General features: G+C 62.8%; 214 protein-coding genes, 1 other RNA gene and 2 riboswitches (1 of these 217 only partly in view). Of the genes, 83 read left to right on the forward strand and 132 right to left on the reverse strand.

Annotation, left to right across the window (positions count from 1 at the left end; genetic code table 11):
• Positions 1-341: 341 nt before the first annotated feature.
• The 13 genes from cobT to O3299_RS25335 all read left to right on the forward strand — a co-directional run bounded on the left by cobT (position 342) and on the right by O3299_RS25335 (position 13,226).
• A complete protein-coding gene (cobT, locus tag O3299_RS25275) occupies positions 342-1,382 on the forward strand; it encodes a nicotinate-nucleotide--dimethylbenzimidazole phosphoribosyltransferase (protein WP_305063472.1) in 1,041 nt (346 codons plus the stop codon).
• Between the two features lie 4 nt (positions 1,383-1,386).
• Entirely contained in the window at positions 1,387-2,193 is an 807-nt protein-coding gene (locus O3299_RS25280; protein WP_305063473.1) for an adenosylcobinamide-GDP ribazoletransferase, read from the forward strand.
• A gap of 5 nt (positions 2,194-2,198) precedes the next feature.
• A complete protein-coding gene (locus O3299_RS25285) occupies positions 2,199-2,753 on the forward strand; it encodes a histidine phosphatase family protein (protein WP_305063474.1) in 555 nt (184 codons plus the stop codon).
• A gap of 44 nt (positions 2,754-2,797) precedes the next feature.
• A riboswitch (cobalamin riboswitch) is annotated at positions 2,798-3,040 on the forward strand.
• A 126-nt stretch (positions 3,041-3,166) separates the two neighbouring features.
• Positions 3,167-5,029, forward strand: a complete 1,863-nt coding sequence (locus O3299_RS25290; RefSeq protein ID WP_305063475.1) for a TonB-dependent receptor domain-containing protein — start codon at positions 3,167-3,169, stop codon at positions 5,027-5,029.
• Positions 5,030-5,114: 85 nt separating this feature from the next.
• A complete protein-coding gene (locus O3299_RS25295; RefSeq protein ID WP_305063476.1) occupies positions 5,115-6,140 on the forward strand; it encodes an iron ABC transporter permease in 1,026 nt (341 codons plus the stop codon).
• Between the two features lie 7 nt (positions 6,141-6,147).
• A complete protein-coding gene (locus O3299_RS25300; protein ID WP_305063477.1) occupies positions 6,148-6,915 on the forward strand; it encodes an ABC transporter ATP-binding protein in 768 nt (255 codons plus the stop codon).
• 1 nt (position 6,916) lies between these two features.
• Positions 6,917-7,549: a cob(I)yrinic acid a,c-diamide adenosyltransferase gene (cobO, locus tag O3299_RS25305; RefSeq protein ID WP_099665407.1), complete on the forward strand. Its 633-nt coding sequence runs from the start codon at positions 6,917-6,919 to the stop codon at positions 7,547-7,549.
• Positions 7,550-7,556: 7 nt separating this feature from the next.
• A complete protein-coding gene (gene cobU / locus O3299_RS25310; RefSeq protein WP_305063478.1) occupies positions 7,557-8,123 on the forward strand; it encodes a bifunctional adenosylcobinamide kinase/adenosylcobinamide-phosphate guanylyltransferase in 567 nt (188 codons plus the stop codon).
• Positions 8,117-9,070, forward strand: coding sequence for an adenosylcobinamide-phosphate synthase CbiB (gene cbiB, locus O3299_RS25315; RefSeq protein ID WP_305063479.1), 954 nt, complete (start codon positions 8,117-8,119; stop codon positions 9,068-9,070). The genes cobU and cbiB overlap by 7 nt, the downstream gene beginning before the upstream one ends.
• Positions 9,063-10,049, forward strand: coding sequence for a threonine-phosphate decarboxylase CobD (cobD, locus tag O3299_RS25320; protein ID WP_305063480.1), 987 nt, complete (start codon positions 9,063-9,065; stop codon positions 10,047-10,049). Before cbiB ends, cobD begins: the two co-directional genes overlap by 8 nt.
• Positions 10,046-10,957, forward strand: a complete 912-nt coding sequence (locus O3299_RS25325) for a cobalamin-binding protein (protein ID WP_305063481.1) — start codon at positions 10,046-10,048, stop codon at positions 10,955-10,957. Before cobD ends, O3299_RS25325 begins: the two co-directional genes overlap by 4 nt.
• Entirely contained in the window at positions 10,954-11,775 is an 822-nt protein-coding gene (locus tag O3299_RS25330) for an ABC transporter substrate-binding protein (protein WP_305063482.1), read from the forward strand. The genes O3299_RS25325 and O3299_RS25330 overlap by 4 nt, the downstream gene beginning before the upstream one ends.
• Positions 11,772-13,226, forward strand: coding sequence for a cobyric acid synthase (locus O3299_RS25335; RefSeq protein WP_305063483.1), 1,455 nt, complete (start codon positions 11,772-11,774; stop codon positions 13,224-13,226). The genes O3299_RS25330 and O3299_RS25335 overlap by 4 nt, the downstream gene beginning before the upstream one ends.
• A 3-nt stretch (positions 13,227-13,229) precedes the next feature.
• Here the strand turns inward: O3299_RS25335 and O3299_RS25340 are convergent, their stop codons facing one another.
• Positions 13,230-14,387, reverse strand: coding sequence for a hypothetical protein (locus O3299_RS25340; protein WP_305063484.1), 1,158 nt, complete (start codon positions 14,385-14,387; stop codon positions 13,230-13,232).
• 207 nt (positions 14,388-14,594) lie between these two features.
• Between O3299_RS25340 and O3299_RS25345 the strand changes: the two genes are divergently transcribed.
• The 6 genes from O3299_RS25345 (at position 14,595) to yacG (ending at position 20,020) form a co-directional block, all read left to right on the forward strand.
• A complete protein-coding gene (locus O3299_RS25345) occupies positions 14,595-16,067 on the forward strand; it encodes a DHA2 family efflux MFS transporter permease subunit (protein WP_305063485.1) in 1,473 nt (490 codons plus the stop codon).
• 73 nt (positions 16,068-16,140) lie between these two features.
• Positions 16,141-17,337: a type II secretion system F family protein gene (locus O3299_RS25350; RefSeq protein WP_305063486.1), complete on the forward strand. Its 1,197-nt coding sequence runs from the start codon at positions 16,141-16,143 to the stop codon at positions 17,335-17,337.
• A 106-nt stretch (positions 17,338-17,443) separates the two neighbouring features.
• On the forward strand, positions 17,444-18,313 hold the full coding sequence (locus O3299_RS25355) for an A24 family peptidase (RefSeq protein ID WP_289900359.1): 870 nt from the start codon (positions 17,444-17,446) through the stop codon (positions 18,311-18,313).
• Between the two features lie 31 nt (positions 18,314-18,344).
• The gene (gene coaE / locus O3299_RS25360; protein ID WP_289900360.1) at positions 18,345-18,992 is read left to right on the forward strand and encodes a dephospho-CoA kinase; all 648 of its coding nucleotides are present in this window, start codon (positions 18,345-18,347) and stop codon (positions 18,990-18,992) included.
• A gap of 62 nt (positions 18,993-19,054) precedes the next feature.
• Complete coding sequence (gene zapD / locus O3299_RS25365) at positions 19,055-19,810, forward strand: cell division protein ZapD (protein WP_077399896.1); 756 nt, start codon at positions 19,055-19,057, stop codon at positions 19,808-19,810.
• An 18-nt stretch (positions 19,811-19,828) separates the two neighbouring features.
• A complete protein-coding gene (yacG, locus tag O3299_RS25370; RefSeq protein ID WP_034748814.1) occupies positions 19,829-20,020 on the forward strand; it encodes a DNA gyrase inhibitor YacG in 192 nt (63 codons plus the stop codon).
• Between the two features lie 3 nt (positions 20,021-20,023).
• On the opposite strand, the gene O3299_RS25375 is transcribed toward yacG, so the two are convergent.
• From O3299_RS25375 to argJ, 5 genes are all read right to left on the reverse strand, one after another.
• Positions 20,024-20,440, reverse strand: a complete 417-nt coding sequence (locus O3299_RS25375; RefSeq protein WP_305063487.1) for a PIN domain-containing protein — start codon at positions 20,438-20,440, stop codon at positions 20,024-20,026.
• Between the two features lie 6 nt (positions 20,441-20,446).
• A complete protein-coding gene (locus O3299_RS25380) occupies positions 20,447-20,656 on the reverse strand; it encodes a DNA-binding protein (RefSeq protein WP_251351086.1) in 210 nt (69 codons plus the stop codon).
• Between the two features lie 119 nt (positions 20,657-20,775).
• Positions 20,776-21,198 (reverse strand): NUDIX domain-containing protein, encoded by a 423-nt coding sequence (locus O3299_RS25385; protein ID WP_251351085.1) that lies wholly within the window; start codon positions 21,196-21,198, stop codon positions 20,776-20,778.
• Positions 21,195-22,076: an ATP-binding protein gene (locus tag O3299_RS25390; protein ID WP_289906890.1), complete on the reverse strand. Its 882-nt coding sequence runs from the start codon at positions 22,074-22,076 to the stop codon at positions 21,195-21,197. Before O3299_RS25390 ends, O3299_RS25385 begins: the two co-directional genes overlap by 4 nt.
• Positions 22,073-23,311 (reverse strand): bifunctional glutamate N-acetyltransferase/amino-acid acetyltransferase ArgJ, encoded by a 1,239-nt coding sequence (gene argJ / locus O3299_RS25395; RefSeq protein ID WP_305054626.1) that lies wholly within the window; start codon positions 23,309-23,311, stop codon positions 22,073-22,075. Before argJ ends, O3299_RS25390 begins: the two co-directional genes overlap by 4 nt.
• 325 nt (positions 23,312-23,636) lie before the next feature.
• Here argJ and O3299_RS25400 point away from each other — a divergent pair, with 325 nt between their 5' ends.
• Positions 23,637-24,896, forward strand: a complete 1,260-nt coding sequence (locus O3299_RS25400; RefSeq protein WP_305063488.1) for an alpha/beta hydrolase — start codon at positions 23,637-23,639, stop codon at positions 24,894-24,896.
• A gap of 80 nt (positions 24,897-24,976) precedes the next feature.
• On the opposite strand, the gene secA is transcribed toward O3299_RS25400, so the two are convergent.
• The gene (gene secA, locus O3299_RS25405; protein WP_099665423.1) at positions 24,977-27,745 is read right to left on the reverse strand and encodes a preprotein translocase subunit SecA; all 2,769 of its coding nucleotides are present in this window, start codon (positions 27,743-27,745) and stop codon (positions 24,977-24,979) included.
• Positions 27,746-28,024: 279 nt separating this feature from the next.
• Between secA and O3299_RS25410 the strand changes: the two genes are divergently transcribed.
• Complete coding sequence (locus O3299_RS25410; RefSeq protein ID WP_099665424.1) at positions 28,025-28,534, forward strand: DciA family protein; 510 nt, start codon at positions 28,025-28,027, stop codon at positions 28,532-28,534.
• 1 nt (position 28,535) lies between these two features.
• On the opposite strand, the gene lpxC is transcribed toward O3299_RS25410, so the two are convergent.
• The 3 genes from lpxC to O3299_RS25425 form a co-directional block, all read right to left on the reverse strand.
• On the reverse strand, positions 28,536-29,471 hold the full coding sequence (lpxC, locus tag O3299_RS25415) for a UDP-3-O-acyl-N-acetylglucosamine deacetylase (RefSeq protein WP_077399869.1): 936 nt from the start codon (positions 29,469-29,471) through the stop codon (positions 28,536-28,538).
• A gap of 75 nt (positions 29,472-29,546) precedes the next feature.
• On the reverse strand, positions 29,547-30,389 hold the full coding sequence (locus tag O3299_RS25420) for a DMT family transporter (protein ID WP_099668227.1): 843 nt from the start codon (positions 30,387-30,389) through the stop codon (positions 29,547-29,549).
• Positions 30,390-30,549: 160 nt separating this feature from the next.
• Positions 30,550-31,323 carry a helix-turn-helix transcriptional regulator gene (locus O3299_RS25425; protein WP_305063489.1) on the reverse strand — a complete coding sequence of 258 codons (774 nt, stop codon included), beginning with the start codon at positions 31,321-31,323 and terminating at the stop codon, positions 30,550-30,552.
• A gap of 104 nt (positions 31,324-31,427) precedes the next feature.
• Here O3299_RS25425 and O3299_RS25430 point away from each other — a divergent pair, with 104 nt between their 5' ends.
• Positions 31,428-32,195: a class I SAM-dependent methyltransferase gene (locus O3299_RS25430; RefSeq protein ID WP_289919562.1), complete on the forward strand. Its 768-nt coding sequence runs from the start codon at positions 31,428-31,430 to the stop codon at positions 32,193-32,195.
• Positions 32,196-32,336: 141 nt separating this feature from the next.
• On the opposite strand, the gene O3299_RS25435 is transcribed toward O3299_RS25430, so the two are convergent.
• From O3299_RS25435 to rnpB, 17 genes are all read right to left on the reverse strand, one after another.
• The gene (locus O3299_RS25435; protein ID WP_034784976.1) at positions 32,337-32,843 is read right to left on the reverse strand and encodes a peroxiredoxin; all 507 of its coding nucleotides are present in this window, start codon (positions 32,841-32,843) and stop codon (positions 32,337-32,339) included.
• A gap of 184 nt (positions 32,844-33,027) precedes the next feature.
• Positions 33,028-34,236 (reverse strand): cell division protein FtsZ, encoded by a 1,209-nt coding sequence (ftsZ, locus tag O3299_RS25440; RefSeq protein ID WP_034748865.1) that lies wholly within the window; start codon positions 34,234-34,236, stop codon positions 33,028-33,030.
• 152 nt (positions 34,237-34,388) lie between these two features.
• On the reverse strand, positions 34,389-35,621 hold the full coding sequence (gene ftsA / locus O3299_RS25445; protein ID WP_010394955.1) for a cell division protein FtsA: 1,233 nt from the start codon (positions 35,619-35,621) through the stop codon (positions 34,389-34,391).
• Between the two features lie 57 nt (positions 35,622-35,678).
• Positions 35,679-36,497 (reverse strand): cell division protein FtsQ/DivIB, encoded by an 819-nt coding sequence (locus O3299_RS25450; protein WP_099665427.1) that lies wholly within the window; start codon positions 36,495-36,497, stop codon positions 35,679-35,681.
• A gap of 1 nt (position 36,498) precedes the next feature.
• Positions 36,499-37,467, reverse strand: a complete 969-nt coding sequence (locus O3299_RS25455; RefSeq protein ID WP_305054623.1) for a D-alanine--D-alanine ligase — start codon at positions 37,465-37,467, stop codon at positions 36,499-36,501.
• A 1-nt stretch (position 37,468) separates the two neighbouring features.
• Positions 37,469-38,872 carry a UDP-N-acetylmuramate--L-alanine ligase gene (gene murC / locus O3299_RS25460; protein WP_305054622.1) on the reverse strand — a complete coding sequence of 468 codons (1,404 nt, stop codon included), beginning with the start codon at positions 38,870-38,872 and terminating at the stop codon, positions 37,469-37,471.
• 10 nt (positions 38,873-38,882) lie between these two features.
• Positions 38,883-39,977, reverse strand: coding sequence for an undecaprenyldiphospho-muramoylpentapeptide beta-N-acetylglucosaminyltransferase (gene murG, locus O3299_RS25465; protein ID WP_289900366.1), 1,095 nt, complete (start codon positions 39,975-39,977; stop codon positions 38,883-38,885).
• Complete coding sequence (ftsW, locus tag O3299_RS25470) at positions 39,974-41,185, reverse strand: putative lipid II flippase FtsW (RefSeq protein WP_305054621.1); 1,212 nt, start codon at positions 41,183-41,185, stop codon at positions 39,974-39,976. Before ftsW ends, murG begins: the two co-directional genes overlap by 4 nt.
• Positions 41,185-42,741: a UDP-N-acetylmuramoyl-L-alanine--D-glutamate ligase gene (gene murD, locus O3299_RS25475; protein WP_305054620.1), complete on the reverse strand. Its 1,557-nt coding sequence runs from the start codon at positions 42,739-42,741 to the stop codon at positions 41,185-41,187. The genes ftsW and murD overlap by 1 nt, the downstream gene beginning before the upstream one ends.
• Positions 42,741-43,916 carry a phospho-N-acetylmuramoyl-pentapeptide-transferase gene (gene mraY, locus O3299_RS25480; protein WP_077399841.1) on the reverse strand — a complete coding sequence of 392 codons (1,176 nt, stop codon included), beginning with the start codon at positions 43,914-43,916 and terminating at the stop codon, positions 42,741-42,743. Before mraY ends, murD begins: the two co-directional genes overlap by 1 nt.
• 2 nt (positions 43,917-43,918) lie before the next feature.
• Positions 43,919-45,349, reverse strand: a complete 1,431-nt coding sequence (murF, locus tag O3299_RS25485) for a UDP-N-acetylmuramoyl-tripeptide--D-alanyl-D-alanine ligase (protein WP_305054650.1) — start codon at positions 45,347-45,349, stop codon at positions 43,919-43,921.
• A gap of 11 nt (positions 45,350-45,360) precedes the next feature.
• On the reverse strand, positions 45,361-46,869 hold the full coding sequence (locus tag O3299_RS25490) for a UDP-N-acetylmuramoyl-L-alanyl-D-glutamate--2,6-diaminopimelate ligase (protein ID WP_305054619.1): 1,509 nt from the start codon (positions 46,867-46,869) through the stop codon (positions 45,361-45,363).
• Between the two features lie 8 nt (positions 46,870-46,877).
• Positions 46,878-48,656 (reverse strand): penicillin-binding protein 2, encoded by a 1,779-nt coding sequence (locus tag O3299_RS25495; RefSeq protein WP_034748891.1) that lies wholly within the window; start codon positions 48,654-48,656, stop codon positions 46,878-46,880.
• Complete coding sequence (gene ftsL, locus O3299_RS25500; RefSeq protein WP_034748894.1) at positions 48,656-48,925, reverse strand: cell division protein FtsL; 270 nt, start codon at positions 48,923-48,925, stop codon at positions 48,656-48,658. The genes O3299_RS25495 and ftsL overlap by 1 nt, the downstream gene beginning before the upstream one ends.
• Positions 48,922-49,899, reverse strand: a complete 978-nt coding sequence (gene rsmH, locus O3299_RS25505; protein ID WP_099665434.1) for a 16S rRNA (cytosine(1402)-N(4))-methyltransferase RsmH — start codon at positions 49,897-49,899, stop codon at positions 48,922-48,924. Before rsmH ends, ftsL begins: the two co-directional genes overlap by 4 nt.
• A gap of 9 nt (positions 49,900-49,908) precedes the next feature.
• Positions 49,909-50,337, reverse strand: a complete 429-nt coding sequence (mraZ, locus tag O3299_RS25510) for a division/cell wall cluster transcriptional repressor MraZ (RefSeq protein ID WP_034748899.1) — start codon at positions 50,335-50,337, stop codon at positions 49,909-49,911.
• Positions 50,338-50,999: 662 nt separating this feature from the next.
• Positions 51,000-51,339: RNase P RNA component class A (rnpB, locus tag O3299_RS25515), an RNA gene on the reverse strand.
• 232 nt (positions 51,340-51,571) lie between these two features.
• On the opposite strand from rnpB, the gene O3299_RS25520 reads away from it, so the two are divergent.
• The gene (locus tag O3299_RS25520) at positions 51,572-53,275 is read left to right on the forward strand and encodes a thiamine pyrophosphate-binding protein (protein WP_305054618.1); all 1,704 of its coding nucleotides are present in this window, start codon (positions 51,572-51,574) and stop codon (positions 53,273-53,275) included.
• A gap of 73 nt (positions 53,276-53,348) precedes the next feature.
• Here the strand turns inward: O3299_RS25520 and O3299_RS25525 are convergent, their stop codons facing one another.
• From O3299_RS25525 to O3299_RS25570, 10 genes are all read right to left on the reverse strand, one after another.
• Positions 53,349-53,891 carry a hypothetical protein gene (locus tag O3299_RS25525; RefSeq protein WP_305054617.1) on the reverse strand — a complete coding sequence of 181 codons (543 nt, stop codon included), beginning with the start codon at positions 53,889-53,891 and terminating at the stop codon, positions 53,349-53,351.
• A gap of 151 nt (positions 53,892-54,042) precedes the next feature.
• A complete protein-coding gene (locus O3299_RS25530; protein ID WP_099665437.1) occupies positions 54,043-55,122 on the reverse strand; it encodes a porin in 1,080 nt (359 codons plus the stop codon).
• A 975-nt stretch (positions 55,123-56,097) separates the two neighbouring features.
• A complete protein-coding gene (locus O3299_RS25535; protein ID WP_305054616.1) occupies positions 56,098-56,535 on the reverse strand; it encodes a nuclear transport factor 2 family protein in 438 nt (145 codons plus the stop codon).
• Positions 56,532-57,299, reverse strand: a complete 768-nt coding sequence (locus O3299_RS25540) for an SDR family oxidoreductase (RefSeq protein ID WP_289900373.1) — start codon at positions 57,297-57,299, stop codon at positions 56,532-56,534. The genes O3299_RS25535 and O3299_RS25540 overlap by 4 nt, the downstream gene beginning before the upstream one ends.
• A complete protein-coding gene (locus O3299_RS25545; RefSeq protein ID WP_369812325.1) occupies positions 57,296-57,856 on the reverse strand; it encodes a DUF3833 domain-containing protein in 561 nt (186 codons plus the stop codon). Before O3299_RS25545 ends, O3299_RS25540 begins: the two co-directional genes overlap by 4 nt.
• Complete coding sequence (locus O3299_RS25550; RefSeq protein ID WP_305054615.1) at positions 57,844-59,127, reverse strand: MFS transporter; 1,284 nt, start codon at positions 59,125-59,127, stop codon at positions 57,844-57,846. Before O3299_RS25550 ends, O3299_RS25545 begins: the two co-directional genes overlap by 13 nt.
• Entirely contained in the window at positions 59,124-59,672 is a 549-nt protein-coding gene (locus O3299_RS25555) for a chalcone isomerase family protein (RefSeq protein ID WP_305063490.1), read from the reverse strand. The genes O3299_RS25550 and O3299_RS25555 overlap by 4 nt, the downstream gene beginning before the upstream one ends.
• Before the next feature lie 2 nt (positions 59,673-59,674).
• A complete protein-coding gene (locus O3299_RS25560) occupies positions 59,675-60,916 on the reverse strand; it encodes a class I SAM-dependent methyltransferase (protein WP_370385314.1) in 1,242 nt (413 codons plus the stop codon).
• Positions 60,913-61,710 (reverse strand): DUF1365 domain-containing protein, encoded by a 798-nt coding sequence (locus O3299_RS25565; RefSeq protein ID WP_099665441.1) that lies wholly within the window; start codon positions 61,708-61,710, stop codon positions 60,913-60,915. The genes O3299_RS25560 and O3299_RS25565 overlap by 4 nt, the downstream gene beginning before the upstream one ends.
• A complete protein-coding gene (locus O3299_RS25570) occupies positions 61,700-63,013 on the reverse strand; it encodes an NAD(P)/FAD-dependent oxidoreductase (protein WP_305063491.1) in 1,314 nt (437 codons plus the stop codon). The genes O3299_RS25565 and O3299_RS25570 overlap by 11 nt, the downstream gene beginning before the upstream one ends.
• A 205-nt stretch (positions 63,014-63,218) precedes the next feature.
• Here O3299_RS25570 and O3299_RS25575 point away from each other — a divergent pair, with 205 nt between their 5' ends.
• The 5 genes from O3299_RS25575 to rpoH all read left to right on the forward strand — a co-directional run bounded on the left by O3299_RS25575 (position 63,219) and on the right by rpoH (position 68,354).
• Positions 63,219-64,157, forward strand: a complete 939-nt coding sequence (locus O3299_RS25575) for a MerR family transcriptional regulator (protein WP_305063492.1) — start codon at positions 63,219-63,221, stop codon at positions 64,155-64,157.
• Positions 64,158-64,321: 164 nt separating this feature from the next.
• On the forward strand, positions 64,322-65,380 hold the full coding sequence (ftsY, locus tag O3299_RS25580) for a signal recognition particle-docking protein FtsY (RefSeq protein WP_251351064.1): 1,059 nt from the start codon (positions 64,322-64,324) through the stop codon (positions 65,378-65,380).
• 8 nt (positions 65,381-65,388) lie between these two features.
• The gene (locus O3299_RS25585; protein ID WP_077399798.1) at positions 65,389-66,126 is read left to right on the forward strand and encodes a cell division ATP-binding protein FtsE; all 738 of its coding nucleotides are present in this window, start codon (positions 65,389-65,391) and stop codon (positions 66,124-66,126) included.
• Positions 66,123-67,043 (forward strand): permease-like cell division protein FtsX, encoded by a 921-nt coding sequence (gene ftsX, locus O3299_RS25590; RefSeq protein WP_099665445.1) that lies wholly within the window; start codon positions 66,123-66,125, stop codon positions 67,041-67,043. The genes O3299_RS25585 and ftsX overlap by 4 nt, the downstream gene beginning before the upstream one ends.
• Positions 67,044-67,460: 417 nt before the next feature.
• Positions 67,461-68,354 (forward strand): RNA polymerase sigma factor RpoH, encoded by an 894-nt coding sequence (rpoH, locus tag O3299_RS25595; RefSeq protein WP_034784924.1) that lies wholly within the window; start codon positions 67,461-67,463, stop codon positions 68,352-68,354.
• Positions 68,355-68,444: 90 nt separating this feature from the next.
• Here rpoH and O3299_RS25600 read toward each other — a convergent pair whose 3' ends face one another.
• On the reverse strand, positions 68,445-68,711 hold the full coding sequence (locus O3299_RS25600) for a hypothetical protein (protein ID WP_077399791.1): 267 nt from the start codon (positions 68,709-68,711) through the stop codon (positions 68,445-68,447).
• Positions 68,712-68,889: 178 nt separating this feature from the next.
• Here O3299_RS25600 and O3299_RS25605 point away from each other — a divergent pair, with 178 nt between their 5' ends.
• Positions 68,890-69,342, forward strand: coding sequence for a hypothetical protein (locus O3299_RS25605; protein WP_305063493.1), 453 nt, complete (start codon positions 68,890-68,892; stop codon positions 69,340-69,342).
• 3 nt (positions 69,343-69,345) lie between these two features.
• On the opposite strand, the gene O3299_RS25610 is transcribed toward O3299_RS25605, so the two are convergent.
• Positions 69,346-69,693 carry an antibiotic biosynthesis monooxygenase gene (locus O3299_RS25610; RefSeq protein WP_305057751.1) on the reverse strand — a complete coding sequence of 116 codons (348 nt, stop codon included), beginning with the start codon at positions 69,691-69,693 and terminating at the stop codon, positions 69,346-69,348.
• The gene (locus O3299_RS25615; RefSeq protein WP_305063494.1) at positions 69,690-70,817 is read right to left on the reverse strand and encodes a cytochrome P450; all 1,128 of its coding nucleotides are present in this window, start codon (positions 70,815-70,817) and stop codon (positions 69,690-69,692) included. The genes O3299_RS25610 and O3299_RS25615 overlap by 4 nt, the downstream gene beginning before the upstream one ends.
• A gap of 76 nt (positions 70,818-70,893) precedes the next feature.
• Here O3299_RS25615 and O3299_RS25620 point away from each other — a divergent pair, with 76 nt between their 5' ends.
• From O3299_RS25620 to O3299_RS25630, 3 genes are all read left to right on the forward strand, one after another.
• A complete protein-coding gene (locus tag O3299_RS25620; RefSeq protein WP_305063495.1) occupies positions 70,894-71,592 on the forward strand; it encodes a helix-turn-helix transcriptional regulator in 699 nt (232 codons plus the stop codon).
• Positions 71,593-71,732: 140 nt separating this feature from the next.
• Positions 71,733-72,587, forward strand: a complete 855-nt coding sequence (locus tag O3299_RS25625; protein WP_305063555.1) for a DUF3667 domain-containing protein — start codon at positions 71,733-71,735, stop codon at positions 72,585-72,587.
• 241 nt (positions 72,588-72,828) lie between these two features.
• Positions 72,829-74,481, forward strand: a complete 1,653-nt coding sequence (locus tag O3299_RS25630) for a patatin-like phospholipase family protein (protein WP_289913642.1) — start codon at positions 72,829-72,831, stop codon at positions 74,479-74,481.
• Between the two features lie 70 nt (positions 74,482-74,551).
• Here O3299_RS25630 and O3299_RS25635 read toward each other — a convergent pair whose 3' ends face one another.
• The 5 genes from O3299_RS25635 to O3299_RS25655 form a co-directional block, all read right to left on the reverse strand.
• Positions 74,552-74,770 (reverse strand): hypothetical protein, encoded by a 219-nt coding sequence (locus tag O3299_RS25635; RefSeq protein WP_034784905.1) that lies wholly within the window; start codon positions 74,768-74,770, stop codon positions 74,552-74,554.
• Positions 74,771-74,974: 204 nt separating this feature from the next.
• Positions 74,975-75,556 carry a TerD family protein gene (locus O3299_RS25640; RefSeq protein WP_099665451.1) on the reverse strand — a complete coding sequence of 194 codons (582 nt, stop codon included), beginning with the start codon at positions 75,554-75,556 and terminating at the stop codon, positions 74,975-74,977.
• A 34-nt stretch (positions 75,557-75,590) separates the two neighbouring features.
• Complete coding sequence (locus O3299_RS25645) at positions 75,591-76,286, reverse strand: TIGR00266 family protein (RefSeq protein WP_251351058.1); 696 nt, start codon at positions 76,284-76,286, stop codon at positions 75,591-75,593.
• Between the two features lie 193 nt (positions 76,287-76,479).
• Entirely contained in the window at positions 76,480-77,055 is a 576-nt protein-coding gene (locus O3299_RS25650; RefSeq protein WP_070222543.1) for a TerD family protein, read from the reverse strand.
• Positions 77,056-77,186: 131 nt separating this feature from the next.
• On the reverse strand, positions 77,187-78,260 hold the full coding sequence (locus O3299_RS25655; protein WP_305054605.1) for a DUF475 domain-containing protein: 1,074 nt from the start codon (positions 78,258-78,260) through the stop codon (positions 77,187-77,189).
• 117 nt (positions 78,261-78,377) lie between these two features.
• On the opposite strand from O3299_RS25655, the gene nhaR reads away from it, so the two are divergent.
• From nhaR to O3299_RS25670, 3 genes are all read left to right on the forward strand, one after another.
• Positions 78,378-79,292, forward strand: a complete 915-nt coding sequence (gene nhaR / locus O3299_RS25660) for a transcriptional activator NhaR (protein ID WP_289919597.1) — start codon at positions 78,378-78,380, stop codon at positions 79,290-79,292.
• Between the two features lie 124 nt (positions 79,293-79,416).
• Positions 79,417-80,751, forward strand: coding sequence for an MFS transporter (locus O3299_RS25665; protein ID WP_305063496.1), 1,335 nt, complete (start codon positions 79,417-79,419; stop codon positions 80,749-80,751).
• Positions 80,752-80,871: 120 nt separating this feature from the next.
• The gene (locus O3299_RS25670) at positions 80,872-82,212 is read left to right on the forward strand and encodes a hemolysin family protein (protein WP_099668233.1); all 1,341 of its coding nucleotides are present in this window, start codon (positions 80,872-80,874) and stop codon (positions 82,210-82,212) included.
• Here the strand turns inward: O3299_RS25670 and O3299_RS25675 are convergent.
• From O3299_RS25675 to O3299_RS25700, 6 genes are read right to left on the reverse strand one after another with little or no spacing between them, the layout of a single operon-like run.
• Positions 82,209-83,288: an AI-2E family transporter gene (locus O3299_RS25675; protein WP_099665455.1), complete on the reverse strand. Its 1,080-nt coding sequence runs from the start codon at positions 83,286-83,288 to the stop codon at positions 82,209-82,211. The two genes, O3299_RS25670 and O3299_RS25675, sit on opposite strands and share 4 nt — an antisense overlap.
• 42 nt (positions 83,289-83,330) lie before the next feature.
• On the reverse strand, positions 83,331-83,924 hold the full coding sequence (locus tag O3299_RS25680; protein WP_251351055.1) for an SCO family protein: 594 nt from the start codon (positions 83,922-83,924) through the stop codon (positions 83,331-83,333).
• Positions 83,921-84,820, reverse strand: a complete 900-nt coding sequence (gene cyoE / locus O3299_RS25685; protein WP_070258805.1) for a heme o synthase — start codon at positions 84,818-84,820, stop codon at positions 83,921-83,923. Before cyoE ends, O3299_RS25680 begins: the two co-directional genes overlap by 4 nt.
• Complete coding sequence (locus O3299_RS25690) at positions 84,821-85,996, reverse strand: heme A synthase (RefSeq protein ID WP_099668234.1); 1,176 nt, start codon at positions 85,994-85,996, stop codon at positions 84,821-84,823. It abuts the gene before it with no gap.
• Positions 85,997-86,014: 18 nt separating this feature from the next.
• Positions 86,015-86,638, reverse strand: coding sequence for a cytochrome C oxidase subunit I (locus tag O3299_RS25695; RefSeq protein WP_305063497.1), 624 nt, complete (start codon positions 86,636-86,638; stop codon positions 86,015-86,017).
• Positions 86,619-87,377, reverse strand: coding sequence for an SURF1 family protein (locus O3299_RS25700; RefSeq protein ID WP_305063498.1), 759 nt, complete (start codon positions 87,375-87,377; stop codon positions 86,619-86,621). The genes O3299_RS25695 and O3299_RS25700 overlap by 20 nt, the downstream gene beginning before the upstream one ends.
• Before the next feature lie 36 nt (positions 87,378-87,413).
• Between O3299_RS25700 and O3299_RS25705 the strand changes: the two genes are divergently transcribed.
• On the forward strand, positions 87,414-87,614 hold the full coding sequence (locus O3299_RS25705) for a twin transmembrane helix small protein (RefSeq protein WP_046683386.1): 201 nt from the start codon (positions 87,414-87,416) through the stop codon (positions 87,612-87,614).
• 147 nt (positions 87,615-87,761) lie between these two features.
• On the opposite strand, the gene O3299_RS25710 is transcribed toward O3299_RS25705, so the two are convergent.
• The 7 genes from O3299_RS25710 to O3299_RS25740 all read right to left on the reverse strand — a co-directional run bounded on the left by O3299_RS25710 (position 87,762) and on the right by O3299_RS25740 (position 93,818).
• Positions 87,762-88,622 carry a cytochrome c oxidase subunit 3 gene (locus tag O3299_RS25710; RefSeq protein ID WP_099665459.1) on the reverse strand — a complete coding sequence of 287 codons (861 nt, stop codon included), beginning with the start codon at positions 88,620-88,622 and terminating at the stop codon, positions 87,762-87,764.
• A 40-nt stretch (positions 88,623-88,662) separates the two neighbouring features.
• Positions 88,663-88,869 (reverse strand): DUF2970 domain-containing protein, encoded by a 207-nt coding sequence (locus O3299_RS25715; protein ID WP_077399736.1) that lies wholly within the window; start codon positions 88,867-88,869, stop codon positions 88,663-88,665.
• Between the two features lie 9 nt (positions 88,870-88,878).
• Complete coding sequence (locus tag O3299_RS25720; RefSeq protein ID WP_099668235.1) at positions 88,879-89,451, reverse strand: cytochrome c oxidase assembly protein; 573 nt, start codon at positions 89,449-89,451, stop codon at positions 88,879-88,881.
• Positions 89,448-89,567, reverse strand: a complete 120-nt coding sequence (locus O3299_RS25725) for a cytochrome oxidase small assembly protein (RefSeq protein WP_218965284.1) — start codon at positions 89,565-89,567, stop codon at positions 89,448-89,450. The genes O3299_RS25720 and O3299_RS25725 overlap by 4 nt, the downstream gene beginning before the upstream one ends.
• Before the next feature lie 68 nt (positions 89,568-89,635).
• Positions 89,636-91,234, reverse strand: a complete 1,599-nt coding sequence (gene ctaD / locus O3299_RS25730; protein WP_099665460.1) for a cytochrome c oxidase subunit I — start codon at positions 91,232-91,234, stop codon at positions 89,636-89,638.
• Positions 91,235-91,247: 13 nt separating this feature from the next.
• On the reverse strand, positions 91,248-92,456 hold the full coding sequence (gene coxB, locus O3299_RS25735; RefSeq protein WP_099665461.1) for a cytochrome c oxidase subunit II: 1,209 nt from the start codon (positions 92,454-92,456) through the stop codon (positions 91,248-91,250).
• Positions 92,457-92,921: 465 nt separating this feature from the next.
• Positions 92,922-93,818 carry a methyltransferase domain-containing protein gene (locus O3299_RS25740; protein ID WP_305063499.1) on the reverse strand — a complete coding sequence of 299 codons (897 nt, stop codon included), beginning with the start codon at positions 93,816-93,818 and terminating at the stop codon, positions 92,922-92,924.
• An 84-nt stretch (positions 93,819-93,902) separates the two neighbouring features.
• On the opposite strand from O3299_RS25740, the gene O3299_RS25745 reads away from it, so the two are divergent.
• Both O3299_RS25745 and trmL read left to right on the forward strand, forming a co-directional pair.
• A complete protein-coding gene (locus tag O3299_RS25745) occupies positions 93,903-94,652 on the forward strand; it encodes a ComF family protein (RefSeq protein WP_289919612.1) in 750 nt (249 codons plus the stop codon).
• 38 nt (positions 94,653-94,690) lie between these two features.
• Positions 94,691-95,161, forward strand: coding sequence for a tRNA (uridine(34)/cytosine(34)/5-carboxymethylaminomethyluridine(34)-2'-O)-methyltransferase TrmL (trmL, locus tag O3299_RS25750; RefSeq protein ID WP_099665463.1), 471 nt, complete (start codon positions 94,691-94,693; stop codon positions 95,159-95,161).
• A 143-nt stretch (positions 95,162-95,304) separates the two neighbouring features.
• Here the strand turns inward: trmL and O3299_RS25755 are convergent, their stop codons facing one another.
• From O3299_RS25755 to O3299_RS25790, 8 genes are all read right to left on the reverse strand, one after another.
• Positions 95,305-96,054, reverse strand: coding sequence for a hypothetical protein (locus O3299_RS25755; RefSeq protein WP_305063500.1), 750 nt, complete (start codon positions 96,052-96,054; stop codon positions 95,305-95,307).
• A 17-nt stretch (positions 96,055-96,071) separates the two neighbouring features.
• On the reverse strand, positions 96,072-97,304 hold the full coding sequence (locus O3299_RS25760; protein ID WP_305063501.1) for a hypothetical protein: 1,233 nt from the start codon (positions 97,302-97,304) through the stop codon (positions 96,072-96,074).
• A gap of 33 nt (positions 97,305-97,337) precedes the next feature.
• On the reverse strand, positions 97,338-101,033 hold the full coding sequence (locus O3299_RS25765) for a tubulin-like doman-containing protein (RefSeq protein WP_305063502.1): 3,696 nt from the start codon (positions 101,031-101,033) through the stop codon (positions 97,338-97,340).
• Between the two features lie 36 nt (positions 101,034-101,069).
• Positions 101,070-101,519 (reverse strand): hypothetical protein, encoded by a 450-nt coding sequence (locus tag O3299_RS25770; RefSeq protein ID WP_289906843.1) that lies wholly within the window; start codon positions 101,517-101,519, stop codon positions 101,070-101,072.
• Between the two features lie 44 nt (positions 101,520-101,563).
• Positions 101,564-103,039 (reverse strand): hypothetical protein, encoded by a 1,476-nt coding sequence (locus O3299_RS25775; protein WP_305063503.1) that lies wholly within the window; start codon positions 103,037-103,039, stop codon positions 101,564-101,566.
• Positions 103,036-104,520, reverse strand: coding sequence for a hypothetical protein (locus O3299_RS25780; RefSeq protein WP_305063504.1), 1,485 nt, complete (start codon positions 104,518-104,520; stop codon positions 103,036-103,038). Before O3299_RS25780 ends, O3299_RS25775 begins: the two co-directional genes overlap by 4 nt.
• A 126-nt stretch (positions 104,521-104,646) precedes the next feature.
• Positions 104,647-105,129 carry an adenylyltransferase/cytidyltransferase family protein gene (locus tag O3299_RS25785; RefSeq protein WP_034784861.1) on the reverse strand — a complete coding sequence of 161 codons (483 nt, stop codon included), beginning with the start codon at positions 105,127-105,129 and terminating at the stop codon, positions 104,647-104,649.
• A 44-nt stretch (positions 105,130-105,173) separates the two neighbouring features.
• Positions 105,174-105,413 carry a DUF3717 domain-containing protein gene (locus O3299_RS25790; protein ID WP_077399697.1) on the reverse strand — a complete coding sequence of 80 codons (240 nt, stop codon included), beginning with the start codon at positions 105,411-105,413 and terminating at the stop codon, positions 105,174-105,176.
• Between the two features lie 134 nt (positions 105,414-105,547).
• Here O3299_RS25790 and O3299_RS25795 point away from each other — a divergent pair, with 134 nt between their 5' ends.
• From O3299_RS25795 to O3299_RS25830, 8 genes are all read left to right on the forward strand, one after another.
• Complete coding sequence (locus O3299_RS25795; protein WP_099665470.1) at positions 105,548-106,486, forward strand: hydrogen peroxide-inducible genes activator; 939 nt, start codon at positions 105,548-105,550, stop codon at positions 106,484-106,486.
• A 77-nt stretch (positions 106,487-106,563) separates the two neighbouring features.
• The gene (gene ubiA, locus O3299_RS25800; protein ID WP_305063505.1) at positions 106,564-107,418 is read left to right on the forward strand and encodes a 4-hydroxybenzoate octaprenyltransferase; all 855 of its coding nucleotides are present in this window, start codon (positions 106,564-106,566) and stop codon (positions 107,416-107,418) included.
• 108 nt (positions 107,419-107,526) lie between these two features.
• Positions 107,527-107,883 carry a DUF883 family protein gene (locus O3299_RS25805; protein WP_099665471.1) on the forward strand — a complete coding sequence of 119 codons (357 nt, stop codon included), beginning with the start codon at positions 107,527-107,529 and terminating at the stop codon, positions 107,881-107,883.
• A gap of 47 nt (positions 107,884-107,930) precedes the next feature.
• Entirely contained in the window at positions 107,931-108,317 is a 387-nt protein-coding gene (locus tag O3299_RS25810) for a phage holin family protein (protein WP_251351042.1), read from the forward strand.
• Entirely contained in the window at positions 108,314-108,661 is a 348-nt protein-coding gene (locus O3299_RS25815; RefSeq protein ID WP_077399688.1) for a hypothetical protein, read from the forward strand. Before O3299_RS25810 ends, O3299_RS25815 begins: the two co-directional genes overlap by 4 nt.
• 89 nt (positions 108,662-108,750) lie before the next feature.
• Complete coding sequence (locus O3299_RS25820) at positions 108,751-109,308, forward strand: DUF3455 domain-containing protein (protein ID WP_099665472.1); 558 nt, start codon at positions 108,751-108,753, stop codon at positions 109,306-109,308.
• Between the two features lie 218 nt (positions 109,309-109,526).
• Positions 109,527-110,084: a sigma-70 family RNA polymerase sigma factor gene (locus tag O3299_RS25825; protein ID WP_289900397.1), complete on the forward strand. Its 558-nt coding sequence runs from the start codon at positions 109,527-109,529 to the stop codon at positions 110,082-110,084.
• On the forward strand, positions 110,081-110,797 hold the full coding sequence (locus tag O3299_RS25830; protein WP_305063506.1) for an anti-sigma factor domain-containing protein: 717 nt from the start codon (positions 110,081-110,083) through the stop codon (positions 110,795-110,797). The genes O3299_RS25825 and O3299_RS25830 overlap by 4 nt, the downstream gene beginning before the upstream one ends.
• On the opposite strand, the gene proC is transcribed toward O3299_RS25830, so the two are convergent.
• Both proC and O3299_RS25840 read right to left on the reverse strand, forming a co-directional pair.
• Positions 110,798-111,628 (reverse strand): pyrroline-5-carboxylate reductase, encoded by an 831-nt coding sequence (gene proC / locus O3299_RS25835; RefSeq protein ID WP_305063507.1) that lies wholly within the window; start codon positions 111,626-111,628, stop codon positions 110,798-110,800. It lies immediately after the preceding gene.
• Between the two features lie 22 nt (positions 111,629-111,650).
• Positions 111,651-112,352 (reverse strand): YggS family pyridoxal phosphate-dependent enzyme, encoded by a 702-nt coding sequence (locus tag O3299_RS25840; protein WP_305063508.1) that lies wholly within the window; start codon positions 112,350-112,352, stop codon positions 111,651-111,653.
• Between the two features lie 70 nt (positions 112,353-112,422).
• Between O3299_RS25840 and O3299_RS25845 the strand changes: the two genes are divergently transcribed.
• The 4 genes from O3299_RS25845 (at position 112,423) to O3299_RS25860 (ending at position 117,393) form a co-directional block, all read left to right on the forward strand.
• A complete protein-coding gene (locus tag O3299_RS25845; protein WP_305063509.1) occupies positions 112,423-113,466 on the forward strand; it encodes a type IV pilus twitching motility protein PilT in 1,044 nt (347 codons plus the stop codon).
• A 3-nt stretch (positions 113,467-113,469) separates the two neighbouring features.
• Entirely contained in the window at positions 113,470-114,609 is a 1,140-nt protein-coding gene (locus O3299_RS25850; RefSeq protein ID WP_305063510.1) for a PilT/PilU family type 4a pilus ATPase, read from the forward strand.
• A gap of 1 nt (position 114,610) precedes the next feature.
• Positions 114,611-115,096 carry a glutathione peroxidase gene (locus O3299_RS25855; RefSeq protein ID WP_305063511.1) on the forward strand — a complete coding sequence of 162 codons (486 nt, stop codon included), beginning with the start codon at positions 114,611-114,613 and terminating at the stop codon, positions 115,094-115,096.
• Positions 115,097-115,281: 185 nt separating this feature from the next.
• The gene (locus O3299_RS25860; protein WP_289919633.1) at positions 115,282-117,393 is read left to right on the forward strand and encodes a bifunctional diguanylate cyclase/phosphodiesterase; all 2,112 of its coding nucleotides are present in this window, start codon (positions 115,282-115,284) and stop codon (positions 117,391-117,393) included.
• On the opposite strand, the gene glcF is transcribed toward O3299_RS25860, so the two are convergent.
• The 3 genes from glcF to O3299_RS25875 are packed head-to-tail and all read right to left on the reverse strand — an operon-like array spanning position 117,386 to position 121,206.
• Complete coding sequence (gene glcF, locus O3299_RS25865) at positions 117,386-118,624, reverse strand: glycolate oxidase subunit GlcF (protein ID WP_305063512.1); 1,239 nt, start codon at positions 118,622-118,624, stop codon at positions 117,386-117,388. The two genes, O3299_RS25860 and glcF, sit on opposite strands and share 8 nt — an antisense overlap.
• Positions 118,625-118,628: 4 nt before the next feature.
• Positions 118,629-119,699 (reverse strand): glycolate oxidase subunit GlcE, encoded by a 1,071-nt coding sequence (gene glcE / locus O3299_RS25870; RefSeq protein WP_305063513.1) that lies wholly within the window; start codon positions 119,697-119,699, stop codon positions 118,629-118,631.
• 16 nt (positions 119,700-119,715) lie between these two features.
• Complete coding sequence (locus tag O3299_RS25875; RefSeq protein WP_289913616.1) at positions 119,716-121,206, reverse strand: FAD-linked oxidase C-terminal domain-containing protein; 1,491 nt, start codon at positions 121,204-121,206, stop codon at positions 119,716-119,718.
• Between the two features lie 150 nt (positions 121,207-121,356).
• On the opposite strand from O3299_RS25875, the gene O3299_RS25880 reads away from it, so the two are divergent.
• Positions 121,357-121,911 (forward strand): cob(I)yrinic acid a,c-diamide adenosyltransferase, encoded by a 555-nt coding sequence (locus tag O3299_RS25880; RefSeq protein ID WP_305063514.1) that lies wholly within the window; start codon positions 121,357-121,359, stop codon positions 121,909-121,911.
• A gap of 55 nt (positions 121,912-121,966) precedes the next feature.
• On the opposite strand, the gene O3299_RS25885 is transcribed toward O3299_RS25880, so the two are convergent.
• The 8 genes from O3299_RS25885 to O3299_RS25920 form a co-directional block, all read right to left on the reverse strand.
• On the reverse strand, positions 121,967-122,158 hold the full coding sequence (locus O3299_RS25885) for a hypothetical protein (RefSeq protein WP_099665484.1): 192 nt from the start codon (positions 122,156-122,158) through the stop codon (positions 121,967-121,969).
• A 74-nt stretch (positions 122,159-122,232) separates the two neighbouring features.
• The gene (locus O3299_RS25890) at positions 122,233-122,613 is read right to left on the reverse strand and encodes a glutaredoxin family protein (protein ID WP_257218742.1); all 381 of its coding nucleotides are present in this window, start codon (positions 122,611-122,613) and stop codon (positions 122,233-122,235) included.
• A gap of 66 nt (positions 122,614-122,679) precedes the next feature.
• Positions 122,680-122,877 carry a hypothetical protein gene (locus O3299_RS25895; RefSeq protein ID WP_099665485.1) on the reverse strand — a complete coding sequence of 66 codons (198 nt, stop codon included), beginning with the start codon at positions 122,875-122,877 and terminating at the stop codon, positions 122,680-122,682.
• 266 nt (positions 122,878-123,143) lie between these two features.
• On the reverse strand, positions 123,144-124,283 hold the full coding sequence (locus O3299_RS25900) for a cytochrome-c peroxidase (RefSeq protein WP_305063515.1): 1,140 nt from the start codon (positions 124,281-124,283) through the stop codon (positions 123,144-123,146).
• Between the two features lie 86 nt (positions 124,284-124,369).
• Positions 124,370-126,511: an FUSC family protein gene (locus O3299_RS25905; RefSeq protein WP_305063516.1), complete on the reverse strand. Its 2,142-nt coding sequence runs from the start codon at positions 126,509-126,511 to the stop codon at positions 124,370-124,372.
• A 131-nt stretch (positions 126,512-126,642) separates the two neighbouring features.
• Complete coding sequence (gene dxs, locus O3299_RS25910) at positions 126,643-128,514, reverse strand: 1-deoxy-D-xylulose-5-phosphate synthase (protein WP_289900412.1); 1,872 nt, start codon at positions 128,512-128,514, stop codon at positions 126,643-126,645.
• Positions 128,515-129,414: a polyprenyl synthetase family protein gene (locus O3299_RS25915; RefSeq protein WP_289906811.1), complete on the reverse strand. Its 900-nt coding sequence runs from the start codon at positions 129,412-129,414 to the stop codon at positions 128,515-128,517.
• 8 nt (positions 129,415-129,422) lie between these two features.
• Positions 129,423-129,674 (reverse strand): exodeoxyribonuclease VII small subunit, encoded by a 252-nt coding sequence (locus O3299_RS25920; protein ID WP_251351026.1) that lies wholly within the window; start codon positions 129,672-129,674, stop codon positions 129,423-129,425.
• A 405-nt stretch (positions 129,675-130,079) separates the two neighbouring features.
• On the opposite strand from O3299_RS25920, the gene O3299_RS25925 reads away from it, so the two are divergent.
• From O3299_RS25925 to O3299_RS25935, 3 genes are read left to right on the forward strand one after another with little or no spacing between them, the layout of a single operon-like run.
• Complete coding sequence (locus tag O3299_RS25925) at positions 130,080-131,180, forward strand: aromatic ring-hydroxylating dioxygenase subunit alpha (RefSeq protein WP_251351025.1); 1,101 nt, start codon at positions 130,080-130,082, stop codon at positions 131,178-131,180.
• 57 nt (positions 131,181-131,237) lie between these two features.
• Positions 131,238-132,161: a DMT family transporter gene (locus O3299_RS25930; protein ID WP_305063517.1), complete on the forward strand. Its 924-nt coding sequence runs from the start codon at positions 131,238-131,240 to the stop codon at positions 132,159-132,161.
• A gap of 12 nt (positions 132,162-132,173) precedes the next feature.
• Positions 132,174-133,025, forward strand: coding sequence for a sulfurtransferase (locus tag O3299_RS25935; RefSeq protein ID WP_305063556.1), 852 nt, complete (start codon positions 132,174-132,176; stop codon positions 133,023-133,025).
• A gap of 43 nt (positions 133,026-133,068) precedes the next feature.
• Here the strand turns inward: O3299_RS25935 and O3299_RS25940 are convergent, their stop codons facing one another.
• The 4 genes from O3299_RS25940 to polA form a co-directional block, all read right to left on the reverse strand.
• On the reverse strand, positions 133,069-134,811 hold the full coding sequence (locus tag O3299_RS25940; protein WP_305063518.1) for an ABC-F family ATP-binding cassette domain-containing protein: 1,743 nt from the start codon (positions 134,809-134,811) through the stop codon (positions 133,069-133,071).
• Between the two features lie 276 nt (positions 134,812-135,087).
• Positions 135,088-135,846 (reverse strand): ZIP family metal transporter, encoded by a 759-nt coding sequence (locus O3299_RS25945; RefSeq protein ID WP_099665490.1) that lies wholly within the window; start codon positions 135,844-135,846, stop codon positions 135,088-135,090.
• A 246-nt stretch (positions 135,847-136,092) separates the two neighbouring features.
• The gene (locus tag O3299_RS25950) at positions 136,093-136,977 is read right to left on the reverse strand and encodes a dienelactone hydrolase family protein (RefSeq protein WP_099665491.1); all 885 of its coding nucleotides are present in this window, start codon (positions 136,975-136,977) and stop codon (positions 136,093-136,095) included.
• 28 nt (positions 136,978-137,005) lie between these two features.
• Complete coding sequence (gene polA, locus O3299_RS25955; protein WP_305063519.1) at positions 137,006-139,765, reverse strand: DNA polymerase I; 2,760 nt, start codon at positions 139,763-139,765, stop codon at positions 137,006-137,008.
• Between the two features lie 304 nt (positions 139,766-140,069).
• On the opposite strand from polA, the gene O3299_RS25960 reads away from it, so the two are divergent.
• From O3299_RS25960 to O3299_RS25970, 3 genes are all read left to right on the forward strand, one after another.
• Positions 140,070-140,465, forward strand: coding sequence for a hypothetical protein (locus O3299_RS25960; RefSeq protein ID WP_070278239.1), 396 nt, complete (start codon positions 140,070-140,072; stop codon positions 140,463-140,465).
• Positions 140,466-140,548: 83 nt separating this feature from the next.
• The gene (locus O3299_RS25965) at positions 140,549-141,505 is read left to right on the forward strand and encodes a homoserine kinase (RefSeq protein ID WP_251351019.1); all 957 of its coding nucleotides are present in this window, start codon (positions 140,549-140,551) and stop codon (positions 141,503-141,505) included.
• A gap of 2 nt (positions 141,506-141,507) precedes the next feature.
• Positions 141,508-142,299: a BPSS1780 family membrane protein gene (locus O3299_RS25970; protein ID WP_034784808.1), complete on the forward strand. Its 792-nt coding sequence runs from the start codon at positions 141,508-141,510 to the stop codon at positions 142,297-142,299.
• Between the two features lie 64 nt (positions 142,300-142,363).
• On the opposite strand, the gene O3299_RS25975 is transcribed toward O3299_RS25970, so the two are convergent.
• Positions 142,364-144,673, reverse strand: coding sequence for a UvrD-helicase domain-containing protein (locus tag O3299_RS25975; RefSeq protein WP_099665494.1), 2,310 nt, complete (start codon positions 144,671-144,673; stop codon positions 142,364-142,366).
• A gap of 115 nt (positions 144,674-144,788) precedes the next feature.
• On the opposite strand from O3299_RS25975, the gene O3299_RS25980 reads away from it, so the two are divergent.
• A complete protein-coding gene (locus O3299_RS25980) occupies positions 144,789-145,061 on the forward strand; it encodes a hypothetical protein (RefSeq protein WP_305063520.1) in 273 nt (90 codons plus the stop codon).
• Positions 145,058-145,582, forward strand: coding sequence for a GNAT family N-acetyltransferase (locus tag O3299_RS25985; RefSeq protein WP_305054574.1), 525 nt, complete (start codon positions 145,058-145,060; stop codon positions 145,580-145,582). The genes O3299_RS25980 and O3299_RS25985 overlap by 4 nt, the downstream gene beginning before the upstream one ends.
• Before the next feature lie 13 nt (positions 145,583-145,595).
• Here the strand turns inward: O3299_RS25985 and O3299_RS25990 are convergent, their stop codons facing one another.
• From O3299_RS25990 to O3299_RS26045, 12 genes are all read right to left on the reverse strand, one after another.
• Complete coding sequence (locus O3299_RS25990; protein ID WP_305054573.1) at positions 145,596-146,450, reverse strand: hypothetical protein; 855 nt, start codon at positions 146,448-146,450, stop codon at positions 145,596-145,598.
• A 190-nt stretch (positions 146,451-146,640) separates the two neighbouring features.
• On the reverse strand, positions 146,641-147,747 hold the full coding sequence (locus O3299_RS25995; RefSeq protein WP_034749160.1) for an S-(hydroxymethyl)glutathione dehydrogenase/class III alcohol dehydrogenase: 1,107 nt from the start codon (positions 147,745-147,747) through the stop codon (positions 146,641-146,643).
• Between the two features lie 113 nt (positions 147,748-147,860).
• Positions 147,861-148,493 (reverse strand): ANTAR domain-containing response regulator, encoded by a 633-nt coding sequence (locus tag O3299_RS26000; protein WP_034749164.1) that lies wholly within the window; start codon positions 148,491-148,493, stop codon positions 147,861-147,863.
• A 67-nt stretch (positions 148,494-148,560) separates the two neighbouring features.
• The gene (gene thiE / locus O3299_RS26005; RefSeq protein WP_305063521.1) at positions 148,561-149,196 is read right to left on the reverse strand and encodes a thiamine phosphate synthase; all 636 of its coding nucleotides are present in this window, start codon (positions 149,194-149,196) and stop codon (positions 148,561-148,563) included.
• Between the two features lie 10 nt (positions 149,197-149,206).
• Complete coding sequence (locus O3299_RS26010; RefSeq protein WP_305063522.1) at positions 149,207-149,971, reverse strand: hydroxymethylpyrimidine/phosphomethylpyrimidine kinase; 765 nt, start codon at positions 149,969-149,971, stop codon at positions 149,207-149,209.
• The gene (locus O3299_RS26015; RefSeq protein WP_305063523.1) at positions 149,971-150,765 is read right to left on the reverse strand and encodes a thiazole synthase; all 795 of its coding nucleotides are present in this window, start codon (positions 150,763-150,765) and stop codon (positions 149,971-149,973) included. The genes O3299_RS26010 and O3299_RS26015 overlap by 1 nt, the downstream gene beginning before the upstream one ends.
• A 25-nt stretch (positions 150,766-150,790) precedes the next feature.
• Positions 150,791-150,994 carry a sulfur carrier protein ThiS gene (gene thiS / locus O3299_RS26020; protein WP_099668244.1) on the reverse strand — a complete coding sequence of 68 codons (204 nt, stop codon included), beginning with the start codon at positions 150,992-150,994 and terminating at the stop codon, positions 150,791-150,793.
• A 20-nt stretch (positions 150,995-151,014) separates the two neighbouring features.
• Positions 151,015-152,928, reverse strand: a complete 1,914-nt coding sequence (gene thiC, locus O3299_RS26025; protein ID WP_099665500.1) for a phosphomethylpyrimidine synthase ThiC — start codon at positions 152,926-152,928, stop codon at positions 151,015-151,017.
• 79 nt (positions 152,929-153,007) lie between these two features.
• A riboswitch (TPP riboswitch) is annotated at positions 153,008-153,123 on the reverse strand.
• 108 nt (positions 153,124-153,231) lie between these two features.
• Positions 153,232-153,486 (reverse strand): hypothetical protein, encoded by a 255-nt coding sequence (locus O3299_RS26030; RefSeq protein WP_077399591.1) that lies wholly within the window; start codon positions 153,484-153,486, stop codon positions 153,232-153,234.
• Positions 153,487-153,524: 38 nt separating this feature from the next.
• On the reverse strand, positions 153,525-154,331 hold the full coding sequence (locus O3299_RS26035; RefSeq protein WP_099665502.1) for a response regulator: 807 nt from the start codon (positions 154,329-154,331) through the stop codon (positions 153,525-153,527).
• A gap of 28 nt (positions 154,332-154,359) precedes the next feature.
• On the reverse strand, positions 154,360-156,264 hold the full coding sequence (locus O3299_RS26040; protein ID WP_305054568.1) for an ATP-binding protein: 1,905 nt from the start codon (positions 156,262-156,264) through the stop codon (positions 154,360-154,362).
• A gap of 49 nt (positions 156,265-156,313) precedes the next feature.
• The gene (locus O3299_RS26045) at positions 156,314-157,054 is read right to left on the reverse strand and encodes a Crp/Fnr family transcriptional regulator (protein ID WP_305054567.1); all 741 of its coding nucleotides are present in this window, start codon (positions 157,052-157,054) and stop codon (positions 156,314-156,316) included.
• A 237-nt stretch (positions 157,055-157,291) separates the two neighbouring features.
• Between O3299_RS26045 and O3299_RS26050 the strand changes: the two genes are divergently transcribed.
• A complete protein-coding gene (locus O3299_RS26050) occupies positions 157,292-159,376 on the forward strand; it encodes a bifunctional diguanylate cyclase/phosphodiesterase (RefSeq protein ID WP_251351010.1) in 2,085 nt (694 codons plus the stop codon).
• Here O3299_RS26050 and O3299_RS26055 read toward each other — a convergent pair.
• Both O3299_RS26055 and O3299_RS26060 read right to left on the reverse strand, forming a co-directional pair.
• The gene (locus tag O3299_RS26055) at positions 159,373-160,422 is read right to left on the reverse strand and encodes a porin (RefSeq protein ID WP_305063524.1); all 1,050 of its coding nucleotides are present in this window, start codon (positions 160,420-160,422) and stop codon (positions 159,373-159,375) included. The two genes, O3299_RS26050 and O3299_RS26055, sit on opposite strands and share 4 nt — an antisense overlap.
• Positions 160,423-160,910: 488 nt before the next feature.
• Positions 160,911-164,726, reverse strand: a complete 3,816-nt coding sequence (locus O3299_RS26060; RefSeq protein ID WP_305063525.1) for an ankyrin repeat domain-containing protein — start codon at positions 164,724-164,726, stop codon at positions 160,911-160,913.
• Between the two features lie 170 nt (positions 164,727-164,896).
• Between O3299_RS26060 and O3299_RS26065 the strand changes: the two genes are divergently transcribed.
• From O3299_RS26065 to O3299_RS26080, 4 genes are all read left to right on the forward strand, one after another.
• Positions 164,897-167,704, forward strand: a complete 2,808-nt coding sequence (locus tag O3299_RS26065) for a valine--tRNA ligase (protein ID WP_251351007.1) — start codon at positions 164,897-164,899, stop codon at positions 167,702-167,704.
• A gap of 114 nt (positions 167,705-167,818) precedes the next feature.
• Positions 167,819-168,286, forward strand: coding sequence for a DUF2147 domain-containing protein (locus O3299_RS26070; RefSeq protein ID WP_099665508.1), 468 nt, complete (start codon positions 167,819-167,821; stop codon positions 168,284-168,286).
• A 332-nt stretch (positions 168,287-168,618) separates the two neighbouring features.
• Positions 168,619-170,079 carry an ice-binding family protein gene (locus tag O3299_RS26075; RefSeq protein WP_305063526.1) on the forward strand — a complete coding sequence of 487 codons (1,461 nt, stop codon included), beginning with the start codon at positions 168,619-168,621 and terminating at the stop codon, positions 170,077-170,079.
• Positions 170,080-170,092: 13 nt separating this feature from the next.
• Positions 170,093-171,232, forward strand: a complete 1,140-nt coding sequence (locus O3299_RS26080) for an OmpA family protein (protein ID WP_305063527.1) — start codon at positions 170,093-170,095, stop codon at positions 171,230-171,232.
• 55 nt (positions 171,233-171,287) lie between these two features.
• On the opposite strand, the gene O3299_RS26085 is transcribed toward O3299_RS26080, so the two are convergent.
• From O3299_RS26085 to tyrS, 11 genes are all read right to left on the reverse strand, one after another.
• Positions 171,288-171,746 (reverse strand): YaiI/YqxD family protein, encoded by a 459-nt coding sequence (locus O3299_RS26085; RefSeq protein ID WP_099668247.1) that lies wholly within the window; start codon positions 171,744-171,746, stop codon positions 171,288-171,290.
• A gap of 32 nt (positions 171,747-171,778) precedes the next feature.
• Positions 171,779-172,834, reverse strand: a complete 1,056-nt coding sequence (gene ruvB / locus O3299_RS26090) for a Holliday junction branch migration DNA helicase RuvB (protein ID WP_034749202.1) — start codon at positions 172,832-172,834, stop codon at positions 171,779-171,781.
• Between the two features lie 6 nt (positions 172,835-172,840).
• The gene (gene ruvA / locus O3299_RS26095) at positions 172,841-173,419 is read right to left on the reverse strand and encodes a Holliday junction branch migration protein RuvA (protein ID WP_034784779.1); all 579 of its coding nucleotides are present in this window, start codon (positions 173,417-173,419) and stop codon (positions 172,841-172,843) included.
• Positions 173,420-173,461: 42 nt separating this feature from the next.
• Positions 173,462-174,001, reverse strand: coding sequence for a crossover junction endodeoxyribonuclease RuvC (gene ruvC, locus O3299_RS26100; protein ID WP_289913592.1), 540 nt, complete (start codon positions 173,999-174,001; stop codon positions 173,462-173,464).
• Between the two features lie 99 nt (positions 174,002-174,100).
• A complete protein-coding gene (gene purH, locus O3299_RS26105; protein ID WP_077399554.1) occupies positions 174,101-175,687 on the reverse strand; it encodes a bifunctional phosphoribosylaminoimidazolecarboxamide formyltransferase/IMP cyclohydrolase in 1,587 nt (528 codons plus the stop codon).
• Between the two features lie 102 nt (positions 175,688-175,789).
• Positions 175,790-176,023, reverse strand: coding sequence for a helix-turn-helix domain-containing protein (locus O3299_RS26110; protein WP_008445162.1), 234 nt, complete (start codon positions 176,021-176,023; stop codon positions 175,790-175,792).
• A gap of 170 nt (positions 176,024-176,193) precedes the next feature.
• Complete coding sequence (gene dusB, locus O3299_RS26115; protein ID WP_305063528.1) at positions 176,194-177,246, reverse strand: tRNA dihydrouridine synthase DusB; 1,053 nt, start codon at positions 177,244-177,246, stop codon at positions 176,194-176,196.
• A gap of 105 nt (positions 177,247-177,351) precedes the next feature.
• Entirely contained in the window at positions 177,352-177,996 is a 645-nt protein-coding gene (locus O3299_RS26120; RefSeq protein ID WP_099665513.1) for a histidine phosphatase family protein, read from the reverse strand.
• 3 nt (positions 177,997-177,999) lie between these two features.
• Entirely contained in the window at positions 178,000-178,638 is a 639-nt protein-coding gene (locus O3299_RS26125) for a YbhB/YbcL family Raf kinase inhibitor-like protein (protein ID WP_305063529.1), read from the reverse strand.
• Between the two features lie 18 nt (positions 178,639-178,656).
• Positions 178,657-179,106, reverse strand: coding sequence for a D-aminoacyl-tRNA deacylase (dtd, locus tag O3299_RS26130; protein WP_099665515.1), 450 nt, complete (start codon positions 179,104-179,106; stop codon positions 178,657-178,659).
• Complete coding sequence (gene tyrS / locus O3299_RS26135; protein ID WP_305063530.1) at positions 179,103-180,368, reverse strand: tyrosine--tRNA ligase; 1,266 nt, start codon at positions 180,366-180,368, stop codon at positions 179,103-179,105. The genes dtd and tyrS overlap by 4 nt, the downstream gene beginning before the upstream one ends.
• A 154-nt stretch (positions 180,369-180,522) precedes the next feature.
• Between tyrS and O3299_RS26140 the strand changes: the two genes are divergently transcribed.
• Both O3299_RS26140 and O3299_RS26145 read left to right on the forward strand, forming a co-directional pair.
• Entirely contained in the window at positions 180,523-181,890 is a 1,368-nt protein-coding gene (locus O3299_RS26140; protein WP_099379945.1) for a M23 family metallopeptidase, read from the forward strand.
• Positions 181,891-182,046: 156 nt separating this feature from the next.
• On the forward strand, positions 182,047-183,138 hold the full coding sequence (locus tag O3299_RS26145; RefSeq protein ID WP_305063531.1) for an anhydro-N-acetylmuramic acid kinase: 1,092 nt from the start codon (positions 182,047-182,049) through the stop codon (positions 183,136-183,138).
• 185 nt (positions 183,139-183,323) lie between these two features.
• Here O3299_RS26145 and erpA read toward each other — a convergent pair whose 3' ends face one another.
• From erpA to rplM, 5 genes are all read right to left on the reverse strand, one after another.
• Positions 183,324-183,686, reverse strand: coding sequence for an iron-sulfur cluster insertion protein ErpA (gene erpA, locus O3299_RS26150; protein WP_029496047.1), 363 nt, complete (start codon positions 183,684-183,686; stop codon positions 183,324-183,326).
• A 94-nt stretch (positions 183,687-183,780) separates the two neighbouring features.
• Positions 183,781-184,170 (reverse strand): polymer-forming cytoskeletal protein, encoded by a 390-nt coding sequence (locus tag O3299_RS26155; protein ID WP_077408960.1) that lies wholly within the window; start codon positions 184,168-184,170, stop codon positions 183,781-183,783.
• Between the two features lie 90 nt (positions 184,171-184,260).
• Positions 184,261-185,298 carry an N-acetyl-gamma-glutamyl-phosphate reductase gene (argC, locus tag O3299_RS26160; RefSeq protein ID WP_251350997.1) on the reverse strand — a complete coding sequence of 346 codons (1,038 nt, stop codon included), beginning with the start codon at positions 185,296-185,298 and terminating at the stop codon, positions 184,261-184,263.
• A gap of 169 nt (positions 185,299-185,467) precedes the next feature.
• Complete coding sequence (gene rpsI / locus O3299_RS26165; protein ID WP_010393285.1) at positions 185,468-185,860, reverse strand: 30S ribosomal protein S9; 393 nt, start codon at positions 185,858-185,860, stop codon at positions 185,468-185,470.
• 9 nt (positions 185,861-185,869) lie between these two features.
• Positions 185,870-186,298 (reverse strand): 50S ribosomal protein L13, encoded by a 429-nt coding sequence (gene rplM / locus O3299_RS26170; RefSeq protein WP_010393282.1) that lies wholly within the window; start codon positions 186,296-186,298, stop codon positions 185,870-185,872.
• 225 nt (positions 186,299-186,523) lie between these two features.
• On the opposite strand from rplM, the gene O3299_RS26175 reads away from it, so the two are divergent.
• Entirely contained in the window at positions 186,524-186,952 is a 429-nt protein-coding gene (locus tag O3299_RS26175) for an OsmC family protein (RefSeq protein ID WP_070278278.1), read from the forward strand.
• A 160-nt stretch (positions 186,953-187,112) separates the two neighbouring features.
• On the opposite strand, the gene coq7 is transcribed toward O3299_RS26175, so the two are convergent.
• Together coq7 and O3299_RS26185 are read right to left on the reverse strand one after the other, a co-directional pair.
• Entirely contained in the window at positions 187,113-187,757 is a 645-nt protein-coding gene (gene coq7, locus O3299_RS26180; protein ID WP_035824568.1) for a 2-polyprenyl-3-methyl-6-methoxy-1,4-benzoquinone monooxygenase, read from the reverse strand.
• A gap of 85 nt (positions 187,758-187,842) precedes the next feature.
• Positions 187,843-188,274, reverse strand: a complete 432-nt coding sequence (locus tag O3299_RS26185) for a hypothetical protein (protein WP_077399521.1) — start codon at positions 188,272-188,274, stop codon at positions 187,843-187,845.
• A 148-nt stretch (positions 188,275-188,422) separates the two neighbouring features.
• Between O3299_RS26185 and O3299_RS26190 the strand changes: the two genes are divergently transcribed.
• The 4 genes from O3299_RS26190 to O3299_RS26205 all read left to right on the forward strand — a co-directional run bounded on the left by O3299_RS26190 (position 188,423) and on the right by O3299_RS26205 (position 195,088).
• Positions 188,423-189,202, forward strand: a complete 780-nt coding sequence (locus O3299_RS26190) for an ATP-binding cassette domain-containing protein (protein ID WP_289919697.1) — start codon at positions 188,423-188,425, stop codon at positions 189,200-189,202.
• A gap of 3 nt (positions 189,203-189,205) precedes the next feature.
• The gene (locus O3299_RS26195) at positions 189,206-190,402 is read left to right on the forward strand and encodes an ABC transporter permease (RefSeq protein ID WP_077399518.1); all 1,197 of its coding nucleotides are present in this window, start codon (positions 189,206-189,208) and stop codon (positions 190,400-190,402) included.
• 203 nt (positions 190,403-190,605) lie between these two features.
• The gene (locus O3299_RS26200; protein ID WP_077399515.1) at positions 190,606-191,499 is read left to right on the forward strand and encodes an ABC transporter ATP-binding protein; all 894 of its coding nucleotides are present in this window, start codon (positions 190,606-190,608) and stop codon (positions 191,497-191,499) included.
• A 10-nt stretch (positions 191,500-191,509) separates the two neighbouring features.
• A complete protein-coding gene (locus O3299_RS26205; RefSeq protein ID WP_251350993.1) occupies positions 191,510-195,088 on the forward strand; it encodes a M1 family aminopeptidase in 3,579 nt (1,192 codons plus the stop codon).
• 53 nt (positions 195,089-195,141) lie between these two features.
• Here O3299_RS26205 and O3299_RS26210 read toward each other — a convergent pair whose 3' ends face one another.
• The 4 genes from O3299_RS26210 to O3299_RS26225 form a co-directional block, all read right to left on the reverse strand.
• Positions 195,142-195,525, reverse strand: a complete 384-nt coding sequence (locus O3299_RS26210; RefSeq protein ID WP_251350992.1) for a hypothetical protein — start codon at positions 195,523-195,525, stop codon at positions 195,142-195,144.
• Between the two features lie 170 nt (positions 195,526-195,695).
• Positions 195,696-197,159, reverse strand: a complete 1,464-nt coding sequence (locus O3299_RS26215) for a catalase (RefSeq protein ID WP_305063532.1) — start codon at positions 197,157-197,159, stop codon at positions 195,696-195,698.
• A gap of 93 nt (positions 197,160-197,252) precedes the next feature.
• Positions 197,253-197,909: a DsbA family protein gene (locus O3299_RS26220; protein WP_305063533.1), complete on the reverse strand. Its 657-nt coding sequence runs from the start codon at positions 197,907-197,909 to the stop codon at positions 197,253-197,255.
• 148 nt (positions 197,910-198,057) lie between these two features.
• On the reverse strand, positions 198,058-198,927 hold the full coding sequence (locus O3299_RS26225) for an MBL fold metallo-hydrolase (RefSeq protein WP_289900438.1): 870 nt from the start codon (positions 198,925-198,927) through the stop codon (positions 198,058-198,060).
• A gap of 269 nt (positions 198,928-199,196) precedes the next feature.
• Between O3299_RS26225 and O3299_RS26230 the strand changes: the two genes are divergently transcribed.
• From O3299_RS26230 to O3299_RS26240, 3 genes are all read left to right on the forward strand, one after another.
• A complete protein-coding gene (locus tag O3299_RS26230) occupies positions 199,197-200,648 on the forward strand; it encodes an alkaline phosphatase (protein WP_369812323.1) in 1,452 nt (483 codons plus the stop codon).
• Positions 200,649-200,677: 29 nt separating this feature from the next.
• On the forward strand, positions 200,678-202,102 hold the full coding sequence (locus O3299_RS26235) for an alkaline phosphatase (protein WP_305063534.1): 1,425 nt from the start codon (positions 200,678-200,680) through the stop codon (positions 202,100-202,102).
• A 74-nt stretch (positions 202,103-202,176) separates the two neighbouring features.
• On the forward strand, positions 202,177-202,914 hold the full coding sequence (locus O3299_RS26240) for a hypothetical protein (protein WP_305063535.1): 738 nt from the start codon (positions 202,177-202,179) through the stop codon (positions 202,912-202,914).
• A gap of 69 nt (positions 202,915-202,983) precedes the next feature.
• Here the strand turns inward: O3299_RS26240 and O3299_RS26245 are convergent, their stop codons facing one another.
• The 3 genes from O3299_RS26245 to dprA all read right to left on the reverse strand — a co-directional run bounded on the left by O3299_RS26245 (position 202,984) and on the right by dprA (position 207,441).
• The gene (locus O3299_RS26245) at positions 202,984-205,650 is read right to left on the reverse strand and encodes a DNA topoisomerase III (protein WP_077399489.1); all 2,667 of its coding nucleotides are present in this window, start codon (positions 205,648-205,650) and stop codon (positions 202,984-202,986) included.
• Positions 205,651-205,943: 293 nt separating this feature from the next.
• Positions 205,944-206,408 carry a DUF494 family protein gene (locus O3299_RS26250; protein ID WP_099665525.1) on the reverse strand — a complete coding sequence of 155 codons (465 nt, stop codon included), beginning with the start codon at positions 206,406-206,408 and terminating at the stop codon, positions 205,944-205,946.
• A 94-nt stretch (positions 206,409-206,502) separates the two neighbouring features.
• A complete protein-coding gene (gene dprA, locus O3299_RS26255) occupies positions 206,503-207,441 on the reverse strand; it encodes a DNA-processing protein DprA (protein WP_370385315.1) in 939 nt (312 codons plus the stop codon).
• A 470-nt stretch (positions 207,442-207,911) separates the two neighbouring features.
• Between dprA and def the strand changes: the two genes are divergently transcribed.
• Together def and fmt are read left to right on the forward strand one after the other, a co-directional pair.
• On the forward strand, positions 207,912-208,454 hold the full coding sequence (gene def / locus O3299_RS26260) for a peptide deformylase (RefSeq protein ID WP_099665527.1): 543 nt from the start codon (positions 207,912-207,914) through the stop codon (positions 208,452-208,454).
• 94 nt (positions 208,455-208,548) lie between these two features.
• Positions 208,549-209,505 (forward strand): methionyl-tRNA formyltransferase, encoded by a 957-nt coding sequence (gene fmt, locus O3299_RS26265; protein WP_305063537.1) that lies wholly within the window; start codon positions 208,549-208,551, stop codon positions 209,503-209,505.
• Positions 209,506-209,592: 87 nt separating this feature from the next.
• On the opposite strand, the gene O3299_RS26270 is transcribed toward fmt, so the two are convergent.
• A complete protein-coding gene (locus O3299_RS26270) occupies positions 209,593-212,070 on the reverse strand; it encodes an IPT/TIG domain-containing protein (RefSeq protein WP_305063538.1) in 2,478 nt (825 codons plus the stop codon).
• Positions 212,071-212,711: 641 nt separating this feature from the next.
• Between O3299_RS26270 and metH the strand changes: the two genes are divergently transcribed.
• Entirely contained in the window at positions 212,712-216,506 is a 3,795-nt protein-coding gene (metH, locus tag O3299_RS26275) for a methionine synthase (protein ID WP_305063539.1), read from the forward strand.
• A 120-nt stretch (positions 216,507-216,626) separates the two neighbouring features.
• Complete coding sequence (locus O3299_RS26280) at positions 216,627-216,998, forward strand: SPW repeat protein (protein WP_077399477.1); 372 nt, start codon at positions 216,627-216,629, stop codon at positions 216,996-216,998.
• Between the two features lie 72 nt (positions 216,999-217,070).
• Here O3299_RS26280 and O3299_RS26285 read toward each other — a convergent pair whose 3' ends face one another.
• The 8 genes from O3299_RS26285 to rsmB form a co-directional block, all read right to left on the reverse strand.
• A complete protein-coding gene (locus O3299_RS26285) occupies positions 217,071-218,351 on the reverse strand; it encodes an EAL and HDOD domain-containing protein (RefSeq protein WP_077399474.1) in 1,281 nt (426 codons plus the stop codon).
• Between the two features lie 137 nt (positions 218,352-218,488).
• Complete coding sequence (locus O3299_RS26290; RefSeq protein ID WP_099668254.1) at positions 218,489-219,268, reverse strand: class II glutamine amidotransferase; 780 nt, start codon at positions 219,266-219,268, stop codon at positions 218,489-218,491.
• 77 nt (positions 219,269-219,345) lie between these two features.
• On the reverse strand, positions 219,346-219,603 hold the full coding sequence (locus tag O3299_RS26295) for a DUF3567 domain-containing protein (protein ID WP_077399469.1): 258 nt from the start codon (positions 219,601-219,603) through the stop codon (positions 219,346-219,348).
• A gap of 153 nt (positions 219,604-219,756) precedes the next feature.
• On the reverse strand, positions 219,757-220,158 hold the full coding sequence (locus O3299_RS26300) for a GTPase (RefSeq protein ID WP_305063540.1): 402 nt from the start codon (positions 220,156-220,158) through the stop codon (positions 219,757-219,759).
• Positions 220,155-220,874 (reverse strand): response regulator, encoded by a 720-nt coding sequence (locus O3299_RS26305; RefSeq protein ID WP_034784724.1) that lies wholly within the window; start codon positions 220,872-220,874, stop codon positions 220,155-220,157. The genes O3299_RS26300 and O3299_RS26305 overlap by 4 nt, the downstream gene beginning before the upstream one ends.
• Positions 220,875-220,972: 98 nt before the next feature.
• Positions 220,973-223,270 carry a PAS domain-containing sensor histidine kinase gene (locus tag O3299_RS26310; RefSeq protein WP_099665532.1) on the reverse strand — a complete coding sequence of 766 codons (2,298 nt, stop codon included), beginning with the start codon at positions 223,268-223,270 and terminating at the stop codon, positions 220,973-220,975.
• On the reverse strand, positions 223,270-223,776 hold the full coding sequence (locus O3299_RS26315) for a DUF4390 domain-containing protein (RefSeq protein WP_251350982.1): 507 nt from the start codon (positions 223,774-223,776) through the stop codon (positions 223,270-223,272). The genes O3299_RS26310 and O3299_RS26315 overlap by 1 nt, the downstream gene beginning before the upstream one ends.
• 97 nt (positions 223,777-223,873) lie before the next feature.
• Positions 223,874-225,295 carry a 16S rRNA (cytosine(967)-C(5))-methyltransferase RsmB gene (gene rsmB / locus O3299_RS26320; protein ID WP_305063541.1) on the reverse strand — a complete coding sequence of 474 codons (1,422 nt, stop codon included), beginning with the start codon at positions 225,293-225,295 and terminating at the stop codon, positions 223,874-223,876.
• Positions 225,296-225,671: 376 nt separating this feature from the next.
• Between rsmB and argS the strand changes: the two genes are divergently transcribed.
• The 5 genes in view from argS to O3299_RS26345 are tightly spaced (at most 37 nt apart) and all read left to right on the forward strand, a layout consistent with a single transcriptional unit that may run on beyond the window.
• On the forward strand, positions 225,672-227,381 hold the full coding sequence (gene argS, locus O3299_RS26325; protein ID WP_305063542.1) for an arginine--tRNA ligase: 1,710 nt from the start codon (positions 225,672-225,674) through the stop codon (positions 227,379-227,381).
• A gap of 20 nt (positions 227,382-227,401) precedes the next feature.
• The gene (locus O3299_RS26330; protein ID WP_305063543.1) at positions 227,402-228,118 is read left to right on the forward strand and encodes an SPOR domain-containing protein; all 717 of its coding nucleotides are present in this window, start codon (positions 227,402-227,404) and stop codon (positions 228,116-228,118) included.
• Between the two features lie 9 nt (positions 228,119-228,127).
• Positions 228,128-228,799, forward strand: coding sequence for a thiol:disulfide interchange protein DsbA/DsbL (locus O3299_RS26335; RefSeq protein WP_305063544.1), 672 nt, complete (start codon positions 228,128-228,130; stop codon positions 228,797-228,799).
• A gap of 37 nt (positions 228,800-228,836) precedes the next feature.
• Positions 228,837-229,598: an SDR family oxidoreductase gene (locus O3299_RS26340; protein ID WP_099665538.1), complete on the forward strand. Its 762-nt coding sequence runs from the start codon at positions 228,837-228,839 to the stop codon at positions 229,596-229,598.
• Positions 229,599-229,608: 10 nt separating this feature from the next.
• Positions 229,609-229,989 carry the 5' portion of a biotin--[acetyl-CoA-carboxylase] ligase gene (locus O3299_RS26345; protein WP_289906765.1) on the forward strand. 414 nt of this gene lie beyond the right edge of the window, so only the first 381 of its 795 coding nucleotides appear in the window; the start codon lies at positions 229,609-229,611; the stop codon falls past the right edge of the window.

Below are 229,989 nucleotides of genomic sequence, written 5' to 3' on the forward strand. Positions count from 1 at the left end.
CGAAGATCGCTGCTGCACTTACATCAAATGTCCACACTTATCGACTGTTAATTGTTAAAGAACTGTATTCGGTACTGCTTTCGCGCTATCGACAAAGCGTTGTGTTTGTCAGCTGCGAAGAAGGAAGAGTATGAAGCATTTCGCTAAATCCGTCAACACCTTCTTTACTACTTATCGCCGTTTCCGGTGATCCTCAACTGCCGCATTTGACTGCGTCTCATTGGGGAGGCGAACTATAGCAAAGCCGTCCACGCCCCGCAAGCGCTATTTTGCAGTTGGGCAAATATTGCTGTGTGATATCGTAGCGCCGACCATACCCTGCCTCATCCACATAGATTCCCATGCCTATCCCACACATCAGCCCCACCGCCAATCCCGCCCTGGCCAGCGCACTCGAACATGCCATCAACAGCAAGACCAAGCCATTGGGCAGCCTCGGCATGCTGGAAACCCTGGCCCGTCAAATCGGCCTGATCCAGCAAAGTACGCAACTGGCGCTGCACCAGCCCGCCATCATCGTTTTCGCTGCCGACCATGGCGTCGTTGCCGAAGGCATTTCTGCCTATCCACAAAGCGTGACCTGGCAGATGGTGGAAAACTTCCTAGGCAATGGCGCCGCCATCAATGTCTTTGCCCGCCAGAACGATTGCGCCTTATATATAGTAGACGCTGGCGTGAACCACGATTTCGGCCCGCGCGACGGCTTGCTTGACCGCAAACAAGGTCCCGGCACCCGCAACTTTGCCAAAGAGCCCGCCATGAGCCGGGAGCAGTGTCTGGCCGCCATGCAGGCGGGAATGGACCTGGTCGCCAGCCTGGACGGCAATGTGCTGGGCTTTGGCGAAATGGGCATCGGCAACACCACGGCCGCGGCAGCACTGATGCACAAGCTGACCGGCACGCCCGTTGCCGATTGCGTCGGCGCCGGCACGGGCCTGTCGAAAGAGGGCGTACTACATAAACAGCAAGTGATCGAAGCGGCCGTCGCCCATCATGCGGCAGTCGATGAGCCGCTCGACGTGCTGGCCACCTTCGGCGGTTTCGAAATCGCCATGATGGCCGGCGCCATGCTCAAGGCGGCCGAACGGCGCATGATTCTGCTGATCGATGGCTTCATCGTCAGCAGCGCCCTGCTGGTGGCAGCCCGTTTGCAGCCAGCCATTCTCGATTACTGCGTGTTTTCGCACTGCTCCGATGAAAACGGTCACCGCCAACTGCTGGCCAGCCTTGGCGCGCGTCCGCTACTGCACCTCGATTTGCGCCTCGGTGAAGGCACGGGTTCCGCGCTGGCCTTGCCGCTGCTGCACGCGGCCGTCAACTTCATGCGCGAGATGGCGACCTTCGCCTCGGCCCAGGTCAGCGAAAAGTCCACGCCAGACTAATACCATGGCCAATCCCGTTTCCGCCGCAATCCACCAGTGCCGTCTGTTCTTCATCGCGCTGCAGTTCTTCACGCGCCTGCCCATCCCGCGCTGGGTGGGTTTCGAGCCGGCTTGGCTGCAGCACGCCTCGCGCTACTTCCCCCTGGTGGGTCTGGTGGTGGCAGCCATCAGTGGCGCCGTGTATCTGTTGGCCAGCTGGCTGCTGCCTTCTGCGGTGGCCGTGCTGCTGGCCATCGCCGCCGGCATTTACCTGACGGGCGCCTTCCATGAAGATGGTTTCGCCGACATGTGCGACGGCTTTGGCGGCGGCTTGACGCGCGAGCGTGTACTGGAAATCATGAAGGACTCGCGCATTGGCGCGTATGGCGCCATCGGCATCATCTGCCTGCTGGCCATCAAGTGCACGGCGCTGGCCTCGTTGCCGCCACACATCGTCGTGGCGACACTGTGCATCGCCCATCCTTTGTCCCGCCTGGCCGCCGTCTCGCTGATCCGGTTCATGGACTATGCACGCGACGAAGGCAAGTCCAAGCCCATGGCGCAGGAAATGCGCACGGGTGAATTCATCATCGCCACCGTCTGCGGCCTGCTGCCCGTCATCGTGTGCGGCGCTCTGGGGATATTCGACTGGGCCACGCTGGTCTTTGCCGTCGTGGTGACGGCAGCTGCCGCTTTCTGGCTGGGCCGCAAATGCCAGCGCCGCCTGCAAGGCTACACGGGCGACTGCCTGGGCGCCGTGCAGCAGGTGGCGGAAGTGGCGGTCTATCTGGCCATCCTGTCCAGCTTTCAACCTCCACTGCGCTTCTATTAACAAACATGCGCCTGATCCTCGTCCGCCACCCCGCGCCGCAAGTCACCAGCGGCACCTGCTATGGCCGCAGCGACGTGGCGGTGGCGCCGCACGAAATGGCCACGGTGCGCGCCAGCTTGCAGGCAACCTTGCCGCCGCATGTACCGCTGTATACCAGTCCGCTGCGCCGCTGTGCCGACCTGGCGACAGCCTTGGCGCAGGACTTGCCCGCAAGCGCCCTGCGCTTCGACGCGCGGCTGGCGGAGATGGATTTCGGCGCGTGGGAAATGCAGCCCTGGCACGCGATTGCGCGCGCGGAAATCGATGCCTGGGCAGCCGACCTGGCCTGGCACCGCCCCGGCGGGGGCGAGAACGTGCTGGCGATGGCCGCCCGCATCGACGCGTTTCTAGGCGATCTGTTGCGCGAACAACACGAAACGGTCGTCATCATCTGCCATGCGGGCACCATCCGCCTGCTGTCGGCACTGCAAGCCCGGCTGCCATTGGAGGAAACAGCCCTGCTGGCCGCCCATTCTGCCCATAAAATCGCCTACGGTGCGACGGTCGTCGTCGATTTCTGATACTGAATTGTCCAGCCGACCATGTCAGTCCATGCCTGCTGCACGTATAATGGCGGGGTTTTGGTGCCCGCGTTCATGTCCATGAGCGCAGTTAAACGGGAAACACGATGCCGCGATCGCGGCGAGCGTGTGCTGCCCCCGCAACGGTAAGCAAGTGTCGCCCCTCCCTACCGGAAACGGGCGACAAGCTATCTCTGACAACCACTGTGCTTGCAATCATCGAGCATGGGAAGGTGAGATAGCCGTACTTGCCAGCCCGGATACCGGCCAGGACAGGTGGAAGTGTGCGAACGGGGATGTTCGCGATCCGAATGGCCCATGGCCATCTTCGATCGTCATCTTCAGTTCCCACTTCTGTTCAATCTGGCCTACGGGGACGTCGGCTGGTTGCATATTACTTACTGAAAATTATCATGACCCATGCTGTTTCCCGCCACGCGGCCCTCACGTCGCTCGCGCTAGCCATTGCCGCGCCTGCCGCTTTCGCCCAAGCCACGCCAGACACCTTCGATCCCATCGTCGTTACCGCCAACCGCTACCCGCAGCATCTGAGCGAAGTATTGAGCGATACGCAGACCATCAGCTCGGAAGACATCGCGCGCTCGGGCGCCGGCACGCTGATCGACCTGCTGCAAAAGCAGCGCGGCATCGAAGTCAATCGCAATGGCGGCCCAGGCACAAGTTCGAGCGTATTCATTCGCGGCGCGAACAGCAACCAGAATATCGTGCTGGTCGACGGCGTGCGCATTGGCTCCGCCACATCGGGCGCTGCCAACTGGAGCGCCCTGCCGCTGTCGAGCATCGACCACGTTGAAATCGTCTACGGCCCACTGAGCACCATGTATGGCGCCGATGCTGTCGGCGGCGTGATCCAGATCTTTACCAAGAAAGGCGACGGCGCGACGCGCTTTTCCGCCTTCGCCGGCTACGGCCGCGACAGCACCCGCCAGGTGGAAGCCAGCGTTGCCGGCTCTACCGGTGGCAACAACAGTTTCAGCTACGCGCTGACCGCGGGCAAGGAAAAATCAGATGGCTATTCCGCCACCAAACCTGGTAATTCTTCCTATAACGGCGATAAAGACGGCTACGACAAAGAAAGCGTCAGCGGCCAGTTTGGTTATCAGATGGCGAAGGGACATGACGTCGGCCTGGTTTTCCTGAACAGCAAACTGGATGCACAATACGATGCGGGCTTGAACTTCGACGCACGCAACTACAATAAGCAGGAAAGCGCCTCTGTCTTCACGAAGAACCAGTTCTTGCCGAACTGGACCAGCGAGCTGCGCTACGCAGAATCGAAGGACAAACTTACCTCAGTTTCCGCGCTCGGCTCCTCCGGCAGAAGCCAGTTCGACACCAAGCAAACTGACATCAGCTGGCAAAACGATATTCTCATTGGCCGTGATACTTTGCAATTACTGGGTGAATACCGTGACGAAGATGTCGTGAGCTCGACCAAAGGCCTGTCCGGCGGACGCAATACAAAGTCTTTCGCGGCATCGTACAACCTGGTACGCGGCGCCCACCTGGCCAGCATCAGCGGCCGTCGCGACGACAGCTCGGCGTTTGGTACGCACAACACGGGTAGCGTCGCCTATGGCTATCGTTTCAGCAATGCCTTGCGCGCCAACGCCAGCTATGGCACCAGTTTCCGCGCACCGACCTTCAACGATCTCTACTACCCTGATTTTGGCACCCCCACGAACAAGCCAGAAAAAGGCCGCAATGCTGAAATTGGATTGCACTACAACGACGGCCAATCGCAACTGAGCGTGATCTACTACCATAACAAGATTACCGATATGATCAACTATGTGTCGGCTTGCCCAGTTATTGGATGGAAACCAGGCTATGGCTGCAGCACGAATGTCGACAAAGCCCTGCTCGAAGGCGTGACGCTGGCTGGCGCGCACAAGTTCGGCGCCTTCAACGTCAGTGGCAATATCGACCTGCAATATCCACGCAATGAATCCATTGACAAGCAACTGACACTCCGCGCGAAAAAGCACGCCAATTTCGCTGTCGATTACACGACAGGTCCTTTGACCGCCGGTACGGAATGGCAGTTGTCGGACAAACGTTTTGCAGATCCTGCCAACAAGACCACCCTCGGTGGCTATGGCTTGCTGAACCTGTACACCACCTACCAGTTCGCACGCGACTGGTCGGTGCTGGCACGCTGGAACAACATCACCAACAAAGACTATGAACTGGGCCGTTTCTATGCGACGCCACGCTCGAACCTCTTCGTTGGCGTACGCTACGGCATGAAGTAACCGCGTCGTAATGATGTAAGCTGCGGGCGATGGCATGCCGTCGCCCGCAGATGCAGTTCTGCAGTCCCCGTTTTTAAGGCAGTACATGCACCCATTTTTCCGCAATATGCGCCACCGCGCCACCGTAATCCTCACGGTGCTGATCGCGTGCGCGGTTGCCAGCCTGATTTTCTCCGGCATGATCGGTTCGATCGCGATCCCGCTCGCCGACCTGCCTTCCGCCCTGTTCCATGTCGTGCAGGGCAAGACCGATACCCTCGCCGCCACCCTGCTCGACCTGCGCCTTGGCCGCGCGCTGACCGCGTTTGTCACCGGCGCGGCACTGTCGCTGGCCGGCCTGATGATGCAGGCGCTGCTGCGCAATCCCCTTGCCGACCCCTATGTGCTGGGCATTTCCGCCGGCGCCTCCGTCGGCGCGCTGGCCGCGCTGCTGTTCATGTGCGCGTTGTGGGTCGTCGACGCGGCCGCCTTTGCCGGTGCCGTCGGGGTGTCCATGCTGCTATACTTTTTTGCCCGCCGCGACCTGCGCGGCGGTACGGCGACCGAAGGCGGCGCCTCGCTCTTGCTGCTGACGGGCGTGATCCTGGCTTCGGCCTGCATGGCCATCGTCACCCTGATGCTGTCCATCGCCCCGGAAAGCCGCTTGCGCAGCATGGTGTTCTGGATGATCGGCGACCTGTCCGGCGCTCCCGCGCGGCTGATGCCCTGGCTGGTCCTGGCAGGCGCCCTGGTCTTCGCACTGCGCTGCGCGCGCTCGCTGAACGTCATGGCGCTGCACGCGGAAGCGGCCAGCACCCTGGGCGTGCGCGTAGGCGCCCTGCGCAAGGGACTGTTCTTCTGTTCCGGCCTGCTCACGGCCAGCGCCGTCACCAGCGCCGGCAGCGTGGGCTTTGTCGGCCTGATCGTGCCGCACGCGCTGCGCTTTGCCTGCGGCCCCGACCATCGCCTGTTGATACCGGCTGCCGCGCTGGCCGGCGGCACCTTCCTCGTACTGGCCGACACGCTTGCGCGCACCGTGCTGGCACCGTTACAGCTGCCCGTCGGCGTGGTCACGGCCATGATAGGCGCGCCCGTCTTCCTGTACCAGCTGCATCGATTGCGCAGGAGATGAAACAAGCATGATACGCACCTACCAACTAGGCCTGAAGGCAGGCACGCGCTCCCTCGTGGAAAACCTCACCTGGCACATCAAGGATGGCGAATGCTGGAGCGTGATCGGCCGCAATGGCGCGGGAAAAAGCACCTTGCTGCGCACCCTGGCCGGCTTGCGCGAACCGGATGCGGGCCACGTGACGATACAGGGCCGCGCCCTGGTCGACTGGCCGCTCGACGAACTGGCGCGCGAACGGGCCTTCCTGGCGCAGGCGCGGCACGATGCGTTCTCGTACCGCGTCATCGAAACCGTGCTGTCGGCGCGCCACCCGTATCACGACAACCATTACTGGGAAGGCAGCGACGACCAGCGCATCGCCCTGGCGGCGCTGGCGGCGATGGAAGTCGAACACCTGGCCGAGCGCGACGTGCGCAGCCTGTCCGGCGGCGAGCGCCAGCGCGTGGCAATCGCCGCCATGCTGGCGCAGGATACCCCCTTGCTGCTGCTGGACGAACCGGCCAATGCGCTGGACCTGGCGCACCAGGTCAGCGTCATGGGCCTGCTGTCAAAGCTGTGCCGCGAACAGAATAAAACCGTGGTGATGGTGGGGCATGACCTGAACCTGGCGCACAGCGTCTCGACCCATGCGCTACTGCTGATGGGCGACGGCGGCTGGCTGGCCGGTCCAGTGGCCGAGGTAATGCGGGCATCCATCCTGGGCGACTACCTGGGTCACCCGATCGAGATCATCGATCACGGCAAACGCAAGATATTCATACCGAAAGAGGACTGACATGAGCGACAAGAAGACAATCGATGCGGACACCGCGGCCATCAACGAACGCCACCGCGTACGCATGGAACGCAAAAAAGCCATCATCGACGCGGCCATCGCCAAGGCCGACAAGGAAATCGGCATCATCATCGTCAACACGGGCAATGGCAAGGGCAAGAGTTCGAGCGGCTTCGGCATGGCCATCCGCGCCATGGGTCACGGCATGAAAGTGGGCGTGGTGCAGTTCATCAAGGGCGCCATGTCGACGGGCGAAGAAAAATTCCTGCGCCGCTTCCCCGATGAAATCAGTTTTCATGCGATGGGCGAAGGCTATACCTGGGAAACGCAAAACCGCGAGCGCGACATCGAAAAGGCCGAACTGGCGTGGGAACAGGCGAAGACCTTCCTGGCCGACCCCAGCTACGGCCTGGTGCTGTTCGACGAGCTCAATATCGCCCTCAAATACAACTACCTCGACGTGCATAAAGTCATCGCCGACCTGCTGGAACGCCCGGCCATGCAACACGTGGTCATCACGGGCCGCGGCGCTCCGGACGAACTGATCGCCATCGCCGACACCGTCACGGAAATGGCCGTTGTCAAGCATGCCTATGCGGCCGGCATCGGCGCGCAAATCGGCACCGAGTGGTAACAGCGCCATGACGCGCACCCTGGTCTTCGGCGGCGCCCGTTCCGGCAAGAGCGCCCATGCGGAAACGCTGGCCCGCGAGTCCGGCAAGGAAGTGATCTACATCGCCACCGCGCAGGCGGGCGATGCTGAAATGGCCACGCGCGTCAGGCACCACCGAGCGCAGCGCCCGGCCGAATGGACAACACTGGAAGAACCGCTGCGCCTGGGCGACGCCATCCTGCGGGAAGCACTGCCAGGCCGGCTGCTGCTGGTCGACTGCCTGACCCTGTGGTTGACGAATCTGATGTTTTCCAGCGGCGAGACCTATCCGGACGTAGGCGACATCGTCCTGCCTGAACTGTTCCACAGCGAGCGCGCGCACCTGCTGTATGCGCTGGCCGAAAGCGAAGACACCGGCTGCGACCTCGTTCTCGTGTCGAACGAAGTGGGCATGGGCATCGTGCCCTACGGCGCCATCTCGCGCTGCTTCACCGATGAAGCGGGCCGTTTGAACCAGGCCGTGGCGGCCGTGTGCGACAACGCCGTCTTTGTCGCCGCCGGCCTGCCGCTGCACCTGAAAGGCGGCCCATGCTGAGCGGCTTGTCGCTGCCCATGCTGGCTGCTTTGATGGCGGCCGGCGTGCTGCTCGACCTGCTGCTGGGCGAGACGCGCCGCTGGCATCCGCTGGTGGGCTTTGGCCGCCTCGCCAGCGCGCTGGAGTGCCTGCTGAACCGGGGCCGTGGGCGCTTCCTGCGCGGGGTGCTGGCGTGGTCGCTGGCCGTGCTCCCCATCAGCTATGCCGCCTACTGGCTGTGCGGCCTGGCGGGCGCCGCCCTCCACGTTTTCCTGCTGTACCTATGTCTGGGCCTGCGCAGCCTGCGCGACCACAATCAGCCCATCGCCGACGCCCTGGCCATCGATGACCTGGACAACGCGCGCCTGCTGACGGCGCGCATCGTCAGCCGCGACACGGCCAATGCCGACGCGGCCAGTCTGGCCAAGGCCAGCACCGAATCCCTGCTGGAAAACGGCAACGACGCCGTGTTCGGCACCCTGTTCTGGTTTGCCGTGGCGGGCGGCCCCGGCGCCGTGCTGTTCCGCCTGGCGAACACGCTGGACGCCATGTGGGGCTACCGCAATACACGCTACAACTGGTTCGGCTGCTGCGCCGCGCGCATCGACGACCTGTTGAATTATCTGCCGGCGCGCCTGACGGCCCTGTCCTACGTCTTGCTGGGCAAGACCATGGCCGACAAAAAACGCGCGTGGCAGTGCTGGCGCAGCCAGGCACCCAACTGGGGCAGCCCGAACGCGGGGCCCGTGATGGCCAGCGGCGCCGGCGCCCTGGGACTGGCCCTCGGTGGCGACGCCATCTACGACGGCGAGCTGGAACACCGCCCGCCTTTGGGTAGTGGCCGTTCCGCCGAAGCGCGCGATATCGACCGCGCCTGGCGCCTAGTGGCCGAAACGGCCGTGCTGTGGCTGATCTGGGTGGCGCTGCTGGCAGGCCTGTTCTACCTGAAGGGAAAATACCTTGCTTGAACATGGCGGCAACCTACGCGACGCCGCGCGCGAATACGGCAGGCCACTGGAAGACTGGATCGACCTGTCGACCGGTATCAACCCGCACTGGTATGCAGCGCCAGCACCGAACGCCAACGCCTGGCACCGGCTGCCGGAAGCCGATCCCGCGCTGGCCGCTGCCGCCTGCGCGTATTACAGCGCGCCAGCCATGCTGCCCGTGGCCGGCACGCAGGCCGCCATCCAGGCCCTGCCCCGGCTGCGCGCGCCGTCGCGCGTGGTGGTGGCCGCGCCGTCGTATGCGGAACATGCGCACCACTGGGGCCAGCACGGCCACCAGTTGCAGCAAGTGCAGTATGCGCAGCTGGCCGATGCGGTGGAGCATTGCGACGTGCTGGTGGTCTGTAATCCGAACAATCCCACGGGAGAGCGCATCGCGCCCGAGCTGCTGCTGGAGTGGGCAGGCAAGCTGGCCGCGCGCGGCGGCTGGCTGGTGCTCGATGAAGCGTTTGGCGACACGGAAGCGTGCGCCAGCCTGGGCTCCCACTCTGCCCGGCAGGGACTCATCGTGCTGCGCTCCATCGGCAAATTCTTCGGCCTGGCGGGACTGCGCCTGGGCTTTGTCGCCGCCCATCCAGCCTTGCTGGCGCAGCTGGCCGACCTGCTGGGGCCATGGGCCGTCAGCGGCCCGGCGCAGCACGTGGCGCTGGCCGCCCTCGCCGACACGCACTGGCAGGTGGCGATGCGCGAGCGCCTGCGCGGCGAAGGCAAGCGCCTGCGCCAGCTATTGGCAGCGCACGGCATCGCCAGCAGCGGCACGGCGCTGTTCCAGTGGTGGCCGGAAGAGCGCGCCGAAGCGTTCTGGCGCCACATGGCGGAATCGGGCATCTGGGTGCGCCTGTTCCGCCACGCCGCCCACGGCATCCGCCTGGGCCTGCCCCCCGACGAACATTCCTGGCTGCGCCTGCAGCAGGCCCTCACCACATGGAAACACATATGAACCACTTGAAAACAGCACTGCTGCTGACCGGACTGGTCTCGCTGCAGGCGCAGGCAGCCATCACCGTGCGCGACGACGACGGCAATACCGTCACCGTGCAAAAACCGGCGCGGCGCATTCTGGCGCTGGCGCCGCATGTGACGGAACTGCTGTTCGCGGCCGGTGGCGGCGACAGGATCGCCGGTGTCGTCAGCTATAGCGACTACCCGGAAGCTGCAAAGAAGATCACGCAAGTGGGCGACAACCGCCAGTACGACATGGAACGCATCATCGCCCTGAAGCCGGACCTGATCGTCGTGTGGATGCATGGCAGCGCCGAGCGCCAGATTGCCATGCTGCGCCAGCTGAAGGTGCCCATCTATCACAGCGAACCGCGCAAGCTGGCCGACATCCCCGACAGCATGGAGCGCCTGGGGCAGCTGATGGGAACGGAAAAAACCGCCAAACCGGCGGCGGCCCAGCTGCGCGCCAAACTGGCCAGCCTGACGGCGCAATACGCGCAGCGCCCGCCCGTGCGCGTGTTTTACCAGGTGTGGGACAAACCCTTATATACCTTGAGCGGCGCGAGCATCATCAGCGATTCCATGCGCGTGTGCGGCGCGCAAAATGTCTTTGCCGCGATGAAGGTGGTGGCGCCCGTCGTCACGCCGGAAGGCGTGCTGCAGGAAGACCCGGAAGTCATCTTCGGCACCAGCGAAAAAAGCGATCCGCGCAGCGAAGGCGGCCTGGCCATGTGGCGCGCCTTCCCGTCGATGACGGCCGTGCGCAAGAATAACCTGTTCCGCCTGAACGGCGACCTGCTGAACCGCGCCGGCCCGCGCATGATCGAGGGCACGGCCGCCATGTGCGAACAACTGGAAGTGGCCCGCCAGCGCCGCAACACGCCCGCCGCCAAGGCCGCGCCATGAGTCACGCAGCGAGTCACTACCAGCGCATCGCCTGCCTGTCGACGGAAGCCGTGGAGACGCTGTATGCGCTGGGCGCGGAAGACGTCATCGCGGGCATTTCCGGCTTTACCGTGCGCCCTCCCCGCGCGCGCGAGGAAAAGACCAAGATCAGCGGCTTTTCCTCTTCCAGCCTGGAGCGCATCCTGGCCGTCCAGCCAGATCTCGTGATCGGTTTTTGTGACATGCAGGCCGATATCTGCCGCGACCTCGTCAAGGCTGGCATCGAAGTGCACCAGTTCAACCAGCGCACGGTGGAAGGCATCCTGCGCATGATCGGCGTGCTGGCCGCACTGGTGCAGCGCGAGGAAGCGGGACGTGAACTGATCGCCAGCCTGCGCGTCGACATCGCCGCCGCCCGGGCTCGGGCCGCAGCCTGGACGCGCAAGCCCGTGATTTACTTTGAAGAGTGGAACGATCCGCTGATGAGCGGCATCGGCTGGGCGGCGGAATTGATCGGCATCGCCGGCGGCGCCGACGCCTTCCCGGAATTGTCCGCGCAGCCGGGCGCGAAAGAGCGCATCATCGCCGATCCGCAAGAGGTGGTGCGGCGCGCGCCCGACATCATCATCGCCACCTGGTGCGGCAAGAAGTTCCAGCCGGCGCAGCTGACGGCACGCCCGGGCTGGGATACGATTCCCGCCATACGCAATGACATGCTGTTCGAGATCAAGTCGCCCGACATTCTTTCGCCCGGTCCAGCCGCCATCACGCAAGGCTTGCGCCAGATCAGCGACATCATCGCGCAGTGGCAGGAGAATCAGAAAGAGCGGCAGGCATGAAGAGTCCCTTCCCCGCCCTGATGGTGCAAGGCACGACGTCGGACGCGGGCAAGAGCACCGTCGTCGCAGCCCTGTGCCGCCTCTTGAAACGCCGTGGCGTGACGGTCGCGCCGTTCAAGCCGCAAAACATGGCCTTGAATAGCGCGGTGACGAGCGACGGCGGCGAGATCGGCCGCGCGCAAGCCCTGCAGGCGCTGGCCTGCGGCATCGCGCCGCACACGGACATGAATCCGGTGCTGCTGAAGCCTTCGTCGAACACGGGTGCGCAAGTGATCATCCACGGCAAGGTGCGCGCCGAGATGGATGCGCGCGACTACCAGCAATATAAAACCATCGCCATGGGCGCCGTGCTGGAATCGTACGCGCGCTTGCGCCAGCAGTACGACGCCGTCGTCGTCGAAGGCGCGGGCAGCCCCGCCGAAGTCAATTTGCGCGCGCGCGACATCGCCAACATGGGCTTTGCCGAAGCCGTCGACTGTCCCGTGATCCTGGTGGCCGACATCGACCGTGGCGGCGTCTTCGCCCACATCATCGGCACCCTGGCCTGTTTGTCCGACAGCGAACGGGCGCGCATCCTTGGCTTCGTCATCAACCGCTTCCGCGGCGATATCTCGCTGCTACAACCCGGCATCGAGTGGCTGGAACAGCAGACGGGCAAACCCGTGCTGGCCGTGCTGCCCTACCTGCAAGGCCTGTTCCTCGATGCGGAGGACGCCGTCGAAGCCATGCAGGCCGAACGCGGCGCCTTCAAGGTGGTGGTGCCGCAACTGCCGCGCATCAGCAACCACACGGATGTCGACGCGCTGCGCGCCCATCCCGATATCGACCTGCAATTCATCAAACAGGGACAGCCGATTCCAGCGGCCGACCTGGTGATCCTCCCCGGCAGCAAGAACACGCGCGGCGACCTGGCGTGGCTGCAGCAGCAAGGCTGGCCCGCCTACCTGGCGAAACACCTGCGCTATGGCGGCAAGGTGCTCGGCATTTGCGGCGGCTTCCAGATGCTGGGGCAGTCCGTACTCGATCCGCTGGGCGTGGAAGGCGCGGCGGGAGAGTCGGCGGGGCTGGGTATGTTCGACATGGCGACGGAGCTGACGCGCGACAAGCGGCTGGAACAGGTGCGCGGCCACTGCGCGTTTGCCGGCGCGGCCGATGCGCCCGTGGCAGGCTATGAAATCCACATGGGCATTTCGCATGGCGCGGCGCTGGCGCAGCCGGCTTTTGTCATCGACGGCCGTCCGGAAGGGGCGGTATCGGGCGACGGGCAAATCCTCGGCAGCTATTTGCACGGCATGTTCGACACGCCCGCCGCGTGTGCGGCGCTGCTGCGCTGGGCGGGGCTGGACTCCGGCCACACGGTGGATACCGCCGCCCTGCGCGAGGCCAGCCTCGAACGCATCGCCGATGCGGCCATCCCGCTGCTGGCGGCCCTGGATCGCATCAATCGCTAACGATTATTTTTTCAGGCACATGCCCATGTACGAGCGGTCGGTCGAAAATTCGACGGCCATGCTCGATGACACGGGCATGAACATCGAATAGTCGGCCGGCACGTCGGCGGGGTCCTTGAACACGGCGATGCCATCGACATCGACGGCCTGCGCACCCAGGCCCAGCTTGTTCAGGGTCACGTTTTCCGCGTGCACCTTGCCCGTGCCGTTATTTGTGATGGTCGCCGCATTGCTGGCGATGTCGATCTTGCCCGTCGTGCCACCCTGCGCCGCACAGGCGTAGCTGCCATTGATTTCCGTGCCGATTTTCTGCTGTCTGGCCGCCACGATGGTGCCCACGCGCAGGACGTTTTCCTGATTGCGGCTGTAGCGGTCGATGAACAGCGCCAGCCCCCGGTCCCCCGCATGCACGTGCACGATGCCGAAGTCCTGGCTGCCCTGGCGGGCGACGAGCAAGCCGTTCTTCGCATCCTTGACCAGGGTCAGGCTGGCGTTTTCCGCTTCCAGCAGCGGCGATACTGGCGAGCACACGCCTTGCGCATTGAACACGCCGCCATTGCACAGTTGGGCCGCCCCGTCGGCAGCGATCCTGAGACTGCCTTTCGGATTGAAACGGTCACCGCCGTTCGAGGCATTGCGCATGCCGCCCAGGAAGATATAGTTGCCGGCCAGCTTGGCCACATCACCCACCGCATAGCCGGTGCCGCTGACGGTCGAGACCATGTTGCCCAATTTGATATTGCCAGACAGAAGACGCGTGCGCGCATCGACGGTGACGCTGAAATCCGTTGCCGTGTAGGTGGTGAAATTGCCGGTGGTGGACGCGGTAAACGTGCCGCTGCGGTCGCTCAAGCCGAACTGCGTCGACAGCACGCGGATAGTGTAGGTTTTCTTGACGCTGTCGAACGTGATGCGCCAGGTGTCGCCGATATCGGCAGCCACGTCATACACGCTTTCATCGACGCTGGCACCGGCAATGACGCTCAAGCCGGCGTCCCTGGCCACGGCAACTGACGCCACCGTCACGCTGTCGGCGGGAACGACGGGAGGCGTCACGACGGCCGGCGGTGTCACCGGCGTCGCTGGCGTGCCGCCATCGCTGCCTCCACCGCATGCGGACAGGGCCGCGCCCAGGACAAGGAACGTAAGTGCATTTTTCATGTGGTGTGACTTTCGGGAAAGAGGAGGCCGACGCTGTCAGAAAACACATGCTAGCCTTGCCCGCAATCTATTGCCATAGAACAAATGTTCCATGGACTGAGCCCCCGGCACGCTGCCAGAATGACGGGCGCGGGCGGCACGCGGGCGCCATTTATGTGACAATTCATCGTACTGTCGGCTCCGTTTCTCCTCCTCAGGCTCACATCCATGACCAGTTCCCCCATTAAAAGCTACCTTCCCTGGGTGGTCGCCACCGCCTTGTTCATGGAGCAACTCGACTCCACCATCGTCAACACCGCCATCCCCGCCATGGCCGCCAGCCTCAACGTTACGCCGCTGAGCCTGAAAGCCGTCGTCACCAGCTACATCCTGAGCCTGGCCGTGTGCATTCCCATCAGCGGCTGGATGGCCGACCGCTTCGGCACGCGGCGCGTGTTTTCCGCCGCCGTCGCCATCTTTACCCTCGCCTCCATCCTGTGCGGCCTGTCCGTGAACGCGCCCATGCTGGTGGCCGCGCGCCTGCTGCAAGGGGTAGGCGCGGCGATGATGATGCCGGTGGGCCGGCTCACCATCATCCGCACCTTTCCCAAGTCGCAACTGCTGGCGGCCATGAATTTCGTCATCATCCCCGCGTTGATCGGTCCCCTGCTGGGCCCCACGGTCGGCGGGCTGATCGTGCACTGGCTGTCGTGGCGCGAGATTTTCTTCGTCAACGTGCCCGTCGGCCTGGCGGCGCTGTACCTGGCGCACCGCTACATGCCCGATTACTACGGCGACAAGCCCCGTCCGCTGGACCTGATCGGCCTCGTGCTGTTCGGCACGGGCATCGCGCTGCTGTCATGGCTGCTGGAAATTTTTGGCGAACACCGCATCGACGGCACCTCGTTTGCCGTGCTGCTGTTCATCTCCATCAGCCTGCTGGCCGCGTATGTCTGGCATTCGAGCGAAGTGCTGCATCCGCTGCTGCGCCTGACCCTGTTCAAGATCCGCACCTTCCGCGTCTCCGTGGTGGGCGGCTTCGTCACGCGCCTGGGCGTGGGTGGCCTGCCCTTCCTGCTGCCGCTGCTGTACCAGTTGGGCCTGGGCTTGCCCGCCTGGCAATCGGGCTTGCTGATGATGCCGTCGGCCGCTGCCGCCATGGGCATGAAATTCATTTCCGCGCGCGTGCTGGCCCGCTTCGGCTACCGCCAGGTACTGATCGTCAACACCGTGCTGATCGGCGTGACCATCGCCATGTTTTCGCAGGTGAGCGCGGGCACGTCCCTGTACGTCATCGTCGCCATCAGCCTGTGCATGGGCTTTTTCAATTCACTGCAGTTTTCCAGCATGAATACCATCGCGTATGCCGACGTCGACAAGAACGATTCGAGCATGGCCAGCACGATCGCCAGCTCGATGCAGCAACTGTCGATGAGCTTTGGCCTCGCCTTCGGTTCACTGATCACGGGCTGGTACCTGGGCGACATGCCGCAGTCGGACCGCGCCATGCTCAGCACGGCCCTGCATCACGCCTTCCTCACCTTGGCCGCCCTGACGGTGCTGTCCTCGCTGACCTTCTGGACCTTGCGCCGCGACGATGGCGAAAGCATCAGCAAGGGCACGGACAGCGACGAGGAGGATGCGGCCGACGTCAAGGCCCAGGCCGCTGTGCAGACGGAAGTGCAAACCACGAAAGGCTGAGCCACATCAAGCTTGCCGCCAGCGCCGCTGGTACTTTTTCCTGACGCTGCTATCGTGATGACAGGAGGTGCACATGGCGGCCGAGCGGCGCTTTGCGTGGAAGGGCACGGACCGCCATGGCAAGCCGGTCGACGGCGTTTTGCGCGCCGCCGACGCCTGCGCTGCCAAGGCAATATTGAGAAGCCAGGGCATCCTGGCCACCCGGGTGCAGGCTGCGCGCAGCGCACCCGGCAAGGCCATCACGCGCAAGGATATCGCGCTGTTTACGCGCCAGCTGTCGACCATGATGGCGGCTGGCGTGCCGCTGCTGCACGCCTTCGACATCGCCGGCAAGGGCCATGCCAAGCCTGCGATCACGGCGCTGATGCGCGACTTGCGCCACGACATCGAAGCGGGCAGCAGCCTGCAGCAGGCGTTCCGCCAGTTCCCGCTGCTGTTTGACGAACTGTATTGCAACCTGCTGGCGGCAGGCGAACAGGCAGGCATCGTGCAAGACTTGCTGGCGCGCCTGGCCACGCACCAGGAAAAGGCCATCGCCCTGCGGCGGAAGGTGCGCGGCGCGCTGATGTATCCGCTGGCCATCGTGCTCGTCGCCATCGTCGTCACGGCCATCATCATGAGCGTGGTCGTGCCCGCTTTCCGCCAGGTCTTCGACAGCTTCGGCGCGCCCTTGCCGCTGCCCACCCTGCTCGTCATGGGCGTGTCCGCCTTTGTTGTCCGCTACTGGCTGGCCTTGCTGGCGGTGCTCGTGCTCGCTTGCGTGCTGCTGCACCTGGCCTGGCGCCGCTCTCCCGCGTGGCGGCGCAACACGCAACTGCGGGCGCTGCGCCTGCCCGTGTTCGGCTCCCTCTTGCGCAAAGCGGCGATCGCCCGCTGGACGCGCACCCTGGCCGCCATGTTCGCCGCCGGCGTACCGCTGCTCGACTCGCTCGGTCTGGTGGGCGCCGCCTCCGGCCACGCGCTGTACCAGGAAGCGACGACGCGCATCGAACGCGAAATCCGCGCCGGCGGCAGCCTGGCCCTGGCCATGGAACACAGCGGCGTGTTCCCTCCCTTGCTGACGCAGCTGACCCTGATCGGCGAGGAGTCCGGCGCGCTCGACGCCATGCTGTCGCGCGCGGCCGACATCATCGAGGCCGATATCGACGCCACCGTGGCCACCCTTTCCACGCTGCTGGAACCGGCGCTGATGGTGGTGCTTGGCGTGCTCGTCGGTTCCCTCGTGATCGCCCTGTATTTGCCGATTTTCAAGCTGGGGGCCGTGATTTGACCATTCACCCGCCTAAAACGTCCCCATGTGCCGGCGGATGTTTTACACTGCGGCAGTGCCAGGCAATGTTTGCACGGCAACATTCATCACCTCAGACAAGTTCACCATGCTGCAAGATACCCTGTTGTTCGCCGCGCCCGGCAATCTGCCCGTCGCCCTCGTTGCCGCCCTGTTCGGCCTGATCGTCGGCAGCTTCCTGAATGTGGTGATCCACCGCGTGCCGAAAATGATGCAGCGCGAATCCGATAATTATGTGGCGGAAGAAAGCGGCTTGCCCTTGCCGCACACGGACCGCTACAACCTGATGCTGCCGCATTCGAACTGCACCGCTTGCGGCCACCGCATCACGGCCATGGAAAACATTCCCGTCATCAGCTATCTGCTGCTGCGCGGCAAATGCAGCGCCTGCAAGGCACCGATCTCCGTACGCTATCCGCTGGTCGAGCTGCTGACGGGCGCGCTGTCGGCCCTCCTGGTCTGGCACTTCGGCAGCGGCTGGACGGGCCTGGCAACGCTCGTGTTTGCCTGGCTGCTGATCGCCATGACCTTCATCGACGCCGATACGCAAATGCTGCCGGACGACCTCACCTTCCCCCTGCTGTGGGCGGGCTTGCTGATCAATATCAATGGCACTTTCGTACCCCTGCAGGACGCCGTCATCGGCGCTGCCGCCGGCTATCTGGCCCTGTGGGCCGTGTACTGGGCCTTCAAGCTGGCGACAGGCAAGGAGGGAATGGGCTATGGTGACTTCAAATTGCTGGCGGCGCTCGGTGCGTGGCTGGGCTGGACCATGCTGCCGACGATCATCTTGTTGTCGTCGCTGGTGGGCGCCGTGGTCGGCATCGGCCTGATCGTGTTTGCCAAGCGGGGGCGCGACAAACCGATTCCGTTCGGCCCCTATCTGGCGGCGGCAGGCCTGATCGCGCTGCTGTACGGCACGCCCCTGTCGCGCCTCACGCTGGGCCTGACCAGCTGACCCGCGCAACACTGCCCCTATGGAAAAACACATGCAACTTCATAACGCACCGTATTTCAGCGTGGGTCTCACCGGCGGCATCGGTTGCGGCAAGAGCACGGTGGCCGACCAGTTCGCCGCGCTGGGCGCCTCCATCGTCGACACGGACCAGATCGCGCACAGCCTGACGGCGCCCAATGGCGCGGCCATGCCGGCCCTGGTGGCGGAATTTGGCCCCGACTACGCCGATGCGCGCGGCGCCCTCGACCGCTCAAAAATGCGCAACCTCGTATTCGCCGACGCCGCCGCCAAGGCAAAACTGGAAGCCATCCTGCACCCGCGCATCCGCCAGGCGACCCTGGCGGCCGCCGCCGAAGCGACGGGCAGCTACGTGATCTTTGCCGTCCCCCTGCTCGTCGAGTCCGGCGGATGGGTGGAACGCGTCAACCGGGTGCTCGTCATCGATTGCCTGGAAAGCCTGCAAGTGTCGCGCGTGATGGCGCGCAATGGCTTATCGGAAGAACAAGTCAAAGCCATCATGGCGACGCAGGCCACGCGCGCCATGCGCCTGGCGGCGGCGGACGATGTGATCGACAATAATGGCGATTTGGCCGCCCTGGCGCCGCAGATTGCCCAGTTGCACGATTTATATCTGGCATTTTCAAAAAGAATGGCCGGAATCGGGTCGCAACGTTTGTAATTTGTCGACGCTTGGTTCAAAATCACGGGATTGTTTGCAGGTCCTTACTTAAGGGAATTATTTTGATTGTCTACGAATACCCTTTCAACGAACGCATACGTACCTTGTTGCGGCTGGAAGACCTGTACGACAAATTCAAGTTCTTCATCCAGCAAGAGCATGCAATGCAACACCATGTTGCCTTGGCAACTATTTTCGATATGCTCGAAGTGGCTGGCCGCGCCGACCTGAAGTCCGACCTGCTGCAGGAACTCGAGCGCCAGCGCCAAAGCCTGCTCGGTTACCGCAGCAATCCAAATGTGGAACCGGAAACGCTCGATGCCATCCTTGGCGAACTCGACAGTGTCAGCGGCGCTCTGGTGGCGGCGCAAGGCAAGACGGGGCAGAATATCCGCGACAATGAATGGCTGATGAGCATCCGCGGCCGCACCATCATCCCCGGCGGCGCCTGCGAATTCGACTTGCCATCCTACTTTGCCTGGCAAAAACGCAGCTCGGAACAGCGCTTGACCGATATCCACGCCTGGTTCGCCCCGCTCGCTCCGCTGTTCGACGCGCTGGCCCTGGTTTTGCGCCTGCTGCGCGATTCCGGCGGCCCCGTTAAACTGATCGCCAATGGCGGCAGCTACCAGCAAATGCTGCAAGGCAAGGTATACCAGATGCTGCGCCTGAGCCTGGATGAAAGCAGCGGCGCCATCCCGGAAATTTCCGCCAATAAATATATGCTGTGGGTGCGCTTCACTACCCAGGGCGGCGACTTGAAGCCCAAGCCGCTGGAAGAAGATGTCCCATTCGAGCTCACGCTCTGTAATTTTTAACTGTTACTTATTTGCCCCATCATGACCGTCGTTAATTGCCCTACCTGTGCCGCCAAAGTCGAATGGACTGAAGCCAACAAATTCCGCCCCTTCTGCTCGGAACGCTGCAAGCAGATCGACTTGGGTGCCTGGGCCGAAGAGAAATACACGATCCCCGCCGCCGACCCGTTCGAAGATCCGCTGGCAGACGAAGACAACAAGCCGCAATAATTCTCAGCGAAACGGATTTTCCAGGCGCAGCCCCTGCGCCGCGAAACTGTCGAGCCTGCCACTGACCACCGTCAAGCCATAGGCGATACCCATCGCCGCGATCTGCCCATCGACGCCATGCGCATGGCCCCGCTCACACAGGCGGGCGCACACGAGGGCGCAATCGAGGTCGAATTCCAGCAGCCGCGGCGCATAGTCCGCCAGCACTGCTTCCAGCCAGCCTTCCAGCGCCAGTGCTTCCAGCGCCGCTTCGCGCAGCCAGCTGCGCTGTATGCCTGCGCGCAACTGCGCGATCACCTGTACCGGCACATAGCGCATTTCCGGCGCCACCCGTTCGAAAAAAGTGCGCACGCCCTCCGGCGCAGCGCTGCCCTTGCGCGCCGCAACGATCACATCCGTGTCGAGCAGGTAGGCGGACATCGCACGTCAAGTGCGGCGCTCGAAATCCGCATCAAGCCCCACGTCGGGCATGCCGCGCAAAATATCGTCGAGCGGACGCTTCGGCAGCGGCCGCAAGGCGCTGCGCAGAATGTCGCGGTGCTCGTCTTCGATGCTGCGGCCATGCGCGCGCGCACGCTTGTGCAGGGCGGCAATCAGCAATTCATCGGTATCGGTAAAGGTCAGTGTCAGCGGCATGCGCAACTCCCAATGCTAGATGAAAGCACTGTAGCGCAAAGCGCGCGCGATACAAGGAAAGTCACAGGAAAGCTTGCGCCAGCACGCAGCATGGTGCTGCCCGCTGGCACAAGTGTCAATCAGGCAAGCGCCAGCGATTCCCGGCGTACCTCGTCGAGCCATTCCAGCAAGGGAATGGTGGCCGGCAGCAAGGGTTCCACGCCGACCGTGCCCTGCCAGGCAAACGCCTGCCCTTCCAGGCTTTGCGGCTCGCCCCGCCACTCGCGGCTGATATAGAAATGCAGGCGCACGTGGGCGTGCGGATACACATATTCGACGCCGCACCAGGCCTCGGCACTGTCGATATATAAACCCAGTTCCTCGACAAACTCGCGCTTCAAGGCGTCAAAAATGGCTTCGCCCGGCTCGACTTTGCCGCCAGGAAACTCCCAATAGCCGTCATACGGCTTGCCAGCCGGGCGCTGGCCCAGCAACACGTCGCCATTCGGTTTCATCAGAATGCCGACGGCGACATCCACCGGTGTCACTTTCATATCACTCATTGCGGCAACTTTCCCGCAGGTAGTTTCCCAGCATAATCGCGTGCGAATTGCCACGCCACCCGGCCCGAACGGGAACCGCGCTGCAAGGCCCAGCGCAGGGCGTCGCCGCGCGCCTGCGCGATCTGTTCCGGCGTGCAGCCGAACGAAGCGAGCCAGTGCGCTGCGATATCGAGGTAGTCATCCTGCTTGAACGGGTAGAACGACAGCCACAGGCCAAAGCGCTCGGACAGCGAGATTTTCTCTTCCACCGTCTCGCCCGGATGCAAATCGCCGTCATCGTCCGTCTTGTAGCTGCTGTTGTCGGACATGCGTTCCGGCATCAGGTGACGGCGGTTCGACGTGGCGTAGATCAGCACATTGTCCGATTGCGCGGCGATGCTGCCGTCGAGCGCCACTTTCAGCGCCTTGTAGCCGCTCTCGCCCTCTTCGAACGACAGGTCGTCGCAAAAGATGATGAAGCGCTCGGGGCGCGCTGCCACCAGGTCGACGATGTCGGGCAAGTCGGCAAGATCCGCCTTGTCCACTTCGATCAGGCGCAGGCCTTGATCGGCGAACTGGTTCAGGCATGCCTTGATCAGCGACGACTTGCCCGTGCCACGCGCGCCCGTCAGCAACACGTTGTTGGCGGGACGTCCGCTGACGAACTGGCGCGTATTTTGCTCGATCTGCGCCTTTTGCGTGCCGATATTGTGCAAGTCATCCAAGGCGATGGACGACACGTGGGCCACGGCCTGCAGATGGCTGGCCGCGCCCTGGCGCCGGCGCCAGCGGAAGGCAAAGCTGTTCCAGTCCGTCGCCGGCAAGGCCGGCGGCAAGATCGACTCGAGGCGCGCCAGTACCCGTTCGGCGCGGATCAGGAATTGATCGAGGCCGGTCATGAGCGGTAGTCGGCGTTGATCGACACGTAGTCATGCGACAAATCGCACGTCCACAGGGTAGCCGTGGCATCGCCGCGCGCCAGTTTCACGCGGATGGTGATTTCGCTTTGCTGCATCACGCGCTGGCCATCCTGTTCCTGGTAGTCCGGGTTGCGGCCGCCGTTCTTGGCCACCCACACGTCGTCCAGATACAGGTTCAATTGACCCACATCAAGGTCGTCCACGCCCGCGTAGCCGATGGCGGCCAGGATGCGGCCCAGGTTCGGGTCGGAGGCAAAGAACGCCGTTTTCACCAGCGGCGAATGGGCGATGGAATAGGCGATCTTGCGGCACTCTTCCACGTTGCGGCCGTCTTCCACGGTCACGGTCATGAATTTCGTCGCGCCTTCGCCGTCGCGCACGATGGCTTGCGCGAGAAAAGTAGACAGTTCGGTCACGGCAGCGGCCAGTTCCGCATAGTGCGGCGAATCGATGGAATCGATGACCAGGCTGCCGGCGCCCGTGGCTACCAGCATGAACGAGTCATTGGTGGAGGTGTCGCCGTCGATGGTGATGCAGTTGAACGATTTATCGGCCGCCTGCTTCACCAATTGGTCGAGCACCGGTTGCGCCACGGTGGCGTCAAACGCGAGGAAACCCAGCATCGTGGCCATGTTCGGCTTGATCATGCCGGCGCCCTTGCTGATGCCCGTCAGGGTCACCGTGTGGCCACCGATGGTGACCGTGCGCGAACCGGCTTTCGGCTGCGTGTCGGTGGTCATGATGGCTTCGGCGGCCGAGAACCAGTTGTCCGGCGTCAGTGCGGCCACGGCTTGCGGCAAGCCGGCGACCAGGCGCTGCACGGGCAAGGGTTCCAGGATCACGCCGGTGGAAAACGGCAGGATTTGCTGCGGCGTGCAGCCCAGCAGCTCGGCCAGCGCGGCGCAGCTGGCCTGCGCGTCGGCCAGGCCCGATTCGCCCGTGCCCGCATTCGCGTTGCCCGTATTGACCAGCAGCGCGCGGATCGGCGCGGCGCCGGCCGTCACGGCGGCCAGGTTGGCCTTCGAGATTTGCACGGGCGCGGCGCAGAAGCGGTTCAAGGTGAACACGCCGGCCACGGTGGCCGTCGGCGCCAGTTTCAATACCAGCAAATCCTTGCGGTTGGGTTTCTTGATGCCGGCTTCGGCAACACCGATTTCAATGCCAGCGACGGCTTTCAAGTCGGCGGCGACGGGCTTGGGGGAATTGACGGCCATGGTGATTTCTTCTGCGAGGGAAAAGGGAAGCGCTATTGTAGCGCCTTCGCGGCGCCGGTGAACATGCGGCAAGGGAATAGTCGCGCCGGCCAGGGCAGTCGCGAAGCGGGTCGGCAACATGACCAGGCTTGCGATTTATCAGAACGCCGCCGCCTGGCGGCGCTAAGGTATAGGAACAGACGATCACGCGTCTCGCACAAGCGCCCGGGGAGGGAATGTCATGGCGCATGGAAAATCCTACCGCATGCATCGCAGCGATTCAGGCTCGTCACGCCCGTTGCGTCTATGGTGTTTATGCTGCCTGCTTTGCCTGCTTGCCTCGTTGATGGCCTGTACGCTGCCAGGCGAACCGGCCGATCATGCCATCGGCCACGCCACCGATCTGGCATCCACAGCGCCGCCGGCCGCTGAAACGCCGCCAGCGGCAGAATTTCCACCCGCGACCGGGGTGGGACGACCACCGCCAACCTTCCCATGGAACAGCTCATGGTTAGGCATCGGCGGCTTGGTCGGCAATCTGGGCAACCTGGCCGGCAGCAGCGGCATGCTCACGGGCAGCAGCGGCATGGCCAAGCCTGGCAACGATCCACCGCCGGCCGGCGCCGTGCACGTCACCGTGTACTACGCCACCGACAGGCAATACCAGGCCAGCAGCCGCAGCTATGGCTGGCAGCCCAACCGCGCCGCGCCCCACCTGAGCTACGGCAGCGTCCTCGTCAGCATCCCGGAAAAAAGAGCGCCGGGCGAACTGCCGCTGCCGCCGTGGTACGCCATCCTGTCCGGCGACGATGCGCAAAAATATGTGCTGATCAAGGGAACCACGCGCCTGTCGCGCGCGGATTTCCTCGCTACCGTCAAGGCAAGCATTCAAGCCGCACCGGAACGCCGCGCCGCCTTCATCTATATCCACGGCTACAGCAATTCCTTTGACGACGCCGCCCGGCGCACGGCGCAGATGGCGGTCGACCTCGATATCGGCGCCCTGCCCGTGTTCTACAGCTGGCCATCGAAAGGCTCGATGGCCGGCTACGAATACGACCAGAATTCCGCCGAATGGACGCAGGCGCACCTGCAGGCGTTCCTGGCCGATTTCGCGGAGCACTCCTCGGCCACCGATATCTACCTCATCGCCCACAGCATGGGCAACCGTCCGATGACCGTGGCCCTGGCCAACCTGCTGGAAAAGCGCCCCGACCTGCTGCCCCTGTTCAAGCAGGTGGTGCTGGCGGCGCCGGACATCAATGCCGATGTCTTCCGCGACCAGATCGCCCCCCGCTTTGCCAGCCTCAAGCTCTCCGCCACCCTGTACGCGTCCGCGAACGACAAGGCCATCCGCGCTTCCTACAATTTTGCCGACTGGGACAGGATAGGCGATATCCGCGGCCCCGTCGTCGGCATTCCCGGCATGGAGCTCGTCGATGCCTCAGCCGTCATCATGAACTTCATGGGGCACGATTACTTCGCCAGCAACCGCGTCTTGCTGACCGATATCGCCACCATGATCAAGACGGGCCAACGGGCAAAAAACCGCGGCGGCTTGAAGGGCATTCCCTCGCAGGCGCCGCAATACTGGGCCTTTCCCTGAGCCGGGGCCGGGCAAGGCATGCCGGACATAAAAAAACGGAGACCGCGGTCTCCGTTTTTGTTCAGGCCATGCAGCGGGCTTTACGCCAGCTTGCCGTGGCAAGCCTTGTACTTCTTGCCGCTGCCGCAAGGGCATGGGTCGTTACGGCCCACTTTAACACCCATGCTCACGCTCATGTCGTCGACGTTGTCCATGTTGCCGCCGGCCGAAGGAGCCAGCAGTTCTTCCGGCGCCGCGTTCGGGTCGAATTCGGCGTGCTGGTAGTGCACGTTTTCCACGTGCGACTGCTGCATCGCCTGTTCGGCCGCATCGACTTCTTCGCGCGACTGGATACGCACCGTCATCACGTGTTTCGTGACGTCGTTCTTGATCATGTCGAGCATCTGGCCAAACAGTTCAAACGCTTCGCGCTTGTATTCCTGTTTCGGATTCTTCTGCGCATAACCGCGCAGGTGAATGCCCTGACGCAGGTGATCGAGCGCCGCCAGGTGTTCACGCCAGTGGCTGTCCACGCTTTGCAGCATGACATTGCGTTCGAAGCCGCCAAACGATTCCTTGCCGACGATATCGATCTTCGACTGGTACACGGCATCGGCCGCGGCCAGCACTTTTTCCAGGATCTCTTCGTCCGTCAGGGTCGAATCGGCTTCCAGCATTTCATGCAGCGGCAAGTCCAGCTGCCATTCGCTCGCCAGGGTATTTTCCAGGCCCTTGATATCCCACTGTTCTTCCACCGATTCATGCGGCACGTACTCGTGCACCAGGTCGGTGAACACGCCATGACGCAAGGAAGCGATCATGTCGGAAATATCGGTCGTTTCCAGCAGCTCGTTACGCTGCTGGTAGATCACCTTGCGCTGGTCGTTGGCGACGTCATCGTATTCCAGCAATTGCTTGCGGATATCGAAGTTGCGCGCTTCAACCTTGCGTTGGGCCGATTCGATCGAACGCGAGACAATGCCTGCCTCGATCGGTTCGCCTTCCGGCATTTTCAAACGGTCCATCACGGCGCGTACGCGGTCGCCGGCGAAGATGCGCAGCAGCGCGTCGTCGAGCGACAGGTAGAAGCGCGACGAACCCGGATCACCCTGGCGGCCGGCACGGCCACGCAGCTGATTGTCGACGCGGCGCGATTCGTGGCGTTCGGTGCCGATGATGTGCAAGCCGCCCGCATTGACCACGTGGTCGTGCAGGGATTGCCATTCATCGCGCAAGGTCTGCGACTGGGCTGCCTTGTCGGCGTCGCTCAGCTCAGGATTGGCTTCGATGAACTTGATCTGGTTCTCGACGTTACCGCCCAACACGATGTCCGTACCGCGACCGGCCATGTTGGTGGCGATGGTGATGGCTTTCGGACGGCCTGCCTGGGCGATGATTTCCGCTTCGCGCGCATGCTGTTTCGCGTTCAGCACGTTATGCGGCAAACCGGCCTTGGTCAGGATGCCCGACAGCAGTTCCGAGTTCTCGATCGAGGTGGTACCCACCAGCACGGGCTGGCCGCGCTCGTAGCAGTCGCGGATGTCGTTCAACATCGCGTTGTATTTTTCCGCCGACGATTTATAGACCTGATCCTGACGGTCCTTGCGCTGCAGCGGACGGTTTTGCGGAATCACAACCGTTTCCAAGCCGTAGATTTCCTGGAATTCGTACGCTTCCGTATCGGCCGTACCCGTCATGCCGGCCAGCTTGGCGTACATGCGGAAGTAGTTCTGGAAGGTGATCGAGGCCAGGGTCTGGTTCTCGTTCTGGATCTTGACGCCCTCTTTCGCTTCGACGGCCTGGTGCAAGCCATCGGACCAGCGGCGGCCCGTCATCAGACGGCCCGTGAATTCATCGACGATCACCACTTCATTGTTCTGCACCACATAGTGCTGATCCTTGAAGTACAGCGCATGCGCGCGCAGGGCCGCATACAGGTGATGCACGAGGGTGATGTTGGCCGAGTCGTACAGCGAGGCGCCTTCCGGCAGCAGGCCCATCTCCATCAGGATGCCTTCGGCCTTTTCGTGGCCGGCTTCCGTCAGCAGCACCTGGTGCGCTTTTTCATCCTTGGTGTAGTCGCCCGGCACTTCAACCTTGCCCTTGCCGTCCGGCGTTTCTTCGCCGATCTGCAAAGTCAGGCGCGCAGGCACTTCATTGATCTTGTGATACAGGTCCGTATGGTTCTCGGCCTGGCCCGAAATGATCAGCGGCGTACGCGCTTCATCGATCAGGATCGAGTCGACTTCATCGACGATGCCGAAGTTCAGGCTGCGCTGCACGCGCTCGCGCGCTTCGTAGACCATGTTGTCGCGCAGGAAGTCGAAACCGAATTCGTTATTCGTGCCATACGTGATGTCGGAGTTGTACGCCTGCTGCTTGGCGCTGTGCTCCATCTGCGACATGTTTACGCCAGTCGACAGGCCCAGCCATGCATACAGGCGGCCCATGGTTTCGGCATCGCGCTGCGCCAGGTAGTCATTGACGGTGACGATATGCACACCCTTGCCCGACAAGGCATTCAGGTAGGCTGGCAAGGTTGCCATCAGGGTCTTGCCCTCGCCCGTGCCCATCTCCGCGATCTTGCCGAAATGCAAGACCATGCCGCCGATCATCTGCACATCGAAATGGCGCATGCGCAGGACGCGCTTGCTGGCCTCGCGGCAGACGGCAAAGGCTTCCGGCAGCAAGGCATCGAGCGATTCGCCCGCGGCGATGCGTTCCTTGAAGGCAGGCGTCTTCGCTTGCAGCTCGGCATCCGACAGCTTTTCGATGGCCGGCTCGAGCGCATTGATCTCGCGTACCGTTTTTTGGTATTGCTTGAGCAGCCGCTGGTTGCGGCTACCGAAAATCTGGGTCAGTAATGACATGCTTGAATTCTTGAAAAAACGCCGTTAAAAAAAGCTCGGTAGGGAACAACGCGGTAGTAATCGCGTCACCGCACGGAGTTCGACTATGGCAAAAGACGATGATTTTATCATGCGTTCCCGACATGGTTGGGGTAATGCGCCATATAACAATAGCTTAATGACAAACAAATAGCAGAAATTGCGGACATTTTCCATACTGTAAGGCAATACGGTCCGCCCGCCTGCACCGCACCCGCCGCCGCACTCGTCACGCGGGGGCGAGTGTGCTATGTTTCGGCCATGCGAACTCCCACTTATTCTCCGGCACCGCGCCGCGGCTACGGCTTTGCCCGCTCCGGCCCGGCCGTCACGGGCGCAACCGATTTTCTGCGCGGCAATGCGACGATGGCTTCCCTGATGCCCACCGTCACGCGTCTGGCCGCCCTGCAAAAAGATTGCGCCAAGGCCTTGCCGGCCATGTTCGAGCATTGCGACATCCTGCAATTCGAGAGCGGCCAACTGGTGCTGGCCACGCCGAACGCGGCGCTGGCGGCCAAGCTCAAGCAGCAATTGCCAAAGTTGCAAGGGGAACTGGAAAGAAAAGGCTGGCAGATTTCAGGCATCAAGCTGAAAGTGCAGGTCATCAAGAGCATCGCGCCCATCGTGCATACGCGGGCGCTGGTCTTGCCGGAAAAAGCCATGTCGGCCCTGGAAGAGCTGAGCACGGCCCTGCCAGCGTCGAAGCAGAACGAGCAGCTGATCGCGGCGCTGCGCAATATGGTGCGCCACCACCGCGAACCTAAGGATTAACTCAGGTCAAAGACCACTCGCGCTCCATTTGACGCAGGTACGATTGCGGCGCCGCCTCATTGGTATCGAAGGAAACGATTTCATACGATTCCGGCTGTTCCAGCAGCGCCAGCAGCAGCTGGTTGTTCAGCGCATGGCCTGACTTGTGCGCCGTGTAATACGCGAGCAAGGGGTGGCCCACCAGGTACAGGTCGCCGATGGCGTCGAGGATCTTGTGGCGCACGAACTCGTCTTCATAGCGCAAGCCATCGGCGTTGAGGATGCGGTACTCGTCCATCACGATGGCGTTTTCCAGCGAACCGCCACGCGCCAGACCCATGCCGCGCAAGCTTTCCACGTCCTGCATGAAGCCAAACGTGCGTGCGCGCGCCACGTCGTGCACATACGACACGTCGCCAAAGTCGACGGAGGCGCGCTGCATCGTGCCATCGACGGCCGGGTGATTGAATTCGATAAAGAAATCGAGCTTGAAGCCGTCATACGGCGACAAGCGCGCCCATTTCTCCGCGTCACCCTTGCCGTGACGCACTTCCACGGGCTTGATGACCTTGATGAATTTCTTTGGCGCTTGCTGCTCTTCCACGCCAGCCTGCTGCAGCAGGTAGACGAAGGACGAGGCGGAACCGTCCATGATGGGGATTTCTTCCGCATTCACGTCGATATACATATTGTCGACGCCCAGGCCGGCCGCAGCCGACATCAGGTGTTCCACTGTAGAAACCCTGGCGCCATCCTTGATCAGCACGGAAGCCATGCGCGTATCGCCCACGGCCATGGCGCTGGCGGGGAACTCGACGATGGGATCGAGGTCGATGCGGCGAAACACGATGCCCGTGTCGATCGCGGCAGGACGCAGAGTCAGCTCGACCTTGGTGCCAGAATGCAAACCGACACCGATGGTGCGGACCTGTTGTTTGATGGTGCGTTGTTTTAACATCTGTCGATTATATCTATTTGCCGGATTTTCGTTGCGGCGCGGCATGGCCCACGCCAGAAATACCACAACCGCTACTCATGGATGCTCACTCTCGGCGTGGACAGCCTCCCTGCGCACGAGGTAAATGCCGCTGCCGATGATGATGGCCGCACCGATCAGGGTGTATTCGTCGGGCAAGGCGCGCCACAGCATCCAGTCCAGGGCCATGCCCCAGGCCAGGGCCGAGTATTCGAATGGCGCCACGCTGGACGCCTTGCCATGGCGAAACGCTTCCGTAATCGCCAGCTGCCCCAGGAAGCCACTCAGCGACAAGCCCGCCAGCAGCCACCAGTCTTCGCGGCGGATGCTCACCCACTCGTGCGCCGACAGGGCCACGCCGCCGAGGGCCATCATCACCATCAGCCAAAAGACCATGCTTTCGCTGGCGTCCGTGCGGCTGAGGATGCGGCCCGTGACGGCGGAAATGGCGTAACAGGCGGCCGAGCCCAGCACGGCCAGCCCGGCCACCGAAAAGAATCCCGAACCGTCGGGGCGCAGCGCCACCAGCACGCCCAGCAAACCCACGGCGATGGCGCACCAGCGCGCGAAGTCCACTTTTTCCTTCAGGATAAAAACCGACAGGACGGTGATCAGCAAGGGGGCGACGAAAAACAGCGCATACGTCTCGGCCAGCGACATGCGCTTCAGGCCGTAGGCAAACAGGGTGATCATCAGCACACCCAGGACGCCGCGCAACAGGTGCAGCGGCCAGCGCACCTTCAGCACGTTCTTGAAGGCGCCGCGGTACAGCAGGTACAGGCAGACGAGCGGCAACGACGACAGGGCGCGCAAGGCCGTCACCTGCATCGGCGGGTAATGGGCGGACAACAGCTTCATGGCTGTGTCCATCAGGGAAAACATGGCGACGGCGACCAGCATCACATAGATGCTGCGCAGGTTGGGATTGTGGGGTAACAGGACAGACTCCTGGCGAAAGAGCGGGACCGTCATCATGGCGACGGCCGGAGCCAGGACAGCATGGTCTGGAAAGGCAGGGCCAGGCGGTCAGCCCGATTATAACAAGCGCGGCCGTTTTACCTTATGACACAGGCAACAGCATCACCAGTTTCAAGTCGTGCTGGCGCGCCAGGTGCAGGGTCACTTGATTGAACGCAAGCAGGCCCTGTTGCGCATGCCGGAACTGGCGCAGGCCGCCATCGCGGCCCTGCACCTGCTGCGCGCCCCACCACTGGCGAAATTCAGGGCTGGCATCGGCCAGTTCGGCGATCAGGCCAGCCAGCGGCGCCTGGTCCGCCTGCCGGCCGATATCGGCGCGAAACTCCGCCACCAGGCGCTGCGCCCGCTCGGGCCAGCCGACGACCAGATCGCGCGCACCAGGTTCCAGGAACATGAAGCGCAACTGGTTCGGCGCGTCCCCGTCGCCGTGCAGCCAGCCCGTAAACAGCGTGGACGCCGCCCCGTTCCACGCCACGGCATTCCATGCGCGGTCCAGGATATACGCGGGCGCGTCGATGGCGGCGACGATGGCGGCCAACTCGGCGGCGGCAGGTCCCCCGCCCTCGCCTGCGCCATGGCTGGGGTCATGCTTGTCTGCCACCTCGAACAGGTAGGCGCGCTCGGCCGCGCTCAGCTGCAGCACCTGCGCCAGGCGCGCCAGCATCTTGGCCGATGCCGACACGGGCCGCCCCTGCTCCAGCCACGTCAGCCAGGTGGGACTGACATCGCACAGCTGTGCCAGCTCTTCGCGCCGCAAGCCAGGCGTGCGCCGCCGTCCGCCGCCGGGCAAGCCGGCCATGGCGGGGGTGACGGTTTCGCGCCGGGCGCGGATGAATTCAGCAAGTTTGTTCGACATGACGGGGAAGCATGGTAGTAGATATACCAGTATAAGTTATGGTCTTGTTACAGGATAATTTTATCCCTATTCTGCAGGAACTCAGCCATCCACAGGAGAAAACCATGCAGCAGCACGATGTCGTTACCGAACAGTTTGGCAAGACGGCCAATGCCTACCTGAGCAGCGCCGTACACGCGCAAGGCGCCGACCTGGTGCTGATGCAGGAATGCGCGCGCCGCCACGGCAAGCCGGTGGTACTGGACCTGGGCTGCGGCGCCGGCCACGCCAGCTTCGCCGTCGCCCCCGTGGCGCAATCGGTGGTCGCCTATGACCTGGCGCAGCCCATGCTCGACGTGGTCGACTGCGCCAGGGTGCAGCGCGGCTTGCACAATATCAGCACGCAACAAGGCGACGTGGCCCGCCTGCCGTTTGCCGACGCCAGCTTCGACATGGTCGTCACGCGCTTTTCCGCGCACCACTGGAACGACGTGGCGGGAGCCCTGGCAGAAGCGTGGCGCGTGCTGCGCCCGAACGGCACCTTATTAGTGGTCGACATCGTCGCGCCCAAGACGGCCCTCTACGACAGCACCTTGCAGGCGGTGGAAATGCTGCGCGACGCGTCCCACGTACGCGACTACCGCAGCTGCGAATGGGGCGCCAAGTTTGACAACGCAGGTTTTACGCACAGCTTGCGCAGCGTGTGGAAACTGACCATGCAGTTCGACGAGTGGGTGGCCCGCATGCGCACGCCAAGCGAAAGAGTGGCGGCCATCCGCAACCTGTTCGATGGCGCGCCCGAGGAAGCGCGCCGGTATTTCGCACTGCAGGACGATTATTCGTTCAGCATCGATGCGGCCATGTTCGAGGCGAGCAAGCCGTCGGTACAATAAAAAAACGGCGCCGATGGCGCCGTTTTTACGTCAAAAAAGGACAAGTCCCTGAAAAATGTTCAGGGCAAGGCGCATTGCCGCAGGCAGTACGAGTAGTACGCCAAGGCAGTGCAACACCGCCATGGACTTTTTCTCAGGGACTTAAGCCAGTTGGCCCAGCAAGGTTTCCGCGTTCGACACTTCAAACTTGCCGCCTTGCTCGATGTTCAATTGCGTCACGACGCCATTGTCGACCAGCAGCGAGTAGCGCTGCGAGCGCGTGCCCATGCCGTGCTTGGAAAAATCGGCGTCCAGGCCCAGGGCCTTGCTGTAGGCGGCGTTGCCGTCAGCCATCATGCGCACGACGCCGGTAGCTTTCTGGTCGCGGCCCCAGGCGCCCATCACGAACGCGTCGTTGACGGAGATGCACCAGATTTCATCGACGCCCTTGGCTTTCAGGTCCGCGGCGTGCTTGACGTAGCCCGGCACGTGCTGTGCGGAGCAGGTCGGGGTGTAGGCGCCTGGCAGGCCGAAGATGGCGATCTTCTTGCCCTTGACCAGGTCTTGCACGTTGAACGTGTTCGGACCCAGTGCGCAGCCTTCGGTTTCGCTTTCGATGAATTCAGCCAGGGTGCCTTCTGGCAGGGTGTCGCCGATCTTGATGGTCATGTTGACTCCTTGTGTACTGTCGGTTGAGGATGCTGCCGGCATGATGCCGACACTGCGCGATAGTATGCCTGACTTGCCGTATTTGTGCAGAAAACGGCCGAAAAGGCAAAGTCAAAAGTCAAAAGCCGGCAAAAAAAAACGGCGGCCCTCAGGCCGCCGTCATCGTTACATGCATCACATCACCTTAGTCGGCCTGTTTGCGCAGGAAGGCTGGAATATCGTACGTCTCCATACCATTCTTTTCCATCGCGCGCACCTGCTCGGAAGCCGATTCGCGACGCCATACTGCCGGCGCCTTCATGCCGTCGAAACCGGCAGCCGGCGTAGCCACGCCAACTGTCGTCGTCGCCGCTTGCGCGCTACCCATGGCAGCCGATGGGGTCAACGGGCTGTTGTGCGTACCGGTGCGCAGCACTTGCTGCGGTACCAGCTGGATGTTTTTCTTCGCGCGGCCCAGGCCCGTGGCCACCACGGTAACGCGGATGTCGTCGCCCATGGCGTCGTCGTAGGCGATACCTTGCGCGATCGACGCATCCGGTGCGGCAAACGCGCGCACGGCGGCCATGACTTCCTTGATTTCTTTACCTTTCAAGCCACGGCTGGCCGTGACGTTGACCAACACGCCGCGCGCGCCGGACAGGTCGATGCCGTCCAACAGCGGCGAAGCGACAGCCTGTTCCGCGGCGATGCGTGCGCGGTCGACGCCGGAAGCCGTCGCCGTGCCCATCATGGCCTTGCCCTGCTCGCCCATGATGGTTTTCACGTCGTTGAAGTCGACGTTGATATGGCCTGGCACGTTGATGATCTCGGCAATGCCGGCCACCGCGTTGTTGAGCACATCATCGGCATGCTGCATCCATTCCAGCATGCTTTCGTCTTCGTAGATCTCTTCCAGTTTTTCGTTGAGGATGATGATCAGCGAATCGACGTGCAGGGACAGCTGCTCCAGGCCTTCGTCGGCGATGTCCATGCACTTCTGGCCTTCATACGAGAATGGCTTGGAAACCACGGCCACCGTCAGCGCGCCCAGTTCCTTGGCCACTTCAGCCACGATAGGAGCGGCGCCCGTGCCCGTACCGCCGCCCATGCCGGCAGCGATGAAGACCATGTGCGCGCCGCGCAGCGAATCGGCGATGCGCGTGCGCGATTCTTCCGCCAGCTGGCGGCCAACGGCAGGTTTCATGCCGGCGCCCAGACCGGTATCGCCGATCTGGATGATGTTGTGGGCCTTCGATGTCGACAGGGCCTGTGCGTCGGTGTTGGCGGCAATGAACTCCACACCCGACATGCCTTTGTTGATCATGTGTTGGACTGCATTGCCACCCGCACCGCCGACGCCGACGACCTTGATGACGGTACCTAAAGCTGTGTTATCGACCATATCGAACTCCATGATGTGCTCCTATCAGATGCGGTTTCCAAGCGCCAGGCCTCATATTGGTAGGAGAACTGGAGATTGAAAACTGCGGTTAAATATAAAATAAAGTTATGTGTGTACCTGCGATGCTGCCAAAAAACCTGACCTGCCGGGCGTAAATCAAGCCCTTAAAAATTCCCTAAAAACCATTCCTTCATGCGCTGCCAGACTGCCTTCACCGAGCCGTCCTGACGCGTCACGATGTGGCCGCGCAGGTATTGCTTCTTCGCTTCCAGCAGCAGGCCCAATACCGTGGCATAGCGCGGACTGCGCACCACGTCGGCCAGCTGGCCCCGATACTCGGGCGTGCCAAGGCGCGCCGGTTTCAGGAAAATGTCTTCCGCCATTTCCACCATGCCGGGCATGATGGAGGTGCCGCCCGTGAGCACGATGCCCGACGACAGCACGCCTTCGTAGCCGGATTCACGTACCACCTGGTGCACCATCGCGAACAGCTCTTCGACGCGTGGCTCGATCACTGCCGCCAGCGCCTGGCGCGACAGGTTGCGCGGGCCGCGGTCGCCCAGACCAGGCACTTCCAGCGATTCGCCGGGATCGGCCAGGACCTGCTTGGCCACGCCATAGCGGATCTTGATTTCTTCCGCTTCCGCGGTCGGGGTGCGCAAGGCCATGGCGATGTCGTTGGTGATCTGGTCGCCGGCGATGGGAATGACTGCCGTATGGCGGATCGCGCCATCGGAGAATACCGCCACATCGGTCGTGCCGCCGCCGATGTCGATCAGCACCACGCCCAGTTCCTTCTCGTCGGGCGTGAGCACCGCATCGGCGGACGCCATCGGCTGCAGGATCAGGTCCGACACTTCCAGGCCGCAGCGGCGCACGCACTTGACGATGTTCTGCACTGCCGACACGGCGCCGGTGACGATATGCACCTTCACCTCCAGGCGGATGCCGCTCATGCCGATAGGCTCGCGCACATCTTCCTGGCTGTCGACGATGAACTCCTGCGGCACCGTGTGCAGCAATTGCTGATCGGTCGGAATGTTAACCGCTTTTGCCGTCTCGATGACGCGCGCCACGTCGGTCGCCGTCACTTCCTTGTCCTTGATGGCCACCATGCCGCTGGAATTGAAGCTGCGGATATGGCTGCCCGCAATGCCCGCATACACATTACGGATCTTGCAGTCGGCCATCAGCTCGGCCTCTTCCAGCGCGCGCTGGATGGACTCCACCGTGGCCTCGATATTGACCACCACGCCCTTTTTCAGGCCCTTCGATTCGTGCTGGCCCAGCCCGATCACTTCGTGGCGCCCGTCGGACATCACTTCGGCTACCACCGCCACCACTTTCGAGGTGCCGATGTCGAGGCCGACGATCAGGTTTTTCGCGTCTTTTGTCATTTCTTTCGCCTAGTTTTTTGGGCTATTAATTGATTAATTGATTAATTGATTATTCGGTTAAGTCGGTTTTTTAATCGGACTGCCATTTTTCTTCTTGATTGCCGCTGCCGGCCTGCCATCCTTGCCTTCGGCCGGTATCACCAGGCCGGCGGAACTGAGCGCCAGGCCATTCTGGTAACGCATATCGATCGTGTCGATATTTTCCAGCCGGCTCGCCAGCTGCGGGTAAATGCCCACCAGCCGGTCAACCCGCGCCTTCAGTGTCGTATGATTCTGTTCGCGCCCCAGCGCCACGCTCATGCCGTTATCCAGTTTTACGGTCCACGCATAGCGGCTCGACAGCGACAGGGTTTCCGGCACCATCTTCAACGGCGCAAACCACTTTGCCAGCTGCACGTAGGTCGCCAGCACTTCCTTTTCGCTGCCATCGGGGCCGGCAAACGCAGGCAATTCATGGTCGTCTTCCGCCTCGGCCACATTCGCCGTAAACACGTCGCCCTTGACTGACAGCAAGCGCCCGTCCTCGCCCCAGGTACCCAGCGCCTCATGTTCTTCCAGCGCCACGATCAGCTGGTTCGGCCACTCGCGCCGTACGCTGGCACGGCGCACCCAGGGCACCGATTCGAACACGCCGCGCACGCTTTCCAGGTTGGTCGTGAAGAAATTACCCTTGATGCGGCCCAGCGTGCCACTGCGCAGGGTCAGGTAATTCACGTGGCGCAGGCCCTTGTCGTCCGCGCTTTCCACCTTGATCGTGCGCAGGTCGAACATGGGACGCTGCGACACCCACCAGACGCCGGCGGCCACGCACACGACCAGAACCGCGGCCAGCAAGCCGTTGGCAGTCGTATTGAGGCTTTTAGCGTCATGCCACATATCAGCGCTGTCCCTTGTGCATTTTCAGGCTTGCGCCGGCGACGATTTCCAGGCACAGGTCTTCATAGCTGGTGCCTTCCGCGCGCGCCGCCATCGGCACGAGCGAGTGCCCCGTCATGCCGGGCGAGGTATTTACCTCCAGCAGGAACAACGCGCTGTCTGCCGCGCGCATCAGGACATCGACCCGTCCCCAGCCTTCGCAGCCCAGGGCGCGGTAGGCGGCCAGGGCGATGCGTTCCATCTCTGCGATGATCGCGCCATCGAGCTGCGGCGGGCAGAAATACTGCGTGTCGTCCGTGAAGTACTTGTTCTGGTAGTCGTAATTGCCTTGCGGCGCGACGATTTCGATCGGCGGCAACGCGCGCGCCGTGGCGCCCTTGCCCAGGATCGCGACGGTGAATTCGCGGCCCTTGATGAATTCCTCGGCCAGTACCGAATCATCGAGGCCGGCGGCGATGTCGTAGGCGGCCTGGAAGGCCGACGCTTCGTTGACGGTCGTGATGCCGATGCTCGAGCCTTCATGCGGCGGCTTGACGATCAGCGGCAAGCCCAGTTCCGCGGTGACCTTGGCCAAGTCGGAACTGTCGTCCAGTACCGCGTACTTTGGCGTCGGCAGCTGGTGCATCAGCCAGATCATCTTGGTATAAACCTTGTCCATGCCCACCGAGCAGGCCATCACGCCGCTGCCCGTGTATGGAATGCCCAGTTGTTCCAGCGCGCCCTGCAGGCTGCCGTCTTCGCCGAAGCGGCCGTGCAGCGCGATGAAGACGCGGTCAAATTGCTCAGCGGCCAATTCGGCCAGGCTGCGTTCGCCCGTATCGAAGCCATGCGCATCCACGCCATGGCTTTTCAGGGCTGCCAGCACGCCCGCGCCGGACATCAGCGACACTTCGCGCTCGGCCGAACGGCCGCCGAACAGGACGCCGACCTTGCCCAATTGTTTAACGTCGATAGCTGAAGCTTGGTTCACGTCAGGCCTTTACAGTGTGAGATTGATACGTTGTCAGTTGTTGCGGGATGCCGCTGATCGAGCCGGCTCCCATGGTCAGCACGACGTCGCCGTCGCGCGCCACGCTCATGATGGTGTCGGCCATGTCTTTCATGGATTCGACGAAAATCGGTTCGATTTTGCCGCGCGCGCGCAGCGCATGCGCCAGGGCGCGGCCGTCGGCGGCGACGATAGGCGCTTCGCCCGCCGCATACACTTCGGACAGCAGCAGCACGTCGGGTGCGCCCAGCACCTTCACGAAATCCTCGAACAGGTCACGCGTACGGCTGTAGCGGTGCGGCTGGAACGCCAGCACCAGGCGACGGCCCGGATAGGCGGCGCGCGCGGCGGCCAGCGTCACTTCCGTTTCCACCGGATGGTGGCCGAAATCGTCGACCAGCGCAAAGGTGCCGCCGTTCGGCAGCGCCACGTCGCCATAGCGCGTGAAGCGCCGGCCCACGCCGGAAAACTCGGCCAGGCCCTGCTGCGTGGCGCTGTCGGCGATGCCAATTTCGCGCGCGATGGCAATCGCCGAGCAGGCATTCTGCACATTGTGCATGCCGGGCTGGTTCAGCACCACGTCCAGGTCCGGGTAACCTTCCTGCAGCACGGTGAAATGCATTTCCAGGCCCACGGCGCGCGCGTTGATGGCGCGCACTTGCGCGTCTTCCGCGAAACCGTAGGTGGTGACGGGCTTGGTGACGGACGGGATGATGGCGCGCACGTGCGGATCGTCGATGCACAGCATGGCGCGGCCATAGAACGGCAAGCGGTGCGTGAACTGCACGAAGGCTTGCTTGAGCTTTTCGAAATCGTGCTCGTAGGTGTCCATGTGATCGGCGTCGATATTCGTGATCACTTCGATCATCGGCGTGAGATTCAGGAACGAGGCGTCCGATTCATCGGCTTCGGCCACTAGGTAGTCGCCCGAACCCAGCTTGGCGTTCGCGCCTGCGCTGGTCAGGCGGCCGCCGATGACGAAGGTCGGATCGAGACCGCCCTGCGCCAGCACGGAAGCGACCAGGCTGGTCGTCGTCGTCTTGCCATGCGTGCCGGCGATGGCGATACCGCGTTTCAGGCGCATCAACTCGCCGAGCATCACGGCGCGCGGCACCAGCGGAATCTTGCGCGCACGCGCAGCCGCCACTTCCGGATTGTCTTGCGGGACGGCGCCCGACGTCACCACCGCATCGGCGTCGCCGATATTTTCTGCGGCGTGACCGAGCATGACGGTCGCGCCCAGGCTCGCTAGGCGCTGCGTCGCCGCATTGCTGCCCAGGTCGGAGCCCGACACCTTGTAGCCCAGGTTGACCAGCACTTCGGCGATGCCGCTCATGCCGCTGCCGCCAATGCCGACAAAGTGGATATTGTTTACTTTATGCTTCACAGAGCTAACCTCATGCCAGTTTTTCCAATACGTGTGCGATCGCCTCATTGGCGTCGCGCTTGCCTGCTGCCAGTGCCGCTTGCGCCATCTGCTGGCAGCTGTCGCGGCTCAGCGACGCCAGCAGTGCGCTCAGCGACGCGGCACTCATTTCCGTTTGCGGCAGATGAATCGCCGCGCCTTGCTGCGCCATCCATTGCGCGTTGTCGCGCTGGTGGCTGGTGGTCGACGCCACCAGCGGCACGAGCACGCTGGCCACGCCGGCCGCCGTCAATTCCGACAGGGTGATGGCGCCAGCGCGGCAAATCACCAGGTCGGCCTCGGTATACGCTTTGGCCATGTCGTCGATGAAATCGACCACATTGGCTTGCACGCCCGCCTGCGCATACGCGGCATGCAGGGCGTCGATATTCTTCTTGCCCGACTGGTGCGTGACCAGCGGACGCTCGCCTTCCGGCATCAGCGCCAGCGCGGCAGGCAAGCTGTCGTTCAGCGCCTTCGCACCCAGGCTGCCACCTACCACGAGGATGCGCAATGGGCCGCTGCGGCCCGCAAAGCGCGGCGCCGGCGGCTCCATGGCGAGGATTTCCGCGCGCACGGGATTGCCCGTCACGACGGCCTTGCCGGCGGCGCTGCCGAAATCGGCGGGAAAGCCGAAGCACACTTGCTGCGCCAGCGGCACCAGGGTCTTGTTCGACAACAGCAGCGCCGCGTCGGCATTGACCAGCACTAACGGCACGCCTTTCAGGCGCGCCATCAGGCCACCCGGCACGGTGACGTAGCCGCCCATGCCCATCACCACGTCAGGCTTGCGGCTGGCGATGAAACGGCGGATGGCAAAGAAGCTGGCCAGCATCTTGAAGCCGCCTTGAATGGTATGCGCCAGGCCCTTGCCGCGCATGCCGGAAAATGCGATGGCATCCATGGGAATGCCGCTCTTCGGCACCAGCTCCTGCTCCATGCCGTGGGTCGTGCCCAGCCAGCTCACTTCCCAGCCGCGCGCGCGCATCGTCTGCGCAATCGCCAGGCCAGGGAAAATATGGCCGCCGGTACCGGCCGCCATGATCATCAGTCTTTTCGTCGTTTTCAAGTTCGTCGCGTTGTTCATAGCCGGCCTCCCCGCATGAGGATCCGGTTTTCGTAATCGATGCGCAGCAAAATCGCCAGGCCGATACAGTTAATCAGTACGCCCGTGCCGCCATAACTCATCAAGGGCAAGGTCAGGCCCTTGGTCGGCAGCAGGCCCAGGTTAACGCCCATGTTGATGAAGGTCTGCACGCCGATCCAGATGGCGATGCCTTTCGCCGTCAGTCCCGCGAAGGTTTGGTCGATGGCGATCGCCTGGCGGCCGATGTCGAACGCCCGCTTGATAATCCAGTAAAACATGCCGATCACGACCAGCACGCCCACCAGGCCCAGCTCCTCGCCGATCACGGCCAGCAAAAAGTCCGTGTGGGCTTCGGGCAGGTAATGCAGTTTTTCCACGCTGCCGCCCAATCCCACGCCAAACAGTTCGCCGCGCCCGAAGGCGATCAGCGAGTGTGTCAACTGGTAAGCCTTGTTCAGGGCATTGTCTTCCTGCCACGGGTCGAGATACGCAAAAAACCGCTCACGGCGGAATTTCGACAGAGCGATGATGGTGACAAAGATCGCCGTCAGCATGGCGCCTATGCCGCCGAACCAGATGGCGTTGACACCACCCAGGAACAGGATACCCATGGCGATGCAGACGATCACACCGAAGGCGCCCAGATCGGGCTCCATCAGCAGCAGCAGGCCGACGAAGCTGACGGCCAGCGCCATCGGCATGAAGCCCTTGGTCAGCTTGTGCATGTATTCCTGCTTGCGCACCGTGTAATCGGCCGCATACAGCACCATCACCACCTTCATCAGCTCGGACGGCTGCGGCCGCAGGCCCGGCAGGTTCAGCCAGCGGCGGCCGCCGTTGACCGACACGCCCAGACCAGGTATCAGCACCATCACCAGCAGCACCAGGGTGGCGATGAACAGCCACGGCGCCATCTTTTGCCAGGTCGCGACGGGGATGCGGAACACCATCGCGCCGACGATGATCGACACGCCGATGAACAGCGCCTGGCGCACGACAAAATAATTGTTCGTGTAGGCGGCAAACTTGCGCGCATCCGACAGCGAGATCGACGCCGAATACACCATCACCATGCCCAGCAACATGAGCAGCAGGACGACCCATACCAGCGGCTTGTCATAGTCCATCATCTTCGATTGCCGCGCGCGGCTATCCAGCGGCTTGGCAGCCGAGCCGGAACCAAAGCTGAAGGGCAGTTGGAAAGCCATCAGATATCCTGTCCGTTTTCCAGCGCGATGTCGCGCACGGCGTCGACAAACACCTGCGCGCGGTGCGCATAGTTCTTGAACATGTCCAGGCTGGCGCACGCGGGCGACAGCAGCACGGCATCGCCAGCCAGCGCCAGGCTGCTGGCGCGCTTGACGGCTTCCGGCAAGGTGGCGCAGTCGACGATGTCCACGCCGGCCGGCTCGAGGGCCGCGCGCAAGGCCGGTGCATCGCGTCCGATCAGCACCACGGAGCGCACGTAGCGCGATACAGGTTCGGCCAGCGGCGAGAAATCCTGTCCCTTGCCATCGCCACCGGCGATCAGCACCAGACGCTGTTCCGCGCCGCCAAACGCCTTGCCCAGGCCGAACAGGGCCGCCACGGTCGCGCCCACATTCGTACCCTTGCTGTCGTCGTAGTACTCGACTTCATTGACCGCCGTGATCAGCTCCACCCGATGCGGCTCGCCCTGGTATTCGCGCAAACCATGCAGCAGCGGCGCGAATGGCAGGCCGATGGCGCGACACAGGGCCAGCGCCGCCAGCGCATTCGAGGCATTGTGCTGGCCGCGGATTTTCAGCGCGTCGGCCGGCATCAGCTTTTTCGCCATCGTCGGCACCGGTTCCGGCGCCGGATCGTTCTTCTTGCGTTTTTTCTCGATCACTTCTTCGCTGGGTACGGCTTGCGCCAGCCAGAAGATGCCCCGTTCATTGACCAGGCCAAAGCTGTCGACTTCCGCCGGTTCGCCCGTGCCGAAGGTGATGGTTTCGACCAACGGGTCGGCCATGTGCATCACGGCCGCATCGTCGCGGTTCAATATGCGCACGGTCAGGTCGCCGAAGATGCGCGCCTTGTCTGCGGCGTAGGCGGCCATGTCGCCATGCCAGTCCAGATGGTCCTGTGACAAATTCAAGACCGTGGCCGCATCGGCCTGCAGGCTGAACGTCGTGTGCAACTGGAAGCTGGATAATTCCAGGATCCACGCTTGCGGCAAAGTGCTGGCGGCGGGTTCCGTCACGTCAGCTTCCGCATCCACCGGCTGCGGCGCAGGCTCGGCATCGAGCACTTCGCGCAGCACGTCCAGCGCGGCCGGGCTGATATTGCCGGCCACGCGCGTGGCAAGGCCGGCGCGTTCGCACAGCAAGCCTACCAGGCTGGTGACGGTCGTCTTGCCATTCGTTCCCGTGATGGCGATGACTTTCGGCGCATAGCCGCGTTCTGCCTTCAAGGCGGCCAGCGCCTGCGCGAACAGTTCGATTTCGCCCCACACGGGGATGTTTTTCTCAGTAGCGGCCGGCGCAATCTGCGCCAGTTCGCGGCCCGGCGCGAGGCCTGGGCTGACGGTGACAAAGTCCACGCCGTCAAGCAAGTCGGCCGTGAAGGCGCCGGCGATGAACTGCGCCTGCGGCACGGCGGCCCGCAACGCGGCAAGGCGCTCCGGGGCCTCCCTTGTGTCGGCCACGCGCACGGTCGCACCACTGCGGGCCAGCCACAGGGCCATGGCCAGGCCTGACTCCCCGAGGCCCAGTACCAGTGCGGTTTTAGCGTCGTACATCATCAGCGCAGCTTCAAGGTGGTCAGGCCGAGCAGCACCAGCATCATGGTGATGATCCAGAAACGCACGACAACCTGCGTCTCCTTCCAGCCTTTTTGTTCAAAATGGTGATGCAATGGCGCCATCAGGAAGACGCGGCGGCCAACGCCAAAGCGCTTCTTGGTGTACTTGAACCAGACGACCTGGATGATCACGGACAGCGTTTCAACCACGAAGATGCCGCCCATGATGAACAGGACGATTTCCTGGCGCACGATGACGGCGATGGTACCCAGTGCGCCGCCCAGTGCCAGCGCGCCCACGTCGCCCATGAATACTTTCGCGGGGTGGGTGTTATACCAAAGGAAGGCCAGGCCGGAACCGGCCAGCGCGCCGCAGAAGATCACCAGTTCGCCGGCGCCCGGGATGTGCGGGATGAACAGGTAGCGCGCATACGTGGCATTACCCGTCAGGTAGGCGAACAGCCCCAGGGCCGTGCCCACCATCACGGTCGGCATGATGGCCAGGCCGTCAAGTCCATCGGTGAAATTGACGGCGTTGCTGGTGCCGACGATGACGCAATACGTCAGCGCGATGAAGCCCCACACACCCAGCGGATAGCTGATGGTCTTGAAGAACGGGACGATCAGATCGGCCTTCGGCGGCAAGTCCATGGCGAAGCCCGACTGCACCCAGGCGTAGATCAGATTCCACACCTGGCCGGCATTGGGCTCGGAGATGGAGACGGAAAACGCCAGGTAAAACGCGGCGGCGATGCCGATCAGCGACTGCCAGAAGTATTTTTCGCGCGAGCGCATGCCTTCCGGATCCTGGTGCACCACCTTGCGGTAGTCGTCGGCCCAGCCGACGGCGCCAAAGCCCAAGGTGACGATCAACACGGGCCAGATGAAACGGTTCGACAGGTCGGCCCACAGCAAGGTGGAAATGCCGATGGCGATAAGGATCAGCACACCGCCCATGGTGGGGGTGCCGTGTTTTTTCAGATGCGTTTGCGGGCCATCCGTACGCACGGCCTGGCCAACCTTCATGCGCGTGAGCATGCGGATCACGGCAGGACCGGCGCACAGGCCGATCAAGATCGCCGTCAGGGTGGCGAAGACGGCGCGGAACGTGATGAAGTTAAAGACCCGCAATGGGCCAATGTCGTCCTGGAAATAATGAGCGAGCCAGAGCAGCATGATTAGTGAGCTTCCTTGTTATTGTTGTTTGAACCAATCAAATGCTGCACGGCCCGTTCCATCTTCATGAAACGGGAGCCCTTGATTAATACTGTTGCATCCGAACGGCCGGACAAATGCGCATCGAGCGCCGCCAGCAAACCGTCGAACTGTTCGAAATACTCCACGACCGTGCCTGATTCCTGGCTCGCGGCTGCCTGCGCCGGATTGACCAGATGGCGCGCCAGACCGCCCGTCGCCAGCACGTGTTCGATGCCTTTGGCGGCGGCGTAGGCGCCGATCTCTTCGTGGAACTGCTGCCCCTGCGTGCCGACTTCTCCCATCTCGCCCAGCACCAGGATGCGCGGTGCCGCTGCCTGCGCCAGCACATCGATGGCCGCGCGCGCCGAATCCGGATTGGCGTTATACGTGTCGTCGATGATGGTGGCGCCATTGGCGGCGCGTTTTTTCTGCAGCCGGCCGTTCACGGGAGAAAACGCCTCCAGGCCCTGCTTGATATGTTCTGGCGCGATGCCTGCGCCGATAGCGCATGCCACGGCCGCCAGCGCATTGCGCACATTGTGTTCGCCTGCCGCCTGCAAGCCCACGAAGAACTGGCGCAAGCCGCCGTCCTGTGCGCGCACGCTGACGAACAGATCGCTGCCAAAATCCTCGGCCGCGCGGTGCGTGCAGCTGACATCCGCCTCTTTCGACAGGCCGAAGGTAATGACGGCGCGCGCGCCGGCCAGTTCGCGCCACACGGGCGTGAACTCGTCGCCATGCGGGAAGACGGCCACGCCGTCATGCGCCAGGGCTGCCAGCGCGGCGCCGTTCTCGCGCGCCACCGCTACCACCGTGTGCATGAATTCCTGGTGCTCGCGCTGCGCATTGTTGACCATTGCCAGGGTCGGCGCGGCAATCGCCGCCAGGCGGGCGATCTCGCCCGGATGGTTCATGCCCATCTCGATGACGGCTGCCTTATGCTGTTCGCTCAGGCGGAACAGGGTCAGGGGCACGCCGATCTCGTTATTCAGGTTGCCGCGCGTGGCCAGGCGCGCCTCTTCACCAAAGGCTGCCGCCAGGATGGATGAAATCATCTCCTTGACGGTGGTCTTGCCATTGCTGCCGGTGACGCCGATGACGGGCAAATTGAAACGGCAGCGCCAGTGGTTGGCGATGCGGCCCAGCGCGGCCAGGGTATCGGCGACTACGATGGCCGGCACCTTGTCGCTGTCCCAGCCCGCCGGCAGGCGCTCGACCACCACGGCGGCGACGCCGCGCGCGGCCACCTGGTCGAGGAAATCGTGGGCATCGAAACTCTCGCCACGCAGGGCCACGAACAGCGAACCGGCTTGGGCGCTGCGGCTGTCGGTGGACACGCCGTCAAAAACGGCGTCGCCCGTCAGCTGTGCGCCGTCCAGCGACGGCATCAATTCAGCCAGGCTTGCGTGCATCAGGCTATCCATCAATTCGTCCTCATCATCGTCAGGCGCGCGGACAGGGCCAGCTGCGCATGGTCGGCATCGGAGAACGGCAGTTTCTTGCCCTTGATTTCCTGGTACGGCTCATGGCCCTTGCCCGCCAACAGGATCACGTCCGGCTTGGCCGCGTGCTTGATGGCCGACAAAATGGCCCCGGCGCGGTCTTCGATGGCTTGCGGCTGCGGACCGTCGGCACGCATGCCGGCGACGATCTGCGCGATGATGGCGTGCGGGTCTTCGCTGCGCGGATTGTCGCTGGTGACCAGCACGTGATCGGCCAGCTGCGCGATGGCGCCCATCTGCGGACGCTTGCCCGGATCGCGGTCGCCGCCGCAGCCGAACACGCACCACAGCTGGCCGCCCCGCTCCTGCGCCACCTGGCGCAAGGCAGCCAGGGTTTTTTCCAGCGCGTCAGGCGTATGCGCGTAATCGATGACGACCATCGGCGCTTCCTGGCCGCCCACCTGCTGCATGCGGCCCGGGGCCGGCTGCAGGGATTCGATGCCGTCGATGGCGGCGCGCAGACCGGTTCCGTGCGCCAGCAAGGCGCCCAGCACGGCCAGCGCGTTGCTGATATTGAAGTGGCCCACCAGCTGCGTCTTGATCAGCGCAACGCCCAGCGCGCATTCCAGATGGAAGTCGGTGCCGGCATTACGGCTGCGGAACTGGCTGGCGCGCAGCATCAGCACACCGGGCAAATCGGGCAAGGCGGCGGCATCCTGCAAGGTATAGCCGATGACCGGATACTCGCCCGCCAGCTTGCCGTCCACGTGGCGGACCAGGCGCAAGCCCATGGGGTCGTCCAGGTTGATGACGGCCGTTTTCAGGCCGGGCCAGTCGAACAGCTTGACCTTGGCCGCCTCGTAGGCTGCCATGTCGCCATGGTAGTCGAGGTGGTCGCGCGTCAAATTGGTAAACATGGCGACATCGAAATGCATGCCGGCCGCGCGTTCCTGGTCCAGGCCGATCGACGACACTTCGATGGCGACGGCCTTGGCGCCGGCGTCGCGCATGGCGGCGAGTTTGCGCGCCAGCAGCACGGCGTCGGGCGTGGTGTAGCCGGTCACGTCGAATTCGATGGCGCCGCGCGGCTTGCACAGGCCCACGCCCAGGGTGCCGATGACGGACGACGTTTCACCCAGGCGTGCCAGAGCTTGCGCCAGCCACAGCGCGCACGAGGTCTTGCCGTTCGTGCCCGTGACGCCGGCGCTGAACATGGCGCTGTCGGGCATGTCGTAAACAGCATGCGCCACGGGGCCAGCCAGGCGTTTCAGGTCGCCGACCAGCAGATGCGGCACATTCCATGCGGCGTTCCATTCAACGGCGTCATGCACGATGGCAGCGGCGCCCTGCTCGATGGCGGCGTCGATGAAATGGGTGGCGTCCGCATAGGCGAAAAACACGTCGCCGCGCTGCACGCGGCGCGAGTCGGACGTCAGCTGCCCGGACGGGGCAGCCGCTTTGATCCACAAACTGATGTCTTGTATGGTCATGAGTGACTTCACATGGCCTCCGGACCGGCATTGGCCGGGACCACGATTTCGGTAACGGAGGAATCGGGCGGTACGTTCATCGCGCGCAGCGCGTTGGTCGCAATCGCCGCGAAAGCGGGAGCGGCAACCTGGCCGCCATAGTGGGCAGGGCCGGTCGGTTCATCGATCATCACGGCAATGATGAAGCGCGGTGCCGACATCGGCACCATGCCCACGAACGAGCCGATATATTTGCGCGGCATCGCATAGCGGCCGTTTTCCACTTTATAGGCGGTACCCGTCTTGCCGCCCACGCGGTAGCCGGCGACCTGGGCGCGCTTGGCCGAGCCGTGCGCGCCGGAGACCACCAGTTCCAGCATGGCGCGCATTTCGGCGGCCGTCTTCGGCTTGATCACTTGCTGCCCCACGGGCAGTTCATTGACCTTCTGGAACGACAGGGGAATCGTGTCGCCGTCGCGCGCGAACATCATGTACGAGCGCGCCAGCTGGATCAGCGAGACGGAAATGCCGTTACCGTAGCTCATGGTCGCCTGTTCCACAGGGCGCCACGATTTATACGGACGCACGCGGCCGGCCACGGCGCCGGGAAAACCCCATTTCGGCTGCTGGCCGAAGCCCACCTTGGTAAACATTTCCCACATTTCCTGCGACGGCATGCCCAGCGCGATCTTCGAGGTGCCGATGTTCGACGACATTTCGATGATTTCGGAGACATTGATCACGCCATGCGGCTTGGTGTCGGTGATCGTGCGGTCGGCGATGGTATAGCGGCCCGGCCCAGTGTCGATCAGGGTGCCCGGCTTGACGCGGCCCGTGTCGAGCGCCAGCGAGACCGTAATCGGCTTCAGGGTCGAACCCGGCTCAAAAGTATCGGTCATGACGCGGTTGCGCAGCTGCTGGCCCGTGAGCTTGCGGCGGTCGTTCGGGTCGTAGCTGGGGTAATTGGCCAGGGCCAGCACTTCGCCCGTGTGCACGTCGAGCACCACGGCGCCGCCGGCCTTGGCATTGAATTTTTCCACCGCTTCCTTCAACTGCGTGAAGGCGATGTACTGGATCTTGCTGTCGACGGACAGGGTCAGGTCCTTGCCATCGTGCGGTTCGTGGATGAAGCCGATGTCTTCGACGATGTGGCCCAGGCGGTCCTTGATCACACGGCGGCTGCCGGTGGTGCCGACGAGGGTCTTCTGCTGCGCCAGCTCCATGCTTTCCTGGCCCACGTCTTCCACGTTGGTAAAGCCCACCACGTGGGTCATCACTTCGCCCTGTGGATAAAAGCGCTTGTATTCCTTGCGTTCGTCGATGCCGTCGATGCCCAGCTTGGAAATCTTGTCGGCCACGTCCATCTCGACCTGGCGTTTCAGGTAAACGAAGCTGCGGTCCGAATCGAGTTTCTTGCGCAATTCGTTGACGTTCATTTCCAGCAGACCGGCCAGCGCATTGATTTTTTCGGGCGATGCCTGCAGCACGTCGTCGGGAATGGCCCAGATGGCTTTCACGGGGACGGACGAGGCGAGCACCTGGCCATTGCGGTCGGTGATCTTGCCGCGCGTGGCCGGCAATTCCAGCGTGCGCTCATAGCGCGCCTTGCCCTGCTTTTGCAGGAACTGCGTCGAGACGCCCTGCAGCCACAGCGCGCGCGCGCCCAGGCCGGCGAAAGCGAAGAACAGCAGGAACAGCACGACGCGCGAACGCCAGACGGGCAGGCGCACCGCCAGTACGGGGTTCTTCGAGAATGGCACACCTTTCGATGCCGCCACCCGGCCGTTGCTGTTACCGCCCAACTTCATTATTCGCCCTCCGTCAGGTATTGCGTACGCGCCGCCGTCAGCGGCGTCATGCTCAGGTCGCGCCGCGCGATCGATTCGATGCGTTCATGCTTGCCCAAAGTGGACTGGTCCAGCTGCAGTTGCGCCCAGTCGATGTCGAGCTGGCGCGACAGCGCTTGCGCGCGCTCCAGGTCGATCAACAGGTGGCGCGACTGGTATTGCGCGTTCACCAGCGACAGGCCGCAGCACACCAGCAGGGCCGACAGCACGACACACAGCTTGCCAGTCATCGGGCGCCGCCGTTTGCAGGGGCGGCCAGCGGCAGGCGCTGCGCCACGCGCATCACGGCCGAACGCGAACGGGGGTTGCCCTCGATCTCGGCGTCGGACGGCTTCATCTTCGAAATCAGCTTCATTTCCGGCTGCGGCAAGTCCACCGCGCGGATCGGCAGGCGGCGGTCAGGCTGCTCCACGTTCGCCTTCGAGGCGAAGAAGCGCTTGACCATGCGGTCTTCCAGCGAATGGAAACTGATCACGGCCATGCGCGCGCCGGGCGCCAGGCAGGCATACGCCTGGTTCAGGCCGATCTCGAGATCCTCGAGCTCTTTGTTAATGAAAATGCGTATGGCCTGAAAGGTGCGGGTAGCGGGGTCCTTACCCTTCTCGCGGGTCTTGACGGCGCCTGCCACGATGCCGGCAAGCTGTCGTGTGCTTGAAATTGGCTGGACTGCCCGGCCAGCAACAATCGCCTTTGCAATCTGAAAAGCAAACCGTTCTTCCCCATAATCGCGTATCACTTTCTCTAAATTCTGCTCGGTTTCCACCGCCAGCCATTCGGCCGCGGAGATGCCGCGCGTGGTATCCATGCGCATGTCCAGCGGTCCGTCGTTGCGGAAGCTGAAACCGCGCGCCGCGTCGTCGACCTGCGGCGACGAGATGCCCAGGTCGAGCAGGATGCCGTCCACCTGCTGCACGCCGCGTTCGGCCAGGCTGGCCGTCATGGTGGCAAAGCTGTCGTGGACGATTTCGAAGCGGGGGTCGCCGATCTGCTCGGCCGTGGCGATCGCCTGCAAATCCTTGTCGAAGCCGATCAGGCGCGCATCGGCGGCCAGGCGCGACAGGATCAATCGGCTATGGCCGCCGCGGCCAAACGTGCCGTCGACGTAAACGCCGTGCGCGCGGTCGCCCGACAGGTCGAGCGCATCGACCGCTTCATCGAGCAGCACCGTGCGATGCTGAAATTCCGGCACCGTGAGTTGTGTCATTACGGAGCCTTAGAAAGAAAAATTGGAAAGTACATCGGGGGTGCCGGCATCGATCGCCTGCTGTTCTTTGTCGGCCAACTTGGCGGCATCCCATATTTCAAAGTGGCTGCCCATGCCGATCATCATGACTTCGCGCGCCAGCCCGACGGCGTTGCGCAATTCAGGCGAGATCAGCACGCGGCCGGCCGAGTCCAGCTCGACGTCGACGGCGTTGCCGAGGAAGATGCGCTGCCAGGCGCGCGCCGACATGGGCCAGGCGGCGATTTGCTGGCGGTGGCTTTCCCACACGGGACGGGGGAAAAACAGCAGGCAGCCATCAGGGTGTTTGGTCAGGGTCAAGCGGCCTTCGCATTGAATCGCCAGCGCGTCACGGTGCTTGGCAGGGATAGACATCCTGCCTTTGGCATCGAGATTGATTGCGGACGCGCCTTGAAACACGGAAGACCTTTTTTGAGCTTGGGTTGCGACGCTTGCGCATCATGATGAAAAGGGAAAATTTCCCACAAAAACACACTTTTTCACACAGTTGCCCACTTTAGAGGAAGCAAAGATAGTGGTCAAGCGGTTTCCGATTGGCAAAACAGGAATTTTATTAATGAAATTAAGGACTTAGCGCATATCGTTGAAGGAGTCTCAAATAAAAATATATCGATAAATTAGATACTTATGAAAGATAGTGAATGTGCTACCTCATCTGCACACATGTGTTTTCCTACCGTAAACATCGAAAAAAACGAAATCGAAAAATTGAATTTTTTACAGTTAGTTGACGCATGACAATAATTTCGTCATCCAGACACAACAGCAATCAGCCGCAACGTAAGACTTGGTTTAAAGCAAAAAATAATCGTCCACGGCGCGTATCGGCCCTGTTTTCAGGGGTTGGCCTGACGCAGGAAAACTATTTTTGCAATGCAGCAATTAATTGCAAATAAGAAACTTTAACCAATTATTCACTTTTAGTTGTATATACAACTTTATCTTAAGTGCTATACTTTTAGAAACAAAAAAAGCCCCGTTGCGGGGGCTTTTGCGTGGCGCGCAGCAGGAAAAGCAGCCGCTGCCGAGGTGCTCCCTGGCAAGCCAGGGAGCAGGAATTCAAGTGAAGCAGGCCGGTAGGCCGGATTTTGTTACGGCGCCTTCCCTTGCAGGTCGGCGCTATGACAGTCATTCCTCTAGGCGCCAGATTACTCGGGCGCTCAAGCTTTCTACCCGCACGCTCCGCGAGCAGCATCATCGCGTGCCTATTTGAAATTGCACCAGGTGGAGGTTACCGCGTTTCACCGTAACTTAATACGCTCGTCTCTGTGGCCCTATTCCTCGCCTTATACCTTGCGGCTTTCGACGGACGGCCGTTAACCGTCACCCCGCTCTATGGAGTCCGGACCTTCCTCCCGCCAGCGCATTGCTGCGCCGGCCAGCGACTGTCTGGCCTGCTTCACCCGCCATTGTACCGCGCCGCAGCATGTTTCTGCAAAAAGGCCGGTACAGGCGCGGCGCCGCCCGCCGGGCGCCCTCGTCGTCACCCCGGGGGATTGTGTAATTCGGTGTCGCCATTTCAAAAGCCGGGCCAAATCGGCTCACATAGAATGAGGCAAGCTGCTTGCATGCAAGCGCATGCGCACCGCTTGCCCCATTTCTTTGCCACCCACTAGAATATAAAGAGCCGAACATGACGCAACAATCCCGTACCGGCGGCCAGATCCTGGTCGATGCCCTGCAGATCCACGGTGTCGACACCGCCTTTGGCGTGCCTGGCGAAAGCTACCTCGACGTGCTCGACGCCCTGCACGACTCGGGCATCCGCTTCATCATCAACCGCCAGGAAGGCGGCGCCGCCTTCATGGCCGAAGCCTATGGCAAGCTGACGGGCAAGCCGGGCATCTGCTTCGTCACGCGCGGACCGGGCGCCACCAACGCCTCGATCGGCGTGCACACGGCCTACCAGGATTCCACGCCAATGATCCTGTTCATCGGCCAGGTGGGCAATGATTTCGTCGACCGCGAAGCGTTCCAGGAAATCGACTACCGCCGCATGTACGGCCAGATGGCCAAGTGGGTGGCGCAGATCGACCGCGCCGAGCGCATCCCCGAATACCTGGCGCGCGCCTTCCAGGTGGCCACCAGCGGGCGTCCCGGCCCCGTCGTGCTGGCCTTGCCGGAAGACATGCTCATTTCGCTGGCCACGGTGGCCGACACGCGCGCCTACCAGCCGGTGCAGGCGGCGCCATCGGACGCCCAGCTGCAGCAGCTGCGCAGCATGCTGGCCACCGCGAAACAGCCGCTGGTCTTGCTGGGCGGCACCACCTGGACGCCGCAAGCGTGCGCCGACCTGCAACAGTTCGCGGAAAGCAATCACCTGCCCGTCGCCTGCGCCTTCCGTTTCCAGGACTTGCTCGACAATGCCCACCCGAACTACATCGGCGACGTCGGCATCGGCATCAACCCGAAACTGGCCGCGCGCGTGAAAAATGCCGACCTGGTCATCGCCATCGGCCCGCGCCTGGGCGAAATGACGACGGGCGGCTACACCCTGTTCGACTCGCCCGTGCCGCGCCAGCGCCTGGTGCACATCCATACGGATGCCGAGGAGCTGGGCAGCGTCTACCAGGCCGAACTGATGATCAACAGCGGCATGCCGCAAGTGTGCGCCATGCTGGCCGCCATGGCGCCCGTCGATGCTGCCGCATGGAAACATACGCCGGCCGAAGCGAAGGCCGAGCTGGCCGCCTACCAGGAGCGCCCGCCCATCTTCCAGGATGGCCGGGCGCCGCTGGACCTGTGGCAAGTGACACAAGAGATCATGGCGCAGGCACCTCTCGATACCATCCTGACGAACGGCGCCGGCAATTACGCCTCGTGGGCGCACCGCTTTTACCGCTACGGCGCCATGCGCACGCAGCTGGCGCCGACCAACGGCGCCATGGGCTATGGCGTGCCGTCCGGCGTGGCGGCGAAGATCGTGCACCCCGAGCGCACCGTGATCACCTTCGCAGGCGACGGCGAATACATGATGAATGGCCAGGAATTGGCCACCGCCGTGCAATACCAGGCGGGCGTGGTCATCATCGTCTTCAATAACCAGATGTTCGGCACCATCCGCATGCACCAGGAACGCGATTACCCGGGCCGTGTATCGGGCACGACCCTGCACAACCCGGATTTTGCGGCGCTGGCGCAAGCGTATGGCGCACATGGCGAAGTGGTGGCTACGACAGAAGAGTTCGCTCCTGCCCTGCGGCGGGCGCTGGCACACGCCAAGGCCAACAACTTGCCGGCCTTGATCGAGCTGCGCTACGACGGCAACCTGATCACGCCGAACGCGACCCTGGCCACCATCCGCGCCACGGCGGAAAAGGCGCAAGCGGCCAAATAAGCCCCTTGCAGCGCTGAAAATAGCAAAGGCCCGGTCGATACCGGGCCTTTTTCTTTTTCACAGCGGCAATCGCTCAGGCAGCGGGCGCTGGCACGCTTTCCTCGGCAGGCACTGCCTCGGCGGGCGCCTGCGGCATCGGCGGGCATGGCGTGCAGTTTTTTAAAGGACGGCCGAAATCGCGCACGCGGCTCAGCTTCATGGGCATGCGCACGTTGCCGCCGCAATAATCGCCTTCCAGGGTCAGGGTCTGGCCGTCCTTGGAAAACTTGCCGACGATGGTGCGCTCTTCGCTGTCGGCGCCGGCGATGGTGAAGTCGAAGGCGCCCGTGGCGGCGTCCAGGTTGACGTCGTTGGCCACGATGGGCCAGCTCAGGGCGCCTGCCGTGAATTCATAGATGACGGAATCGGCCTCGGCGAAGCGATGCAGCGTCACGCGCTGGCCGCCGATTTCGCCACTATCCTTTTGCAGGCACAAGTCGGAATAGACGGCCACGCCATAGCGCTCCAGTCCGGCCGGCTTCTTGCCCTTGACGGCAGCGACAGAGGCGCCTGTGGCGCCAGCGAACAGCAGCGCGGCCAGCAAGACAGCCAGGCGCGGCGAAGTGGATGAATACATGGCATTCCTTTACTTGAGTAACGGCGCCATTATAACTGGCGCCGCCAATGCAAAAACGCGCCGCCAGGACTAGCCTGGAGACGCGTTTCCTTGCTTATCAGCATCCCCGAAGGGATGCTGACAGCGGTACTAAGCTTCGCTTGCGCGAATATTAGAACGAGTGACGAACACCAACGTTGAAGGCTTTGTCGCCCGAACCAACGTTGCTGTTGTTACCAACAGTGTAGGTAGCGTTGTTTTTGTTCTTGATCTTGGCGTACGAAGCGTAGGTGCTGGTGCGCTTCGACAGAGCGTACGAGTAGCCCACTGCCCATTGATCAGCATCAGCGTTAGCAGCGGTTTTGTCGTTCGTGCGGATGAACGAAGCCATCACGGTGCCAGCTGGGCCAACAGGTACGGTTGCGCCGACCAGGATGTTGTTGCTGTCGGTGCTAGCAGCAGCTGGAGCGTAGTTGTAGTAGTTGTTGCCGTTAGCATCAACACCTTTGTTATTCAACTGGGCGCTCTTCAGGCCTTTGTTTGCGCCGTATGCGACGTAAGCTTTAACAACTGCGAAGTCGTAGTTAGCTGCAGCCAACCAGTTACGTGCGCTAGCGGCTTGAACGCCGATGTCGTCGTTGCTGGTGTTGTTGTAAGCCAGACGTGCGTTCAAAGGACCGTTCGAGTAGCCAGCCGACGCGCCGATTTGACGGCCGTACTTGTTCGACTCAGCTTTTTCGCCGAAGGTGTAAGCCACGTCAGCGTCAAAGCCGTTGAAGTTTGGCGAGGTGTACAGCACGGTGTTGCTGGTGCGGGTGTTCGCTGGGAACAGGTTCTTGGCGGAACCAGCGTAGCCCACTGCGAATGGATCAGCAACTTTCGACAGGGTGTTGTACCAAGGGGTGTATTGACGACCCAGGGTCAGGGTACCGCTCGTTTTGCTGCTCAGACCTACGTAAGATTGACGACCGAACAGGCCTTCGTCTTTACCTTGCGCGCCGTTGTCCACGCCGAAACCAGCTTCCAGAACGAACAGAGCCGACAGGCCGCTGCCCAGATCTTCGGTACCTTTGAAGCCCAGACGGGAAGCCGAAGCAACGCCGCTGTCCAGTTTATTTACGGAGCCAGCTTTGCCGCCGCGCTCGCTGACGAAACCAGCGTCAACGGTACCGTAGATAACAACGCTCGATTGAGCTTGGGCTACGCCGGTGGCTGCTGCCAGAACTGCCAGGGTGATCAGAGTTTTTTTCATTGCGATTTCCTTTAATTTTGAAGCAAAAAGTAATACAGCCTATGCATCTCGAGCTGCGCTCTAACAGAGCGCTTTTTATGAGTGAGGGCAAGGTCTCCACCTGCCACATTGCTGTTCCGGTCAGGGGAACAATTCATATCGGTATCGGCACGCTATTGCACCGATAAGCTTGAAGGCTGCAGAGCGACCGTATTTTCATGCGCCGGTTCGGTGCTCAAAGGGCACCGGAAGCGGCACTATAACGACCGTTTCACATTCCATCAAGTTCCAACATGTTACTTCCGGTACCAGGCCGAGTGCGTTTTCAGGCATCCCGGTCATCGCCAACCGTACTACGCGACAGAGCCAGTGCCCCTTGCCAACCAATGCATTGGCCTGATTGACCATTCCATCATAACGCATGCCTTGTCGACACCCGTTGTATTAGTGCAACAGTATCAGGCGCATGATTAAAACGTCAACATGCTTTACCCGCCATTTGCCCTGCATGATTTACGCGACAAAGCGCACAATTTGTCAGGCGATAATGGATAAACGGGACGAAGCATACACGGCATCGCCAATGTTTGCTGCCGCATGCCCGCAAATGGGAAATATGACGCCCTGTTTTGGTGCGTTGCCGCATTATTCAGGGGCGTAGGCGCGATTTTCGATGTCGGCGCGCGCGTGGGGAAAATAGGCAGAGTATCAATACAATTACTGACTTTCCGGTAACTTAAATTGCTCACATAGAAATGTTTTCCATGTTTTCCGGCACGCGCGCCGGGTGCCCGCTTGGAACGGATGAGGACGACTCTTGCTTGTAAATTTCGCATCAGTTGAAACAATTTCTTACAATGTTGCCTTCTCAATATTTTGACATATTTGTGTCATAAAAACGACACATTGATCGAAATCAAGTTTTCGCCAACCCAATTCCACACAATTTACTTTTTCTTTTTCGCTTTTTTTGCTTAAAAGCATCAAGAAACATGCTTAGCGCCGGCTTGCGCGCCGGAGCATGCGCATGAAAGAGCCCAGCACCGGCAATTTTTCATACAATTCTTCCGCCGCATCCCAATAGTCGCGGTGCAATACCACCCGCCCCAACCCGTCGAAACGCACATGTGTTGCTCCACGAATACATTGTTCGCCAGATAGCAGGCGTTTCATGCGAAAGCGAAACTCCCACGTCAGGAACGCTTGCTCCCCCTGCCCCAGGCTTTCCAGCACGACAAACCGCGGGGCATCGACTTGCACGAACATGTGCTCGAAGATGGCCAGGATGGCGGCATGGCCCTCCACCTCGTTGAACGGGTCCTTGAAATGGGCGTCTGGCGCGTACACGGCACCCAGCTGGGCCAGGCTCTCCAGGCTCAGGTGCTCGTAAAACGCCACCAGGCGCGCCAGCGCACCTTCCATGGTTGCGCTCATAGGCCCGTCACCTTGCGGATCAGCCAAAAATAGGCGCGGTACGGCAACAGCCGCGCCAGGCGCATGGTATTGGTAAAGCGTTTCGGAAAGTGGATGTGGAATTGCCCCCGTTCGATCCCGTCAAGCATGGCGGCGGCCGCGTCCTGCGCCGTCATCAGGGCCGGCATGGTGAAATCATTGTTCGCCGTCAAAGGCGTAGCGACAAAACCAGGGTTGATTTGATACACATCAATCCCACGCGGATGCAAGTCCAAATACAACGACTCCGTCAGGTTGATCAGCGCAGCCTTGCTGGCGCCATACGCGAGCGCCTTGGGCAAGCCGCCATAGCCGGCCACCGAGCCGACGATGCCGATGCCGCCGCTGCCCTGGCGCAACAGCCACGGCAAGGCAGGCTCCAGGCAATTGAAGACGCCGCCCACGTTCAGGGCCAGCAAGCCCTGGGCCGCCTCGAGGTCGAAGCTATCGGCGCGCATGGCCTGATACCCGCCAGCGACCACCAATATCAGGTCGATATGCGTCCACTGCTGCTGCAATTGCATGCAGACGGCCCGCACTTGCGCATGCTGCGTGATATCGAGCGGCAAGGCCTGCGCCAGCGGCTGTCCCTCGCACAGCTGTTCCAGGCTGGCGCGGTGGCGGGCAGACAAGGCCACGCACGCGCCCTGCTCCAGCAGCAAGGTGGCGCACGCGGCGCCGATGCCGCTGGACGCGCCGATGATCCACACGCGCTTGCCGGCCCAATTGCTGATCTTGCGATTCATGGTGCCGCCTGTGGACGCTTGCTGAACGATAAGGTGACGGCGCCCAGGCTGAAGCCGAACTTGCTCATGGCGGCGCGGTTGAGCATGACCTTGTCATCCATCAAGAACATCCAGTCTTCGAAGTCGACGTGGTAGACCGTGCCATCGACGGGCAGCGCCAGCACGTATTGCCAGCGCAGCGCATTGCCCGCCACTTCGCCGATGGCTTCCCCGATCACGTCGGGCGCCGTGCCGATGAAGCGCCCGGGCGCCGTCTTGCGCAAGGTCCACACGCGCCGTTGCCGGCTGCCGTCCGCATACGTGAAATCCTCGTCCAGGGTCCCCGTCTCGCCCACCCAGCTGGCCCGCATCACCACGGTGAAACGTTTCACCACCTTGCCGGAGCGGTCCTGGAAGATGCCGTGGGCATCGAGCGTGCCGTTGAAATACTGTTGCAGATCCAGTATGGGCAATTCCTGCGCGTACGTGGCCGGCGTGGGCGGCGTGGAACAGGCGGCCAGCGCCAGCAGCAAGGCGGCCAGCGGCAGGCAACGTTTGCAATAAGTCATGAAGCGCATGCGCGATTCTCCCGATGGTCACTATATATATGTTGTAGCGGCGCGCGCCACAGCATGAGCGCCGCCAGCAGTTTCAAAACACAGGGCAGCACGGCGTAGGCGGCAGACAGGGCCGGCAAGCCGCCGCTGCCGCTGCCCGGCACATAGCCGAGCCAGGCCAGCAGGGGCAAGGCGATGCCGGCCGCCAGCGCCAGGCTCATTTGCACGCCCCAGTTCCACCAGCCGAAATACGCCGCTTCGTGCCGCCCGGCATGGCCGGCCGCGCCGATCAACCCTGCCAGCAGGGCCGGCGGCAAGGCCAGGTCGGCGCCCAGCGCCAGGCCCGACAGCAGGCAGATGGCGGCAAAACCCCAGGCGGCGCCCTCGCCCAGGCCATACGCCCAGACAAACACGCTGGCGGCCAGCAGCATGGCGCCGCCCCAGGCGCGCGCCTCGCCAAAGCGGCGCGCCAGGACCACCCACACGGGCATGGAGGCGGCCGCCGCGCAAAAGTAGACGATCAGGAACGGTCCCGCGTATTGGCCCAGACGCAAATAGTCGCTGGCAAAGAACAGGAACAGGGTGGCGGGAATGGCGGCAGCCACGCCATTGACGAGCAGGACGGCAAACAGCCAGCGAAACGCGCGCTGGCGAAATGGCAGGCGCCAGGCGCCAGCGGGCAGCGCCGTCGTGCCTTGGCGCAAAACCGGACGCGGCGCGCGCGCCAGCAGCAACGCACCTGCCGCCAGCAGGCAGCCGGCAAAGGCCAGCGACAGGCCGTCATAGCCGAGCACGGACGTCAGCCCCGCCGCCAGGATCACGCCGAGCAAGCCGCAACCTTCGCGCACGGCCGTCACCCGCGCCCGCTGCGCGCGCGCCTGGCTCAAGGCCGCGCCCCAGCTCTGATGCGCGATGCCGGCCAGGCCATAGGCGGCGTACACGAGCAGCAAGGCAGCCAGGAACCAGGCCAGGGTGGCCGCTTGCGGCATGGCCGGCGGATGGAACAGGGCGCCAAAGCCCAGCAACAGCAGCGGCAGCGATGCGCCGACCAGCACGGCATAGCTGCGCCCGCCGCGCGCCATCCAGGCGCCGAGGGCCGGGTCGATGAAGGCGGCGGCAATGCGCGCCGCCAGCAGCACTGCGCCGATTTGCGCCAGATCAAGGCTGCTGCGCTGCGCATAAAACGGCGCCACATATATATAGATGGGCAGCGCCAGCATGGCCAGCGGCAAGCCGAACAGGCCATAACTGAACAAGGCCGGCAAGCTCAAGGCGCTGGCCCCGGCGTTCATGGCAGCGGCGCCGCACTCTGCAGCAAGGCTGCGCGCAGCTTCGGCGCCGTGCTCGACGGCGACAGCCAGATGGCGAAGAAGGCGCGCGCGAAGTCGCCATCGTTCACGTCGGCCAGCACCTTGCCATCGAGATAAAAGCGCACGCCGGGCGCGATGCCGGCCCGGTAGGCGCCCGCGATGCGCTGGTCTTCCTTGACGTCAGGAAAGATGCGCTGCATGGTGGCCAGCCACGCCAGGCGCTGCTCCGGCGTGCCGGCGCCGATTTTCTGCATCTGTTCATAACTGGCTTCGGCGATCTTCTTGCCGTCGAGCGAACGCGCGTAACGCAATTCCAGCACGAAGGGCGCCGTTGCCGACGCCGCGCCCTGGTAACCGTTCGCGCCCACCCAAAGTTGCGCCCGATAAATACGCATGCCGAACCACGTGTATTCCCCCTCGCCCGCCAGGCGGGCTTCGGGCACGTCGGCCGCGATAAAGGCCGGCGGCGCTGCCGCGGCGCCCAACATGGTCAACGACAGCAAAGCGGCGACAAGCAGCTGGCGCATCATCACTCCTTGATCAGGGTAAATTGCATCACATCCGTGTTGTGCGCCTGGAAGGCGGCCTCGCAATACGCGAGGTAAAACTCCCAGGTGAGCAGGAAACGGCCGTCGAAACCCTGCTTTTCCAGCGCCGTGCGCTGGGCCAGGAAGCTGGCGCGCCACTGGCGCAAGGTTTCCGCGTAATCGAGGCCAAAGCTGAAGGCGTCTTCCACGCGCAAGCCCTGCGCCTCGGCGGCGCGGCGGAATTCGGCCGGCGAGGGCAGCATGCCGCCCGGGAAAATGTACTGTTGAATAAAATCCGTGCTCTTGCTGTAGCGCTCGAACAAGTCGTCGGCAATGACGATGGTCTGGATGCAGGCGCGTCCGCCCGGCTTCAGGTTGCGCGCCACGCACGCGAAATAGCCGGGCCAGTAGCTTTGTCCCACGGCTTCGAACATCTCGATCGAGGCGATGGCGTCATACTGGCCTGCGCTGTCGCGGTAATCGCACAGCTGCAAGTCGGCCTGCCCTGCCAGGCCCGCGTCCTGCAGGCGCTGGCGCGCATAGGCGAGCTGTTCGGTCGACAAGGTCAGGCCCGTCACGTGCGCGCCGCAGTCGCGCGCCGCCGTTTCCGCAAAGCCACCCCAGCCGCAACCGATTTCCAGCACGCGCGCGCCCGGCTGCAGTTGCAACTGGTCCGCGATGCGCGCGTATTTCGCCCCTTGCGCCTGCTCCAGGCTGGCGCCTTCGGTGAACAGCGCGCTCGAGTACGTCATCGACGGGTCCAGCCACAGCTGATAGAAGGCGTTGCCGATATCGTAGTGGGCGTGGATATTCTTCTTGCTGCCCGCGCGCGAATTGCGGTTGAGCAAATGCCGGACCTTGTAGACCAGGTTGCCCCACCAGTTGCCATAGATCAATGACTCGATGTGCGCGCGGTTGCGTATCATCAACTCGATCAAGCCCGGCAAATTGTCCGTGCGCCAGTCGCCGGCGATAAACGTTTCCGCAAAGCCGATGTCACCCGAGCGCAGGACGGCCGCACACAGGCGCCAGTTGTGCAAGTCCAGGGTGACGGGATGGCTGCCATCGCCGTACAGCAAGATGCTGCCGTCCGGCGTGCGCAGGCGCAGCGCGCCGTATTGCAATTTTTCCAGCAGGCGCACGATCATGCGCCCGGCAGCGGGCATGTCCACGTGCGCATGCCCATGCAAGGGAGTGGAACTGCTGCGCGCATGCAGGCCGGTCGGCAGGGAATCGGAGCTCATCGGGACACCTTTTCTTGTGGAGGGTGGGGTTTGCTGAAAAACGGCACGCGGCGCAGCCACAGGCGCAAGGCTTGCCAATGGATGCGCGCCATCACGCCGAACGTCATCAGGGGATAGCGCAGCAAGGCCCAGGCGATGGCGCCATCGCGCAGCGGCTGCGCCGTGCCGGACAAGCTCGTCTGCAGCAGCGGGCCGTCGAGGTCGTCGTAATCGACCCGGGCCAGGTGGCGCTCGCCATCCTGGTCGTTGTTGCGCAGGAAACGGAAGCGGTACTGGCCTTCCACCTTGCAAAACGGCGACACGTGAAAGATTTTCTTGGCGACCAGTTCGCTGCCATACGCGATGGCGCCGCCCTGCTCGAGCAAGTACAGATGGCGCTCGCCAAAGGTATTGCGCACGTCGCAGAGCACGGCCCGCAGCGCACCGTCAAGCCCGTGACAAAACCAGAAACTGACGGGATTGAAGACATAGCCGAACATGCGCGGCATGGTTTGCAGCCAGATTTCGCCGCCCGCGTCGACCACGCCATGCTGGCGCAGCAAGCCGTCGATCCAGTCCAGCAGCGGTGTCGTGCCATCGCCATGGTCGCTGTCGCGGAAGGACAGCACATTGGCGCCGTTGCGCGAAATCAAACGGGCAGGAAAATCGTGCGCGCCCAGGCTGCGCAAGGGCAGGCGCAGATAAAACATGCCATAAGCAAAAGCATGCGCGCGCGGACGCAGCCGCGCATGGCGCACCTGTCCCAGGCACAGCTGGGGCTGCGGCCGGAGCGGCTGCGTGGGATCACGCGGCATGGCCGAGCTCCGCCGACGCCAGACCGTTCAGAGCCTGCGCCACACCCAGGCCCGACTTCAAGCCGTCTTCATGGAAGCCATAGCCCGTCCAGGCGCCCGCGAACCACGTGTGCTGCGCGCCCTGGAAGCCGGCCAGGCGCGTCTGGGCGGCAATGGCCGCGCCATCAAACACGGGGTGGGCATACGAAAACTCGTCGATGATGCTTGCCGGATCGGGCTCGTCGAGCGGATTGAGCGAGACGATGACGGGCGTGATGAACGGCAGCGGCTGCAGCTGGTTCAGCAAATAATGCACGCACACTTGCGGCGCTTCGCCCTCCCCCGCTGCCGGCCGTCCCTGGTAATTCCAGGCGGACCAGGCACGGCGGCGTTGCGGCAGGCAGGAAGCATCCGTGTGCAGCACAGCCCGGTTCGGCTGGTAGCGCACGGCTTCGAGCACGGAGCGCTCGTCGTCGCGGATATCTCCCAGCAGGGCCAGCGACTGGTCGCTGTGGCAAGCGAGCACGACGTGATCGACATGCTCGACGCCGGCGGCCGTATGCAGCTCGACCATGCGCGCGCCGCCGTGCCCCTGGCGGCGCACGGCCAGCACGGGGCACGCCAGGCGCTGCTGCGGTATGCCCGCCAGCAATTTTTCCACGTACACGCGCGAGCCGCCCCGCACCGTGCGCCATTGGGGCCGGTCGCTCACTTGCAGCAAGCCATGGTTGTGGCAGAAACGGATGAACGTGGCCAAGGGAAAGGCCAGCATCTGGCGCGCCGGACACGACCAGATGCAGGCGGCCATCGGCAACAGATACCAGTGACGGAATTCGTCGCCGTAGCCGTGCAGGTCGAGGAATTCTCCCAGCGACAGGGCCGGCGCCGGCAAGGCAGCCGTGGCCAGGGCGCTGGCCTGGCGGTTGAAGCGCAGAATGTCGCGCAACATGCGCAGGAAGGCGGGGCGCAGCAGATTGCTGCGCTGGGCAAACACGGTGTCCAGGTTGGCGCCCGCCCATTCCAGCACGCGGGCATCGGGCGCAGCGCCCAGCGGCATCTTCACGGAAAACGACATGTCGCTGTCGGCCGCCTCGACGCCCAGTTCGTCAAACAGTTGCACCAGCTGCGGGTAGGTGGCGTGGTTAAACACGAGAAAACCCGTGTCGACCCCATGCGTGACGCCATCGAGCGTGACATCCACCGTATGGCTGTGGCCGCCAAAGTAATCGCCCGCCTCGTACAAGGTGACGTCCTGGCCCGATTGCGCCAGGCGATAGGCACACGACAATCCTGCGATTCCTGCTCCGACGACGGCAATTTTCATGAGTGCACCCGTGTTATGTTTGTCCTGGACAAAACAAGCTACATCGATAGTCAGTCAAATATTGATCTATGTCAATGAGCACCTGTTGTCGTTCACAAACTTATACGCGAGCAATATCCAATCGGATTCAGCTATTTGGTACGGGGCGGCGGAAGGCGTAGAATGCCAGTAACGTTCTTTTTGGCATGCGAGCAACCCCACTGGTATGGATACTGACCTGCAACTATCTCCTGCCTTCAGCATCGGCGATGTCGAACGCGACACCGGGCTGGCCAAGGAAACCTTGCGCGTGTGGGAGCGCCGCTACGACTTCCCCCAGCCGCGGCGCGACGCCTTTGGCGAGCGCAGCTATCCAGCCGAGCAAGTGCAAAAGTTGCGCATGGTCAAACGCCTGCTGGACCTCGGATTTCGTCCGGGAAAAATCATGCAGCACAGCACCGCGCAACTGCAGCAGCTGGCCAGCGCCGGCAGCACGCCGCCGCCGCCGGCCCCCCAGCTCGAACACTACCTGGCCCTGTGCCGCAGCCACCAGATGGCGGAACTGGGCGACGCCCTGCGCCAGGCGCTGGCCGTGCTGGGCTTGAAAGCGTTCACCATCGACGTCATCGCCCCCCTTACCGGCATGGTGGGTGAAGCGTGGGCGTGTGGCGAACTGGCCGTGTACGAAGAGCATCTGTATAGCGAAACCTTGCAGACGGTGATGCGGCACGCCATCTTTTCCCTGCCGCAAGCAAGCAGCCCGTCCATGCGCTCGCCGCGCATCGTCCTCAGTACCTTGCCGCAAGAGCGTCACGGCCTGGGGCTGCTGATGGCCGAAGCGCTGTGTGCGGCGGCCGGCGCCCATTGCATGTCGCTGGGCGTGGAAACGCCGCTGACGGACATCGTCGCGGCCGCCCGCGCGCAGCGGGCCGACATCGTCGCGCTATCGTTTTCCAGCGCCAGCAAGCAACGGCAGACGCGCGACAGCCTGCAGCAGCTACATGCGAGCTTGCCTCCAAGCATGGAATTGTGGGCAGGGGGACGCAGTCCCGTGCTGACCAGGCAGCCGCCACCCTTCTTGCATGTGCTGGACTTGCGGCAAGTCGACGAAAGCATCGCCGACTGGCGCCGCCGCCACCAGGCGCTGGCCCTGCAAACCCACTGAACCGGCGGAAAAGCGCGGCAACTGCGGCGATCTCCGTGGATAGCGGCGCAATGTTGCCAATCGAACAGTAAAGCATGAAGGGCCGGGCGCGCTCTGGTAGAATAGCCCGTAACACAGTGTCCGGCGCCGCCGGGCCTTAGGTCAGCACCCGCCACCACACATCCATGTTTAGTTTCTTCAAGAAAAAACCCATCGCTCCCGAGGCTGCACCAGCCGAGCCCCTCGTCCTTCCCGCCGCCACGCCGCCTGCACCGCAGCCTGCCGCCACGCCCCTGAGCGGCGCACCTGCCGAGCTCGTGCCCGTGATCGTGGCAGCCGAACCCGAGAAAAAATCGTGGATGACGCGCCTGAAGGCCGGCCTGTCGAAAACCTCGAACACCCTGTCCGTGCTGTTCGTCGGCGCGAAGATCGATGACGCCCTGTACGAAGAGCTGGAAGCGGCGCTGCTGATGTCGGACGCCGGCATCGACGCCACGGAATTCCTGCTGACGGAATTGAAGAAAAAGGTCAAGGAAGACAAGCTGCTCGACGCGGCCGCCGTCAAGGCCGCCCTGAAAGTGCTGCTGATCGACCTGCTCTCGCCGCTGGAAAAGCGCTTCGAGCTGGGCCGCCACAAGCCGCTGGTGATGATGATTTCCGGCGTGAATGGCGCAGGCAAGACGACCACCATCGGCAAGCTGGCCAAGCACATGCAGTCGAATAACCAGTCCGTGCTGCTGGCCGCGGGCGACACCTTCCGCGCCGCCGCGCGCGAACAGTTGATGGTCTGGGGCGAACGCAACAACGTCACCGTGATTTCGCAGGAATCGGGCGATCCGGCCGCCGTGGCCTACGACTCCGTGCAATCGGCGAAGGCGCGCGGCATCGACGTGGTGATGGTCGACACGGCGGGACGCTTGCCGACACAGTTGCACCTGATGGAAGAATTGAAGAAAATCAAGCGCGTGATCGGCAAGGGCATGGATGGCGCGCCGCATGAAACCCTGCTTGTGATCGACGGTAACACGGGCCAGAATGCCCTCACGCAAGTGAAGGCCTTCGACGATGCCCTGCAGCTGAGCGGCCTGGTGATTACCAAGCTGGACGGTACCGCCAAGGGCGGCGTGCTGGCGGCGATCGCCCGCGTGCGTCCCGTGCCCGTGTATTTCATCGGCATCGGTGAGAAAATTGAAGACTTGCAGCCTTTCGTGGCTGCCGAATTTGTCGAAGCGCTGCTAGGATAAGCCTATACATGATTGAATTTCAGCACGTCTCCAAGCAATACTCCGCCGACGCCGTGGCGCTCAGCGACATTTCCCTCAATATTGCCAAAGGCGAGCTGGTGTTTTTAGCGGGCCCGTCCGGCGCCGGCAAATCCACCTTGCTGAAAATGATCGCCGCCATGGAACGCCCCACGTCGGGCAAGCTGATCGTCAATGGCCAGGACATGGCGAAGATCAAGCCGGCCGGCGTGCCCTTCCTGCGCCGCAACATGGGCCTGATCTTCCAGCAGCAAAAATTGCTCAACGACCGCTCCATCCTGGCCAACGTCATGCTGCCGCTGCTCGTCGTCGGCGCCCACAAGACGGCCGCCGAACAGCGCGCGCGCGCCGCGCTCGATAAAGTCGGCTTGCTGGACCGCGCCATGGCGCGTCCCCTGTCGCTGTCGGGCGGCGAGCAGCAGCGCGTGTCGATCGCGCGCGCCATCGTCAACCGGCCGCAGATCATCCTGGCCGACGAACCGACGGCCAACCTGGACCGCGCCAGCGCCAACAAGGTGCTCGACGCCCTGAAAGCGTTCCACTCCGTAGGCGTGACTTGTCTCATTTCCAGCCATGACGAACAGATGCTCGACGCCGCCGCCCGCGTGATCCACCTGAAAAACGGCCAGCTGGTGGCCATCGACAAGGCCACGCAGGCGCCCGTGTTCGCGCCGCCCGATCCCGATTTCGCCCCCGGCGCCGGAGATGACGCGGGAGAACAGGCATGAGAGGCTGGTTCCGTCAACATCGCTTCGCCCTCGGTTCGGCGCTGATCCACTTGCGCAAGTCGCCGGGCGGCTTCTTATTGAACGTGCTCGTCGTCGCCATCGCCCTGTCGCTGCCGTTCGCCGGCTTGACCATGCTCGACAATGTCCGTCCCATGTCGGAACAGATGTCGGTCGACCCGGAAATCAGCGTCTTCCTGAAGATCGACACGCCGCGCGAGCAAGCCGTGGGCCTGGCCGGCGCCATGCGCAAGATTGTCGGCGAGCAAAAGGCGAAGATCGTCTTCATCCCGCGCGAACAGGCGCTGGATTCGCTGAAAAACAAGAACGGCCTGGCCGACGTGCTGAGCACCCTGGGCGACAATCCCCTGCCCGACAGCTATGTGCTGAAACTCGACGCCTTCAGCAGCGCCAGCGAAGCGCAGGATGTCGATGCGGTGGCGGAACAGCTGCGCCACTTGCCCGGCGTAGAGTCGGCGCAAGTCGATTCGGCCTGGGTCAAGCGCCTGGCGGCCCTGCTGGGCGTGCTGCGCCTGGTGCTGCTGCTGCTGGCCATTACCCTGGGCGTGGCCGTGATCGCCGTCGTCTTCAACACCATCCGCCTGCAAGTGATGCAGCAGCGCGATGAAATCAGCATCTCGAAATTGATCGGCGCGACGGACACCTTCATCCACCGTCCCTTCTATTATACGGGCGCGCTGCTGGGCTTGTGCGCCGGTGCGCTGGCGCTGGGCGCCGTGGCGCTGGCCTTGCAGCCGCTGAACACGGCGATTGCTGAGTTTGCCCGCCTGTATGCGTCCGAATTCCAGCTGGTGCCGCTGGCGCCGCTGCCGATGGCCGGCTTGCTGGCCGTCAGCGCCGGCCTGGGCCTGATTGGCGCCTTCCTGTGCGTGCAGCGCCACCTGGCGCGCCTGAACTGATCTTCTTTCCCATGGCGGCGCCTCCGGTACCGCCATGCGCCCTCCCCATACTGCTGTTATCTTGATATTAAGCAAGTATTCTTAAGGTTCGCTTCAGCCAGAGGCCGTAGACTGGCTACGTTGTCGTGAAGCGGCCTGCAGTGCTGTTCAGATCGCTATTCAGACATATTTATCAGGCATTCATTCGCCATAGCATTTAGGCTATCAGATCGATTAAATGTGCTGATTGGCACTCTCAAGCAGAGAGTGCTAATATAGGGACATACCAACAGCAGAACCGCCATGGACGCCAGATCAAGATGGTGCCGCGATCTGCAAAGTGCAAGACCGAATACGCAAAAACGACGATACAAGCTGCCACGTCGCGTGACGTGGCCAACTGGAACAAAGCAAGACTACGAGGGAGAAAACATGACTATGATGTCCGCAACGTCCGCATTGGTTCCGACCAAAAGTAATGCGCTGGGCCTCGGGTTCACTGGCAATCTGGGCAATATCGACGCCTATATTTCGGCCGTGAACCGCCTGCCCATGTTGACCCACGACGAAGAAATTTCGCTGGCGACACGCCTGCGCGAAAAAAATGACCTGGCCGCCGCGCAAGAACTGGTGCTGTCGCACCTGCGCCTGGTAGTCTCGATTGCCCGCGGCTATCTGGGCTATGGCTTGCCGCACGCCGACCTGATTCAGGAAGGCAATATCGGCTTGATGAAAGCCGTGAAACGTTTCGATCCGGACCAGGGCGTGCGCCTGGTGTCGTACGCCATGCACTGGGTGAAAGCCGAGATGCATGAGTACATCCTGAAAAACTGGCGCCTGGTCAAGGTCGCGACGACGAAGGCGCAGCGCAAGCTGTTCTTCAACCTGCGCAGCCACAAGACGGGCCTGGACGCGATGACGCCGAAGCAGATCGATGCGCTGGCCAAGCTGCTCGACGTGAAACGCGAAGAAGTGATCGAGATGGAAACGCGTTTGAGCGGCCGCGACATTGCTCTGGAATCGCCGACCGACGATGAAGACGACAAGTTTTCGCCGATCGCCTACCTGTCGTCGGAGCAAAGCGAGCCGACCAAGGTGCTGGAAGCGGAACAAGTGACGCGCCTGCAATCGGAAGGCCTGGAAACGGCCCTGTCCAAGCTGGACGCCCGTTCGCGCCGCATCATCGAAGCGCGCTGGCTGGCCAACGACGACGGTTCCGGCGCCACCCTGCACGCGCTGGCGGAAGAGTTCGGCGTATCGGCCGAGCGCATCCGCCAGATCGAAGTGGCGGCGCTGAAAAAAATGAAGGGCGCGCTGGCGGCCTACGTGTAATCGCCAGCAATGCCGCAATGTAAAAGGCGCCGCAAGGCGCCTTTTAGTTTTACAACTTGATGTTTATCAACAGATAAACATGGCAGCCAGTTAAGCTGCAGCCAGGCCCTTGCTGATCAATTCAGCAACGACTTCATTCAGATCCGCGCCGCGCTCCTTGGCCAGGGTCTGCAATTGCAACACCAGATCGCTGTTCAGCTTGACGGCGAATGGCACCAGGCCCAGGGCCTGGTCGCGCTTGCGCTGTTCGCGGCGGTCGACGACCACCGCTTCCTTACCGAATGCACCGGCGCCGGGAACATTCATCTTTCCCATCAGTTTCTTGGCATCGCTTTTGGCCAGGTCGGTTTTTTTCATGGTTGTTTCCTGATTTTCAAAACAGCCATTCTACGCAGTAATCGGCGCGCCGCGTGGCTCGCGCCTCAATTCATCGGCAGCACGCCAATAGTGCGCCGGAAAAATATCATTTTGTTACTATCATTTTATCCCACGCGTGAACAAGCACGCCGGGGACGCTCCACCTGAAAGGAAAAACATGTCTACTCTGAACCGCTCTTATCGCACCGTGCTGCTTCCCCTGTTCTTCGCCTGCCTGGCCATGCTGGCGGGCTGCGGCGCGGCCGGCAGCGCCGGCGACGCGGAAAACACGCCGCGCAGCGTCACCCACGTGCTTTCGCCGGGCGAACAGGTGGCCATCACGGCCACCGATACCCTGAAACTCGAACGCGTCAACGACAGCCGCTGCCGCAAGGGCGCCGTGTGCGTGTGGAAAGGCTACGTCAGCTACAGTTTCAGCCTGCTCAACAGCGCGGGCGCGACCGACATCGTCCTATCCGATTCCATGCCCGGCGCCGCCAGTTCCGTCACCGTCAACCACCTGACGTTCACCCTGCTCGACGTCGACCCGGCCACGCCGCCGGCCCTGAATGCGGCCGAGCCCACCTACCGGGTCAAGGTGAAAATCACGCAGGGCGCGCTGCCCCGCTAAAGGCTAGGCATCGTGGCGCCGCTGGCTGTCTTCGGGCGCCTGCTGCCGCTCCAGCAAGCCGTAATCGCGCACGACAGCGGCGATGCGCAGCCGGTAATCGTCGAACACGCCGTGCCGGCCGGCCGATTGCGCCGCGCGGTGCGCTTCCAGCTGCCGCCACTGCGCCAGCGCCGCCTCATCGCGAAAGAACGATAGCGACAGCAGTTTTCCTGGCTCGCTCAGGCTGCTGAAGCGCTCGATGGAAATGAAACCGTCCACTTCATCGAGCAGGGGCCGCAGGGACGCTGCCAGGTCCAGGTACTGCTGGCGTCCTGCGGCGCTGGGCCACACCTCGAAAATCACGGCGATCATGCGTTTTCTCCTTGCGCAAACACGGGGATGCGCGCGTTCAGCGACGGCAGATAACGCCACGCCAGTGGCAAGCCTTCCAAAGCCCCGGCCCACGCCTGCAGACAGGCCGTGGCGATGGCGAGCGCGATGGCCTGGCCCGGACAAACGTGGCGGCCATGACCAAAACCCGACTCCGCCTGGCCGGCGCTGGCCAGCACGACGAGAATCATCTGCCCGGCCGGCACGCGCACGCCATTGCACTCCGTATCTTCCGCCGTGTAGCGGCGCGTGTTGTGGATGGCGGGATCGCGCAGGCTGACTTCGCGCAGCATGGCTGGCCACAGCTCGGGCGCGGCGCGCAGTTGCGGCAGCAAATCCCGCTGCGTGCGCAAGGCCACGATGGTATTGCCCAGCAAGCCGGCCGTGGCGTCGCACGTCTGCGACAGCAAGCCCACGAGGTTGGCCAGCACACCGCCCGACGCTTGCCAACCCAAGGCATCCGCCTCGGCCACGATGGCGGCCAGCATGCTGCCGGGCTTCACGTCGCCCTCGCGCAGCAGACGGCCAAAACTTTGCAGCAAGGCCTCGGCCGCCACTTGCGCACCGGCCAGTTGCTCGGCATTGCTCAGCGGCGACAGGCAGGCGACAAAAGCGCGCGTCCAGGCGGCCAGCGCCGGCCATTGCGCTGGCGCAAAGCCCAGCAAGTCCGCCATGGCGAACAGGGGCAGCTCGAACAGTGCATCGTTCAGCTGGGCGGCGCTGCCGGGCACCCGGTCGCCGGCAAGGTGCAGCGCCCGCCACTGCAAGCGCGCCATATCCACCTGGCCCAGCGCGCGCGCCAGCACCTGTTTTGGCAAGGCATGCCGTTCGCCATCGTTCATACGCACCAGTTCGGCAAAGATCGCGCCGCACGGCGTGCCCGCCAGGTTGTGCGGCACGCCCAGGTCCGCTGGCCGCACGCGGCAGGCGGGATGCGCCAGCACGGCGCGCACGCCGGCCGCGCCCGTCGCCAGCCAGCAGTCGAGCTGCGCATCGAATCGCAGCGGCGGGCCGTCCGCCAGGCGGCGATAGTAATCGTACGGCGCCGCGTGGGTGACGGCAGAGAAAGGGTCCACGGGGTCGGTAACAGAATCGGTGAGCGGCATGCGGCTTCCATTGCAGTGAGGTAGGGAGCAGAGTATGCTGGCCCTTCCACCACAACACTTCGCTAACGGACGAATCATGGATGACAAGCATCAAGCCCGCACGGCCGACATGGGACTGGCGCAACTGGCCGGCGCCATCGCCGAACCGGCCCGCGCGCGCATGCTGTGCAGCCTGCTCGACGGCCATGCGCGCACGGCCACGGAATTGGCGGCGCTGGCCGAGGTGGGCGCTTCGACGGCCAGCGCCCATCTGAGCCGGCTGCGCGACGACGGCTTGCTGTCGATGCTGGCGCAGGGCAAGCACCGCTACTACCGCCTGGCCAGCATGGAGGTGGGCCAGGCCCTCGAAGCGCTGCTGGTGGTGGCCGGCGTGGCGGCGACGCCGTTTACGCCCACCACGCCGGACCGCCTGCGCCATGCGCGCACCTGCTACGACCACATGGCCGGCACGGTGGCCGTCGTCCTGCATGACCAGTTGCGCGCGCAAGGCTGGCTGCTGGACGATGGCGGAGAATATCGTTTGTCGGAAGCGGGCGCGGCTGGCATGGCGGCCCTGGGCATCGACGTGCCGCAATTGCAGCGCCTGCGCCGCCGCTTCGCCTGTGCCTGCCTGGACTGGAGCGAACGGCGTGCCCATCTGGGCGGCGCGCTGGGGGCGGCCCTGCTGCAGCTGGCCCTGCGCCAGCGCTGGGCCGAGCGCGAACTCGACAGCCGCGCCCTGCGCCTCACGCCGGCCGGTGAACAACGCCTGCTGGCCGCCTTCCGTGGCGCCTGACCGGCGCAGGATTTTGTATCTCGGAAGCAACTAGAACGCGAAAAAAATGCGCTTTTATCATTGTTTTCATTCATCATATGCTGCGCCCTTGAGCGATCATCTTTACCTTTCGGCCATGGAAAGAGTCCATCTTGAAAACAGTGTCATCCAGCACGCATCCCGCCAGCACCTGCCATAACTGCCATACCGATGCGCCAGGCAACTTCTGCAGCGCCTGTGGCCAGACAACGGCCGTGCACATGCCCAGCGCGCGCGAATTCCTGCATGAATTTATCGCCCATTATGTGGCGCTCGAAGGCAAGCTCTGGCGTACCTTGGCCCTGCTGCTGTTCCGCCCTGGCGCACTCAGCAACGAATACCTCGCGGGACGCCGCGTGCGCTACGTCGAGCCGCTGCGCGTCTACCTGACCTTCAGCATCCTGTTCTTTGCCATCCTCAAGTTCAGCAGCCCCGACATGTTCCTCACCGTCCACGACCAGCAAGCCCAGGTAGGCGCCCATGGCCCCCGCCAAGCTCCGGAAAACCAGACGTCGGCCATGCAGGTCAGCATTTTGGGCCAGACGCCCACCCTGCCGCGCCAATGGCAAGACTTTGAGCAACTGCCCACGGCCGAGAAACAAAAACTCGTGGTGGAAAGCTTTTTCCATTACGCGCCGTACGCCATGTTTTGCCTGATGCCGCTGTTCGCCCTGTTCCTGAAAATCCTCTACCTGGGCAGTGGACGGCGCTATGGCGAGCACTTCCTGTTCGCCTTGCATACGAATGCCTTCGCCTTCATCACGATGGCGCTGATGCTCCTCATCCCCGTCGACCTGGTCCGCCTCGTGCTCGGCGCCTGGCTGCTGGCCTACCTGCCCTGGGCCATGTGGCGCGTGTATCCAAGCGGCAAACTCGCCACCGTCTGCCGCTGGTTGCTGCTGATGGTCGCCTACAGCCTCGCCATGAGCCTGGCGATCGTGGCCTGCATCGCCATCGGCGTGATGCTGCGGCATTAAGCTACGCCACCAAGAGGCGCTCCGGCGGTCCTGCTGCCAGCGGACGCTCCACCATTGATGCAGATCAATGACGATGGCTTGTGGCCGCTGGCTCTGGGCGTGCTGGCGCACGGGCCATGCCTGGGCGCGCAGCAGCGCTGCCCTGTCCGCTTATCAGCTGAATAGCTGATTGTTGCCGGGTTTGCTAGAATCGCACACGTTTCCGTCCGTATCCCAACCCCTGACTACGCACAGATCACGCATGCATCCACGTTTGTTCGCCCCATTTATCCTCGTTGCGCTGCTGAGCGGCTGCACGGTACTCGCCCTGCGCCCCAACAGCGGCGTCGAAAACCGCACATTTGCCGTGCAGGAAACCCCGCGCCTGCGCATCGACGCGCCCAAGGCACGCATCCAGAATCCCATGCCCAACGACCACTTCATCGGCATCGCCCTGTCCGGCGGAGGCAGCCGTGCAGCCAATTTCTCGGCCGCCTCGCTGGAACAGCTGGAGCAGTTCGGCCTCGTCAGCGGCGCCTCGGCCATTTCCGGCGTCTCGGGCGGCGCCATCGCGGGCGGCTACTATGCGCTGCATGGCAAGCAGACGGACTGGCCCTTGCTGCGCAGCAAGCTGAAAACGGATTTCTTTGGCCAGACCATCTTGAAACCCGCCAACCTGACGACGATGTTGTTGACGAACAAGACGCGCACCTCGTTCCTGTCCGACGTGCTGGATGATGTGCTGTACGACAAGAAAACCTACCAGGACTTGCCGCACGGCGGCCCCATCTTCCTGGCCAACGCGACGGACGCCACGGATGGCGGCAAGCGCGTGGTGTTTTCCTACGAGTATTTCTACAGCACCCTGCATTCGCCGATCCAGGATATCCGCCTGGCAACAGCCGTAGCCACCTCGGCCGCCTTTCCCGGCGTGTTCGATTCTGTCACCTTCGAGCGTTTCCGTCCGAAAAACAGTTTCGTGCCGGAACTCGGTTCCGAGTCGCGCGAATCGCCGTCCTACGTGCACCTGTTCGACGGCGGCGCGGCCGACAACCTGGGCGTGGAAACCCTGTGGGACGTGGCCCTGACTCAGCTGTACGGCAACGACATGGCCGTCGTGCCGCCGCGCCTGAACAGCAAGCCCTTCATCCTCATTTCCATCGATGCCAACGCGCCCAATTCCAGCGCCGTGTTTGAAAAGATGTCGGACGAGCGCCAGCCGCTGGACCGCATCTTCAACAAGAATATCTACGACGCCGTCGACGCCCTGTTTTCGCGCCAGCGCAAGGAAAACCTCGTCAAGATGGGCTTTGGCCAAGCCCGCTTCGATACCATCACGCATGAAAACTTTGGCGACCTGAGCCAGAAATTCGTCAAGAGCAAGCGCACCTCGGCCTTTGCCATCCCCGTGCTGTGCCGCCCCCACCTGGGCCAGTACCGCTGCGAAGTCGATGCGGCCGATCCCTTGCCGGGCCAGATCCGCACGCGGCTGGAAGGCTTTGCCTGGCACATTTCCATCGATCAAATTGCCTCGCTGGCGCTGCGCCTGGCCAGCGAAGACGTGCACGTCGACAGTGCCCGCAAGGAAGAGCGCGCCGCCCTCGTCAAGCTGCAACGGCTGGCCACGCAGACGAAAACCCATCTGAAGCTGACGGGCCCGGAAAATTGCAGCCCGGAAGTGTTGCAATCGGCCCTGTACAGCGCCGCGCGCGTGCTGATCCTCGACGATGAGGAATCGCGCTTCGCCCTGTGCGACTACATGCTGGCAGGCCAGCTGATCAATGACGACACCGTCTGCAAGCAGCGCTATGTCCACGCCGTGCCCCGCTTCGCCATCGAAAGCGAAGATTTGCAGTACCGCAATCTGAGTTCGGACGGCAATTCCGTGAACGTGCCGATCCGCTGCAAGAAGTGAGCGCGCACAAAAAAGCCCGCACGATCGCTCGTGCGGGCTTTAGCGCAAGGATACCTGGCGCCCGGTTGATTTAGATCAACCGACTACGCCTGCGCATGTAGCTGCGGCTTAACGCACCTTCCAGTTCCTGCTCCGTCTTATGCTGGTTCACCGTGTACAGGGCCCACAGGGCCGCCGGCGCCCAGCCGATCACAGTGCACTGCAAGATCAAGGCGGCGGCACCGGCCAGCGGGCGCCCCAGCATGAAAAACGTGAGACACGGAAGTAGCAAGGCTATCAGCAATCGCATCACGACATACTCTCCTTCAATATAGAGCAGCGGACAAAGGCCGGTATCCGGTCCGTCCCCCGCCCGCTGCGTACTGCTCCTTAATAAAGTCTGGCAAAATCGTCGCGAGCGAATGCGAGTTGCGGCCGAGAAGCGCAGCTGTGCGAATGCACAGTGAGCATCACAGGCCGCAAATCGCGGCGCGCAGCAGATTTGGCCAGACCTTTATAGATGCACGGAAATTTGGGGCATTAAGTCGTCAAAGGTGCGACCGTTGCCGTTTTCTCCGATGGCGTGCATCTTCCATTCGCCGTTATGGCGGTACAGCTTGGCCATGATCTGTGCCGTGTGGGAACCTTGCACAGACAGGTTGAAACGCGCGACTTCCTGGTTATTGCTGGCATTCAAGATGCGGCAATAGGCGTTTTCCACCTGCGAGAAGTTCTGGCCAGTAAAGCTGTTGACGGTGAAGACGAGGCTCTTCACGTGCGCCGGCACTTTCGACAGATCGACATTGATCTGTTCGTCGTCGCCATCGCCCGCGCCCGTGCGGTTGTCGCCCGTGTGGACGATGCTGCCGTCCTTGCTTTTCAGCTGGCGGAACCAGACGATGTCGGACGTGCTCTTGTTGTCATCGAACATGACGCACGAAGCGTCCAGGTCGACGGCTTCCGTCTTCGAACCGAAACCGAGGAAACCCTTGGTCTTGGCCGCATCCCAGCCCAGGCCCATGGTGATACGGGTCAGGGTGGTACCAGCTTCTTTGTCCAGAGAAATCTTCTGGCCCTTGCTCAAATTGACAGACATACGCATAGCTCCTGTTTGGTTGATTACTGCTTGATTACGCCGGCTTGCTTTGGGTCCAGGCGAGGAAGGCTGCGCGGTTGCGCGAACACACGAGGATTTTTCCCGTGCCTGAAAACTTCAGTACCATGCCCTCGCCGCTGGTCTGGCTGTTGATCAGGTTACCCAGAAAGCCGCCGCTGCTGCCGGTCGTCATGGAAATTTCGTATTGCAGGCGGTTGTCCCAGCACACGACGTGCGAGTTATCGATCACCACGTCCTTGCCAGGCGTCACTTCGAGTATCGACATCGCGCCAAAACCGGATACCGCCAACTGGCCGCTGCCTGCCGTCTCGGTGATGAAAAAACCACCGCTCTGGGCAAACAGCGCATTGCCAAGGCTTTGCGTGCGCACCTTCAATTCCACGCCAGACGTGGCCGCCACGAAGGCGCCGTCGCTGATCATGTATTGCTGGGCGCCAACCTCGAGCACCCGCATCGCGCCGGGCAAGGTGGGCGACAGCAGACAATCGCCGTCGCCCCGCATGGCCTCGATATGCTGCTGAAAGAACGATTCCCCGTTGGCAAAGGTGCGCATCAGCGCGGCGCCTATGCCGCCCGTCATCTTGCCTTTCAGCTCAAGATTGGTTTCCATCATCACCATCGCATTGGATTCGCAATAAATCTTCTCGCCCTTGGCAAGCGACACATGCAGGAACGGGTCGACGTCCCCGGTAATATTGAAAACTGGCATACCTATTCCTTCCTCAACGATGATGGTGATGGCGGCGGTCTACATAGTGAACCACCCTTAATGCAGCGTAACGGTACCGCACAAAACCGTAGCGAGCGGATGTGATTTGTGGCTGAGAAGCGCAACCGTACTTTAGTACGGTGAGCATCGCCGGCCGCAAAGCGCACCGCGCAGTAGGTTTGGTGTGGTTACCTTAGACGCCGACGCCGAACGACGCTGCCAGGGGGCCCAGGCCGCCTTTATATCCCTGTCCGATGGCCTTGAATTTCCAATCGCCGCCATTGCGGTAGATTTCGCCGAAGACCATGGCCGTTTCCGCCGAACCGTCTTCCGACAGGTCGAAGCGGGCGATTTCCGTGTTGCCGTTGGCATTCACGCAACGCACGTACGCCTTCGATACCATACCAAAGTTTTGCTTGCGCGCTTCGGCATCATGAATCGTGACGCAGACGGCGATCTTGTCGATCTCGGCTGGCACCGTGGCCAGGTCGACGACGACGGTTTCATCGTCGCCATCGCCGGCGCCCGTGGTGTTGTCGCCCGAGTGGGTGACGGAGCCGTCGCTCGATTTCAGGTTGTTGTAGAAAATCATGTCGACGTCGGCGCGAACCTTGCCGTCGGCCTTCAGCAGGAACACGGAACCGTCGATGTCGAACGCGGCGCCGTCGGTGGCGCGGGCATCCCAGCCCAGGCCGATGATCATCTTCGAAATGCCAGGGGCTTCCTTGCTCAGGTTGACGTTGCCGCCTTTTTGCAGACTGATTGCCATGATGTATTACTCCTATGTGGGTTGTGTAAGACCAAACACCTGGCGTCCTCCACCGGCCTGACTCCCCAGGCCGGCGGCGACGCTTGCTACAACTTGCCGACAAACGGGTGTAGTCGTTTGTCGCGCATTCTTTACACTGCCTTGACCGCTTCCAGCGCTTCCGGCCGGCCTTCTTCGAGGGCCATCCTGCGCTTGTAGCGGATCGACGACCACAGCGAGGCGAGGATGAAGGCCACGCCGATCAGACCCGTGAAAATCTCGGGAATGTGGAACTTCATGCTGACCAACATGATCACGGCCAGGATACCGATCGCATAGTGCGCGCCGTGCTCCAGATAAACGAACTCGTCGAGCGTGCCCTTGCGCACCAGGAACACCGTCATCGAACGCACGAACATCGCGCCGATAGCCAGGCCCAGCATGATGATCACGACATCCTTGGTGATGGCAAACGCGCCGATCACGCCGTCAAAGCTGAACGAGGCGTCGAGCACTTCCAGGTACAGGAAGCCGCCAATGCCGCCGCGCTTGACGATGTCGCCCACGTTGCCGTCGCCGTTATCACCTTCCAGCAAGCCGCTGACCACATCGACGCCCACGTAGGTCAAAATACCCCACAGGCCGGCCGTCAGCACCACCAGTTTCTGGCCTTCTTCGATCATCGACAGGCTGGCCATCAGGGTGCCCAGCGCGATCATCACGGAAATCGACGAAATCTTGCCCAGCGCGCCCAGTTTTTCTTCAATACGGCCCAGCCAGTGCGTTTCCTTCTCCGAGTCCAGCAGGAAGTTCAGGAACACCAGCAGCAGGAAGATGCCGCCGAAGGCCGCCACTTCCGCATGGTGATTCGTCAGGTGCATCGAATACTGTTCAGGATTGCTCAGTGCCAGATTCCATACTTCCATCAAGCCCAGGTCGGCCGCTTGCGCCACGATGACCAGCGGGAACACCAGACGCATGCCAAAGACGGCGATGATGATGCCGACGCCCAGGAACAAGCCCTGCCAGAACTTGTCCCAGTTCTTCAGCACCGAGGCGTTGACCACCGCGTTGTCGAACGACAGCGAGACTTCCATCACGCCCAGGATCACCGCGATACCGAGCGCCGCCAGCATCGTCTGCACGCCGCCGTGCGTGTAACCCCACCAGGCGGAAATGCCCAGGCAGATAAATGTCACTAAAAATGACACTCTGAAATGTTTCATCGATAGTTCCCCTTTATCCAAATTCAATGGAACGTAGTATAGGGACGTGTGACACATTTAAAAATAGAAGATAATGGAAGTATTACTTCGTAAAAACAGAAGATAGAGGATGCAGCGATGAAAACCACCGGTTTCAATTACCGCCATTTGTACTTCTTTTGGGTGGTCGCCAAGGAAGGCGGCGTGACGCGCGCGGCTGAACGGCTGGGACTGGCCGTGCAAACCATCAGCACCCAGCTGGCCCTGCTGGAAAAGGAGCTGGGCAAGTCGCTGCTGCAGCCGCAGGGGCGGCGCCTGGTGCCGACGGAAGCGGGCCGGCTGGCGCTCGGCTACGCGGACCAGATTTTCCTGCTGGGCGAGCAGATGCAGGAAGCGCTGGCCGACACCGACGCGGAAAAGATGCGCCTGACGGTGGGCATTTCCGATTCCTTGCCGAAACTGATGGCGTACCGCATGCTCGACGCCACGCGCAGCCTGGACAAGCCCGTCAAGCTGGTGTGCCTGGAAGATGAATTCGAGTCCTTGCTGGCCGACCTGGCCCTGCACAAGCTGGACCTGGTGTTGACGGACCGCGCCGTGCCGGCCGGCGCCAGCCTGCGCGTGTCCAGCCACCTGTGGGGCGAGAGCGCCATGAAGCTGTTCGGCATTCCCGCGCTGGCCGCCCAGTACCGCGACAATTTCCCGCACAGCCTGCACGGCGCACCCTTTTTACTGCCCGCGCGCAACAACGCCTTGCGCGGGCGCATCGACGAGTGGATGGTGCAGCAAGGCGTGCGTCCCGACGTGGTCGGCGAATTCGAGGACAACGCCATGCTCAACGCGTTCGGCCGCAAGGGCCTGGGCCTGTTCTTCGCCTCCGCCAGCCTGGCGGCCGATATCGAAGAACAATTCGGCGCCGTGCTGGTGGGCGACGCCTCGTCCCTGCGCGAGCAGTTTTACGTCATTTCCAACGAGCGCAAGATCATGCATCCGGCCCTCGACGTCATCCTCGCGGCCATCCAGGGCCAGCCGAAGATTCACAAGGAAACCTGATAAATCCATTCGAAAATAACGTTTGAATAATTAATCAAAAGCGATTGTAATGAAGCCTGAGACAAACACGCGCCCCTCCCTCGCCGGCAGGGCGCGACCACCATAAAAAAACAGGAGCGGCACCATGTCCACGGCAGGCAAGACGATCGATATTCCCGATCTCATCAACAACAACAAGATCGGTTCCTTCCAGATCGGCATGCTGATCCTGTGCGGGCTGTGCGTCATCATGGATGGCTTCGACGTGCAAGCGATGGGCTATGTGGCGCCCGCCATCATTGCCGACTGGTACGTGAGCAAAGCCAACCTGGGGCCCGTGTTCGGCGCGGGCTTGCTGGGCATGCTGGTCGGCTCGCTCGTCTTCAGCATCACGGCCGACAAGTTCGGCCGCCGTCCCGTGCTGATCGGCTCGACCATCTTCTTTTCGCTGTGCATGCTCGTCACGCCGCTGGCCACCACCATCGAACAATTGCAGCTGATCCGTTTCATCACGGGCCTGGGCCTGGGCGCCGTGATGCCGAACGCCATGGCGCTGGCCGGCGAATACAGCCCCCTGCGTAAGAAAGTCACCTTGATGATGCTCGTCTCGTGCGGCTTTACCCTGGGCGCCGTGCTGGGCGGTTTATTGTCCGCCGCGCTGATTCCCGCGTTCGGCTGGCAGTCCGTGTTTTACGTGGGCGGCGTGGTGCCGCTGGTGATCGGCGTGCTGATGTTCTTCCTGCTGCCGGAATCGATGCAATTCCTGGTATTGAAGAAACGCAAGCTGGATAAAGTCGCCAAGTGGCTCAAGCGCATCGACCCGACGGTCAGCATCACGGCCGAGACGCAATACGTCGTGCATGAGAAGGAACACAAGGGCGCGCCCGTGCTGCAATTGTTTACGGGCGGCCGCGCGAAGATGACGATTTTATTGTGGGTCATCAACTTCATGAACTTGCTGAACTTGTATTTCCTGTCGAACTGGCTGCCGACGATTGCCAAGGAAGCGGGCCTGTCGACGGCCAACGCCGTGCTGGCCGGCACGGCCCTGCAGGTGGGCGGCACCATCGGCACCCTCGTCATGGGCCAGCTGATCGACCGCTCCAGCTTCCGCCGCATCCTGCTGCCCTGCTTCCTCGTCGCCGCAGTCGCCATTGCCCTGATCGGCCGCCCGGACGTGTCGCTGGCCTTCCTGTTCATCACGATCTTCATCGCCGGCTTTTGCGTGGTGGGCGGCCAGCCGGCCGTCAACGCCCTGGCGGCCAGCTACTATCCGACCACCCTGCGCTCGACGGGCATCGGCTGGAGCCTGGGCGTGGGCCGCATCGGCTCCATCATCGGCCCCGTGCTCGGTGGCGAACTGATCCGCCTGAACTGGCCCAACAGCACGATTTTCCTCGTCGTCGCCATCCCGGCGGTGGTCTCGGCCGTCATGGTGTTTGCCATGCGCGGCGGGCCGCAAACGGCGGCCAAAGGCTGAACGAGCGTGAAAAACCTGCCGCGCCCGCCTGCCTGCACGGGCGGCGAGCGCGGCTAAATTAGGCTATGGCGCCCTTCGTCGTTTAAGATGTCGTTTTTACAGCCCATCTTCAGCGCCCCCATGCACAATGTCTTGCTAGTCCTGCTCGCCCTCTTCCTGGTCGCGCTGAACGGTTTTTTTGTTGCCGCCGAGTTTGGCATCGTCACCTTGCGGCGCACGCGCATCCGCGCCATCGCCAAGACACAGGGGCTGCGGGGCCGCATCCTGGCCAAGGTGCATGGCCAGCTGGACGCCTACCTGTCCGCCTGCCAGCTGGGCATCACCCTCGCGTCGCTGGGCCTGGGCTGGGTCGGCGAACCGGCCTTCGCCGGCTTGCTCGAGCCCCTGTTCGGCGCCATCGGCGTCACCTCGCAAGAGCTGATCCACGGCGTGTCCTTCGTCGTCGCCTTCAGCGTGATTTCCTTCCTGCACATCGTCGTAGGCGAACTGGCGCCCAAATCGATGGCCATCCGCAACCCGGAAGCCGTCGGCCTGTGGAGCGCGATTCCCCTGTACGGCTTTTACTGGACCATGTACCCGGCCATCTACCTGCTCAACGCCAGCGCCAACTGGGTGCTGCGCCTGGCGGGCCTGTCCGGCAAGGGCGGCCACGACGCCCATTATTCGTCCGAAGAACTGAAACTGATCCTGCGCACCAGCCAGCCGGGCGAGAAATTTACGCGCGACGAGCGCAACATCCTGGCGCAGTCGCTTGATTTCGAACAAATGACGGTGTCGGACCTGATGCGCCCGATCAATGAAGTGATCGCCCTGCACGCGTCCAACACGCTGGAAGAAAACCTCGACACGGTGCTGCGCAACCGCTTCAGCCGCTACCCGTATTTCGACACGAATGAAGACGACGTGCTGGGCGTGGTGCACCTGAAGGACCTGTTCTTTGCCCAGCAGGCGGGTAAACCGATCACCTCGCTCACGCCCTTCCTGCGTCCCGTCGACGTCATTTCCGCGCGCACGCCGGCGCTGGAACTGTTCCGCCGCTTTCGCGACGGCGCGCCCCACTTCGCCCTGATCGGCGAAAAGGGCAAGCGCCCGCTGGGGTTCATCACCCTGGATAACTTGCTCGGCGCCATGGTCGGTGAAATCCGCGATGAATTCCGCCGCAATGAAAACGACTGGCTCAAGCAAAGCGACGGCACCCTGATCGGCAAGGCCAGCCTGCCCATCTTCTCGCTCGAACGCATCCTCGGCATCGATATCGAAAACGAGGAACTGGGGCTGGACGACGTGGAATCGGTGGGCGGCTTGATCATGGTCAAGCTGGGAGATATTCCAAAGCAGGGCCAGCGCATCACCTTCGTCGACTTCGACATCGTCGTCAAGAAGATGAACGGGCCCCGCATCGTGCTGATCAAGGTGATCCCGAAACAGGAACGCGACCTCGATGCGGACTTGCGCGATTAATCTTTTTTCAAGGTAAGCGTATCCTTACCCTGCGGCACGGTGGTTTCGCCCACCGTCCACGTTTGCAGCAAGCTGTACAGTACCGCCAGCAGGGTCGGGCCGATAAAGATGCCGACGAAGCCGAAGGCCAGCACGCCTCCCAGCACGCCCAGCAGCACCAGCAGGAAGGGCAAGCTGCTGCCGCGGCTGATCAGCATGGGTTTGACCACGTTGTCCACGCCGCTGATCAGCAGCGCGCCCCACACCAGCATGAAGATGCCCCAGCCCGTCTGCCCGTCGGTAAACAGCCAGATGGCGGCGCCGCCCCAGATCAGGGGCGGGCCCACGGGGATCAGCGAAAAGATGAAGGTGGCCACGCCCAGCAGCGCCACGGCCGGCACGCCGGCGATCAGGAAACCCACCACCGCCACCAGCGCTTGCGCCAGCGCCGTGCCCAGCAAGCCGTACATGACGCCGCGCACGGTGCGGCTGATGGTCAGGCCCACGCCGGGCGCGCTGTCGCCGATGATGCGGCCGGCGCCCGTCATCAGGGCGCGGCTCAGCTGCTGGCCGTCGCGGTAGAGGAAGAAGCTGACGAACACGGCCAGGCTGGTCTGCGCCAGGCCCGTGCCCAGCAGGATGCCGCCGGAAGCGAGGAAGTGGCGCGCCGGTTCCAGCATGGTCTTACCCAAATTCAATAATTCCTCGCGGTCAGCCAGCAGGCGCTGCACATAGCCGTCGATGGTTTCGCCCACCACGGGAATGCTGGCCAGCCAGGCCGGCGGATGCAGGCCGCCCGATTCCAGCGCCGCGCGCAGCTGTTCATAGATGCGCGACACATTGTCGGCCAGGTTGTAGGTGACGAGGGCCAGCGGCAGCACGATGACCAGGATCAGGGACAGGGTCATGATGGCGGCGGCCCAGTTGCGCCGGCCTTTCAGGCGTTCGAGCAGGAGCAGATACAGGGGCCAGCTGGAAATGCCCACGCAGGCGGCAAACAGCATGGCGGCGAGGAAGGGCCGCAAGACGAAAAAGCAGCCGATCAACAAAAAGATGATGGCTGCCAGACGGGCGTGGGGCTCGAAACGTTTATCCATGTACTGCGTATCCTGAAGATGGCGCCCGGGGGCGCGACCAGGTCAGGATAGCAGAAGTTTAAGATCGTGCGCGATGGCGGCCGGCTTTTCGCCGTGGCGCACGAACAGGCGGATCTTGCCTTCGCGGTCGAAGACATAGGTGCCGGCCGTGTGGTCGACCGTGTAGCTTTCGTCCGTCTCGCCCTCGACCTTGGCGTAATACACCTTGAATTCCTTGGCCACCTTGGCCGTCGCGGCCGCATCGCCGTACAGGCCGACGAAACGCTTGTCGAAGGCGGGCACGTACTGCGCCAGCAATTGCTGCGTGTCGCGCTCGGGGTCGACGGTGACGAACAGCACTTGCACCTGCTCCGCCTGCGGACCCATTTCCTGCATCACCTGGGCCATGTCGGCCATGGTGGTGGGGCAGACGTCCGGGCATTGCGTGTAGCCGAAGAACATCAGCACCAGCTTGCCCTTGTAGTCGGCCAGGGTGCGCGGGTGGCCCGTGTGGTCCGTCAGCGCGAACTCGCGCGCATAGCCGAGGCCCGTCACGTCCGTGTTCTTGAAGGCCAGCTTGGGCGCGGCCGGCTTGCCGCAGCCGGCCAGGATGGCGACCAGTGCGGCCGCCAGCAACAGTGTCAGGGTTTTTTTCATGTTCCGAGGGGAATGTAGTGGTCGACCAGCAAAGCCGCGAACAGCAAGGCCAGGTAGATGATGGAAAACGTAAAGGCCTTGCGCGCGATCAAGTCCGTGTAGTGGCGGTACATCTTCCACGCGTAATACAGGAAGCCGGCGTTGAGCACCACGGCCGAAGCCAGGTAGATCAGGCCGCTCATGCGCACGGCATACGGCAGCAAGGTGGTGGCGGCCAGCGCGATCGAGTACAGCCAGACGTGAAATTGCGTGAACTTCAAGCCGTGCGTGACGGGCAGCATGGGCAAGCCCGAGCGCGCGTAATCGTCGCGGCGGTACATGGCCAGCGCCCAGAAGTGCGGCGGCGTCCAGACGAAAATGATCAAGACCAGCAGCCAGGCCTGCATCGGCACGTCGTTGGCGACGGCCGCCCAGCCCAGCGCGGGCGGCATGGCGCCGGACAGGCCGCCGATGACGATATTTTGCGGCGTGGCCGGTTTGAGCACCATGGTATAGATCAAGGCATAGCCGACAAAGGTGACAAAAGTCAGCCACATGGTCAGCGGATTGACGAGGTGGTACAGAATCGCCATGCCCAGGCCGCCGATCACCAGCGCGAACACGACCGTCTGTTTCACCGTGATGTCGCCCATGGCCATGGGGCGGCGCGCCGTGCGGGCCATGCGCGCGTCGATTTCGCGCTCGGCCAGGCAATTGACGGCAAACGCGGCGCCGGCCAGCAGCCAGATGCCGATGGTGCCGAACACCACCGCGTGCCAGTCGGGCAACTCTTCGCTGGCCAGGAACATGCCGATGACGGCACAAAACACGGCCAACTGCGTCACGCGGGGCTTGGTCAGCGCCCAATACTGGGCGATGCGGGGGGAGGGTTTACGGCTGATGGTCTGAGTAGTCATTTATGCGGTACGGGAAGGACTGGCTGGTGCCGAGGGCACTGGCGCGGCGGCGCAAGCGCGCTGAACATTGCGCGCGACATCGAGTTGGAATTTAGCCTTGTAGTTTAACATGGTCAGCAATAACACGAGCAGCGCCGCCCCGCCGTTATGCATGACGGCAATCGACAGCGGCCAGCTCAGGTAGATGGTCGCCAGGCCCGTGGCCGCCTGCAGGGCCAGCACCAGCGCCACCCAACGGGCCGTGCCGCGCAAGGACGGCAGTTTCCATGCGCGAAACACGGTATAGCCGATGCCGGCCAGCACGATGAAGGCGAAATTGCGGTGCACCCAGTGGATGGCCGTCAGCGCGGAAAACGGCAAGTAATGGCCGGCGGCCGTCTTGCCCAGTTCGCGCCACAAATGAAAACCATGCTCGAAATCCATTTCCGGAATCACCTTGCCGCCGCACAGGGGGAAATCCGTGCACGCCAGGGTGGCGTAGTTGGTGCTCACCCAGCCGCCCAGCGCGATCTGCACCGTCAACAGCACGAGCGACATGACGGCCAGCGCGCGCACGGGGCGCAGCACGGACGCGTCCGCATCGGCCCGCTTGATAGGCGCCACGGCATGGTCCTGGCGTCCGCCCAGCCACGTCAGCATGGCCAGCAAGCCCATGCCCAGCAGCAAGTGGATGGTGACGATCACCGGTTGCAGCTTCAGGGTGACGGTCCAGGCGCCGAACGCGCCCTGCAGGCAGACGAACAGGAACAGCGCCGTCGGCAGCGCGGGGGCGAATTCCTGCCGCTTGCTTTTCTTCCACTGGCGCCACGCCTGCACCATCATCGCCACGATCAAGACGCCAATGGCCATGGCCAGGTAGCGGTGCGTCATTTCGATCCACGCCTTGACCACCGTCACGGGGCCCGTCGGCATCAGGGTTTCCGCCGCCACGATGTGCTCGTGCGCGAGGAAAGGATTGGCAGAACCATAACAGCCAGGCCAGTCAGGGCAACCCAGGCCGGAATCGGACAGGCGCGTAAAACCGCCAAACATGATCAGGTCGACCGTCAGGAAGACGGCGATCCATACGAGCTTGCGGTACTTGTTGGCGTCCGCGGACACCCAGACCATGGTCAGCGGCAGCAGCGCCACCAGCAGACCAGTCAAGCCCAGCTGGGCCAGCGCGGAGAGATGCATCGTCGGCATGCGGTCCCCTCAACCGATCGCCGAAGCTTTGAGCAGCTTGGCGATGTCTTTCTTGATCTTGTTCGGATCCGCGTCTTTCGGGAAGCGCATCATCAGATTGCCCAGCGGATCGATCAAATACAGATGGTCGCTGGTCTTGCCGCCCGGCTCCACGGGCAGCCACGCTTTCAAGGCGTCGCTATTGACGCGCAGCATGCTGGTGCCGTCGAATTCGCGCATCACGAGGGTGTCGAGCGGCTGCGCATCCGTCACCAGCCAGACCCGTTCCAGACGTTCGCGCTCCTTGCCCTGCATGAGGCGCAGTTGTTGCATGTCAAACAATTGCTTCTTGCATGTTTCCTGGCAATCGGACGGTCCAGTTTGCAGCAGCACCCACTTGCCCTTGAACTGGGCCAGCGGCGACGCCTTGCCGTCCAGTTCCGCCACCTGCAGCTGGGCTTCCGGTATCGGGTACAGACGGGGGTCGATCAGGGCGCCGTAGTTGTTGCGGCCCGTGGGCTTGATGATGTAATACGTGAAATACGAAGCGATGATGGGAAAGGCGCATACGGCCACCACAGCCAGCAGTTTCCACCGTCCTTGTACCTGTTTATTGCTGCTGTCTTGCGTTGCTTCAGGGCTGTTTGTTTGCACGTCGAAATCCTGTAAAGACAAAAAATAGAAAAGCCATCAGTGCCAGTGCATACCACTGGAATGCATAGCCGCGGTGCTTGTCGGCGCCCAGGTCCGGCGCCGGCCAGTCGCGCACGGGAAGCTGGCTGGACGCTGGCGTCGTGGCTGCCGAATCGACTGGATCAGCTGTTTGTTCAAGGATAAAAGGTTGCAAGGCCAGGCCGCTGGCCTGGGCCAGCTGGGCGATATCGGCATTTTGCACGATGGCATGCGGCGCCAGGGGCGGCGCCGTGCCCAGCTCCATCACATGGCCCGCGTTCAGGCGCGCGATGCCGGTAATGGTGACGGTGCCCGTGGGCGTGGCGTAGTCGGGGATGCGCGTGCGCTCGGCATTGTTGCGCGGCAACCAGCCCTGCGCCACCAGCACGTGCATAGGGGAACCGTCGATCTGGAACGGCGTGAGCACGTGAAAGCCCGCTTGCCCCTTGTAGGGGCGGTTGTCCAGGTACACGGTCCAGGCGGGAAGAAAATGGCCCGTGACGGTGCCCCTGCGGTATTCGATCGCTTGCGCGTCGGCCGGCAACAGGGGCGCGGCCGTCAAGGACAGCGGCGCGGCCACGTTGCCCGCTTCCAGGCGGGCGGCGCGGGCGACTTTCTCATCGCCACGGCGCTGCTGCCATTGCGCCAGGGATATCCCCAGGGCCACCAGTAGCAGCATTACAACAAATGGAATCCATCTAAAATGGAAGCGGATACGCATTACAATGAAACCTCCTCAAGCCTGGCGCTACCATCCATGAAAATCCTCGTTGCCATTGCCTTCATCCTGATCCTGGGCAGCCTGGGCTCGGCCCTGTTCTTCCTCATGCGCGACAAGGGCAAGAGCAACCGCACCGTGCAGGCGCTGGCCCTGCGCGTGGGCTTGTCGATCACCCTGTTTTTGCTGATCCTGCTGGCGCATCATCTGGGCTACATCCAGCCGACGGGAATTCATTAAACCCAAGGACAAATACTGGGGTCAGCATTCTCTTGCCTCTATGGCAAAAATCCATTCCTCAGAAAAAAAGCCGTACCCAGGATGTCCCGGTACGGCTTTTTTTATGGTGCCGGCGCGCCTAACAACCACGCGCGCCCTGCCCCGCCATTATAACCAATACACGACCACGTACAGGCCCAGCCAGACGACGTCGACAAAGTGCCAGTACCAGGCGGCGCCTTCGAAGCCGAAGTGGTGCTCGGGCGTGAAGTGGCCTTTCAATACGCGGTACAGGATGACGGACAGCATGATGGCGCCCAGGGTCACGTGGAAGCCGTGGAAACCCGTCAGCATGAAGAAGGTGGCGCCGTAGATGCCCGACGTCAATTTCAAGTTCAGTTCGCTGTAAGCGTGGATGTATTCATACACCTGGAAGCCCATGAAGATGGCGCCCAGCACGATGGTGGCAAACAGGAACAGGGCCGTCATGGCGCGGTGACCGGCGCGCAAGGCGTGGTGCGAGATGGTCAGCGTGACGCCCGACGTCAGCAGCAAGGCCGTGTTGATGGTCGGAATCCAGAACGGCGTCATGGTGGTGAATTCCTGCACCGTGCCGGCCGGGCCCGTATTGCCCCAGTGGGCAGCGAAGTCGGGCCAGATCACCTTGTGGTCGAGGTCAGCCAGCCACGGCATGGAGATGCTGCGCGCATAGAACAGGGCGCCGAAGAAGGCGGCGAAGAACATGACTTCCGAAAAGATGAACCAGCTCATGCTCCAGCGGAAGGAGTGATCGATGCGCTCGCTGTACAGGCCCTGCTCCGATTCGCTGATGGCGTCGCCGAACCAGAAATACAGCACCAGCAGGATGCCGGCGATGCCCAGGTAATTCACGTACGGGCCCCAGGAGACGTCGTTGACCCAGGCCGAGGCGCCGATCATGGTCAGCAGCAGGCTGGCGCCGCCCAGCATGGGCCAGCGCGACGGGCCGGGCACGAAATAATAGGGTACGGCGGCGTGGTTGGAACTCATCATCATCTCCTCAAAAACTTATAGGGTGGTTTTTTATAATTTATAAAACGACGAATTTAACAATTGAAATCAAGATGCCGATCAGGCAAGCCACCACCAGGAAGCCGGCGATGACGATGTGCACGGGATTGAGCTTGGCCGAATCCGTGTCGAAATCGCTCTTGCGGCGCAGACCCGTGAATGACCACACGACGGCCCGCAGCGAATACAGGAACGACGCTTTTTCCGGTTTGGCGGATTCGCCCATGGCACTCTCCTATTGGACGGCCGGCGTCTGAGCCTGGCTCAGACCGGCAATCTCGAAAAACGTGTACGACAGGGTGATGGTCTTGACCTCTTTCGGCAGGGCCGGATCGAGGAAGAACACCACCGGCATCTGCCGCGCCTCCTTCGGTTTCAAGGTCTGCTGCTTGAAGCAGAAGCACTCGACCTTCTTGAAATGCGGCGTGGCGCTCTGCGGCGCGTAACTGGGGATGGCTTGCGCATTGACGACGCGGTCTTGCGTGTTGACCACTTCATACATGACGGTCACCAGTTCGCCCGGATGTACTTGCATGCTCGACACGGTCGGGCGGAAGCGCCATGGCCCCTGCGCATTGCCGTCGAACTCGACGGTGATGCTGCGCGTCGTGTCGACCTGCGTATTGTTGTCGTACGCCACCGTGCCATCTTTTTGCGTCAGCACGTTGATGCCCATCACTTCGCAAATCTGCTTGTAGACGGGAATCAGGGCATAGCCAAAGCCAAACATCAGCACGGCAATGACGAGCAGCTTGCCCAGCATCTTGCGGTTCAGGCCGCGTGTTTCCTGTTGGTGGGGCGTCGTCACGACAGCCACAGCCGCTTGGCGAAGACGGACAGGAAGAAGAAGGCCGCCAGGGCCCCCAGTATCAGTCCCGTACGCAGGTTGTTCGGTTTCTTGCGCTCAGTTTTCACTTCGGTCATGGCAGGCACTCTATTCAAAGGGGCCGGCAGCGGCGCCGGCCCGTGACACTGGCATTACTTGAGGATGACTACTTGACGGTCGGCGGCGTTTCAAACGTGTGGAAAGGCGCCGGGCTCGGCACGGTCCATTCCAGGCCTTCCGCGCCTTCCCATGGTTTCGCCGGTGCAGCCTTGCCGCCGCGGATGGTCGGCAAGACAACGAAGAACAGGAAGTACACCTGCATCAGGCCGAAACCGAAGCCGCCGATCGAGGCGATCATGTTGAAGTCCGTGAACTGCGCCGGATAGTCGGCGTAGCGGCGCGGCATGCCGGCCAGGCCCAGGAAGTGCATCGGGAAGAAGGTCACGTTGAACGTGATCAGCGACAGCCAGAAGTGGATCTTGCCGCGCGTCTCGTTGTACATATGGCCCGTCCATTTCGGCGACCAGTAGTAGAAGCCGGCGAACAGGGCAAACAGCGAACCGGCCACCAGCACGTAGTGGAAATGCGCCACCACATAATAGGTATCCTGCAGCTGGATGTCGATCGGCGTCACGGCCAGGATCAGGCCCGTGAAGCCGCCCATGGTAAACACGAAGATGAAGCCCACCGAGAACAGCATCGGCGTCTCGAACGTCATGGAACCCTTCCACATCGTGGCGATCCAGTTGAACACTTTCACGCCCGTCGGCACGGCGATCAGCATGGTCGCGTACATGAAGAACAGCTGGCTCGTCACCGGCATGCCGGTAGTAAACATGTGATGCGCCCAGACGATGAAGGACAGGATCGCGATCGAGGCCGTGGCGTACACCATCGAGGCATAGCCGAACAGGGGCTTGCGGGCAAACGCGGGCAGGATCTGCGAGACGATGCCGAAAGCCGGCAGAATCATGATGTAGACCTCGGGATGGCCGAAGAACCAGAAGATGTGCTGGTACATGACGGGATCGCCGCCGCCTGCCGCGTTAAAGAAGGACGTGCCGAAATGGCGGTCCGTCAGGGTCATGGTAATGGCGCCAGCCAGCACCGGCATGACGGCGATCAACAGATACGCGGTAATCAGCCAGGTCCAGCAGAACATCGGCATTTTCATCAGGGTCATGCCAGGGGCGCGCATGTTCAGGATGGTGACGATGATGTTGATCGAACCCATGATGGACGAGGCGCCCATCAGATGCATGGCAAAAATGGCCATGTCCATGCCAGGGCCCATCTGCGTCGACAGCGGCGCATACAGGGTCCAGCCGGCGGCGGTGGCGCCGCCCGGCACGAGGAAGGACGTGGCCAGCAGCAGCGCGGCCGGTGGCAGCAGCCAGAACGAGAAGTTGTTCATGCGGGCAAACGCCATGTCGGACGCGCCCACTTGCAGCGGGATCATCCAGTTGGCGTAGCCGACGAAGGCCGGCATGATGGCGCCAAACACCATCACCAGGCCGTGCATGGTGGTCAGTTGATTAAAAAATTCTGGGTGGAAAAATTGCAAGCCTGGGTGAAACAGTTCCGTACGGATCATCAGGGCCAGCACGCCGCCCGACAGCAGCATGATGAACGAAAACCACAGGTACAAGGTACCGATATCCTTGTGGTTGGTGGCAAACAGCCAGCGGCGGTAGCCGGTCGGGTGATCGTGGGCATGGTCGTGATCGGCGTGGTCCAAGGTACTCGTGCTCGTGCTAGTACTCATCTGCGGCTCCTAATTACTTGCGTGCAGCCACGACTTCGGCTGGTTGAACGATGTTCTCTGCGGCCTTGTTCGACCAGGTATTGCGCGTGTAAGTGATCACTGCGGCAATTTCCGTGTCGGACAGCTGTTTCCATGCTGGCATTTCAGCGGGATACTTGCCGCTCTTTTGCCCGTTCAGCAAGACGTGGATCTGATCCGCTTTCGGACCGTTTACCACGGCCGAGCCATCCAGCGGTGCAAACGCACCGGGCACGCCCTTGCCTGTCGCCTGGTGGCAGACCACGCAGTTGGCCGCATACACTTTCTCGCCCTTGACCTTCAATTCGTCGATGGTCCACACCTTGCTTGGATCATCAGCCAATGCGGCCATTTCCTTTTGTTTTACATCAACCCATGCCTTGTAATCATCTGCCGAGACGACCTTGACGACGATGGGCATGAATGCATGTTCCTTGCCGCACAGCTCGGCGCAATTGCCGCGGAAAGTGCCGATATGGTCGGCCTTGAACCAGGTGTCGCGCACGAAACCGGGAATCGCATCTTGCTTGACGCCAAAGGCAGGCACGGACCAGGCGTGGATGACGTCGTTGGCTGTCAGCACTACGCGGATCTTCTTGTTGACCGGCACGACGACTTCATTGTCGACTTCGATCAGGTAGTTTTCGCCCCGTTTTTCCGTCGGCGGCGCGCCCGGCGCACCCACTTGCGAACGCGGCGTGGCCAGGTTGGAAAGGAAGGAAATGCCTTCGCCCTCGCCTTTCAGGTAGTCATAGCCCCATTTCCACTGCATGCCGGTGGCCTTGATGGTGATGTCGGCGTTCGACGTGTCCTTCATGCCGACGACGGTGCGCGTGGCAGGCAGGGCCATGCCGATGACGATCAGGAAAGGCACGACGGTCCAGGCGATCTCGACGGTGGTGCTTTCGTGGAAAGTGGCCGGTTTGTGGCCCAGGGACTTGCGGTGCTTGAAGATGGAATAAAACATGACGCCGAACACGGCCACGAAGATCACCAAGCAGATGATCATCATCAGGGTGTGCAAATCGTAGATTTCATGGGCGATCTGTGTCGCCGGCGGTTGCAGATTCATTTCGAACGGCACGGGACCGCCGGTGCCGGGATAGGTGCTGGCAGCCGGTGCCGCCGTGGCCCATCGCCCGATGCCAAACGCTGTCAAAGACAGCCCGAGCAGCAACGATTGAAGTCGCTTTGCATGTGTCATGTTTTCCCCAACCACCCAAAAATAATGATATTTTAAACGGCTGCGGACTTCTCCGTACTGGACCGCTGCCGCTCCTCCATGAAAGCAACACGGCCGGAATGCGGCCATGTGCGTCAAGCACCAGCGAATTCCATGCTGGCTGCGGCAGCAAAAACGGCGGCGCGCAACCATGCTGGAACCCTGTTTTTCTTCCCCACACTGAAATGGCCTCGTGTGGAAGATGGTTACTATACTAATGCAGTAACTTCGAATTAGTCTTGCTTTGTTTTTTTTATTTTGTATGCAGCCCTTGTTTTTTCTACTTAACAAGCTGACAAACAATCAACGATTATAATCAAGTAAACTTGAATCCATCAAGCAATAATCGGCTTTGTGCGCACCCTTCTCCCGGCCGCCGCGCGCTTTGCAACGGTTGCTGCAACATCCATGCGCGGATGGCGACCAAGTGTCGGTTTCTTTATGCTTTTATTTAGGCTTGCGCGGTAAATCAAAGCGGATGATGGCTTCGCCATTGCGCGTCACGCGCGGTGCGGGACGGAAGGCGTGGCCATAGATCACCTCGAAACTCAGGCCCAGCTTGCCATCGGGACGGCGCCTCTTTTCCAGCGCGTCCAGCATGCGCTGCCAGGCCACCTTGCCCATCAGCCCGCGCCGGCGCGTGGTCAGCGGGTTGCCGCCGAAGGCGCGCACGTCCGCCAGCAGTTTTTCCGCCGTGTCGTAGGTGACGGTGATGATTTCCATGTCCAGCACGGGCGTGGAAAAGCCCGTCTCGACGAGCATGTCGCCAAAGTCGTGCATGTCGACAAAGGGCAAGGCGTGCGGGTACAAGTCCGCCTCGGCGAAGGCGTCGCGCACTTCGCGGAAGGTGTCGGGGCCGAAACAGGAAAACATCAGCAAGCCATCGAGGCGCAGCGCGCGCCGCCATTCGGCAAACACGCGGTCGGGCTGGGCATGCCAGTGCAGCGCCAGGTTGGACCACACGAGGTCGATGCTGCCCTGCGCCAGCGGCAGGTCGCCCAGGTCGCCGCACAATAAATCCACGCCCGCCTTGGCCGGCAAGAGTTTGCTGAGGAACTGGTTCAGGCTGGCCAGTTTCGACGCGGGCGCGCGCGCCGCCTGCATCATCGCTTGCGCTGCATCGAGACCGATAATCTGCGCTGCGGGATAATCCTTTTGCAACTGCGCCAGATCCGCGCCGGGGCCGCAGCCCGCGTCGAGCACACGGTGCGGCGTGATTTTCACCAGCTCCAGGCGCTCGTGCATGCGTGCCGACACTTCGCGGCGCAGGAAGTCCGACGGCGCGACGCGCGCCGGACGGGAAAAGAAATCGCGTACTTGCACCGCATCGATGGGCGCACTCATTTTGGGCGGACTGGTGGGAACTGGCATGTTGAATCGGGTGAGGTGAGATAATGTCGGCAGTGTACATGGAACGACGCCATCGCGATGCGGACCGCCACCCGGCACCGCCTTGACGCCGCCTGGCAGGCGCTGCGCCTGTGGCTGGGCGCCACGGTGCTGCCGGCGCAATGCGCGCTGTGCGGCATGGGCTGCCCGGAAGTGCTGTGTTCGCCCTGCCGCGCCCAATATCTGACGCAAGGGCGCCCCCGCTGCCGCCAGTGCGCCAATCCGCTCGACGATGCGGCGCTGCTGTGCGGACGCTGTTTGCGCCAGCGGCCCGCGTATGACGCCACCGTCACGGCGTTTGATTATGCGGCGCCCGTCGACCAGTTGCTGCTGCAGCTGAAATTCGGCGCGCGCCTGGCGCTGGCGCCCCTGTTGGCAGAACTGCTGTATGTTGCCATTCAGCAACAACAAGCGTGGGAAGCGCCGCAACTGCTGTGCCCCGTACCGCTGGGCCCGGCCCGGCTGGCCGAACGGGGTTTTAACCAGGCGCTGGAAGTTGCCCGTCCGCTGGCGCGCCTGCTGGACGTGCCTTTGCAACCGCGCCTGGCGCTGCGCGTGCGCGAAACCCGGGCGCAAAGCGGCGTGGCGCCGCAGGAACGGCAAGCCAACCTGGCGCACGCGTTTGCCATCGCGCCCGAACATGGGGCTTTGTTGCAAGGATGCCATGTCGGCATCGTCGACGACGTGATGAGCAGCGGCCATACCGTCCACGCGCTGGCCACCGCCTGCAAAAGCGCAGGGGCGGCCAGGGTCAGCATCCTGGTCGTGGCGCGCACGCCGCCGCACTAGAACCGCATCAGATTCGCTATATATATGAGGAGAGCATTTTGTTTCACGTTGTTTTGGTAGAACCTGAAATCCCGCCCAATACGGGCAACGTCATCCGCCTGTGCGCGAACACGGGCGCGCAGCTGCACCTGGTTGAACCGCTGGGCTTTCCGCTCGACGATTCCAAGATGAAGCGCGCCGGCCTCGATTACCACGATTACGCCAACATGAAGGTGCACAAGAACTGGGCAGCGTTCCTGGCCGACACCCAGCCCGACCCGGCCCGCATGTTCGCCATGACGACGCGTGGCTCGCGTCCGTTCGGCGACGTGGCCTTCTTGCCGGGCGACGTGTTCGTGTTCGGCTCGGAAACAAAAGGCCTGGACCCGGCCCTGCGCGACGGTTTTCCTGCCGAGCAACGCATCCGCCTGCCGATGCGCCCCGACAACCGCAGCTTGAATCTGTCGAATACGGTGGCCGTCGTCGTGTATGAAGCGTGGCGCCAGCATGGATACGCCGGCGGCGCGTAGCTGACACCTCACCCAGTCTACTGCGCGGCGCGCTTTGCGCGCCGGCGATGCTCGCGCTACTAAAGTAGCGCTGCGCTTCTCGGCCACAAATCATCGCCGCTCGCTACGACTGGATGAGATGTTGAGACTCCTGCAATCTCCCTTTACCGCTGCGCCAATTGCTGCGCCGCGCCGCTATTGTCATCCAGCATCACCAGCTGCGTGCGCAGGTCGCGCGTGGCGGCCAGCTTGCCGTTCACGTACAAATTCGTCTTGACGCCGTACACGCCTTGCGACACGCCGGCCGGCAAGGTCAGCTCGAACGAGTTTTCAAAGCGCCCGCCCGACTTGTTGCTGCTGGCCAAGGCTTTCGAACCGGACTTGAAAGGCTGGCCTTGCGGGTCGAGCACCACCAGCTCTTCGCGCACGTCGTTGACGCTTTGCGCGCTGCCGTTGACCAGCTCCACCACGGAATTGACCTTGAACGGCTGGCCGCGCTTGACGGTCGACGCGCTCAGCTGTGGGGTGTACGACACCACTTGCGGCTCGCGCGGCAACGCGCCGCGCGTGCGGATGTAATCGCGGTCCGCCTGCGCCGCCGTCTTGGTCTGGCGCGAATTGACATTGATGGCCAGGCAACCGGCCGCCGCCAGGCCGCCACCGATGGCGGCCCCCTTCAGCGCGCCATTCTTGCCGCCCGCCAACGCACCCAGCAATGCCCCCACGGCCGCGCCGGCAGCGGCCGTCGCGCCCACGCTGCACGGGTCCTCATCCGTGGCAGCCTGGGCGCCACCTTGCGGATAGGAACTGTCCTGCCGCACGCCGTTCGGGCTCATCGGCGCCGTGGCGCAGCCGGCCAGCATGGCCACGATGGTCAGCGCGGCGGCCGTCCGCAAGGTGGTGTGATTCAGCATGGTGACTCTCCAGATGACTAATTGATCGTTGTTTCCGTCTGCAGCACTTGCCGTTCGCGCTCGCGGATGCGGCGCGACAGATTGTCGATGCGCGCATTGCCCGGATCGACGCGACGCGCGCTTTCCAGATACGTCTTGGCCGCATCGAACTTACCTTCCAGCAAAGAACGCTCGGCATCGCGCAAGAACGCTTGCGCCATCTCGCTACGCATGGCCGCGCCGCTGTCGACGGGCGTCGTTTCCTGCGGGCGGCGCTCGGCCACCGCTGATCGTTCGACCGCGCGCGCGGGCGCCGGTTCCGTGGGCACGACGCGGGCCGGTGCCGTTTCCACCGGTGCCGGGACCGGTGCGACAACGGACGCGGGCGCCGACAGCGCCTGCACCTCGGCCCTCAACTGCGGCAATTCCGCCGCTTCGCGGTCGATGGCTTCCAGCCTGGCGATGCCATTGCCGGCCGCCGTCGCATCCTTGCCGTCGAGCGCCTGGCGCACGCCCACCAGCACGGACGCGGCAGCCGCCTGCTGGCGCGCCAGCTGCTTGCGCAGGGAATCCACGCTGGCAGCGCCCGCGCAATCGGCGTCGAGCGCGGCGATGCCCCTGGCCGCGCTTTGCAATTGATGGCCATCAATATGGCGTTCGATGGCGCGCACGCCCCGCTGGCAACTGCCCGATGCGGCGCCGGCCTTGCCGATCGCCGCCTGCAAATCGTCCGCCTTGGCGCTGGACTTGCCCGTGCATACATTCTTGGCCGTCGCCAGCTTTTGCCGGGCGCCGTCCAGGCTGCCATTTGCCACCAGCTTCAAGCCGCTGTCGATGGCGTCGTTGCAAGCCGATTCATTCTTGCCGCCCGGCTTGCCATTCATGTAGACGATGACGGCCGCCAGCACAGCGGCGGCGCCCAGCCAGCGCAACCATTTGCGCGGCGGTGGCGGCGGCACCGGTGTTGCCGGGGCAGGCGCCGGTGGAAGCACAGGCGCGGGCACGGGCTTCGGCGCCGCTTGCGGCGGTACCGGCTTGGCTGGCGGTACTGGCACCGGCTTCGGCGGCGCTTTCGGCGCAGGCGCAGGCGTCACCGGCACGGGCGGCGGCTTGGGTGCCACTGGCGGCGCTACCGGCGCAGGCGCAGGGACGGGCAGCGGCGGCGGCACGGCCGCGGCTGGCTTGGCAGCGCCCGCCATGGCGTGACCGCAGTACGGGCAATGGCTGACAACGGTCCACAGGCCCGTCTTGCATTTGTTGCAGATATCCAAAACTAATCCTTCATTCCAACGTCATTCCAGCGTTCACAAGGGCGGCGGCATCAACGGTGGCGGCGCGCCGAGGAACAAAGGCGCCAGTTCGGGGAACTGGGCCAGGTCGGCCCAGGCCGGCAAACCGGCGCGCCACACCTTGGTCGTGGCTGGCACGACCTGTCCCGCCTGCACGTACTGCACGATCTGCTGGGCCGTGAACGGTCCCTGCTGCTGGCCGTTGATGCCCAGGAAGTACTGGTATTCCACCAGCGGCGGCGGCATGCCGCCCAGTGGTGGCGGCGCCATGCCGAACGCGGCCGCCGGCGCAGCCGCCGCGCCGGCCGGACGCAGCAATTGCTCCAGGCGCCCCGCTTCCAGCATTTCCGGCTTGATCGCATACTTCAGGCGCGGCTGGCCGTCCGCTTCCGGTTCGCGCACTTCCCAGTCGTAGGCATCGCTATCGGAGTCGCCGATGACGTTGGCCCACTCCTTCAGCCGGCCCAGCAAGGCTTGCACCGTGCGGTCGAGCTCGTCGCTGGCCATGCCCTTGCGGCGCGCCGACTCGCGCAGGCGCGTGCCCACTTCGGCGGAAATGGCGCTGCCAAAGCCGATGTAGGGCAGCTGCGAGCCATCGGCTTGCGCCACCAGCTTGGGCGCATACACGCCCCGCTCGTAGTATTTTGCCAGCGCCGCCATGGCCGCCGTCTGCACGGCGTCAAGCGCCGTCAATTTTTCTTCGATGCGCAAGGCGATATTTTTCTCGTACGAGGCGGGCATGCCGTTCTGGCGGATGGCCCGTTCGTTGCCGATGCGGCGCAAGTCGCCCGGCTCGACGGCAAACTGGTACTGGCCCGGCGGCACGACGCGGCCCGTGTGGCGCGTTAGCACGCCCAGCATGATCGCTTGCAGGAATTCGCCGAAGTCTTCCGCCAGGCGCTTCATCTCGTCCGTGTTCGGCGCGATCGGGTGCGTGAATTGCGTTGGATCAATATGCGTGTGGGTCGGCGCCTTGTCGTTGTCGCCTTCCTTGCGGTAGCTGGTGCGCCAGCCTTCCAGGCCGCGCAGCACCGTCATCGGCACGCCTGCCAGTTCGCAATAGCAGACGGCGCGCCCGCGGATGCCCGTTTCGACGATTTCCAGCTGGCTCACCGTGATGCCCACCTGGGTCGGCACGCACGATTCGAGCTCGGCGCCGAACTTCGCCTTGAAGGCGGCCGCGTTGGCCACGCCGATCACGCACTTGAACTGGTCCGACACGACCGTGAAGTCGCCCGCCATATTGGCGTCGATCCACGGCATGGAGCAGGCCAGCAGCTTGCGGAAGCGGTCCAGGCGTTCGGACACATCCATCTGTTCCAGCGCCTCGAACAACGGGTCGGGCGTGCTCGTCGCCCCTTCCGCCAGGCCGGCAGTAGCGATCATGTTTTCCGCCATGCGCGTAACCTTGGCCAGGATCAAGGCCCGTTGCGCCGGTTCGCCCAACATGGGGAACAGCGCTTTCGAGCCGCCCATGTCCTTGAACGCTTCATCGGCCCACTGGCGCAAGGTGGCCGCCGACGGCAGCGCGATGTCTTTTTCCGTGACGGGAATGACGATCAGGGTCGCGTGTTCCTTGTCCAGGTCCTTTTGCAGGATGGTATTGGCCGTTTTCAACTCCGTCAGCATGGCCAGCACGCCTTCGCGGCCCGATTGCAGCTCGCCCACCAGGCCATTCCACTGGGCGCGGCCTTGCGCATCGACGCCGACCCGGTTGCCCAGCCAGCGCGACAGCTCGCCCAGCAGGAGGACGGACTCGTCTGCCGCCTTGGCCCGTAAATGGAATTTCAGCGCATTCGCCATTTCCGTGCGTAAATGGTCCATCACCACGCCCGCCTGCTTTTCGCCATTGCTGAGGAAACCGAAGGTGCTGCGCGTCTGTTCCAGGTTGTTCAACAGGCGCTCGTATTCGCGCGAGCGCACGGCTTCCTTGATTTCGCGGTAACGCTCGGCATTGTTGCCGATCTGCGCCGTCAAGCCGCTGCCCGGCGCCTCGATGCGGTCCTTGATCTGTTCCACCAGCGACAGCACGTATTCCAGGCCGCCGAACTCCTTGTTATCAAGATAGCCATACAGCTGGTCGCGCACGACTTTCTTGACGTCTTCCAGCACTTCGCGGCGCCGCTTACTGATGCGGTCTTCCGTCGTGTCGGCCGTGGAATCCTGGTCGCGCACGGCGTCGCGTTCCAAATGCTTCATGGCGTCGCGCACCTGCGCCGGCCATTCGCTGCGGTCGAAACCCGTGCGGATATCGTTGATGCGCGTATTGACGCGGTTTTCCACGCCGGCCAGCAAGTGGCCGTGGCGGTCTTCCAGCAATTCGTCGACGACGCGGAAATCGATGAAGTCGCCGCTGGAGCGCTTCAGTTCGATGCTCTTGTCGGAAAACTCGGGGAAATCGCTGAACGGCGTGCCCTTCAGGAACATATTAGCGGCGAGGAAATTATCGCGCTGCGTATCCGTGGCCCGGTTAGCGCCCGCATCCGTGCCGCCCACGCCAAAGAACGCTTGCAGCATGGCGCCGGCCCAGCGGTGGGCCCGCTCGTCGCGCGCCGCTTCCTGGCGCGTATCGAGCACGGCCATGCCGAACGAGGAAAAGCGTTTCGAAAAATACAGGCGCATGTCGCCGAAGCGGTCTTGTGGCACGGGCGCGTTGTACAGCGAATTCTTGTGCTGCGCCTGGTTGACGGCGATCGAACGCTTGGCGCGCGCGAAGTCGGCCGAGGCGAAATCCTCGAACAGCGAATCGGCCACCATGTGGTAGACGTCGCTGACATCCTTGGTGTGCTGCTGGGCAAGATTGCCCGAATCGATCAGGTAAACCTCGCTGTACGGTTCGCGCGTCAGTTCCGGGCGGTCATACGCATCCCAGCGGCCCACATAGCCCTTGTTGCCCATCATCGCCGATTCCAGCTCCATCAGCGCCGCGTAGCCGTTGGCTTCGACCCGGTCCTTGTTGGCCTTGGTGTAGCCGGTCGGCAAGAACAGCATCAGCTCCACGTCGGCCGCGCCCACTTCGCTGCGCGCCAGCCAGCGTGCCAGCAAGCCCATGTCCAGGAAGGAACCGGAACCCGTGCCGCCTGCGACGGAGCCGACGATGACGATGCGGAAACGGTTCGTTTCCATGCGCAGACCCAGTTCGGCCAGCTGGCGCTCGTGCGACAGGCCCGCCTTCAAGGCTTTCAATTTCAGACGGATCTTGTCGCGGATCTTCGCGTACTTGTCGAAGAAATACAGGCGCGACACGGCGCGGATCTGGCCGGCGCCGCTGCTCATGTCGAAGCGCAATTCGCGGATGCGCTGCGGCGTCAGCGGCAGCCATTCCTTGATGTGGGGATATTTCTCCAGAGAATCTTCATCACGGCTGTACTTGTCCATGTCGAACGATTCGACCACCTTGTCGTCATCCGTGAACTTCACCTGGTCGAACTGCAAGTCCTTCGCCTGCGACTCGCCGCTTTCGATCACGGCGCCATTGTCGAGGTCGAAATGGATGAATTGCGCGATGGGAAAGTCCGCCAAGCCCTCGATGCGCGTGCGGTTGCCCGCGCCGCCCCACAGGGTGTTGAGGATGCGCCGGCGCACGCGCATCAGCACTTGCATGCCCGTGCCGCCGATGCCGATGAACAGGGTCGGGCGCAGTTCGATGATCTTGTCCTGCTTGCGCTCGCTGGCGCCGCCGGTGATGGTTTGGTTCAGGTTCTCTGCCATGGTGATTCCTTCGATGATGCGTGCAACGACGTGTTCTTAGCGGCGGCTGGAGGTAAAGGTCAACAACAGTGCAACGAGGCCCACCAGCACCAGCGGGCCCATGAACAGTGGCGCAAGGAATTTATGCGCATTCACGGCAGCCAGCACGACGCCCGTCGCCAGGCTGGCCAGGAAGATGAACAGCCACCAGCCCGAGGCATTGGCCTTGTTCGGCGGCACGCGCTTGGCCACCAGGCCATTCGCATAGGCATTCTTGGCAAAGAAAAAGGCGATGAACAGCAGCAACAGCACCACGCCGCCGACCAGGGTGTCGCGCGACGAGGTATCGGTCGTGCCGGCAGCGTCAAACGCGGGCGCAGCTTCGGTCGTTGCGGTGGCGGCGCTGGCCGCGGCGGCAGCGTCCGCGGCGGGCGGCGCCGACGCCGGGGCCGTTACCGGGGCCGGCAAGGTAAAACCTGCGTTGTCTTTTGGAGTGTCTTGCGCCATGGTATGCCTCTATTGAATGGAAGGAATTTTTAAGGACTCTGTGTTCAGGCCAGGGTCAAGGCATGGCCTTCGGCCACGCGCACGACGGACGGCTTGCCCAAGCCACGCTTGAGTTCGCCAATGTCGCGGCCGTCATCGTCGCGGATCTGCACGCTTTTAAATGGTTTTAATAACACTTGCCGCTGCACGCCGTCGGCCATCACCTTGTAGCGCGTGGCGCGCGTGCCGACCAGGCCCAGCGCCAGCAAGCCCAGCACGAGCGCCAGCACGCCGCCCAGTATCACCAGCACGGGCAGCAGCGGATACTGGATGCGCACCAGCAGCGGTATCGTCGCCTGCGACGCGCGCACGCTGTCGGGCGGCGTAAACATGCCCGAGATCGGGTCGCCAGGGAACAATTCCTGCAAATCCTTGCCGAAGCTGGACGCCAGCGCCAGCCGCTGTTCCGACAGGCCCACCTGCGCCTGCATGGGCAGCAGCACCTGCTTGCCCATGGCGGCGATCGCCTGCGCCGACCACGGCGACGGGATCTGCGCCATCGGCAGCGCGAACTGCACTTGCACGGACTGGCTGGCGCCCGGCTGCAGCTGGCGGATTTGATCTGGCGCAACGTGCAAGGGCGCGTTCTGCCCGGCCAGGCTGGCGTGCACCCTGGCGCTGTCGATCACGTACGGGAAAAACATGTTTTGCAAGGATGCCTGCAGCACCACTTGCGGCACCAGGTTCGCCGCATCGACGTCGAGCACGATGGTGCGTCCGTCGCGGTCCAGGCTGGCGTGCACGTTGGCGCTGTTCTTGACGGATTGCGGCACGATGCGCACGGCATCCTGGTCCACCGGTTTCAATCGCGCGGGCGGACGCGTCAGCACTTGCGACAGCCGCCCTTCGGCCAGGATGCGGTTCAAAGCCTCCGACGCCGGCTGGCCATACGCGAGCGCATACACCATCAAGCCCTTGGCGCTGTACAGCTTGCCCTGCACGGGCATGCGCAGCGGAAACACCACCGTCTTGGTGATCGACGGTTCCAGGTGCAGCAGGCGGTAAAAGTCGCGGTTGCGCTCGGCCGTCTGGCTGTCGTTGTTCGGGCTGTTCTTGTTATTGGTAAAGATCCACACGATGCCGGACGCGGACTGGAACGGGCCCGTGATGGTTTTTGTCACGGCTTCCTGGAAATCCGTGTCGGCCAGCGCGCCGCCGGCGCCCTTGCGCGCCAGGCCCAGGCTGGCCAGCTGGCCCGCCACGCCGGCGCCGCCCTGCCCTTGTCCCAGCAGCGACGGCGACACGTGCGCGCCGCTGCTCTGGCTGAAGGCCAGGGTATACACTTTATCGGACGGGTTTGTGGCAGCCTGCGCCACGGCGCCCACCAGGGCTTTCAGCTGCGAGTGTTCATCCGTGTAAAACGGCTCCATCCAGCCCGAATTCTGCACGAGGAACGCTTGCTGGATGCCGGCGGCCTGCACGCTGGCGCTGGCGAAGGCGAGGAAGGCGGCGCCGGCCGCGATCAGGACGCGCGCTTTCATGCCTGCAAGGCCCAGCCATCGATACGCGACAGCAGCGGGTGGTAAGCCCACAGCGTACCTTCATGCACAAACAGGCGCACGCGCCACGGTTCGCTGACGGCAAAGGTATGGAACACGTTTTCGCGCAATTCGTCGTCCTGCACCAACTGGGCCGCCAGGCGATCGTTCGAGCGCAGCACGCTCGACAGGCCGGCGCTGGTGGCAAACTTCACGCCGAAGACGCTGTTGCCCACACTCGATTCCAGCAGCGGCATGACGGCCTGGTTCTTGCCGCCGTCGTCGCCGTGTTCCGGCTCTTCCCACGGCGCCGTTTTCAGCTTGGTGGCGAAGCGGTAATTGAAGCTGCCCGAGCACAGGCGCGGCGCCAGCGCATCGGCCCGTTCGGACTGCGCGCCCAGTTTCACGTAGACATAGGTGCCGCGGCTGCGCTCGAAGCACAGCTGCCACAAGCCGCCGTCGCGCGACACGTAGGGGCTGCCGAACTCGAAATGCGGCACCAGCCCTTCGGGCCAGGGGGTGAACGAGGCGGCCACGTTGCCGTCCGGCTGCAATTGCAGGCGCAGCTGGCCGTTGGCGCACGGCCACACGGCCATGCGGTTGTAGGCGACGGGCGCGCTGACGGTGCCCAGGTCAAACAGGCCGTCGAGCAGCACGTCGCTGCCCGGCTTTTGTTGCGCATCAAGGTTGACGAAGCGGAGGCGGCCATCGTCGTCGCGCAGCGGCGCCCACAGACGGCTCTGGAACCAGACGGGCGCGGCTGCGCACGGCGCGCCGCCCACGTGCTCGACCACATAGGTCAGCGACGGCACGTCGGGACGGATGCAGGCCAGGCCATGGCTGGTCGGCAAGACCAGCACGCTGTTGAACTCCGGCACCAGCTCGGCGCGCCAGGCGCCGTGGGCCAGGTCCGATTCGGCCAGCAAGCTGCCATAGTCGGGGTCCAGCGCCAGCCAGCGTTTCGAGGCGGGCAACCAGGCGTGCAAGACGGCCTTGCGCGGGTCGAGCGCCAGCAGCGCGGGCGCGCTGGTGCCGAACTGGGCGGAAAAGAATTCGTATTCGCCGGGCGGCGGCATGGGCAACGAGACATCGGCCTGCGCATGCTCTTCGCGCGCGCGCTGGTCGGCCAGTTTCAGGGGCGCGCTGGCCTGGCGCAAGCCGGCCGGGCCCGTTGGCGGCACGTCGCTGACGGGAGATGCGCCGTAGGGCGGCACCCAGGGCGGCGTGGCGGCCGTGTCGGGCGGCACTTGCAAGGCCGCGCCCGAGGCGGGGTCGAACGCGAATTCGGGCGGAAACTGGCGCACGGGCGCACCGGCTGCTGCGGGCAGGCGCCGCGCATGCATCAGCTTGCCGATATCGGCATGGCTCACCAAGGGCGAGACATTCTGGCCATCCGCGCTGCGCTGCATGGTCCACGCGCCCTCGTCATCCACGTGCCAGGCGCCGGAAGGCAGTGGCCAATCCCCAGAAGTTTTATGATCCATTTATTTTCTATGACTAGCAATGCATTCAGACGGTGTAACGTGCTGGGGCTGACGAAACGAAGTCGCAGCCCTGGCAGTTCTCATAGTAACGTCTTTTTATCTGTATGGAAACATTGACGAGCTTCCTCAGCCTTGCTGCGTCCGCACTTTCGTCAACAGCTTGGTGGTCGAGCGGTCATGCTCGAAATCGATGGCCACGGCCTGGCCGCCATACGCCAGCACGGCCTTGCCTTCTGGAATGGCCGCCATGTCGTAGTCGCCGCCCTTGGCATAGATTTCCGGTTCGATGTCCAGCACCACTTCCAGGGCGCTGTCTTCCGAGAACGGCACGACCAGGCTCACCGCTTCCAGCGCGGCCAGCACGGCCATGCGGTCTTCGCAGCTGTTCAGGGGACGGTCGTCGCCCTTGCCCAGGCGTTTCACCGAGGCATCGGTATTCACGGCAACGATCAGCGAGGCGCCCAGCGCGCGCGCCTGCGCCAGGTAGGTCACGTGGCCGCGGTGCAAAATGTCGAACACGCCGTTCGTCACCACCACCGGTTTCGGCAGGGCTGCGGCGCGGGCGCGCAATTCGTCGCGGCCGCACAGTTTGTTTTCAAAATCAGGCATGGATATCTCTGGTTGGGTTAAATGGGGTCACGCCATGGTCGCACTCAGGCGTGGCTATCGCCTTGGATGCCGCCGGCATCCCGGCGCCAGGCATCGATCAGGGCCACGACGGCCGGTTCCAGGGTCTCTTCGGCGATGCGATCTTGCCGGTAGTAAATCATCAGCGCATACACGCCGGCCAGGCGGCTGACGGGCGGCGACAGTGCATATTCGTTGCCGCGCGCCGGTTGCCTGGCACGCCAGTAATTGATCGCCGCTTCCAGCGCCTGCATCCGCAGTTCCATCGCCATCTCCCTTCGACGCCCGGTCCCGCATTATAGGGGGCGATCCGCTACAATACGCCATCGGCGCCACAGTTTCACGTTTGCGCCACCTTTCATTCATTGCAAGTAAGTACTTCCTGTGTTTCAATCAACCTATGACACTGACTGAACTGAAATATATCGTTGCAGTCGCGCGAGCGAAGCACTTCGGCCACGCCGCCGAAGCCTGCTTCGTTGCCCAGCCCACCCTGTCAGTGGCCATCAAGAAACTCGAAGACGAATTGGGCGTGGTCCTGTTCGAACGGGGCGGCGCGGAAATCTCCGTCACGCCCCTGGGCGCGCAGATCATTGCGCAAGCCGAGCGCGTGCTGGAACAGACGGCCGCCATCAAGGAACTCGCCAAGCAAAACAAGGACCCGCTGGCCGGCCCCCTGCGCCTGGGCGTGATCTACACGATCGGCCCCTACCTGCTGCCGCCCCTGGTCAAGGCCATGATAGACCAGGTACCGCAGATGCCCTTGATCTTGCAGGAAAACTTCACGGTTCGCCTGCTCGAATTGCTGCGCCAGGGCGAACTGGACGTGGCCATCATGGCCCTGCCCCTGCCCGAACACGGCATGGCCATGCAGGAACTGTATGACGAACCGTTCGTCGTCGCCATGCCGCGCCAGCATCCATGGACGGCGCGCGAGAAAATCGCCGCGCAAGACTTGAAATCGGAAACCATGCTGCTGCTGGGCAATGGCCACTGTTTCCGCGACCAGGTGCTGGAAGTGTGCCCCGAAATGGCGCGTTTTTCCTCGCCCGGCAATGGCATGCAGCGCACGTTTGAGGGTTCCTCGCTGGAAACCATCCGCCACATGGTGGCCAGCGGCATCGGCCTGACGGTCTTGCCGCGCGCCTCCGTCGCCAATATGCACGCCACCGACGGCATGCTCGAATACCGGCCCTTCGCCGCCCCCGTGCCCTCGCGCCGCGTGGTCATGCTGTGGCGCAAGAGTTTCACGCGCAAGGCCGCCATCGACGCCCTGTGCGCGGCCATCGCCAGCTGCAACTTGCCCGGCATTACGCCGCTGTGCGAGGATGAAGACTAGCGCCCCAGGCGCAAAATAGTACATTTACATACTATTTGCGATAATCGACCTTTCTCTTCAACAAGATCGAGTCTTCCATGAACAAGCTGGCGCTGTATTTCCGCCTGATACGGCTGGACAAGCCTATCGGTACCGTATTGCTGCTGTGGCCTACCCTGTGCGCGCTGTGGCTGGCGCAGCAGGGCGTGCCGGACTGGCGGCTGCTGCTCATCTTTACCCTCGGCACTTTCCTGATGCGCTCGGCAGGCTGCGCCATCAATGACTACGCCGACCAGGATATCGACAAATTCGTCAAGCGCACGGCCGAGCGTCCCATCACCAGCGGACGCATCAGCGGCAAGGAAGCGCTGGCCGTGGCAGGCGTGCTGACCGTGCTGGCCTTTTGCCTGATCCTGCCCCTCAACGCGCTGACCAAGCAGCTGTCCGTGGCGGCCGTCATCATCGCCGGCACCTATCCCTATTTCAAGCGTTTCTTTGCGATTCCGCAAGCGTATCTCGGCATCGCCTTCGGCTTCGGCATCCCCATGGGCTTTGCCGCCATCACGGATGCCGTGCCCATCGTCGCCTGGCTGCTGCTGCTGGGCAATGTCTTCTGGGCCGTGGCCTACGATACGGAATACGCGATGGTCGACCGCGACGACGATTTAAAAATCGGCATCAAGACCTCGGCCATCACCTTTGGCCGCTACGACGTGGCCATCGTCATGGCCTGCTATGCCGTTTTCCTGCTGCTGTGGCTGGCATGCGGCTGGTATCTGGGCTTGCGTTACTGGTTCGTCGCGGGCTTGCTGGTGGCGGCAGGCTGTGCCGTTTATCACTACACCCTGATCCGCGCACGCGAGCGTATGCCGTGTTTTGCGGCATTCCGGCATAATAACTGGCTAGGAGCGGCGGTATTTGCGGGCGTGGTACTGGACTTTGCTTTCCGTTAAGCAATGACCCTTGCGCCGCGGCAGCCCTTGAGGCGGCGCAAGACAAGCCTGGCCGCAGCTGCCTACACTGGTATTTCACTGTGCAGTTTCACTTCCATGAGGTAATACATGAGCTCGATACATACCGGAAAATCCAGCAGCGACAGCATCCTCGCCGACGCCGACAAGGCCCGCGACAAACTGGTCGGCGACTTGAAGACCGTCATCGATGAAGCGGAAGGCTGGCTCGATGGCGCCAAGGATCAGACGGGCGAGAATGTCAAAGCCGTCAAGGACAAGTTCATCGCCACCCTGGAAACGGCCAAGAAGGACTTGATCAAGCTGGAAGAAGACTTGCTCGAACGCACCAAGAAGGCGGCCAAGGCCACCGACGAATACGTGCAGGACAATCCCTGGAAAGCCGTGGGCGCGGGCGCCGTCGTCGGCGTGCTGTTCGGTCTGCTGCTTTCCTCGTCGCGCCGCTAGGTAGCACCGACGGCGCAAGCCGTCTCCCCTGACGCGAAAGGCAGCATATGGCTATCCTGCACCATGTCGCCCAAGTCGCAGCGACCCTCGCCGCCATCGTCCAGACCCGTCTGGCCCTGGCGGCCGTGGAAATGGAAGAAGAGTCGCTGCGCTTCCTGTCCTATCTGGCGCTGGCCATGCTGGCACTGTTGTGCCTGTTTGTCGGCCTCGTCTTGATCGTGTTCCTCGTCATCGTGCTGTTCTGGGATACGCACCGCATCGCCGCCATCGCCATCACGGCCGCCGTCTTCATCGTCGCCGCCATCGCCACCCTGCTGGGCGTGCGCGCCAGTTTCCGCAGCAAGCCGAAACTGCTTTCTTTTACACTTTCCGAACTGAACAAAGACCTGGACGAGCTGCAATTGCTGGCGCGCCGGGGATCGGAGCGGCCATGACCACGCACCCCACCAAATTGTCCAGCGTCCACACGGCCGCCAGCCTGGCGCAGCGGCGCGACGCGCTGCTGGCCGAATGCGCGCTGCAGCGCCTGGCCCTGGGCGTGCAGACGCGCCAGTTGCTGGAACCGCTCACGGGCGGCAATCTGCGCCACACCCTGGCCACGCGTTTCAAAATTCCCCTGATGGTGGGTGGCGCCGTGCTGGGCTTGGCGCTGGTACGTCCGCGCCGCATCCTGCCGCTGCTGCGGGCCAGCGGCGCGCTGCTCAAGCACGCCACCACGGCCATGCCCGTCCTGCTGGCGCTGGCGCAGCGTTTCAGCAAGAAAGAAACGCCGTCATAAAATATTTTGACCTGGCTGCATCCAAATGGCAGACCCATGCGTAGTAATGGTATCAACCAGCCGGTTGAGCCAACTACCAGGAGTTCGCCATGCTTGCCTTCACCGCCCCACGCCACGCCGTTCCCGCCCTCGCTGTGCTGGGCGCCGCCCTGCTGCTGAGCGCTTGCGCCCCCATGAGCGCGCGCTATTCGCAAGAACAATTACCGAACGCCGTCAAGGTACCCGATGGCCACCAGGTGGCCATGCAGACCGTGGGCGTGGGCAAGATCGCCTACGAATGCAAGGCCAAGAAAGACATGACGGGCCATGAATGGGTTTTCGTGGGACCGGACGCCGCCTTGAACGACCGCAGCGGCATGCAGGTGGGCACGTATGTCGGTCCACCGGCCACCTGGGCCAACCTGGACGGCTCGAAAGTGACGGCCACGCAAGTGGCCGTGGCGCCGGCCGGCGCGGGCAATATCCCATACCAGCTGGTGAAGGCCAACCCGGCCACGGGCAGCGGCGCCATGCAGGGCGTCAGCTACATCCAGCGCGTGGCCACCAGCGGCGGCGTGGCGCCAAGCAGCCCCTGCGGCATGGAAAGCATCGGCGCCAAGCAATGGGTGCCCTATCAGGCCGACTATATCTTCTGGAAAGCCGCATGAACACACCTATCAAAACCTACTGCGCGTCGTGATAGGCGGCCTGCGATGCTCACCGTACTAAAAAGTACGGTTGCGCTTCTTAGCCACCTCTCCCTTCCGCTCGCGACGGTTTTGTTAGGCGTTGTAAAACAGGAAAACAACGGTTGGCAAGCGGGTTTCTGGCCTATACTCGGCCTTGAAAACTTGCTAACCGTTTATTCCTGACGATTGCGCCGACCTTGCCAACGCTAGCCACTCCGTTCGATTACGATGCCGCCCTGCGCGCCTGCGCCAGGGGCGAGCAGCAGGCATTGCACGGCCTGTACCAGCAGGAAAGCCGCTACCTGCTGGGCGTGGCCCTGCGCATCGTGCGCCAGCGGGCCTTGGCCGAAGACGTGCTGCACGACGCCTTCCTGAATATCTGGCGCCGCGCCGGCAGTTTCGACGCCACGCGCGGCAGCGGCAAGGGCTGGATCTATGTGGTGGTGCGGCACCAGGCGCTGGACGTGGCGCGCGCCCGCGCCCATGAAGTACCGGCCGACGAGGATACCGTGGAAAACCTGCTGCACGAACGCCACAGCCACGATGCGGGCGAGGCCTATGCCGACCAGGCGAACCTGGGCAAGCTGCACGATTGCCTCGGCCACCTGGACGAATCGAAGCGCAACAGCATCCTGTACGCCTACGTCGATGGCTGTTCCCACAGCGAAATCGCGCAGCGCCTGCAAGCGCCGCTGGGCACCGTCAAGGCATGGGTCAAGCGGGGCCTGGCCGCCTTGCGGGAGTGCATGGGATGATCAACGGCGACGAGGAATTGCACAGGCTGGCCAGCGAATACGTGCTGGGCACCCTGGAGCTGGCCGAACGGGCGGAAGTGGAACAGCGCTTGCCGCGCGACGCAGCCTTGCGCGACGCCGTCGAAGCCTGGGAGCGGCGTCTGCTGCCCTTGACGACCCTGGCGCCGCCCGAAACGCCCTCGGCGCAACTGTGGCCGCGCATCAGCGCCAGCCTGTTGACGCCTTCGGCCGTGCGGCAGGCGGGCGGCTGGCAAGCGTGGTGGAACAGCCTGGCGTTCTGGAGAGTGCTGGCGGGCGGCGGCTTGGCGGCCACGACCGCGCTGGCCGTGCTGGTCAGCGTGCAGCTGCAAGCGCCAGGCGGACCCGGCTATCTGGTGGTGCTGGTGGCGCCGCAGGATAAATCGCCGGGCTGGATCGTGCAGGCTGGCGGACGCGGCGGCAAGAACCGCGACCTGAGCCTGATCCCGCTGGGACCAACCAGCGTGCCGCAGCAAAAGGCCCTGCAATTCTGGACCAAGGGCAAGGACTGGGGTGCGCCCGTCTCGCTGGGCCTGGTCAAGCCGGGACAAAGCCTCAAGTTGACATTGGACAAACTGCCGCCGCTGCAGCCGGAGCAACTGTTTGAAATCACCCTGGAACCGGCAACGGGCTCGCCCACGGGCCGGCCGACGGGACCGGTTTTATACATCGGCCGCGCCGTCAAGGTGATCTAATTACTTCGACAGCTCATCACCCATCTCGCGCCCCCGCTGCGCGGCCGCCTTGATGCCCTTGACGATGGCCGCCTTCACGCCGCTCTCTTCCATGCTGGTGAGCGCCGCATACGTCGTGCCGCCCTTCGACGTGACCCGCTCGCGCAGCAAGGACACGGGTTCGCTGGAGTTCGCCGCCAGCTGCGCCGCGCCCGTAAACGTGGCAATCGCCAGCTGCGTGCCCTGCTCCGGCGTCAGGCCCAGCTCGGCGGCCGCCTGCTGCATCGCTTCGATAAAGTAAAACACATAGGCGGGACCGCTGCCGGACACGGCCGTCACAGGGTCGATCTTCGCTTCGTCATCGAGCCAGACGGTCTGGCCGACGGCGCGCAGAATGGCGTCCGCCGTCTTCTTTTGCTCATCGCTCACGCCGCTGCTGGCCACCATGCCCGTGATGCCCATGCCGATCAGGGCTGGCGTGTTCGGCATGCAGCGCACGATGGCGCGATAATCGCCCAGCCAGCGCGACAGGTCGGCCGCGCGGATGCCGGCCGCGATCGACAGGATCAATGGCGCCTTGTTTCCGTCGAGGAAGGGCAGCAACTGCGCCGCCACCTCGCGCATGCTTTGCGGCTTCACGGCCAGCACGATCACGTCCACGCCGCGCAGCGCGTCGCCGGCGGCGGAAGCCGTCGTCACGCCGAATTGCGCCTGCAGTTTTTCCAGCGCGGGCGCATGCGGGTCGATCACGTGGATGTTGCCGCCCAGGGTCAATTTACCCGCCAGGCCGGCGATCAGGGCCGCCGCCATGTTGCCTCCGCCCACAAAGGCGATATTCAATTCTGTCGTCATGGCTATGCTTTCTATCAATCAGTTAAGAGTAAGTGCGGGAACCAAAGATGGCGCTGCCCACGCGCACGATGGTGGCGCCTTCCAGCACGGCGGCGCGCAAGTCGGCCGACATGCCCATCGACAAGGTATCGAGCGCCAGGCCGTCCGCCTTCAATTGGTCGCACAGCGCGCGCAATTGCGCAAAGGCGGCGCGCTGCAGGTTGATCTCCGTTTCCGGCTCGGGAATGGCCATCAGGCCGCGCAGGCGCAAACGGGGCAGTTGCGCCACGGCATGCGCCAGCGCCGGCAAGTCGGCCGGCGTCACGCCGCTCTTGCTGGCTTCGCCGCTGATATTGACTTGCAGGCAGATATTCAGGTCCAGCAAGCCTGCCGGGCGCTGTTCGGACAGGCGGGCGGCGATCTTTTCCCGTTCCACCGTATGCACCCAGTCGAAATGTTCGGCGATGGGGCGCGTCTTGTTGCTCTGGATGGGGCCGATGAAATGCCAGACGGGTGCGCCTTGCGGCAGCGCAAGCTTGATGGCGTTAATCTTGTCGAGCGCTTCCTGCAGGTAATTTTCGCCAAACGCCGTCTGGCCTGCGCGCATGGCTGCCAGCACGGCGTCCGCGCCGAAGGTTTTCGACACGGCCAGCAGGGTCACGTCACCAGGGGCGCGCCGCGCGTCCGCGGCGGCCTGCGCAATACTGTCGCGCACGGCTTGCAAGTTCTGTTCGATTGTGGACATAATCATTTTCTAGTGTATAGGGGCGGCGGCACAGTGCGCCAGCCCATCAATGCAGGCACAGGGATTATAAATGGACATCTCCGAACTACTCGCTTTCTCCGTCAGCAACAAGGCTTCCGACCTGCACCTGTCTTCCGGCCTGCCGCCGATGATACGGGTCAATGGCGACGTGCGCCGCCTGAACGTGGCGCCGCTCGAGCACAAGGAAGTGCACAGCATGATCTACGACATCATGAACGACAGCCAGCGCAAGGCGTATGAAGAAGCGCTGGAATGCGATTTTTCGTTCGAGATTCCCGGCCTGGCCCGCTTCCGCGTCAACGCCTACAACCAGGAACGGGGTGCCTCGGCCGTGCTGCGCACGATTCCCTCCAAGGTGATGACCTTGGAAGAACTCAACGCGCCGCGCATCTTCGGCGAGCTGGCCATGCGCCCGCGGGGACTCGTGCTGGTGACGGGCCCGACGGGTTCCGGCAAGTCGACCACCCTGGCGGCCATGGTGAACCACGTCAACGAGCGCCTGAACCACCATATATTGACCATCGAAGACCCGATCGAATTCGTGCATGAACCGAAGAAATGCCTGATCAATCAGCGCGAAGTCGGTTCGCACACGCATTCGTTCAGCAATGCGCTGCGCTCGGCCCTGCGCGAAGACCCGGACGTGATTTTGGTGGGCGAATTGCGCGACCTGGAAACCATCCGCCTGGCGCTGACGGCGGCCGAGACGGGCCACCTGGTGTTCGGCACCCTGCACACCTCGTCGGCGGCGAAGTCGATCGACCGCATCATCGACGTCTTCCCCGCCGAAGAAAAGGAAATGGTGCGCGCCATGCTGTCCGAATCCTTGCAAGCCGTCATCTCGCAAAACTTGCTGAAAACCAAGGATGGCGCGGGCCGCGTGGCCGCGCATGAAATCATGCTGGCCACGCCTGCCGTGCGCAACCTGATCCGCGAAGCGAAAGTGGCGCAAATGTATTCGGCCATCCAGACGGGCAGCAACGTGGGCATGCAAACCCTGGACCAGTGCCTCACCGACTTGGTGCGGCGCGGCACGATCTCGGCGGAAACGGCCCGCTCGGCCGCCAAGTCCCCTGAAAACTTCCCCGGATAAGCCATGCAGACGACGCACGAACACTATGGCGCCATGCATGCGCTGCTGGCGCAGATGCGCGCACGGGGCGGCTCCGACCTGTTCATCACGGCCGGCTTTCCCGCCGCCATCAAGCTCGACGGCAAGCTGACGCCGCTGGCTGGCGGCGCGCTTGACGCGGCCCAGGCGGCCGGCTACGTGCGCGCCGTCATGAACGAGCGCCAGGCGGCCGAGTTCGAGTCCAGCCGCGAAGCCAATTTCGCCATCAGCCCGGAAGGACTGGGGCGTTTCCGCGTATCCGCCTTCGTGCAGATGGGCCAGGCAGGCATGGTCTTGCGGTTGATCAATACCGCCATCCCCACCCTCGATGGGCTGGGTTTGCCCGCGATCCTGCAAGACATCGTGATGAGCAAGCGGGGCCTCGTCATCATGGTGGGCGCCACGGGCTGCGGCAAATCGACCACCCTGGCGGCCATGGTGGGCCACCGCAACGCCCACAGCCACGGCCACATCATCACCATCGAAGACCCCGTGGAATTCATCCATCCGCATGGCAACTGTATCGTCACCCAGCGCGAAGTGGGCGTCGATACGGACGACTGGGCCACGGCCCTGAAAAACACCCTGCGCCAGGCGCCCGACGTGATACAGATCGGCGAAATCCGCGACCGCGACACCATGGACCACGCCATCGCGTTTGCCGAGACGGGCCATCTGTGCCTGGCGACCTTGCACGCGAACAACGCCAACCAGGCGCTGGACCGCATCATCAATTTCTTCCCCGAAGAACGGCGCCAGCAGTTGCTGATGGACCTGTCGCTGAATTTGAAGGGCATGATTTCGCAGCGGCTGATCCCCAACAAGGATGGCGGCGGGCGCCAGGCGGCGCTGGAAATCCTGCTCAATTCGCCGCTGATGAGCGACCTGATCTTCAAGGGCCAGGTGCACGAGATCAAGGAATTGATGAAAAAATCGCGCGAGCATGGCATGCAGACTTTCGACCAGGCCCTGTTCGACCTGCACGAGGCGGGCGCCATCAGCTATGAAGACGCGCTGCGCAATGCGGATTCCGTCAACGACCTGCGCCTGACGATCAAGCTCAAGGGCGCAGCGGCGCCGGAACCGGCCCCGCAGGCGGGCGCCACCAAACTGGGACTACTCTGACATGACCAGCATCCACGATTTCCAGGCAGAGGCACTGGACGGCACGCCGATCGACCTGGCGCGCTACAAGGGCAAAGTACTGCTGATCGTCAATACGGCCAGCGCCTGCGGCTTCACGCCGCAATACGAGGGGCTCGAAGCGCTGTACCGCGAATTCCACGACCAGGGCCTGGTCGTGCTGGGTTTTCCCTGCAATCAATTCCGCCAGCAGGAACCGGGCTCGAACGAGGAAATTGGCGCCTTTTGCGAAAAAAACTTCGGCGTCACCTTTCCCCTGTTTGCCAAGATCGACGTGAATGGCCCGCATACCCATCCCGTCTTTGCGCAATTAAAACAGGCGGCGCCCGGCATATTGGGCACGCAATCGATCAAATGGAATTTCACCAAGTTTTTGGTGCGCAAGGATGGCAGCGTATTTCGCCGCTACGCGACGGCCAGCAAGCCGGCCAGCCTAGCGGCCGATATACGGCAATTGCTACAAGAGTAGAAGTGCAATACTTTGACTTAAGACAACAATCATGCGAAATCAATAAAACTGTATTTATTTCATGCTTGATATCAATATTGTGTTTCAAATAGCAAATATCGGTGATAATGTTTACATAATTATTCGCAGATATCGATCATAAAACGATGCCAGTCTTTGGGAAAATATTATCTACATGGATGCGGATGGGCAGTTATTCCCGCCTCTTCATCCCTATTACCTTCCTGATACTCGCCGTTTCCGCCTTTCGCTATCACGCCCTGCTCGGGACGGAAACGGCGCTGGCCAATGCCCGCTACCAGAGCGAAGCCCGGCAACTCGACCTGTTCCTGGCCAATAGCGTGCTGCCGCTGGCCGTGCATACGGACCGGCATGCGATGCACGACAGCGTGCGGCAAGTGCTGCGCAGCGCCCTGCCGCTGAACCGCAGCCTCGCCGCCATGCGCTGGGATACGGCTGGCGCGCATGTCGAAGTGCTGGCCGACAACAAGCTGACCGACACGCTGGCCGACGGCGTGCCGGCGTGGTTTGCACGCCTGGCGGGCATGGCGGCCATCCGCAGCCGCCTGACGGTGGCGCTGCCGGATGGCGGCGACGGCATCCTGGACGTGCATTACACGCCCGGCCTGCCCCTGGCGCAGGTATGGCAACGGGTGCGCGGGCAAGCCGTCCTCAGCACCATCAACATCGTCCTCGTCTTCCTCCTGCTGGGCTTGATCCTGGCGTCGCACCGCAAGCTGCTGGCGCGGCTCGTGCAGGCGACGGACCGCTTCCGCGATGGCAACTTCGCCGTGCGCCTGGCGGCCGGCACCACGCCCGAAGCGCAAGCCGTGTCGCAGTCGTTCAACGGCATGGCCGGCGATATCGAAGAATTGCTGACCTCGCTGAAGACCAGCCAGCGCCAGCTGGGCGAGCAGTTGAACGAAACCGTGCACATGCAGCAGGCGCTGCAAAAGCTGTCATGGCAAAACTACAATGACGTGCTGACGGGCCTGCCCAACCGCGCCGCGCTGGCCGCCCGCTTCGAACAGGAGCTGTTCCTGGCGCGCGAACGCCAGCGCCTGCTGGCCGTCTGCCTGTTCGACCTCGACCACTTCCAGGCCATCAACGACCGCTACGGCGCCGAAGCGGGCGATGAAATCCTCAAGCAGGTGGCCGGCCGCCTGCACGGCTTTACGGGCCAGATCCACTACGCGGCGCGCCTGGGCGGCGATGAATTCGTCCTGCTGCTGTGCGGCCAGGCCAGCATCGCCAGCATCGAACAGAACATCACGCAATTGCTGCAGGAACTGAGCCGCCCCTACCAGGGCGACCAGCAGGCGCTGCACGTGACGGCCAGCGTCGGCATCGCCGTCTACGCGGGCAAGGACTTGAATACGGAAAGCCTGCTGCGCCACGCCGACCACGCCGTCTACCAGGCGAAACTGACGGGGCGCAACCAGTACCACTTCTTCGACACCAACCTCGATGAAGAAGTGCGCACCCACCACAACCAGCGCACGGAAGTGCGCCAGGCCCTGATCAATGGCGAACTGCGGCTGTACTACCAGCCCAAGGTGAACATGCGCGCCGGCACGGTGGTGGGCATGGAAGCGCTGCTGCGCTGGCAGCACCCGCGCCGCGGCGTGCTGGCGCCCGCGCAATTCCTGCCGCTGGTGGAACAGACGGATTTGATCATCGACATCGGCGAATGGGTGCTGCGCCAGGCCCTGTGGCAGATGCAGCGCTGGGTCGCTTGCGGCAAGCACTGGGTCGTCAGCGTGAATATCGCGGCGCGCCACTTCCAGCAACCGGACTTCGTCTCGCGCCTGGAAACCATCCTCGGCGAATTTCCCGGCGTGCGCGCCAGCATGCTGGAACTGGAAATCCTCGAATCGTCGGCCCTGCACGACATCGAAGACGTGCGCCGCATCATCCGCGCCTGCCAGGCGCTGGGCATCACCTTCGCGCTCGACGATTTCGGCACCGGCTACTCGTCGATGTCATACCTGAAACGCCTACCGGCGAATATCGTCAAGATCGACCAGAGCTTCGTGCGCAACATGCTCAACGACCGCGACGACCTGCACCTGGTGCGCGCCGTCATCGGCCTGGCCCGCTCCTTCAGCTTGACGGTGATCGCCGAAGGCGTGGAAAGCGTCGAGCATGGCGCGCGCCTGATCCAGCTGGGCTGCGACCTGGCGCAAGGCTACGGCATCGCCCGCCCCATGCCGGCCGACGCCGTGCTGGAATGGGCCAACAATTTCATCCCGGCGCCGCAGTGGCGCATCGCCCAATACAGCGAAGTGCCTATTTGACCGGGGTCAAGGCGGAGTCGATCAGTTCGATCCAGTGCCGCACGGGCGTCTCCGTGCCCGACTGCAGGTGGCTCAGGCAGCCGATATTCGCCGACACGATCATCTCCGGCTCGCACGCTTCCAGGTTCGCCACCTTGTTGTCGCGCAACTGTTGCGACAGAGCCGGCTGCAGGATCGAATACGTGCCCGCCGAACCGCAGCACAGATGGCTGTCGGCGCACAGGTGCACGTCAACGCCGACGGCGCGCAGCACCTGCTCCACCTTGCCGCGCACCTGCTGGCCGTGCTGCAGGGTGCACGGCGGGTGGTACGCCACTTTTTTGCCGATGCGCCCCTGCAGCAGCGCCACCAGCTCCGCTTCGAACGCGGGCATGATCTCGGACAAGTCGCGCGTCAATGCCGCGATGCGCCGCGCCTTGTCCGCATAGCGGGCGTCGTGCGCCAGCAGATGGCCATATTCCTTCACCGTGGCGCCGCAGCCGGAGGCCGTCATGACGATGGCTTCCGCGCTGTCCACGCAGTCGACATAGGGCCACCAGGCGTCGATATTGCGGCGCATGTCGTCCAGCGCCGCTTCCTGGTCGTTCAAGTGATGGCGCAGCGCGCCGCAGCAGCCCGCCTTAGTCGCGACAATCAGCTGCACGCCGAGGGCGTCGAGCACGCGCGCCGTGGCCGCGTTGATGTTCGGCGACATGGCCGGCTGCACGCAGCCGTCGAGCAGCAGCATGGTGCGCGCATGCCGGCGCGCGGGCCATGCCCCGGCGGCTGCGCCCGGGCGCAGCTTGTCCTGCAAGCCTTTCGACAGCAGGGGCCGCAGCGCCTGCCCCGCCTTGTACACGGGCGTAAACAGCCAGCGGCGCGGCAAGGCTTCCTTCAGGGCGAAGCGCAGCGCCCGTTCGCGCAAGGGGCGCTGCACGCGCTGTTCGACGACGTTGCGGCCGATGTCGACCAGGCGCCCGTACTGCACCCCGGACGGACAGGTCGATTCGCAGTTGCGGCAGGTCAGACAGCGGTCCAGGTGCGTCTGCGTCTTGGCCGTGACGGGCGCGCCTTCGAGCACTTGCTTGATCAGGTAGATGCGTCCGCGCGGGCCATCGAGTTCATCGCCCAGCAACTGGTAGGTGGGACAGGTGGCCGTGCAAAAGCCGCAATGCACGCAGGCGCGCAGAATGGCTTCGGCTTCGTCGCCTGCCGGCGTATTCTTGATGAAATCGGCGAGATTGGTTTGCATGCGCTCAAGTCATTCTGTGCGGGTTGAAGATGCCGGCCGGGTCGAAAGCATGCCGCAGGCGCTGGTGGATTTTTTCAATGGCTGGCGCCAGCGGGTGGAACACGCCCACGGCCTTGTCGCCGCCGCGGAACAGGGTGGCGTGGCCCCCAAGCGCGGCCACGGCCTGGCGGATGTGCTGGCTGCCTGCCGCATCGGCGTCGCCGTCGAGCTTGAGCCAGCGCTGCGCCCCGCCCCATTCGATCAGCTGGCGCCCCTTTAAAATCACGGCGCTGGCGTGCGGCGGCAGCGACAGGCGCCACAGGCTGCCCGCGCCCGCGAAGAAAGCGTGCGTCTGTTCGCGCACGGACAGCCAGAAGGCGGCAGCGTCTTCCTGCGCCAGCAACTCGCCATTCAAGGATTGCAGGGCCGCCGACACGGCCGCCTCGGCGCCGGACAGCCGCACGCTCAAGACGTCGTCATGCCAGCAACTGGCGGAAATGGGCAGCGGCTTGCCCGCCCATTCATTGAGCAAGCGCAAGGCGGCGATTTCCGCGCATTCCAGGCGCAAGGTCGCTTCGCGCAGCGGCAAGGGCAGCACCTTCAGCGACACTTCCAGGATCAGGCCCAGGGTGCCCAGCGAGCCCGCCAGCAGGCGCGAGACATCGTAGCCGGCCACGTTTTTCATCACTTGTCCGCCGAAGGCCAGGCGCTGGCCGTGGCCATCCATCAGCACTGCGCCCAGCACAAAGTCGCGCAAGGCTCCCGCGCTGGCGCGGCGCGGGCCGGACAGGGCGCTGGCGACGACGCCGCCCACCGTGGCGCCCGGCCCGAAATGGGGCGGCTCGAAGGCCAGCATCTGGTTGCGCGCGGCCAGCGCCGCCTCGATCTCGGCAAGCGGCGTGCCGCAGCGGGCCGTGATCACCAGTTCCGTCGGTTCATAGTCGATGATGCCCGCATACGCGCGCGTATCGAGCACCTCGCCTGCCAGCTGCTGGCCATACCAGTCTTTTGTGCCGCCGCCGCGCAGGCGCAAGGGGCGGCCTGCCGCGCTGGCCGCCAGGATCTGCTGCCTGAATTGTTCCGCTATCGCTTGCAAAAGAGTCTCCGGAAAATTAAAAACGGGGCAGGTTGGCGAACGGCAGGCGTCCCGCCGTCACATGCATCTTGCCGAATTCGGCGCAGCGGTTCAAGGTGGGAATCGCCTTGTCCGGGTTCAGCAAGGCATGGGGATCGAAGGCGCGCTTGACGGCAAAGAAGGCATCGAGTTCGGCGCGCGTAAATTGCACGCACATGGAATTGATCTTTTCCATGCCCACGCCATGTTCGCCCGTGATGGTGCCGCCCACGGCCACGCACAGGGCCAGGATGTCCGCGCCAAACGCTTCGGCGCGCTCGAATTCGCCGGGCATGTTGGCGTCGAACAGGATCAAGGGGTGCAAATTGCCGTCGCCCGCGTGGAACACGTTGGCGCAGCGCAAGCCATGCGTCGTTTCCATGCCGGCGATGCCCGTCAGGACTTCGGCCAGGCGCTTGCGCGGGATGGTGCCGTCCATGCAGTAGTAGTCGGGCGAGATGCGTCCCGCCGCGGGAAAGGCGTTCTTGCGGCCGGACCAGAATTTCATGCGCTCCGCTTCCGACTGCGACACGGCGATGGCGCTGGCGCCCGCCCCTTCCAGCACGGCCGTCATGCGGGCGATTTCCTCTTCCACTTCCTCGTGCGTGCCATCCGCTTCGCACAGCAAGATGGCGGCCGCGTCGATGTCGTAGCCGGCCTTGACGAACGGTTCGACCATGCGCGACGACGTCCGGTCCATCATTTCCAGGCCGGCCGGGATGATGCCGGCCGCGATCACGTTGGCCACGGCATTGCCGCCCGTGACGACGTCGTCAAAGGACGCCATGATGACCCTCGCCGTGGCCGGCTTCGGGATCAGCTTGACCGTCACTTCCGTGACGATGCCCAGCATGCCTTCGGAGCCGATGAAGACGGCCAGCAGGTCGAGGCCGGGCGAGTCCAGGCATTCGCCGCCCAGTTCCAGCACGTCACCGTCAATGGTAACAACCCGCACGCGCAGCACATTGTGCACGGTCAAGCCGTATTTCAGGCAATGCACGCCGCCCGAGTTTTCCGCCACGTTGCCGCCGATGCTGCAGGCGATTTGCGAGGACGGGTCGGGCGCGTAGTACAAGGCATGTTGCGCCGCCGCTTCGGAAATGGCCAGATTGCGCACGCCCGGCTGCACCACGGCCGTGCGCGCATACGCATCAAGGCGCACGATGCGGTTCAAACGCGCCGTCGACAGCACCACGCCGTCGGCGATGGGCAAGGCGCCGCCCGACAGGCCCGTGCCCGCGCCGCGCGGCACGATCGGCACCTTCAACGCGCGGCAGACGCCGAGAATGGCGATGACCTGTTCTTCCGTATCGGGCAACGTCACCACCATCGGCAGCTGGCGGTAGGCGGCCAGGCCATCGCATTCGTACGGGCGCGTATCTTCGGCGTCGGACAGCACGCAGCGGGCCGGCAGCACGGCCAACAGGGCCGCGACGACGGCTTGCTGGCGCGCGGCGGTCAATCCGGATTCAGGGGCGGCATTGAGCATAGGATGTGAGCAAAAGTGCATGGGCGTGCAACGATTGTAAGCACAAAAGCGGCGCGCAGCGCATTTTTTGTCCTATTTGCGGGCAAATCCGGGGCCAGGCGGCGCGCGGTGTCGTATGCTGCCCCCATTCTTCTTTACAGGATCGACATCATGGGCAACCGACTTTCGAAAATCGCCACGCGCACGGGCGACAATGGCAGCACCGGCCTGGGCGACGGCAGCCGCACCAGCAAGGACAGTGTCCGCATCCACGCCATGGGCGACGTGGACGAACTCAATTCGAATCTGGGATTGCTGCTGTGCGAAGCCATGCCCGACGCCTTGCGCGACGAACTGGTGGCCATCCAGCACGATCTGTTCGACCTGGGCGGCGAAATCTGCATCCCCGGCTACCAGTTGATCAAGGAAGAGCACGTGCTGCACCTCGACGACTTGCTGGCGAAATACAATGCGGACTTGCCGGCCTTGAGCGAATTCATCCTGCCGGCCGGTTCGCGCGCCGCCTCGCTGGCGCATGTGTGCCGCACCGTGTGCCGCCGCGCCGAGCGCAGCATCGTCGCGCTGGCCAATGCGGAACCGCTGCACGAACATCCGCGCCAGTACGTGAACCGCCTGTCGGACCTGCTGTTCGTACTGTCGCGCGTGCTGAACCGCTTTGCCGGCGGCAGCGACGTGCTGTGGCGGCATGACCGCACGCGGGGATAAGCCGCCTACGCCGGCCTGACCAGCGTACTGGCCTGCCGGCAAACTTTATTGAATGCTACTCTTGCGCGCAGCTGTTGTAGCACATCTGATGAATCTTGGTGCAGGCGCCTGGCGACCTTGGATGGTCGGTCATGCACTGGTCCAGCCCTTCATCGCATTGCGAATAGCATTCCGGCTCCCCGCCGGCGATCGCGTACGAGGCGCTGAGGCCCATGGCAAACAAAAAGAAACCCAGTTTTTTAAACATCGGTACTCCTTTGCAGAAATGTCAGACGAGGGGCAACATCCATGGCGCGCCGTCTCTTACGCGCCATCCGGCAATCAGATTTTCTTCAGCGCCGCTTCCAGCGCGCCCGTATTGAAACCCTGGATCTTGCGGTTGCCGATCAACACCACGGGCACGCCGCCGCCGCCGAGTTCTTCATGGGCTTTTCTCGCTTCCGGCGATTTCTCGATATCGAGATCGACAAAGTCGATCTTGTTTTCCTTGAAGTACGCGCGCGTCTTGGCGCAATAGCCGCACCAGTCCGTGCCGTACAACACCACCTTTGCCTGGGCATTCGGGAAATACGCGGCGTAATTGCCTTCCGTGTAAGTCGATTTGAATAAACCAGGCAATAAAGACAGGCCATAACCGCTGCCCAGGCCGGCGGCCAGAATCACGCAATACATGGCGATGGTTTTAATTTTCTTTTGCATCATGAAGCCACCTTGACGTCGTTACTTCCAAGCCGGAGCAATGCTTGCGCCCCGGCACACCTGGTTTTCTTAATTCAAGGCGCAATCGGCCTTGCATGCATTTAACAAATCCTTGCACGTGTTGCTGGAATGGCCAGAATCGAGGCAATCGGTAAAGCTGCCATAGCACTCGCGCTGGCAGTCGCTCAAACCATTGCCGGCTGCTCCCACCGAATAGGACGCGCTGACACCGACGGCGAACAGGAAAAGTGCGATCTTCTTAAACATTTTCTACCTTTCGATTGACGTGGAAAAACAATGCCACTTGCGCTTAACTGCTTATTACCTTATAGAATTTATATCGTACAAAATCGAATATAGACCGCACTTATTTTAGAGTCAACGTTTCCTTCCGATAAATTTCCAATTTGGAAAATATATCGGGAAAGCCCCATGAATGTGGAATTTGGAGAGATTGGGAGGCGCCAAACGTCTATACAATGTCGGCGCCGCAAGCAGGTAAAGGCCGGCTGCGGGCGCAGCCGGCCGAGCGGCTACAGCACTTCCAGAAAACTCTTCAACGCAATGATTTCATCGGACGTCAGCTGCAAGCGCTGCAGCAGGGGCGACGTGACGGGGAATTTCGGATCGGCCGCCTGCTGCGCGTTCTGCGGCACGGGGCGCGACATGCCCGCGTTATACATGTTCAACATGCCCACCATCTGCGCGAACGCGCCATTGTGCATCCACGGCCCCGATTGCGCCACGCCGCGCAAACCGGGCGTGCGGAACTTGCCCACATCCTCATTCTTGCCCGTCACCAGATAGCGCCCCAGGTCTTCATACTTGCGGCTGCCGTAATTGCTCAGCCCGAGGTTGTGGAATTGCTGGTCCGTCAGCAAGGCGCCGCTGTGGCAAGTCATGCAACGCGCCTTGGTGCGGAACAGGTGCAGGCCCAGCAGCTCGCGGTCGTTCAAGGCCGTGCGTTCGCCCTCCAGGAAGGTATCGAAACGCGTGACGGGCGGCAGCAGGGTGCGCTGGTAGTCGGCCAGCGCCGTCAGGATGCGCGGCAAGGTCACGCCGGCGCCCTGGCCAAAAGCCGCGTCGAACTGCGCCGGGTAGTCGCCCTGTGCGGCCAGCTTGGCGGGCAATTGCGCAGCCACGGCCGCCATTTCATCCGGATGCTGCAAGGGGCCCAGCGCCTGCTCTTCCAGGGTGCTGGCGCGGCCATCCCAGAACAGCATCCTGACCTGCGCCACGCCCAGCAGGCCCGGCGCATTGCGCTGGCCCTGCCGGCCTTCGTGGCCGACGGAGGTGCGCTTGCTGTCGGCAAAGCTGTGGGCGGGACTGTGGCAGCTGATGCAGGCCACCGCGTTCGCGCGCGACAAGCGCGGGTCGTTGAACAAGCGCTGCCCCAGCGCCGCGACGGCCGGTGCCACGGGCGGCACAGGTATGGCCGAGACGGGTGCCATTTCCGCGGCGGCCACGCCGACGGGCAGGTGCGGACGGGGCCAGTCGGCAATAGGACGGGCATACGCCTGGCGCAGACAGGCTGAATTCCAGCCCGCCGGCGTGGCGCAAACGGTGGTAGTGGCTTCGCGCGCCGCCGCATCCCCTCCTGCAGGCAATCCCACTGTCATGGCCAGCAGCGCTGCGGCCACCCATCCGGTCTTTCCTGCTGTAAATCTATACACGTCGCTCATTCCTCTCTTGTACGCTGGCTTCGAGCAATGATAACCAGCAACATGGCAGCAGCACAGCGAAAGGGGACAGGGCTTGTCTATTCGGCGATCTGCGTCAATTTTCCCGGCGTTTCTTCCGCCTGCGCCCGCACATGTTCGCGCAGCAAGCCGCGCAGCAACTGCACCTGCGCCACGGCATCGGCCTGCAGCGGCGTCAGGCTGTCGGCAATGCAGGGACCAGGCGCGCTGGCGTCGGCGGCGCCGCGCAGCAAGGCATCGATTTCCCCGCTGACGCCGGCGATCCACTGCTGCAGTGCGGGCGGCGCCGGCTCGGCCTGAGGACTCAGGCTGATGCGCGCCGTGCTGCCCGCCACGCGGCGCAACAGCGGCAGGGTGCGCAGCGCCGCGAGGCCCACGCCGCTGCTGCGGTCCAGGCGGCGCTCGATGCGCAAGCGCTGCAAGACCTGTTCCGCGTTATTGCTGGCCAGCCCCGCCTCGCGGCGCAGGCGCGCGATGGCGCTGTCCCATTTGCCGCCCGCCGCCAGCACGGCCAGCAGGTATTTCAGGTTGGCCGACACGGCCTTGGCCAGGCGCTGGTCCAGGTCGTCCGCCTCGCGGTCGGGCCACAGGAAAAACGTGGCCAGCAAGGCCAGCACGCAGCCCAGCACATTGTTGCCCAGACGACTCATCGCATACACCATCTCGCTGGCCGGCGCCGCATAGTCGGCCACCAGCACGAAGGCGGGTGTCATGAACAGCACGTGCAGGCTGTAGCTGACGCGGCGCAAGGCCATGGTGGCGACGATCAAGGGAAACACCACGAGCGAGATGCCCAGCGGCGTGTAAATGACCAGGCCGATCAGCACGGCCAGCACGGCGCCCAGCACGCTGCCCGCCACCCGCTCGATGCCGCGCGGCCAGGTGGTCGACACGGACGGCTGCAGTATCAATAAGGTCGCCATGGTGGCCCAGTAGCCGAACGGAATGTGCAAGGCCTCGACCAGCAGGAAGCCGGCCGTCGTCGCCAGCGACACGCGCGCCGCATGGCGCCAGCTCAGCGACTGCGGCGTGGCGTTGACTTTCGCCGTCTGCCACGCCTGCCCCAGCGCCAGGAAAGCCGCCTCGCGCCACGGCAGCTGCGCCGCGCGCGGCAAGCCCAGCTCCATGAAGTCCACGTTCAGGCGCAGCGGCAGCAAGGCGCCCAGCGCCGCTTCCAGGCGCCGTCCGCAGCCAGCCAGGCGGCGCTGCAATTCCAGGGGCGGCGTTTCCGGCTGGCGCTGCACGGCTTGCCCCAGGCGGCGCAGCAGCACGGCCATCACTTCCAGGCTGCGCCGCGCGCGCGGGTCCTGGCGCAGGCGCTGCTGCTCGCGCTCGCACGTATGCGTGACGGCGATCAGATAGGCGAAGATGCGCTCGGCGTCGCTGAGCGCCAGCAGCAGGTTGTCGTACAGGGCGCTGCGGCCCGCGCGCGCGGGCGGTACGGCGGCCAGCGCCACGCGCGCCGCTTCCAGCGCGGCGCGCGCCTGCGAACGGTAGCTGGCGCCATGCGCGGCAACGTCCGCCTGCGCCGCATCATGTGCGAGGAAGCGCGCATTGTCGCGCGCGATGCCGGCCAGGCGCGAATACGCGGCGCGGATGGCGCGCCGGCTCGGGCCGAATGGGTGGATGCGCCAGACGGTAAAACTGAGCACGGTGGCGAACAGGCAGCCGAACATGTACAGGCCCAGGAAAGGCGCCGTCTGCGTCATCGATGCCAGCGGATGCGTGACCATCACCACGCACGCCGTGGCGGCCAGGATGGCCACCTGCGCCGTGGCCGCGCCCCAGATGCGCGCCAGCGCGCCGGCCCAGGAAAACAGCAGCACGGCGATGGCGGCCGTCGCCACGCCATGGCCGGCCGCCAGCGCCGTCAGGCCGCCGGCCACGGTCGACAGCAAGCCGAAGCCCACCATCGAGACGAAGCGCATGCGCCGCGTGCCGGCCGCGTCGGCCAGGCACGTCCAGAAGGCGCCGATGGCGGCCCAGGAAAAATCGGGATGGTCGAACAGCAGGCCCAGCAGCAGCATGGCGCTCGAGGCGCACGCGGCCCGCAAGCCTTCGGACAGGTTCGTTTCATCGATGGCCAGGCTGACCATCCACAGGGGACGGCGCTGCGCCAGGGTGTCGGTATAGGCGTGCACGCCCGTCAGCCAGCGGCCGGCCAGTGCGCGCGAACGGCGGTGAAGTTTCCTGAGATACAAGTTGGACTTTGAAAGGGTATCAAAGCGTCATCGTAGCATTCCCGAGCGAAAAATGTTGCAGTGCAGCGTAAAATCCCCGGGAGCGAAAAAAAAGCGACACCGCGGTGTCGCTTTTCCGTATGCAAGCCAGCTTAGCTGACAGCTGCCAGGCGCGGCGGCTGCGTGCCGCCAAAACGCTGTTCGATCGAGGCGGCGATGCCGCTGGCGTCCAGGCCCACGCTTTTCAGCAGCTGCACGGGGTCGCCATGGTCGATGAAGGTGTCGGGCAAGCCCAGCATCAGGATAGGCTTGACGATGCCCTCCGCCGCCAGGGCCTCGGCCACGGCCGAGCCGGCGCCGCCCATGATGCAGCCCTCTTCCACCGTCACCAGGTAATCGTGCTCGGCAGCCAGCTGTTTCACCAATGCCACGTCGAGCGGCTTGACGAAGCGCATGTTGGCCACCGTCGCGTCGAGCTTCTCGCCCGCCGCCACGCTAGTCGCCACCATCGAACCGAAGGCCAGGATGGCGATGCGCTGGCCCTGGCGCTTGATCTCGCCCTTGCCGATCTCGATGCTGGTCAGTTCCGGCACGATGGCCACACCCGCGCCGGCGCCGCGCGGATAGCGGATGGCGGCCGGGCCAGGATAGTGGTAGCCCGTGGTCAGCATTTGGCGGCATTCGTTTTCATCCGACGCGGCCATGATGACCATGTTCGGGATGCAGCGCAGGAACGCCATGTCGTAGTTGCCCGCGTGCGTGGCGCCGTCGGCGCCCACGAGGCCGGCGCGGTCCAGCGCGAACGTCACGTCCAGGTTTTGCAGGGCCACATCGTGGATCAGCTGGTCGTAGGCGCGCTGCAGGAAGGTCGAATAGATGGCCACGACGGGTTTCAAGCCTTCGCAAGCCAGGCCCGCACCGAACGTCACGGAATGCTGCTCGGCAATGCCGACGTCGAAGTAGCGGGTCGGAAACTTCTGTTCGAACTTGACCATGCCCGAGCCTTCGCGCATGGCCGGCGTGATGCCCACCAGGCGCTTGTCGTGCGCGGCCATGTCGCACAGCCAGTTGCCGAACACTTCCGTGTACGTCATCTTGGCGGGCGCCGTGGCCGGCTTGATGCCTTCGGCCGGGTTAAACTTGCCCGTGCCGTGGTACAAAATCGGTTCCGCTTCGGCCAGCTTGTAGCCCTGCCCCTTCTTGGTCACCACGTGCAGGAATTGCGGACCCTTCAATTGCTTGATATTTTGCAAGGTCGGGATCAGCGAATCGAGGTCATGGCCGTCGATGGGGCCGATGTAGTTGAAACCGAATTCTTCGAACATGGTGGCGGGCACGACCATGCCCTTGGCATGCTCTTCAAAGCGCTTCGCCAGTTCCAGCACGGGGCCGGGCAAGACGGACTTGCCGACGTTTTTCGCGGCCGCATAGAACTGGCCCGACATCAATCGCGCCAGGTGGCGGTTCAGCGCGCCCACGGGCGGCGAGATCGACATGTCGTTGTCGTTCAAAATCACCAGCAAATTGACGTCTTCCTGCACGCCCGCATTGTTCATCGCCTCGAAAGCCATGCCGGCCGTCATCGAGCCGTCGCCGATCACGGCGATCGCGTGCAGCGGGTCGCCCTTGATCTTGGCAGCTTGCGCCATGCCCAGCGCGGCGGAAATGGACGTCGACGAGTGCGCCGTGCCGAAGGTGTCGTATTCGCTTTCGTCGCGCTTCGGGAAGCCGGAAATGCCGTCTTTCTGGCGCAGGGTGTGCATGCGCTCGCGGCGGCCCGTGAGGATCTTGTGCGAATAGGTCTGGTGGCCCACGTCCCAGACGATGCGGTCGTGCGGCGTGTTGAAGACGTAATGCAGCGCGACGGTCAGCTCGACCGTGCCCAGGTTGGACGACAGGTGGCCGCCCGTCTTGGAAACGGAATCGAGCAGGAAGCTGCGCAATTCCTGCGCCAGCGGCACCAGTTGCGAGCGGGCCAGCTTGCGCACTTGCGCTGGTTCATTGATGGTTTCTAACAGTTTCATTTATGCCTTCCGCTGCACGACCAGGTCCGCCAGCTCGCGCAGACGGCGTGCCTTGTCCCCGAATGGCGCCAGCGCCGCATGGGCGTCGCACCGCAATTGTTCTGCCAGGGCTTTCGATGGTTCCAGCCCCAGTATCGATACGTAGGTGGGCTTGTTGGCGGCCGCATCCTTGCCTGCCGTCTTGCCCAGGGTGGCCGAATCGGCCGTTGCGTCGAGCACGTCGTCGACCACCTGGAACGCCAGGCCCACGGCGCGCGCATACGCGTTCAGCGCCGTCATGTCGTCCGCCGTCAAGTCCTTGCCGGCCAGCGCGCCGAGAATCACGGCCGCGCGCAGCAAGGCGCCCGTCTTGAGTTGATGCATCTGTTCCAGCTGCGGCAAGGTCAAGGCCAGGCCGACGCTGTCGAGGTCGATCGCCTGGCCGCCGCACATGCCGGCCGAACCGGAGGCGTGCGCCAGCAGCTTGATCATGGCCATTTGCCGCGCGGGAGGAATCGCCGCGCCGTCGGCCAGCAGCATGAACGCCTGCGATTGCAGCGCGTCACCGACCAGCAGGGCCGTCGCCTCGTCGTAGGCGATGTGCACGGTGGGCTTGCCACGGCGCAAGGCATCGTCATCCATGCAGGGCATGTCGTCATGCACGAGCGAATACACGTGAATCATTTCCAGCGCGCAAGCAGCGCGCGCGAGGGTATCTTGATCGGCATCAAACAGTTCGCCAGCCGCCATCACCAGCAGCGGGCGCACGCGCTTGCCGCCGCCCAGAAGCGCATAGCGCATGGCAGCGTGCAGCTTGTGCGGCACGGCGTCCGCCGCCGGCAGGAACTGGTCGAGCCGGCCTTCCACGCCGGACTGGGTGCTTTGCATCCAGTCGCCGAAGGTAACGCCGTCTTGTTGCATGCTGGCCATCATTGGGCGGCCTCGCCGGCATCCGTGAACGGTTTCAACATGTCGCCTTCGAGTACTTTCACCTGCGCTTCGACACTGTCGAGCTGGGTAGCGCAATACTTGACCAGTTCCGAGCCGCGCTGATACGCCGCGACCGATGCTTCCAGCGGCAACTGGCCCGCTTCCATTTGCGTTACCAGCTGCGCCAGTTCCGCCATTGCCTCTTCAAACGAGGCCGGCACTGCGGCAGCGGCAGTTAATTTCTTCGACATAGACTCAGATCTCTTCGTGGCACGAGGGGCTTGTAGGGAGACGCCGGGGATTCCCGGCCAGCATAGAAGCGTTATTTTAGAACAAACCACACTATTAAGTGAAAACTAAAGCGCAATCGACGCGCTCAAAGTCAATAGCGTTGCCAGCTTGTCAGTAGATTTTAGCCGAATCGCCCCTCTGCGCCGGAAATTGCGCGCCAAATGACAATGTTTCTCATTAAAAGCCTATTTGCCGGGGGGTTTTGATAATGCCGAGGCCGATCCGCGCTATAATCGCCGGTTCTGTCCGAAATACCGTTTCAACAAATTTGAATTCAGGTCTTTGCGGATTCTTTCTCTCTGTAGCGGTTGCCCAGGGAATGGCCTGGGGCACTGCTGACCGTTGTACATTTATGGGGGGTTGGGATGTCCGATCTGGCTACTCACGCCAAGCTGGCGCGCTCAAACGCGCAACTTCCGGTCCACGTCTATTTTGACGAAACGCTGTTGCAGCGTGAAATGCAACAATTGTTCCAAGCCGGCCCGCGCTATGTCGGGCACGAGCTGATGGTGCCGGAAACCGGCGATTTTGCGACCCTGGCGTCTGAGAACGAAGGGCGCATGCTCGTGCGCAACGCCAATGGCATCGAAGTGCTGTCCAACGTGTGCCGCCACCGGCAGGCGCTGATGTTCAATGGCCGCGGCAATGCGAACCATATCGTCTGCCCGCTGCACCGCTGGACCTACGACCTCAAGGGTGAACTGATCGGCGCGCCGCATTTCCCCGAGACGCCGTGCCTGAACCTGTCGAAAACGCCGCTGCAAAGCTGGAATGGCTTGCTGTTCGAGCAAAATGGCTACAACGTGATGGAAAAATTGAAAGATTTGTCCGTCTCGAAAGACCTCGACTTTTCCGGCTACATGTTCGACCACGTGGAAATCCACGAGTGCGACTATAACTGGAAGACTTTCATCGAAGTCTATCTGGAAGACTATCACGTGGAACCGTTCCACCCGGGCCTGGGCAGCTTCGTCAGCTGCGACGACCTGCGCTGGGAATTCGGCAAGGATTACAGCGTGCAGACGGTGGGCGTGCACCGCGGCCTGCAGCAAGCCGGCTCGCCTGCCTACAAGAAATGGCAGGAGCAGGTGCTGCAATTCCGCGGCGGCGAAGTGCCGCCGTATGGCGCCATCTGGCTGACCCTGTATCCGAACATCATGGTCGAATGGTATCCGCACGTGCTGGTTGTCTCGACCCTGTGGCCCGACGGCCCGCAAAAGACGCGCAACGTGGTGGAGTTCTATTACCCAGAAGAAATTGTGTTGTTCGAGCGCGACTTCGTCGAAGCGGAACGGGCTGCCTACATGGAAACCTGCGTCGAGGACGATGAAATCGCCCAGCGCATGGATGCGGGCCGCAAGGCCCTGATGGCGCGCGGCGTGAGCGAAGTGGGTCCTTACCAGTCGCCGATGGAAGATGGCATGCAGCATTTCCACGAGTGGTACCGCAACAATATCGAACTGTAATCCCTCAAGGGCCGCCTCGTGCGGCCTTTTTTTATCCCCGCGTTTTTCAGGAATCAGATGCAATCTCTTTGGATGCTGTTTGCAAGTTTCATGTTTGCCATCATGGGCGTGTGCGTCAAATTGGCGTCGGAGATGTATTCGACGTCTGAAATCGTCATGTATCGCGGCATCATCGGCATGACCGTCATGAGCTGCACGATTTTGTACCAGGGCGGCAGTTTTAAAACCACGATGCCGGGCCAGCATCTGTGGCGCGGCGTGGTGGGCGTGATCGCCCTGTGGCTGTGGTTTTACGCCATCGCCATCCTGCCGCTGGCCACGGCCATGACGCTCAATTACATGGCGCCCATCTGGATCGCCGTGATCCTGCTGGCCGGCGGCTGGTGGAAGGCGACGCAGCAAGTCGAGTGGCCGCTGGTGGCGGCCATTGCGATGAGCTTTGTCGGCGTGACCCTGCTGCTGCAACCCGTATTCGAGACGGACCAGGCGGCCGGCGCCATCACGGCCTTGATTTCCGGCATGCTATCGGCCCTCGCCTACCTGCAGGTGCGCAAGTTGGGCTTGCTGGGCGAACCCGAATACCGGGTCGTGTTCTATTTCTCGGTCGTCAATTTCCTCGCCGGCGTGATCGGCCACGTGGCCAGCGCCGGCGGCGGCCCCGTCGTCTGGCATGCGCACACGAGCGGCTACGGCATCGGCTTGCTGGCCGCCATCGGCCTGTGCGCCACCATGGCGCAGATGGCCATGACGCGCGCCTATCGCCTGGGCAAGACCCTCGTGGTGGCGAATCTGCAATACACAGGCATCGTCTTTTCCAGCTTCTGGGGCGTGGTGATCTTTGGCGACCTGTTCGACTGGCATGGCTGGGCCGGCATCGGCATCATTCTCGCTTCCGGCATCGCGGCAACCTATTACAATACCCGCAACACGGCCCGTGGCGCGGCGATCGCGCGCACGGATCCCATCGCCAGCGAAGTGTAAGGAGTCATGACCTTGTATACGACCTTGATCAACAGCAATGATTTGTCCAGCCACGTGAATGACAGCAACTGGGTCATTCTCGATTGCCGCCACGACTTGCTCAACCCGACGGCCGGCAGCGACGCGTTTGCCGCCGGCCACATCCAGAACGCCCAGTTCGCCGATATCGACACGGCCCTGTCCGGCCCCAAGACGGCGCGCGGCGCGGCCTTCACGGGCCGGCATCCCTTGCCTGACCGCAACGCCCTGCTGGCCACCCTGCGCAGCTGGGGCATCGATGACGATACGCAAGTGGTCGCCTATGACGGGCAAGGCGGCATGTTCGCCGCCCGTTTGTGGTGGCTGCTGCGCTGGGTCGGCCATCCAGCCGTGGCCGTACTCGACGGCGGCCTGGCCGTCTGGCAAGCACAGGGCTTGCCGCTGGTCACGCCCGTGGCGCCCCGCCCTGCCGGCAAGCTCACGGAAAAAGCCAGCCTGACGCGCACGGTCACCGTGCAAGACGTCATCGCCAACCTGGAAACCCGGGCCTTGACGGTGATCGACGCGCGCGCCCCCGACCGCTACCGGGGCGAAAACGAAACCATCGACCCCGTCGGCGGCCATATTCCCGGCGCGAAAAACCGTTTCTTCAAGGATAATTTACAAGCGGATGGCCGTTTCAAAGGCGCCGAGGAATTACGGCGCGATTTCAGCGCATTGTTTGATGCACCGCAAGCGGCCATCCTGCAATGCGGCTCCGGCGTGACGGCTTGCCACAACTTGCTGGCCCTGGAAGTGGCGGGCTTGCCTGGCGCGGCCCTGTACCCGGGCTCGTGGAGCGAATGGTGCGCGGATCCGGCGCGGCCCGTGGCGACGGGTAACTAAAAAAAAGCGGACCTCGGTCCGCTTTTTTATGCGCTGTGGGTAACTACGACGTTATCCCCAGCGCTTGATTCAACTGCTCCAGTTCCGCCTGCCACGCCTGCTGGCTGGCCGGCTTCTGGTGGCGCGGTTTTCTCGCCAGGTCTTCCGCCAGCAATTGTTCCAGTTCGCACAAGCGTTCCAGCTGGACGTCGACGTCGGTTTGCGCTGGCGCAAGCGCAGCCGTTTCCACGCACGGCGCGGACGCCGGCGCTTGCCCATCCTCAAGACTCAGCCGTGCATACGCGCTGGCTGCATCGGGCCACTCTTCCAGCCCGCCATCGGCCACCACCCAGTAGCGGTTGCACGCCGTCTCGATCAAGTCGCGGTCGTGCGACACCAGCAGGCAGCCGCCCGCAAAGCCGCGCAGCGCTTGCCCCAGCTCCGCCTTGCCCTGCATGTCCAGGTGGTTGCTGGGCTCGTCCAGCAGCAATAAATGATAACTGGCCAAGGAGAGGCCCAGGAACAGCAGCCGCGCCCGCTCGCCGCCACTCAGGGTGGCCACCGTCTGGCCATGGCGTGCATACGGAAAACCGGCCGCTATCAACGCCTGCTTGCGCGCCACCTGGCTGCGCGCAGCCTCGTTTTGCACGGCGAACGGGTACAGGGCGTCGGACAGGTCGGCCGTATCGGCCAGTTGCTTGAGCGACTGGTCGTAATAGCCGATGTTGGCCGCCTTGTGGTAGCGCAAGTCCGCACGTTCCTCCTGCGCCTGGATCGCTTGCCAGCACAGGCGCAGCAGCGACGACTTGCCGCTGCCGTTGGCACCCAGCAAGGCGATGCGGTCGCCCGGTTTCAGCCACAGCTGGCCGACGTGGAACAGCACGGGAGACGTAGGCACGGCGCGCACGTCCAGGCCATCGAGCGCCAGCAGCTGGTCGGCCGCCAGCGCCTTGCCGCGCAGACTCAAGCGCCACGGCGCGCCATCGCTGACGAACGATTGCTCATCCTTCAACTTGTCGATGCGCCGCTGCATGGTCTTGGCCTTGCGCGCCAGGTCTTCATTGTCATAGGTGCGGCCCCACAGGGCCAGGCGGGCGCTGCTGGCAGACAGGCGGTCGATTTCCTTCTGTTCGGCCGCATGCCGGGCGGCGGCGGCCACGTCCGCCTCGGCCAGCGCCGCCAGCGCGGGGCCGCAGGGCAAGTCGAAATCGTAGAGGCGGCTATCGCGCAAGATCCAGCTGCGCGTGGCCACGTTGTCGAGCAGGCGCTGGTCGTGCGAGACGAGGATGAAGGCGCCGCGCCAGGCCAGCAGGAATTGCTCCAGCCACAGCAGCGACGGCAAGTCCAGGTGATTGCTCGGCTCGTCGAGCAGCAGCACGTTCGGCTCCTGCAGCAGGGCACGCCCCAGCAGCAATCGCGTGTGCTGGCCGCCGGACAGGGAATGCACGGGCACTTGCGCCGTATCAACATCAAAACCCAGTTCGGCCAAGAGGCTGTCGACCCGCCAATGCAGTTCCGGCTGCTCCAGCACGGGCGCCAGCAAGGCGTCGTACAGGCTCAGCTTGGCAAGTTCCGGCGGCAAGTGCTGCTCCACGTGCTGCAAGCGGCAGGCACGGGAATAATGGATGGTGCCGGACGTCGCTGCACGCGTGCCGCTGAGCAAGTCCAGCAAGGTGGATTTGCCGCAGCCATTGTGGCCGATCAAGCCGATGCGGTCGCCCTGGCGCAAGGTAAAGGCGAGTTCATTGAAGAGGAAACCGTCGTGGGTATCCAGTTGTAAAGCTTGTGTCGAGATCAGGGTAGTCATGGCTCTTGTCTTTGTTCGGGATGCAAGCATCCGCGTTAACAGGAGCGCTAACGACAACGGAGTACCAGGAAAGGACTCGTCTGGGAGGGTGACTTTGCTCTGGCCAGGTTATCGCAGCGCGATAGAACGTGGGCAAGAGCTGGCAAATGCGCTTAAAGAGCGTGCGCGCCATACGGCGAACAACAAGTTTTCTTCCATGATATTTTCCTCCTTTCTGTACAAGTTAGTCAGAAAGGCAATATAGCATAGGTAACACTGCGCCGGCAGTGCCGGGCATCAACCGCCGTGGCGCTTATGCGTCAGGAACAGCACGATGCACACGCCCAGCGCGATCAGCAGCACTTGCGGGATGGTTTCGCGCAAGGTGGCGCGGCGCTGCATCTGCGGCATCAGGTCGCTCAAGGCGATGTAGATGAAGCCGGACGAGGCAAACACGAGCACGTAAGGAATCAGGTTGCTGGCGCGGTCCAGGGTGAAATAGCCGAGCAAGCCGCCCGCCACCGCCATCAGGCTGCACAGCAGATTGAAGATGTAGGCGCGCAGGCGCGAGAAACCCGCGTTGAGCAGCACGATGAAGTCGCCGATTTCCTGCGGGATTTCATGCGCGATGATGGCCAGGCCCGTGACCAGGCCCAGCTTCGGGTCGGCCAGGAAGGCGGCGGCGATCAAGATGCCGTCCGTAAAGTTGTGCATGCCGTCGCCCACTAAAATCATCCAGCCGGACTTGCCCGCTTCGTGCTTGTCGTGGCCGTGCGCATGGTGGTGGCCGTCGCCTTCGTGGTGGTGCGAATGGCGCAAAATCGCGAATTTTTCCAACATGAAAAAGGCCAGCAAGCCCGCCAGCAAGGTGGCGAACAGGCTGCGCGGGTCTGCCTGCGATTCGAACGCTTCGGGCAAGGCGTGCAGCAGGGACGTCGACAACATGATGCCGACGGACAAGCTGACCATGCGCTCGACCACTTTGGAGAGGAATGCAAACGAAAAGATCGCCGCCGCGGTAATGCTGAACACGCCCGCGATCGTGGTCGCGAGCAAAATGGATATAAGGACGGGATCGATGATTTTCTTACCTCAAAATGGCGCCGGGTCACTGGCGCCCGCGATGCTGGCGTCTGGCCTGATGAATGCGTTGTTATCTATTGTTTAATTTTTTGCGCGTCTGGCGGCAGCGTCGCGCGATGAAGATGCAATTGTACTGCATTGGCGCGCACCGGGCATTTTACAGCCCGGTGCGGCTTGCGCGTCAATTTCTGGGAAATGCGGTATTTTTCTGTTGCGGCATCACGCCACGCCGTGCTTTTTGAACCAGGCCAGGCAACGCGCATAACCGTCTTTCGCATCGGCCGCCACATAGCTGGGGCGGTAATCGGCATTGAAGGCGTGGCCCGCATCGGGATACACGACAAACTCGGATTGGTTGCCGCCCTTGGCCAGCGCATCCTTCATCTTGCCGATCGATTCCTGGCTGATGCCCGTATCCTTGCCGCCATACAAGCCCAGCACGGGGACTTTCAGGCTGGCGGCGATATCGATGGGGTTGCTCGGCTGCAAGGCAGTCGGTTCGCCGACGAGGCGGCCATACCAGGCTACGCCCGCCTTGACGGCCGGATTGTGCGCCGCGTACAGCCACGTGATACGCCCGCCCCAGCAAAAACCCGTGATGCCCAAACGGCTCGTGTCGCCGCCATTCTGTTTTGCCCATGCCACCACCGCATCGAGGTCCGCCATCACTTGCGCGTCCGGCGTCTTGGCGATGATGCCCTTCATTAAATCGGCAATGCTGGCCACCTTGGTGGCATCGCCCTGGCGCACGAACAGGTCGGGCGCCAGCGCCAGATAGCCCTGCTTGGCGAAGCGGCGCGCCATGTCGGCGATATGTTCATGCACGCCAAAGATTTCCGAAATGACCAATACCACGGGCAAACCCGTCTTGCCTTCCGGCTGCGCCGCATACACGGGCACGGCCTGGCCATCGACCATCACCGACATGCTGCCCGTGACGAGTCCGGCAGAATCCGTCTTGACGACGTTTTGCGCCGCCACGGGCAGCACGGCCACGGCAAAACCCGTGCCCAGCGCCACCTTCAGGAAACCACGCCGGCCGTCCGGCCCGGACAAGCTGCTCTGGCCCAGCAAACTTTCACAATCGGTGATCATGTCGCTCATGCGTTTCTCCTGAAAATGTTGCGTTTAATTAATGCGCTTCGTCCCAGTTTTTACCAATTCCCACCTCGGCCGTCAGCGGCACTTTCAGCGCGGCCACGCCCGCCATCAGTTCCGGCAGCTTGCGCTTGACCAGTTCCAGCTCGGCGTCCGGCACTTCCAGCACCAGTTCATCGTGCACCTGCATGATCATCTTCGTCTGCAAGCCGTCCGCTTCCAGCCAGCCTTGCACGGCGATCATGGCCAGCTTGATCAGGTCGGCGGCCGTGCCCTGCATGGGCGCGTTGATCGCCGCCCGTTCCGCGCCCTGACGGCGGGGGCCGTTCGGCGAATTGATTTCCGGCAACCACAAACGGCGGCCGAACACGGTTTCCACGTAGCCGCGCGCCTTCGCTTGCTGGCGCGTGTCTTCCATGTACTGTTTCACGCCGGAAAAACGGGCAAAGTAGCGGTCGATATAGCTTTGCGCGGCCGTGCGGTCCACACCCAGGTTACCGGCCAGGCCGAATGCGCTCATGCCGTAGATCAAACCAAAGTTGATGACCTTGGCGTAGCGGCGCTGTTCGCTCTGCACTTCCGCGGCCGGCACGCCAAAGATTTCGGCGGCCGTGGCGCGGTGAATGTCGATGCCGTCGGCAAACGCGCGCAGCATGGCTTCATCGCCCGAGATGTGCGCCATGATGCGCAATTCGATCTGCGAATAGTCGGCCGAAACGATGTGGCTGCCCGGCGGCGCAATAAAGGCTTCGCGGATGCGGCGGCCTTCCGCGCTGCGGATGGGAATATTCTGCAAGTTCGGGTCGTTCGACGCCAGGCGGCCCGTGACGGCCACGGCTTGCGCATAGTTCGTGTGCACGCGCCCCGTCGTGACGTTGATCATCTTCGGCAGCTTATCCGTGTAAGTCGATTTCAGCTTGGCCATACCGCGGTATTCGAGCAGCACTTTGGGCAGCGGATAATCCTCGGCCAGCTTTTGCAGCACTTCTTCATCCGTCGACGGCGCGCCCGTCGGGGTTTTCTTGACCACCGGCAGTTTCAATTTCTCAAAGAAAATTTCGCCGATCTGCTTGGGCGAGCCTAGATTAAACGGCTGCTCGGCCAGTTCATACGCCTTCTTTTCCAGTTCGAGAATCTTGACGGCCAGCTCGGCCGACTGGATGTTGAGCAATTCGTCATCGATCAGCACGCCGTTGCGCTCGATCTTTTGCAAGACCACGGCCGTCGGCATCTCGATCTTTTCATAGATGAAGGTCAGCTTCTCATCATTCGCCACATTGCCCCACATGGCATTGTGCAAACGCAAGGTGACGTCCGCATCCTCGGCCGCGTATTTCGCCGCCTGCTCCACTTCCACCTGGTTGAACGTGATCTGCTTGGCGCCCTTGCCGCACACGTCCTCGAACGGGATGGTCGTGTAATTCAGATGGCGCAGGGCCAGGCTGTCCATGTCGTGCTTCTTGTGCGATTCGAACACATACGATTCGAGCAAGGTATCGTGGGCGATGCCGCGCAACGTCACGCCGTGGTTGGCGAAGATGTGGCTGTCATACTTGAGGTTCTGGCCCAGCTTGGGCTTGTTCGCATCTTCCAGCCATGGGCGCAGCTTCGCCAGCACGTGTTCGCGCGTCAACTGTTCCGGCGCGCCCGCGTAATCGTGGGCCAGCGGGATGTAGCAGGCGGCGTGCTCTGCCACGGAGAGGGAAATGCCGACCATTTGCGCCGTCATCGGTTCCAGCGACGTGGTTTCCGTGTCGACGGCCGTCAAGGCCGCCGCATCGATCAGGGCGATCCATTTGTCCAGCTGCTCGTCCGTCAGCACGGTTTCATACACGGCTTCCACTGCCGGAGCGGCATCGGCAAACATGTCGCCCGTCGTGTTGGCGGCAGCGCCGCCAGGTGCCGGTGCGCCAACGGGCGACATCGGCGGCGGCGTGGCGCCCAGTTCGCGCAGCAGGGCCTTGAAGCCGTAGCGCTGGAAGAAGGCCAGCAGCGCTTCCTTGTCTTCGTGTTTCGCCACCAGCGAGTCGGCGATGGTCGTCATGTGTTCGGACAAGTCGCAATCGGTCTTGACGGTGATCAAGGCGCGCGCCTGCGGCAGCCATGGCAGGGCCGTGCGCAGGTTTTCGCCCACGGCGCCGCCCACCTTGGCCGCGTTTTCCATCACGCCTTCCAGGCTGTCGTACAAGGTCAGCCATTTGACGGCCGTCTTCGGGCCGCACTTCGAGACGCCCGGCACGTTGTCGACCGTATCGCCGATCAGCGACAAGTAATCGATGATGCGGTTGGGCGGCACACCGAACTTGACCAGCACGGCCGCTTCATCGAGCTTTTCATTGCTCATGGTATTGATCAGGGTCACCTGGCTGTTGACCAGCTGCGCCAGGTCTTTGTCGCCCGTCGACACCACCACGTCCATGCCGGCGGCGGCCGCCTGCACGGCCAGGGTGCCGATCACGTCGTCCGCTTCCACGCCGTCGACCATCAATATCGGCCAGCCCATGGCGCGCACGGCTTCGTGGATCGGTTCGATCTGCAGGCGCAGGTCGTCCGGCATCGAGGCGCGCGTGGCCTTGTATTCCGGATACATGTCATCACGGAAAGTTTTGCCTTTGGCATCGAAAACGCAGGCGATATAGGCGGCCGGGTAATCGGCGCGCAGGCGGCGCAGCATGTTGACCATGCCGTGCATGGCGCCCGTGGGATAACCGTCCGGACTGCGCAGGTCGGGCAGCGCATGGAAGGCACGATAGAGGTAACTGGAACCGTCGACTAACAGCAGGGTGTTTTGCATAATGCCAATAAAATAAGGTGAGCCGCGCCAGCCGGGAAGAAACAGCGGCGGGCGGACGGAATATCGCCCAATTATCGCAGAGTTTAGGGCCGCGCCACCGGCCGCAACGCCTGCCGTTTCCGGCGTTTTTGCCGCCCTGGCGGCCCCGTGCGGGCGCGCGGGCCGCCACTGCCGGCCATTTCGGCACATTAATCAGCCGTATTAAACAGCATTGCCTACCAGTTTGTTACAATGCCTTATAGATAAATTGACGGCATTACACTACTGCACGCGCTGCAGTCCCTCACATGGAAGCGAACCCATCATGATGCGTACATCGACACTCTGGACATTCCTCGCCCTGCCCCTGCTGGCATGTTCGGCCATCGCCAGCGCCCAGACGCCGGCCAAACCGAGCGACGCGCCGCCACAACTGGAACGCATCGAGGAAATGGGCGAAGCGCCCATCACCGTGGCGCCGGCCGCGGCCAAGCAGCAGATTACCGAAAAACGCGAAGCGGGCGTGACGTCCGAAGTGAAAGTGACGAGCGGCGGCAGCACCTATTACATGAAGCCGGCCGCCGGCGGCGACCAGGCCCACAGCGGCGCCCTGCGCGGCCCGCAATGGAAAGTACTGGAATTTGATCTGGGCAAGAAGAAACAGAAACAACGCGACGAAGAGGCCGCGGACGCGCCAGCGCCGCCCGCACCAGCGAAGTAAGCAGCCACTCTCTTCTGCCCTGCCCCGGCCACCTGCGGGGCAGCCGGCTTTTTTTGACCTTTTAGACCATTCCTCTCTTTCCCATGGCAGTTTTTACCGCGCTACACCTGGACGATATCGGCCAGTGGATCACGCAATTTCCACTCGGCAAACCTCTGGCGCTCAAGGGCATCGCGTCCGGCATCGAGAACAGCAATTTCTTCCTGAGCACGGAGCGCGGCGAGTATGTGCTGACGATCTTTGAAAACCTCAGCTTCGAACAATTGCCGTTTTATCTGCAACTGATGCGCCATTTGGCGGACCGGGGCGTACTGGTGCCGGCGCCGATCGCCAATGCGGACGGCGAACTGGTGACGGCCTTGCAAGGCAAGCCGGCCGCCATCGTCAGCAAACTCGACGGCAGCTCGCAGATGGCGCCGCAAGCCGTGCATTGCGCGGCCGTGGGCGCCATGCTGGCGAAGATGCACCTGGCGGCGCAGGATTTCCCCCTGCAACAGCCGAATCTGCGGGGCCTGGACTGGTGGAACACCACCACGCCGCTCGTCCTGCACCACCTCGACGATGCCAAAGCCCATTTGCTGCGCGCGGAAATCCACTTCCAGGACGCCTTTGCTGCCTGCGATACCTATAAAGCCATCCCGCGCGGTCCCGTGCATGCCGACTTGTTCCGCAACAATGTCATGTTTGACGGCGAACAACTGACGGGCTTTTTCGACTTTTACTTTGCCGGCTGCGACACCTGGCTGTTCGACGTGGCCGTCACCGTCAACGACTGGTGCGTGGACCTGGCCACGGGCGTGCTCGACACGGCAAGAGTGCGCGCCCTGCTCGACGCCTACCAGGCCGTGCGTCCGTTTACGCATGAAGAACAGACGGCATGGCAACCGATGCTGCGCGCCGCCGCGCTGCGCTTCTGGCTGTCGCGCCTGTACGATTATTACCAGCCGCGCGAAGCGGAAATGCTGACCCCGCACGATCCCACGCATTTCGAACGCATTCTGCGCGAACGTATCGCCACACCTGCTCCGGAACTGTTTTAAACATGGAAAAATTACCTGCAAGTACAGGTTGGCAATGGGTGAAACAAGGCTTCGCCCTGTTTCGCAAGCAACCTGGCGGCATGTCGATGCTGTTTCTCGGCTATATGTTCTGCATGCTGGCCGTCAGCATCGTGCCCGTGCTCGGCCAGATGCTGCCCGTCATCCTCGTCCCCGTGTTTTCCGTCGCCTTCGTGCAAGGCTGCCTGAACATCGACCAGGGCAAGCGCGTCTTGCCCAGCCTGTTGATCTCGGGCTTCCGCAAGCCGGCCTTTCCTTCCCTGTTCGGCCTGGGCGTGCTGTACATCCTGATGGCCATCGTGGCCATCGGCGCCTCGACTTTGGTGGACGACGGCTTGCTGTGGCAACTGGTCACGGGGCAATTGACGGAAGAAGCGGCGCGCACCGCCATCCCCGAATCGCGCCTGGGCCTCGGCATCCTGCTGGCCATCGTGCTGTACGTGCCGGCCGCCATGGCCTTCTGCTTTGCCGCACCGCTGATCTACTGGAAACAAACCGGGCTGGGCAAGGCGCTGTTCTTCAGCTTTTTCGCCGTCTGGCGTTCGCTGTCGGCCTTCATCGTCTTCGCCGCCACCTGGTTCGCCATCAGCGTCGTCACCAGCCAGTTGCTGGCCGTCATCTTTGGCCGCACGCCGCTGATGATGCAACTGATGATGCCGCTGTCGATGATCTTGACCATCATCATGCATTGCTCGTTCTACGCCGCCTACCGCCAGATCTTCGGCTTGCCCGTCGATGAGAGCAAGACGGTGTCGCTGGACAAGCCCAACGACTGATTTTCACGCCGCATGAAAAAAGGGCAGCCTGCGCAGGCTGCCCTTTTTTATGGCCGCTCGTGTCTCAACGCCCCAATCGCTCCAGCTTGGCGATGCCCAGGTCGAGCACCTTCATGCCGTGCTGGCCGAAGTTGATTTGCGCGCGCGCATTGCCGCCGCCGCCTTCGATATTGACGATCACGCCTTCGCCGAACTTGGCGTGCGCCACCGATTCGCCGATGCGCCAGCCGCCACCCGTGGCTTTTTGCGCGATCTTTTGCGCAATCGCATTGTCCGAACCCAGGCTGGCCAGCTTCGGCGCCTCGTCCCAGGCCGACTTGCGGTTGCCGAACCAGTTCGCCTGCACCTTCGGCGACAGCCATTTCAGCGATTCTTCCGGCAATTCGTCGAAGAAGCGCGACTTCATGTTGTAGCGCGTCTGGCCGTGCAGCATGCGCGTCTGCGAAAAGCTCATATATAAGCGCTTGCGCGCGCGCGTGATAGCCACGTACATGAGCCGGCGTTCCTCTTCCACGCCGTTGTCTTCCTTCGAGCTGCTTTCGTGCGGGAACAGGCCCTCTTCCAGGCCGGTAATGAAGACGTTGTCGAATTCCAGGCCCTTGGCCGAGTGCACCGTCATCATCTGCAGCGCATCCTGGCCCGCCTGCGCCTGGTTGTCGCCCGCTTCCAGCGACGCGTGCGACAGGAAGGCGGAGAGCGGCGACATCACGGCCGGCAGCGGCGCGTCCGCATCCAGGATTTCGATGCCATCCTGGTTGACGACGGGCGCGCCCGACTGCGCCTGGGCCGCTGGCCCCAAATGCGCGGGTGCGCCCTGGCCAAAACCTTCTTCGGAAATGAACTGGCTGGCCGCGCTGACCATCTGCTCCAGGTTCTCGATGCGGTCGGCACCTTCCTTTTCATTCTGATAATGTTGCAGCAAGGTACTCGCTTCCAGCACCACTCTGACCATTTCCGGCAAGGACAATTGCTGCGTTTCGAAACGCACGCCTTCGATCAGCTTGACGAAGCCGGCCAGCACGCTGCCCGCCTTGCCGGCCACGTACGGCACGGCCGCATACAGCGAAATGCCGTACTGTTCCGACGCGGCCTGCAATTGCTCGATCGAGCGCATGCCGATGCCCCGCGTGGGGAAATTGACCACGCGCAAGAAGGCCGAATCGTTGTGCGGATTGTCCATCAATTGCAAATAGGCAATCGCGTGCTTGACCTCGGCGCGCTGGAAGTAGCGCTGGCCGCCATACACGTGGTACGGAATGGCGGCCGAGAACAGCGCGTGTTCGATCACGCGCGACTGCGCATTCGAGCGGTACAAGATGGCGATTTCACTGCGCGACGCGCCATCGGCGATCAGGCTTTTCGCCTCTTCGATGATCCATTGCGCTTCCTGCAAGTCGGAACTGGCTTCATACACACGCACCTGCTCGCCATGGCCCGCGTCCGTGCGCAGATTCTTGCCCAGGCGCTTGCTATTGTTCGCGATCAATACGTTGGCGCTGTCGAGGATGTGGCCATGCGAGCGGTAGTTCTGCTCCAGCTTGATCAAGTTCTTCACCTGGAACTCATGCTCGAAGGCACTCATGTTGCCCACGTTGGCGCCGCGGAACGCATAGATGCTCTGGTCATCGTCGCCGACGGCAAACAGGGCGCCGCCATCGCGGCTGCCGTGGCCGGCCAGCAATTTGAGCCAGTTGTATTGCAGGTTGTTCGTATCCTGGAACTCGTCCACCAAAATATGGCGGAAGCGCGCCTGGTAGTGTTCGCGCAAGGGCTGGTTGCGGCTGAGCAATTCATACGTGCGCAGCAGCAATTCCGCGAAGTCGACGACGCCTTCGCGCTGGCACTGGTCGTCGTACAGCTGGTACAGCTCGACCATCTTGCGCTCGTGCGCGTCGTACGCTTCCACATCCGTGGCGCGCAAGCCCTGGTCCTTGGCGTTGTTGATGAAATACATCACCGTCTTCGGCGGGAATTTTTCATCATCGATATTGTTTGCCTTCAACAAACGCTTGATCACGGACAATTGATCCTGGGAATCGAGGATCTGGAAGGTCTGCGGCAAGGCTGCGTCGCGGTAATGCGTGCGCAGCAAGCGGTTGCACAGGCCGTGGAAGGTGCCGATCCACATGCCGCGCGTGTTAATCGGCAGCATGGCCGACAGGCGCGTGAGCATTTCCTTGGCGGCTTTGTTGGTAAACGTCACGGCCAGGATGCCGGGCGGCGATACCTGCTGGGTCTGGATCAGCCACGCGATGCGGGTGGTCAGCACGCGGGTCTTGCCCGAACCGGCGCCCGCCAGGATCAACGCATGCTGCGCCGGCAAGGTGACGGCAGCCAATTGTTCGGGATTGAGGTTGTGAAGAAGATTTTGCATGCCGTGATTATACCGGCATGGCTAAAAATACTGTGCATTTGTCCAGCGGTCACGCCGGATTCGCCGCGTGCGCGCTACAATCGGCACCACTGCACAGCCGATGGAAACAACGCCCATGACACCTCCCAGCCACCTCGACGGCGCCCGCGTACTGGCCTGGGCCTGGTCCGACTTGCCTTTCGGCCATGTTGCCGCTGAAGATGGCGCCGCCCCCATCGCCATCCACGGCCTGGCCGTGTGCCGCTACAGGGACGAGGCGCAAGTCTACCGTTTCAGCTGCGACGCGCGCTGGGACACGGTGCAGGATGACGCATATGCCAGCGAGGACGACGCCAGGCAGTTGCCGGCGCAATACCGCACCGTGACCGCCGCGTGGCATACGCCGTGAAGTACGCCATCCGCACAGCCGGCAGCGCCGACCTGCCCCTGCTGGCCCAGGTCGAGCGCAGCGCCGCGGCCCTGTTTGCGCAGGCCGGCCCCGGACTGGCGTGGCTGGCGCAGGGAGAACCCTTACCATTGAGCACCTTACAGGCGCTGCAGCGCGAGGGCGGCGTATGGGTGGCCGCCGATGGGCACGCTGAGCCGGCAGGCTTCCTGGCCGCCGAACCGCTCGACGGGCAACTGTTCATCGTGGAATTGTCCGTTGCCCTGCCGCATCAACGGCAGGGCGTGGGCGCGCGCTTGCTCGACGCGGCAGCGGCCCATGCCCGGGCGCAGGGCTGCGCCGGCCTGACGCTCAGCACGTATCGCCACCTGCCATGGAACGCACCCTACTATGCGCGCCATGGTTTCAGCGAAATCGGGGCCGCGGCGCTGGGCGCAGGCCACGCGCTCAAGCTGGCGCGCGAAGCGCAGGACGGACACGATCCGGCGCTGCGCTGCCTGATGCGCAAGCCACTGGCCTGCTAATTGAGCACATCCTTCAGCGCACCAGCTTGGCCTTGCCTTCGCTGAGCGCCTGGGCGATCACCTGGCGCGTGGTCTTGTCCGCGATCTTGACGACTTTTTCCTGCTGGCGGCCCAGGTCGCCCATTTGCTTGCCCAGCGCTTCCATCGGCTTGCCGCGCTGCTCCATCTGGCGCGACATCTGCTCCATTTTCTCGGCCTCGCGCTCGTGTACGTCGGCGATGCGGTCGTTGATCTCTTCCATTTTGTCCTGCGCATCTTCCATCTGCTGCTGCAGGCCTTCCACGTCGCGCTCGGCCGCGCGGCGCGCCGTGTCGCTCGTCGCCAGCGCCTGGCGGCGCGAGGCGTCGCCGAGCTTGCGGCCCAGCTCCTGCTGCTGGCGGCCCAGCACGCGCAACTGTTCCGATTCGCGCGCGCTGCCTTTTTCTAGGCTGCGGGCGCCCATCTTGCGGCCCATTTCACCCATGGCCTTGCCATGCGCGCCCATTTGATCGCCAAGCGCGCTCATCTCCTTGCCCAGCTGTCTCGAGGGTTCCCATGCCGTGCGCACCTTGCCCAGCAAGGCCGCATCCTGCAGCACATAGGCCTGCCCCTGATCGCGGAACCACAGGAACGGCCCCTTGATCGAGCGCTTGAGTTTTTCCACCTGCTCCGAGTGAATATCGCTGTCGACGACGATGACGCCCTCGCTATCCCTGGTGCCATCGACCAGCGCATAGCTTTCGCCCTTGTCGAGCGAACGGCTGACCTGCACGCTGGGCGCGGCAGGCGGGGCCGGTGGCGCGGGCGGTTGCGGCGGCTGCACGGCCAGCGCGCTGCCGCCAAGCAGGATACCGGCCAGGCTGAGGATCAAACGATGGGAAGTGGTCATGGCTGCCTCGTCGCAAAAGTAGTGGAGCGTTGACTGTAGCGGCAAGCGGACCTGGCCTCCAGCGCCGTGCGACAGGCTGCAAAAAGACCTGCCTGGATGGCAAACACGGGCGATGGATGGCATGCCGGGCAAAAAAAAACGGAGGCCGCAGCCTCCGCAAAAACGCCGTGGTACGGCGTATTTCAATTCATTAATACAGCACGACGGAGCGGATCGATTCACCGCTCTTCATCAAGTCAAAACCTTGATTGATATCATCGAGCTTCAGCCTGTGTGTGATCAAATCATCGATATTGAGCTTGCCTTCCATGTACCAGTCGACGATCTTCGGCACGTCCGTGCGGCCGCGCGCGCCGCCGAAGGCGGAACCTTTCCACACGCGCCCCGTCACCAGCTGGAACGGACGCGTGGAAATTTCCTGGCCGGCCGCCGCCACGCCGATGATGATGGACTGGCCCCAGCCCTTGTGGCAGCACTCGAGCGACTGGCGCATCGTGGTGGTGTTGCCGATGCATTCGAACGAATAGTCGGCGCCGCCGTCCGTCAGCTGCACGATGGTATCGACAACGTTTTCCACCTCGTTGGCGTTGACGAAATGCGTCATGCCGAACTTGCGCGCGATGGCCTGGCGCGCCGGGTTGATGTCCACGCCGATGATTTTGTCGGCGCCCACCATCTTCGCCGCCTGGATCACGTTCAAGCCGATGCCGCCCAGGCCGAACACGACCACGTTGGCGCCCGCCTCGACCTTGGCCGTAAACAGCACGGCGCCCACGCCCGTCGTCACGCCGCAACCGATGTAGCAGACCTTGTCGAAGGGCGCATCTTCGCGGATCTTCGCCAGGGCGATTTCCGGCACGACGATGTAGTTCGAGAAGGTGGAGGTGCCCATGTAGTGGAAGATGGGCTTGCCGTCGATGGAAAAGCGCGACGTCGCGTCCGGCATCAGGCCGCGGCCCTGGGTCGAGCGGATCGACTGGCACAGGTTGGTCTTTTGCGACAGGCAGAATTTGCACTGGCGGCATTCCGGCGTGTACAGGGGGATGACGTGGTCATCCTTCTTCAGGCTTTTCACGCCAGGCCCCACGTCGACGACGATGCCGGCGCCTTCATGGCCGAGGATGGATGGGAAGATGCCTTCCGGATCGGCGCCCGACAGGGTGTAGTAATCGGTGTGGCAAATGCCGGTGGCCTTGATCTCGACCAGTACCTCGCCCTCGCGCGGGCCGGCCAGGTCGACTTCCTCGATGGTCAAAGGCGCGCCCGCCTTCCATGCAATCGCTGCTTTGGTTTTCATGTGTGTCCTGTGTATGGTTGAACCAGGCGCGCCAGCGCGCCGTATCGTCACATCATAACAAGGCAGGCGCCGACATGCCACGCCGGCGCCGGTGCAACGCTTACTTGAAACTCTTACTTGGTTTTCGCGCGATTCAAAAAGGCGCCGTGCAAGCCGTTCAGGGTTTCCTCGGCCAGCAGCAGCTGGCTGGCGATTTCATTGATCTTGCGGCGGCTGGAGCGGGCGTGGTCGCGCAGCACTTCGAACGCCGTGTTGCGGTCCGTCTGGAACTTGCCCATCAGCAAACCGACGGCCAGGCTCGTTTCCCGGCCGGCGGCCAGGGCCGCGTTCAGGTTCAGCTCGGTGCGGCGCAGCTGGCGGATTTCATCGGCGCGCGCCAGGCCCGCTTCGAACGCCGGCATCAAGCGGCCTTCGTCGACGGGTTTGACGACATAGCCGACGGCGCCGTAGGCGGCCGCCTGCTTGCCCGATTCGCTGTCGCCGCTGCCGGACAGGAACATGAATGGCACGGCCGTTTCGCCGTGCAGGCGCTTGGCCAGTTCCAGGCCGGACATGCCCGGCATGTGGATGTCGAGCAAGGCCAGGTCAGGCTCGCGCTGGGCGATCAGCTGCAGCGCCACTTCGGCCGAATGGGCCAGGGCCGTCTCGTAGCCGGCATGGCGCAGGACTTCGCCAAGGAATTCCAACAGGAGCTGGTCATCGTCAACGATCAGGATAAGGCGTTTCGCGGCGGCTGGCTGACTCATGGGTAAAGGGACCTCGGTAATGAATGATGCCCTTATTATATGCCGATTATCCGCCAAATCCGCCCCCTCACGCCTCCCCGGCCTGCGCAAACAGCAGATTGAATTGCTGCACTGCAATATCCACATCGTCCGCCTGAGATCCCTTCCCAAATACGCTGCTGATCGCCGCCACCATGTCGGCCCCGCGCGCCACCAGCGGCGCCGCGTTCTCCGGCGTCATGCCGCCGATCACCACGCAGGGCAAGGCGATTTCGCGTTTCGCCTGCAGCACGATATCCAGGGGCGTCGTCACCGGATACTTTTTCACCAGCGATGGATAAAAGCCGCCGAAGGCCACGTAGCTGGCGCCGCCCTCTGCTGCCGTGCGCGCCAGGGCCATGTCGCCATAGCACGAAGCGCCGACGAGCTTGTCCTTGCCCAAGCGCGCGCGTACCTGCGCCACGGACGCGTCCGTGCCGCCCACGTGCACGCCGTCCGCGTCCAGCTCTTCGCACAGCTCGAGAAAATCGTTGATGATGAAAGGCACGCCATACTTGCGGGCCAGGGCCAGCAAGGCGCCCGCCTGTTCGCGCCGCTGCTCCGCGTCGGCGCTCTTGTGGCGGTATTGCAGCAGGGCCACGCCGCCATGCAAAGCCTGCTCCGTGATATCGAGCAGGCGGTCGGTGTCATCCCAGTTCGGGGTGACCAGATACAGTCCACGCATGATGTTTTCCTTATTCAATGAATCGTTGCGGCATGAGTTGACCTGGCGCAATCGCATACGCGCCGGCCAGGGCCGCATGGCAATAGGCTTGCGCCCGGTCAAGCGCTTGCGCCAGCGGCTGGCCCAATGCCAGGCGGGCCGCGATGGCCGACGCCAACGTGCAGCCGCTGCCATGAAACTCGCCGGGCAGGCGCGGCCAGCGCCACTCGCGCGCGCGCCCGTCACCGTCCAGCCAGCGGTTGACGATCTCCTCGCCGTCGCCGTGGCCGCCCGTCACCAGCACGTGTCCACAGCCTTGCGCGCGCAAGTTGTCTTCGCCGCCCAGGGCCAGCGCTTCCGGCCCGTTCGGTACGATGACGGTAGTCACGGGCAGCAAGGGCACCAGCGCCAGCACGGCGTCGTCCCGGCTGAGCACGTCGCCATGGCCGCTGGCCAGTACGGGATCGAGCACGACAGGCAAGCTTGGGCGGGACAACCGCAATTGGGCGATCAGTTGCGCGATGACGGCCGCATTCGCCGCGCTGCCGGGGATGCCGATTTTCACGGCATCGATGGCGACCTTGGCGATCAGCGCCTGCGCCTGGCGGCGCAGCAATTCCGGCGCCACGGGCTCGACAGCAAACACGCGGTCGTTGTCCTGCACCGTCAGCGCCGTGATCACGGGCAAGGCATGCGCGCCCTGCGCCGCAATCGCTAGAATATCGGCGGCGATGCCGGCGCCGCCCGACGGGTCGGCGCCGGCAAACACGAGCACGGTGGGACGCCGTCGCTCCATCACGCCAGCCGGCCCGCCATCGGCGACGAAGGCGAGGCGGCGAACTTGCGCGGCATGCGCCCCGCCAAAAACGCTTCGCGCCCGGCCCGCACGGCCAGTTTCATCGCATGCGCCATGCGCACGGGGTCGCGCGCGCCGGCAATGGCTGTATTCATCAGCACGCCATCGCAACCGAGTTCCATCGCGATGGCCGCGTCCGACGCCGTGCCCACGCCCGCATCGACGAGTACGGGCACTTTCGCCTGGTCGATGATCAAGGACAAGTTCCACGGGTTCAAGATGCCCATGCCCGAGCCGATCAGGGACGCCAGCGGCATGACGGCCACGCAGCCGATGTCTTCCAGAATCTTCGCCTGGATGGGATCGTCGCTGCAGTAGACCATCACGTCGAAGCCATCCTTGACCAGCGCTTCGGCCGCGACCAGGGTTTCCGGCATGTGCGGAAACAGCGTCTTTTCATCGCCCAGCACTTCCAGTTTCACCAGATTGCGCCCGCCCAGGAGTTCCCGCGCCAGTTGCAGGGTGTAGACGGCATCCTTGGCGTTGTAGCAGCCGGCCGTGTTCGGCAAGATCGTGTACTGCTCGGGCGGCACGAAGTCCAGCAGGCTGGGCGCGTTCGGATCTTGCCCGATATTCACCCTGCGGATCGCCACCGTGATGATCTGCGCCTCGGCCGCGTCCGTCGCTTCGCGCGTCTGCGGCAAATCCTTGTACTTGCCGCTGCCCACCAGCAGGCGCGATCGATACTGTTTGCCTGCGATGGTCAGCAGGTCGTTGTTTGTTGCGGTATGCATGTGCGTTTCCTTGTCTATTCTCAACTTAACCGCCGCCAATCGCGCGTACGATTTCCACCTGGTCTTGAATTTCCAGGACCCGGTCGTGCCACGCCTTGCGCGGCACGACGCTGCGGTTGACGGCCAGCGCCAGCGCCTGGTTCTCCAGCGACAGCGCGGCGATCAATTGGTCCAGGGTTTGCCCCGGCGGCACCTGGTGCGGCGCGCCGTTGAGCGTGATGTCGATCAATGCAGTCATCACGCCCTCCTTCAGACCTTGCGGTACAGCTCGGCGCCGTTCTTGATGAATTCGATGGCTTTCACCTCCATCCCCTGCTGCAGCGCCTTGTCTTCCGCGATGCCCATGCCGGCCGCGTATTCGCGCACTTCCTGCGTGATCTTCATCGAGCAGAAATGCGGGCCGCACATGGAGCAGAAATGCGCCACCTTGGCCGAATCCTTGGGCAAGGTTTCATCGTGGAATTCGCGCGCCTTGTCCGGGTCCAGGCCGATGTTGAACTGGTCGTCCCAGCGGAATTCGAAACGGGCTTTCGACAGCGCGTTGTCGCGGATTTGCGCGCCCGGATGGCCTTTCGCCAGGTCGGCCGCGTGCGCGGCGATCTTGTACGTGATGATGCCGTCCTTGACGTCCGCCTTGTTCGGCAAGCCCAGGTGTTCCTTCGGCGTCACGTAACACAGCATGGCCGTGCCATACCAGCCGATCATGGCCGCGCCGATGCCCGAGGTGATGTGGTCGTAGCCGGGCGCGATATCCGTCGTCAGCGGCCCCAAGGTGTAGAACGGCGCCTCGCCGCACTGTTCCAGCTGCAAGTCCATGTTTTCCTTGATCAATTGCATGGGCACGTGGCCCGGACCTTCGATCATCACTTGCACGTCGTGCTTCCAGGCAACTTGCGTCAGCTCGCCCAGGGTTTTCAATTCGCCCAGCTGCGCCTCGTCATTGGCGTCGTAGATGGAGCCGGGGCGCAAGCCGTCGCCCAGCGAGAACGACACGTCATACGCCTTCATGATTTCGCAAATTTCTTCGAAATGCGTGTAGAGGAACGATTCCTGGTGGTGCGCCAGACACCATTTCGCCATGATGGAGCCGCCGCGCGAAACGATGCCCGTCAGGCGCTTGGCTGTCATCGGCACATAGCGCAGCAGCACGCCCGCGTGGATGGTGAAGTAATCGACGCCCTGCTCGGCCTGCTCGATCAGGGTGTCGCGGAAGATTTCCCACGTCAGATCTTCCGCCTTGCCATTGACCTTTTCCAGCGCCTGGTAGATGGGCACGGTGCCGATGGGCACGGGGCTGTTGCGCACGATCCATTCGCGCGTCTCGTGGATGTGCTTGCCGGTCGACAAGTCCATCACGTTATCGCCGCCCCAGCGGATGGCCCAGGTCATCTTTTCCACTTCCTCGCCGATGGAAGACGTCACGGCGGAATTGCCGATATTCGCATTGATTTTCACCAGGAAATTGCGGCCGATAATCATCGGCTCCACTTCCGGGTGGTTGATATTGGCGGGAATGATGGCGCGACCGCGGGCGATTTCCTCGCGCACGAATTCCGGCGTGATTTCGACCGGGATGCTGGCGCCGAAGGACTGGCCCGGATGCTGGCGGCCCATCAGGTCGGCCAGGCGCTCGCCCATGGGGCCGGAAGCCTTGAGTTCGCGCAAATACTCCTGGCGGCGCATGTTTTCGCGGATGGCAACGAATTCCATTTCCGGCGTGATGATGCCCTGGCGCGCGTAATGCATCTGCGTCACGTTCTTGCCGGCGATGGCGCGGCGCGGCTTGCGGTGCAAATTGAAACGCAGCTCGGCCAGTTTCGGGTCCGCCAGGCGGGCGATGCCGTAGTCGGAGGTGGGGCCGGGCAATTCTTCCGTGTCGGCACGCTCCATGATCCATGGCAGGCGCGGCGTATCGAGGCCGGAGCGGATGTCGATATTCACGTCCGGGTCCGTGTACGGGCCGGATGTGTCATAGACGTAGATCGGCGGATTCTTTTCGCCGCCGAACGACGCTTCCGTGTCGGACTGGCTGATCTCGCGCATGGGCACGCGGATGTCGGGGCGGCTGCCTTGCACGTAGATCTTGCGCGAATTGGGCAGCGGCGCGATGGCGGCTTCGTCGACCGTGGCGGTGGCGGAAAGGAATTTCGGATTGGCGTTCATTTTGGCTCCTTGGCTAGACTATTTTTCAGCCTGGAGCCAGCTAAGGAGGTTCGGAATTGCGCACGCGGAAAAGCGGGGTGCAGTCATCCTAAAGCTTCCCTTCGCTGGCATTATCCAGATCAGGTTCGGAGGGTATTTCTCACCCGCGCTTGCACCGTGTTTCCACAGCGAAAGGCAGGACCCCTAGCGTTTGCCGCCTTGCGGCAGCGAGCCAATTATACGCGGTTCGCGCCGCGTGGCCAGATGATTTCTTGCAGGTGTCGTCTTTGCGCATCTGCTGCATTGCAACAGACGGCAGCGCGCTTATTTCTTCTTGCCCCAGCGCCAGCTGGTCGGTTCGCCCTTCAGCTGGCAGATGAAAATGAGCACGGCAACGATGGCCACTTCATAGACGATGTAGCCGACCAGCATGGTTTGCGGAGGGAACAGGAAGGCGCCGCAGGCGAACAGCGCCAGCGCGGCCAGGAACACCAGCCAGCCTTGCCAGGTGATGGGCAAGCCCCAGCCCCAGCCATAGGTCTTGGCGGGGAACCAGTAGGAGGGAGATTTGTCGGTCATGATTTTTCCTGGTCTGTATCGATGGCGCCCAGTATAAATCAGGCACTGCGATGGCGCTCCGTGACATCGAGGCCGATGCCGCGGTAGCCGATGAAGCGGCTGCCCGTGTCGAACATCGGTTCGCCGCTGACCTGCAGGTATTGCGTGCTGCCGTCGAGGTTGGCGCGGCTGTAGATAAAGTCGAGAAACGGTTCCCGTGCGGCAATCTTGGCGTCGAGCAAGGCACGCTCGGCCGCGTTCCAGCGCTGCGGCTCTTCCTCGCTGCCGATGCCCAGCATTTCAGCCACGGGGCCGGAAAAGCGCGTCAGGTTGCCCTGCGCATCCTGTTCCCAGTACCAGTCGGACGACAGTTCCGTGAAACGCTGGAAGCGCGCTTCGCTTTCGCGCAACTCCGCCGTGCGCACTTCCACCATCTGTTCCAGCGACTTGTTGTATTCGGCCAGCTTCTGGTACAGCAATCGCACTTCCAGCATGTTGTGGATGCGCGTCTTGACTTCCACCAGGTCGAAGGGCTTGCTGACGAAATCCTTGGCGCCCGCCTGCAGCGCGCGCAGCTTGTGGCCCGGCTGGGCCGTGATCACCAGCACGGGCAGATAGCTGCCCGCCTCGAGGTCGCGCAAGCCTTCCATGACCTCGAAACCATCCATTTCCGGCATCTGCAAGTCGAGCAGGATCAGGTCGTAGCGGTGCTGCTGGTGCAGCGCGCGCACGGCTTGCGGGTCCATGGTGGAGGTGATGCGCGTATAGCCGGCATTGCGCAGCACCTGTTCCAGCAGCATGACGTTGGCCTCCTGGTCATCGACGATGAGGATGCTGGCGTTCAGGATCTCGGTGGCTTGAAGCATGGCGGTATTCCTAAAAATAAATGCTGAATTAGCGTACTGCATGAGTGTCGTCGGCCAGGCCGTGCGCGGCCGCATAATGCAGGGCCACGTCGAGCGCATCCATGAATTCGACGACCTTGATCGGCTTGGTCAGGTAGCGGAAGAAGCCCGCTTCCAGGCCCTTTTCGATGTCGCGCGGCACAGCGTTGGCCGACAGGGCCATCACGGGAATATGTTTCGTGAGCGGATCGTCGTGCAGGATATGCAGGGCGCCATAGCCGCTGATGCCGGGCAGGTTGATATCCATCAAGATCACGTCCGGCTGATACGTGCGCGCCAGGTCGATGCCCAGGTGCGCATCGATGGCCGTCAGCAGCTTCAAGTCGCTGCGGCGGGCGATCAATTGCTCGACCAGCGCCAGGTTCGCGGGATTGTCTTCCACGTACAGCAAGGTGCGCTGGCTTTCCTGCGCTTCCTGCGCCTGCGGCAGCGCATCGCCGTCGCCCAGCATCAGTGCCGGCGCGCTGCTGGCGGCCAGCTCGAACCAGAAGGTGGTGCCCACGCCCACCGTGCTGTCGACGCCGATGGCGCCGCCCATCAGCTCGACCAGCTGCTTGGTGACGACGAGGCCGATGCCCGTGCCCTCTTCCGTGCTGTTTTCCTGTCCCAGGCGGTTGAAAGGCTGGAACAGCTGCGCCACCTGCCCCGCATCGAGGCCGGCGCCGCTGTCGCGCACGCTGACGCGCACCTTGGCGCCGCGCTGGCTGCAGTCGACGGTGACGGAACCGCCGCCCTGGTTGTATTTGATGGCGTTCGACAACAGGTTGATCATCACCTGTTTCACGCGCGTGCGGTCCGCATGCACGAAGTAGGCTTCGCCGCAGCGGGGGAAATGCAGGCTGATGCCGCGCTTTTCCGCCTGCGGCGCGATCATCGCCTGGCAATCCTGCAGCACGTCGAGCAGCGACATCGCTTCCTGCGACAACGTCACCTTGCCCGATTCGATCATGGCCAGGTCGAGGATTTCATTGATCAAGCGCAAGAGATACCAGCCTCCCTTGAGGATCTGTTCGATCGAGCGCTGCTGCGGCACGGTGGGCGGCGGCACGTCGGACGCCATCAGCTGCGCAAAGCCCAGCACGGCATTCAGGGGCGTGCGCAATTCGTGGCTCATGCTCGACAGGAATTCGGACTTGGCGCGGTTGGCCTTTTCCGCCACCAGGCGCGCCTTCTTCAGCTCGGCATTGTTGGTTTCGACGAGCGAGCGCGTGTACGCCTGCTGTTCGCGCAGGCGCTGGTCCAGCAGCGCCTGTTCCGCCTCGACCTGCTTGCGTGCCGTATTGTCGGTGCCGATCAGCAAGTAGCCGATGACCTTGCTCTGCGCATCGCGCAAGGCCGTCACGGAAACGATGGCGGGGAAGCGGCTGCCATCGTTGCGGATGTAGGTCAGTTCATAGATGTCTTCGATGCCGCGCGTGGCCTTGAAGACGAGCGCTTCCACGCCGGGCGTGATGACGGTGTCGAGTTCGGCGCTGAGGGCGGCCGCGCGCGCGACGATTTCTTGCGCATCGGAAATGCCAGCCGGCGTCAGCTTGTCCACCACGTCGCTCGCCGCATAACCGAGCATGCGTTCGGCGCCCACATTGAAAATCTGGATCACGCCCTGCGCATCGGTGGCGATGCACGAGAAATTGGCGCTGTTGAAGATCGCATCCTGCAAGGCGCCCGCCTTGAGCAGTTGGCGCGGCAGGCTGGCCGCCACCGTGCGCCGGTACAGCGCCACGAGCAGCATCAGCAGCAAGAAGACCAGCGCGTCGATGACGCAAGCCGTCTCGAACGGCGCGCGCCAGGCCAGCACGCCGACGGCCAGCAGCGCGACGGCGCTGAAGGAAAACGCCAGCGCCATGGGCCAGCGCGACGGTGCGCGCGGGGGAATGTTTTCGACAGATTGCATGAGGTAGCCCGGGCTATGACAACGATAAGAATACGAGGCAGTGCGGTCTTCAGGAAGACTGGCGCTGGCGCACGTCCGACAGCAGGCGCGCAAATTCCTTTTTGACCACGCCATAGCATTCGCACACATGGCCTTCGAGGCCGGCGCGGTCCAGCACGGAAATATGGCCGCGCCGGTAGCTGATGAAGCCGTGCTGCTGCAGGCGCCCGGCCGCTTCCGTCACGCCTTCGCGGCGCACGCCCAGCATGTTGGCGATCAACTCCTGCGTCATGGTCAGCTCGCGGTTCGGCAAGCGGTCCATGGTCAGCAGCAGCCAGCGGCACAGCTGCTGCTCCACCGTATGGTGGCGGTTGCACACGGCCGTCTGCGACATTTGCGTGATCAGCGCCTGCGTATAGCGCAGCAGCAAGCGCATGACGGGCCCCGCGCGGTCGAACTCTTCCATCAGCAAATGGGCCTTCAGCCGGTAGCCGACGCCGCCCGTCTGCACGACGGCGCGGCTCGGTGTCGAGTTGCCGCCCATAAACAGCGACACGCCCACGACGCCTTCATTGCCGACACCGGCAATTTCCGACGAACCGCCATTTTCCAGCAGGTAATGAATGGAAACGATGGCCGTGGTGGGGAAATACACATGCTGCAGCTTGTCGCCCGAATCGTAGATCACGTCGCCGAGCAGCATCGACACTTGCTCCAGGTACGGGGCCAGGCGCGCGAAATCGGCGTCGAGCATGGCGGCAAGCAAATGGTTTTGATTCGGGTTGTGCAGCTGGGCATGCGGACTCGACATGGGCAGGTTTCCTGGTTTCCAGTCGTCAGCTAGGGGATCGATGAAAGGCGTCCGAACGAGGGCCGCCATGTGGTGCAGCGTAACACAGCGCTGGCACGGTGCCCCGACTATATTTCTTGCCGGCATGGCCGTCCGTTCGGTAGCGAACGGACGGTATTTCGCCGCCCGCCCTACAGTCAGTCACTGCCCGGCCTGCCTGATCATGGATCGGCACCGGCGCTGCCACGGGACGTCACCATGCAATCATTCTTCAAGCGCATCTCCATTTCCGTTTCCACTTCGGCCCTGCTCACCCTGGCGTTCGGACTGTGTCTGACGGCCCTGTGCTACGCCTCGGCGCGCCAGATCGAGTCGGAAAGCACCCGGCTGCTGCTGCAGTACCACGCCAGCGCACACACCTTGGGCGCCGCCCTGCTGCCGGCCAAAGGCATGGGCCTGGACGCCAACCACCGCGGCTCGCTGTATGTGCTGCTGGGCGGTTTGCTGTCGAGCCTGCTGGCGGCCGCGTATGTGTATCAGCTGGTGTCGCGCAATTCCGTGATTGCCCGCATCACGGGCGAACGCACGGCGGCGCTGCAGTTTGCCAATTTGCGCCTGTCCGAAGACATCGCCGCGCGCATGCACAATGAAAAGTCGCTGCGGCTGCGCGAACGCATCATCGAAGTGTCGGCCAATGCCATCATCCTGTGCAGCGCCGACGCGCCCGGCTACCTGATCGAATACGTCAACCCCGCCTTCGAACGCATCACCGGCTATGCGGCCGGCGAAGTCATCGGCCAGCGTCTGGAAGACTTGCAAGGTCCGGAGCAAGGGCGGCAAGACATGCACGCCATTACGGCGGCCCTGCGCGAACAGCGCGAAGGCAAGGCCATCGTGCGCAATTTCCGCAAGGATGGCAGCTGCTACTGGAGCGAGCTGTTCGTCGCTCCCGTGCGCGACGATGGCGATGGCCCCGTCAGCCACTTTGTCGTAGCGCAATACGACATCAGCACCGTCATGCGTTTCGAACAGGAACTGGAATTCCAGGCCAGGCACGATATCCTGACGGGCCTGGCCAACCGGGCCCTGCTGCGCGAAAGGCTGGAGCAGGCGATGGCCGTGACGCGGCGCAGCGGCCTGCCCCTGTGGGTGGTTTTCATCGACCTCGACCGCTTTAAATTCGTCAACGATACCCTGGGCCACGATGCGGGCGACCTGGTGCTGAAAAGCGTGGCCGAGCGCCTGCGCGACGCGACGCGCGAAGTCGACACCGTGGCGCGCCTGGGCGGCGACGAATTCGTGCTGCTGCTGCCCCAGCACGGCAATGGCGAACCGGGCGTGGCCATCCTGCAGCGCATCCAGGACGCCGTGACGCAACCGTTGCAACTGGGCGAATATGAATTTTTCCTCAGCTGCTGCATGGGCGTGGCCGTGTATCCCGACGATGGCGACGATGCCGACACGCTGATCAAGCACGCCGACATCGCCATGTACCGCGCGAAGGAACAGGGACGGGGCCACTGGCAATTCTATGCCGCGAGCATGAATACGGGCACCCTGGAACGGCTGGGACTGGAGAGCGAGCTGCGCCACGCCCTGGAGCGGGGGCAATTCCACCTCGAATACCAGCCCCAGCTGGACCTGGCCAGCGGCACGGTGGTGGGCATGGAAGCGCTGCTGCGCTGGACCCACCCGCAGCTGGGACGGATTCCGCCGGCCAGCTTCATCGGCCTGGCCGAGGAAATGGGCTTGATCACGCCCATCGGCGACTGGGTGCTGCGCACGGCATGCGCCCAGGCGCGCGCCTGGCAGCTGGCCGGCCATGGCCCGCTGCGCCTGGCCGTCAATCTGTCGGCGAGGCAATTCAAGCAAAAGAACCTGCTGCACGCGGTGGCGCAGGCGCTGGCGGACACGGGACTCGCTGCGGCCCATCTGGAACTGGAGTTGACGGAAAGCATGGTCATGCATGACGTGGAACAAGCCACGGTCATCATGGCCAAGCTGAAGGGACTGGGCGTGCAACTGTCCATCGATGACTTCGGCACCGGCTACTCCAGCCTGGCCTACCTGCGCCACTTCCCCATCGACGTATTGAAAATCGACAAAACCTTCGTCAGCGACATCACGCACAGCATGGACGACGCGGCCATCGTGCGCGCCATCATTTCACTGGCGCACAGCCTGCGCCTGAAAGTGATCGCGGAAGGCGTGGAAACGGCGCAGCAGCTGGACTTCCTGCGCCAGCACGGCTGCGACCAGATGCAGGGCTATTTGTTCAGCCGCCCCCTGGCCGCCGCCGCTTTCGAGACATTGCTGCTCGAAGGCAACATGCTGCCCGCTTAAAAAGCGTGGCGCAGGCCGATGTTGAAGGCGCGGTTGCCGCTGCCCACTTCGGTTGCATTGCCCACCATGTAGGCGGCGTCGTTGCGGTTGCGGATATGCGCGTAGGCAACATACACCTTGCTGCGCTTGGACAAGGCATACGTGGCGCCGATGGCCAGCTGCTGCGCGTCGCGGTTGGCCGCATCGCGGTCATCCTTGCGCACATACGAGGCCAGCAGGGTCGTCGCACCGAGCGGCACGGAGACGCCGACGATGGCGTCGCGGCTGTCGGTGGACTGGGCCGGCGCCTGCGCCGCGCCGTACGGATTTTCCGCAAAGAACATGCTGCTGCCATCGCCCGTGTTGCGGCCATAGCCGGCAAACGCCGTGGCCACGCCAAAGTTGTAATTGCCGGCCAGAATGGTGTTATTCACGTCGGCCTTGCCCGGCTCGCCGGCACGGCTCTGGCGCGCCAGGCGCAAGGTCAGGGGACCGTTGACATAACCCAATGCCAGGCCCAGCGAACGTTGATCTGCCGCAATCCCCGTGTGCTCGCCGGCACCATACATGACGGTGCCCGTCACGCCGCGCCATTCCGGCGAGGTGTAGCGCACGGTATTGTCGATGCGCGTGGCCGAATAGCCGGCCAGGTTGGTCGCCGCGCCGGCCAGGCCGCCCTCGAACGGATCGGCCACGTCGGTCAGCGCCTGGCTTTGCAGGTTGTACTGGCGGCCCACGGTCAGCATGCCCAACGGGCTGTCGATGCCGACAAACGCCTGGCGGCCGAACAATTGCCCCCCCTGGTCGGAGCGGCCCGAGTCGCTCAGGACGCCCGCTTCCAGCGTGAACACGGCGTGCAAGCCATTGCCCAGGGATTCCGTGCCGCGCAAGCCCAGGCGCGAGCCGGCCGATACACCGCTGGTGAGCTTGCTGACGCCGCCTTCCTGCACCAGGCCCGCATCCATCAAGCCATATAGGGTGACTGACGACTGGGCGTGGGCGGCAGGCAAGGCGCCCAGGGTGGCGATGGTCGAAACGAGGCCGACACTGATCGAGAGTTTTTTCATGCTGGTTTCCTTGTAAAGGCAAAACCAGGAAAGCGCGCGGCCATGGCGCGGCCACAGGCGTCAAGGCGCGCCGTAGTTACATGCCGTATCGAAAGACGACGGGCCAGATAACAACATTCCTGGCTAAGCTGTGGCGGCGCGGCCGATAAAGACGATGGCGCGCGGTATTCCGCCGTGAATGGTGCACCGCTGGCGGTGCGCGTGGCTCAGGCGCCCGGCCCGAAGGGGACGCGCTGAAGGTGGCTGGCATCGCGGATGCGCTGGCCTTGAGACGCGGGCGCGTGTTGGATATGAAACGTTGGTACAACCGCGTCTGCAGGCGCCGTCCGCAAGGATGAGGCAGGAGGCGCCGAGGCCGGCATTATAGCATCGGCAGCGCCTTGATCCCCGTTCTGTTGCAGTAAAACGACTCGCCAGGCCGCCAAAACACGGGCTTACGGCCCCCTCCCGATGCCGGGACGGTCGCCCTGCCCAGGCGACGGCCGCGCTTACTTCACCTTGTCGTACGACAGCATTTGCCCGTCGCGATTCCAGGCCAGCTGGCCCTCCTCTATGCCGATGACGGCGTGGAAATCGCGCATGCCCGAGCGCGGCGGATACAGCGCAAAACGCAACAGGCCTTGCCGGGCCGGCAGCGCCACCGTGGCGATGCCCGCTTCCGGATGGGACAGCACCAGATGCCGTAGCGGCCCGCCAAACGGCACCTGCCACGGCTGCTTGCCGCTGACGCCTTTGGCAAACGCGGGCGCATCGCCCAGCGCCGCCAGGCCGATATCGGCTACGGCCTCGTCGCGATACTCGACGATGATGCGGGCCGGGCCGGTGGTGGCGTCGCCCGGGCGCGGCGGCAACAACGCAAATGGCGCATCGGGCGATGCCCCATCGCCCTGCAGCAGCAACTCGCCGTCCAGCACCGACCAGCGCCCCTGCGCAGCTTGCTCATCGACGCCATACACCATCCCGTAGCTGAAACGCCCGTCGGCGCGCAGGACGATCTGCGACGCGACCTCGGTCTTGCGCCCCAGCGCATAGCGCCCCGGCAAACGCTGTTGCAGCGCCAGGTCGGCAGCCTTGTCCTTGTGTACGGGCGCGGCCGCAACTGCGGCGGGCGGCACCTGCCAGCCACCGGCCGCCAGGATGGCCAGCATGTCGTCGCGCCCCGCGGTGCGCAGCGCGCTCCAGTCCTGCGGCGCGAGTTGCCGCAGGCCGCCAGCCAGGCGCGGCAGGCGCGCGGCAAAGCGCTGGCCCAGCCAGCCGGCCAGTATGCCCCCCGGTTCGTCGGCAAAGGCGGTGATCAGGCGCGGCGCCATGGCGTGCTCGCACTGCTGCGGCGCGGCGGCAAAACCCTGCTGGAGCAGCAAGTTCCAGTACGCGTCGGATGCGTTCATGACGATGTTGACCAGGTTCGACGTATCCGGCAGGCACACCTTGTCCAGCGGCAGCGTCGAGCCGCGCGTGACGAGGGCCAGCATATCGGCGTCGAGGCTGGCGGCGGCCAGGTCCAGCGCGCTGCCCCATGCGTGCCCCGTGCTGTCATCGATCCGCGCACCGCGCGCGATGAACAGGCGCACGGCCTCGGTCTCGCCGCTGACGATGGCTTGCTCCAGCGCACTCTTCTGATTGGCGCCGCGCCAGTTCGGGTCCAGTCCCAGGTCCAGCAGACGCGGCAGCAGATCGCCGCGCCGCGCCCGCAGCGCCTGGCGCAGCACCGCCGCATCGCCCGGCGCGCGCCGCACGCCGTCGGCGCGCCGCAACATGCCGTGCTCCAGCAACAGTGGCGCCAGTGCGCGCTGCGGCGAGGCCACGGCGAGCATGGCGGCGTTATTGCTCAACTGGCTGGCCGGCAAGCCTGCCGCCAGCATCAGGCGTACCCGTTCGACGCCGGCCGCATCACGCACGGAACGCAGCGCCTCGTCCAGCGGCGACCACTTGAGGTCTGCTGGCGGCTGGCGCGCCGCGACAGCGGCCAGCAACAAGGTCAGCACCGAATTGCTTTCCGGCGTCGGCTTCAGTTTCAGCGCCGTCCGCAAGACGGGGAATTCCCCGCCCAGCGGATCGGCGCCCAAGTCCAGCAGCAGCTTGACCATTGCCGCATCGCCATTTTCGACGGCCGCGAGCAAGGGGGGACGATAGCCGTCGCTGACGACGGGCGCGCCCATCGCGGCCAGGCGGGCGACCCAGTCGGGCCGCTGGCTGCGCACGGCATGCCACAGCAGCGTCTCCGTTTCCAGGTGCAGCGTATCGAGCGTCGTCAGTTTTCTCATGTGCAACCCTTCGGCTGCGGGGCCGACTTGCACCCACGGCATGCCGGGCATCACCAACTGGCGCAGCACGTCCTCGGACGCCGGTTGGTGCTGGTACATGGCGCGCATCGCGGCATCGAGCCAGCGGTCATTGCCTTTTGCATCATGCCGGGGCACGCGCTGCTTGAGCCAGTCCAGCGCGCCGGCGTTGCCCGCTTCGGCGGCGTAGGCGTACAGCGACTTGCCCTTGTCGTCGATCTCGGGCGTGGTGCCGGTGGCCAGCATTTTATCGAGCACTTCGGTGCCGCGCGTCAGGCCCAGCAAGCGGCTCCACAGCACGTCATCGGCCTGCGGCCGTTCGGCCGGCCGCGCCGCGCCGTCTTTCGTCTTCTGTGCCTGGCGCAGCTCTGCCATGCGCTGGTCGCCCACCAGATACGGCAGGCCGGAACCCGCGTCCAGCAAGGCGACCATGTTCGCCGTACGCTCATCCGCGTCGAGCAATTCCGGCAGAGTGTCCGCAGCTTCCTGCTGCAGCGCGTATTCCAGCGGCGCCAAGGTGTCGTTTCCGGCGCCATAGTGCCGGACGTCGGCGCCATGGGCCAGCAACAGCCGCACCATCGCGGCGTTGCCATACATGGCCGCCAGGTGCAGGGGCGCGACGCTCCTGCCCCCGGTGCCTTCATCGACCGGCACGCCGCGCTGCAACAGCAGCGTCATCATGCGCAGCCTGGCCGGCAGCAGCGCGGCGTGCCGCTCGCGTTGCGCCTCGCGGTGCGCCCGCCGCTGCATCTGTTGCAGCAACTCATCGTCCAGACGCGGTTGCGCCTTCTGCCACGCCTGTTCCGCTTCGACCAGGCTGTACGCGGGCAAGATCAAGACGTGCAGCAAGGTATTCTCGCCGCTCCGGTAGGCGCCCGGCGAGGCGACGCCGGCCAGCAGCTTGCCGAAAGCGGCTTCATCGCCCTCGCTGGCGGCGTCGAACAGCGCTCGCACCTCGGGCGTCGGCGGCAGCTTGTCGCGCGCCTCGCGCACATAATGGATCACCCGTTCCATGCCGTGCACGGTAAGCTGCGGCAGCGGCATGCCCACCTTCCACGCCCGCGCCAGCCGGTCCGCCTCGGCGTTTTGCGCCGCGTTCATCGCCTTTGCCCAGCCGGCCACGGCGGCGGCGGCCCCCGCTTCCCCGCCCGCCGCCGCCAGCTGGCTCAGCATGGAAGCGAGCACATAGTCCTGCGGCACGCCCCGATCCAGGCCGTACACCGTGGCCAGCTGCAGCTGGGCCTTGGCGTTGCCGCTTTCGGCCGCCTTGCGCAGCCAGCGGGCGGCCTCCTTTTCATCCAGGCCATCTGCCCCGTTGCAGCACAGCATGCCCAGCTGGTAGGCGGCGTCCATGTCGCCGCCCTCGGCGGCGCGGCGGTACCAGTCCTGCGGCGAGCGCCGTCCCGTCTGCGACGTCGCCGGCAGGGACGCGCCGCGCTTCCAGCGGCCGGCCAGGCGCACGGCCTCGTCGACCTGGTCCGGCGACATCGCGCGGCGGCGCGCCGGCAGATACGTCTCCAGCTCGGCCGCGCCCTTCCATTTCTTGTCTTGCAGCGCCAGCAGTCTGAGCGCATACGACACCACCTTGTCGGCCGGCACGCCTTCGCCCCGTTCATACATTTGCGCCAGTTGCGCCATCGGTTCGCCGGCGCCCTGCGATGCCAGACTGCGCAGCCAGGGCAGCGCGCGCGCCGGATTGCGCAGGCTGCCCGACCAGCTCGTATACAGGGAAACCAGTGCCTCCTGCGCAACGCGATCGCCGCCCTTCGCAGCCAGCAGATACCAGCGCCCGGCTTCGGCATCGCTGCGCGCCACGTCCGCACATCGCTCCTCGCCCAGGTAGATATCGCCGAGAACCTTTTGCGCCTTGATATTGCCGCCCTGTGCCGGTCCCCGCAATTGCGCCACGGCATCGATGCAACGCCCGCGCTGGAAAGCCGCCATCCCCTCAGGAACGCCGGCGCATGCTTCCCCGGCAGCCAATCCAGCGCCGAGCACGGCCAATTGCCACAATCTCTTCATGATCTTCTGGACTTTCAAATAATGTTGCAAAGATGATAGCTTAGAAAAAATACAATGAAGCAATATTGCTCAATCGTGCGCGGCTTTTCGGCGCATCCAGGGCCGCTATTTGCTGCGCATGCTTTATGCACCCCTTATAATGGTTCCTTTTGCCAATCACACGCCAAATCATGGAATTAGCCAAGTCTTTCGAGCCCGCCGACATTGAACAATTCTGGCGCACCGAGTGGGAACAGCGCGGTTACTTCACCGCCACCCTCGATGCCGGAAAACCTTCCTTCAGCATCCAGTTGCCGCCGCCGAACGTCACCGGCACCCTGCACATGGGCCATGCGTTCAACCAGACCATCATGGATGGCCTGACCCGCTACCACCGCATGCTGGGCCACAACACGGCCTGGATTCCCGGCACCGACCACGCGGGCATCGCCACGCAAATCGTCGTGCAACGCCAGCTGGACGCGCAAAAGATTTCGCGCCATGACCTGGGCCGCGAGAAATTTGTGGAAAAAGTGTGGGAATGGAAAGAAAAATCCGGTTCCATCATCACCGGCCAGATGCGCCGCCTGGGCGCCTCGGCCGACTGGCAGCGCGAATACTTCACGATGGATGAACCGCGCTCGAAAGTCGTCACCGACGTCTTCGTGCGCCTGTTCGAGCAAGGCTTGATCTACCGCGGCAAGCGCCTCGTCAACTGGGACCCCGTGCTGGGCACGGCTGTCTCGGATCTGGAAGTGGTGTCCGAGGAAGAAGACGGTTCCATGTGGTACATCAAATACCCGCTGGCCGACGGCAGCGGCTTCCTGACGGTGGCCACCACCCGTCCTGAAACCATGCTGGGCGACGTGGCCGTGGCCGTCGATCCGACAGACGAGCGCTACACGGCGCTGGTGGGCAAGATGCTGAAACTGCCGCTGACGGACCGCGAAATCCCCATCATCGCCGACGAATACGTCGACAAGGAATTCGGCACGGGCTGCGTGAAGATTACGCCTGCACACGACATGAACGATTACGCCGTGGGCCAACGCCACAAGCTGGCGCAGATCGTCATCCTGACCCTGGACGCGAAGATCACGGACGATGCGCCCGAGGCCTACCGCGGCATGGACCGCTTCGCCGCGCGCAAGCAGATCGTCGCCGACCTCGATGCGCAAGGCTTGCTGGAGCAAGTCAAGCCCCATAAACTGATGGTGCCGCGCGGCGACCGCACGGGCGTCGTCATCGAGCCGATGCTGACGGACCAGTGGTTTGTCGCCATGAGCAAGCCGGCCCCGGAAGGTACTTTCTTCCCAGGCAAGTCGATCGCGGAAACGGCGCTGGACAAGGTCGCCAACGGCGAAATCAAGTTCGTGCCGGAAAACTGGAGCACCACCTACAACCAGTGGCTCAACAACATCCAGGACTGGTGCATCTCGCGCCAACTGTGGTGGGGCCATCAAATCCCGGCGTGGTACGACGACGCCGGCAATATCTTTGTTGCGAAAACGCAAGCCGAAGCGGAAGCCAAGGCACTGGCCGCCGGCAGCACGGGTCCCTTGAAGCGCGACGACGACGTGCTCGACACGTGGTTCTCGTCGGCCCTGGTGCCGTTCTCGACCATGGGTTGGCCTGAAGAAACCCCGGACATGAAGGCCTTCCTGCCGTCGTCCGTGCTGGTGACGGGTTTCGACATCATCTTCTTCTGGGTCGCGCGCATGGTCATGATGACGGCACACTTCACGGGCAAGGTGCCGTTTGAAACCGTCTACGTGCACGGCCTCGTGCGCGATTCGACAGGGCAAAAGATGTCCAAGTCGAAGGGCAACACGCTGGACCCGATCGACTTGATCGACGGCATCGACCTGGAAGGCTTGATCGTCAAGCGCACCACGGGCCTGATGAACCCGCGCGACGCGGAAAAGATCACCAAGGCCACGCGCAAGGAATTCCCGGAAGGCATTTCGGCCTACGGCACGGACGCCGTGCGCTTCACCATGGCCAGCTATGCATCGCTGGGCCGCAACATCAATTTCGACCTGGGCCGCTGCGAAGGCTACCGCAACTTCTGCAACAAGATGTGGAACGCCACCCGTTTCGTCATGATGAACACGGAAGGCAAGGATTGCACGGCAAATGACGTTGATCTGTCGCAAGCCGACAAGTGGATTATTTCCCTGCTGCAAAAAGCGGAACTGGACGTGGCCAAGGGCTTCGAAGACTTCCGTTTCGACAATATCGCCGCATCGATCTACAAATTCGTGTGGGACGAGTATTGCGACTGGTACCTGGAAGTCGCCAAGGTGCAAGTACAGCAAGGCACGGAAGGCCAGCAGCGCGCCACCCGCCACACCCTGCTGCGCGTGCTGGAAGTGGTGCTGCGCCTGGCCCATCCGATCATCCCCTTCGTCACGGAAGCGCTGTGGCAGACAGTGGCGCCACTGGCCGGCAAGACGCTCAAGCCAGAGGGCGATTCGATCATGATGCAGCCGTATCCTATCGCCAACACCGACAAGATCGACGAGTCGGCCGAAGCGTGGATGCAGCAGCTGAAAGCCTTGACGGACGCGACGCGCAACCTGCGCGGCGAAATGCAGATCTCGCCATCCGTGCGCGTGCCGCTGATCGTCGAGGCAGGCAATGCCAGCGAGAAAGAAGCGCTGGCGTCGTACGCACCGTACATCCAGTCGCTGGGCAAGCTGGCCGAGGTGCAGATCGTCGATGCGTTGCCGGACTCGCCAGCGGCCGTCGCCATCGTCGGCACCACCAAGCTGATGCTGAAAGTGGAAATCGACGTGGCCGCCGAACGCGAGCGCCTGGGCAAGGAAATCGCCCGCATCGAAGCGGAAATTGCCAAGGTCAACAGCAAATTGGGCAATGAAAGTTTCGTCGCGCGCGCCCCTGCCGCCATCGTTGCGCAAGAAAACGAGCGTTTGCTCAGTTTTTCGGCGACAATTGAAAAACTGCGCGAACAGTTTGCTAAACTAGCCAGCGCATAAGGCAAGTTTGGAAAGATTGCGCGGCGTCATCCGTGACGCCGCGCAGGATGGCTGGTCTTGCCTTGGTATATACACTGTTCGTGACCCGATCAAAAAAACCATTGGAGACTAGCAATGCATAAAATTTTCAAAGCAAGCGTCACAGCAAGCATCATGATGGCCGCCCTGGCCATCGCCGGCAGCGCCGCCGCGCGCGACGGCAACTACACCCCCGTCGGCACGTGGAAAACCATCGACGATGCCAGCGGCAAGCCGAAATCCCTCGTCGTCATCACGGAAAGCAACGGCGTCTTGCAAGGCAAGATCGAAAAGCTGTTCCGCGGCCCGAACGAAGAGCAAAATCCCAAGTGCGACAAGTGCACGGGCGCCAACAAGGACCAGCCCATCATCGGCCTGGTGATCCTGTCCGGCCTGAAATATGACGGCAAGGAATGGACGGGCGGCGAAATCACGGACCCGGCCAGCGGCAAGGTCTACAAGAGCAAGGCCGAGCTGATCGAAGGCGGCACCAAGCTGCAAGTGCGCGGCTATGTCGGCGTGCCGATGTTTGGCCGCTCGCAAACGTGGGTGCGCGAAGAGTAAACAACGCCCGCCCTGCCCTGATGAAGCCGGCCCTGCGCCGGCTTTTTTTCGTCCCTCCTGCGGCAAACCTGTTGTTTTCCAGGCCGAATTGCTCCCATTCCCGCGTATTTCCACGTGCGGGCAAGCTATGCGCGCCACCGAACATACTTGAAGTTTCCTAAATGAAATAGTGCATGCCTGTGACGCCATCGCCCTGTAGCGAAAGGCGGCATGGCTCTGCCGGATGACCCCATCCGCGGATGCCCGGCAATGACTGCCATGCACAAAGGAACTATATGAATCTCTTCAAGCGATATCTGACCCCGCTGCTCGTCTCGGCAGGTTTGTTGGCCATGACTGCCCTCGCCGGCTGCGGCGGCGGTGACCAGGGGCGCGATCCCATCCTCGGCTTGCCGGGCGCCACCCTGTCCAGCCTGGCAGTCACGCCCGCCACGGCCACCGTCGCCATCGGCGCGGGCCAGCAATTCACGGCCATCGCCACGTACAGCGACGGCTCGGCGCAAGACGTCAGCGCCAAGGCGGCCTGGACGTCGGCCACGCCGGCCAGCGCTACGGTCAATGCCGCCACTGGCTTGAGCACCGGCATCGCTGCCGGCACCTCGGCTATCGCTGCCGCATTTGGTGGCAAGAGCGCCAGCAGCATGCTGACCGTCACGCCAGCGACCTTGCTGGCTATTGCAGTCACGCCGCAAAACCCCATCATCCCCGTCGCCGCGACGCGCCAGCTGGCCGTCCTTGCCACGTATTCGGATGGCAGCACCGCCGACGTCACGGCCGGCAGCAGCTTCGTTGCCGCCACGCCCGCTTTCGCCAGCGTCGCCAGCAATGGCCTCGTCACCGGCGTTGCGTTTGGTAACAGCGTCATGAATGCCAGCTTCAACGGCAAGACGGCCAGCACCACCGTCACCGTGCCTGCCCTCACCCTGGCCAGCATCGCCGTCACGCCGGCCACCGCCAGCATCGCTGTCGGCGCCACGCAGCAATTCGTTGCCACGGCAACGTATTCGGACAGCTCGAACGCCATCATCACCAATAGCGCCGTCTGGACGTCGGCTACGGTCGCCAATGCCACGGTATTGAACACGGGCGTCGCCACAGGCATCGCCGTCGGCACCAGCAATATCACGGCCACGGCCGGCGGCCAGTCGGGCAGCGCGCTGCTGACCGTCACCGCCGTCGCCATCCCGCCCGTCCTGAACCCGATCATCCTGGGCCGCGCGGCGCCATTCGGCGTGCTGGCCGGCACCTCGATCACCAACAATTCTGGCGGCACCACCCTGATCACGGGCGACGTCGGTGCGCCGTCGCAAACGGTCGACCCGACCCAGGCGGCCGGTTTTACCAACTACAAATCGGGCGCCATCCTGGCCGGCGCCATGACGGATTTGCAAGCGGCGATCACGGACGGCAACAGCCGCACTTGCGACGTCAGCTTTGCCGGCGGCATCGACCTCGGCGGCCAGACCTTCGGCCCCGGCGTGTATTGCTATGCGGGCGCCATCAGCATCACGGGTACGCTGACCCTGAACGGTCCCGGCGTGTACATCTTCCGCACGGCGCTGACCTTGAATTCGACCGTCAACTCGGTGGTTGCCCTGAACAATGGCGCCACGGCCGACAACGTCAGCTGGCTGCCCGTCGGCCCCACCACCCTGGCCGCGAACAGCGTCTTCAAGGGCAATATCCTGGGCCAGTCGGCCGCCATCACGGTGGGCGACAACACGACCCTGCTCAATGGCCGCGTGCTGACGGCTGCCGCCGTTACCCTGCGCAACAACCAGATCACCAAATAACCGGGACATGACCATGACTATCGCACACACACTGGGCGCCCTGAGCGTGATGGCCGGCGCCTTGCTGGCGGCGCAAGCGGCGCAGGCGCAGGACAACACTTTCATCAACCCGGACTGGGCCAACAGCGCCTGGTACCTCGGCGCGGGCGTAGGCCAGTCGCGCGCCACCATCGACGAGCCGCGCCTGCGCGCCAGCCTGGCCGCCAACGGCGAAACCGTCACCGGTTTTGCCAAGGACCAGCGCGACACGGGCTATAAACTGTTTGTCGGCCGGCAACTGAACCAGTACTTCGCCGTGGAAGGCGGTTACTTTGACCTGGGCAAGTTCAATTTCCAGTCGACCACCAGCGGCAACGGCGTACTCAACGGTGAAGCGGGCTTTCGCGGCGTGAACCTGGACTTGCTGGGCCAGCTGCCGCTGTCGCAGCGCCTGTCCCTGCTGGGCCGGGTCGGCATGCACTACACCAAGACGAGTACGGAGTTCAGCGGCAACCGCCTGCTGGGTTCGGCCAATACGCATGCCAGCGAGCGCAAGCTCAATGCCAAGCTGGGCCTGGGCCTGGAATACAAGTTCAGCGAAGCGCTGGCCCTGCGCGGCGAAGTCGAGCGCTATCGCTTGAACGACGCCGTGGGCAACCGCGGCGATGCGGACCTGTATTCCGTCAGCCTCGTGTATAAACTGGGCCGCCCGGCCAGCGCCACGCCCGCCTACCAGCCGGCGCCCGACGTCGCCCCTGTCGTCGCCATGCCGGCGCCTGTCATCGTGGCCGCGCCGGCGCCAACACCAGTAGCGGAAAAAGTGTCGTTTGCTTCGGAGGCATTGTTTGATTTCGATCAATCGACGCTCAAGCCGCAAGGCAAGGCGGCGCTGGACCAGTTGCTGGGCCAGTTGAATGGCATGGACCTGGAAGTCATCGTCACGGTGGGCCATACGGATGCCGTCGGTCCGGATGCCTACAACCAGAAACTGTCGCAGCGCCGCGCCGAAGCCGTCAAGGCTTACCTGGTGGCGCAAGGCGTGGAAACGAACCGCGTCTACACGGAAGGCAAGGGAGAAACGCAGCCCGTGGCCGACAACACGAGCGCCGCCGGGCGCGCCAAGAACCGCCGCGTGACGGTGGAAGTGGTGGGTACGAGAAAAGTTGTGCGCTAGATCAAATTGGCTTTAAAAAAACCGGCTTGCGCCGGTTTTTTTAAAGCCTGCCGCTTTACGCCGGCTTGCGGTGATGCTTGCTCAGATGCCGGTCCAGGCTGTTGGCGAACTGTTGCCGGTCCGACTGGCTGAAGGCGGCCGGGCCGCCCGTGTCGACGCCGCCGCTGCGCAATTCTTCCATGAAGGCGCGCATCGTCAGTTGCTGGGCGATATTGTCCTTCGTGTAAAACTCGCCACGGGGGTTCAGCGCAAAACCGCCCTTGGTCAGCACGTCGGCGGCCAGCGGGATGTCGCCCGTGATGACGAGGTCGCCCGGATTGAGCAGGCGCACGATTTCCTGGTCGGCCACGTCGGCGCCGGACGGCACTTGCACGGTACGGATGAAACGCGAAGGTGGCACGCGCAAGCCCTGGTTGGCCACCAGGGTGAGCGGCAGCTCCAGGCGGTCGGCCACGCGGTACAGGATTTCCTTGATGACGACGGGACAGGCGTCGGCGTCGATCCAGATCTGCATGCCCGGCGCAGTCTGTTGGCTGCCTTCCGCCATCACAGTTCCCACGCTTCGCCGCCGGGACCCATGCGCGGCGCGCTGACGCCGAAGTGCAGGTACGCGGCCGGCGTGGCGACACGGCCACGGGGCGTGCGCTGCAGGAAACCTTGCTGTATCAGGTACGGTTCCAGCACGTCTTCGATGGTATCGGCCGCTTCGCCGATGGCCGCCGCCAGGTTGCCGATGCCGACGGGGCCGCCGCCGAACTTGAACAGCACGGCTTCGAGCAGCTTGCGGTCCATCACATCAAAGCCGGCGGAATCGACGTCGAGCATGGCCAGCGCGCGGTCGGCCACCACCTTGGTGATCTCGCCATTGCTTTTGACTTCCGCGAAATCGCGCACGCGGCGCAGCAGGCGGTTGGCGATGCGGGGCGTGCCGCGCGCGCGCTGGGCGATTTCATGCGCGCCTTCCGGATCGATGGGCGCCTTCAGCAAGGCGGCGCTGCGCGTGACGATCTTCGTCAATTCGCCCGTGTTGTAGAACTCCAGGCGCGCCACGATGCCGAAGCGGTCGCGCAGCGGATTGGTCAGCATGCCGGCGCGCGTGGTGGCGCCCACTAATGTAAACGGCTGCAAATCGAGTTTTACGGAACGGGCGGCCGGGCCTTCGCCGATCATGATATCGATTTGATAATCCTCAAGCGCCGGATACAAAATCTCTTCCACGACGGGCGACAGCCGATGGATTTCATCGATGAACAGGACGTCGTTCGCTTCCAGGTTCGTCAGGATCGCCGCCAGGTCGCCCGGACGCTCCAGCACGGGGCCGGAGGTCTGGCGCAGATTGACGCCCATTTCGCGCGCGATGATGTGCGCCAGGGTCGTCTTGCCCAGGCCAGGCGGGCCGAACAACAAAGTGTGGTCGAGCGCTTCCTTGCGCTGGCGTGCGGCCGTAATAAAAATTTCCAGCTGGTCGCGGATCTTTTCCTGCCCCACATATTCATCGAGTTGCTTCGGGCGCAAGGCCCGTTCGATCGCCTCTTCGTTGTGCGAAATGGGCGCCGCATCGATGATGCGCTGTTCCGTGAAGCTGTCGGTCTGGATGCTCATGCCCTATCAGCCTTTCGACAGCGCTTTCAGCGCCAGTTTGATGCCATCGGACACGCCGCTGCCAGCCGGCACGTTTTTCACGGCGGCCAGCGCTTCCTTGTCCGAATAGCCAAGCGCGACCAGCGCGTTGAGGATATCCGATTGGGCGTCCGGCGCCGCATGCGCGCCCAGCGGGCCAAGATCGGCACCGATCTTGCCCTTCAATTCCAGTAATAAACGTTCGGCCGTCTTCTTGCCGATGCCAGGTACTTTCACGAGGCGGCCGGAATCCTGCAGGGTAATCGCTTGCGCCAGGTCGGCGATCGTCATGCCGGACAGGATGGACAGGGCCATGCGCGCGCCCACGCCCGTGATCTTGATCAACTGGCGGAATACGGCACGCTCGGCCGCATTGCCGAAACCAAACAGCAAATGCGCATCTTCGCGGATGGCCTGGTGCGTGAACAGCACGACTTTTTCGCCCACGTGGGGCAAGTTGTAAAAAGTGCTCATCGGCACGTCGACTTCATAGCCGACGCCCTGGCAATCGACCAGCAATTGTGGCGGATTCTTTTCAAGCAAAATACCGGAGAGACGGCCTATCATCGCGTGTTCCTAATGTTGTGTATATATATGAGGGCCATGCAGCTATCCCACTAAACGGCCGCGCTTCATGCGCAGCCCCTGCAGCTGGGGCGCCAGCGCGCCGAGCATGGCCAGCGCATCGATGCTGTTGGCATGGCAAATGGCCACGCCCAGGGCATCGGCCGCATCCGTGCCGGGCAAGCCGGGCAAGGACAGCAGGCGCGACACCATTTCCTGCACCTGTTCCTTGGCCGCCTTGCCGTGGCCCGTGACGGCCTGCTTCACTTGCAGCGCCGTGTATTCGGCCACCGACAGGTCGGCGTTGACCAGCGCGCAGATGGCCGCGCCACGCGCCTGACCCAGCAGCAGGGTCGATTGGGGATTGACGTTGACAAACACTTTTTCGATGGCCGCGCAATCGGGCTGGTAGGTGCCGACGATTTCGCCCACGCCTTGCAAGATGACCTTCAGGCGCGGCGGCAATTCCCCTTCGGAACCCGTCTTGACGGTACCCGACGCGATATAGCGCAGCTTGTTGCCGTGTTTTTCAATGACCCCAAAGCCGGTCGTGCGCAGGCCAGGATCGATGCCAAGAATAATCATCGCCAGATTCTATAATGAATACGGCAGGCACCGGTGAATAACCGGTGCCTGCCGCTGAGTTACTGCCAGCCGGGGTATTGAATCCCGGCCTGTTCCAGATCAATGACGGAAGTGACGGGTTCCGGTATACAACATGACAACGCCGCGCTCGTCCGCCGCATCGATCACTTCCTGGTCGCGCATCGAGCCGCCCGGGTGGATGACGCAGGTCGCGCCGGCGTCGACGACGACGTCGAGGCCGTCGCGGAACGGGAAGAAGGCGTCCGACGCCACCACGGAGCCGGTCAGGCTCAGGCCGGCGTTTTGCGCCTTGATGGACGCGATGCGGGCCGAGTCGATACGGCTCATCTGGCCTGCGCCCACGCCCAGGGTCATGTTATTGCCGCAGAAGACGATGGCGTTCGACTTGACGAATTTCGCCACTTTCCAGGCGAACATCAGGTCGGCCAATTGCTGCGGCGTTGGCTGCAGCTTGCTGACCACGCGCAAGTCGCCGATACCGACGTTTTTCGCATCCGGCGATTGCACCAGCAAGCCGCCACCGACGCGCTTGAAGTCCATGGCGTGCACGCCGCCGCCCAGCGGGATTTCCAGCATGCGCACGTTTTGCTTGCTCGACAGAATCTGTTTCGCTTCGGCGGAGAACGATGGAGCGATCAGCACTTCGACGAACAGCTTGGCGATTTCGCCGGCCGTGGCGCCGTCGAGTTCGGTATTAAACGCGATGATGCCGCCGAATGCCGAGGTCGGGTCCGTCTGCAGGGCGCGCGCATACGCTTCCGCCGCATTCTTGCCCAGCGCTACGCCGCATGGGTTCGCATGCTTGACGATGACGCAAGCAGCGCTTTGCTCGAAGCCGCCCATGCTCTTCACGCATTCCCAGGCCGCATCCGCATCGGCGATGTTGTTGTACGACAATTCCTTGCCTTGCAGCTGGCGGTAGTTGGCCAGCGCGCCATCGGTGGTGACCAGGTCGCGGTAGAAGGCGGCGCTCTGGTGCGGGTTTTCACCGTAGCGCATGTCTTGCACTTTCTCAAATGCAACGTTGAGGATTTGCGGGTAGGCGCCGCGCTCGGCGTGCACTTTCGTCGGGCCCAGGCTGGTCAGGTAATTGGTGATGGCGCCATCGTATTGCGCCGTGTGCGCAAAGACTTTCTTCGCCAGCATGAATTTGGTGTCGTAGCTCACGTCGCCGGCCTTGCCGTCGGCCGAGCGCATTTCCGCCAGCACGGCGTCGTAGTCGCTCGGGTCGCAGATGACGACCACGTCCTTGTGGTTCTTGGCCGCCGAACGCAGCATGGTCGGGCCGCCGATATCGATGTTTTCGATCGCGTCTTCCAGGGTGCAATCGGCCTTGGCGACCGTGCCCTGGAACGGGTACAGGTTGACCACCACCATGTCGATGGTCGGCATGTCGTGCTCGACCAGTTTCGACATGTGCTCAGGGAAATCGCGGCGCGCCAGGATACCGCCGTGCACTTTCGGGTGCAGGGTCTTCACACGGCCATCGAGCATCTCCGGGAAACCCGTGTAATCGGCAACTTCCGTGACGGGAACACCGTTGTCTGCCAGCAATTTTGCGGTACCGCCCGTGGACAGGAGGTTGACGCCAAGGGCGGACAGGGCGCGGGCGAATTCGAGAACGCCGGTCTTGTCGGAAACGGAGAGGAGAGCTTGTTTGATCATGGCTGTGGCTAGGTGGTTAAGTGTTCTTGGCGAATGGCGCCGCTCAGTCGTCTGGCTGAGGCGGCGGCGGATTCAAATCTTGGCGTCACTTGCATGCCGGCATTACAGCAAACCGTGCTCCTGCAATTTCTTGCGCAGGGTATTGCGGTTGATGCCCAGCATCTGCGCGGCGTGCGACTGGTTGCCATCGGCGCGTGTCATCACGACTTCCAGGATGGGCTTTTCCACGGTCAGCACGACCATGTCATAGATATTCGATGCTTGCTGTTCGCCCAGGTCATTGAAGTAATCTTCTAGACTTTTCTGTACGACTTCCTGAATGCTTTCTTTGCTCATTTGTATGCTTCAACCGGCTGAACACCTGGCTATCCGGTGCCGCGTCGCTCATGCGGTCCGCGTGCTGCCCTCTTGCCTCGGTGTTGTAATTAATATTGCATGACGCTCTGTATATAGGCGCTCGCCCTTGTACTGCTGGTCACTGATTTATGCTGCTTGTTGCTATCTGCTCATGCTGCCGTGGCCGCAGGTTCGATCACATCGATCAGGCCACTTTCACTGGATTCGGAGAGGCGGTATTGTAACCGTTCGCCAAATTTCCATTGCGACTCAAAAAATTGATCGACGGCCAGCAACTGCGCTTCCGTCGACTCCAGCAAGTTCATTTGCTGTCGGAACGCTTCGCCGCCTTCCAGATCCTTGACATACCAGCCGATATGCTTGCGCGCCGTGCGCACGCCGAGAAATCCCCCATAAAACGCGTAATGGGCGCGCAAATGCTCATCCATCAGGGTGCGGACTTCATCCACGTAAGGCGCCGGCAACAAGGTGCCGGTGCGCAGGAAGTGGTCGATCTCGCGGCAAATCCACGGCCGGCCCTGCGCCGCGCGGCCGATCATGACGGCATCGGCGCCAGTTTGATCCAGCACAAAGCGGGCCTTCTCAGGACTGGCAATGTCGCCGTTGGCCACCACGGGAATGCCCACCGATGCTTTTACGGCGGCAATAGTTTCATATTCGGCATCGCCCTTGTAGCCATCGGCGCGCGTGCGGCCGTGCAGGGTCAGCATCTGGATGCCGGCTTGCTCGGCGATGCGGGCGATTTTCAAGGCATTCTTGTTTTCGCGGTTCCAGCCCGTGCGAAATTTCAGGGTGACGGGCACGTCGACGGCGTTGACGACGGCGTGCAAGATCCTCTCGACCAGGCTTTCGTTTTGCAGCAAGGCCGAACCGCACCAGCTGTTGCACACCTTTTTGACGGGGCAACCCATGTTGATGTCGATGATCTGCGCGCCCCGGTCCACGTTGAACTTGGCGCAGTCGGCCAGGTCTTGCGGATCGGCGCCGGCGATCTGCACGGCCTTCGGCTCCATTTCGCCTGCATGGTCCGTGCGGCGCGAGCTTTTTTCCGTCGCCCACAGGCGCGGATTCGACGCCGCCATCTCCGACACGGCGTAACCGGCGCCCAACTGCTTGCACAACTGGCGGAAAGGCCGATCCGTCACACCCGCCATGGGAGCGACGAAAACGTTGTTGCGCAGAATGTGAGGGCCGATTTGCACTGAAGAACCTGGAATGGACGGAGGAACCTGCTATTTTAACCGATTCCCTGCCTAATTAATAAGCACTATTTTTTTGCTCAGTGCGTCAGAGTGAGGAGGGACCGCTTAGCCCAGTTCGTCCATCGCGGGCGCGCTCAAGTGTTCGATATTTCCCCAGTGCACCAAATGCAGCTTGCCGTCGGCGTAAGAAAAACGGTTGACGCTGGCATTTTTGACCTGGAAGTCGCGCGGACTGTCGAGCGTCATGCCGACCGCCTCGCGGTAGGCGCACTCGAGCACGCCGCCGTGGGCCACGATGGCGATCGTCTGGCCGTCATATTGCCTGGCCCAGCGGGCGATGGCACCATTTGCGCGCGCATAGAACTGGCGGAAGCTTTCGGCCTGGCGCTCGCCCGACGGCATCACGGCGTCGATCTGGCGCGATTGCCACTGCGCATACTCGTGCGGATAGCGCGCGGCGATGTCCGCATACAGCAAGCCTTCGAAGGCGCCGTAGCAACGCTCGCGCAGCAAGGAATCCGTTTGCACGGGTAAATCTTTCACGTCGGCCACGGCTTGCGCCGTCTGCTGCGCGCGTTGCAAGTCGCTGGCGATGATGGCGGCCAGCGGTTCGTCCGCCAGCGCCTGCCCCAGCGCCCCCGCTTGCGCCAGGCCCGCCTCGTTCAGGGCGATGTCGATATGGCCCTGCAGGCGGCGGCCCGCATTCCAGGCCGTTTCGCCATGGCGTATCAGTAAAATCGTGGTGCTCATGCGTTATTTCTTCAGGGTAAGTGCCAACTCGGGGTGAAGCGAATAGGCGACGACGAGCTGGGCTTCGTCGAGGATGTGGCCGTACAGGGCGGCATGCGCCTGCTGCCCCGTAAAACGCTCGGGCAAGGCCAGTTGCGGCACGTCGAGCGCATACAGGCGGAAAATGTAGTGGTGGATGCGCTCGTCATTCCACGGCGGGCACGGGCCATCGTAGCCGTAATAGTCGCCGGCCATGTCCGGGTCGGCGGCAAACCAGCCCGTGTAGTCGTTCAAGCCCTGGCGCAGCCCAGTAGCAGTCCCGGCAGCCTTGCCGCGCGGCGTGATGCCGCTGGAAAACTCTCCGGCGGCAATAACCCGCATGGCAGGCGGCAAGTCGAGCAAGCTCCAGTGATAAAAGTCGCCGCGCGGCGCCGTCAGCGGCAGGGCCTGGCCTTCAACATTGACCAGGCTGGCGTCTTGCGGCGCATCGGGGTCGAGGCAGAACAGGGCCAGCGACTCGGTGCCGTTCGGCACCTCGTCCCAGGCCAGATGGGGATTGCGGTTGCCGGCGAGGCGCACGCGGCTGGCCGGATCGATCTCGGCAAAGGCATGATCGGCCGGCATCAGGCCGCCATCACGAAACGTCTCGCTCCACAATTTCATCGCTTGCTCCTCTTGTAGTTATTGTTTGGCGTTCACTTGCAGCCAGAAGGTCACCGGGCCGTCATTCGTCAGCGACACCTGCATGTCGGCGCCAAACTGCCCCGTCTGCACGGTCGCATGGCGGCTGCGCGCCTGGTCCACGAAATGCGTGAACAGGCGCAAGCCGTCCTGCGGCGCGGCCGCCGGCGTAAACGACGGGCGCGTGCCGGACTTGGTGTCGGCCGCCAGGGTGAACTGCGGCACCAGCAGCAAGCCGCCGGCCACGTCCGTCACGCTGCGGTTCATCTTGCCCGCGTCGTCGGCAAACACGCGATAGCCGAGCAACTTGGCCAGCAGGGCGTCCGCTTCCTTCTCCGTATCGCCCCGCTCCGCGCACACGAGCACCATCAGGCCGGCGTCGATGGCGCCGATGGTGGCGCCGGCCACGTCGACCTTCGCCTGCGTGACGCGCTGCAGCAGCGCGATCATGCCGTCAAGGTGACGCGCGCAAAGCTGCGCTTGCCAACTTGCAACACGAACTGACCGGCTGCCACTTGCAAGCCCTTGTCGCTGATGACGGTGCCGTCGATGCGCACGCCGCCCTGGTCGATCTTGCGCATGGCTTCCGACGCCGATGGGCACAGGCCCGCCTGTTTCAGCAGTTGCGAAATGCCCAGCGGCGCGCCGGCCAAGGTCACTTCCGGGATATCGTCGGGGATGCCGCCCTTCGAGCGGTTGACGAAGTCGGCCAGCGCATCTTCCGCCGCCTGCTGCGAGTGGAAGCGGGCGACGATCTCTTGCGCCAGCGCAACCTTGGCATCGCGCGGATTGCGGCCTTCCTCGACTTCGCGCTTCAGCTGCGCCAGTTCGGCGATCGAGCGCCATGACAGCAGCTCGTAGTAGCGCCACATCATGACGTCGGAAATGCTCATCAGCTTGGCGAACATGGTGTTGCCCGGTTCCGTGATGCCGATGTAGTTATTCTTCGACTTGGACATTTTTTCCACGCCGTCCAAACCTTCCAGCAGAGGCATGGTCAAAATACACTGCTGCTCCTGTCCGTACTGCTTTTGCAGTTCGCGGCCCACCAGCAGGTTGAACTTCTGGTCCGTGCCGCCCAGTTCCAGGTCCGATTTCAGGGCCACCGAGTCGTAGCCCTGCATCAGCGGGTACAGGAATTCATGTACGGAAATAGGAATGCCGCCCTGGAAGCGCTTGGTGAAGTCGTCGCGCTCGATCATGCGCGCCACAGTGTAGTGGGAAGCGAGCTGGATGATGCCGCGCGCGCCCAGCGGATCGCACCACTCGGAGTTATAGCGGATTTCGGTCTTGCTGGCGTCCAACACTAAAGATGCTTGCGCGAAATACGTCATCGCGTTAATCTCGATCTGTTCCTTGGTCAGGGGCGGACGCGTGACGTTGCGGCCCGAAGGGTCGCCGATCATGGACGTGAAGTCGCCGATGAGGAAAATGACTTGATGGCCGAGGTTTTGCAGCTGGCGCATCTTGTTCAGGACGACAGTATGGCCCAGATGCAAGTCGGGTGCGGTCGGGTCCAGGCCCAGTTTGATGCGCAGTGGAACACCGGTTTTCTCGGAGCGTGCTAATTTTTGCGCAAATTCGCTTTCGATCAAGAGTTCGTCGACGCCACGCTTGGTAATCGCGAGGGCTTCTTGTACTCTGTCCGACAGCGGAAGCGCGGTCTGAGCGGCGTTAGCCTTTGTAGGCGATGCGGTGGTGTTGATTTCCATAAAATTTGACTGTAGATCTCAAAATGGTAGTAGGTTTGCGGAGTTTGCTATAATGCTCGATCCCATCAATCTTGCCGTATGAAAACGAACCAAAATAACAATAACAAAGAGCACTAGTTCACGAATCGTTCAAGGGCAAATTTTAACTGATTGCATGAACCCTATACATAAAATCACAGGCTCACGCTTGTACACACAGCTGACGACGACACGCAAGGCACGCATTATCGGTGCCTCCGCAGTGCTGCTCGCCGTGGCCGCCTTCGGCGCGGTCGCTGTGTCGCCCATGGCGCCCGACGCATCCGATTTGCCGGTCACGTCCATCGCCCAAAACCTGGAAATGCCTGATCTCGCCTCGCAAATTTCCGCGATGGAACAGGTAGACCAGAATTTCACCCACGAAGAAAAAGTCCGCGCCGGCGATACCCTCGCCACCCTGCTGACCCGTCTCGGCGTGGATGATCCGGTGGCCGCCAATTTCATCAAAACCGACAAGATCGCGCGCGGCGTGATGTTGCTGAAATCGGGCAAGCGCGTGCAAGCGCAAACGTCCGAAAACGGCGACCTCAACTGGATGCGCGCCACCCTCGTCGACGGCACGGACAAATCGGTCAAGAACATCCTGATCACCCGCAAGGGCGACAAGTTCGTGGCAACGGAAGTGGCAGCCCAGCTGGAACGCCGCGTTGAAATGCACGCGCGCAAGATTACCTCCACCCTGTTCGCCGCCACCGACTCCAGCCTGGACGGCACCCGCCTGCCAGACTCGATTTCCGCGCAAATCGTGGAAATGTTCTCCACCAATATCGACTTCCGCTCCGACCTGAAACGCGGCGACTCGTTCAATGTTGTCTACGAAACATTCTGGCAAGATGGCGAATTTGTCCGAGCGGGCCGCATCCTGGCCGGTGAATTCACCAACCGCGGCACGACTTACCAGTCCGTTTGGTTCGAAGACCCAGCCAGCAAGCAAGGCGGCGGTTACTACAGTTTCGACGGCAAGTCCCTCAAAAAAGCCTTCCTGAAATCCCCCCTCGAATTCTCCCGCATCTCGTCCGGCTTCTCCATGCGCGTGCACCCGATTTCCGGCAACTGGAAAGCGCACAAGGGCATCGATTTCGCTGCAGCAACGGGCACGCCTATCCGCGCTTCGGGCGACGGCGTGGTCGATTCCGTCGGCAGCCAAAACGGCTACGGCAATGTTGTTGTCCTGAAACATTGGGCCAACTACACGACCGCCTATGCGCACATGAGCCGCTTCGCTTCGGGCCTGAAAAAAGGTCAAAAAGTGAGCCAGGGCGATGTGATCGGCTACGTCGGCACCACCGGCTGGTCCACGGGCGCCCATTTGCACTATGAATTCCGCGTTGGCGGCGTGGCGCAAGACCCAAGCAAGCTGAATGTGCAAGCCCAGGCGCCATTGACGGCCGCCGAGCTGAGCCGCTTCCGCATGGTATCCAATGACATGATGCACCGCTTCACCCTGCTGCGTCCGAACGACACGGCCCTGGCGTCGCGTTAAGCAAGACTGCCTTCGGGCAACAATAAAGGCACCGCCCATGCAGATGGCCGGTGCCTTTGTTTTTTCCCGCGTGCTTTTGTTTTCCCCGCGCGCTTTTGCGTGCGGCACAAATGCGGCACAATGCACCTCACCACTTACGTATTCAAGGAAAAACCCATGCTGTATATCGGTTTAATGTCGGGTACCAGCCTCGATGGCGTCGACGGCGCGCTGGTCGACTTTTCCGACGAGGGCACGCGCAGCCTGGGCGATGCGTACATTCCCTTCCCCGCCAGCCTGCGCGCCGACCTGATGGCCTTGCAAAGTGCCGGTCAGAATGAAATCGAACGCGAAGCGCTGGCGGCCAATCAACTCGTGCGCCATTACGCCGATTGCGTCGCCATGCTTTTAAGCAACGCGGGCATCGTCGCGGACGCCATCGCCGCCATCGGCGCGCATGGCCAGACCATCCGCCACCGCCCCGAGCTGGGTTTTACGCGCCAGCTAAACAATCCGGCCCTACTGGCCGAATTGACGGGCATCGACGTCATCGCGGACTTGCGCAGCCGCGACGTGGCGGCCGGCGGCCAGGGCGCGCCGCTGGTGCCGGCCTTTCACCAGGCCATCTTCAATCTGCCGGGCCACACGCGCGTGCTGGCCAATATCGGCGGCATCAGCAATATCAGCGTGCTGCATGCGGATGGCACGGTGACGGGCTACGACACGGGTCCCGGCAATGCGCTGATGGATGGCTGGGTCTTGCGGCATCTGGGCCAGCCCTACGACGCCAACGGCGCCTGGGCCGCCACGGGCCAGGTCATCCCCGCCCTGCTGGCGGATTTGCTCGACGAGCCCTATTTTGACTTGCCGGCGCCGAAAAGCACGGGCCGCGACCTGTTCCATGCCGACTGGCTCAGCGCCAAGCTGGCCGATTACCCCACCGCCCTGCCCGCCGACGTGCAGGCAACGCTGACCCAGCTGACGGCTGCCAGCCTGGCGCGCGCCATCCTACGCGACGGGGCGCAGGCGGAAACCGTGTATGTGTGCGGCGGCGGGGCGCAGAACGCCAGCCTGATGGCGGCGCTGGCCGCCGAATTGCCGGGCATGGCGGCGGAGTCCACGCAAGCATTGGGCGTGGCGCCCAGCCAGGTCGAGGCGCTGGCCTTTGCGTGGCTGGCCTGGCGCTTTACGCAGCGCAAGCCGGGCAACTTGCCGGCCGTGACAGGCGCACAGGGCTTGCGGGTACTGGGCGCGCTATACCCGCGTTGATACCGCGTTGATCAGGAACAAGTGTTCCAGAAACACAAATAGCGGATCATCGATCCGCTATTTTTACGCTGCGCCTGTAAACCGGCGCACCTGAAAGACGTCCAGGGCAAGGCGCATTGCCGAAGACAGTACGGATAGTACGGCGAGGCAATGCAACGCCGCCATGGGCGTTTTCTCGGGTGTGCTTATACCGAGAAAGACGAACCGCAACCGCAGGTGGACGTCGCGGTAGGGTTTTTAATCACGAACTGCGCGCCTTCCAGGTCATCCTTGTAGTCGATTTCCGCGCCGACCAGGTACTGGTAGCTCATGGAGTCGATCAACAGCTGGACGCCGTTCTTGACCATGGTGGTGTCATCTTCGTTGACGATTTCGTCGAAGGTGAAGCCGTACTGGAAGCCGGAACAGCCGCCACCCTGCACGAACACGCGCAATTTCAGGTCGGGATTGCCTTCTTCCTCGATCAGCTGCGCGACTTTTTCGGCGGCGCTATCGGTAAAGATGATAGGCGAAGGGATCACATCTTGCATTTCAGCGACTGCATTCATTTCAGACTCCTCAGAAAACATAGCCTCATTATAGACTGTTGGCGCAAGTCACGCTGCGGCCGCCGCTGGCGCGGCTGGCGGGTGTTGTTCCTGCTCACATTTCCGACACGGCCAGGTGCAGCACGGGGTCGGCGCTGTCGTGGCGACTGAGCTTGCCCTGGACTTGCGCGCCGCTGTGCATTTCCAGCACCTTGTAATAGACCTCTCCTACAATGCGGGCTTTTGGCTGGATTTCAAGCATTTCGGACACATACACGGGGCCGTTGATCTCGCCGCTGACAACGAGGCTCGAGCAGCGCACCTCGCCATCGATGCGGCCCGCCTCGCCCAGCACCACATAGGTGGGGTCGCCCGGCTCGCCCGTGACGTTGCCGCGCACATGGCCGTCGATGCGCAGACCGCCGCAAAACAGCAAGTCGCCCTCGATCCGCGTGGAAGCGCCGATCAGGGTATCGATGGGGTTTTTCGCGTTGCGCTCGAACATGAACGTCATCCTGTCGGGGTACGTGGCAGTCCAATTTATCACAGGTCCGGCAAAAAGGCGCCGGACCTGCGCAAACGCCTGTGCCTATATTTAAGGCATCACGGCGATATGTTGCAAACCGGCCGTTTCTTTCAGGCCAAACATCAAGTTCATGCATTGCACGGCCTGGCCCGCTGCGCCCTTGACCAGGTTGTCCTGCACCACCAGCACCACGACGGTATTGCCGCCTTCGGGACGGTGCAAGGCCAGGCGCAGCATGTTCGAGCCGCGCGTGGAGCGGGTTTCCGGGTGCGAGCCGAACGGCATCACGTCGACGAAAGGCTCATCCTTGTATTGCTCTTCGAACAAGGATTGCAATTCTTCATTGCTGACATCCTTGTTCAGCTGCGCGTACAGGGTCGAATGCATGCCGCGGATCATCGGCACCAGGTGCGGCGTGAAGGTCAGCGCCACTTTCTCGTCCGTGAAACGCTGCAATTGCGCCGTCGTTTCCGGCAAGTGGCGGTGGCCGGCCACGCCGTAGGCCTTGAAGCTGTCGCTTGCCTCCGAGAACAGGATGCCGATTTCCGCCTTGCGGCCGGCGCCGGACACGCCCGACTTGCAGTCGGCGATCAAGCCGCCCGCATTGACCAGGCCTGCCTTGAGCAGCGGGTAAAAGCCCAGCTGCATGGTGGTCGGGTAGCAACCGGGGTTGGCGATCAGCTTCGCTTGCTTGATGTCTTCGCGGTTCAGTTCCGGCAAGCCGTACACGGCCTGTTCGATCAGTTCAGGCGCCGTGTGGGGAATCTTGTACCATTGCTCGAACTTGGCCTGGTCTTTCAGGCGGAAGTCGGCGGCCAGGTCGATGACTTTCACGCCGGCGGCCAGCAGGGCTGGAGCTTGCGCCATCGCAACACCGTGCGGGGTGGCAAAGAAGACCACGTCGCACTGCTCCAGATTGGCTTTGTCGGGCGAGGAAAACGCCAGTTTCACGTGGCCACGCAGGGAAGGATACATGTCAGCAACGGGCAAGCCATCTTCCTTGCGCGAAGTAATCGCCGTCAACTCGACATCTGGATGGGTAGCGAGCAAGCGCAGCAATTCCACGCCCGTGTATCCAGTGCCGCCGACGATGCCAACTTTGATCATGTTCTTTCCTTGTGTATATATTGCATAGAGATGGAGGGGAGACAGTCCCCGCGGGATTTCCGCGTATTTTACAGCGCAACGCCGAGTCACGCTGAAATGCAAAAAAGCCGCGAGACCGAAGTCCAGCGGCTTTTCGACCAGCACCCCGGAAGGTGCTGTAGCGTAGAAATTAACGCTTCGAGAATTGCTTTGCGCGACGTGCTTTGCGCAGACCAACTTTTTTACGCTCGACTTCACGTGCATCGCGGGTCACGAAGCCGGCTTTCGCCAGTTCCGGTTTCAACGCTGCATCGTAGTCGATCAGAGCGCGGGTGATGCCGTGACGAACTGCACCAGCCTGGCCCGACTCACCGCCGCCATGGACGTTGACTTTGATGTCGAAACGCTCGACATTGCCGGTCAGTTCCAGTGGTTGACGGATGACCATCAGACCCGTTTCGCGCGAAAAGTATTCGTTTGCTGGTTTGCCGTTAACAACGATCAAGCCTGTGCCAACTTTGATAAAAACCCGAGCCACTGCACTTTTGCGACGGCCGGTTCCATAATTGTAATTACCGATCATGTCAGTTCCTTAGAGAACAAGTGCTTTAGGTTGCTGAGCAGCGTGCGGATGGGAACCTTCCGCGTACACTTTCAGCTTCTTGATCATTGCGTAGCCGAGTGGGCCTTTAGGCAGCATGCCTTTGACCGCTTTCTCAAGCGCGCGACCTGGAAAACGCTGTTGCATTTTCTGGAAGTTGGTTTCGTAGATGCCGCCTGGATAGCCAGAGTGACGGTAGTAAATTTTCTCAGTAGCTTTGGTACCGGTCACACGCAGTTTGCCTGCGTTGATGACGACGATGAAGTCGCCGGTATCGACGTGAGGAGTAAATTCTGGTTTGTGTTTGCCGCGCAGTCGGAGTGCCACTTCGCTGGCAACACGTCCGAGGACTTTGTCCGTCGCGTCAACCACGAACCAATCGCGCTGGACTTCATGTCCTTTAGCGGAAAATGTTTTCATGTTGACTTCCTAATAGATTACACGCTCAAATGGTGGTTCCGCCGATGCTGCTATGCGGACTCTGCCTTATTTACTTTTCCTGAGCGAACGGAAAGCCGACAAGTATAAGCGGCTTTGCCTTGCCGCGTCAAGCTGCAATCGAGGCCGGCTGCGGCCCGGCGGGCGGCACATGGATGAGCATTCCTCTATTACAATACAAAACGCTTACAATTTTCGGAGAGTACGATGGAATGCAAAGTCAGCTGGAATGGCCCGTCGGGCATGAGTTTTCGGGCAGAAACGGGTTCCGGCCACCTGGTAACCATGGATGGCGCGCCCGACGGCGGCGGCCACAACCTGGCGCCGCGCCCCATGGAAATGGTCTTGCTTGGCACGGGCGGCTGCACCGCCTATGACGTGGTGCTGATCCTGAAACGCGGGCGCGAAGCCGTCAGCGGCTGCGAAGTGACCCTGAAGGCCGACCGCGCCGACACCGACCCGAAAGTGTTTACCAAGATCCACTTCCACTTCACCGTGCGCGGCAAGGCCCTGAAACCCACGGCAGTCGAACGGGCCGTGGCCTTGTCGCATGACAAATATTGCTCGGCGTCTATCATGCTGGCCAAGACGGCGGAAATCACCCATTCCTTCGAGATCATCGAAGAAAGCGCCTGACCAAACCTACTGCGCGTCGGTATAGGCGGCCTGCGATGCTCACCGTGCTCCAGCACGGTTGCGCTTCTCGACCACCTCTCCCTTCCGCTCGCTACGGTTTTGTCTGGCGTTTCACGGCTCAGGCATGCATAAAAAAGGCGCTCTTCAGAGCGCCTTTGTTTTAAATGTAATACGCGGTTTTCGTCATCACTTTCCCCATGATGCCCATCAACGCCTTCACGGGCGCCGGGGTGTCGATGGCGCCCAATCGCTGGGCGGCGGCGCCGTGTTCCACTTCATCGATGGCCATCTGTTTCACAATGGCGCGCGACTTGGCGTCCTGCGGCGGCAATTCCTGCAAGTGGCTGGCCAGGTGCGCTTCCACCTGGCGTTCCGTTTCCACCACGAAACCCAGGCTGCGGCCGTCGCCCATGCGCGCGGCGATGGTACCCAGCGCAAACGAACCCGCATACCACAGGGGATTGAGCAGACTCAGACGCGAGCCCAGCTCCGTCAAGCGCTGCGCCGTCCAGGCCAGATGGTCTTCCTCTTCGCGTCCCGCTTCGTCGAACTGGGCGCGGATAGCCGGGCTGTGCGCATAGCGCGCCTGCGAGTTGTACAGGGCTTGCGCGCACACTTCGCCCACATGGTTGACGCGCATCAAGCCGGCGCTGTGGCGCTGTTCGGCCGGGCTCAGTTCCGCATCGGGCGCATGCGCGGCCGGCGTGGGGCGCGAGGCCGAGGCCACGCCCGCCATGACGCGCAGGGCCTTGTCGGCGCCAACAATCAAACGATCCAGGGGGTCAAAGTGGCGGTTCGCGGTCATCGTGGCTATTCATGTAAGGGAAAACATGGATTATAGGACGATCAGGGCCAGCCGTACCCACGCCGCGCGCAGGGTGAACGGGGCTTTATTGACTTGTGCGCGCTTTTTCCCGCTCGATCCAGTCCACCACGGGGCCGACGGCGTCCAGGCCGGACAGGCTTTTCGCCACGCCCAGGTTCAGTGAAATCAGGAAGGAAATGCTGTCGACGGGGATGTCCGGGCAATGTTCGGCAAACGCGGCGCGAAAACGCTCCGCTTGCAGCACGCGCAAGACTTTCTCGCCGCTCATGAATTGCAACACGCTGGCGATGCTGTGCCCGCCACCGATCGAGTGGTAGATAAAACGGTTGTACTTCGCGTCGATCTGCTTGAAATCGAGGGTTTCCTCCGTCATCAGGCCCGCCAGGTAGTACAACCCCAGGCTGACGCGGAAGAAACCGATGGCTTCGGCACTGGTCATGCCGGCGCGCGCCACGGCCAGTACCTTGTCCTGCATCGCCTGATCGATCGTTTGCATTGCGCTCTCCCGCGCCGTCCGCCGGCGCCCACCGGGCCAGCTTGCATGAAGATGCTGTTTTTTTCAATAGACCAAACGATATTTCCACCTTGCAAGTTACATTTTTTGCATGCTACTCTCATTCTTCACCGTTAAATGGATGAAGCACATGATTGAGGTCAAGCACCTGGCAAAACGTTTCCGCATGCCGCCCCACAAGGGCAAGGCCGTGCACGTCAGCGATCCGCGCGAACACGAGGGCTGGTTTCACGCCGTGCGCGACGTCAGTTTCAGCTGCGCCCCCGGCGAAGTGCTGGGCCTGCTGGGCCCGAATGGCGCCGGCAAGACCACCACCTTGCGCCTGCTGTCGACGGCCTTGCAGGCGGACGCGGGCAGCGCCCTCGTCAACGGCGTCGACGTGCTGCGCCAGCCGCTGGTGGCGCGCCAGAGCATCGGCTTCCTGTCCGGCTCGACAGGCTTGTATGGCCGCCTGACGGCGCGCGAGAACGTGGAATACTTCGGCCGCCTGCATGGCATGCCGGCCGACAAGCTGAAACGCCGCTGCGACGAACTGTTTTCCCTGCTGCAAATGGAGGAATACGGCGGTAAGCGGGCCGATCAATTGTCGACGGGCATGAAACAGAAGTGCGCGATCGCCCGCACCGTCGTGCACGAACCGCAGGTGGTGATCCTCGACGAACCGACGACGGGCCTGGACGTGATGTCGGCCAAGATCTTGCTCGACTTCATCGCCAGCTACAAGGCGCTGCGCGTGCCGCTGATCTTTTCCACGCACCACCTGCACGAGGTGGAAAAGCTGTGCGACCGCGTCTGCATCATCAACCGCGGCACCACCGCCTTCAATGGCACGGTCAGCGAACTGCGCCACCTGGGCGGCAGTGCCGATCTGTACGACGCCTTTGTCAGCGTCATCAACCAGGGAGCCTGAGCCATGTGGACCATTTATGTGAAAGAGTTGCTGGAACTCACGCGCGACCGCAAGACGCTGATCTTCACCATCCTCATCCCCATCTTTGCCATGCCGCTGATCTTTGGCGGCTTCGCTTATGTTTCAAGCAATATGTTCAAGAACGCGAAAACGGCGGAAATGCGCTACGCCCTGTTCGGCAAGGACCATTCGCCCGGCTTGAGCGGGCGTTTTGCCCAACAGCACAACCTGCGCGAAGTGCCGCTGGCCAGCGAGGGCGACATCCGCCGCGCCATCGGCGACGACACCATCAAGTTCGCCGTCGTCATTCCGCCGCATTTTGAAGCATCGCTGCAGCAACAGCAGCAAACGAAGGTAGTGCTGCACTACAACAGCGCCAGCACGGTCGACGTGACCCAGCAGCGGGTGCGCGAGATCGTCGAGGCGTACAACGCCAGCCTGCGCGAAAGCGCGCTGTCGGCCCTGAACCTGAGTCCGGCCCAGCTGGCCTTTGCCCTGCACCCCATCGTGCTCGACAAACAGTCGACGGCCAACGAGCGCGAGCAGATGGGCGCCATCGTCGGCGGCATGCTGCCCTATTTGCTGCTGATGGTGTGCCTGACGGCGGCCATGTATCCGGCCATCGACCTGGGCGCCGGCGAAAAGGAGCGTGGCACGCTGGAAACCCTGCTGCTGGCGCCCGTGCCGCGCAGCGCCATCGTGCTGGCCAAATTCCTCGTGCTGTTTACGGTGGGCATGACGTCGGCCGTGCTGATGGTGGGCAGCATGGGCGCCCTGCTGGCCATCTTCGGCAGTTCGCTGGAAGGCAACATGGCCGTCATGGTGCGCAGCATCGGCTTGCCCGACCTGGCCATGGTGACCCTGATGCTGGTGCCAACGGCCGCCATCTTCGCCTCGCTGCTGCTGTCGATCTCGATCTACGCGAAAAGCTACAAGGAAGCGGCCGGCATGATCACACCATTGATGCTGTTCGTCATCCTGCCCACGGTAGCGGCCATGCTGCCCGGCGTCGAGCTGAACTGGATGTGGGCCATGGTGCCGCTGACCAACGTGTCGCTGGCCATGAAGGAATTGGTCAAGGGCACCATGGATTACCGCATGTTCGGCGTGATCCTCGCCTCGACCACGGTAATCGCAGGCGCCCTGCTGATGCTGTGCCGCTGGTGGTTTAACCGCGAATCGGTGCTATTCCGTAATTGAAAGTCACGCGGCGCGCCAGCGGGGCGAAACGGCCCCCCACGGAAGCCCCATACGGGCGCGCCGTCCACCCCGCCCAATTGCACTCTGGTCACGCGAAAATGCCGTGTATCGCATGCAACTGCCCAGTACGTCTTAAATTCAATACAATGCCAGCATACAGAAGCCCTGCACCATCGGGCTGCAACGCATGAGTTAGGAGTTGTATGGAATTGCAGATTCGCAAATTGTCGAAGACCTACGCGAATGGCGTGGTGGCGCTGGATAACGTGTCGCTGACGATACCGCCCGGGATGTTTGGCTTGCTGGGCCCGAATGGCGCCGGCAAGTCGACCCTGATGCGCACCCTGGCCACCTTGCAGGAATGCGATTCCGGCTCGGTCTTCTTCGGCGACTACGACGTGCTCGACGACAAGGACGAGATCCGCCGCATGCTCGGCTACCTGCCGCAGGACTTCGGCCTGTACCCGAAAGTGACGGCCTACGAGCTGCTCGACCACTTCGCCACCTTGAAAGGCCTGTCGCAGCGGGCGCGCCGGCGCGAGGTCGTCGATGGCCTGTTGCAGCAAACCAACCTGTTCGACGTGCGCCACCAGCGCCTGGGCAGCTTTTCCGGCGGCATGCGCCAGCGCTTCGGCATCGCGCAAGCCCTGCTGGGCGACCCGAAACTGATCATCGTCGACGAGCCGACGGCGGGCCTCGACCCGCAGGAAAGAGTCCGCTTCCATAACTTGCTGTCCGACATCGGCGAAGACAAGACGGTGATCCTGTCGACCCACATCGTGTCCGACGTGGCCGACCTGTGCGCCAACATGGCCATCATCAACAAGGGCCATTTGCTGCTGTGCGGCAAGACCCAGGAACTGATCGACGAAGTCAGCTGCAAGATCTGGGCGCGCTTCGTCGAGAAGAAAGAGCTGGCCAGCTTCCAGCAGCGCCACGCCGTCATTTCCACGCGCTTGCTGTCGGGCCGCACCTTGATCCACGTCTACAGCGACGACGACCCGGGCGACGGCTTCGAGGAAGCCATCGGCGACCTGGAAGACCTGTATTTCGCCACCATTGCCGGGCGCCACCGCGTCGCCCCGCAGTGCGACTGAGGGGCGCGCCATGTTTGCCATCGCCCGCTTTGAAGCGCGACAGCGGCTCAAGCTGCTGTCCACCTGGGTGTATTTCGCCATGTTCCTGGCGCTGGCCATGCTGTGGATGGCCGCCGCCGGCGGCGTCTTCAAGGAAGCGAGCATCAGTTTCGGCGGCAAGTTCCTGATCAACGCGCCCCGCTCGCTGGCGTTTACGTGCAGCCTGCTGGGCTGTTTCGGCGCCGTCGTGGTGGCCGCCATGATGGGCCGCTCGGTGCAGCAGGATTTCGAATACGGCATGCAGCATTTCTTCTTCAGCGCGCCGATCCGGAAATACCAGTACGTGTTCGGCCGCTTCCTTGGCGCCTGGCTGGTGCTGGCTGTCGTGTTTTCCAGCATCGTCATCGGTGCCTGGCTGGGCGCCTGGCTGCCCGGCATCGACCCGGAACGGCTGGGGCCGCAACGGGCGCTGGCCTACCTGATGCCGTATGTGTTTACCCTGCTGCCGAACCTGTTCATCTTTGGCGCCATCTTCTTCGTCATCGCGGCCCTGACGCGGCGCATGCTGCCTGTCTACATCAGCTCGGTGGTCATGCTGATCGGCTACCTGGTGGCCCCGTCCCTGGCGCGCGACCTCGACTACAAGACCCTGGCCGCCCTGATCGACCCCTTCGGCACCACGGCGCTGATACGCCTGACGGAATACTGGCCGAACGCGGAGCGCAACACGCGCCTGGTGACCCTGGAAGGCGTGTATTTGCTGAACCGCGCCATCTGGTCCGGCTTCGCCCTGGTGGCATTGCTGCTCGGCTACTGGCGCTTCCAGTTCCACGCCACGACGGACGCGGGCGCCGGCAAGCGCCGCAGCGAGGGCGACGTCCCGCTGCGCCTGTCGAACGCTTCACTGTCCACGCAGGAAACACCGGACTTCGCGCAGCGCAACCTGGCCGCCCTGCTCCTCAAGATGAGCTGGCTGAATCTGCGCGAAACCATCAAGAACATCTATTTTGTCGTCATTGTGCTGGCCGGCGTGCTGACCATGTATGGCGGCGCGCTCGACATGGGTTCCATCTATGGCACGAATACCTATCCCGTGACGGAAAGGGTGCTGGACATGGTCAGCGCCTCGTTCGCCCTGTTCATGCTGATCATTACCACTTTCTATGCGGGCGAACTGGTGTGGCGCGAACGCGAGGCGGGCACGCACTTGATGCTCGACGCCCTGCCCGTGCCGAACTGGCTGCCCCTGCTGTCGAAGCTGTTTGCGCTGATCGGCCTGCAGGCCTTGCTGAGCCTGGTAATCATGCTGTGCGGCATGTCGATCCAGGTTTTCAAGGGTTATTACCGCCTCGACCCCGGCCTGTACCTGGAATCGCTGTTCCTGTCGCACCTGCCGTCCTACGCGCTGATCGCCGTGCTGGCCATCTTTTTGCAGGTGTTGATCAATCACAAGTATTTGGCGTATTTCGCCATGATCCTGTACCACATCGCCAGCATCAGCTTTTCCTCGCTGGGCCTGGGCGACCCGCTGCTGCTGTACGGCAACACGCCGGACTTCGTGTATTCGGCCATGAACGGCGCCGGCCACTATCTGTTGCGCGAACGCTGGTACTTGCTGTACTGGAGCGGCGCGGCCGTCATGCTGACGGTGCTGTCGCTGCTGTTCTGGCCCCGCGGCGCGCAGGACAGCTGGCGCATCCGCCTGCGCCTGGCGCGCCACGGCCTGACGCAGGGCGTGCTGGCCAGCTTTGCCGGCGGCGCCCTGATCTTCGTCGGCGCCGGCGCGGTCCTGTTCTACGTCTACCACGTGGCCAACGATTACAAGTCCGAATTCGCGCGCGATGCGGACCGCGCCACAGTCGAGCGCCAGTACCGCAAGTTTGCCGCCACGCCGCAGCCGAGAATCACCGACGTGAAACTCGACGTGGCCATCTACCCGGCGCAGCGCACCCTGGCCGTCACGGGCCGCTATGTGCTGCAAAACAAGACCAGCCTGCCGATCAGCCATATTTTTGTGCAGCAAGATCCGAGCTCCACCATGCGCCTGCGTTTTGACGCGCGCGTGCATCCCGGCCTCGATGACGGCAAGCTGGGCTTTTACAGCTACCGCCTGGCCGCGCCGCTGGCGCCGGGCGCCACCCTGGGCCTCGATTTCGACGTCCGCTTTGCGCCGCGCGGCATCTTCGGCCTGGGCCAGGACACGCCCGTGGTGGCCAACGGCACCTTCTTCACGAATGCCGTGCTGCCCCACATCGGCTACCAGCCGCAGCAGGAATTGACGGATCCGCGCGACCGCAAGAAACACGGCTTGCCGGCGCGCGAACGGGCCTTGCCGCGCGACGATGCACGGGGGCTCGCCGACAATTACATCAGCAACGACGCCGACCGCATCAACTTCGACGCCACCGTCAGTACCGTTGACGGCCAGACGGCCATCGCGCCGGGCATGCTGGACAACGACTGGATCGCCAAGGGCCGCCATTACTTCCATTACACGATGGAACAGCCGATCCTGAATTTTTACGCGTTCCAGTCGGCCCGCTACGCCGTCAAGCACGAGCGCTGGCAAGACGTGGCCATCGACGTGTATTACCACCCTGGCCATGAATACAACCTCGATCGCTTCGTGCGCGGCAGCAAGGAAGCGCTCGAGTACTACACGAAGAACTTCGGCCCCTACCAGCACAAGGTCCTGCGCATCGTCGAATTCCCCCGCTACGCCACGTTTGCGCAATCGTTCCCGAACACGATACCGTACTCGGAAGGGCTGGGCTTCATCGCCAGGGTCGATGACAAGAATCCCAAGGATATCGATTATCCGTTCTACGTGACGGCGCATGAAGTGGCGCACCAATGGTGGGCGCATCAATTGGTGGGCGGCAATACACGGGGCGCTACCGTGCTCAGCGAAACCCTGGCCGAATATTCGGCCCTGATGGTGATGAAGAAAACCGTGGGGCCGGCCAAGATGCGCCGCTTCCTGCGCTATGACCTGAATCAATACCTGATGGGGCGCAGCGAGGAACGCAAGAAGGAATTGCCGCTGGCCGAGAATGAAAACCAGCCCTACATCCACTACAACAAGGGCAGCCTGGCCATGTACTTGCTGCAAGACATCATCGGCGAAGACAAGGTCAACGGCGTGCTGCGCGAATTGCTGAAGACGCATGGCCAGAAAGGCCCGCCGTATGCCAGCGTGACGGCCCTGATTGCCGGCTTGCGCCAGGTCACGCCGCCCGAGCAAGCTTACCTGATCGACGACCTGTTCGAGAAAATCGTGCTGTTCGACAACCGCGCCCTGTCGGCCACGGCCACGAAACGCAGCGACGGCAAGTACGCCGTCACCGTGAAAGTGCAGGCGAGCAAGTTGACGGCCGGCGAACAGGGAGAGGAGCACGACGCGCCCCTGCACGACTGGATCGAGATCGGCGTCGACGACGCGAACGGCCATCCGCTGCTGCGCGAACGCCTGCGCATGACGGCGCGCGAAGCGAGCTATACCGTCATCGTCGGCAGCCGTCCCGGCAAGGCGGGCATCGATCCGGACAACAAGCTGATCGACCGCAAGCCCGATGACAATATGGTCACCGTCGACATCGCCGAACCATGACAAAAAATGGCCACCCTGGATAGGTGGCCATTTTTTTTATTCTCAGGCGCTCATCAAGCCTCGGCGCAACGCGTCACCAGGCTCAGGCTGATGCCCATTTCCGTCAGGTGCTGCATGTCGGCCAGGGTCAGATCCAGCGGAGAGTCGACCGTGTCGTCGCCATTCAGCTCTAATTGCAGTTCGGCAACGATACGCGGCATGGTGAAGCTGACGCCGCGCGAGCGGCATTCGGCCAGGTAGCTGCGTATGCGCGAGGGCAATACTTGCGATTTGGATGCCTGCGCGATCAGCACCTCGAAGCCGGAATCGAGATGTACGCGGCCCGCGCCCTTCGCCTCGCCCTTGCGCCATTGCCGTTCCGGATCCGTGGGCAAGACTTCGAGGATGGATTTGAGCGTGGGGTCGTCCCCATGCACCGACAGCTTCGCCATATTCATATTACAAGACTTTCTAGTCAGGACGCTGCCAGGAAGGCCGCGCGATCATCAGACCGACAAGTCTACGCATGGGCGGCAAATATGTCCATACGGCAATATTTGGTATCTCCCTCTAATTTGTGCTGTATCAACAACAGGCGGAACAAGCTTGTTCCGCCTGCAACACATAATTACAGCACCACGCCACGCGCCTGCAAGGCGGCCCGCACGCCGGCGCCATACGCGGCATCGGCACGGTCGAAGTGGCCCAGCTGACGCTGCAGGGTTTCCGGCCGCACCTGGCTCAAGGGACCGGCCAGGTTGTCGAACAGGTTTTGCTTCGCCTGCACCGACATCAAGCGGAACAGATTGCCGGCTTGCGTAAAGTCATCTTCCACGCCGCGGCCATCGTAGCGCGCCGCGCCGCCGGCCAGGTCCAGCGCCGGCTCGCCGTGGCCCAGCCCTTGCGGCTGCGTGCCGGCCGCCGCCACGTTCGCATAGTTGCGCGCCGCGCCGCCATTGTTGATCGCCATGCCGCCATCGCGCTGCTGGTTGTGGAAGGGGCAGCGGGCCGCATTCACGGGCAAGTGCTGGTGGTTCGTGCCGACCCGGTACAGCTGGGCGTCATGGTAGGCGAACAAGCGGCCTTGCAGCATCTTGTCCGGTGAATACCCCATGCCGGGCACGGCGTTGGCCGGTGAAAAGGCCGCTTGCTCGACTTCCGCGTGGTAATTGTCAGGGTTGCGGTTCAGCTCGAAAATACCGACTGGCAGCAGCGGGAAGTCCGCATGCGGCCACACTTTCGTCAAATCGAACGGGTTCCAGCCCGTGCGCTGCTCCCATGCATCGAGTTGCTCCTGCGTCGCCACCTGCAGCTTGACTTCCCACTGGGGGAAATCGCCGCGCTCGATGGCGCCGAACAAGTCGCGCTGGGCGTAGTCGGGGTCGGCACCAGCCAGGCGGCCCGCCTCCGCGGCAGGCAGGTTCCTGATGCCCTGGCGCGTCTTGAAGTGCCATTTCACGTACACGCGCTGGCCGTCGGCATTGATCAGGCTATACGTGTGGCTGCCGAAGCCATCCATGTGGCGGTAGCCGTCCGGCGTGCCCCGGTCCGAGAACAGCATGGTGACCTGGTGCAAGCTTTCCGGCGCATGGCTCCAGAAATCGAACATCATTTCCGCCGATTTCAAGTTGCTTTGCGGATCGCGCTTTTGCGTGTGGACAAAGTCGGGGAACTTGATCGGGTCCTTGATGAAGAACATGGGCGTGTTGTTGCCAACCAAGTCCCAGTTGCCCTCTTCCGTATAGAAGCGCACGGCGAAACCGCGCGGGTCGCGTTCCGTGTCGGCGCTGCCGCGTTCGCCACCGACGGTGGAAAAGCGCGCGAAGGTGGCCGTCTGCTTGCCCACTTCACTGAACAGCTTGGCCTTGGTATGGCGCGAAATGTCGTGCGTGACGGTAAAGGTGCCATAGGCGCCCGAACCTTTTGCGTGCACCACGCGTTCGGGGATGCGCTCGCGGTTGAAATGCTGGAGTTTTTCGATCAGGTGGAAGTCTTGCAGCAGCAAGGGGCCACGGGGGCCGGCGCTGAGGGAATTCTGGTTGTCGGCGACCGGGATGCCCGAGGCGGTACTGAATGGCGGCTGTTGGCTCATGGCTGCTTTTCCTTCGTTGTTGACTAATAGAGCTAGTGTAACGAGGTCAACAACAAAGGAAAAGCTAATTGATTTTATCGAACCGATAGATATTTACAATGCACAGCCATGGGCGTCGCACACGCCGCCCAGTTGCGCCTGCAGTTTCGCCGGCTGGCCCAGGAAGCCGCCGATATCGATCACGGACAGCTTGCCGCTGCCATCGTCGAGTACGAACGTGGGAAAGCCCTGGCCGCCCACCTGCGCCAGCAAGGCGCGGCTGGCGTCGATATGCCGCTGCGTGGCGGCGCCCGCCTGTTGCGCATACGCGGCCTCGAAGGCGGCGCCGTCCATGCCCAGTTCTTGCGCCAGCGCCACCAGCACGGGCAGGTCGGCGATGCGCAAGCCGTCCACGTAATGGGCCCGTTGCACGCGTTGCAGCATGTCCAGGCCCTTGCCAGCCAGCGATTCGGCCGCCAGGATGGCCGTGATCGGCGGTTCGGAATCCATCATGGCCGTCGTGTCGTTCAGCAAGCCGTTGACATAGGCATCGCCAAACGGCTGGCCAGACAATTGCTCGATGCGCCGGTCATGCGGCAGCACATAGCCGCGCCAGGCGGGCGTGATCTGGCGGCGATTGCTGCCCGTCATCATGCCGCCGGCGTGGAAGGCCAGCGTCAGTCCGGGCACGGCGCGCGCCGCCTCGACCAGCGGCGCGGCGCCGTAGCACCAGCCACACAGGGGGTCGAAAATATAGTGCAGTGTGGGCATGACCCTATCCTTTATAAAACTAAAACAGATGACTTGAAAAACCGTAGCGAGCGGCGCTAGTTCTGGCTGAGAAGCGCAACTGTGCTAGGCACGGGGCCGCCGAGGCAGTGAGCATCGCAGGCCGGAAATCGCGTCGCGCAGTAGGTTTTTACCATTTCATTTCGCCTTTGGCGACCTTCGCGCTGGTCTCCAGGGCGCCATCGAGGCCCAGGCTCGGGTAATGCTGTTTCATCGCTTCGATCAGGGCGGCCGAATTGGCGGCCTTGGCCGTTTCCGCTTCGAACGTCACCAGGTAGTCACGCGTAAAACCGATGCTGTCCGGCGTCAGGGGCGAACCGACCTTGAAGTGGCCCGGTACGACGGTGACGGGTTTCAGGGCGGCGATGCCGTCCAGGGTCTTGAGCCAGTCCTGGCGCGATTGCAGGCTTTGCGTATCGGCCGTCCACACGTGCAAGTTGCCAAACAGCACCACGCCACCGACGACGGCCTTGATCGATGGAATCCACACATAGGTGCGCGCTGGCGTCGGGCCGGCGATGTCCAGCGACTGGCCTTCCAGGCTGATGCGCTTGCCCTTCAGCGCGTCGGGGATGACGATGCCGTGCGGCGCGTTGTCTTTCAGGATCGGGCCCCAGTAGGCGACCTTGGCGTCAGCCTTGCGGCGGATTTCCGCGACGGTTTCTGGCGTGGCAACGATTTTCGCCTGCGGGAACGCAGCCTTGATCACGTCGAGGCCAAAGTAAAAATCGGGATCGCTGTGGCTGATGTACACGGTCGTCAGTTTCTTGCCGCTGGCGCGGATCTTTTCCACCAGTTTTTGCGCTTCGGCGCGCGAAAATTGCGCATCGATCAGCACGGCGTCATGCTTGCCCGCGACCAGCACGGAAGCGACGGGAAAGATGGCCGCTTCGCCCGGGTTGAAGACTTCCAGGGTCAGGGGTGCGCTGGCGGCGGCCGAGGCGGCGCCGGCGGCAAACAGGGTGGAGACAAAAACGCTGCTGATGGATTTGGAGAACATGATGCGCCTTCACAAGATGATTGGGATGACTGCATCTTACGTTGCTCAAAGCGGTAGAAAAACTAGGTAAAGCGCAATAGTTTGTTGCTTATATCGATGTAATCACCCGATGACGAACACGCTACGGCGTATTTTTCAAACGACGGCGCGCGCCAAAGTCACGCCACTGCGGCGGCGTAGTGCCGTCGCAAAATGTGTCACAGCGTCATGAGGGTGTCACATTGGATTGTTATCTTGCTAGCTCTTTCAAACCTAGCCGGATGAACCACATGACACGCAGAAAAATTTCCGTCGCTGGCTGCAGCGTCGCCATCACCCTGATGCTGGCCGCCTGCGGCAGCGACGCAAAAAAAGAAGAGGCAGTGGCTGAAGCGCCGCCGAAAAACGTCATCTTCTTCCTTGGCGATGGCATGGGCCTGACCACCATGACGGCCGCGCGCATCTATTCCGTGGGCGAAGAGGGTGCGCTGACCATGGACACCCTGCCGGAAACGGCCTTCGTGAAAACGTACTCGAACGACGCGCAAGTGACGGACAGCGCGCCATCGATGGCCGCCTACATGACCGGCGTCAAGATGAACAATGAAGTCATTTCCATGTCGGCCAACACGGTCGCCATCGATCCGGGCACGGATGCGAATAACAACAAGCTGGTCAACAAATGCGGCACCGGCAACGGCACGCCCGCCACCACCTTGCTGGAACTGGCCAAGGCCAAGGGCTTCGCCGCCGGCGTCGTCAGCACGGCGCGCGTGACGCACGCCACGCCGGCCGCAACCTACTCGCACATCTGCCACCGCGACCTGGAAAACGATATCGCCGCGGCCTTGGTGCCGGGCGGCACGGGCTACAACAGCGCCCTGGGCACCACCGGCCTGGAAGTGGTCCTCGGTGGCGGCGCGCAATTCTTCACGCAATTCAAGGATGGCGGCAAGCGTTCCGACGGCCGCGACCTGATCGCCGAATTGAAAGCCAAAAGCTACACGGTCGCCAACAACGCCACCGACTTCAAGGCCGTCGATGCGGCCAAGACGGAGCGTTTGTTCGGCGTGTTCACGTCCAGCCACATGAGCTACGACCTGGACCGCGACGCAGCGAAGGAACCTAGCCTGGCGGAAATGACCACCAAGGCCATGGACGTGCTGGCGAAGAACAAGAAGGGTTACTTCCTGATGGTCGAAGGCGGCCGCATCGACCATGCGCTGCACGAAACGACCGCCAAGAAAGCGCTGCAAGACACCGTCGCGTTCGACAACGCCATCAAGGCCGCCATCGAAAAAGCCAAGCTGACCGATCCGACCCTGGCCAATACCCTGATCGTCGTCACGGCCGACCATGACCACACGCTGGTGCTGAACGGCTACGCCAAGCGCACGGGCAAGACGGCTGCCGGCAACCCTGGCGTGCTGGGCGTGGTGAAGAACTACGTGACCGGCGCGGTCGAGAAAGACCTGGATGGCGCACCGTATTCGATCATCGGCTTCGGCAATGGCGAAAACCGCACGCAATCGAGCCGCGCCGCCATGGCCAGCCTCGATGAAACCGTCACCAGCGCCAATAATTACCACCAGGAAGCAGTGATCCGCACCGCGGTCGGCAATGAAACCCACGGCGGCACCGACGTCTTCCTGGGCGCCATCGGCAAGGGTTCGGAAACCTTCCTTGGCACCATCGAAAACACCAAAGTATTCGGCCTGGTCAAGACCGCCGGCGGTCTGTAATCCCCAAGAGACAAGAATTGGACAAGCACATGAAACTTGCATCGACACCCGCCGCACTGAAATCGGCCCTGAAACTCTCCTTGCTGACCACGCTCGTGGCCGCCAGCGTCGCCAGCGCCTACGCCGCCGACGCCAAGAACGTCATCTTCTTCCTCGGCGACGGCATGGGCCCGTCCGTCGTGACGGCAGCGCGCATCTACCAGTACCAGGAAGACGGCAACCTGACGATGGACACGCTGGAGCGCACGGCGCGCATCAAGACGTTCTCGAACGATGCGCAAACGACGGACAGCGCGCCATCGATGGCCGCCTACATGACCGGCGTCAAGATGAACAATGAAGTCATCTCGATGGCGCAGGACACCATCGCCAAGGAACCGAGCCGCGACGTCAACGGCAACCTGGGCGTGGATAACTGCCCGGCCGGCGGCAAGAGCGCGCCGACCATCCTGGAACTGGCGAAAGCCAAGGGCAAGGCCGTGGGCGCCATCACCACCACGGAACTGACGCACGCCACGCCGGCGACGACTTTCTCGCACATCTGCAACCGCAATGCGCAATACGCGATCGCTGCACAAACGGTGCCGGGCGGCACGGGCTACAACGCGGCCCTAGGCGACGGCGTCGACGTGCTGATGGGTGGCGGCCGCAACCACTTTACGCCTTGGTCGGCCAGCAACAAGTATGGCCGCGCCGATGGCCGCAACCTGTTGACGGAATTTGCCGCCAAGGGCTACACCGTGGCCGCCAACAAGGCGGAAATGGCCGCGGCGCAGAGCGGCAAGAAATTCATCGGCCTGTACAGCACCCGCAGCCACCTGGAATATGAACTGGACCGCACCGCCACGCCGCCGCTGGGCGAAGGCGCGACCCAGCCTAGCCTGTCGGAAATGACGCTGAAAGCCATCGACTTGCTGTCGAAAAACGCGAACGGCTACTTCCTGATGGTCGAAGGCGGCCGCATCGACCACGCCTTGCACGGCATCAACGCCAAGCGCGCGCTGACGGACACCATCGCCTTCGACGACGCCATCAAGGTGGCCATCGCCAAGATCAAGGAAACCGATCCGACGCTGGCCAACACCCTGATCGTCGTCACGGCCGACCATGACCACACCCTGGCCTTCAACGGCTACGGCAAGCGCGGCAACCACATCCTCGACATCAACCGCGGCTACAAAGATAACCAGCCAAGCAAGGATGCCGATGGCAATACCTACACCACCCTGGTGTTCGGCAATGGCCCGAACCGCCCTGCCCTGCGCAGCAACGTCGACAGCGCCACGGCCCTGAAAGACAACTACCTGCAAGAAACAGGCGTGCGTCTGGCCAGCGAAACCCACGGCGGCGGCGACGTCAAGCTGCTGGCCACGGGCGCCGGCGCGAAGGCCTTCAAGGGCACCCTGGACAACACCAAGGTGTTTGACCTGCTGAAGGCGGCCTTCGGCTTCTGATCCACATCAACACGGTAACCCCACCGGGGCGGATGGCGTATGCCCTCCGCCCCTCTGCACGTAAAGGCAACACCATGAAATCGTCCCTGATCGCCGTCCTCCTGGCCGCCGGCTTTGCCGCCAGCGCGCAAGCCGCTCCTGCCACGCCTTCCGCTCCTGCCGATCTGGACCTGGGCATCACCTATTACAGCCGCGTCCTGACGCCGGAAGGCGTGACGCGCGAAAGCCGCTACGAAGAAAAGATGCTGCGCCGCCCCGGCCACGTGTGGGTCGAGCGCGTGCTGGCGCCGTCGACCGATGCGCATGCGGGCCACAAGCACGGTGAAAACAAGAAAGTGGCATTGAAAACGTCGACCGCGGCCACGCAGCATGAGCACAAGCACTTCAATCCCGTGCTGATACCGCGCCACGTGATGCTGGAAAAGAACACCGTGCGCGTGGAATACATCGATGCGCATGACAAGATCGTCGTCGCCATCCCCAAGGCCGAGTACGAAAACGTCAATTTCGACGGTTCCTGGGAAAACAGTTTTTATCTGCTGGACCCGAAACTGGTGGCCGCCATGCCGCTGTCGAAACAGGCATCGAACGTGACGGGCGCGCGCTGGCGCGAAGTGGAAAAGAATGGCGTGTTCCAGCGCATCCTGTGGGATGAGCAAAAACAGATTCCGCTGATCATCGAGAGCGGCGACCGCGCGAATACCTTCTATCGCCGGGTCGACGTCAAGCTGCAGCCCACCGTCAGCAAGGCGCAGCCGTGGGCCAACTTGCAGAACTACGCGCAGCGCGAGTATTCGGACTACCTGGACTAAGAGTCCTCGGGACGTAAAAAAAGCCAGGGAAATCCCTGGCTTTTGTTTGCCTGACTGGCGGGCGCCGGATTACTCCGCCGCTGCCGCCTTCTTCGCCGGCGCCTTCTTGGCGGCCGGCTTTTTCACGGCCGCAGCTTTCTTGGCCGGCGCTTTTTTGACGGCTGCCGCTTTCTTGACGGCCGTTTTCTTCGCTGGTGCCGCGCCTTCTTCGCCTTCGGCCTCGGCCGCTGCCGCCTTCGTCTTGGCGCCCGGCTTGGCCTTGCGCTCTTCAAACTCGAAGCTCACCTTGCCATCCTTGCCGCGCACGAGGAATGCCTTGAACGGGCGACGGGTACGCTGCGAAACAAAGCCCGGCAGCAAGTCCGTCTTGCCATCGTTGAGCAGTTTTGCCATTTGTTCCGGCAAGATTTCCTGCTGCAAGATGATACGGCCGCTGCGGAAATCGCACGTCTTCGGCTTGGCCACGCTGTGTTCGCACACATAGGCCAGGCCCATTTCGTACACGCCGGCGTTGCACTTGGGGCACGGTCCCACGGGCGTCTGGCCCGTGAAATCGACGCCTTCGCCATCTTCGCTCTCGTCGTTCTGGCCGAAATCGAATTCCAGCTTGAAATTCTTGATCTCTTCATCGCGCACGATGCGCAGGATGGCGGCGAACGGACGGCCCATCTTCGAGCGGAAGCCTTGCAGCGGGCCGATGGTGCGGTCCTTCAGCAATTGTTCCACTTCGGCGATTTCGAACTGGCGCGAACCCGGTGTCTTGCTCATCGAGAATTCGCATTTGGTGCAGGCGAAACGACGGTAGTTTTCCTTCACCACGCCGCTGCAATTCGGGCAGGGCGTTTCCAGGGTCGCGTAGTCGCCGGGAATGGTGTCATTATCGTATTCCTTGGCGCGCTTGACGATGATCTGCGTCATCTGCGCGATTTCGCGCATGAATTCTTCGCGCGAAATCTTGCCTTTTTCCATCTGCGACAGCTTGTATTCCCACTCGCCCGTCAGCTCCGGCGCCGTCAATTCATTGACGCCCAGGCCTTTGAGCAAAGTCATCAGCTGCGATGCCTTGGCCGTCGGAATCAATTCGCGGCCTTCGCGGATCAGGTAACGTTCCGTCAGCAAGCCCTCGATGGTGGCCGCGCGCGTCGCCGGGGTACCGAGACCCTTGCCGGCCATCGCATCGCGCAGCTCGTCGTCGTCGATCAGCTTGCCGGCGCCTTCCATGGCCGACAGCAAGGTCGCCTCCGTGAAGCGCGCAGGCGGCTTCGTCACCAGGCCGTTGGCGTTGACGCTTTCCGTCTGCACTTTCTCGCCCTTGGCGACGGGCACCAAGTTGCCGTTGCCATTGCTTTCCTTGTCGGCGTCCGTCGACGCTTCCTTGCCGTAGATGGCCAGCCAGCCCGGATTGGTCATGACCTTGCCTTCAGTCTTGAACTGATGGCCGGACACTTCCGTGTAGCGCGTGGTGACCTGGAATTCCGCAGGCGGGAAGAACACGGCCATGAAGCGGCGCGTGACGAGGTCATACAGCTTCTGTTCCGGCTCGGACAGGTTTTTCGGCGCGATCGTCGTCGGGATGATCGCGAAGTGATCCGAGATCTTGGTGTTGTCGAAAATGCGCTTGTTCGGCTTGACCCAGCCCTTGTCGATGATCTGCTTGGCGAACTGGTGGTAGTTGCTGTTGTCCTTGACCGTTTCCAGCGCCTGCAGCACGGTCGGCATGTAGTCTTCCGGCAGGTGGCGCGAATCGGTACGCGGATACGTCAGTACCTTGTGCTTTTCATACAGCGCCTGGGCCAGGCCCAGGGTGTTCTTGGCCGAGAAGCCGAAACGCGAGTTCGCTTCGCGCTGCAGGCTGGTCAGGTCGAACAGGCCCGGTGCCATCGAGGTGGTCGGTTTCGATTCTTCCGTGACATTGCCTTGGCGGCCGCGGCAGGCGGTGGCGATCGAGTCGGCAGCCGTCTTGCTCCACAGGCGCTCGGCGCGCTTCTCGGGGTCGTTCTCGTCCTTCTTGAACTTCGTGTCGAGCCAGCGGCCTTCATAGATGCCGGCCGCGCAAACGAATTCGGCGCGCACTTCCCAGAAGTCGCGCGGCACGAATTTCTTGATCTTGTCTTCGCGTTCGACCACGATGGACAGGGTCGGCGTTTGCACGCGACCCACGGTGGTCAGATAAAAACCGCCTTCTTTCGAATTAAACGCCGTCATGGCGCGCGTGCCATTGATACCGATCAACCAATCGGCTTCCGAACGGCAGCGGGCCGCATCGGCCAGCGGCAGCATTTCTTCATCGCTGCGCAGGTGCGAGAAACCGTCGCGGATGGCGCCCGGCGTCATCGACTGCAGCCACAGGCGCTTGACCGGTTGCTTGGCTTTCGCGTTTTGCGCGATCAGGCGGAAAATCAGCTCGCCTTCGCGCCCCGCATCGCATGCGTTGATGAGGGTGGTGACGTCTTTGCGTTTGATCAGCTTGTTTAATACTTTGAGGCGCGCTTCCGTCTTGGCGATCGGGTTCAGCGCGAAATACGGTGGAATCATCGGCAAGTGCGCGAAACTCCATTTGCCGCGCTTCACGTCGAATTCTTCCGGCACGGCGATCTCCAGCAAGTGGCCGACCGCCGACGACAGGACGTATTCATCCGATTCAAAGTACTCATCGTGCTTGGTAAAGCCGCCAAGCGTCTTCGCGATATCGTTCGCGACAGAAGGCTTCTCGGCGATGATGAGGGTTTTTGTCATATTTTTTAGTCTCGAAAAATGCTCTAGGATAGTTTCAGCATGCGCATCATACAGTGCATTGCCAGGCGCCGACGCTTTTGTCTGCGCAAAGCCTTGTGACTTGTGGTCTTGTCAAGCGGCCAATGATAAGCGCCTATTGAAGAATTCGGCAAGTTATCTGCAAGCAAGAATGCGCAAGCGCAAACACAACTGGCTGGCGGGCGTGCTGGTGCAGCACATGGTAATGGGGATGGCGCGGCAGCGGCGCCAGGGTCAGGCAGGCAGCGACAGCGGCCGCCAGCGACGTCTATATATTAGTGCAATAAGCGCGGCGGGAGGTCTTCGTCGTCGACAAACAGATCGTCGAACATCAGGGCGTCCGGTTCCTTGCCCTGGCTCCACAGCAGCATCAGCACGATGACTTTCAGCTTGCCCAGCGAAACGGGTGCCTCGTCGAGCGCCAGCGCCCGTTCGATGACGATTTCGCGCTGCAGCGGCGACAGCACCTTGGCGCTTTCCAGGAACTGGATGAAACCGACGGCGGCCGTGCCCAGCACGTCGCTTTCCTGCTGCACATAGAAGCGCGTGCCCGTGGAGCTGGCCGTCAGGGTTTGTTCGACGCCGGCCATGGCGTTCAAGTCCGTCAGCCAGACGAGCGCTTCGGAAATCTCCACGTCGTCGAAACCGACGGCCGACAGTTTGCGCGCCAGGACTGCCGGCTCGGGGCAGGCATCGGGGCGATAGTAAGTCTCGTAGAGGTACACCAGGATATCGAACATGGCTCTACTCTATCAGCTAAGTTCGCTGCGACACAAGGGTGTGCGCCGACAAAGCGCCCCCGTGCGGCAAGGCCGCCACACAAGTGACAAGCTGTCATTTACAGCGTTGAAACAGTCCTCCCGGCAAGCGTTCCACCCGGCCCGCCAGCTCCAGCGCCAGCAATTCCCCCATCAGCACACCCATGGCCAGGCCGCTGCGCGCGGCCAGGGTGTCGGCATCGAGGGGATCGTGGCCCAGCGCGGCCAGCAGCGGCGCTTCGTCTTCCACCGCTGGCGGCACCTGGGGCACGCCGCCCAGCCATTGCAACTCTTGCAGCACGTCATCGGCCGACTCGACCAGCTTGGCGCCCTGCTTGATCAATGCATGACAGCCCTTGGCCAGGGTCGCATGGATGGAACCGGGCAAGGCATACACATCGCGCCCCTGCTCGCCGGCCAGGCGCGCCGTGATCAATGAACCCGATTGCGCGGCCGCCTCGATCACCAGCACGCCGCGCGCCAGGCCGCTGATCAGGCGGTTGCGCCGCGGAAAGTTAGCTGGCATGGCGGGCAAGCCCAGCGCGTACTCGCTGACGATGCAACCCTGTTCGGCAATTCTTTGCGCTAGATCAAGGTTACGTCGGGGATACACCAGATCGGCGCCCGTGCCGATCACGGCGACGGTAGCGCCCGCGCCGCGCAAGCCGCCCTCGTGCGCGTGCGTATCGATGCCCAGCGCCAGCCCGGAAATGATGGTCAGGCCCGCCATGCTCAGCGCTTGCGCGAAAGCGGCCGCATTCTGCATGCCTTGCGCGCTGGCATTGCGGCTGCCGATGATGGCCACGCCGGGACGCGATAGCAGTTCCGCCCGCCCCCGTACATATAACAACAGCGGCGGATCGGCGATTTCCAGCAGCAGGGGCGGATACGCGGCGTCGGCCAGGGTCAGCACGGCGTTGCCGGGCCGCTGCAGCCACTGCAGGGTGAGTTCCAGCTGGCTGTTGGCCACGGGCTTGGGCGGCTGCACGATGGCGCGCGCCACGCTGGCCGGCACCGCTTCGCGCAAGGCATCGAAGGGCATGGCGAAAATCTCCGGCGGCAAGCCGAAGCGGGCCAGCAAGGCGCGCGCCGCCACCGGCCCCACGCCGGGCAGATGCTGCAGGCGCAGCCAGCCTGCCAATTCCGTGGCCGTGTCTGCCGTCGTTGCAAGTGCATGCATGACCACCTCGCTGTGTACTGTGCCCTCCCATGCTAGCGCGATGGCGCGCACGCGATACCGACGCGCGCAAGGATGCGTGCAATGCGTGTGCAAAACGGCCCCCCATCCACAGGAGCATGGGCGTCTGTGATAAAATTTCCCTTTGCAGCAAACGATTAGCGCACTGGCAAACGCATCTGCCGCGCCGTTGTGCCATACGCGCCCAAGCATGGCGTACCCAACAGAAAATAGCCCTGCCATCGTTCGCATGGCCCAGGCATGAATAATCCGGCGCACCGGCGCCCACCTTAACCAGTCGAATCCGTATGTCCATATTAAATATCCTGCGTTACCCCGATCCTCGCCTGCACACGATCGCCAAGCCCGTCACCGAATTTGACGCGCGCCTGCAAACCCTGATCGACGACATGGCTGAAACCATGTACGACGCCCCGGGCGTCGGCCTGGCCGCGTCGCAAGTGGACGCGCATATCCAGATGATGGTGATCGACATCACCGAAGAAAAAAACCAGCTGCAAGTGTTCATCAACCCGGAAATCACCTGGGCCAGCGAGGAAAAGCAGGTCTACGACGAAGGCTGTTTGTCCGTGCCTGGCGTCTACGACGGCGTCGAGCGTCCGGCCCGCATCAAGGTGCGCGCCCTGGACCGCCACGGCAAGCAGTTCGAACTGGAAGCCGACGGCTTGCTGGCCGTCTGCATCCAGCATGAGATGGATCACTTGCTGGGCAAGGTATTCGTCGAATACCTGTCGCCGCTCAAGCGCAACCGCATCAAGACCAAGATGATCAAGGAAATCCGTGGTCTCGAGCGCGAAGCGAGCCTGCGCGCACAGAACCGCCGTTTCTAAGCCGCTTTTACAGTACTGCTGATAGACTGACCGTAACACCCTGCCAGCCTGGCGCCTCCGGCGCGGGCCTGCGCACCTCACGTCAAGGAACCATATGAAAGTGATCTTCGCAGGCACGCCTGAATTTGCCGCCACGGCCCTGAAAGACTTGCACGAAGCGGGATTCGAGATTCCGCTGGTGCTGACCCAGCCCGACCGCCCTGCCGGACGCGGCATGCAATTGCACGCCTCGGCCGTCAAGCAATATGCACAGCAGCACGGCATCGAGGTGCTGCAGCCCTTGTCGCTGCGCATGGACAGCAAGGACCCGCAGCGCGCCGCCGAGGCAAAAGCAGCGCACGAGCGCCTGCTGGCCACCGACTACGACGTGATGGTGGTGGCGGCCTACGGCTTGATCTTGCCGCGCAGCACCCTCGACATCAAACCCTGCATCAATATCCACGGTTCATTGCTGCCGCGCTGGCGCGGCGCCGCGCCCATCCACCGCGCCATCGAAGCCGGCGACGATGAAACGGGCGTGACCATCATGCAGATGGAAGAAGGCCTCGATACGGGCCCCATGCTGGCCATCGAGCGCACGCCCATCGAAGCGGGCGATTCCACCGCCAGCCTGCACGACAAGCTGGCCACCCTGGGCGGCAAGATGATCGTCGAGACCCTGCGCAAGATGCAGCAGCAAGCGCTGGAAGCCGTGCCCCAGCCTGAAGCGGGCGTCACCTATGCGGCAAAGATCGCCAAGGAAGAAGCGGCGCTCGATTTCAGCCTGCCGGCGCTGGAACTGGGCCTGAAAATCCGCGCCTTCAATCCATTTCCCGGCGCCTGCGGCCAGGTCGATGGCACCACCATCAAGATCTGGGCCGCCGACGTGCTCGAGGCGGACAGCAAGGAAGCGCCAGGCCAGGTGCTGGCGGCCGACGCCCAGCACGGCATCGTCGTGGCCTGCGGCAATGGCTCGCTGCGCCTGACGGAACTGCAAAAACCGGGCGGCAAGCGCCTGCCTGCGGCCGAATTCATCAAGGGTTTCCCCCTCGAAGGCAAGCGCTTCGCCTAAGTTCACCGGATCGCACCGCGCCATCATCCCGATGGCCATAAAAAAAGGCTTGCCGCGGCAAGCCTTTTTTGCATCCGCCCCGCTAGCTTAGCGGCGCTGCACCTTCATCAGGCGTGCGCCCAGAGACGACGACAGGCTAACCTCGAAACGGCCGCCGGCCGGCAAGGCGCTCACGTCGACATTGGCTTTGCCACCCGTCAAGTCACTGGCGACCACCGTCTTGCGGCCATCGGCAGCCACGTGCATGACGGCGGCATACGGTTCCGCCTCGGCATTCCAGACCAGCACCAGCTGGCCGCCGCTTTGCGTCGCATCAAACGTGGCATCGTTGGCGGCGGCCTTGCTGCGGCGCGCCGGACGTTCCAGCTTGGCCAAAGCCTTGCCATTTGCCAACACTTGCACATCGCTGATTTCGCCCGGATTGGCGAAGCTGACGCGGAAGTGGCTCATGGCGTTGCCGCCATGGTCGGCCACGGAGACGCCATCGAAGGGCAAGTCGATAGTCTGTCCGGACGCCGTCAACACGCGCAAGGTATAAGCATGGCCGCTGCCGCTGGCAGCGGTGCCGATGCGCGCCGACGAGGCAACGGCCGGGCGCAGGGCCACGCCGCCAGGCGTAATGCGGCCGGAAATGGTCAGGTAGCCGTTCTCGGCCACGGCCATGCTGGCGGCCAGCACATTGCTGCCCGTAATCTGCGTGCTGCGTTTTTCCAGGAATTGCTGCACCCGCGCATAGCTGTAGTCGGAGAACCAGGCGCCGCTGCAATAGCTCATCACGTCCTTCATCGGCGTGTTGCCATAGACTGCCTTGCTCAGCTGGCCGATGCTGCCTGCATAGTTGCTGTTGTACAGCGGTTGCGGGCCCAGATTGCCATTCGCATATGGGTAGTCGACAGCAGCGCCAGCCGGACCGCCGCAGGGAACGTGCTGCAGCGAGTGATTATGGCCCAGCTCATGCACGAGCGTAGTCAGCCACAGAGGCCATTGATTGGAGAATGGGTCGACCGCCGCGATGCTATTGGACTGGGCATCGAGGCCGATGGCCGACGTAAAGTCGTTGCCGCTGCTGCGCTGGTTGATGTAGGCCAGGCCGGCGGCGTTGGTGACGGACATCTTCGGCACGAAACCATAATAGTAGGCGCCGCTGTCTTCCAGCGCGCGCCGGTTTTCCAGCTTGCCCAGGGCATCGCTCCACCAGCTGTCGGCCGTGCTGCTGCCCGGCATGCTCAGTGCGGCGCGCGTCGTGATGCTGATATTTTCTGTCGCATACGGATACACGCGCAGCAGCGCGGCGCGGATCACCTCGGCGTCAGGCAGTTGCGCCACGCCATCATCGGTGCTCAAGGGCACGAGCACCAGACGGATCTTGGCCAGGCTGGCCACCACGGGCGCCGCTTCCTGGCTCACTTGCACGCCGTCATTGCCGACGGCCGTCACGCTCACGCGCACGCCGGGCAAGATCCAGCCTGCAGGCAGGACGGCACTGAAATTGCCGTTGAAACTGTCATCGTGCTTCGTCGTCGGCAAGAGCGCCGGCCCCGTCATCGCGATGCTGCCCAGGTTGCTGCCATTGGCGGCGGTCGCATTCAAGGTGACCGCCGGGCTGGCCTGACCCGCCTGCGCGGCCAGCACGGACACGCGCACGGCGGCCGGCTTGCCGCGCGTCAGGCGCAAGGCCGTATTGCTGGCATTCAAATTCAGTACTTGCGCGAAATCAATGCTGCCCAGGGTAAAGGCCGACACCGTGCCCGCATTCACGGCGATGCGCGACGCCGCCGCCAGCATCACGTTGCCCGTTGCCGAGTCTGGTGCAGACAATACCAGCTGGCTGGCAGTGGCACTGACGATGACGGCCGGCGTATTGCCCACCGACGCCGAAGTGACCTGGTCAAGATTGCTGCCCTGCACCGTCACGGACAAGCGTCCGTTGTTGACGGCCGAGGTGATCGACGTCACCGTCACGCTGGCCAGCACCGTGTACGTGTCGCCGCTGAGCACATCATTGTAGGGACCGCGCACCGTCAGCGCGCCTGTCGCCGCGCCCGCAGGCACCAGCACCGTCACGCTGCCGGCCGTCTGGCTTTGCGGCGTTGCCGCCGCACCATTGCCAAACTGCACCGCCGTCACGGCGCCCATGCCGCCGCCCGTGATCGTCACGCTGGAACCGACGCCGCCCGTCGCCGGTGCGACGCTGCCCACGCTCAATGGCAGGTACACATTGACGTTATAGCTGGTGGCCGCCGTGCCGCTGGCGCTGACGAGGTTCAAGGCGCCCGATACGGGCACGCCCGGCATGGTCAGGGTGATGCTGGTGTCGCTGGCGGCGCTGGTGGCAACGGTCACGCCGCCCACCTGGAAAGCCGTCACGCGGCTCAGATTCGTGCCTGTAAGCACCAGGCTGCCACCGACGGCGACATTCGCCGCCGAAACGGCCGTCACGGCAGGCAGCAGCACGGGCGTACCCGACGTGGTCGCCACCACCGTGTCGCCGCCCCCACCGCCACCACCGCCGCAGGCGGACAGGCCCAGCATGACAAACAATGCGACAAGCAGATGGTTTTTCATGGCTGGCAACCATGTTGATGCAGCGCGATGCCGGGAAGGACACGAGATAAATGTGACATATTGGTGACTTTTGGTGAGAATTTAATTTCGAAGAACCAATATTATGGTTTAGTTCGATTCCCAAAGACAACTATTAATGCTTTTGATTCAATTGGTTTTGATAATAATTAAAATATCTGCTTGGCAAACTTTATTCTGAGCATTACTCCCCTCACTCTGTGTTGGCTAAAATCAAAATTACTTTCCTTTGCAGCTATTGCCATTCGACTCATTAAAAATATGCTGATGCGGCGCAAATAATGTGGAAATTTTTCCACAGCCTAGACGCCATACTGTTCTGCCAACTTTGCTGGAAGAATTAACGTTTTGAGTAAGATTTTCAGGAATGTAATTTTCAGAAGCAGGCGTGGCGGCAGGCGATGTGTTGCAAGAAGGCCTGCCGTGGGGCGAACGGCCGCTTTTGCTTAAAACCAAAGCAGCCTGATGCCGTATAATTTTAGACCCGGTGAAATCAGGCGATTGCCACCTTCTGCCTGCCCTACCCGGCCGGCAACTCTCCGTCAGCTGATCCTGCTGACCCGCATCCGCCTCGTAACGTCTTGTCGCCGCGCCGCCGCCCGTTTGCCTATTGAAAGCATGAAATGAACGATACCGTGATCCCCGCCATGTCCCCGACCGAAGCCACCTTGCGCGCCATTCTGGCGCAGCGGATCATGATTCTCGACGGCGCCATGGGCACGATCATCCAGCAATACAAGCTCGACGAAGAAGCGTACCGCGGCGGCCCCGCCGGCCGCTTCATCGATTTCGCCGCGCCGGCCGACAGTGGCGCGCGCGAACTGTTCGTCAAGGGCAATAATGAGTTGCTGACCCTGACGCAGCCGCACATCATCCAGGAAATCCACGAGCGCTACCTGGCGGCCGGCGCCGACCTGATCGAAACGAATACCTTCGGCGCCACGACGATCGCGCAAGACGATTACCACATGGCCCACCTGGCCTATGAAATGAACGTCCAGGCGGCCAAGCTGGCGCGCGCCGCCTGCGATAAATATTCCACGCCGGACAAGCCGCGCTTCGTCGCCGGCGCCCTCGGGCCCACGCCGAAGACGGCGTCGATCTCGCCAGACGTGAACGACCCGGCCGCGCGCAACGTCACCTTCGACCAACTGGTGGCCGCCTACCTGCAGCAGACGCAGGGTCTGGTGGAAGGCGGCGCCGACGTATTGCTGGTGGAAACCATCTTCGATACCTTGAACTGCAAGGCGGCCCTGTTCGCCATCGACCTGTTCTACGAGCAAAACCCGGATGTCGTGCGCCTGCCGCTGATGATTTCGGGCACCGTCACGGACGCGTCGGGCCGCATCTTGTCGGGCCAGACCGTGCCCGCCTTCTGGAATTCCGTGCGCCACGCGAAACCGCTGACCATCGGCCTGAACTGCGCGCTGGGCGCCGCCCTGATGCGCCCGTACGCGGAAGAGCTGGCCAAGATCGCCGACACCTTCGTGTGCATCTACCCGAACGCGGGCTTGCCCAACCCCATGAGCGACACGGGTTTCGACGAGTTGCCAGCCGACACGTCCGCCCTGCTGCGCGAATTTGCCGACGCGGGCTTCCTGAACATGGCGGGCGGCTGCTGCGGCACCACGCCCGAGCACATCGCCGCCATTGGCGAGTTGCTGTCGAAAAACACCCCGCGCACCGTGCCGGCCCCATCGCACGACTTGCGCCTGGCGGGCCTGGAACCGTTCGTCGTCAATGACGAGTCGCTGTTCGTCAACGTGGGCGAGCGCACCAACGTCACGGGCTCGAAGGCGTTTGCGCGCATGATTCTCAACGAGCAATACGACGAAGCCTTGTCCGTGGCGCGCCAGCAAGTGGAAAACGGCGCGCAAGTGATCGATATCAATATGGATGAAGCCATGCTCGACTCGCTGGCCGCCATGACGCGCTTCCTGAACCTGATCGCCTCGGAACCCGACATTTCGCGCGTGCCCATCATGGTCGACTCGTCGAAATGGTCGGTCATCGAAGCGGGCCTGAAATGCGTGCAAGGCAAGGCCATCGTCAACTCGATTTCCATGAAGGAAGGCGAAGAGGAATTCCTGCGCCAGGCCAAGCTGTGCCGCCGCTACGGCGCGGCCGTCATCGTCATGGCCTTCGATGAGAAGGGCCAGGCCGACACCTTCGAGCGCAAGATCGAGATTTGCGCGCGCGCATACCATTTATTGATCGATGCGCTGGACTTCCCGCCGGAAGACATTATTTTCGATCCGAACATCTTTGCCGTCGCCACAGGCATCGAAGAGCACAATAATTACGCCGTCGACTTCATCAACGCCACGCGCTGGATCAAGGAAAACCTGCCGTACGCGAAGATTTCGGGCGGCGTGTCGAACGTGTCCTTCAGTTTCCGCGGCAACGATCCAGCCCGCGAAGCCATCCATACCGTATTCCTGTACCACGCCATCAAGGCCGGCATGACCATGGGCATCGTCAACGCCGGCATGGTGGGCGTGTACGACAACCTGGACCCGGAATTGCGCGAGCGCGTGGAAGACGTGGTGCTGAACCGCCGCGAAGACTCGACCGAGCGCATGATCGAATTTGCCGGCACCCTGAAGGCGGGCGGCAAGGCGGAGGCGCAAACCCTGGCCTGGCGCGAAGGCACGGTGCAGGAACGGCTGTCGCACGCGCTGGTGCACGGCATCACGCAATTCATCGTGGAAGACACGGAAGAAGCGCGCCAGGAGCTGCTGCACAATGGCGGACGCCCCATCCACGTGATCGAGGGCCCGCTGATGGCCGGCATGGACGTGGTCGGCGACCTGTTTGGCCAGGGCAAGATGTTCCTGCCGCAAGTGGTCAAATCGGCGCGCGTCATGAAACAGGCCGTGGCCCATCTGATTCCATTTATCGAGGAAGAAAAGCTGCTGGAAGAAAAGCGTACGGGCATCGTCGCCAAGCCGAAGGGCAAGATCATCATGGCGACCGTGAAAGGCGACGTGCATGACATCGGCAAGAACATCGTCACCGTCGTTCTGCAATGCAATAACTTCGAAGTGGTGAACATGGGCGTGATGGTGCCGTGCTCGGAAATCCTCGCCCGCGCCAAGGTGGAAAACGCCGACATCATCGGCCTGTCGGGCTTGATCACGCCATCGCTGGAAGAAATGGCCTATGTCGCCAAGGAAATGCAGCGCGACGAACACTTCCGCATGCTGAAGATTCCCCTCTTGATCGGCGGTGCCACCACCAGCCGCGCCCACACGGCCGTGAAAATCGCCCACAACTACGAAGGCCCCGTGATCTACGTGCCGGACGCCTCGCGTTCCGTGTCCGTGGCGCAATCCTTGCTGACGCCGGAACAGCGCGACAAGTACGTGGAAGACATCGAACTCGACTACGCGCGCATCCGCGAGCAGCACGCCAACAAGAAGGCGCTGCCGATTTTGCCGCTGGCGCAGGCGCGCGCCAACAAGATGCTCGTGCCGTTCGACGGCGCCCGCACGCCCGTGAAACCGAAGTTCATCGGCCGCCGCGTGTTTAAAAACGTCGACCTGGCCACGCTGGCCAACTACATCGACTGGGGCCCGTTCTTCCAGACCTGGGACCTGGCCGGCCCCTTCCCCGCCATCCTGACGGATGAAGTGGTGGGCGACGCGGCCACCAAGGTCTACGCGGAAGGCCAGGCCTTGCTGAAAAAACTCATCGACGGACGCTGGCTGACGGCCAACGGCGTCGTGTCCTTGCTGCCGGCCAACAGCGTCAATGACGACGATATCGAGGTGTACACCGACGATACGCGCAGTAGCGTGGCGTTCACGTATTACGGCATGCGTCAGCAGGGCGTCAAACCCGTGGTCGACGGCGTGCAGCGTCCGAACCAGTGCCTGGCCGACTTCATCGCGCCGAAGGCATCGGGCGTAAAGGATTACATCGGCATGTTCGCCGTGACGTCCGGCCTGGGCATCGAGAAATACGAAAAACGCTTCGAGGATGCGCACGACGATTACTCGTCCATCATGCTCAAATCGCTGGCCGACCGCCTGGCCGAAGCGTTCGCCGAATACCTGCACGAGCGCGTGCGCAAGGACCTGTGGGGCTACGTGCCGGACGAGCACCTGGGCAACGACGACATGATCGCGGAGAAATACGTCGGCATCCGTCCGGCGCCCGGCTACCCTGCCTGCCCCGAGCATACCGTCAAGAAAGAGATGTTCGAAGTCATGCAAGCCGAGGAAATCGGCATGCAGTTGACGGAATCGTATGCCATGTTCCCCGGCGCGGCCGTGTCCGGCTTCTATTTTGCCCACCCGGAGTCGAAATACTTCGTCGTCGGCAAGATCGGCATGGACCAGGTGGAAGACATGGCCAAGCGCCGTGGCGTCAGCATCGAGGACGTGGAACGCTGGCTGGCGCCGAACCTGTCGTAATGCCATAATATAAGCACAAGGCGCGCGGAACTTATCGCGCGCCGAAGCGCACTAACGCAGTATGCCGGTCGGCATGCTGCATGCCCGCTCCGGCCCGTTCCCAACCGGCAAGGAGGATATATGGCAACCAATTTCAAACTGAAACGCTGGCAGGATCAGGTGATCCTGTTGCTGGGCCTGTGGCTCGTCGTCTCGCCCTGGGCGTTTTCCTATCCCGAAGGCTCGCCGCAGATGATCAACGCCTTTGTCTCGGGCCTCGTGATCGCCATCCTGGCCGCCTTCGACCTGTACAAGACGTATTTCTGGGCCGTCGTCGTCAACCTGCTGGTGGGCGTCTGGGTCGCCGCCTCGCCGTGGATACTGCGGCTGGCCGAACAGCGCGTCGTCCTGTGGAACGAGCTCATCGTCGGTATCGCCGTCGTCGTCCTGGCCCTGTGGGAACTGCGCACCGACCCCGAACTGCACAAGCACTGGCCCGGCGCCGCGGCGTAGTGCAGCTACCGGCGTAAAAAAACCCCGCCGGGCACTGCCGGGCGGGGTTCTTGATATGGCTAGCTATGCCAATTACAGGGCGTATCTGACAACGTTATCGCTCCATTCGTAGGCGGCCATTTCCAGCTCCACCAGGTCGTCCGGCGACATGGCCAGGTCGCGCAAGGTTGGCACGATCTCGCCTTCCATGTCTTCGATGCGCTCGATGCACTCGGCCAGGCGCAGCAGGTCGCCGTAGAAGCCTTCGCGCGACAGCAGCGCTTCGGCCACTTCGTCGATCACTTCGATCTGGCCGAGGATTTCCGACATCGGCACGCCGAACAAGGTATCCATCAGCGACATGATGCCGACCGTAAAGGCGATATCGGCCGAATGGGCGTGGTTCGGGCGCAGTTTATGCGCGAGCAATTCCAGCAAACGGCCGCGCGTGGTGGCCAGCATCAGCAGCGGCGTCATGCTATGGCCGCGCTTGCTTGGTTCCGCATACAGCATGATTTGCAGCCAGCGCTGCAATTGGCGGCGGCCCAGCACGGTCACGGCCTGGCTCAGCGAATCGATGCGCTGGCGCGCGCCCACGGCCGGCGTATTGACCAGGCGCAGCAGGTTCAGGGCCAGCGACACGTCGCGCTTGATGGCGCGCTCGATGTCCATGTTGTCGGCATCCGACGTCACCAGGGTCATCAGTTCCATGACGGCCAGTTGCGACGGCGACAGTTTCTTGCCCGTCATGATGGCGGGCTTGGCAAAGTAATAACCCTGGAAGTAATCGAAGCCCAGGTCCAGGCCCGACTTGAATTCTTCGCGCGTCTCGACCTTTTCCGCCACCAGTTTCTTGTTTTCCTGCTTGAAACGGGGCGCCAGGGCTGCCAGCACTTTCGGGTCGACCGTGCTCATGTCCATCTTGACGTATTGCACCAGCGGCAACAGTTCCTGCACTTGCGCCGTGTCGGAGACGACGTTTTCCAGCGCGAAGGTGAAGCCATGGCCCACCAGTTCGCTGATGCGCGCGCGCACTTCCGGCGTGACGGGCATCGATTCGACGATTTCCAGCACGACTTTTTCACGCGGCAGGAACACGAAGATGTCGCTCATGATCACGTCGGCATCGACGTTGACGAAACCGAGCGCGTCGCCGATGACCTTTTCCATGCCCAGCTGGGAAGCGTGGGCGATGACAGAGGCCGTGGCGGACAGATCGCTGGTAATGTTGGCGGGACCGACCGGAGCGTTGCGGAATAGCAACTCATAGCCAAACAGGGCTTGATTACGGTCAAGGATAGGTTGTCGCCCCAGATAGAACTCGCGCACGCGCAAGGGTTTCGGGGTGATGTCGTTGCTGGAAATATCGATCATTAACTCTTCATCAATCACGTCGAGTGACACCGGCCGCGCCGCGCCCGCATCAAGGTTCACTATTGACAATACTTTAGCTGAATTCCGCCCGCGCTGTGGGTATTTTGGCAGCAATCCAGTTTATTGTCGTCAACAAATTAGGCGACTGGCGTGTCTTGCACCATCCCGTCGACAAATAATTTCAATTCGCCCGGCGCAAACGCCGTCCATTGCTCATTTGTCGTCAGCGGCTGGGTAACAATCACGGCCACGCGGTCCTGGGGTGTCGTCACCTGGGAAAAGTCCACGCTCAGGTCTTCATCGGAGAGTTTAGCAGTTGGAAACGGATGTTGTCGCACCAGATAGTGCAAGCTGGTCGAGCAATGGGCAAACAGCGCCTCGCCGCTCGACAGCATCATGTTGAAAGTGCCGTGGGCCGCGATGCTGGGCAGCAACTCCGCCAGGGCCGCATGCAGTTGCGGCAATGCCGGCGGGGCATCGCCAAAGCGCGCGTGCAGTTCCTGCAGCAGGTAGCAGAAAGCCCGTTCGCTGTCCGTGCAGCCGACGGGGCGGTAACTGCCCGTCAGCACGGGGTTGAAATCCTTCAAATCGCCATTGTGGGCAAAGACCCAGTAGCGGCCCCACAGTTCGCGCACGAACGGGTGGCAATTTTCCAGCGCCACCTGGCCTTGCGTCGCCTTGCGGATATGCGCGATGACATTGCGCGACTTGATCGGGTAGCGTTTGATCAGTTCGGCCACGGGCGAGGCGATGGCCGCCTGGTGGTCGACGAAATGGCGCACGCCGGCGCCTTCGAAAAAGGCGATACCCCAGCCGTCATGGTGGGTATCGGTATGGCCGCCGCGCATGGCGAAGCCGGTAAAACTAAAGACAATGTCCGTGGGGACATTGCAATTCATTCCGAGAAGTTGGCACATGGTCTGTTTGCAGCTGAATAACACAACCACCATACCATGCCGTCAGACGGATTGGTATGGTGGCGATAGCCATCCGGTCAGTGCAACAGGACGGGCTGGCTCATGAGGGAATCATAGCTGCCCAAAAATTCATCGATCTCTTCCATGCTGGGTTCGCTGGCGATCAGCTCCGTGACGTCGCGGCGGAAGTGTTGCGCAAGGATGCCGGCGATAAACGTTTCCCGCTTGCCCCCCTTGTCGACGATTTCATAGCCGCCAAAGCGCAGGGCTTCGAGGTCGCCGTCGACGCCGAATTCCACGACGCTGTATTGTTCGCTGTTATAGATCAGGTTCATTTTGCATCCTTCGCTCAAGCAGGAGAAGCTCCTGCGGTGTCAGAACAGAGGTGGGGTTCACACGGCGCCATTTCAAGCGGCCATGCCACCCTGCGGGCTACAGAGTTGTAACGAGATGCAAACTACGACTGCGGTAAGGCGATCAAAAAATCGTCAGGAAACCACCATGTCTGCTTGCAGCGCCAGCAGGGCATCGTAGGGACTGGCGGTGAGCCAGGTGCGCAATTGGTCGATGTGCGTGGCGTCGGCCAGGCTGATGAACAAGTGTGCGGGTGGATGGCGCAGCAGACGATTCAATGTTACACGCAATACGAGATTGCCGCTGCAGCACAGGCAACCTGGCGCGATGCGCAACAGTTGCAATGGAAATGATGGAGAAGGAGAAACTTGCCCGGCCAGGTCGGCCAGGATGGTGTTGCCGTCAGCCAATCCTTCCAGGATCACGGCGGCCGGCTGGCCAGGCGGCAAGGCTTGCGCGATGGCCGCTTCGCGCCCGGCGGCGCGTCCACCGCTGACCAGGGTCAGCGGCGTCGGACGCCGCACGGCTGCCGTCACAGGCTTTTCTTGGCCAGCTTGCCCGGTTCGACGCCCAGCTGTTTCAGCTTGCGGTACAAATGGGTGCGCTCGAGGCCCGTTTTTTCCGCCACGCGGGTCATGCTGCCGCCTTCGCGTCCCAGGTGATGTTCGAAATACATGCGCTCGAACGCGTCGCGTGCCTCGCGCAGCGGCAAGTCGAACGACAGGTTGTAGCCATGGCCTTCGGCCACCGCCGGTACGGCGATGCCTGGGCGCACCATCAGCTGTTGCGGCGCGCTGCCGCCAAAGCTCGGTACGGGATGGCTGCTTTCCTCGGCCACCACGGGCGCCACGGGGCGCGGCGCCACGCTCGGCGCGCGCACGGTTTCCTGTGCCCGCGTCAAGCCTTGCTGGACTGCCTTCAGCAGTTTTTGCAGGGCAATCGGTTTTTCCAGGAAGTTCATGGCGCCGATGCGCGTCGCCTCGACCGCCGTATCGATGGTGGCGTGGCCCGACATCATGATCACCGGCATGGTCAGCAAGCCGTCGCGCTGCCATTCCTTGAGCAGGGTGACGCCATCGGTGTCGGGCATCCAGATATCCAGCAATACCAGATCCGGCGCACCGGCGGCACGCGCTTCGCGCGCCTGCTGCGCATTTTCGGCCAGCTGGATAGCATGTCCTTCGTCGCCCAAAATTTCCGAGAGCAACTCACGGATACCCATTTCATCATCCACTACGAGTATGTTTGCCATTCGTGTCTTGCCTTCCTCATTTCGCCGGCCGTCGCGCACAAGATGCACACGGCGGACAACTATGATTTTATTAGTGTTTTAAATACTAAACCAGACCCTCACGCCAGGAATTCCTGGGCAGGAGTGTCGGGAGCTAACTTTAACAGCAAAATGACCACCGAAGCGCCATTGCCGTCGACCCGGTTCTCGATATCGATGCGTCCGCCGTGTTCATCGATAATTTTCTTGACCATCGCCAGGCCCAATCCCGTGCCGCGCGCCTTCGAGGTCACGTAGGGCTCGAAGGCGCGCGCCAGGATTTTTGGCGCGAAACCAGGGCCATTGTCGCTGATGGCCAGCCGCACGGCGATATTCACGCCGCCGTCCGCACTGCGATAATGAATTGCTTCCGTCCTTACGTCAATCCGCGGATGCGGCGAGTCCGGCGGCAGGTCGGCCATGGCGTCCTGCGCGTTCTGCAGCAAGTTGTGTATCACCTGGCGCAACTGGGTCGGATCGCCCATCACCATCGGCAGGTTCGGCGCCAGCAGCGGGTGGATGATGTCGCCATCGTCGCCGCGCAGGTACAGGTTCAGTATCTCTTCGATCAGCTCGTTCAGGCGCAGCGGCGTGAGCACGGCCGGCGGCGTGCGCGCATAGTCGCGGAAGTCGTCAACCATGCGCTTCATCGCATCGACCTGCTTGACGATGGTGGTGGTGGCGCGGCTGAGCAAGTCGGCATCGGGCTGCTCCAACTTGCCTTCGAGCTTCATCTGCAGGCGCTCGGCCGACAGCTGGATGGGCGTGAGCGGATTCTTGATTTCATGCGCCAGGCGGCGCGCCACCTCGCCCCAGGCGATCGAGCGCTGCGCGGAAATTACGTCGGAAATATCGTCGAAGACGACGATGTAGCCGCTGCCGGACTCCAGCGGCAGGCGCGAACCGCGCGCCAGCAAGGTAATGTCATGCTCGTCGGCACTGCTGCCCAGGCGGCGCGGAATCTCGATCTGGCGCTGCCAGTGCAGGCGCTGCTGGTTACGGCCCGACGCCGATTGCGCGCTTTGCGCCGTGAAGGCGCTGATGATGGCGCCGCCGAACTCTTCCATTCCAGCAATATTCGCCAGCGGCTGGCCCACCATGCTCATGCCAGAATGCTGCAGGATGCGCTCGACCGACTCATTGCAGGTCACCAGCTTGAAATCGCCGTCGAGCACCATCACGCCGGCCGACATGTTCGCCAGCACCGATTCCAGGTGGGCCTTGGCGTTTTGCAAGGCGGCGCGGTTGCTTTCCACGGCCGTGCGCGCATCGAGCAACTGGCGCGTCATGATGTTGAACGACTGCGTCAGGGTGCCCAGTTCATCCTTGGTGGCGACGATGGGGCGCGGCGACAGGTCGCCCTCGGCCACGGCGCGCGTGCCTTCGGCCAGCAGCAGCAGGGGCTGGGCCAAATTACCGGCGATCAGGAAAGCGCTGCCGATGGCGCCGAAAATAGCCAGCAGCAAGGTCAGGGTGAGGATTTCCATGTACATCTTGCGCAGTCCCACGCGCGCGACGAAACGTTCCTTGTATTCGCTGTAGGCGGCGCGCAGCACTTCGCCATTCGTCGCCAGCTTGGGCGGCACCGATTGCAGCAGTTGCAAATAGCGGGGCGAGACGGAAGGCCCCGGCACGGCCACCAGCACGCGCAGGCGCAGGCTGGCCGCCGTTTCCAGCGACGCTGGCAAGCCCGAGCGGAAACCGCCACCGCCCGATTCCGTGCCATCGTCGTGCAACTCCAGTCCGCCCTCGGCGGAGGCATAGCCGGCCGGCAAGGCTGCCTGCACCAGCATGGGCGGCGTCGGCAAGTCGGCCGCACTGTGCGGCCCGGCGCTGGCCAGCAGCACGCCGTCGCCGCTGACGAGCATGACATTTTGCATGCCCTCTTCGCGCAGCAGGCTGGTCAGCACGGCCGGACCGGCCACCGGGTCGGCGCCCAGTTCTTCGACGGCCTTGTGGCCCCGGTGGTCAAGCTCGACCAGGGCCGCATCGAGGCCGGCACGGCCCAGCTCAATCCCCGATTCCAGCGCCGCTTCGATCTTGACGTTGAACCAGGATTCGATGGAGTGGGAGACGAATTGCACTGAGACAAGGAAAATCACCAGACCCGGCAGGATGCCGACGGCGGCGAACAGCATCACCAGGCGCGTCATCAGCTTGGAGCCGAACTTGCCGCTCTTGTAGCGCGCGTACAGGCGCGCCAGGGAAATGCCCACCAGCGCCAGCAGGGACACGGCGACGGCCGCGTTCAGGCCCAGCAGCCAGGTGTAATAGCGGTCGAAAAAGCCGGAATTGTCGGAAGCCGACGCCAGCAGGAACAGCAGGATACTGACAATGCCGCCGCCCACCACCAGCAAATAGCGCAATGCTTGACTCACTACTCCGCCGTATACAAGAAGGTTTTTTTATTCGAAGCCAGGCGCCAGTCGCTGTTATTGAAGGCATTGACCTGTATCGGCTTGGGCAGGTAGTCGCGGTCCATGCCCATGCGCAAGGTGACGTTGTACGTCTGCCCCACTTTCAGCTCGCCGCGCCGCGCCACCAGCCAGCGGCTGGGACGGCGGATCAGGAAGAGCGCATCGTCGAGGGTGGGAAAGCTTTGCTGCAAGCCGCCGCCCGACACATGATACTGGCGCGTCAGCACGTTATAGGACAGCTTGCTGGTCTGGCGCGCCACGATGGCTTTTTCATCGAACCAGTACCAGCGGGGCCGGGTCAGTTCGATTTCTGTCGTGAAATACAACGGCACGCCATGCTGTACCGCATCATCGAGGTCGTGATTGAGCTCGAAGGAATACGTGGCGGCCAGCTTGTAGCCCTCTTCGCCCGACTCGATATAGGCACGGGTGATCTCGACCATGTCGGCGGCATGCGCGCGTGGCATGTTACATGTCAGCATCAGCAGCAGGGCCAGGAGTCGGAAGAGTCGTGTTGTCACAAGTGTGCCGGTAGTGTCCGTAAGATAAGGTTCGACGAATCGCTCAAGCCGCATTTTTTTGGAATAGCGCATAGAACAAACCGTCGTGGTCCTGCTCCGCGCTGCCAGTCGGCAACAGCTGGCCAGGCGCTGTCAATCGGGTCGCATTATTGCGTACCGCAAATGCCGCCGCCTGTGCCTCGGACTCCTGCGGCCACAATGAACATGTCACGAACAGCAATTTACCATCGGGGCGCAGCATCTGCCACAGGTTGTCCAGAATTTTGGAGGAAAGTGTTGCAAGTTGGAACGCATCCCCCTTGCGGCGCAACCAGCGAATGTCGGGATGGCGGCGCACGATGCCCGAGGCCGTGCACGGCACGTCGGCCAGGATGCGGTCGTACTGCTGGCCGTCCCACCACGCGCTCGATTGCGCATCCTGCGCCTTCAGGGTGGCGTCCAGGCCCAGGCGCTCGAGGTTTTCCGCGATGCGCGGCAGGCGCTTGGCGTCCGCATCGATGGCCGTCACTTGCACGTCGGCCAGTTCCAGGATGTGGCACGTCTTGCCGCCGGGCGCGGCGCAGGCGTCCAGCACGCGCATGCCATCTTGCAAGTCCAGCAGCGGCGCGGCCAATTGCGCACCAGCATCTTGCACGGAAACGACGCCCTGCTCGAAGCCGGGGATCAGCGCCACGCCGATCGGTTTGTCCAAGCGCACGGCAAACGGTCCCACCTGGCGCGCGGCGATGCCCGCCTCCGCCAGCACGGCCAGATACGCTTCGACCGTGCTCTTGCGGCGATTCACGCGCAAAGTCAAGGGCGGCACGGCATTGCCGGCCGTCAGAATGGCTTGCCAATCGCGCGGGTAAGCCAGGCGCAGCGAGTCGATCCACCACTGCGGATAATTCCATTGCGCCAACGGTTGCTTCAGGGCCGCTTCCAGCAAGGATTTGCGCTCGCGCAAGAAACGGCGCAAGACGGCATTTACCATGCCCTTGGCATGCGCCAGGTCAGGGTGCGAAGTGGCCACTGTGACAGCCTGGTCGACAACGGTAAACTCTTCGTACGGCTGCTCGCCCGGCTCGGCCGACATCAGCGCCAGCGCGCAGCACAGCAGGGCGGCCAGCATCGGCGGCTCGGGCGCCTTCGACGTCATCAGGCCGACCAGGGTTTCGCTGCGGCCCAGCTGGCGCATGGTACGGTAGGAAATATCCTGGATGGCGCCGCGCGCCTGCGGGCTGGCGTTCGATTGCGTAAACACCTTGGCCAGCGCCTGCGGCAGGGCCGTGCCCGTGCGCACTTGCGCCACGGCATTGGCCGCACCGAGCAGGCAAAACGCCAGCGAGTCGGCGCGCAAATCGGGTTGGAAGCCTGGCTGCAAGACCGGTTTCAGGTCGGGATGGTAGCTGGGACGCAATTTCGGTGCGGCAGGAGCCTGGCCTGGCGCCGGCTTGGTTTTCAATTTCAGCGTGGGGCGCTTGTTCATAGTTATCCGGTGTGGCTGCGCGCGGCGGGCTGCATGGTGGCAAAGTCGCGGCCGCGCGTCATCAATAAAGGGTCGATTGTAGCGTTTGTGGCGCCCTCTGGCCCAAGCGATTGCAGCGATACATGTAAATTGCGGCAAAAAACTGCATATATACAAGCAGAATGCGCCATGCTGATGTTTTCATGCACCAACATAGGCATGCTGTCCTGATAATATCGTGAAAAGTGCCGGCACGGGCACACTGCCGGCTGGCGTATTGTTCCCGGCAGCAAACCAGTATAATTAACGCAGTCTGGGCGGCTTGGGTACTGGCCGTCCGTTTTGCTTTTTGATTCATTCTATTCATTCTTAACGCGGTTCCACCGCCATCCTGCTCATGCTCGCCCAACAGAAACAAGAAATCATCGCCCTGTTCCAGGCCGCCCTCGCTCCCGTCCTGGCCGGCACCTCGCTTGCGCCTAGCGTAGTGCTCGAGCGACCACGCGATGCATCGCATGGCGACATCGCCTGCAATATCGCCATGCAACTGGCCAAGCAGCTGAAACAGAATCCCCGCGAACTGGCGCAAACCATCGTGACGGCCGTGCTGGCCAATCCGGCCGGCAAGGGCCTGGTCGAGGCAGTGGAAATCGCCGGTCCCGGCTTCATCAACGTGCGCGTCTCCGCCGCCGCCAAGCAAGCCGTGGTGAAAACCATCTTGAGCGAGGCCGACAGCTATGGCCGCAGCACGGCAGGCGCCGGCAAGCAAGTCATCCTGGAATTCGTCTCGGCCAACCCGACCGGTCCGCTGCACGTGGGCCATGGCCGCCAGGCAGCCCTGGGCGACGCCCTGTCCTCGCTGTTCGACGCGCAAGGCTACCAGGTCACGCGCGAGTTCTACTACAACGACGCGGGCGTGCAGATCCAGACCCTGGCCAATTCCGTGCAGGCGCGCGCGCGCGGCTTCAAGCCGGGCGACGCCGAATGGCCTGAGTCCGCCTACAACGGCGACTACATCGCCGATATCGCCAACGACTTCAAGGCCGGCAAGACGGTTTCGGCCAGCGATGGCCAGCCTGCCACGGCCAATGGCAACGTGGAAGACATCGATTCGATCCGCCCGTTCGCCGTCACCTACCTGCGCAACGAGCAAGACATCGACTTGCAGGCGTTTGGCGTGAAGTTCGACAATTACTACCTGGAATCGTCGCTGTATGCGGACGGCAAGGTCAACAGCGCCGTGGAAACCCTGATCCAGGCGGGCCACACGTATGAGCAGGATGGCGCGCTGTGGCTGCGCACCACCGACTTCGGCGACGACAAGGACCGCGTCATGCGCAAGACGGACGGCACCTACACGTATTTTGTGCCGGACGTCGCGTATCACCTGGTGAAATGGCAGCGCGGCTTCGTGCAAGCCATCAATATCCAGGGCAGCGACCACCACGGCACCATCGCGCGCGTGCGCGCTGGCCTGCAGGCGGTCGACATGGGCATCCCGCAAGGCTACCCCGACTACGTGCTGCACAAGATGGTCACCGTCATGAAGGATGGCGAAGAAGTCAAGATTTCGAAGCGCGCCGGCTCCTACGTGACCGTGCGCGACCTGATCGAATGGTCGGGCGGCGGCGACATCGCCAAGGGCCGCGACGCCGTGCGCTTCTTCCTGATCTCGCGCAAGGCGGACACGGAATTCGTCTTCGACGTCGACGTGGCGCTGAAAACCACCGATGAAAACCCGGTCTATTACGTGCAATACGCGCATGCGCGCATCTGCCGCATCCTGGAAAACTGGGGCGGCGATGCCAGCACGGTCGCCAGCGTCGACCTTTCCCCGCTGACGGCGCCAACCGAAGCGACCCTGCTGGCGACCCTGGCCGCCTACCCTGAAATGCTGGCGCGCGCGCAAGCCGAACTGGGACCGCACCAGGTCGCCTTCTACCTGCGCGACCTGGCCGCCAACCTGCACAGCTTCTACTTCGCCGAAAAAGTGCTGGTCGAGGACGAAGCCGTCAAGATGGCCCGCCTGGCCCTCGTCATCGCCGCGCGCCAGGTACTGCGCAACGGCCTGGCACTGATCGGCGTGTCCGCGCCAAACAAAATGTAATCGCGAAGGTCAAACCGTCAATGAATCACGCTTCCCGCTACTCTTCGTCCCGGCGCCAGCAGGGCAATACCCTGGTCGGCATCATCATCGGCCTGGTCATCGGCCTGGGCATCGCCGTGGTGGTCGCCCTGGTGATCACCAAGGGCGCCTCGCCCTTCACCGACAAGTCGGGCAAGGCCGGCAAATCGGCCGAGCCGACGGCCGGTCAGATCGCCGACCCGAACAAGCCGATGTACGGCAACAAGGAAGCGGCCAAGGAAGCGGCGCGCGACTTCTCCAAGGAACCACGCGAGATCACCACGCCGACGCAGCCTGCCGCACCGGCGCCCGCGCCCGCCACCGCGCAGCAGCCGAAGGCGCCGCCGCCGGACGCGCTGCAGGAATTGATCGGTACATTGAAGGACAAGCCGGCGCCGAAAACGCCGGCGGCAGCACCAGCGGCTCCCGCGCCGCAAGCCAAGGCCGACGCGAAAGAGGCCAAGGCCGATGCAGCCAGCGACAAATGGATTTACTATCTGCAGGCCGGCGCCTTCCATGACATGTCGGACGCCGAAAGCACGCGCGGAAAACTGGCGCTGCTCGGCTTCGAAGCGGCCATCAGCGACCGCAGCACCGATGCGGGCGTGCTGCACCGCGTACGGGTCGGGCCGTTCAACCAGCTCGAGGCGATGAACCGCGCACGCACCAAACTGTCTGAAAACGGCATCGATGTCGCCGTCGTCCGTAACCAAAAATAAGGAACCAGCATGCGTTTTCTGAAGAAAATCCTGATCGCCGCCGCCCTGTTCACCGCCGCCATGGGGGCGTCGGCCTCGCCGGCCGAGCCCAAGAACGGCGTCGAGTACGAAACCCTGCCCACGCCGCAGGCGACGGAATCGGGCAAGAAAATCGAAGTGACGGAATTCTTCGCCTATTACTGCCCCCATTGCAATGTGCTCGAACCGCAGCTGGCGGCCTGGGTCAAGAAACAGGGCGACAACATCGTCTTCAAGCGCGTGCACGTGTCGCGCGATGACAGCGTGGCGCCGCAGCAGCGCTTGTTCTTCACCCTGCAAGCCATGGGCCTGGTCGACAAGCTGCACACCGGCGTCTTCCACGCCATGCACGCTGAACGCAACCGCCTGAACACCGACGACGCCGTCTTCGACTTCGTCGCCAAGCAGGGCGTGGACCGCCAGAAGTTCATCGACACCTACCGTTCGATGGGTGTCTCGGCCCGCGTGCGCCGCGCGGACGCCATGATGCAGGGTTATAACGTGACGTTCTGGCCCATGATCGCCATCGATGGCCGCTACATCACCTCCCCTTCGCAGGCCGACCAGGGCAGCAAGTCGGCCAAGAACGAAGAGCAGCTGAACGCCCAGGCGCTCAGCGTGATGGACGTGCTGGTCGCGAAAGCCAAAGCGGAAAAGAAATAAGCATGGCCACTTCCCTGGCGCGCCCGGGCATCGCCTGATGCATCGCGTTTTCATCACGGGCGCGTCGAGCGGACTGGGCGCCGCCCTGGCGCTGCAGTACGCGCGCCAGGGCGCCCATCTGGGCTTGCTGGCCCGCCGCGGCGACACCCTGCAGCAACTGATCGCCTCCCTGCCCCACCCTGAACGCCACCGCGCCTACGCCGTCGATGTGTGCGACCACGCCGCCCTGAAAAGCGCGGCCGGCGACTTCATCGCCCATGCCGGCGGCATCGACGTCGTCATCGCCAGCGCCGGCGTGTCGTACGGCACCTTGACCGAACATGCGGAAGACCTCGACGCCTTCGCCCGTTTGATGGCCATCAACGTCACGGCCACCGTCGCCACCTTCGCCCCCTTCATCGCCACCATGAAAAGCCAGGGTAGCGGACGCCTGGTGGGCATCGGCAGCGTGGCCGGCATCCGCGGCCTGCCCGGCGCGGAAGCCTACAGCGCTTCGAAGGCGGCCGTGATCAGCTACTGCGAATCGCTGCGCCTCGAACTCAAACCGGCAGGCATCAAGGTCGTCACCATCACGCCCGGCTACATCGACACGCCGATGACGCGCCATAACGCCTACCGCATGCCCTTCCTGATGCCGGCCGAAAAATTCGCCGTGCGCGCCGCGCGCGCCATCGCCGACGGCGACAGCTACCGCGTGATCCCGTGGCAGATGGGCGTCGTCGCCAAGCTGCTGCGCGCGCTGCCCAATGCCGTCTACGACCGGGCCTTCGCGAATGCGCCGCACAAGGCGCGCAACTGAACTGACCACCATGACGAAGCACTCAGACCTGAACAGCGCGGCCATCGCCGCCCATTGCGCCACAGGCGCCTCCCACGTGGCCATCGAAGTGGTCGACGAAACGGGATCGACCAACGCCGACCTGCTGGCGCGCTGCGCCACCCTGGCCGGCCCCACCCTGCGCATCGCCGGCCAGCAAACGGCCGGACGGGGACGCGCCGGGCGGCCCTGGGTGTCACAACCGGACGCCAGCCTGATGTTCTCGCTGGCCTGGCGCTTCAAGGGACCGCTGCACCGGCTGGTCGGCCTGCCGCTGGCCGTCGGCGTGGCGCTGGCCGAAACCATGACAGCGCTGGGCGTGCCGGTGCAGCTGAAGTGGCCAAACGACCTGCTCAAGGATGGACATAAACTG

This window comes from Janthinobacterium sp. SUN176 (genome assembly GCF_030587335.1).
Classification (GTDB): domain Bacteria; phylum Pseudomonadota; class Gammaproteobacteria; order Burkholderiales; family Burkholderiaceae_D; genus Janthinobacterium; species Janthinobacterium kumbetense.

Coding starts and splice junctions, on each gene's coding strand:
- ftsX (WP_099665445.1), top strand. CDS start 66,123: ATGAGAGGCTGGTTCCGTCAACATCGCTTCGCCCTCGGTTCGGCGCTG.
- O3299_RS25585 (WP_077399798.1), top strand. CDS start 65,389: ATGATTGAATTTCAGCACGTCTCCAAGCAATACTCCGCCGACGCCGTG.
- O3299_RS25960 (WP_070278239.1), top strand. CDS start 140,070: ATGATGCGTACATCGACACTCTGGACATTCCTCGCCCTGCCCCTGCTG.
- O3299_RS25655 (WP_305054605.1), bottom strand. CDS start 78,260: ATGAAACATTTCAGAGTGTCATTTTTAGTGACATTTATCTGCCTGGGC.
- O3299_RS25300 (WP_305063477.1), top strand. CDS start 6,148: ATGATACGCACCTACCAACTAGGCCTGAAGGCAGGCACGCGCTCCCTC.
- mraY (WP_077399841.1), bottom strand. CDS start 43,916: ATGCTGCTCTGGCTCGCTCATTATTTCCAGGACGACATTGGCCCATTG.
- O3299_RS26015 (WP_305063523.1), bottom strand. CDS start 150,765: ATGCATACCGCAACAAACAACGACCTGCTGACCATCGCAGGCAAACAG.
- O3299_RS26080 (WP_305063527.1), top strand. CDS start 170,093: ATGACTATCGCACACACACTGGGCGCCCTGAGCGTGATGGCCGGCGCC.
- O3299_RS26225 (WP_289900438.1), bottom strand. CDS start 198,927: ATGTTCTCCAAATCCATCAGCAGCGTTTTTGTCTCCACCCTGTTTGCC.
- argJ (WP_305054626.1), bottom strand. CDS start 23,311: ATGGCCGTCAATTCCCCCAAGCCCGTCGCCGCCGACTTGAAAGCCGTC.
- polA (WP_305063519.1), bottom strand. CDS start 139,765: ATGCAAAACACCCTGCTGTTAGTCGACGGTTCCAGTTACCTCTATCGT.
- purH (WP_077399554.1), bottom strand. CDS start 175,687: ATGATCAAACAAGCTCTCCTCTCCGTTTCCGACAAGACCGGCGTTCTC.
- O3299_RS25680 (WP_251351055.1), bottom strand. CDS start 83,924: ATGAAAAAAACCCTGACACTGTTGCTGGCGGCCGCACTGGTCGCCATC.
- dxs (WP_289900412.1), bottom strand. CDS start 128,514: ATGAAACTGTTAGAAACCATCAATGAACCAGCGCAAGTGCGCAAGCTG.
- O3299_RS25540 (WP_289900373.1), bottom strand. CDS start 57,299: ATGAATCGCAAGATCAGCAATTGGGCCGGCAAGCGCGTGTGGATCATC.
- O3299_RS26330 (WP_305063543.1), top strand. CDS start 227,402: ATGAATCACGCTTCCCGCTACTCTTCGTCCCGGCGCCAGCAGGGCAAT.
- O3299_RS25665 (WP_305063496.1), top strand. CDS start 79,417: ATGTCCACGGCAGGCAAGACGATCGATATTCCCGATCTCATCAACAAC.
- thiC (WP_099665500.1), bottom strand. CDS start 152,928: ATGAACGCCAATCCGAAATTCCTTTCCGCCACCGCCACGGTCGACGAA.
- O3299_RS25620 (WP_305063495.1), top strand. CDS start 70,894: ATGGATGACAAGCATCAAGCCCGCACGGCCGACATGGGACTGGCGCAA.
- rpsI (WP_010393285.1), bottom strand. CDS start 185,860: ATGATCGGTAATTACAATTATGGAACCGGCCGTCGCAAAAGTGCAGTG.
- O3299_RS26200 (WP_077399515.1), top strand. CDS start 190,606: ATGGAATTGCAGATTCGCAAATTGTCGAAGACCTACGCGAATGGCGTG.
- cobT (WP_305063472.1), top strand. CDS start 342: ATGCCTATCCCACACATCAGCCCCACCGCCAATCCCGCCCTGGCCAGC.
- ruvA (WP_034784779.1), bottom strand. CDS start 173,419: ATGATAGGCCGTCTCTCCGGTATTTTGCTTGAAAAGAATCCGCCACAA.
- argS (WP_305063542.1), top strand. CDS start 225,672: ATGCTCGCCCAACAGAAACAAGAAATCATCGCCCTGTTCCAGGCCGCC.
- O3299_RS25880 (WP_305063514.1), top strand. CDS start 121,357: ATGGGCAACCGACTTTCGAAAATCGCCACGCGCACGGGCGACAATGGC.
- O3299_RS25645 (WP_251351058.1), bottom strand. CDS start 76,286: ATGCCAGTTTTCAATATTACCGGGGACGTCGACCCGTTCCTGCATGTG.
- O3299_RS25700 (WP_305063498.1), bottom strand. CDS start 87,377: ATGCGTATCCGCTTCCATTTTAGATGGATTCCATTTGTTGTAATGCTG.
- O3299_RS25965 (WP_251351019.1), top strand. CDS start 140,549: ATGGCAGTTTTTACCGCGCTACACCTGGACGATATCGGCCAGTGGATC.
- O3299_RS25920 (WP_251351026.1), bottom strand. CDS start 129,674: ATGTCGAAGAAATTAACTGCCGCTGCCGCAGTGCCGGCCTCGTTTGAA.
- O3299_RS25570 (WP_305063491.1), bottom strand. CDS start 63,013: ATGAAAATTGCCGTCGTCGGAGCAGGAATCGCAGGATTGTCGTGTGCC.
- O3299_RS25770 (WP_289906843.1), bottom strand. CDS start 101,519: ATGGCGCAAGACACTCCAAAAGACAACGCAGGTTTTACCTTGCCGGCC.
- O3299_RS25885 (WP_099665484.1), bottom strand. CDS start 122,158: ATGTTTAAAAAACTGGGTTTCTTTTTGTTTGCCATGGGCCTCAGCGCC.
- thiE (WP_305063521.1), bottom strand. CDS start 149,196: ATGCGTGGACTGTATCTGGTCACCCCGAACTGGGATGACACCGACCGC.
- O3299_RS26140 (WP_099379945.1), top strand. CDS start 180,523: ATGAACCCTATACATAAAATCACAGGCTCACGCTTGTACACACAGCTG.
- O3299_RS25860 (WP_289919633.1), top strand. CDS start 115,282: ATGGGCAGTTATTCCCGCCTCTTCATCCCTATTACCTTCCTGATACTC.
- metH (WP_305063539.1), top strand. CDS start 212,712: ATGAACGATACCGTGATCCCCGCCATGTCCCCGACCGAAGCCACCTTG.
- O3299_RS25610 (WP_305057751.1), bottom strand. CDS start 69,693: ATGATCGCCGTGATTTTCGAGGTGTGGCCCAGCGCCGCAGGACGCCAG.
- O3299_RS26215 (WP_305063532.1), bottom strand. CDS start 197,159: ATGAGCCAACAGCCGCCATTCAGTACCGCCTCGGGCATCCCGGTCGCC.
- O3299_RS25850 (WP_305063510.1), top strand. CDS start 113,470: ATGCAGACGACGCACGAACACTATGGCGCCATGCATGCGCTGCTGGCG.
- O3299_RS26205 (WP_251350993.1), top strand. CDS start 191,510: ATGTTTGCCATCGCCCGCTTTGAAGCGCGACAGCGGCTCAAGCTGCTG.
- O3299_RS25670 (WP_099668233.1), top strand. CDS start 80,872: ATGCACAATGTCTTGCTAGTCCTGCTCGCCCTCTTCCTGGTCGCGCTG.
- O3299_RS25335 (WP_305063483.1), top strand. CDS start 11,772: ATGAAGAGTCCCTTCCCCGCCCTGATGGTGCAAGGCACGACGTCGGAC.
- O3299_RS25605 (WP_305063493.1), top strand. CDS start 68,890: ATGTCTACTCTGAACCGCTCTTATCGCACCGTGCTGCTTCCCCTGTTC.
- O3299_RS26210 (WP_251350992.1), bottom strand. CDS start 195,525: ATGAATATGGCGAAGCTGTCGGTGCATGGGGACGACCCCACGCTCAAA.
- O3299_RS26340 (WP_099665538.1), top strand. CDS start 228,837: ATGCATCGCGTTTTCATCACGGGCGCGTCGAGCGGACTGGGCGCCGCC.
- O3299_RS26070 (WP_099665508.1), top strand. CDS start 167,819: ATGCATAAAATTTTCAAAGCAAGCGTCACAGCAAGCATCATGATGGCC.
- O3299_RS25940 (WP_305063518.1), bottom strand. CDS start 134,811: ATGACTACCCTGATCTCGACACAAGCTTTACAACTGGATACCCACGAC.
- O3299_RS26190 (WP_289919697.1), top strand. CDS start 188,423: ATGATTGAGGTCAAGCACCTGGCAAAACGTTTCCGCATGCCGCCCCAC.
- argC (WP_251350997.1), bottom strand. CDS start 185,298: ATGATCAAAGTTGGCATCGTCGGCGGCACTGGATACACGGGCGTGGAA.
- O3299_RS25280 (WP_305063473.1), top strand. CDS start 1,387: ATGGCCAATCCCGTTTCCGCCGCAATCCACCAGTGCCGTCTGTTCTTC.
- O3299_RS25970 (WP_034784808.1), top strand. CDS start 141,508: ATGGAAAAATTACCTGCAAGTACAGGTTGGCAATGGGTGAAACAAGGC.
- O3299_RS26230 (WP_369812323.1), top strand. CDS start 199,197: ATGACACGCAGAAAAATTTCCGTCGCTGGCTGCAGCGTCGCCATCACC.
- O3299_RS26045 (WP_305054567.1), bottom strand. CDS start 157,054: ATGTCGAGTCCGCATGCCCAGCTGCACAACCCGAATCAAAACCATTTG.
- O3299_RS25755 (WP_305063500.1), bottom strand. CDS start 96,054: ATGCTGAATCACACCACCTTGCGGACGGCCGCCGCGCTGACCATCGTG.
- secA (WP_099665423.1), bottom strand. CDS start 27,745: ATGTCATTACTGACCCAGATTTTCGGTAGCCGCAACCAGCGGCTGCTC.
- O3299_RS25640 (WP_099665451.1), bottom strand. CDS start 75,556: ATGTCTGTCAATTTGAGCAAGGGCCAGAAGATTTCTCTGGACAAAGAA.
- rsmH (WP_099665434.1), bottom strand. CDS start 49,899: ATGACACAACTCACGGTGCCGGAATTTCAGCATCGCACGGTGCTGCTC.
- O3299_RS25535 (WP_305054616.1), bottom strand. CDS start 56,535: ATGAGCGCAACCATGGAAGGTGCGCTGGCGCGCCTGGTGGCGTTTTAC.
- O3299_RS25635 (WP_034784905.1), bottom strand. CDS start 74,770: ATGCGATTGCTGATAGCCTTGCTACTTCCGTGTCTCACGTTTTTCATG.
- O3299_RS25805 (WP_099665471.1), top strand. CDS start 107,527: ATGAGCTCGATACATACCGGAAAATCCAGCAGCGACAGCATCCTCGCC.
- O3299_RS25975 (WP_099665494.1), bottom strand. CDS start 144,673: ATGCAAAATCTTCTTCACAACCTCAATCCCGAACAATTGGCTGCCGTC.
- O3299_RS25830 (WP_305063506.1), top strand. CDS start 110,081: ATGATCAACGGCGACGAGGAATTGCACAGGCTGGCCAGCGAATACGTG.
- O3299_RS25350 (WP_305063486.1), top strand. CDS start 16,141: ATGGCGGCCGAGCGGCGCTTTGCGTGGAAGGGCACGGACCGCCATGGC.
- O3299_RS26125 (WP_305063529.1), bottom strand. CDS start 178,638: ATGAAATTGTGGAGCGAGACGTTTCGTGATGGCGGCCTGATGCCGGCC.
- O3299_RS25495 (WP_034748891.1), bottom strand. CDS start 48,656: ATGAAGTTGGGCGGTAACAGCAACGGCCGGGTGGCGGCATCGAAAGGT.
- O3299_RS26295 (WP_077399469.1), bottom strand. CDS start 219,603: ATGAACCTGATCTATAACAGCGAACAATACAGCGTCGTGGAATTCGGC.
- O3299_RS25915 (WP_289906811.1), bottom strand. CDS start 129,414: ATGCAACAAGACGGCGTTACCTTCGGCGACTGGATGCAAAGCACCCAG.
- O3299_RS25555 (WP_305063490.1), bottom strand. CDS start 59,672: ATGCGCCAGCTGCTTGTCGCCGCTTTGCTGTCGTTGACCATGTTGGGC.
- O3299_RS25795 (WP_099665470.1), top strand. CDS start 105,548: ATGACACTGACTGAACTGAAATATATCGTTGCAGTCGCGCGAGCGAAG.
- O3299_RS25435 (WP_034784976.1), bottom strand. CDS start 32,843: ATGACCATCAAGATCGGCGACACCCTGCCAGAAGGCACCCTGGCTGAA.
- O3299_RS25980 (WP_305063520.1), top strand. CDS start 144,789: ATGACACCTCCCAGCCACCTCGACGGCGCCCGCGTACTGGCCTGGGCC.
- glcF (WP_305063512.1), bottom strand. CDS start 118,624: ATGCAAACCAATCTCGCCGATTTCATCAAGAATACGCCGGCAGGCGAC.
- proC (WP_305063507.1), bottom strand. CDS start 111,628: ATGACGACAGAATTGAATATCGCCTTTGTGGGCGGAGGCAACATGGCG.
- rsmB (WP_305063541.1), bottom strand. CDS start 225,295: ATGAACAAGCGCCCCACGCTGAAATTGAAAACCAAGCCGGCGCCAGGC.
- O3299_RS25410 (WP_099665424.1), top strand. CDS start 28,025: ATGCGAACTCCCACTTATTCTCCGGCACCGCGCCGCGGCTACGGCTTT.
- O3299_RS26145 (WP_305063531.1), top strand. CDS start 182,047: ATGCTGTATATCGGTTTAATGTCGGGTACCAGCCTCGATGGCGTCGAC.
- O3299_RS25710 (WP_099665459.1), bottom strand. CDS start 88,622: ATGAGTTCCAACCACGCCGCCGTACCCTATTATTTCGTGCCCGGCCCG.
- O3299_RS25390 (WP_289906890.1), bottom strand. CDS start 22,076: ATGACCGGCCTCGATCAATTCCTGATCCGCGCCGAACGGGTACTGGCG.
- O3299_RS25820 (WP_099665472.1), top strand. CDS start 108,751: ATGCTTGCCTTCACCGCCCCACGCCACGCCGTTCCCGCCCTCGCTGTG.
- O3299_RS26040 (WP_305054568.1), bottom strand. CDS start 156,264: ATGCAATCTGTCGAAAACATTCCCCCGCGCGCACCGTCGCGCTGGCCC.
- O3299_RS26220 (WP_305063533.1), bottom strand. CDS start 197,909: ATGCCCACACTGCACTATATTTTCGACCCCCTGTGTGGCTGGTGCTAC.
- cobU (WP_305063478.1), top strand. CDS start 7,557: ATGACGCGCACCCTGGTCTTCGGCGGCGCCCGTTCCGGCAAGAGCGCC.
- O3299_RS25545 (WP_369812325.1), bottom strand. CDS start 57,856: ATGCGCTTCATGACTTATTGCAAACGTTGCCTGCCGCTGGCCGCCTTG.
- cyoE (WP_070258805.1), bottom strand. CDS start 84,820: ATGACTACTCAGACCATCAGCCGTAAACCCTCCCCCCGCATCGCCCAG.
- O3299_RS26195 (WP_077399518.1), top strand. CDS start 189,206: ATGTGGACCATTTATGTGAAAGAGTTGCTGGAACTCACGCGCGACCGC.
- dtd (WP_099665515.1), bottom strand. CDS start 179,106: ATGATCGCGCTGCTGCAGCGCGTCACGCAGGCGAAGGTCGACGTGGCC.
- O3299_RS26155 (WP_077408960.1), bottom strand. CDS start 184,170: ATGTTCGAGCGCAACGCGAAAAACCCCATCGATACCCTGATCGGCGCT.
- O3299_RS25875 (WP_289913616.1), bottom strand. CDS start 121,206: ATGCTCAATGCCGCCCCTGAATCCGGATTGACCGCCGCGCGCCAGCAA.
- coxB (WP_099665461.1), bottom strand. CDS start 92,456: ATGACACATGCAAAGCGACTTCAATCGTTGCTGCTCGGGCTGTCTTTG.
- O3299_RS25780 (WP_305063504.1), bottom strand. CDS start 104,520: ATGGATCATAAAACTTCTGGGGATTGGCCACTGCCTTCCGGCGCCTGG.
- O3299_RS26030 (WP_077399591.1), bottom strand. CDS start 153,486: ATGACCGACAAATCTCCCTCCTACTGGTTCCCCGCCAAGACCTATGGC.
- O3299_RS26075 (WP_305063526.1), top strand. CDS start 168,619: ATGACTGCCCTCGCCGGCTGCGGCGGCGGTGACCAGGGGCGCGATCCC.
- def (WP_099665527.1), top strand. CDS start 207,912: ATGTCCATATTAAATATCCTGCGTTACCCCGATCCTCGCCTGCACACG.
- O3299_RS25400 (WP_305063488.1), top strand. CDS start 23,637: ATGGCCTGTACGCTGCCAGGCGAACCGGCCGATCATGCCATCGGCCAC.
- O3299_RS26185 (WP_077399521.1), bottom strand. CDS start 188,274: ATGCAAACGATCGATCAGGCGATGCAGGACAAGGTACTGGCCGTGGCG.
- O3299_RS25490 (WP_305054619.1), bottom strand. CDS start 46,869: ATGACCATACAAGACATCAGTTTGTGGATCAAAGCGGCTGCCCCGTCC.
- O3299_RS25785 (WP_034784861.1), bottom strand. CDS start 105,129: ATGCCTGATTTTGAAAACAAACTGTGCGGCCGCGACGAATTGCGCGCC.
- O3299_RS26000 (WP_034749164.1), bottom strand. CDS start 148,493: ATGAGTCAGCCAGCCGCCGCGAAACGCCTTATCCTGATCGTTGACGAT.
- O3299_RS25340 (WP_305063484.1), bottom strand. CDS start 14,387: ATGAAAAATGCACTTACGTTCCTTGTCCTGGGCGCGGCCCTGTCCGCA.
- O3299_RS25815 (WP_077399688.1), top strand. CDS start 108,314: ATGACCACGCACCCCACCAAATTGTCCAGCGTCCACACGGCCGCCAGC.
- erpA (WP_029496047.1), bottom strand. CDS start 183,686: ATGAATGCAGTCGCTGAAATGCAAGATGTGATCCCTTCGCCTATCATC.
- O3299_RS25420 (WP_099668227.1), bottom strand. CDS start 30,389: ATGCTGGTCGCCGTCGCCATGTTTTCCCTGATGGACACAGCCATGAAG.
- ftsZ (WP_034748865.1), bottom strand. CDS start 34,236: ATGGAGTTCGATATGGTCGATAACACAGCTTTAGGTACCGTCATCAAG.
- O3299_RS25325 (WP_305063481.1), top strand. CDS start 10,046: ATGAACCACTTGAAAACAGCACTGCTGCTGACCGGACTGGTCTCGCTG.
- O3299_RS25355 (WP_289900359.1), top strand. CDS start 17,444: ATGCTGCAAGATACCCTGTTGTTCGCCGCGCCCGGCAATCTGCCCGTC.
- murD (WP_305054620.1), bottom strand. CDS start 42,741: ATGATGTACGACGCTAAAACCGCACTGGTACTGGGCCTCGGGGAGTCA.
- O3299_RS26060 (WP_305063525.1), bottom strand. CDS start 164,726: ATGAAGAGATTGTGGCAATTGGCCGTGCTCGGCGCTGGATTGGCTGCC.
- murG (WP_289900366.1), bottom strand. CDS start 39,977: ATGAACAACGCGACGAACTTGAAAACGACGAAAAGACTGATGATCATG.
- O3299_RS25925 (WP_251351025.1), top strand. CDS start 130,080: ATGTCCGATCTGGCTACTCACGCCAAGCTGGCGCGCTCAAACGCGCAA.
- O3299_RS26305 (WP_034784724.1), bottom strand. CDS start 220,874: ATGGCAAACATACTCGTAGTGGATGATGAAATGGGTATCCGTGAGTTG.
- O3299_RS25285 (WP_305063474.1), top strand. CDS start 2,199: ATGCGCCTGATCCTCGTCCGCCACCCCGCGCCGCAAGTCACCAGCGGC.
- ftsW (WP_305054621.1), bottom strand. CDS start 41,185: ATGGCTTTCCAACTGCCCTTCAGCTTTGGTTCCGGCTCGGCTGCCAAG.
- O3299_RS25705 (WP_046683386.1), top strand. CDS start 87,414: ATGAAAATCCTCGTTGCCATTGCCTTCATCCTGATCCTGGGCAGCCTG.
- fmt (WP_305063537.1), top strand. CDS start 208,549: ATGAAAGTGATCTTCGCAGGCACGCCTGAATTTGCCGCCACGGCCCTG.
- O3299_RS25530 (WP_099665437.1), bottom strand. CDS start 55,122: ATGAAAAAAACTCTGATCACCCTGGCAGTTCTGGCAGCAGCCACCGGC.
- coaE (WP_289900360.1), top strand. CDS start 18,345: ATGCAACTTCATAACGCACCGTATTTCAGCGTGGGTCTCACCGGCGGC.
- O3299_RS25295 (WP_305063476.1), top strand. CDS start 5,115: ATGCACCCATTTTTCCGCAATATGCGCCACCGCGCCACCGTAATCCTC.
- O3299_RS25765 (WP_305063502.1), bottom strand. CDS start 101,033: ATGGCAGAGAACCTGAACCAAACCATCACCGGCGGCGCCAGCGAGCGC.
- O3299_RS25450 (WP_099665427.1), bottom strand. CDS start 36,497: ATGTGGCATGACGCTAAAAGCCTCAATACGACTGCCAACGGCTTGCTG.
- ruvC (WP_289913592.1), bottom strand. CDS start 174,001: ATGATTATTCTTGGCATCGATCCTGGCCTGCGCACGACCGGCTTTGGG.
- O3299_RS25385 (WP_251351085.1), bottom strand. CDS start 21,198: ATGAGTGATATGAAAGTGACACCGGTGGATGTCGCCGTCGGCATTCTG.
- O3299_RS25895 (WP_099665485.1), bottom strand. CDS start 122,877: ATGTTTAAGAAGATCGCACTTTTCCTGTTCGCCGTCGGTGTCAGCGCG.
- O3299_RS25575 (WP_305063492.1), top strand. CDS start 63,219: ATGGATACTGACCTGCAACTATCTCCTGCCTTCAGCATCGGCGATGTC.
- O3299_RS25690 (WP_099668234.1), bottom strand. CDS start 85,996: ATGCATCTCTCCGCGCTGGCCCAGCTGGGCTTGACTGGTCTGCTGGTG.
- O3299_RS26240 (WP_305063535.1), top strand. CDS start 202,177: ATGAAATCGTCCCTGATCGCCGTCCTCCTGGCCGCCGGCTTTGCCGCC.
- O3299_RS26315 (WP_251350982.1), bottom strand. CDS start 223,776: ATGCCACGCGCGCATGCCGCCGACATGGTCGAGATCACCCGTGCCTAT.
- O3299_RS26055 (WP_305063524.1), bottom strand. CDS start 160,422: ATGAAAAAACTCTCGATCAGTGTCGGCCTCGTTTCGACCATCGCCACC.
- O3299_RS25290 (WP_305063475.1), top strand. CDS start 3,167: ATGACCCATGCTGTTTCCCGCCACGCGGCCCTCACGTCGCTCGCGCTA.
- lpxC (WP_077399869.1), bottom strand. CDS start 29,471: ATGTTAAAACAACGCACCATCAAACAACAGGTCCGCACCATCGGTGTC.
- O3299_RS25560 (WP_370385314.1), bottom strand. CDS start 60,916: ATGAGCTCCGATTCCCTGCCGACCGGCCTGCATGCGCGCAGCAGTTCC.
- murF (WP_305054650.1), bottom strand. CDS start 45,349: ATGCACGCAAGCCTGGCTGAATTGATGCCGTCGCTGGACGGCGCACAG.
- O3299_RS26285 (WP_077399474.1), bottom strand. CDS start 218,351: ATGATCGATATTTCCAGCAACGACATCACCCCGAAACCCTTGCGCGTG.
- rpoH (WP_034784924.1), top strand. CDS start 67,461: ATGATGTCCGCAACGTCCGCATTGGTTCCGACCAAAAGTAATGCGCTG.
- coq7 (WP_035824568.1), bottom strand. CDS start 187,757: ATGACCGCGAACCGCCACTTTGACCCCCTGGATCGTTTGATTGTTGGC.
- ftsL (WP_034748894.1), bottom strand. CDS start 48,925: ATGACTGGCAAGCTGTGTGTCGTGCTGTCGGCCCTGCTGGTGTGCTGC.
- O3299_RS25745 (WP_289919612.1), top strand. CDS start 93,903: ATGCGGACCGCCACCCGGCACCGCCTTGACGCCGCCTGGCAGGCGCTG.
- O3299_RS25565 (WP_099665441.1), bottom strand. CDS start 61,710: ATGCCGCGTGATCCCACGCAGCCGCTCCGGCCGCAGCCCCAGCTGTGC.
- O3299_RS25615 (WP_305063494.1), bottom strand. CDS start 70,817: ATGCCGCTCACCGATTCTGTTACCGACCCCGTGGACCCTTTCTCTGCC.
- O3299_RS25550 (WP_305054615.1), bottom strand. CDS start 59,127: ATGAACGCCGGGGCCAGCGCCTTGAGCTTGCCGGCCTTGTTCAGTTAT.
- ctaD (WP_099665460.1), bottom strand. CDS start 91,234: ATGAGTACTAGCACGAGCACGAGTACCTTGGACCACGCCGATCACGAC.
- O3299_RS25790 (WP_077399697.1), bottom strand. CDS start 105,413: ATGGAACTGCGGATGCAGGCGCTGGAAGCGGCGATCAATTACTGGCGT.
- O3299_RS25995 (WP_034749160.1), bottom strand. CDS start 147,747: ATGAAAACCAAAGCAGCGATTGCATGGAAGGCGGGCGCGCCTTTGACC.
- O3299_RS25630 (WP_289913642.1), top strand. CDS start 72,829: ATGCATCCACGTTTGTTCGCCCCATTTATCCTCGTTGCGCTGCTGAGC.
- O3299_RS25520 (WP_305054618.1), top strand. CDS start 51,572: ATGACGCAACAATCCCGTACCGGCGGCCAGATCCTGGTCGATGCCCTG.
- O3299_RS25890 (WP_257218742.1), bottom strand. CDS start 122,613: ATGATGCAAAAGAAAATTAAAACCATCGCCATGTATTGCGTGATTCTG.
- O3299_RS25810 (WP_251351042.1), top strand. CDS start 107,931: ATGGCTATCCTGCACCATGTCGCCCAAGTCGCAGCGACCCTCGCCGCC.
- cbiB (WP_305063479.1), top strand. CDS start 8,117: ATGCTGAGCGGCTTGTCGCTGCCCATGCTGGCTGCTTTGATGGCGGCC.
- O3299_RS25375 (WP_305063487.1), bottom strand. CDS start 20,440: ATGTCCGCCTACCTGCTCGACACGGATGTGATCGTTGCGGCGCGCAAG.
- O3299_RS25600 (WP_077399791.1), bottom strand. CDS start 68,711: ATGAAAAAAACCGACCTGGCCAAAAGCGATGCCAAGAAACTGATGGGA.
- O3299_RS25380 (WP_251351086.1), bottom strand. CDS start 20,656: ATGCCGCTGACACTGACCTTTACCGATACCGATGAATTGCTGATTGCC.
- O3299_RS26085 (WP_099668247.1), bottom strand. CDS start 171,746: ATGCAGATCTGGATCGACGCCGACGCCTGTCCCGTCGTCATCAAGGAA.
- O3299_RS25345 (WP_305063485.1), top strand. CDS start 14,595: ATGACCAGTTCCCCCATTAAAAGCTACCTTCCCTGGGTGGTCGCCACC.
- O3299_RS26010 (WP_305063522.1), bottom strand. CDS start 149,971: ATGGAGCGACGGCGTCCCACCGTGCTCGTGTTTGCCGGCGCCGACCCG.
- O3299_RS25430 (WP_289919562.1), top strand. CDS start 31,428: ATGCAGCAGCACGATGTCGTTACCGAACAGTTTGGCAAGACGGCCAAT.
- O3299_RS25740 (WP_305063499.1), bottom strand. CDS start 93,818: ATGAGTGCGCCCATCGATGCGGTGCAAGTACGCGATTTCTTTTCCCGT.
- O3299_RS25845 (WP_305063509.1), top strand. CDS start 112,423: ATGGACATCTCCGAACTACTCGCTTTCTCCGTCAGCAACAAGGCTTCC.
- O3299_RS25930 (WP_305063517.1), top strand. CDS start 131,238: ATGCAATCTCTTTGGATGCTGTTTGCAAGTTTCATGTTTGCCATCATG.
- O3299_RS25650 (WP_070222543.1), bottom strand. CDS start 77,055: ATGGCAATCAGTCTGCAAAAAGGCGGCAACGTCAACCTGAGCAAGGAA.
- O3299_RS26235 (WP_305063534.1), top strand. CDS start 200,678: ATGAAACTTGCATCGACACCCGCCGCACTGAAATCGGCCCTGAAACTC.
- ruvB (WP_034749202.1), bottom strand. CDS start 172,834: ATGAGCATCCAGACCGACAGCTTCACGGAACAGCGCATCATCGATGCG.
- O3299_RS25990 (WP_305054573.1), bottom strand. CDS start 146,450: ATGACCACTTCCCATCGTTTGATCCTCAGCCTGGCCGGTATCCTGCTT.
- ftsA (WP_010394955.1), bottom strand. CDS start 35,621: ATGACAAAAGACGCGAAAAACCTGATCGTCGGCCTCGACATCGGCACC.
- O3299_RS26110 (WP_008445162.1), bottom strand. CDS start 176,023: ATGAGCAAAGAAAGCATTCAGGAAGTCGTACAGAAAAGTCTAGAAGAT.
- O3299_RS25775 (WP_305063503.1), bottom strand. CDS start 103,039: ATGAAAGCGCGCGTCCTGATCGCGGCCGGCGCCGCCTTCCTCGCCTTC.
- O3299_RS25715 (WP_077399736.1), bottom strand. CDS start 88,869: ATGGGCGAATCCGCCAAACCGGAAAAAGCGTCGTTCCTGTATTCGCTG.
- O3299_RS25330 (WP_305063482.1), top strand. CDS start 10,954: ATGAGTCACGCAGCGAGTCACTACCAGCGCATCGCCTGCCTGTCGACG.
- O3299_RS26280 (WP_077399477.1), top strand. CDS start 216,627: ATGGCAACCAATTTCAAACTGAAACGCTGGCAGGATCAGGTGATCCTG.
- O3299_RS26290 (WP_099668254.1), bottom strand. CDS start 219,268: ATGTGCCAACTTCTCGGAATGAATTGCAATGTCCCCACGGACATTGTC.
- O3299_RS25725 (WP_218965284.1), bottom strand. CDS start 89,567: ATGACCGAAGTGAAAACTGAGCGCAAGAAACCGAACAACCTGCGTACG.
- O3299_RS25855 (WP_305063511.1), top strand. CDS start 114,611: ATGACCAGCATCCACGATTTCCAGGCAGAGGCACTGGACGGCACGCCG.
- O3299_RS26270 (WP_305063538.1), bottom strand. CDS start 212,070: ATGAAAAACCATCTGCTTGTCGCATTGTTTGTCATGCTGGGCCTGTCC.
- O3299_RS25675 (WP_099665455.1), bottom strand. CDS start 83,288: ATGGATAAACGTTTCGAGCCCCACGCCCGTCTGGCAGCCATCATCTTT.
- O3299_RS26035 (WP_099665502.1), bottom strand. CDS start 154,331: ATGCTTCAAGCCACCGAGATCCTGAACGCCAGCATCCTCATCGTCGAT.
- O3299_RS26250 (WP_099665525.1), bottom strand. CDS start 206,408: ATGTTCGATATCCTGGTGTACCTCTACGAGACTTACTATCGCCCCGAT.
- nhaR (WP_289919597.1), top strand. CDS start 78,378: ATGAAAACCACCGGTTTCAATTACCGCCATTTGTACTTCTTTTGGGTG.
- O3299_RS26245 (WP_077399489.1), bottom strand. CDS start 205,650: ATGACAAAAACCCTCATCATCGCCGAGAAGCCTTCTGTCGCGAACGAT.
- ftsY (WP_251351064.1), top strand. CDS start 64,322: ATGTTTAGTTTCTTCAAGAAAAAACCCATCGCTCCCGAGGCTGCACCA.
- O3299_RS25950 (WP_099665491.1), bottom strand. CDS start 136,977: ATGAGCGACATGATCACCGATTGTGAAAGTTTGCTGGGCCAGAGCAGC.
- O3299_RS25525 (WP_305054617.1), bottom strand. CDS start 53,891: ATGTATTCATCCACTTCGCCGCGCCTGGCTGTCTTGCTGGCCGCGCTG.
- O3299_RS26120 (WP_099665513.1), bottom strand. CDS start 177,996: ATGAGCACCACGATTTTACTGATACGCCATGGCGAAACGGCCTGGAAT.
- cobO (WP_099665407.1), top strand. CDS start 6,917: ATGAGCGACAAGAAGACAATCGATGCGGACACCGCGGCCATCAACGAA.
- O3299_RS26050 (WP_251351010.1), top strand. CDS start 157,292: ATGCAATCATTCTTCAAGCGCATCTCCATTTCCGTTTCCACTTCGGCC.
- ubiA (WP_305063505.1), top strand. CDS start 106,564: ATGAACAAGCTGGCGCTGTATTTCCGCCTGATACGGCTGGACAAGCCT.
- O3299_RS25425 (WP_305063489.1), bottom strand. CDS start 31,323: ATGTCGAACAAACTTGCTGAATTCATCCGCGCCCGGCGCGAAACCGTC.
- O3299_RS26175 (WP_070278278.1), top strand. CDS start 186,524: ATGGAATGCAAAGTCAGCTGGAATGGCCCGTCGGGCATGAGTTTTCGG.
- O3299_RS25840 (WP_305063508.1), bottom strand. CDS start 112,352: ATGTCCACAATCGAACAGAACTTGCAAGCCGTGCGCGACAGTATTGCG.
- O3299_RS26065 (WP_251351007.1), top strand. CDS start 164,897: ATGGAATTAGCCAAGTCTTTCGAGCCCGCCGACATTGAACAATTCTGG.
- tyrS (WP_305063530.1), bottom strand. CDS start 180,368: ATGGAAATCAACACCACCGCATCGCCTACAAAGGCTAACGCCGCTCAG.
- O3299_RS26335 (WP_305063544.1), top strand. CDS start 228,128: ATGCGTTTTCTGAAGAAAATCCTGATCGCCGCCGCCCTGTTCACCGCC.
- rplM (WP_010393282.1), bottom strand. CDS start 186,298: ATGAAAACATTTTCCGCTAAAGGACATGAAGTCCAGCGCGATTGGTTC.